This window comes from Streptomyces sp. NPDC050416 (assembly GCF_044458845.1).
GTDB lineage: Bacteria > Actinomycetota > Actinomycetes > Streptomycetales > Streptomycetaceae > Streptomyces.
Genome location: NZ_JBITII010000013.1, coordinates 1 through 225,840 on the forward strand (window position 1 = coordinate 1; position 225,840 = coordinate 225,840).

General features: G+C 71.5%; 203 protein-coding genes, 2 tRNA genes and 7 pseudogenes (1 of these 212 only partly in view). 146 read left to right on the forward strand and 66 right to left on the reverse strand.

Translation table 11 applies throughout. From position 1 onward, the window contains the following. Window positions 1–998: pseudogene (locus ACIBL4_RS33090) on the reverse strand (Fe-S oxidoreductase); the annotation flags it as partial. Window positions 999–1,239: 241 nt separating this feature from the next. Between ACIBL4_RS33090 and ACIBL4_RS33095 the strand changes: the two are divergent. The 8 genes from ACIBL4_RS33095 (at window position 1,240) to ACIBL4_RS33130 (ending at window position 9,585) form a co-directional block, all read left to right on the forward strand. After that, the gene (locus ACIBL4_RS33095; RefSeq protein ID WP_399415465.1) at window positions 1,240–2,265 is read left to right on the forward strand and encodes an MraY family glycosyltransferase; all 1,026 of its coding nucleotides are present in this window, start codon (window positions 1,240–1,242) and stop codon (window positions 2,263–2,265) included. A gap of 94 nt (window positions 2,266–2,359) precedes the next feature. Then, complete coding sequence (gene dnaK, locus ACIBL4_RS33100) at window positions 2,360–4,222, forward strand: molecular chaperone DnaK (protein ID WP_399415467.1); 1,863 nt, start codon at window positions 2,360–2,362, stop codon at window positions 4,220–4,222. Beyond that, entirely contained in the window at window positions 4,219–4,878 is a 660-nt protein-coding gene (gene grpE / locus ACIBL4_RS33105; RefSeq protein WP_399415468.1) for a nucleotide exchange factor GrpE, read from the forward strand. Before dnaK ends, grpE begins: the two co-directional genes overlap by 4 nt. Window positions 4,879–4,914: 36 nt before the next feature. Then, window positions 4,915–6,093, forward strand: coding sequence for a molecular chaperone DnaJ (gene dnaJ, locus ACIBL4_RS33110; RefSeq protein WP_356002366.1), 1,179 nt, complete (start codon window positions 4,915–4,917; stop codon window positions 6,091–6,093). Window positions 6,094–6,098: 5 nt separating this feature from the next. After that, window positions 6,099–6,551 carry a heat shock protein transcriptional repressor HspR gene (locus ACIBL4_RS33115; RefSeq protein WP_010032111.1) on the forward strand — a complete coding sequence of 151 codons (453 nt, stop codon included), beginning with the start codon at window positions 6,099–6,101 and terminating at the stop codon, window positions 6,549–6,551. A 291-nt stretch (window positions 6,552–6,842) separates the two neighbouring features. Next, window positions 6,843–7,952, forward strand: a complete 1,110-nt coding sequence (locus ACIBL4_RS33120) for a sugar ABC transporter substrate-binding protein (RefSeq protein ID WP_399415469.1) — start codon at window positions 6,843–6,845, stop codon at window positions 7,950–7,952. Between the two features lie 39 nt (window positions 7,953–7,991). After that, window positions 7,992–8,372: a DUF4288 domain-containing protein gene (locus ACIBL4_RS33125; RefSeq protein WP_399415470.1), complete on the forward strand. Its 381-nt coding sequence runs from the start codon at window positions 7,992–7,994 to the stop codon at window positions 8,370–8,372. A gap of 175 nt (window positions 8,373–8,547) precedes the next feature. Then, window positions 8,548–9,585, forward strand: a complete 1,038-nt coding sequence (locus ACIBL4_RS33130; protein ID WP_399415471.1) for a LuxR C-terminal-related transcriptional regulator — start codon at window positions 8,548–8,550, stop codon at window positions 9,583–9,585. Here the strand turns inward: ACIBL4_RS33130 and ACIBL4_RS33135 are convergent. Beyond that, a complete protein-coding gene (locus ACIBL4_RS33135) occupies window positions 9,548–10,534 on the reverse strand; it encodes a LuxR C-terminal-related transcriptional regulator (RefSeq protein WP_399415472.1) in 987 nt (328 codons plus the stop codon). The two genes, ACIBL4_RS33130 and ACIBL4_RS33135, sit on opposite strands and share 38 nt — an antisense overlap. Next, window positions 10,531–11,553, reverse strand: coding sequence for a helix-turn-helix transcriptional regulator (locus tag ACIBL4_RS33140; RefSeq protein ID WP_399415473.1), 1,023 nt, complete (start codon window positions 11,551–11,553; stop codon window positions 10,531–10,533). Before ACIBL4_RS33140 ends, ACIBL4_RS33135 begins: the two co-directional genes overlap by 4 nt. 300 nt (window positions 11,554–11,853) lie before the next feature. Here ACIBL4_RS33140 and ACIBL4_RS33145 point away from each other — a divergent pair, with 300 nt between their 5' ends. After that, window positions 11,854–12,189 (forward strand): hypothetical protein, encoded by a 336-nt coding sequence (locus ACIBL4_RS33145; RefSeq protein ID WP_020269590.1) that lies wholly within the window; start codon window positions 11,854–11,856, stop codon window positions 12,187–12,189. A 177-nt stretch (window positions 12,190–12,366) separates the two neighbouring features. On the opposite strand, the gene ACIBL4_RS33150 is transcribed toward ACIBL4_RS33145, so the two are convergent. Then, on the reverse strand, window positions 12,367–12,783 hold the full coding sequence (locus tag ACIBL4_RS33150; protein WP_399415474.1) for a pyridoxamine 5'-phosphate oxidase family protein: 417 nt from the start codon (window positions 12,781–12,783) through the stop codon (window positions 12,367–12,369). 104 nt (window positions 12,784–12,887) lie between these two features. On the opposite strand from ACIBL4_RS33150, the gene clpB reads away from it, so the two are divergent. Beyond that, window positions 12,888–15,485 carry an ATP-dependent chaperone ClpB gene (gene clpB, locus ACIBL4_RS33155; RefSeq protein WP_399415475.1) on the forward strand — a complete coding sequence of 866 codons (2,598 nt, stop codon included), beginning with the start codon at window positions 12,888–12,890 and terminating at the stop codon, window positions 15,483–15,485. A gap of 27 nt (window positions 15,486–15,512) precedes the next feature. On the opposite strand, the gene ACIBL4_RS33160 is transcribed toward clpB, so the two are convergent. Next, window positions 15,513–15,986, reverse strand: a complete 474-nt coding sequence (locus ACIBL4_RS33160; protein ID WP_399415476.1) for a hypothetical protein — start codon at window positions 15,984–15,986, stop codon at window positions 15,513–15,515. A 162-nt stretch (window positions 15,987–16,148) separates the two neighbouring features. Here ACIBL4_RS33160 and ACIBL4_RS33165 point away from each other — a divergent pair, with 162 nt between their 5' ends. Next, window positions 16,149–16,676, forward strand: coding sequence for a YbjN domain-containing protein (locus ACIBL4_RS33165; protein ID WP_010032094.1), 528 nt, complete (start codon window positions 16,149–16,151; stop codon window positions 16,674–16,676). A 104-nt stretch (window positions 16,677–16,780) separates the two neighbouring features. Further along, window positions 16,781–17,239, forward strand: coding sequence for a Uma2 family endonuclease (locus ACIBL4_RS33170; protein ID WP_399415477.1), 459 nt, complete (start codon window positions 16,781–16,783; stop codon window positions 17,237–17,239). Here the strand turns inward: ACIBL4_RS33170 and ACIBL4_RS33175 are convergent. After that, a complete protein-coding gene (locus ACIBL4_RS33175) occupies window positions 17,230–17,652 on the reverse strand; it encodes an ATP-binding protein (RefSeq protein ID WP_399415478.1) in 423 nt (140 codons plus the stop codon). The genes ACIBL4_RS33170 and ACIBL4_RS33175 overlap by 10 nt on opposite strands. A 176-nt stretch (window positions 17,653–17,828) precedes the next feature. Between ACIBL4_RS33175 and ACIBL4_RS33180 the strand changes: the two genes are divergently transcribed. From ACIBL4_RS33180 to ACIBL4_RS33190, 3 genes are all read left to right on the forward strand, one after another. After that, window positions 17,829–18,743 carry a helix-turn-helix domain-containing protein gene (locus ACIBL4_RS33180; RefSeq protein WP_399415479.1) on the forward strand — a complete coding sequence of 305 codons (915 nt, stop codon included), beginning with the start codon at window positions 17,829–17,831 and terminating at the stop codon, window positions 18,741–18,743. Continuing rightward, window positions 18,706–18,837, forward strand: a complete 132-nt coding sequence (locus ACIBL4_RS33185) for a DUF397 domain-containing protein (RefSeq protein WP_399415678.1) — start codon at window positions 18,706–18,708, stop codon at window positions 18,835–18,837. Before ACIBL4_RS33180 ends, ACIBL4_RS33185 begins: the two co-directional genes overlap by 38 nt. 322 nt (window positions 18,838–19,159) lie before the next feature. Beyond that, entirely contained in the window at window positions 19,160–19,312 is a 153-nt protein-coding gene (locus tag ACIBL4_RS33190) for a hypothetical protein (RefSeq protein WP_399415694.1), read from the forward strand. A gap of 64 nt (window positions 19,313–19,376) precedes the next feature. On the opposite strand, the gene ACIBL4_RS33195 is transcribed toward ACIBL4_RS33190, so the two are convergent. Further along, window positions 19,377–20,561, reverse strand: a complete 1,185-nt coding sequence (locus ACIBL4_RS33195; protein ID WP_399415480.1) for a pyridoxal phosphate-dependent aminotransferase — start codon at window positions 20,559–20,561, stop codon at window positions 19,377–19,379. 128 nt (window positions 20,562–20,689) lie between these two features. On the opposite strand from ACIBL4_RS33195, the gene ACIBL4_RS33200 reads away from it, so the two are divergent. From ACIBL4_RS33200 to ACIBL4_RS33290, 19 genes are all read left to right on the forward strand, one after another. Continuing rightward, window positions 20,690–20,953, forward strand: a complete 264-nt coding sequence (locus ACIBL4_RS33200; protein WP_399415481.1) for a hypothetical protein — start codon at window positions 20,690–20,692, stop codon at window positions 20,951–20,953. 635 nt (window positions 20,954–21,588) lie between these two features. Further along, complete coding sequence (locus tag ACIBL4_RS33205) at window positions 21,589–22,116, forward strand: DUF2617 family protein (RefSeq protein WP_399415483.1); 528 nt, start codon at window positions 21,589–21,591, stop codon at window positions 22,114–22,116. A gap of 134 nt (window positions 22,117–22,250) precedes the next feature. Then, the gene (locus ACIBL4_RS33210) at window positions 22,251–23,897 is read left to right on the forward strand and encodes a polyamine aminopropyltransferase (RefSeq protein ID WP_399415485.1); all 1,647 of its coding nucleotides are present in this window, start codon (window positions 22,251–22,253) and stop codon (window positions 23,895–23,897) included. A gap of 135 nt (window positions 23,898–24,032) precedes the next feature. After that, window positions 24,033–24,995, forward strand: a complete 963-nt coding sequence (locus tag ACIBL4_RS33215) for an SRPBCC domain-containing protein (protein ID WP_399415486.1) — start codon at window positions 24,033–24,035, stop codon at window positions 24,993–24,995. A 52-nt stretch (window positions 24,996–25,047) separates the two neighbouring features. Continuing rightward, window positions 25,048–25,836 (forward strand): aldose 1-epimerase, encoded by a 789-nt coding sequence (locus ACIBL4_RS33220; RefSeq protein WP_399415487.1) that lies wholly within the window; start codon window positions 25,048–25,050, stop codon window positions 25,834–25,836. A gap of 10 nt (window positions 25,837–25,846) precedes the next feature. After that, window positions 25,847–26,395, forward strand: a complete 549-nt coding sequence (gene pyrE / locus ACIBL4_RS33225) for an orotate phosphoribosyltransferase (protein ID WP_399415488.1) — start codon at window positions 25,847–25,849, stop codon at window positions 26,393–26,395. Window positions 26,396–26,539: 144 nt separating this feature from the next. Then, on the forward strand, window positions 26,540–27,562 hold the full coding sequence (fbaA, locus tag ACIBL4_RS33230) for a class II fructose-bisphosphate aldolase (RefSeq protein WP_356922439.1): 1,023 nt from the start codon (window positions 26,540–26,542) through the stop codon (window positions 27,560–27,562). A gap of 69 nt (window positions 27,563–27,631) precedes the next feature. Beyond that, on the forward strand, window positions 27,632–29,134 hold the full coding sequence (locus ACIBL4_RS33235) for an MFS transporter (RefSeq protein WP_399415490.1): 1,503 nt from the start codon (window positions 27,632–27,634) through the stop codon (window positions 29,132–29,134). A 183-nt stretch (window positions 29,135–29,317) separates the two neighbouring features. Next, the gene (locus tag ACIBL4_RS33240) at window positions 29,318–29,731 is read left to right on the forward strand and encodes a DUF3151 domain-containing protein (RefSeq protein ID WP_279544306.1); all 414 of its coding nucleotides are present in this window, start codon (window positions 29,318–29,320) and stop codon (window positions 29,729–29,731) included. Window positions 29,732–29,878: 147 nt separating this feature from the next. Further along, complete coding sequence (locus tag ACIBL4_RS33245; RefSeq protein ID WP_399415491.1) at window positions 29,879–30,709, forward strand: tryptophan 2,3-dioxygenase family protein; 831 nt, start codon at window positions 29,879–29,881, stop codon at window positions 30,707–30,709. Continuing rightward, window positions 30,702–31,886, forward strand: a complete 1,185-nt coding sequence (gene kynU / locus ACIBL4_RS33250) for a kynureninase (protein WP_399415492.1) — start codon at window positions 30,702–30,704, stop codon at window positions 31,884–31,886. Before ACIBL4_RS33245 ends, kynU begins: the two co-directional genes overlap by 8 nt. A gap of 160 nt (window positions 31,887–32,046) precedes the next feature. Beyond that, a complete protein-coding gene (locus ACIBL4_RS33255) occupies window positions 32,047–32,913 on the forward strand; it encodes an alpha/beta hydrolase (RefSeq protein ID WP_399415493.1) in 867 nt (288 codons plus the stop codon). 144 nt (window positions 32,914–33,057) lie between these two features. Further along, window positions 33,058–34,059: an alpha/beta hydrolase gene (locus ACIBL4_RS33260; RefSeq protein ID WP_399415494.1), complete on the forward strand. Its 1,002-nt coding sequence runs from the start codon at window positions 33,058–33,060 to the stop codon at window positions 34,057–34,059. 43 nt (window positions 34,060–34,102) lie between these two features. Beyond that, window positions 34,103–35,311, forward strand: coding sequence for an acyltransferase (locus tag ACIBL4_RS33265; RefSeq protein WP_399415679.1), 1,209 nt, complete (start codon window positions 34,103–34,105; stop codon window positions 35,309–35,311). Between the two features lie 10 nt (window positions 35,312–35,321). Further along, the gene (locus ACIBL4_RS33270) at window positions 35,322–36,689 is read left to right on the forward strand and encodes a sensor histidine kinase (protein ID WP_399415495.1); all 1,368 of its coding nucleotides are present in this window, start codon (window positions 35,322–35,324) and stop codon (window positions 36,687–36,689) included. Continuing rightward, window positions 36,686–37,369, forward strand: coding sequence for a response regulator (locus ACIBL4_RS33275; RefSeq protein ID WP_399415496.1), 684 nt, complete (start codon window positions 36,686–36,688; stop codon window positions 37,367–37,369). Before ACIBL4_RS33270 ends, ACIBL4_RS33275 begins: the two co-directional genes overlap by 4 nt. 122 nt (window positions 37,370–37,491) lie before the next feature. Then, on the forward strand, window positions 37,492–38,826 hold the full coding sequence (locus ACIBL4_RS33280) for a sensor histidine kinase (RefSeq protein ID WP_399415497.1): 1,335 nt from the start codon (window positions 37,492–37,494) through the stop codon (window positions 38,824–38,826). After that, entirely contained in the window at window positions 38,823–39,488 is a 666-nt protein-coding gene (locus ACIBL4_RS33285) for a response regulator (RefSeq protein WP_399415498.1), read from the forward strand. Before ACIBL4_RS33280 ends, ACIBL4_RS33285 begins: the two co-directional genes overlap by 4 nt. 60 nt (window positions 39,489–39,548) lie before the next feature. Beyond that, the gene (locus ACIBL4_RS33290; RefSeq protein WP_399415499.1) at window positions 39,549–40,769 is read left to right on the forward strand and encodes a cytochrome P450; all 1,221 of its coding nucleotides are present in this window, start codon (window positions 39,549–39,551) and stop codon (window positions 40,767–40,769) included. 249 nt (window positions 40,770–41,018) lie between these two features. Here the strand turns inward: ACIBL4_RS33290 and ACIBL4_RS33295 are convergent, their stop codons facing one another. Next, a complete protein-coding gene (locus tag ACIBL4_RS33295) occupies window positions 41,019–42,530 on the reverse strand; it encodes an APC family permease (protein WP_399415500.1) in 1,512 nt (503 codons plus the stop codon). A 191-nt stretch (window positions 42,531–42,721) separates the two neighbouring features. Between ACIBL4_RS33295 and ACIBL4_RS33300 the strand changes: the two genes are divergently transcribed. From ACIBL4_RS33300 to ACIBL4_RS33310, 3 genes are read left to right on the forward strand one after another with little or no spacing between them, the layout of a single operon-like run. After that, window positions 42,722–44,113: an ethanolamine ammonia-lyase subunit EutB gene (locus tag ACIBL4_RS33300; protein ID WP_399415502.1), complete on the forward strand. Its 1,392-nt coding sequence runs from the start codon at window positions 42,722–42,724 to the stop codon at window positions 44,111–44,113. Continuing rightward, window positions 44,110–44,865 (forward strand): ethanolamine ammonia-lyase subunit EutC, encoded by a 756-nt coding sequence (gene eutC / locus ACIBL4_RS33305; protein ID WP_399415503.1) that lies wholly within the window; start codon window positions 44,110–44,112, stop codon window positions 44,863–44,865. The genes ACIBL4_RS33300 and eutC overlap by 4 nt, the downstream gene beginning before the upstream one ends. A 35-nt stretch (window positions 44,866–44,900) precedes the next feature. Further along, window positions 44,901–45,524, forward strand: coding sequence for a Uma2 family endonuclease (locus ACIBL4_RS33310; protein WP_399415504.1), 624 nt, complete (start codon window positions 44,901–44,903; stop codon window positions 45,522–45,524). A 1-nt stretch (window position 45,525) separates the two neighbouring features. Here the strand turns inward: ACIBL4_RS33310 and ACIBL4_RS33315 are convergent, their stop codons facing one another. Then, the gene (locus ACIBL4_RS33315) at window positions 45,526–46,377 is read right to left on the reverse strand and encodes a diacylglycerol kinase family protein (RefSeq protein WP_399415505.1); all 852 of its coding nucleotides are present in this window, start codon (window positions 46,375–46,377) and stop codon (window positions 45,526–45,528) included. 185 nt (window positions 46,378–46,562) lie between these two features. Between ACIBL4_RS33315 and ACIBL4_RS33320 the strand changes: the two genes are divergently transcribed. Both ACIBL4_RS33320 and ACIBL4_RS33325 read left to right on the forward strand, forming a co-directional pair. Beyond that, window positions 46,563–47,846 carry an adenylosuccinate synthase gene (locus ACIBL4_RS33320; RefSeq protein ID WP_399415506.1) on the forward strand — a complete coding sequence of 428 codons (1,284 nt, stop codon included), beginning with the start codon at window positions 46,563–46,565 and terminating at the stop codon, window positions 47,844–47,846. Between the two features lie 173 nt (window positions 47,847–48,019). Next, the gene (locus ACIBL4_RS33325; RefSeq protein WP_399415507.1) at window positions 48,020–48,310 is read left to right on the forward strand and encodes a DUF3303 family protein; all 291 of its coding nucleotides are present in this window, start codon (window positions 48,020–48,022) and stop codon (window positions 48,308–48,310) included. 3 nt (window positions 48,311–48,313) lie between these two features. On the opposite strand, the gene ACIBL4_RS33330 is transcribed toward ACIBL4_RS33325, so the two are convergent. From ACIBL4_RS33330 to ACIBL4_RS33340, 3 genes are all read right to left on the reverse strand, one after another. After that, a complete protein-coding gene (locus tag ACIBL4_RS33330; RefSeq protein ID WP_356922456.1) occupies window positions 48,314–48,964 on the reverse strand; it encodes a hypothetical protein in 651 nt (216 codons plus the stop codon). 123 nt (window positions 48,965–49,087) lie between these two features. Continuing rightward, window positions 49,088–49,789 carry a GntR family transcriptional regulator gene (locus tag ACIBL4_RS33335; protein ID WP_399415509.1) on the reverse strand — a complete coding sequence of 234 codons (702 nt, stop codon included), beginning with the start codon at window positions 49,787–49,789 and terminating at the stop codon, window positions 49,088–49,090. Window positions 49,790–49,929: 140 nt separating this feature from the next. Then, entirely contained in the window at window positions 49,930–51,285 is a 1,356-nt protein-coding gene (locus ACIBL4_RS33340; RefSeq protein ID WP_399415510.1) for an aspartate aminotransferase family protein, read from the reverse strand. A gap of 165 nt (window positions 51,286–51,450) precedes the next feature. Here ACIBL4_RS33340 and ACIBL4_RS33345 point away from each other — a divergent pair, with 165 nt between their 5' ends. The 4 genes and pseudogenes from ACIBL4_RS33345 to ACIBL4_RS33360 all read left to right on the forward strand — a co-directional run. Then, a complete protein-coding gene (locus tag ACIBL4_RS33345; RefSeq protein WP_399415511.1) occupies window positions 51,451–52,068 on the forward strand; it encodes a type 1 glutamine amidotransferase family protein in 618 nt (205 codons plus the stop codon). Then, window positions 52,065–52,523 (forward strand): MarR family winged helix-turn-helix transcriptional regulator, encoded by a 459-nt coding sequence (locus tag ACIBL4_RS33350; RefSeq protein ID WP_399415512.1) that lies wholly within the window; start codon window positions 52,065–52,067, stop codon window positions 52,521–52,523. The genes ACIBL4_RS33345 and ACIBL4_RS33350 overlap by 4 nt, the downstream gene beginning before the upstream one ends. A gap of 80 nt (window positions 52,524–52,603) precedes the next feature. After that, window positions 52,604–54,619 (forward strand): serine/threonine-protein kinase, encoded by a 2,016-nt coding sequence (locus ACIBL4_RS33355; RefSeq protein ID WP_399415513.1) that lies wholly within the window; start codon window positions 52,604–52,606, stop codon window positions 54,617–54,619. 236 nt (window positions 54,620–54,855) lie between these two features. Further along, window positions 54,856–55,416, forward strand: a pseudogene (locus ACIBL4_RS33360) (substrate-binding domain-containing protein); the annotation flags it as partial. A gap of 135 nt (window positions 55,417–55,551) precedes the next feature. On the opposite strand, the gene ACIBL4_RS33365 reads toward ACIBL4_RS33360, so the two are convergent. Beyond that, on the reverse strand, window positions 55,552–56,307 hold the full coding sequence (locus tag ACIBL4_RS33365) for an SLATT domain-containing protein (RefSeq protein WP_399415514.1): 756 nt from the start codon (window positions 56,305–56,307) through the stop codon (window positions 55,552–55,554). A gap of 242 nt (window positions 56,308–56,549) precedes the next feature. Between ACIBL4_RS33365 and ACIBL4_RS33370 the strand changes: the two genes are divergently transcribed. The 4 genes from ACIBL4_RS33370 (at window position 56,550) to ACIBL4_RS33385 (ending at window position 58,765) form a co-directional block, all read left to right on the forward strand. After that, a complete protein-coding gene (locus tag ACIBL4_RS33370) occupies window positions 56,550–56,891 on the forward strand; it encodes a YbaB/EbfC family nucleoid-associated protein (protein WP_082319878.1) in 342 nt (113 codons plus the stop codon). A 100-nt stretch (window positions 56,892–56,991) separates the two neighbouring features. Further along, a complete protein-coding gene (gene recR, locus ACIBL4_RS33375) occupies window positions 56,992–57,591 on the forward strand; it encodes a recombination mediator RecR (RefSeq protein WP_003991835.1) in 600 nt (199 codons plus the stop codon). Next, a complete protein-coding gene (locus tag ACIBL4_RS33380) occupies window positions 57,584–58,243 on the forward strand; it encodes a DUF5063 domain-containing protein (RefSeq protein WP_399415515.1) in 660 nt (219 codons plus the stop codon). The genes recR and ACIBL4_RS33380 overlap by 8 nt, the downstream gene beginning before the upstream one ends. 60 nt (window positions 58,244–58,303) lie before the next feature. Beyond that, window positions 58,304–58,765 carry a hypothetical protein gene (locus ACIBL4_RS33385; RefSeq protein WP_399415516.1) on the forward strand — a complete coding sequence of 154 codons (462 nt, stop codon included), beginning with the start codon at window positions 58,304–58,306 and terminating at the stop codon, window positions 58,763–58,765. Between the two features lie 159 nt (window positions 58,766–58,924). Here the strand turns inward: ACIBL4_RS33385 and ACIBL4_RS33390 are convergent, their stop codons facing one another. After that, entirely contained in the window at window positions 58,925–59,761 is an 837-nt protein-coding gene (locus ACIBL4_RS33390; protein WP_399415517.1) for a PhzF family phenazine biosynthesis protein, read from the reverse strand. A gap of 172 nt (window positions 59,762–59,933) precedes the next feature. On the opposite strand from ACIBL4_RS33390, the gene ACIBL4_RS33395 reads away from it, so the two are divergent. Beyond that, window positions 59,934–60,461 (forward strand): SgcJ/EcaC family oxidoreductase, encoded by a 528-nt coding sequence (locus ACIBL4_RS33395; RefSeq protein ID WP_399415518.1) that lies wholly within the window; start codon window positions 59,934–59,936, stop codon window positions 60,459–60,461. On the opposite strand, the gene ACIBL4_RS33400 is transcribed toward ACIBL4_RS33395, so the two are convergent. Next, window positions 60,427–61,812 carry a sensor histidine kinase gene (locus ACIBL4_RS33400; protein ID WP_399415519.1) on the reverse strand — a complete coding sequence of 462 codons (1,386 nt, stop codon included), beginning with the start codon at window positions 61,810–61,812 and terminating at the stop codon, window positions 60,427–60,429. The two genes, ACIBL4_RS33395 and ACIBL4_RS33400, sit on opposite strands and share 35 nt — an antisense overlap. Continuing rightward, the gene (locus ACIBL4_RS33405) at window positions 61,809–62,552 is read right to left on the reverse strand and encodes a response regulator transcription factor (protein WP_399415520.1); all 744 of its coding nucleotides are present in this window, start codon (window positions 62,550–62,552) and stop codon (window positions 61,809–61,811) included. Before ACIBL4_RS33405 ends, ACIBL4_RS33400 begins: the two co-directional genes overlap by 4 nt. A 236-nt stretch (window positions 62,553–62,788) precedes the next feature. On the opposite strand from ACIBL4_RS33405, the gene ACIBL4_RS33410 reads away from it, so the two are divergent. The 4 genes from ACIBL4_RS33410 to ACIBL4_RS33425 all read left to right on the forward strand — a co-directional run bounded on the left by ACIBL4_RS33410 (window position 62,789) and on the right by ACIBL4_RS33425 (window position 67,408). Beyond that, window positions 62,789–64,066: an aspartate kinase gene (locus tag ACIBL4_RS33410; protein ID WP_399415522.1), complete on the forward strand. Its 1,278-nt coding sequence runs from the start codon at window positions 62,789–62,791 to the stop codon at window positions 64,064–64,066. Then, window positions 64,066–65,151: an aspartate-semialdehyde dehydrogenase gene (locus ACIBL4_RS33415; protein WP_399415523.1), complete on the forward strand. Its 1,086-nt coding sequence runs from the start codon at window positions 64,066–64,068 to the stop codon at window positions 65,149–65,151. The genes ACIBL4_RS33410 and ACIBL4_RS33415 overlap by 1 nt, the downstream gene beginning before the upstream one ends. 527 nt (window positions 65,152–65,678) lie before the next feature. After that, window positions 65,679–66,254: a SigE family RNA polymerase sigma factor gene (locus ACIBL4_RS33420; RefSeq protein WP_010032008.1), complete on the forward strand. Its 576-nt coding sequence runs from the start codon at window positions 65,679–65,681 to the stop codon at window positions 66,252–66,254. 116 nt (window positions 66,255–66,370) lie between these two features. Next, complete coding sequence (locus tag ACIBL4_RS33425) at window positions 66,371–67,408, forward strand: hypothetical protein (protein WP_399415524.1); 1,038 nt, start codon at window positions 66,371–66,373, stop codon at window positions 67,406–67,408. A 133-nt stretch (window positions 67,409–67,541) separates the two neighbouring features. Here the strand turns inward: ACIBL4_RS33425 and ACIBL4_RS33430 are convergent, their stop codons facing one another. Continuing rightward, window positions 67,542–68,336, reverse strand: a complete 795-nt coding sequence (locus ACIBL4_RS33430) for an SURF1 family protein (RefSeq protein ID WP_399415525.1) — start codon at window positions 68,334–68,336, stop codon at window positions 67,542–67,544. Between the two features lie 67 nt (window positions 68,337–68,403). After that, window positions 68,404–69,228: a class I SAM-dependent methyltransferase gene (locus ACIBL4_RS33435; protein WP_356922474.1), complete on the reverse strand. Its 825-nt coding sequence runs from the start codon at window positions 69,226–69,228 to the stop codon at window positions 68,404–68,406. Between the two features lie 101 nt (window positions 69,229–69,329). Between ACIBL4_RS33435 and ACIBL4_RS33440 the strand changes: the two genes are divergently transcribed. After that, window positions 69,330–71,198: a S9 family peptidase gene (locus ACIBL4_RS33440; protein ID WP_399415526.1), complete on the forward strand. Its 1,869-nt coding sequence runs from the start codon at window positions 69,330–69,332 to the stop codon at window positions 71,196–71,198. A 94-nt stretch (window positions 71,199–71,292) separates the two neighbouring features. On the opposite strand, the gene ACIBL4_RS33445 is transcribed toward ACIBL4_RS33440, so the two are convergent. Beyond that, window positions 71,293–73,191 (reverse strand): NAD-binding protein, encoded by a 1,899-nt coding sequence (locus tag ACIBL4_RS33445; protein WP_399415527.1) that lies wholly within the window; start codon window positions 73,189–73,191, stop codon window positions 71,293–71,295. 143 nt (window positions 73,192–73,334) lie between these two features. On the opposite strand from ACIBL4_RS33445, the gene ACIBL4_RS33450 reads away from it, so the two are divergent. The 3 genes from ACIBL4_RS33450 to ACIBL4_RS33460 all read left to right on the forward strand — a co-directional run bounded on the left by ACIBL4_RS33450 (window position 73,335) and on the right by ACIBL4_RS33460 (window position 75,679). After that, a complete protein-coding gene (locus ACIBL4_RS33450; RefSeq protein ID WP_399415528.1) occupies window positions 73,335–74,438 on the forward strand; it encodes a permease in 1,104 nt (367 codons plus the stop codon). Beyond that, entirely contained in the window at window positions 74,435–75,139 is a 705-nt protein-coding gene (locus ACIBL4_RS33455; protein ID WP_399415529.1) for a TIGR03943 family putative permease subunit, read from the forward strand. Before ACIBL4_RS33450 ends, ACIBL4_RS33455 begins: the two co-directional genes overlap by 4 nt. A gap of 87 nt (window positions 75,140–75,226) precedes the next feature. Continuing rightward, a complete protein-coding gene (locus ACIBL4_RS33460; RefSeq protein ID WP_399415530.1) occupies window positions 75,227–75,679 on the forward strand; it encodes a hypothetical protein in 453 nt (150 codons plus the stop codon). Here ACIBL4_RS33460 and ACIBL4_RS33465 read toward each other — a convergent pair. Next, window positions 75,676–75,855: a hypothetical protein gene (locus ACIBL4_RS33465; protein ID WP_399415531.1), complete on the reverse strand. Its 180-nt coding sequence runs from the start codon at window positions 75,853–75,855 to the stop codon at window positions 75,676–75,678. The genes ACIBL4_RS33460 and ACIBL4_RS33465 overlap by 4 nt on opposite strands. Before the next feature lie 384 nt (window positions 75,856–76,239). Here ACIBL4_RS33465 and ACIBL4_RS33470 point away from each other — a divergent pair, with 384 nt between their 5' ends. The 3 genes from ACIBL4_RS33470 (at window position 76,240) to ACIBL4_RS33480 (ending at window position 79,362) form a co-directional block, all read left to right on the forward strand. Then, the gene (locus tag ACIBL4_RS33470) at window positions 76,240–76,689 is read left to right on the forward strand and encodes a nitroreductase family deazaflavin-dependent oxidoreductase (RefSeq protein ID WP_399415532.1); all 450 of its coding nucleotides are present in this window, start codon (window positions 76,240–76,242) and stop codon (window positions 76,687–76,689) included. A gap of 181 nt (window positions 76,690–76,870) precedes the next feature. Beyond that, the gene (locus ACIBL4_RS33475; RefSeq protein ID WP_399415533.1) at window positions 76,871–78,481 is read left to right on the forward strand and encodes an FAD-binding oxidoreductase; all 1,611 of its coding nucleotides are present in this window, start codon (window positions 76,871–76,873) and stop codon (window positions 78,479–78,481) included. 26 nt (window positions 78,482–78,507) lie between these two features. Beyond that, complete coding sequence (locus ACIBL4_RS33480) at window positions 78,508–79,362, forward strand: aldo/keto reductase (RefSeq protein WP_399415534.1); 855 nt, start codon at window positions 78,508–78,510, stop codon at window positions 79,360–79,362. A gap of 61 nt (window positions 79,363–79,423) precedes the next feature. On the opposite strand, the gene rfbA is transcribed toward ACIBL4_RS33480, so the two are convergent. Further along, complete coding sequence (gene rfbA / locus ACIBL4_RS33485) at window positions 79,424–80,299, reverse strand: glucose-1-phosphate thymidylyltransferase RfbA (RefSeq protein ID WP_399415535.1); 876 nt, start codon at window positions 80,297–80,299, stop codon at window positions 79,424–79,426. A 286-nt stretch (window positions 80,300–80,585) separates the two neighbouring features. On the opposite strand from rfbA, the gene ACIBL4_RS33490 reads away from it, so the two are divergent. Continuing rightward, window positions 80,586–80,840, forward strand: a complete 255-nt coding sequence (locus ACIBL4_RS33490) for an acyl carrier protein (RefSeq protein ID WP_399415536.1) — start codon at window positions 80,586–80,588, stop codon at window positions 80,838–80,840. A gap of 270 nt (window positions 80,841–81,110) precedes the next feature. Then, window positions 81,111–81,881 carry a BTAD domain-containing putative transcriptional regulator gene (locus ACIBL4_RS33495; RefSeq protein ID WP_399415537.1) on the forward strand — a complete coding sequence of 257 codons (771 nt, stop codon included), beginning with the start codon at window positions 81,111–81,113 and terminating at the stop codon, window positions 81,879–81,881. Between the two features lie 311 nt (window positions 81,882–82,192). Here ACIBL4_RS33495 and ACIBL4_RS33500 read toward each other — a convergent pair whose 3' ends face one another. Further along, entirely contained in the window at window positions 82,193–83,050 is an 858-nt protein-coding gene (locus ACIBL4_RS33500; protein WP_399415538.1) for a class I SAM-dependent methyltransferase, read from the reverse strand. A gap of 187 nt (window positions 83,051–83,237) precedes the next feature. Between ACIBL4_RS33500 and ACIBL4_RS33505 the strand changes: the two genes are divergently transcribed. The 5 genes from ACIBL4_RS33505 to rdmE are packed head-to-tail and all read left to right on the forward strand — an operon-like array spanning window position 83,238 to window position 88,105. Further along, a complete protein-coding gene (locus ACIBL4_RS33505) occupies window positions 83,238–83,675 on the forward strand; it encodes a SnoaL/DnrD family polyketide biosynthesis methyl ester cyclase (protein WP_399415539.1) in 438 nt (145 codons plus the stop codon). A gap of 40 nt (window positions 83,676–83,715) precedes the next feature. Continuing rightward, window positions 83,716–84,819, forward strand: a complete 1,104-nt coding sequence (locus tag ACIBL4_RS33510; RefSeq protein ID WP_399415540.1) for a methyltransferase — start codon at window positions 83,716–83,718, stop codon at window positions 84,817–84,819. 4 nt (window positions 84,820–84,823) lie between these two features. Further along, a complete protein-coding gene (locus ACIBL4_RS33515) occupies window positions 84,824–85,720 on the forward strand; it encodes an alpha/beta fold hydrolase (protein ID WP_399415541.1) in 897 nt (298 codons plus the stop codon). 32 nt (window positions 85,721–85,752) lie between these two features. Continuing rightward, window positions 85,753–86,466 (forward strand): class I SAM-dependent methyltransferase, encoded by a 714-nt coding sequence (locus ACIBL4_RS33520; protein ID WP_399415680.1) that lies wholly within the window; start codon window positions 85,753–85,755, stop codon window positions 86,464–86,466. A gap of 43 nt (window positions 86,467–86,509) precedes the next feature. Next, window positions 86,510–88,105: an aklavinone 12-hydroxylase RdmE gene (gene rdmE / locus ACIBL4_RS33525; protein WP_399415542.1), complete on the forward strand. Its 1,596-nt coding sequence runs from the start codon at window positions 86,510–86,512 to the stop codon at window positions 88,103–88,105. Window positions 88,106–88,566: 461 nt separating this feature from the next. On the opposite strand, the gene ACIBL4_RS33530 is transcribed toward rdmE, so the two are convergent. Then, entirely contained in the window at window positions 88,567–89,574 is a 1,008-nt protein-coding gene (locus ACIBL4_RS33530) for a Gfo/Idh/MocA family protein (protein ID WP_399415681.1), read from the reverse strand. A gap of 207 nt (window positions 89,575–89,781) precedes the next feature. On the opposite strand from ACIBL4_RS33530, the gene ACIBL4_RS33535 reads away from it, so the two are divergent. Genes ACIBL4_RS33535 through ACIBL4_RS33555 form a run of 5 tightly spaced genes read left to right on the forward strand, consistent with a single transcriptional unit; the run spans window position 89,782 to window position 95,701 of the window. Beyond that, window positions 89,782–90,912, forward strand: a complete 1,131-nt coding sequence (locus ACIBL4_RS33535) for a hypothetical protein (protein WP_399415543.1) — start codon at window positions 89,782–89,784, stop codon at window positions 90,910–90,912. Beyond that, window positions 90,909–92,228 (forward strand): activator-dependent family glycosyltransferase, encoded by a 1,320-nt coding sequence (locus tag ACIBL4_RS33540; protein ID WP_399415544.1) that lies wholly within the window; start codon window positions 90,909–90,911, stop codon window positions 92,226–92,228. Before ACIBL4_RS33535 ends, ACIBL4_RS33540 begins: the two co-directional genes overlap by 4 nt. An 11-nt stretch (window positions 92,229–92,239) precedes the next feature. Next, window positions 92,240–93,541 (forward strand): lipopolysaccharide biosynthesis protein RfbH, encoded by a 1,302-nt coding sequence (rfbH, locus tag ACIBL4_RS33545; protein ID WP_399415545.1) that lies wholly within the window; start codon window positions 92,240–92,242, stop codon window positions 93,539–93,541. Window positions 93,542–93,548: 7 nt separating this feature from the next. After that, window positions 93,549–94,334, forward strand: a complete 786-nt coding sequence (gene fabG / locus ACIBL4_RS33550; protein WP_399415546.1) for a 3-oxoacyl-ACP reductase FabG — start codon at window positions 93,549–93,551, stop codon at window positions 94,332–94,334. Window positions 94,335–94,342: 8 nt separating this feature from the next. After that, the gene (locus tag ACIBL4_RS33555; protein WP_399415547.1) at window positions 94,343–95,701 is read left to right on the forward strand and encodes a nuclear transport factor 2 family protein; all 1,359 of its coding nucleotides are present in this window, start codon (window positions 94,343–94,345) and stop codon (window positions 95,699–95,701) included. A gap of 89 nt (window positions 95,702–95,790) precedes the next feature. Here ACIBL4_RS33555 and ACIBL4_RS33560 read toward each other — a convergent pair whose 3' ends face one another. Both ACIBL4_RS33560 and ACIBL4_RS33565 read right to left on the reverse strand, forming a co-directional pair. Beyond that, entirely contained in the window at window positions 95,791–96,522 is a 732-nt protein-coding gene (locus ACIBL4_RS33560; RefSeq protein ID WP_399415683.1) for an SDR family NAD(P)-dependent oxidoreductase, read from the reverse strand. Between the two features lie 55 nt (window positions 96,523–96,577). Then, window positions 96,578–97,003: a nuclear transport factor 2 family protein gene (locus ACIBL4_RS33565; RefSeq protein WP_399415548.1), complete on the reverse strand. Its 426-nt coding sequence runs from the start codon at window positions 97,001–97,003 to the stop codon at window positions 96,578–96,580. Between the two features lie 149 nt (window positions 97,004–97,152). Between ACIBL4_RS33565 and ACIBL4_RS33570 the strand changes: the two genes are divergently transcribed. Genes ACIBL4_RS33570 through ACIBL4_RS33580 form a run of 3 tightly spaced genes read left to right on the forward strand, consistent with a single transcriptional unit; the run spans window position 97,153 to window position 99,827 of the window. Next, the gene (locus ACIBL4_RS33570) at window positions 97,153–97,932 is read left to right on the forward strand and encodes a cyclase family protein (protein WP_399415550.1); all 780 of its coding nucleotides are present in this window, start codon (window positions 97,153–97,155) and stop codon (window positions 97,930–97,932) included. A gap of 60 nt (window positions 97,933–97,992) precedes the next feature. Continuing rightward, window positions 97,993–98,721, forward strand: a complete 729-nt coding sequence (locus tag ACIBL4_RS33575) for a class I SAM-dependent methyltransferase (RefSeq protein ID WP_399415551.1) — start codon at window positions 97,993–97,995, stop codon at window positions 98,719–98,721. Continuing rightward, window positions 98,718–99,827, forward strand: coding sequence for a DegT/DnrJ/EryC1/StrS family aminotransferase (locus ACIBL4_RS33580; protein WP_399415552.1), 1,110 nt, complete (start codon window positions 98,718–98,720; stop codon window positions 99,825–99,827). Before ACIBL4_RS33575 ends, ACIBL4_RS33580 begins: the two co-directional genes overlap by 4 nt. A gap of 82 nt (window positions 99,828–99,909) precedes the next feature. Here the strand turns inward: ACIBL4_RS33580 and ACIBL4_RS33585 are convergent, their stop codons facing one another. The 4 genes from ACIBL4_RS33585 to ACIBL4_RS33600 all read right to left on the reverse strand — a co-directional run bounded on the left by ACIBL4_RS33585 (window position 99,910) and on the right by ACIBL4_RS33600 (window position 104,316). After that, window positions 99,910–101,358, reverse strand: coding sequence for an NDP-hexose 2,3-dehydratase family protein (locus tag ACIBL4_RS33585; RefSeq protein WP_399415553.1), 1,449 nt, complete (start codon window positions 101,356–101,358; stop codon window positions 99,910–99,912). Then, window positions 101,355–102,317: an NAD-dependent epimerase/dehydratase family protein gene (locus tag ACIBL4_RS33590; protein ID WP_399415554.1), complete on the reverse strand. Its 963-nt coding sequence runs from the start codon at window positions 102,315–102,317 to the stop codon at window positions 101,355–101,357. Before ACIBL4_RS33590 ends, ACIBL4_RS33585 begins: the two co-directional genes overlap by 4 nt. Window positions 102,318–102,325: 8 nt before the next feature. Further along, entirely contained in the window at window positions 102,326–102,952 is a 627-nt protein-coding gene (locus ACIBL4_RS33595) for a dTDP-4-dehydrorhamnose 3,5-epimerase family protein (RefSeq protein ID WP_399415555.1), read from the reverse strand. A 71-nt stretch (window positions 102,953–103,023) separates the two neighbouring features. Next, the gene (locus ACIBL4_RS33600; protein WP_399415557.1) at window positions 103,024–104,316 is read right to left on the reverse strand and encodes an activator-dependent family glycosyltransferase; all 1,293 of its coding nucleotides are present in this window, start codon (window positions 104,314–104,316) and stop codon (window positions 103,024–103,026) included. A 243-nt stretch (window positions 104,317–104,559) separates the two neighbouring features. Here ACIBL4_RS33600 and ACIBL4_RS33605 point away from each other — a divergent pair, with 243 nt between their 5' ends. The 15 genes from ACIBL4_RS33605 (at window position 104,560) to ACIBL4_RS33675 (ending at window position 120,530) form a co-directional block, all read left to right on the forward strand. Continuing rightward, window positions 104,560–105,123, forward strand: a complete 564-nt coding sequence (locus ACIBL4_RS33605) for a PadR family transcriptional regulator (RefSeq protein WP_399415558.1) — start codon at window positions 104,560–104,562, stop codon at window positions 105,121–105,123. A gap of 115 nt (window positions 105,124–105,238) precedes the next feature. Continuing rightward, window positions 105,239–106,150, forward strand: a complete 912-nt coding sequence (locus tag ACIBL4_RS33610; RefSeq protein ID WP_399415559.1) for a hypothetical protein — start codon at window positions 105,239–105,241, stop codon at window positions 106,148–106,150. Between the two features lie 116 nt (window positions 106,151–106,266). Further along, complete coding sequence (locus ACIBL4_RS33615) at window positions 106,267–106,602, forward strand: antibiotic biosynthesis monooxygenase family protein (RefSeq protein WP_399415560.1); 336 nt, start codon at window positions 106,267–106,269, stop codon at window positions 106,600–106,602. Further along, window positions 106,599–107,867: a beta-ketoacyl-[acyl-carrier-protein] synthase family protein gene (locus ACIBL4_RS33620; RefSeq protein WP_399415561.1), complete on the forward strand. Its 1,269-nt coding sequence runs from the start codon at window positions 106,599–106,601 to the stop codon at window positions 107,865–107,867. Before ACIBL4_RS33615 ends, ACIBL4_RS33620 begins: the two co-directional genes overlap by 4 nt. Continuing rightward, entirely contained in the window at window positions 107,864–109,108 is a 1,245-nt protein-coding gene (locus tag ACIBL4_RS33625) for a ketosynthase chain-length factor (protein ID WP_399415562.1), read from the forward strand. Before ACIBL4_RS33620 ends, ACIBL4_RS33625 begins: the two co-directional genes overlap by 4 nt. Beyond that, entirely contained in the window at window positions 109,105–110,139 is a 1,035-nt protein-coding gene (locus ACIBL4_RS33630; protein WP_399415563.1) for a ketoacyl-ACP synthase III family protein, read from the forward strand. Before ACIBL4_RS33625 ends, ACIBL4_RS33630 begins: the two co-directional genes overlap by 4 nt. Next, complete coding sequence (locus tag ACIBL4_RS33635) at window positions 110,136–111,188, forward strand: acyltransferase domain-containing protein (RefSeq protein WP_399415564.1); 1,053 nt, start codon at window positions 110,136–110,138, stop codon at window positions 111,186–111,188. The genes ACIBL4_RS33630 and ACIBL4_RS33635 overlap by 4 nt, the downstream gene beginning before the upstream one ends. A gap of 145 nt (window positions 111,189–111,333) precedes the next feature. Then, on the forward strand, window positions 111,334–112,584 hold the full coding sequence (locus tag ACIBL4_RS33640; RefSeq protein ID WP_399415565.1) for a P450-derived glycosyltransferase activator: 1,251 nt from the start codon (window positions 111,334–111,336) through the stop codon (window positions 112,582–112,584). Window positions 112,585–112,618: 34 nt separating this feature from the next. Further along, window positions 112,619–113,899 carry an activator-dependent family glycosyltransferase gene (locus ACIBL4_RS33645; protein ID WP_399415567.1) on the forward strand — a complete coding sequence of 427 codons (1,281 nt, stop codon included), beginning with the start codon at window positions 112,619–112,621 and terminating at the stop codon, window positions 113,897–113,899. 21 nt (window positions 113,900–113,920) lie between these two features. Beyond that, window positions 113,921–114,910 (forward strand): dTDP-glucose 4,6-dehydratase, encoded by a 990-nt coding sequence (gene rfbB / locus ACIBL4_RS33650; protein ID WP_399415568.1) that lies wholly within the window; start codon window positions 113,921–113,923, stop codon window positions 114,908–114,910. A gap of 67 nt (window positions 114,911–114,977) precedes the next feature. Next, a complete protein-coding gene (locus tag ACIBL4_RS33655) occupies window positions 114,978–115,967 on the forward strand; it encodes an ATP-binding cassette domain-containing protein (protein ID WP_399415569.1) in 990 nt (329 codons plus the stop codon). Beyond that, complete coding sequence (locus ACIBL4_RS33660) at window positions 115,964–116,794, forward strand: ABC transporter permease (protein ID WP_399415570.1); 831 nt, start codon at window positions 115,964–115,966, stop codon at window positions 116,792–116,794. The genes ACIBL4_RS33655 and ACIBL4_RS33660 overlap by 4 nt, the downstream gene beginning before the upstream one ends. A 160-nt stretch (window positions 116,795–116,954) precedes the next feature. Then, a complete protein-coding gene (locus ACIBL4_RS33665; protein ID WP_399415571.1) occupies window positions 116,955–117,437 on the forward strand; it encodes a glutathione peroxidase in 483 nt (160 codons plus the stop codon). Window positions 117,438–117,489: 52 nt separating this feature from the next. Further along, entirely contained in the window at window positions 117,490–119,775 is a 2,286-nt protein-coding gene (locus tag ACIBL4_RS33670) for an ATP-binding cassette domain-containing protein (protein WP_399415572.1), read from the forward strand. A gap of 140 nt (window positions 119,776–119,915) precedes the next feature. Further along, a complete protein-coding gene (locus tag ACIBL4_RS33675; protein WP_399415573.1) occupies window positions 119,916–120,530 on the forward strand; it encodes a PadR family transcriptional regulator in 615 nt (204 codons plus the stop codon). Window positions 120,531–120,570: 40 nt separating this feature from the next. On the opposite strand, the gene ACIBL4_RS33680 is transcribed toward ACIBL4_RS33675, so the two are convergent. From ACIBL4_RS33680 to ACIBL4_RS33690, 3 genes are all read right to left on the reverse strand, one after another. Continuing rightward, window positions 120,571–120,644 (reverse strand) — tRNA-Pro (locus ACIBL4_RS33680). 47 nt (window positions 120,645–120,691) lie between these two features. Then, window positions 120,692–121,465: a Pr6Pr family membrane protein gene (locus ACIBL4_RS33685; RefSeq protein WP_399415574.1), complete on the reverse strand. Its 774-nt coding sequence runs from the start codon at window positions 121,463–121,465 to the stop codon at window positions 120,692–120,694. Window positions 121,466–121,603: 138 nt separating this feature from the next. Beyond that, on the reverse strand, window positions 121,604–122,530 hold the full coding sequence (locus ACIBL4_RS33690) for a metallophosphoesterase (RefSeq protein ID WP_399415575.1): 927 nt from the start codon (window positions 122,528–122,530) through the stop codon (window positions 121,604–121,606). A 144-nt stretch (window positions 122,531–122,674) separates the two neighbouring features. Here ACIBL4_RS33690 and ACIBL4_RS33695 point away from each other — a divergent pair, with 144 nt between their 5' ends. Beyond that, window positions 122,675–123,139 (forward strand): GatB/YqeY domain-containing protein, encoded by a 465-nt coding sequence (locus tag ACIBL4_RS33695; protein ID WP_020271803.1) that lies wholly within the window; start codon window positions 122,675–122,677, stop codon window positions 123,137–123,139. Window positions 123,140–123,374: 235 nt separating this feature from the next. On the opposite strand, the gene ACIBL4_RS33700 is transcribed toward ACIBL4_RS33695, so the two are convergent. Further along, window positions 123,375–125,666: a transglycosylase domain-containing protein gene (locus tag ACIBL4_RS33700; protein WP_399415576.1), complete on the reverse strand. Its 2,292-nt coding sequence runs from the start codon at window positions 125,664–125,666 to the stop codon at window positions 123,375–123,377. A gap of 579 nt (window positions 125,667–126,245) precedes the next feature. Between ACIBL4_RS33700 and ACIBL4_RS33705 the strand changes: the two are divergent. Further along, window positions 126,246–127,486, forward strand: a pseudogene (locus ACIBL4_RS33705) (IS110 family transposase). A 5-nt stretch (window positions 127,487–127,491) separates the two neighbouring features. Here the strand turns inward: ACIBL4_RS33705 and ACIBL4_RS33710 are convergent. Next, the gene (locus ACIBL4_RS33710) at window positions 127,492–128,193 is read right to left on the reverse strand and encodes a hypothetical protein (protein WP_399415577.1); all 702 of its coding nucleotides are present in this window, start codon (window positions 128,191–128,193) and stop codon (window positions 127,492–127,494) included. A gap of 488 nt (window positions 128,194–128,681) precedes the next feature. On the opposite strand from ACIBL4_RS33710, the gene wblA reads away from it, so the two are divergent. Beyond that, entirely contained in the window at window positions 128,682–129,020 is a 339-nt protein-coding gene (gene wblA, locus ACIBL4_RS33715; RefSeq protein WP_010031964.1) for a transcriptional regulator WblA, read from the forward strand. Window positions 129,021–129,159: 139 nt separating this feature from the next. On the opposite strand, the gene ACIBL4_RS33720 is transcribed toward wblA, so the two are convergent. Beyond that, on the reverse strand, window positions 129,160–130,578 hold the full coding sequence (locus ACIBL4_RS33720; RefSeq protein WP_399415578.1) for an ArsA family ATPase: 1,419 nt from the start codon (window positions 130,576–130,578) through the stop codon (window positions 129,160–129,162). A gap of 70 nt (window positions 130,579–130,648) precedes the next feature. Further along, entirely contained in the window at window positions 130,649–131,626 is a 978-nt protein-coding gene (locus ACIBL4_RS33725) for an ArsA family ATPase (RefSeq protein WP_399415579.1), read from the reverse strand. Window positions 131,627–131,755: 129 nt separating this feature from the next. On the opposite strand from ACIBL4_RS33725, the gene ACIBL4_RS33730 reads away from it, so the two are divergent. From ACIBL4_RS33730 to ACIBL4_RS33745, 4 genes are all read left to right on the forward strand, one after another. Beyond that, window positions 131,756–131,914 (forward strand): DUF4177 domain-containing protein, encoded by a 159-nt coding sequence (locus ACIBL4_RS33730; RefSeq protein ID WP_003991873.1) that lies wholly within the window; start codon window positions 131,756–131,758, stop codon window positions 131,912–131,914. Next, window positions 131,914–132,375, forward strand: coding sequence for a RidA family protein (locus ACIBL4_RS33735; RefSeq protein ID WP_010031952.1), 462 nt, complete (start codon window positions 131,914–131,916; stop codon window positions 132,373–132,375). Before ACIBL4_RS33730 ends, ACIBL4_RS33735 begins: the two co-directional genes overlap by 1 nt. A gap of 300 nt (window positions 132,376–132,675) precedes the next feature. Then, window positions 132,676–133,554, forward strand: coding sequence for an NUDIX hydrolase (locus tag ACIBL4_RS33740; RefSeq protein WP_399415581.1), 879 nt, complete (start codon window positions 132,676–132,678; stop codon window positions 133,552–133,554). Beyond that, window positions 133,551–134,381, forward strand: coding sequence for an MBL fold metallo-hydrolase (locus tag ACIBL4_RS33745; protein ID WP_356922494.1), 831 nt, complete (start codon window positions 133,551–133,553; stop codon window positions 134,379–134,381). The genes ACIBL4_RS33740 and ACIBL4_RS33745 overlap by 4 nt, the downstream gene beginning before the upstream one ends. A gap of 76 nt (window positions 134,382–134,457) precedes the next feature. Here the strand turns inward: ACIBL4_RS33745 and ACIBL4_RS33750 are convergent, their stop codons facing one another. Further along, the gene (locus ACIBL4_RS33750; protein WP_010031945.1) at window positions 134,458–135,132 is read right to left on the reverse strand and encodes a Crp/Fnr family transcriptional regulator; all 675 of its coding nucleotides are present in this window, start codon (window positions 135,130–135,132) and stop codon (window positions 134,458–134,460) included. Between the two features lie 273 nt (window positions 135,133–135,405). On the opposite strand from ACIBL4_RS33750, the gene nth reads away from it, so the two are divergent. The 3 genes from nth to ACIBL4_RS33765 all read left to right on the forward strand — a co-directional run bounded on the left by nth (window position 135,406) and on the right by ACIBL4_RS33765 (window position 138,566). Then, entirely contained in the window at window positions 135,406–136,560 is a 1,155-nt protein-coding gene (gene nth / locus ACIBL4_RS33755; protein WP_399415582.1) for an endonuclease III, read from the forward strand. 97 nt (window positions 136,561–136,657) lie between these two features. Further along, on the forward strand, window positions 136,658–137,353 hold the full coding sequence (locus ACIBL4_RS33760) for an NUDIX hydrolase (RefSeq protein WP_399415583.1): 696 nt from the start codon (window positions 136,658–136,660) through the stop codon (window positions 137,351–137,353). Between the two features lie 13 nt (window positions 137,354–137,366). Continuing rightward, on the forward strand, window positions 137,367–138,566 hold the full coding sequence (locus ACIBL4_RS33765) for a MarP family serine protease (protein ID WP_399415584.1): 1,200 nt from the start codon (window positions 137,367–137,369) through the stop codon (window positions 138,564–138,566). 51 nt (window positions 138,567–138,617) lie between these two features. Here ACIBL4_RS33765 and ACIBL4_RS33770 read toward each other — a convergent pair whose 3' ends face one another. The 6 genes from ACIBL4_RS33770 to ACIBL4_RS33795 all read right to left on the reverse strand — a co-directional run bounded on the left by ACIBL4_RS33770 (window position 138,618) and on the right by ACIBL4_RS33795 (window position 146,802). Next, window positions 138,618–138,800, reverse strand: a complete 183-nt coding sequence (locus ACIBL4_RS33770; RefSeq protein WP_399415585.1) for a hypothetical protein — start codon at window positions 138,798–138,800, stop codon at window positions 138,618–138,620. A 127-nt stretch (window positions 138,801–138,927) separates the two neighbouring features. Beyond that, complete coding sequence (locus ACIBL4_RS33775; RefSeq protein ID WP_399415586.1) at window positions 138,928–139,866, reverse strand: alpha/beta fold hydrolase; 939 nt, start codon at window positions 139,864–139,866, stop codon at window positions 138,928–138,930. Beyond that, on the reverse strand, window positions 139,863–140,351 hold the full coding sequence (locus ACIBL4_RS33780; protein ID WP_356922499.1) for a phage holin family protein: 489 nt from the start codon (window positions 140,349–140,351) through the stop codon (window positions 139,863–139,865). Before ACIBL4_RS33780 ends, ACIBL4_RS33775 begins: the two co-directional genes overlap by 4 nt. A gap of 121 nt (window positions 140,352–140,472) precedes the next feature. After that, window positions 140,473–141,909 carry a Na+/H+ antiporter NhaA gene (gene nhaA / locus ACIBL4_RS33785; RefSeq protein ID WP_399415587.1) on the reverse strand — a complete coding sequence of 479 codons (1,437 nt, stop codon included), beginning with the start codon at window positions 141,907–141,909 and terminating at the stop codon, window positions 140,473–140,475. Between the two features lie 198 nt (window positions 141,910–142,107). Further along, window positions 142,108–144,063 (reverse strand): acetate--CoA ligase, encoded by a 1,956-nt coding sequence (acs, locus tag ACIBL4_RS33790; protein ID WP_399415588.1) that lies wholly within the window; start codon window positions 144,061–144,063, stop codon window positions 142,108–142,110. Between the two features lie 369 nt (window positions 144,064–144,432). Next, window positions 144,433–146,802 (reverse strand): bifunctional SulP family inorganic anion transporter/carbonic anhydrase, encoded by a 2,370-nt coding sequence (locus ACIBL4_RS33795; RefSeq protein WP_399415590.1) that lies wholly within the window; start codon window positions 146,800–146,802, stop codon window positions 144,433–144,435. Between the two features lie 292 nt (window positions 146,803–147,094). On the opposite strand from ACIBL4_RS33795, the gene ACIBL4_RS33800 reads away from it, so the two are divergent. Both ACIBL4_RS33800 and ACIBL4_RS33805 read left to right on the forward strand, forming a co-directional pair. Beyond that, complete coding sequence (locus tag ACIBL4_RS33800; protein ID WP_399415592.1) at window positions 147,095–148,369, forward strand: hypothetical protein; 1,275 nt, start codon at window positions 147,095–147,097, stop codon at window positions 148,367–148,369. Window positions 148,370–148,432: 63 nt separating this feature from the next. Further along, on the forward strand, window positions 148,433–149,257 hold the full coding sequence (locus ACIBL4_RS33805) for an oxidoreductase (RefSeq protein WP_399415593.1): 825 nt from the start codon (window positions 148,433–148,435) through the stop codon (window positions 149,255–149,257). Window positions 149,258–149,594: 337 nt separating this feature from the next. Here the strand turns inward: ACIBL4_RS33805 and ACIBL4_RS33810 are convergent, their stop codons facing one another. Continuing rightward, window positions 149,595–150,428, reverse strand: a complete 834-nt coding sequence (locus ACIBL4_RS33810) for an HAD family hydrolase (RefSeq protein ID WP_399415594.1) — start codon at window positions 150,426–150,428, stop codon at window positions 149,595–149,597. 574 nt (window positions 150,429–151,002) lie between these two features. On the opposite strand from ACIBL4_RS33810, the gene ssd reads away from it, so the two are divergent. From ssd to ACIBL4_RS33845, 7 genes and pseudogenes are all read left to right on the forward strand, one after another. Continuing rightward, window positions 151,003–152,115: a septum site-determining protein Ssd gene (gene ssd / locus ACIBL4_RS33815; RefSeq protein ID WP_399415685.1), complete on the forward strand. Its 1,113-nt coding sequence runs from the start codon at window positions 151,003–151,005 to the stop codon at window positions 152,113–152,115. Further along, the gene (locus ACIBL4_RS33820; RefSeq protein WP_399415595.1) at window positions 152,112–153,323 is read left to right on the forward strand and encodes a TadA family conjugal transfer-associated ATPase; all 1,212 of its coding nucleotides are present in this window, start codon (window positions 152,112–152,114) and stop codon (window positions 153,321–153,323) included. Before ssd ends, ACIBL4_RS33820 begins: the two co-directional genes overlap by 4 nt. After that, entirely contained in the window at window positions 153,323–154,195 is an 873-nt protein-coding gene (locus ACIBL4_RS33825) for a type II secretion system F family protein (RefSeq protein WP_399415596.1), read from the forward strand. Before ACIBL4_RS33820 ends, ACIBL4_RS33825 begins: the two co-directional genes overlap by 1 nt. Beyond that, entirely contained in the window at window positions 154,192–154,980 is a 789-nt protein-coding gene (locus ACIBL4_RS33830; RefSeq protein WP_399415597.1) for a type II secretion system F family protein, read from the forward strand. The genes ACIBL4_RS33825 and ACIBL4_RS33830 overlap by 4 nt, the downstream gene beginning before the upstream one ends. A 78-nt stretch (window positions 154,981–155,058) precedes the next feature. Next, the gene (locus tag ACIBL4_RS33835) at window positions 155,059–155,268 is read left to right on the forward strand and encodes a DUF4244 domain-containing protein (protein ID WP_399415598.1); all 210 of its coding nucleotides are present in this window, start codon (window positions 155,059–155,061) and stop codon (window positions 155,266–155,268) included. Beyond that, window positions 155,255–155,620: a TadE family type IV pilus minor pilin gene (locus ACIBL4_RS33840; protein WP_399415599.1), complete on the forward strand. Its 366-nt coding sequence runs from the start codon at window positions 155,255–155,257 to the stop codon at window positions 155,618–155,620. The genes ACIBL4_RS33835 and ACIBL4_RS33840 overlap by 14 nt, the downstream gene beginning before the upstream one ends. 59 nt (window positions 155,621–155,679) lie before the next feature. Beyond that, a pseudogene (locus ACIBL4_RS33845) lies at window positions 155,680–156,051 on the forward strand (Rv3654c family TadE-like protein); the annotation flags it as partial. On the opposite strand, the gene ACIBL4_RS33850 reads toward ACIBL4_RS33845, so the two are convergent. Then, window positions 155,990–158,638: a DEAD/DEAH box helicase gene (locus tag ACIBL4_RS33850; RefSeq protein WP_399415600.1), complete on the reverse strand. Its 2,649-nt coding sequence runs from the start codon at window positions 158,636–158,638 to the stop codon at window positions 155,990–155,992. The pseudogene ACIBL4_RS33845 and the gene ACIBL4_RS33850 sit on opposite strands and share 62 nt — an antisense overlap. A gap of 79 nt (window positions 158,639–158,717) precedes the next feature. Between ACIBL4_RS33850 and bldG the strand changes: the two genes are divergently transcribed. The 13 genes from bldG (at window position 158,718) to ACIBL4_RS33915 (ending at window position 178,977) form a co-directional block, all read left to right on the forward strand. Further along, window positions 158,718–159,059, forward strand: coding sequence for an anti-sigma factor antagonist BldG (gene bldG / locus ACIBL4_RS33855; RefSeq protein WP_003991900.1), 342 nt, complete (start codon window positions 158,718–158,720; stop codon window positions 159,057–159,059). Window positions 159,060–159,194: 135 nt separating this feature from the next. Continuing rightward, a complete protein-coding gene (locus ACIBL4_RS33860; RefSeq protein WP_279545135.1) occupies window positions 159,195–159,629 on the forward strand; it encodes an ATP-binding protein in 435 nt (144 codons plus the stop codon). Window positions 159,630–159,904: 275 nt separating this feature from the next. Further along, window positions 159,905–162,310: a sodium-translocating pyrophosphatase gene (locus ACIBL4_RS33865; protein WP_399415601.1), complete on the forward strand. Its 2,406-nt coding sequence runs from the start codon at window positions 159,905–159,907 to the stop codon at window positions 162,308–162,310. Between the two features lie 193 nt (window positions 162,311–162,503). Then, a complete protein-coding gene (locus tag ACIBL4_RS33870; protein WP_399415602.1) occupies window positions 162,504–163,085 on the forward strand; it encodes a small secreted protein in 582 nt (193 codons plus the stop codon). A 128-nt stretch (window positions 163,086–163,213) separates the two neighbouring features. Then, the gene (locus ACIBL4_RS33875) at window positions 163,214–164,743 is read left to right on the forward strand and encodes a methyltransferase (RefSeq protein ID WP_399415603.1); all 1,530 of its coding nucleotides are present in this window, start codon (window positions 163,214–163,216) and stop codon (window positions 164,741–164,743) included. Between the two features lie 219 nt (window positions 164,744–164,962). Further along, entirely contained in the window at window positions 164,963–165,160 is a 198-nt protein-coding gene (locus ACIBL4_RS33880) for a hypothetical protein (RefSeq protein ID WP_399415604.1), read from the forward strand. Window positions 165,161–165,406: 246 nt separating this feature from the next. After that, the gene (topA, locus tag ACIBL4_RS33885; RefSeq protein WP_399415605.1) at window positions 165,407–168,262 is read left to right on the forward strand and encodes a type I DNA topoisomerase; all 2,856 of its coding nucleotides are present in this window, start codon (window positions 165,407–165,409) and stop codon (window positions 168,260–168,262) included. 221 nt (window positions 168,263–168,483) lie between these two features. Further along, complete coding sequence (gene tmk / locus ACIBL4_RS33890; protein WP_399415606.1) at window positions 168,484–171,774, forward strand: dTMP kinase; 3,291 nt, start codon at window positions 168,484–168,486, stop codon at window positions 171,772–171,774. A 124-nt stretch (window positions 171,775–171,898) separates the two neighbouring features. Beyond that, window positions 171,899–173,104, forward strand: a complete 1,206-nt coding sequence (locus tag ACIBL4_RS33895) for a DNA polymerase III subunit delta' (protein ID WP_399415607.1) — start codon at window positions 171,899–171,901, stop codon at window positions 173,102–173,104. 127 nt (window positions 173,105–173,231) lie between these two features. Continuing rightward, on the forward strand, window positions 173,232–174,863 hold the full coding sequence (locus ACIBL4_RS33900) for an alpha/beta hydrolase (protein WP_399415608.1): 1,632 nt from the start codon (window positions 173,232–173,234) through the stop codon (window positions 174,861–174,863). A 106-nt stretch (window positions 174,864–174,969) separates the two neighbouring features. Beyond that, a tRNA-Thr gene (locus ACIBL4_RS33905) sits at window positions 174,970–175,043 on the forward strand. 456 nt (window positions 175,044–175,499) lie between these two features. Next, window positions 175,500–177,254 carry a PucR family transcriptional regulator gene (locus ACIBL4_RS33910; protein WP_399415609.1) on the forward strand — a complete coding sequence of 585 codons (1,755 nt, stop codon included), beginning with the start codon at window positions 175,500–175,502 and terminating at the stop codon, window positions 177,252–177,254. Between the two features lie 259 nt (window positions 177,255–177,513). Further along, window positions 177,514–178,977, forward strand: a complete 1,464-nt coding sequence (locus ACIBL4_RS33915; protein ID WP_399415610.1) for an amino acid permease — start codon at window positions 177,514–177,516, stop codon at window positions 178,975–178,977. A 52-nt stretch (window positions 178,978–179,029) separates the two neighbouring features. On the opposite strand, the gene ACIBL4_RS33920 is transcribed toward ACIBL4_RS33915, so the two are convergent. Further along, complete coding sequence (locus ACIBL4_RS33920) at window positions 179,030–179,923, reverse strand: GyrI-like domain-containing protein (protein WP_399415611.1); 894 nt, start codon at window positions 179,921–179,923, stop codon at window positions 179,030–179,032. Between the two features lie 207 nt (window positions 179,924–180,130). Between ACIBL4_RS33920 and ACIBL4_RS33925 the strand changes: the two genes are divergently transcribed. Next, window positions 180,131–181,024, forward strand: a complete 894-nt coding sequence (locus ACIBL4_RS33925) for a glycosyltransferase family 2 protein (protein WP_399415612.1) — start codon at window positions 180,131–180,133, stop codon at window positions 181,022–181,024. A gap of 356 nt (window positions 181,025–181,380) precedes the next feature. Next, window positions 181,381–184,548, forward strand: a complete 3,168-nt coding sequence (locus ACIBL4_RS33930; protein WP_399415613.1) for a BTAD domain-containing putative transcriptional regulator — start codon at window positions 181,381–181,383, stop codon at window positions 184,546–184,548. Here the strand turns inward: ACIBL4_RS33930 and ACIBL4_RS33935 are convergent. The 3 genes from ACIBL4_RS33935 to ACIBL4_RS33945 all read right to left on the reverse strand — a co-directional run bounded on the left by ACIBL4_RS33935 (window position 184,508) and on the right by ACIBL4_RS33945 (window position 188,730). Further along, window positions 184,508–186,196 carry a bifunctional 3'-5' exonuclease/DNA polymerase gene (locus ACIBL4_RS33935; protein ID WP_399415614.1) on the reverse strand — a complete coding sequence of 563 codons (1,689 nt, stop codon included), beginning with the start codon at window positions 186,194–186,196 and terminating at the stop codon, window positions 184,508–184,510. The two genes, ACIBL4_RS33930 and ACIBL4_RS33935, sit on opposite strands and share 41 nt — an antisense overlap. Before the next feature lie 1,091 nt (window positions 186,197–187,287). Then, on the reverse strand, window positions 187,288–188,031 hold the full coding sequence (locus ACIBL4_RS33940; protein WP_399415615.1) for a Clp protease N-terminal domain-containing protein: 744 nt from the start codon (window positions 188,029–188,031) through the stop codon (window positions 187,288–187,290). 66 nt (window positions 188,032–188,097) lie between these two features. Then, on the reverse strand, window positions 188,098–188,730 hold the full coding sequence (locus tag ACIBL4_RS33945; RefSeq protein WP_399415616.1) for a LysE family translocator: 633 nt from the start codon (window positions 188,728–188,730) through the stop codon (window positions 188,098–188,100). Window positions 188,731–188,840: 110 nt separating this feature from the next. Between ACIBL4_RS33945 and ACIBL4_RS33950 the strand changes: the two genes are divergently transcribed. Continuing rightward, entirely contained in the window at window positions 188,841–189,965 is a 1,125-nt protein-coding gene (locus ACIBL4_RS33950) for a DUF2786 domain-containing protein (protein ID WP_399415617.1), read from the forward strand. 7 nt (window positions 189,966–189,972) lie between these two features. On the opposite strand, the gene ACIBL4_RS33955 is transcribed toward ACIBL4_RS33950, so the two are convergent. The 4 genes from ACIBL4_RS33955 to rpmB form a co-directional block, all read right to left on the reverse strand. Continuing rightward, window positions 189,973–190,521, reverse strand: a complete 549-nt coding sequence (locus tag ACIBL4_RS33955) for a DUF4232 domain-containing protein (RefSeq protein WP_399415618.1) — start codon at window positions 190,519–190,521, stop codon at window positions 189,973–189,975. A 142-nt stretch (window positions 190,522–190,663) separates the two neighbouring features. After that, window positions 190,664–191,155 carry a hypothetical protein gene (locus ACIBL4_RS33960; protein ID WP_399415687.1) on the reverse strand — a complete coding sequence of 164 codons (492 nt, stop codon included), beginning with the start codon at window positions 191,153–191,155 and terminating at the stop codon, window positions 190,664–190,666. A gap of 185 nt (window positions 191,156–191,340) precedes the next feature. Beyond that, window positions 191,341–191,646, reverse strand: a complete 306-nt coding sequence (gene rpsN, locus ACIBL4_RS33965; RefSeq protein ID WP_399415620.1) for a 30S ribosomal protein S14 — start codon at window positions 191,644–191,646, stop codon at window positions 191,341–191,343. Then, the gene (rpmB, locus tag ACIBL4_RS33970; RefSeq protein ID WP_086561587.1) at window positions 191,646–191,882 is read right to left on the reverse strand and encodes a 50S ribosomal protein L28; all 237 of its coding nucleotides are present in this window, start codon (window positions 191,880–191,882) and stop codon (window positions 191,646–191,648) included. Before rpmB ends, rpsN begins: the two co-directional genes overlap by 1 nt. A 62-nt stretch (window positions 191,883–191,944) precedes the next feature. Here rpmB and rpmG point away from each other — a divergent pair, with 62 nt between their 5' ends. The 6 genes from rpmG to ACIBL4_RS34000 all read left to right on the forward strand — a co-directional run bounded on the left by rpmG (window position 191,945) and on the right by ACIBL4_RS34000 (window position 194,851). Beyond that, window positions 191,945–192,109 carry a 50S ribosomal protein L33 gene (rpmG, locus tag ACIBL4_RS33975; protein ID WP_010044249.1) on the forward strand — a complete coding sequence of 55 codons (165 nt, stop codon included), beginning with the start codon at window positions 191,945–191,947 and terminating at the stop codon, window positions 192,107–192,109. A 2-nt stretch (window positions 192,110–192,111) separates the two neighbouring features. Further along, the gene (locus tag ACIBL4_RS33980; RefSeq protein WP_010044251.1) at window positions 192,112–192,360 is read left to right on the forward strand and encodes a type B 50S ribosomal protein L31; all 249 of its coding nucleotides are present in this window, start codon (window positions 192,112–192,114) and stop codon (window positions 192,358–192,360) included. Window positions 192,361–192,364: 4 nt separating this feature from the next. Then, window positions 192,365–193,594 (forward strand): CobW family GTP-binding protein, encoded by a 1,230-nt coding sequence (locus tag ACIBL4_RS33985; protein ID WP_399415622.1) that lies wholly within the window; start codon window positions 192,365–192,367, stop codon window positions 193,592–193,594. A gap of 4 nt (window positions 193,595–193,598) precedes the next feature. Continuing rightward, window positions 193,599–193,832, forward strand: coding sequence for a 30S ribosomal protein S18 (gene rpsR / locus ACIBL4_RS33990; RefSeq protein ID WP_020271512.1), 234 nt, complete (start codon window positions 193,599–193,601; stop codon window positions 193,830–193,832). A gap of 252 nt (window positions 193,833–194,084) precedes the next feature. Next, window positions 194,085–194,462, forward strand: coding sequence for a hypothetical protein (locus ACIBL4_RS33995; protein WP_399415623.1), 378 nt, complete (start codon window positions 194,085–194,087; stop codon window positions 194,460–194,462). A gap of 170 nt (window positions 194,463–194,632) precedes the next feature. Beyond that, the gene (locus ACIBL4_RS34000) at window positions 194,633–194,851 is read left to right on the forward strand and encodes a DUF397 domain-containing protein (RefSeq protein WP_050810297.1); all 219 of its coding nucleotides are present in this window, start codon (window positions 194,633–194,635) and stop codon (window positions 194,849–194,851) included. Window positions 194,852–194,943: 92 nt separating this feature from the next. Here ACIBL4_RS34000 and ACIBL4_RS34005 read toward each other — a convergent pair whose 3' ends face one another. Next, a complete protein-coding gene (locus tag ACIBL4_RS34005) occupies window positions 194,944–195,438 on the reverse strand; it encodes an ATP-binding protein (protein ID WP_399415625.1) in 495 nt (164 codons plus the stop codon). Between the two features lie 364 nt (window positions 195,439–195,802). Here ACIBL4_RS34005 and ACIBL4_RS34010 point away from each other — a divergent pair, with 364 nt between their 5' ends. From ACIBL4_RS34010 to ACIBL4_RS34030, 5 genes and pseudogenes are all read left to right on the forward strand, one after another. Continuing rightward, the gene (locus ACIBL4_RS34010; RefSeq protein WP_086847631.1) at window positions 195,803–196,627 is read left to right on the forward strand and encodes a helix-turn-helix transcriptional regulator; all 825 of its coding nucleotides are present in this window, start codon (window positions 195,803–195,805) and stop codon (window positions 196,625–196,627) included. A 90-nt stretch (window positions 196,628–196,717) separates the two neighbouring features. After that, on the forward strand, window positions 196,718–198,181 hold the full coding sequence (locus ACIBL4_RS34015) for an aldehyde dehydrogenase family protein (protein ID WP_399415627.1): 1,464 nt from the start codon (window positions 196,718–196,720) through the stop codon (window positions 198,179–198,181). A 118-nt stretch (window positions 198,182–198,299) separates the two neighbouring features. Next, window positions 198,300–198,851, forward strand: coding sequence for a DinB family protein (locus ACIBL4_RS34020; protein WP_399415628.1), 552 nt, complete (start codon window positions 198,300–198,302; stop codon window positions 198,849–198,851). Between the two features lie 10 nt (window positions 198,852–198,861). Next, on the forward strand, window positions 198,862–199,503 hold the full coding sequence (locus tag ACIBL4_RS34025) for a PadR family transcriptional regulator (RefSeq protein WP_399415629.1): 642 nt from the start codon (window positions 198,862–198,864) through the stop codon (window positions 199,501–199,503). A 72-nt stretch (window positions 199,504–199,575) separates the two neighbouring features. Further along, window positions 199,576–199,932, forward strand: a pseudogene (locus ACIBL4_RS34030) (ATP-binding cassette domain-containing protein); the annotation flags it as partial. On the opposite strand, the gene ACIBL4_RS34035 reads toward ACIBL4_RS34030, so the two are convergent. Genes ACIBL4_RS34035 through ACIBL4_RS34045 form a run of 3 tightly spaced genes read right to left on the reverse strand, consistent with a single transcriptional unit; the run spans window position 199,925 to window position 203,064 of the window. Next, window positions 199,925–201,331, reverse strand: a complete 1,407-nt coding sequence (locus tag ACIBL4_RS34035; protein ID WP_399415630.1) for a glutamate decarboxylase — start codon at window positions 201,329–201,331, stop codon at window positions 199,925–199,927. The pseudogene ACIBL4_RS34030 and the gene ACIBL4_RS34035 overlap by 8 nt on opposite strands. A gap of 26 nt (window positions 201,332–201,357) precedes the next feature. Further along, complete coding sequence (locus tag ACIBL4_RS34040) at window positions 201,358–202,647, reverse strand: ion channel protein (RefSeq protein ID WP_399415631.1); 1,290 nt, start codon at window positions 202,645–202,647, stop codon at window positions 201,358–201,360. 51 nt (window positions 202,648–202,698) lie between these two features. Further along, entirely contained in the window at window positions 202,699–203,064 is a 366-nt protein-coding gene (locus ACIBL4_RS34045) for a YbjQ family protein (protein ID WP_399415632.1), read from the reverse strand. Window positions 203,065–203,199: 135 nt separating this feature from the next. Here ACIBL4_RS34045 and ACIBL4_RS34050 point away from each other — a divergent pair, with 135 nt between their 5' ends. Next, window positions 203,200–204,066, forward strand: a complete 867-nt coding sequence (locus ACIBL4_RS34050) for a DedA family protein (RefSeq protein ID WP_399415633.1) — start codon at window positions 203,200–203,202, stop codon at window positions 204,064–204,066. Between the two features lie 332 nt (window positions 204,067–204,398). Here ACIBL4_RS34050 and ACIBL4_RS34055 read toward each other — a convergent pair whose 3' ends face one another. Together ACIBL4_RS34055 and ACIBL4_RS34060 are read right to left on the reverse strand one after the other, a co-directional pair. After that, window positions 204,399–206,096, reverse strand: a complete 1,698-nt coding sequence (locus ACIBL4_RS34055) for a threonine/serine exporter ThrE family protein (protein ID WP_399415634.1) — start codon at window positions 206,094–206,096, stop codon at window positions 204,399–204,401. Window positions 206,097–206,210: 114 nt separating this feature from the next. Beyond that, complete coding sequence (locus tag ACIBL4_RS34060; RefSeq protein ID WP_003991985.1) at window positions 206,211–206,702, reverse strand: inorganic diphosphatase; 492 nt, start codon at window positions 206,700–206,702, stop codon at window positions 206,211–206,213. 79 nt (window positions 206,703–206,781) lie between these two features. Between ACIBL4_RS34060 and dacB the strand changes: the two genes are divergently transcribed. From dacB to istB, 8 genes and pseudogenes are all read left to right on the forward strand, one after another. Beyond that, a complete protein-coding gene (dacB, locus tag ACIBL4_RS34065) occupies window positions 206,782–208,359 on the forward strand; it encodes a D-alanyl-D-alanine carboxypeptidase/D-alanyl-D-alanine-endopeptidase (protein ID WP_399415635.1) in 1,578 nt (525 codons plus the stop codon). Between the two features lie 252 nt (window positions 208,360–208,611). After that, window positions 208,612–209,739, forward strand: a complete 1,128-nt coding sequence (locus ACIBL4_RS34070; protein ID WP_399415636.1) for a zinc-dependent metalloprotease — start codon at window positions 208,612–208,614, stop codon at window positions 209,737–209,739. Between the two features lie 196 nt (window positions 209,740–209,935). Continuing rightward, a complete protein-coding gene (gene tilS / locus ACIBL4_RS34075) occupies window positions 209,936–210,973 on the forward strand; it encodes a tRNA lysidine(34) synthetase TilS (RefSeq protein ID WP_399415637.1) in 1,038 nt (345 codons plus the stop codon). A 60-nt stretch (window positions 210,974–211,033) separates the two neighbouring features. Continuing rightward, window positions 211,034–211,594 (forward strand): hypoxanthine phosphoribosyltransferase, encoded by a 561-nt coding sequence (gene hpt, locus ACIBL4_RS34080; protein ID WP_020270244.1) that lies wholly within the window; start codon window positions 211,034–211,036, stop codon window positions 211,592–211,594. Between the two features lie 186 nt (window positions 211,595–211,780). Then, window positions 211,781–213,820 carry an ATP-dependent zinc metalloprotease FtsH gene (gene ftsH / locus ACIBL4_RS34085; protein WP_399415640.1) on the forward strand — a complete coding sequence of 680 codons (2,040 nt, stop codon included), beginning with the start codon at window positions 211,781–211,783 and terminating at the stop codon, window positions 213,818–213,820. A 126-nt stretch (window positions 213,821–213,946) separates the two neighbouring features. Further along, window positions 213,947–214,552 carry a GTP cyclohydrolase I FolE gene (folE, locus tag ACIBL4_RS34090; RefSeq protein ID WP_399415641.1) on the forward strand — a complete coding sequence of 202 codons (606 nt, stop codon included), beginning with the start codon at window positions 213,947–213,949 and terminating at the stop codon, window positions 214,550–214,552. 505 nt (window positions 214,553–215,057) lie between these two features. Continuing rightward, window positions 215,058–216,647 (forward strand): annotated as a pseudogene (gene istA, locus ACIBL4_RS34095) (IS21 family transposase). Next, window positions 216,644–217,440 (forward strand): annotated as a pseudogene (gene istB / locus ACIBL4_RS34100) (IS21-like element helper ATPase IstB). The pseudogenes istA and istB overlap by 4 nt, the downstream one beginning before the upstream one ends. A gap of 33 nt (window positions 217,441–217,473) precedes the next feature. On the opposite strand, the gene ACIBL4_RS34105 reads toward istB, so the two are convergent. From ACIBL4_RS34105 to ACIBL4_RS34135, 7 genes are all read right to left on the reverse strand, one after another. Beyond that, the gene (locus ACIBL4_RS34105; RefSeq protein WP_389885845.1) at window positions 217,474–217,827 is read right to left on the reverse strand and encodes a VOC family protein; all 354 of its coding nucleotides are present in this window, start codon (window positions 217,825–217,827) and stop codon (window positions 217,474–217,476) included. Window positions 217,828–218,253: 426 nt separating this feature from the next. Further along, entirely contained in the window at window positions 218,254–218,742 is a 489-nt protein-coding gene (locus tag ACIBL4_RS34110; protein WP_399415643.1) for a DUF3180 domain-containing protein, read from the reverse strand. A gap of 59 nt (window positions 218,743–218,801) precedes the next feature. After that, complete coding sequence (gene folK / locus ACIBL4_RS34115) at window positions 218,802–219,413, reverse strand: 2-amino-4-hydroxy-6-hydroxymethyldihydropteridine diphosphokinase (protein ID WP_399415644.1); 612 nt, start codon at window positions 219,411–219,413, stop codon at window positions 218,802–218,804. Continuing rightward, window positions 219,410–219,769: a dihydroneopterin aldolase gene (folB, locus tag ACIBL4_RS34120; protein WP_010044305.1), complete on the reverse strand. Its 360-nt coding sequence runs from the start codon at window positions 219,767–219,769 to the stop codon at window positions 219,410–219,412. The genes folK and folB overlap by 4 nt, the downstream gene beginning before the upstream one ends. Before the next feature lie 237 nt (window positions 219,770–220,006). Then, window positions 220,007–220,513 (reverse strand): nuclear transport factor 2 family protein, encoded by a 507-nt coding sequence (locus ACIBL4_RS34125; RefSeq protein ID WP_399415645.1) that lies wholly within the window; start codon window positions 220,511–220,513, stop codon window positions 220,007–220,009. After that, window positions 220,510–221,391, reverse strand: a complete 882-nt coding sequence (gene folP / locus ACIBL4_RS34130) for a dihydropteroate synthase (protein WP_399415646.1) — start codon at window positions 221,389–221,391, stop codon at window positions 220,510–220,512. The genes ACIBL4_RS34125 and folP overlap by 4 nt, the downstream gene beginning before the upstream one ends. Window positions 221,392–221,453: 62 nt before the next feature. Continuing rightward, the gene (locus ACIBL4_RS34135; RefSeq protein ID WP_399415647.1) at window positions 221,454–223,298 is read right to left on the reverse strand and encodes a phosphatidylglycerol lysyltransferase domain-containing protein; all 1,845 of its coding nucleotides are present in this window, start codon (window positions 223,296–223,298) and stop codon (window positions 221,454–221,456) included. A gap of 240 nt (window positions 223,299–223,538) precedes the next feature. Between ACIBL4_RS34135 and ACIBL4_RS34140 the strand changes: the two genes are divergently transcribed. Both ACIBL4_RS34140 and ACIBL4_RS34145 read left to right on the forward strand, forming a co-directional pair. Beyond that, window positions 223,539–224,657, forward strand: coding sequence for an alpha/beta hydrolase (locus ACIBL4_RS34140; protein ID WP_399415688.1), 1,119 nt, complete (start codon window positions 223,539–223,541; stop codon window positions 224,655–224,657). A gap of 134 nt (window positions 224,658–224,791) precedes the next feature. After that, window positions 224,792–225,840 carry the 5' portion of a hypothetical protein gene (locus ACIBL4_RS34145; protein WP_399415648.1) on the forward strand. It continues 184 nt past the right edge of the window, so 1,049 of the gene's 1,233 nt are visible here — the first part of the coding sequence; its start codon is at window positions 224,792–224,794; its stop codon lies beyond the right edge, outside the window.

A 225,840-nucleotide genomic window follows, 5' to 3' on the forward strand; every position in this document is an offset into this window, starting at 1 on the left:
TGGTCCCGCAGAGACATGATCAGCAGCTTGGGGGAGAGCGGCTTGCCCGTGTTCCACGCCGGGCACTGCGACTGGCAGCGGCCGCACTCGGTGCAGGTGGAGAAGTCCAGCAAGCCCTTCCAGGAGAACTGCTCCACCTGGGAGACGCCGAAGACGTCGTCCTCGCCCGGGTCGGTGAAGTCGATCGGCTCGCCGCCGGACGTCATGGGCTGCAGCGCGCCCAGAGCCGTCCCGCCCGACGCCTCGCGCTTGAACCAGATGTTCGGGAACGCCAGGAAGCGGTGCCAGGCGACGCCCATGTTGGTGTTCAGGCTGACCGTGATCATCCAGATCATGGTCGTGCCCAGCTTGATCATCGCGAAGAAGTAGACGAGGTTCTGCAGCGCCGCCACGCTCAGGCCCTTGAAGGCCAGGACCAGCGGGTACGAGGCGAAGTACGCGGCCTCGTAGTGGTCCACGTGGTGGAGCGCGCCCTCCAGGCCCCGCAGGACGTAGATGGCCAGGCCGATCGTGAGGATGACGTACTCGACGAAGTACGCCTGGCCCATCTTGGAGCCGGCGAAGCGGGACTTGCGGCCCGGCCGCGACGGCAGGTTCAGCAGGCGGATGACCATCAGGGTCGCGATGCCCAGGGTCGTCATCGCGGCGATGAACTCGATGTAGAGCTCGTAGGGGAGGAAGCCGCCGAGCACCGGCAGCGTCCAGTCGGCCTGGAACAGCTGGCCGTACGCGGTGATGATCGTCGGCGGCAGCGTCAGGAAGCCGATCGCCACGAACCAGTGGGCGATGCCGACGATGCCCCACCGGTTCATCCGGGTGTGGCCGAGGAACTCCTTCACCAGCGTCACGCTGCGCTGGTAGGGGTTGTCGGTCCGGGTACCGGCGGGCACGGGCTGGCCCAGCTTGAAGTACCGGACGAACTGGCCGATCGCGCGTGCGAGCAGCGCGACGCCGACCACGGTCAAGACCAGCGACACGATGATCGCGGCGAGTTGCATGGGGGCTCCTCGGGCCTGCGAGGGTCTGTCGGGGGAAACGGTCGTTCTTCAGGGTTCCCCGAGATTACTAAGCGGTAACTTATGCAGTCCGTCTGAGACTACCCCTATTTTCCGCCGCACTGTAGCCGGGTGGGCAGTGATCTGAACCGCTGAGGGTCGCCTCAGGAGCGGTGCGGAATCCGGCCGCGATCCTGTCGTGTTATTCGTACCGAATTGTCATAGTGACGCCTAACTTATATCCGTGCTCTACGGGATCGCTGCCGCCGCCACCGCCCTCCTCCTCACCGCCCTGCTCGCGGCCGTCCTCCGGGCCCCCGCCCTGCGGCTGCGGCTGGTCGAGCGGCGGCTGGTCGAGCGGCGGCGGCAGCGGGAGGTGCCGTTGTCCGGGGGTGTGGCCGTCGTGGTCGTCGCCGGAGCGGTGGCGGGCGTCCAGGAGTGGGGTTCGGCCGGGGGAGGGATCGGCGGGCTGCTCGTCGCCGGCGGTGCCGTCGCCCTGCTCGGGCTCGTCGGCGACGTGTGGCGGCTGCGGCGGCGGGTGCTGGCCGCCGGTACGGCTGTGGCGGCCGCGTGTGTCGTGCCGTACGCGGAGGCCGGGGTGGGGACCGGGCTGCTCGGGGTCCTGTGGGTCGTGGGAGTGACCTTCGCCTTCCGGGGGATCGATCACGCCGACGGACTCGCGGGGGCGGTCGCCGTCGTCACCGCCTTCGGGGTGGCGGCCTGTGCCGCCGTGGACGTGATGGACGGGATCGCGGCGCTGATGAGCGTGCTGGCCGCCGCGCTGACCGGGTTCCTGCTGTACAACTGGCACCCCGCGCGCGTGGCACTGGGCAGTTGCGGGTCCATGTCCGCGGGGTTCGTGATCGCCGTGGCCGCCGTGCACGTCCGCGCCGGGTTCGGCCTCGGGGAGAGCGCCGGGGTGCTGTTCGCGCTGACCGCCGTGGTGTGTGCCGACGCCGTCCTGGTGCTGTGGTCGCGGCGGCTGGGCGGGCGGGCCCTGCCGCGGAGCGGGCCGGATCATCTCGCGCACCGGCTGCGGCGGCTCGGGCTGACCGTGCCGGGGGTCACCCTGCTGCTGGGCTTCGGGGCGTTCTCCGCCGTGCTTACCGGGGTACTCGCGCACGCCGGCCGGGTCGGGAGCGACGCCCTGTGGTGGGTGGCGGGCGGGGCGCTCGTGGTGGTGTTCGCACTCTCCCGTGTACCTGTGTACGCCGATCGACGCTCAGTATCTCCGCAGGTCAGAGCCTCATTGCGTGTAAGGAACGGATAAGACTTGAGCCAGGTCGACTCAGCTCTGTTGACCGGTGGGGAGCCGTCGTGCACACTTGAGTCCGTTCCACTCAAGTCAGCTGGAGGAATCAACCATGGCACGTGCGGTCGGCATCGACCTGGGCACGACTAACTCCGTCGTCAGCGTTCTGGAGGGCGGCGAGCCCACCGTCATCACCAACGCCGAGGGCGCCAGGACCACGCCGTCCGTCGTCGCCTTCGCCAAGAACGGTGAGGTGCTCGTCGGAGAGGTGGCCAAGCGTCAGGCGGTCACCAACGTGGACCGGACCATTCGCTCGGTCAAGCGGCACATGGGTACCGACTGGAAGATCGAGCTGGACGGGAAGCCCTTCAACCCGCAGCAGATCAGCGCCTTCGTGCTCCAGAAGCTGAAGCGGGACGCCGAGTCCTACCTGGGCGAGAAGGTGACCGACGCGGTCATCACCGTCCCGGCGTACTTCAACGACTCCGAGCGCCAGGCCACCAAGGAGGCCGGTGAGATCGCCGGTCTGAACGTGCTGCGCATCGTCAACGAGCCCACCGCGGCCGCGCTGGCGTACGGCCTCGACAAGGACGACCAGACCATCCTGGTCTTCGACCTCGGTGGCGGTACGTTCGACGTCTCGCTGCTGGAGATCGGCGACGGTGTCGTCGAGGTGAAGGCCACCAACGGTGACAACCACCTCGGTGGTGACGACTGGGACCAGCGCATCGTCGACTACCTGGTCCAGCAGTTCCAGTCCGGCCACGGCGTGGACCTGGGCAAGGACAAGATGGCCCTGCAGCGTCTGCGCGAGGCCGCCGAGAAGGCGAAGATCGAGCTGTCCTCGTCCACCGAGACCTCGATCAACCTGCCCTACATCACCGCCTCCGCCGAGGGCCCCCTGCACCTCGACGAGAAGCTCACCCGCGCCCAGTTCCAGCAGCTGACCGCGGACCTCCTGGAGCGCTGCAAGACGCCGTTCCACAACGTCATCAAGGACGCCGGCATCTCCATCAGCGAGATCGACCACGTCGTCCTGGTCGGCGGCTCGACCCGTATGCCCGCCGTCGCCGAGCTCGTCAAGGAGCTGACCGGCGGCAAGGACGCCAACAAGGGCGTCAACCCGGACGAGGTCGTCGCCATCGGCGCCGCCCTCCAGGCCGGTGTCCTCAAGGGCGAGGTCAAGGACGTCCTGCTCCTCGACGTCACCCCGCTGTCCCTCGGTATCGAGACCAAGGGCGGCATCATGACCAAGCTCATCGAGCGCAACACCACGATCCCGACCAAGCGGTCCGAGATCTTCACGACGGCCGAGGACAACCAGCCGTCCGTGCAGATCCAGGTCTACCAGGGCGAGCGCGAGATCGCGGCGTACAACAAGAAGCTCGGGATGTTCGAGCTGACCGGTCTGCCCCCGGCGCCGCGCGGCGTCCCGCAGATCGAGGTCTCCTTCGACATCGACGCCAACGGCATCATGCACGTGACCGCGAAGGACCTGGGCACGGGCAAGGAGCAGAAGATGACCGTCACCGGCGGCTCCTCGCTGCCGAAGGACGAGGTCGACCGCATGCGCCAGGAGGCCGAGCAGTACGCGGAGGAGGACCACAAGCGCCGCGAGGCCGCCGAGGCCCGCAACCAGGGCGAGCAGCTCGTCTACCAGACGGAGAAGTTCCTCAAGGACAACGAGGACAAGGTCCCCGGCGACATCAAGACCGAGGTCGAGGAAGCCGTCGGTGAGCTGAAGGAGAAGCTCAAGGGCGAGGACACGGCCGAGATCCGCACCGCCACGGAGAAGGTCGCGGCCGTCTCGCAGAAGCTCGGCCAGGCGATGTACGCCGACGCGAACGCCGCGCAGGCCGCAGGCGGCGCCTCCGCCGGAGCCGGTGCGGACGCCGGTGCCGGTGAGGCCAAGGCCGACGACGACGTCGTGGACGCCGAGATCGTGGACGAGGACCGGAAGGATGGTGCCGCGTGACGGAGGAGACCCCGGGCTTCGACGAGCAGCAGCCCGACGTCCCTTCCGGCGCCACCTCCGACGACGCCGAGCCGAAGGCCGCCGACTCCCCCTCGCAGGAGGAGGGGGCGGCCCCGGCCGGGGACACGGGCCAGGACGCGGCTCTGGTGGCCCAGCTGGACCAGGCCCGCACGGCGCTGGGCGAGCGCACGGCGGACCTCCAGCGCCTCCAGGCCGAGTTCCAGAACTACCGCCGCCGGGTCGAGCGCGACCGGATCGCGGTCAAGGAGATCGCCATCGCGAACCTCCTGACCGAGCTCCTGCCCGTGCTCGACGACATCGGCCGCGCGCGTGAACACGGCGAGCTGGTCGGCGGCTTCAAGTCCGTCGCCGAGTCGCTGGAGAGCACGGCGGCCAAGATGGGGCTGCAGCAGTTCGGCAAGGAGGGCGAGCCCTTCGACCCGACGATCCACGAGGCCCTGATGCACAGCTACGCACCGGACGTCACCGAGACGACGTGCGTGGCGATTCTGCAGCCCGGGTACCGGATCGGCGAGCGCACCATCCGCCCCGCGCGGGTGGCGGTGGCCGAGCCCCAGCCGGGGGCACAGACGGTCAAGGCGGACGAGACCGCCGAAGCCGACGACAAGGAGAGCGGTGGCCCGGAAGAGGGCTGACGTCATAGCGGACGAAGGGAAGGAGGGGCGTCGAGGATGAGCACCAAGGACTTCATCGAGAAGGACTACTACAAGGTCCTCGGCGTCCCCAAGGACGCCACCGAGGCCGAGATCAAGAAGGCGTACCGGAAGCTCGCCCGCGAGTACCACCCGGACGCCAACAAGGGCAACGTCAAGGCGGAGGAGCGCTTCAAGGAGATCTCCGAGGCCAATGACATCCTCGGCGATCCCAAGAAGCGCAAGGAGTACGACGAGGCACGCGCCCTCTTCGGCAACGGCGGGTTCCGCCCCGGGCCCGGTGCGGGCGGCGGCTCCTTCAACTTCGACCTGGGCGACCTCTTCGGAGGCGCCCCGGGCGGCCAGGGAGCCGGCGGTTTCGGCGGTGGACTCGGTGACGTCTTCGGGGGCCTGTTCAACCGTGGCGGCGCGGGCGCGGGGACGCGCACGCATCCGCGGCGCGGCCAGGACATCGAGTCCGAGGTCACGCTGAGCTTCACCGAGGCGATCGAGGGCGCGACCGTCCCGCTGCGGATGTCCTCGCAGTCGCCCTGCAAGGCCTGCTCGGGCACGGGCGACAAGAACGGCACACCGCGGGTGTGCCCGACCTGCGTCGGCACCGGGCAGGTCGCCCGGGGCAGTGGCGGTGGCTTCTCGCTCACCGACCCCTGCCCGGACTGCAAGGGCCGCGGCCTGATCGCGGAGAACGCCTGCGAGGTCTGCAAGGGCAGCGGCCGGGCCAAGTCCTCGCGGACCATGCAGGTGCGCATCCCCGCGGGCGTCAGCGACGGCCAGCGGATCCGGCTGCGCGGCAAGGGAGCACCGGGCGAGCGCGGTGGCCCGGCGGGCGACCTGTACGTGGTCGTGCACGTCGACTCCCACCCGGTGTTCGGCCGCAAGGACGACAACCTCACCGTCACCGTCCCGGTGACCTTCGCCGAGGCGGCCCTGGGCGGCGAGGTCCGGGTGCCGACGCTGGGCGGCCCGCCCGTCACGCTGAAGCTGCCGCCGGGCACGCCGAACGGCCGTACGATGCGCGCCCGGGGCAAGGGCGCGGTCCGCAAGGACGGCACCCGCGGCGACCTTCTGGTCACCGTCGAGGTGAGTGTTCCGAAGGACCTGACGGGGAAGGCTCGTGACGCGCTCGAGGCGTATCGCGAGGCGACCGCGGGTGAGGATCCGCGGGCGGAGCTGTTCCAGGCCGCGAAGGGAGCATGACTCAGATGGACGGTCGTCGACGCAACCCGTATGAACTGACCGAGGAGACCCCGGTCTACGTCATCTCGGTGGCGGCCCAGCTGTCCGGCCTGCACCCGCAGACCCTGCGCCAGTACGACCGTCTGGGCCTGGTGTCCCCGGACCGCACCGCCGGCCGGGGCCGGCGCTACTCGGCCCGCGACATCGAACTGCTCCGCCAGGTGCAGCAGTTGTCGCAGGACGAGGGCATCAACCTGGCGGGCATCAAGCGCATCATCGAACTGGAGAACCAGGTCGCCGCGCTCCAGGCCCGGGTGGCCGAGCTGGAGGACGCGCTCGACGGCGCGGCGGCGGCCATGCGGCAGCGCGAGGCGGCGGTGCACGCGTCGTACCGCCGCGACCTGGTGCCGTACCAGGAGGTCCAGCAGACCAGCGCGCTGGTGGTGTGGCGGCCGAAACGGCAGCAGCAGTCGGACTGAGCCGGACTGACGCGCGTACGCCTGTGGATGGGGCCGGGAGGAGACTCCCGGCCCCTTTCGTACGCCTTGGGCTGTCTTAGGGTGTTTTCGTCGGCCCTCCTGCCGATGACCGGATGGTGCAAGTCACTTGGAGCTGATTCCGCAGAGTCTTCACAACTGCTGCGGAGCGTGGTGTTGTCATCTCGTTAAGTGGTTCCGCTTGACGCTGGGGGGCGCACCCGCGTTGGCTTTTCAGTCACATGGGCCACAAAGTGCGCCCACGTCCGAATCACACGCGAAGTGAGCTCCCGCATGCGCCGTCGTATCTCCATATCCGTGGCCGCGGCCGCGATGTCCGTCACGCTCGCCGGCTGCGGCGTGCTCAACGCGACCGGGAGCAGCGACGAGGCGAGCCCGGTCAAGGGCGACGACATCACCGTGGGCCTGCTGCTCCCGGAGAAGGCGAACACTCGGTACGAGAACTTCGACTACCCCATCATCAAGAGGAAGGTCGAGTCCCTCACCAACGACCGGGGCCGCGTCGAGTACGCCAACGCCGAGGCGAGCGCGGACACGCAGGCGGCCCAGCTGCAGCAGATGATCGACGACCGGGTCGACGTGATCCTGCTGGACGCCGTCGACTCGCACGCCATCGCCGACGAGGTGCAGAAGGCCAAGGACGCGGGCATCCCGGTCATCGCCTACGACCGGCTGGCCGAGGGCCCGATCGACGCGTACATCTCCTTCGACAACGAACTGGTCGGCGAGGTCCAGGGGCGCACCCTGCTGGAGGCGATCGGCGAGAAGGCGAGCCTCTCCGACAAGATCGTCATGATGAACGGCTCACCGACGGACCCGAACGCCAAGCAGTTCAAGGCCGGTGCGATGTCCGAGCTGAACGGCAAGGTGACGATCGCGAAGTCCTTCGACACCAAGGACTGGAAGCCGGAGAACGCCGAGGCCAACATGGCCGAGGCGATCCAGAAGATCGGCAAGGACGACATCGCCGCGGTGTACTCCGCCAACGACGGCATGGCGGGCGGCATCGTCAAGGCGCTTCAGGCCGCGGGCGTCACCGACCTGCCGCCGATCACCGGCCAGGACGCGGAGCTCCCGGCGGTGCAGCGGATCATCGCCGGTGACCAGTACATGAGCGTGTACAAGTCGTACCCGCAGGAGGCCGAGAACGCGGCGGAGATGGCCGTGGCCAAGGTCCAGGGCCGCGACATTCAGTTCGCCGCCCTCACCCGCGACAAGGTCGACAGCCCCACCCACAAGGGCATCCCCGCCCAGCTCGTGCCGGTGGTAGCCCTGACCAAGGAGAACATCAAGGACACGGTGGTCGCGGACGACGTCTACAAGCTGTCGGACATCTGCACGGCGAAGTATGAGGCGGCTTGCGAGGCGATCGGACTGAAGTAGGCGGGCCCACGGGGGACCGACATGCGGACAGGAGCGAGCGTGACCGACCGGACCGGTGCCGACCAGCCGGCCCCGCAGCCCTACATCGCCCTGGTGGTGATGGAGGCGACCACATCGTCCCCGGCCGCAGCCGGGACAGAGGAGCAGCCCCTGTACCAGGAGAACATCGTCCTGGTGCACGCGGCCGACGAGCGGTCCGCCCGAGAGCGGGTCGAGCGGCGGGCGCGCGAGGCGGAGACGAGCTACGTGAACGACCGGCAGGAGACGGTCACCTGGCGGCTCCGGGCGATCGTCGACGTGAAGGAGGCCGAGGACCCCGATCTCGGCCGTGACGCCGACCTGTACACGCGTCACTTCCGTGACTGGGCGGCCTACGAACGGGTGGAGTCACTGCTCACGCGCGACGGCGACGGCGCCTAGCCGCGCCCAGCCGCTTCTGGGACCGCAGCGTCCGTGCCGAGGCCGGGGCGCTCATCGAAGTGCCGGGCCTGGAGGAAACGGAACGCTGCCGCGGTGGAGCCGTGTTGCGGAGCAGGGGCAGGCCGCGCATAGTTGCCGCTGCGGCAAGGCGGCGAAACCGGGGGTGGGACGGGCGATGGCCGGGCACGGGGCGGAGGAGCATCCACACGGTGCCGACCGACTGTGCGAGGCCGGGGATCGCGTGTATTCCCGGGCCGTACGGCGGGGCCGCGTGCCGCGCCGGGACGCGGATCCGGTGCCCTGTCTGCTGGAACTCGCCCTGCTGCACCCCGACCCCGACGACATGGACTGGCTGGTGCCGACCTCCCCGCAGGAGGTCATGACCCGGCTGCTGCGCGGGATGTACGACGAGGTCAGCGCGAGCCAGCGGCGGGTGGGTTCGGCCGTGGCGGCGTTCGAGTGGTACGCCGGGCTCGGGCGGCACGTACAGCCGGCCCCGGCGGCGGCCGAGGGCTCGGCGATCCGGGTGCTGGACGGCCTCGCCCGGATCCAGGCCGCGATGGACGAGGCGACCCAGGCGTGCAGGACCGAGGTGCTCACGGTGCAGCCCGGCGGCATCCGGCGCGAGGCGGAACTCTCCGAGGGGCTGCACCGGGCGCTGGCGCTGCGCGGCCGGGGCGTGCGGATGCGGGACCTGTACACGCATGTCGCCCGGCACGGGCAGGGTCTGATGACCTATCTGGAGCTGATGGGCGACGCGGTGGAGGCGCGCACGCTGGACGAGGTGATCGACCGGTTGATCCTCTTCGACCGGACGGTGGCCTTCATCCCCGCCAACACCGACCGCACGATGGCCCTGGAGCTACGGCACCCGGCGATCGTCGAGTACCTGGTCACGGTGTTCGAACGGCTCTGGCGCCTGGCCATCCCGCTGACCGCGCCGCTGCCCGACACCGGCATCGAGGGCATCTCCCACCGGGAGCAGTCGATCGCGGCCCTGCTGGCGGAAGGGCACCAGGACGCGGTGATCGCGGAACGCCTGGGCATCAGCGTCCGGACGTGCCGGGCGCATATCGCCCGGCTGTCGGAGACGCTGGGGGCGGCGAGCCGTACGCAGTTGGGAGTACGGATCGCCCAGGCGGGCCTGGACGGCCCACAGCACTCCACCACGTCCCTCAGTGCTCCTGGTCGAGAATCCCCGAGCGTCCGATGAGGAACCCGAGTTGGGCCCTGCTCTGACTGCCCAGCGTCGCCGCGAGCTTGGCGATGTGGACGCGGGCGGTGCGGATGTTCATACCGAGCCGGTCGGCTATGACGGCGTCGGTGTGGCCTTCGACCAGGAGGGTGGCTATGGCGCGTTGGCGGGGGGTGATGCCGTTGCTGGAGGGCGGGGAGACAGCCTCGGGGTACATGGGGGTCGCCAGGCGCCACAATCGGTCGAAGGTGGTGGCGAGGTGGCGGACGATCGCCGGGTGCCGGATCTCCAGGGCGACGGTGCCGTCCGCATTCGCGGGGATGAAGGCGACAGCGGCATCGATCAGGATCATCCGGTCGGTGACCTCGTCAAGGCTACGGGCCTCGATGTCTCCCACCAGCCGCTCATGACGGGCCGCGATGCTGGGGAAGTGGCGCAGTGTGTGCGGGTACAGGGTGCGGGCACGTGCTCCGCGATCCAGTACTTCCTGGTCCCGGACCAGCGCTATCGCGTTGGACTCCTCACCGCGTCGTCCGGTGAGACCGGTACGGGGCTGGACCGTGAGCACCTCCCGGGACGCTTCGGCCATGGCCTCGGTGATGGCCCGGTTGATCTGCTCCGTGCCGGAGAGCGTACGGAGGTGCGGGGTGTCGGTGGCCTCCGGACAGCCGTCGAGTCGCATGAGGGGGTCGAAGGTCTCCGCCAGCCGTGCCTCGCGCCGCCGTTGCTGGGCGATCTGCTCCTCGGAGGCACGCAGGAGCTGCTGCAGAGCGACGACCGGCGCGACCGGCTCTAATCGGCTCAGGCTGTCGCCGCTGGGGCGGAGCAGTCCCAAGTCGATCAGACACGGGGCCGCGTCGGCAGCCTCGGCTGCCAAGTCCCCTTGCCGCAGGGCCTCTTCATACAGCTGTCTTCCCGTCGAGCACAGCTGTTCCGCGCTGTGCTGCGGATGCCGCGCCGAGGTCACTGGGCCACTCCCTCACGTTCCAGGATCCCGGACTGCGCGATGAGATAGCCGAGTTGGGCGCGGCTGCCACTGCCGAGGGTGGCGGCAAGCTTGGCTATGTGAGCCCGGCAGGTGCGTACGTTCATGCCGAGGCGGCGGGCGATGGCCTCGTCCACATGCCCCTCCACGAGCAGTTTGGCAATGGAGTACTGGATGTCCGTGATGCCGTCCGCCGCAGGTTCGTACGGGGCGCCGGCGCTCAGTGGAACGGACCGGCTCCACATGAACTCGAAGACCTTGACCAGGTACCGGACGAGTCCGGGATGACGGAGTTCCAAGGCGACTTGCTGGTCGTCGCGAGTCGGAATGAACGCGACGCTTTCGTCGCAGACGATGAGACGTTCCACCACCTCGTCGATCGTGCGGTACTCCGCCTTGCCGTTCGCGAGTTGGGAGACGTAGGCCAGCTTCTGGGGGCTGTGGCGCGCCGTGTGCTGGTAGAGCGTCCGGATCCGGACGCCGCGCTCGATCATGGCCCTGTCCCGTTCGAGCCCCTGGGTGAGGCTGCGTTCGGAGAAGCGGTCGTCGCTGGGCTGGATGGTGAGCATCTCGGTCTGGCATTGGGCCGTGGCCAAGTTGAGGGCCGCGTTGATCCGGTCGCCGCCCTCCAGCACCGTGATCGAGTGGTCGGTCGCGGCTTCCTGGGCGCTGAGGGCCATGAACGGCTCGAACACGTCAGTGAGTGCGATGGACAACTGCCGACGTTCCGCGATGTCGCGCTCGATGGGGTGCAGACGCTGTGCGAGAGCGACCGCCGGCGGCACCGGGCGCAGCAGGTTCTCGTCGTCCGGATCCGGATGGAGAAGGGCCAACTCCATCAGACAAGGGGCGGAGATCACGTCCGTGCGGGCGATCCGCCCCGCACGCAGGGCGTTCGCGTAAAGTCGGTTACCTTCCTCGCACAGTTCGGTCACCGCATGGGGATGCGCCGCCTTAGTCTGATTTGCCACGAAATCTCCACCCCCCAGGGTCCTGAACATGCAGGAACATGATGCACTGATTGTGTGGCCATGACGTGTTCGAATGAGCCATCGTCTTACCTGACGGGGGAAGAGGAGACTCACAAGTGAGGACGAAGCCGACTATGCGCAAGAGACTGCTTCGCTCGGTGCTTGCTGCCGCCCTCTCAGCCGTCGCGCTCATCGGAGTGAGTGGTTACTCCGGCGCGGATGACACCCGGGCGGACAGTCATTGGCCTGAGAGCGTCGCGAGCGATGCCACGAGCAATGTCCTGGCGGACAGTCATTGGCCGGCGATCGTCGCGGACTCGGAGCGATGACGTGACCACTCCACCCGACGACCGCTCCTTCCGCCGCGAAATGGCCACCGCCTACCGCTCCGGCTGGCACTTCATCGACCTGGTCACCGCCATCCCCCACAGCGGTGACTCGTTGATGGTGACCGTGTTCGGCGAGCCGGTGGTCGTCACGCGGGACGAGGACGAGGACGTACGGGCTTACCGGTGTCTGCGGCGGCCTCGGGGGGCGCCGCAGCCCGTGCGGTGTGCCGTACGGTACGGAATGATCTTTGTGAACCTGGACCAGAGGGACCACGAGCAGGTGGAAGCCGACTCTCCCGTCCCCAGGACCATCTCTGCCACCCCCCGCAGTGCCTGACGCGATTCCCCCGTCGTAAAAGATCGCTCAGGTGCTTCCCCCCGCAGCGGCGTCACCGTGACCTGAACACGGTGACGCCGCTGCAGTTTCCGGGGACATTTCCGGGTATCACCCGAGTCACGCCGTGGCCGGATTCAATCGATCACCGGTGTGGATTTTCACTCCGCTCAACTTCTCTCACCCTCGCCCCATCGCCCGCGTCAGCTCGATCTCGATCACCACGCGCGCGGGGTTCGGCGAAGGGGTCCGTCCGTAGCGCTCCGCATAGCGGCGCTCCGCCTCGGCCACCCGCTCCGGTTCCGTGCGGACGAAGGCCCGGCCCTCCAGCGTCGCCCAGCGCCGGCCCTCCATCTGGCAGACGGCGACCGCCGCCCCCCGCTCCCCTGCGGCCAGGACGTGCCGCACCTTGGCGCTCGCCTTGTTGGTGATCACCCGAGCGAGCCGGGCCTCGGGGTCGTATGTGACACCGACGGGTACCACGTGCGGGGTGCCGTCCCGGCGCGGGGTCGTCAGTGTGCACACATGCCGCTCCCGCCAGAAGGCGAGATACGGCGGGTCCGGGGCACCCGGATCTACGGAGTACTTGGTCGCCATGCCCCGGAACTTAGCCCCTGTCTCCCTCCCCGAATCCGCCTTGAGTGGACTAGACTCAACTTTGTGCAAGTCGTTCGGGTCAGTGCAAGGAGGAGAACGCGAACGTGGACGCCGAGCTGACCAACAGGAGCCGGGACGCCATCAACGCGGCCAGCAACCGGGCCGTGACCGAGGGCCACCCCGACCTCACCCCAGCCCACCTGCTGCTGGCGCTGCTCCAGGGGCAGGACAACGAGAACATCACCGATCTGCTCGCCGCGGTCGACGCCGACCAGGCGGCCGTACGCGCCGGAGCCGAGCGCGTGCTCGCCGGGCTGCCCAGCGTGACCGGGTCCACCGTGGCGCCGCCCCAGCCCAACCGCGAGATGCTCGCCGTCGTCGCGGACGCGCAGGCCCGTGCCAAGGACCTCGGGGACGAGTACCTCTCCACGGAGCACCTCCTCATCGGCATCGCCGCGAAGGGCGGCGCGGCCGGCGAGGTGCTGTCCCAGCAGGGCGCCGACGCCAGGAAGCTGCAGGACGCCTTCCAGAAGACGCGGGGCGCCCGGCGCGTGACCACGGCCGACCCCGAGGGGCAGTACAAGGCCCTGGAGAAGTTCGGGACGGACTTCACCGCCGCGGCGCGGGAAGGCAAGCTCGATCCCGTCATCGGGCGGGACCAGGAGATCCGGCGCGTCGTGCAGGTGCTGTCCCGCCGGACCAAGAACAACCCCGTGCTCATCGGCGAGCCCGGCGTCGGCAAGACCGCCGTCGTCGAAGGGCTCGCCCAGCGGATCGTCAAGGGGGACGTGCCGGAGTCCCTCAAGGACAAGCGGCTCGTCGCGCTCGACCTGGGCGCCATGGTCGCCGGGGCCAAGTACCGGGGCGAGTTCGAGGAGCGGCTGAAGACCGTCCTCGCCGAGATCAAGGAATCCGACGGGCAGATCATCACCTTCATCGACGAACTGCACACCGTCGTGGGGGCCGGTGCCGGCGGCGACTCCGCCATGGACGCGGGCAACATGCTCAAGCCCATGCTCGCGCGCGGTGAGCTGCGCATGGTGGGTGCCACCACGCTGGACGAGTACCGGGAGCGGATCGAGAAGGACGCCGCCCTGGAGCGGCGCTTCCAGCAGGTGCTGGTCGCCGAGCCGAGCGTCGAGGACTCCATCGCGATCCTGCGCGGACTCAAGGGACGGTACGAGGCCCACCACAAGGTGCAGATCGCCGACAGCGCGCTGGTCGCCGCCGCCGCCCTCTCCGACCGGTACATCACCTCCCGCTTCCTGCCCGACAAGGCCATCGACCTCGTCGACGAGGCGGCCTCCCGGCTGCGCATGGAGATCGACTCCTCGCCCGTCGAGATCGACGAACTCCAGCGCGCCGTCGACCGGCTGAAGATGGAGGAGCTGGCGATCGGCAAGGAGACCGACGCGGCCTCCCGGGAGCGCCTGGAGAAGCTGCGCCGCGACCTCGCCGACAAGGAGGAGGAGCTGCGCGGCCTGACCGCTCGCTGGGAGAAGGAGAAGCAGTCCCTCAACCGCGTCGGTGAGCTGAAGGAACGCCTCGACGAACTGCGCGGCCAGGCCGAGCGCGCCCAGCGCGACGGCGACTTCGACACCGCCTCCAAGCTGCTCTACGGCGAGATCCCCGCCCTGGAGAAGGAACTGGAGGCCGCCTCCGAGGCCGAGGAGGAGGTCGCCAGGGACACCATGGTCAAGGAGGAGGTCGGCGCCGACGACATCGCCGACGTCGTCGCCTCCTGGACCGGCATCCCCGCCGGGCGTCTGCTGGAGGGCGAGACGCAGAAGTTGCTGCGCATGGAGGACGAGCTGGGCAAGCGGCTCATCGGCCAGACGGAGGCCGTGCGGGCGGTGTCCGACGCCGTACGGCGGTCCCGCGCCGGGATCTCCGACCCCGACCGCCCCACCGGCTCCTTCCTCTTCCTCGGCCCGACCGGTGTCGGCAAGACCGAGCTGGCCAAGGCCCTCGCCGACTTCCTCTTCGACGACGAGCGGGCGATGGTCCGCATCGACATGTCGGAGTACAGCGAGAAGCACAGCGTGGCCCGGCTGGTCGGCGCCCCGCCCGGATACGTCGGCTACGAGGAGGGCGGCCAGCTCACGGAGGCGGTGCGCCGCCGTCCGTACTCCGTCGTCCTGCTGGACGAGGTGGAGAAGGCCCACCCCGAGGTCTTCGACATCCTGCTCCAGGTGCTCGACGACGGGCGTCTCACGGACGGCCAGGGCCGCACGGTCGACTTCCGCAACACCATCCTGGTGCTGACGTCGAACCTGGGCAGCCAGTTCCTGGTCGACCCGCTCACCAGCGAGGCGGAGAAGAAGGAACAGGTCCTGGAGGTGGTGCGGAGCTCCTTCAAGCCGGAGTTCCTCAACCGCCTGGACGACCTGGTCGTCTTCGCCGCCCTGACCAAGCCCGAGCTGGAACGCATCGCGAAGCTCCAGATCGAACGCCTGGCCAAGCGGCTCGCCGAGCGGCGCCTCACCCTGGACGTCACGCCCGAGGCCCTGGCCTGGCTCGCGGAGGAGGGCATGGACCCGGCGTACGGCGCCCGCCCGCTGCGCCGCCTCGTCCAGACCGCCATCGGCGACCGGCTCGCCAAGGAGATCCTCTCCGGCGAGATCAAGGACGGCGACACGGTCCGGGTGGACCGCGTCGGCGACGAACTGCTGGTGGGACCGGCGACGGGCAAGACGCTGTAGGGCCGTCGATCACATCGGGACCGTCGATCACATCGTGAACGCCGAGAAGCGCACCCGCGCCGTCTCGGCGTTCTCGTGCTCCACGCGCACCTGCACCACGTGGGCCCCGGCCGTGGCGGGCAGGCCGTCCTCATGGCTCACGTCGAGACAGAGCGCCCCGCAGGAGGCGTCCGAGCGGGCCTCAGGCGCCTTCGGATACGTCTCGCGCAGCCAGTCGCGCACGTCCTCGCGCGGCATCCGCAGCACCACCGTGTACGCGGTGTCGATGCCCTGCTGCAGGGTGCAGTTTCCGACGTGGGCGTGCGCCGGGGCCGAGGCACCACCGAAGGCCAGCGCCTCGGCGCAGGTCACCTCCGTCTGAGCCCCCGCGCGCGGGCTCTCGTCGTCCGACAGGGCCCAGGCGAAGAGGCCGACGATCAGGAACCCGAGGACGAGCACCGGCACGGCCAGGACGGGCAGGAGCAGCCGCCACCGCGTGTGACCCCTGCCCGGTTCCGCCATCGTGACCCCCTCCGTCCGTCATCCAGGAGGACGGCGTGCGGCACCTGGAGGTTGCGGTTGACCGGATCGTGTCAGCCATGGGCTTAGCGGGGTAGTCGGGGCTTGCCACCCCCCTCCCCGCATGGGGGAGGATGGCGGGATCCGTACGAAGGGAAATTCACGGTGACCATCGACCCGTCCTCGATTCCGAACTTCGGGGGCCAGCCCGAGCCGCAGCCGCAAGGACCGGCGGGCCCCGTCGTCCCGGATCAGGACCTCGTGAAGCAGCTCCTCGACCAGATGGAGCTCAAGTACGTCGTCGACGACGAGGGAGACCTCGCGGCGCCGTGGGAGCAGTTCCGCACCTACTTCATGTTCCGGGGTGAGGGAGACCAGCAGGTCTTCTCCGTGCGGACGTTCTACGACCGGCCCCACGAGATCGAGGCCAAGCCGCAGATCCTGGAGTCCATCGACGACTGGAACCGCCGCACCCTGTGGCCCAAGGTCTACAGCCACACCCACGACGACGGCACGGTCCGCCTCATCGGCGAGGCCCAGATGCTGATCGGCATGGGCGTGAGCCTGGAGCACTTCGTCTCCTCGACGGTCAGCTGGGTGCGGGCCGCGATCGAGTTCGACAAGTGGCTCATCGAGCAGCTGGGCCTCGAGGAGGAGATCAACGAGGCGGAGAAGCCCGAGGACGAGGAGTAGGCCGGCAGGCCTCCGCCCCAAGCGGCGCGTCGGCGCGTACGAGCAGGTACGTGCTGTACGCGCCGTGTGCCTTTTCGTGCGCCGCACAGGGAAAGGAGCCGTCCATGAGCGTCGACGCGATCCTGCGCACCGAGTTCCCCAAGGGATACACGGTTCTGTTCGAGTCCGACGGAAAGGTGATCCTGACCCCGCGGAGCGAAGAGCACTCCAGCACCATCAGGTCGATGCAGATCGATTCCGCTCTCGCCCTCGGTCGTCACGCGAAGGCCACCTCCGATGTCTACATCGACTTCCCCGCCGACGAGAACTCCGCCCCCGACCTCGCGATCCTGCGCGAGGACGCACGCAAGGAAGGCAAGCGCTACAGCTTCGAGGACGTCCTGCTGATCTCCGAGGTCGTCTCGACCTCCTCCGCACGCAGGGACTACGACGACTGCACCGCGAAGTACGGCCGCTACGGCATCCCGGCCGCACCTTCACCCTCGACCTCGACGAGCTCCCGCGCCCGGAGCCGGACGCGGACGCTCGCTGACGACGGACTCCCGGATCGCCATCAGATCTGAAGACACAGCTCCGCCCATACCGTCTTGCCCACCGGGCTGCGAGGCGTCGACCCCCAGCGCACGGCCAGGACGTCCACCAGGAGCAGCCCCCGGCCGGACTCACCATCGGGAGACGACGAGGGCGCGGCCGTAGGCAGCCGCCTCGCGGAAGCGGCATCCGCGACCTCGACACGCAGCAGCCCCGCAGCCCGGTCGACGGCGAGCCGGAGACCGAACTCCCGGCCGGGGACCCGACCGTGCTGTACGGCGTTCGCCGCGAGTTCGCCGACGACGAGGGCGACCGCGCAGGACACGTCCGACGCCGGCGGGAAGCCCCGTTCCTCCATCCACCGGACGGCGTGCCGCCGGGCGCGCTGCGCACCACGCGGGGAGGAGGGGAACTGCAGCGTGAGCGAGGCGGTTTCTGTCAGCACGGCCTGTTCGTCCTTTTCTGTCGAGCCGAGGCGCTCCGCGGCGCACACGGATCATCACGTTCCGTGCTCAAGGGTCGGCCGATCGTCCTACGCTCGACAGGGGGCACAGCCTTACTTTTGAGGCCGTAAGGAACGGAAGTGATGCCTTGGCCAACGGAATTGACCCCAGCACGTCGATGGCGGCGCTGTTCGGTGCGCGGGTGCGCAGGCTCCGTATAGCGGCGGGGCTGACCCAGACTCAGCTGGGTGACCTGACGCATGTGGTGAGCACGCGGATCACGCAGATCGAGCGGGCGTCCGGGGCGAAGCCGACGCTGGCGCTGGCGCGTGCGCTGGACGTGGTCCTCGGCGCGGACGACCTGCTGGTGGAGTTGTGGCCGTACGTGTACCGGGAGGCGTTTCCGGACTGGTCGCGGAGGTTCATGGAGTACTCGGAGCGGGCGGTGGCCATCCGCGAGTACGCGGCTCATGTGGTGCCGGGTCTGTTGCAGACGGAGGACTACGCGCGGGCGGTACTGAGCGTCGGCCGAACACTCGGCAGCCAAGAGCAGTTGGCAGAGCGGGTCACCCTTCGCATGGGACGACAGGAGCGTCTCGGCACGCCCGATCGGCCCGAGCTGTGCGTGGTCCTCGACGAGGCGGTGCTCAGGCGTCCGGTCGGCGGCCTGGCGGTGATGCGTGAGCAGTTGGCGCGGCTGCTCGGGGCCACGGAGGAACCTCACATCACCGTGCAGGTACTGCCGTTCGATCAGGGCGAGCACGAGGTCATGGGCGGCTCGCTCACGGTGCTCGCCATGCCTGACGGCTCGGAGGTCGCCTACACGGAAGGCGCGCACTACGGCCAACTCATCGAGGATCCGGACGAGGTCAAGTACTTCGCGCTGACCTACGATCGGCTGCGGGCGGCAGCTCTGCCCCCGCTCATGTCACTCGACATGATCCGCTCAGTGATGGAGGACAACCACCGTGGAGCGAAGGTCCCGTCCCGATCTGAACGGCGCCGCCTGGCGCAAGAGCAGCTACAGCAATCAGGAGGGCGGCAACTGCGTGGAGGTGGCCGACGGGTTCCCGGCCGTCGTCCCCGTCCGTGACAGCAAGGTCCCGGCCGGTCCGGCGCTGTGCTTCGAAGCCGCCTCCTGGGCCGCCTTCATAGGCGAGTTGAAGGCGCGGCGCGGCCGTCCCTGAGGGGGCCGGTTCCCGGTCGCCGTCCGCATTGCGGGCCCACCGGGCCCTTGCCCGCGAGGGTCCGGTCAGCCGCTGACCTCCCCAAAGAACCGGGGGGAAAGAACTACCCGCCCACCCACCCTCCCCGCGCCGACGGGCGGGCGTCACCCGTGCGAGTGACCGGCTTGCAGGTGCGGGACACGGACCGTTGACCCCTTCCCGATGGCTGACCCGCAGTCTAACGCGCGCCTGCGCGCCGACGCCGGAGCTACGACCTCCGGCGTGATCCACGTACGTACGCGGCAGGGACCTGGAGATCCGACCGGTCCTGGAGCGAGAGGCAGTGCTGTTCTACCTCGACAATCAGCAGCTCCGCAGTGTCGAGATGGTCGAACGGCTCGACGCACACCGTGAGGCGATCCATCGGGCAGTCGGCAGGGGTGGACCCGCCGCCTACGCGGTACGACGCGACCGCATCGAGCGCACCTGGCCGTGACGGACGGACGGTCCGCACTGGGGCAGGCCGGACCGTCAGGCACTGGCGTGGCCACCCGGCGTGTCTAAAGCGCCCTGAGCCGCTTCACGGCCTCCTCCAGCACCCCCGTCCGCTTGCAGAACGCGAACCGTACGAACGGGGCGCCCTCCTCACGGTGGTCGTAGAAGACCGCGTTGGGGATGGCGACGACACCGGCGCGTTCCGGCAGGCCGCGGCAGAAGGCGAAGCCGTCCGTCTCGCCGAGGGGGCGGATGTCGGTGGTGACGAAGTAGGTGCCGGACGGGCGGAAGACCCGGAAACCGGCCTCCTCCAGGCCCGCCGCCAGCAGGTTCCGCTTGGCCAGCATGTCGTCCCGGAAGGCCGTGAAGTACGACTCGGGCAGCGCCAGGGCCTCGGCGACCGCGTACTGGAACGGGCCCGCCGAGACGTACGTCAGGTACTGCTTCGCCGAGCGCACCGCCGTGACCAGCTCCGGGGCCGCCGTCACCCAGCCGACCTTCCAGCCGGTGAACGAGAACGTCTTGCCGGCCGACCCGATGGTGACCGTACGCTCGCGCATCCCCGGGAACGTCGCCAGCGGGACGTGCTCGGCGTCGTCGAAGACCAGGTGCTCGTACACCTCGTCCGTCACCACGAGCAGGTCCCGCTCCACCGCCAGCTCGGCGATCGCGGCCAGCTCCGCGCGGGTGAGGACCGTGCCGGTCGGGTTGTGCGGGGTGTTGATCAGCAGCAGCCGGGTGCGGTCGGTGACGGCGTCGCGCAGCTCGTCGAGGTCCAGGCGGAAGCGGCCGTCGTCCGGGCGGAGCGTGACCGGCACGCGGCGCCCGCCCGCCATCGCGATGCACGCCGCGTACGAGTCGTAGTACGGCTCGAGGGCGATCACCTCGTCGCCGGGCTCGACCAGGGCGAGCAGTGAGGCGGCGATGGCCTCCGTGGCGCCCGCGGTGACGAGGACCTCCCTGTCCGGGTCGTACGACAGTCCGTAGCGCCGCTGCTGGTGGGCGGCGATCGCGGTGCGCAGCTCGGGGACGCCGGGGCCCGGCGGGTACTGGTTGCCGAGCCCGTCCCGCAGCGCCCGTACGGCGGCCTCCCTGACCTCCTCGGGACCGTCGGTGTCGGGGAAGCCCTGCCCGAGGTTGATGGCGCCGGTGCTCAGGGCAAGGGCGGACATCTCGGCGAAGATCGTCGTCCCGAACTCGGCGAGCCGGCGGTTGAGGAGGGGGCGCGCACTGGAGGTCATGCGGGTCATCCTCCGCCGAAGCTCTGGAGTTCCTCAACTCCGCTTTGGGGCGAGCCGGGGGCGGGCATCCCCTGTTCACGCAAGAGCGAGGCGCCCACGGGGGGCCGCTTCGGGGGAAACGGAAGGAGGGTGGCGCCATGGTTGTCGGCATCATCCTGGCGGTGATCGGAGTCGTCCTGGTCGGGGCGCTGGTGTCCAAGGCACGCGGGGGCGGTTCCGGGCAGAGGGCGCGTCGCGGGGCCGCGTCCTCCGGCGGCAGCGGCAGCGGCAGCTGGTGGGCCGGTGGGGGAGACTCCGGCTCGTCCGGCGGACACTCCTGCGGCGGCGGCTCGTCCTGCGGAGGCGGGTCGTCCTGCGGCGGGGGCGGTGGAGGAGGTGGCTGCGGCGGCGGAGGCAGCTGACGCACGCCGTCGCGCCCCCGACGGGGAAGCCACAACCACCGAACGCGGGGCCCGCACCTGGGGCGGGCCCCGCGTTCGTGCGTGGGTGGGGGTTCGGGGTCTGCGTGCGGGCGGAGTGCCGGGGCCTCGGAGCGGCCCGTGGGGTCGGAGTTCGAGGTTCCCGTCCGGCGTACGAGTCGAATGTACGGCTGGTGACTCGGAGTGCGTTCCGGCAACTTCGCATTCCTGTAGGACAACTGCGGCCACGGAGCGTCGAGCAGGGCCGTGACTGTGGCAACTGCGCGTGTCAAATGGGAACTTCGGGCACCCGGCCGGAGCCCGGGCGTTCGTCCCGTCCGGCTCCGGGCGTGAGCAACGGCGCACCGGCGCACGCCTCCCCGGTGTCGGCGCACGCCGTAGTTGAACAGTTGAGCTGTGGAGCCCTCTGAGGGATGGAAACCCTACGAACTTGGGTAAAAACGCTGTGTAGGCGCCACAGTTCATGATTCCCTCTAAACCATCAACGCAGCCTCTCGGACGTCCTGCGGACTCCGTCCCTGAAACCGGCCGACCGGTTTGCCCCGGGTCGAATCCCCCGTGCGACCGGGGCGCAGCGGACCCATCTCCCTCTCCTTGTGTGCTTGCGGAGCCGATCCATGCTCACGACCCTGAACACCTCCTACACCGACACGCGCGCGGCCGATCTCGCCTGGGCCCTGGGGCGCGAGCCGCTTCCCGCACTGGCCACGCTCGACCTCGAACTGACAGGCGTCAAACTTCAGTTGCGACTTCTCGGCGCGTCCCACCAGGTCCTGCTGGAGGAGGAGCGGGGCACCTGCTCGGAGACGGTGGCGTGCATTCCGGGCGGCAGCACCCCTCTTCCGCTCGGCGTCGCCAAGCGGGTGGGTGACTGGGAGTACGAGTTCGCGGCCCGGGTCGAGGTCCTCTCGCCCGGCTCCTTCGCCGGCCGTGCCCAGGAGTTGCTGGCCCTCGTCTCCGACCACCCGCACGGCCTGGCCGGCGTCTTCCCCGGCAGTCCGCACGCCTTCACGGCACTGCTGGCCCAGCACCACGAGGGTCAGGTGCACTGGCGGACCTGGCACGCGTACCCGCAGGACGGGCAGTTGGTGGCAACCCGCACGAAGGTGGGCGTACGGGTGCCGACGGCGGTTTCCCTCAACTGACCCGGGCCGACCGCTGCTCGGCCGGTCGAACCGCATGCGGCGAACCGAATCTCGTACCGTTGTCCGGGCTCTGCAAACCAGCACCACACGTGTGGGTGACGAACCGCAGTGGAGCCGTGACGTAACGTCGCAGCGTGATCGAGCCGCACGCGCCGGCCCCGCCCGGTTCCCCGCCGCCCTGGAGCGCCCCCGGCGGCCCGGCGCGGCTGCCCGTCCGGCCCGGCACCGGACGGTTCCTGGTCCTCGCCGGCGTGTTCGTCTGTGCGGCCTGCGGGCTGGTGTACGAACTGGAACTCGTCGCCCTCGCCTCCTACTTGATGGGCGACTCCGTCACCCAGGCGTCCGTCGTGCTGTCCGTCATGGTCTTCGCGATGGGCATCGGCTCCCTCGCCGCGAAGCGGCTGCGCGGGCTCGCCGCCGCCGGCTTCGGCGCGGTCGAGGCGACCCTCGCCCTCGTCGGCGGGTGCAGCGCGATGGCCCTGTACGCGGTCTTCGCCTGGACCGGCGACTGGGGCGGGATGTGGGCCAGCGGACCGCGCTGCCTCCTGGTCGCCTTCTCCCTGGCGACCGGCCTGCTCATCGGCGCCGAGGTCCCGCTGCTGATGGAGCTGATCCAGCGCATCCGCCGCCAGGACGCGGGCGGCGCGGTGGCCGACCTGTTCGCCGCGGACTACGTCGGCGCGCTCGTCGGCGGACTCGCCTTCCCCTTCCTGCTGCTGCCGTTCCTCGGCCAGCTGACCGGCGCGCTGCTCACCGGCGCCGTCAACGCGGTCGTCGGGGGCGCGCTGGTGCTCGGCCTGTTCCGCGGGGACCTGACCCGGCGCGCCCGCTGGCTGCTGCTGGCCGCCAACGCCTTCGTGCTGGCCGTCCTCGCCTCGGCCGCCGTCCTCGTCGACGACTTCGAGCGGGCCGCACGGCAGGCGGTGTACGGCGGGGACGTCCGCGTGGCGCTCCAGACCGGCGTGCAGGAGGTGGTCCTCGCCGGCGGTAGGGACGGCCGGCCCCTCGGCCTGTTCCTCGACGGCCGGCTCCGGGTCAGCGGGCGCGACGAACTGCGCTACCACGAGGCCCTCGTCCACCCGGCCATGAGCGGGCCGCACGCGCGCGTGCTGGTCCTCGGCGGCGGTGACGGGCTGGCGGCGCGCGAGGTGCTGCGGCATCCCGGGGTGGAACGGGTCGACGTCGTCGAACTCGACGGGGAGGTGCTGCGGCTGGCCCGCACCGACCCGGCCCTGTCGGCACTGAACAAGCACGCGTTCGGCGACCCGCGCGTGCGTGTGACCACGCAGGACGCCTTCGGCTGGCTGCGCGGAGCGCCCCCGGGGACGTACGACGTGGTCGTGTCGGATCTGCCGGACCCGGGCATCACGGCCAGTACGAAGCTGTACTCGCAGGAGTTCTACGGCCTCGCGCGGCGGGTGCTCGCCCCCGGCGGCCGGCTCGTGGTGCACGCCGGGCCCGTCGCGGCCGGCCCGCGGGTGTTCTGGACGGTGGAGGCGACCGTGCGCGCGGCCGGTTTCCGCACCGCCCCGTACGGCACGGGCGTCCGCCACGCCGGTTTCGCCGCCGGCCCCGATCGCACCCCCGCCGACCGCTCCCGGGCGCCCCGGAACTGGGGCTTCGTCCTGGCCGCCCGTACGGAGCCGCGACCGCGACTCGACCCGGACGGCCCGCGCCCGTACGTCCTCGACGACGCGTCCCTCGCGGCGGGGGAGCGGGCGGCGCGGGCCACGCGGATCGCCGGGCTGCCCGCGTCGACGCTGGTGCATCCGCGCTACTGAGCGGGCCCGGGGTGGCCTGGTGGGGGCGGACGAGGCGGGACAGGGCGCGGAGGATACGCCTGGCGGGGGGTGGATCAGGGGGGAATACCGAAGGCGGGGGTGCGTTTCGGCGCGTGCTGGGTAGAGTCCGTCCACATGGAGCACGAGGTGTTCGTTCCGGTTCCGGCCGAGCGGCTCAGGGAGGTGCTGGACGACCCCGCGCTGGTCGCCCGGGCGGTTCCGGGGCTCCAGCAGGACGCCGGCGCCGAGCCCGTCGCGGGGCGGCTGAAGATCAGGGTCGGCAGCCACTCGGTCACGTACCGGGGCGCCGTACGGGTGTCCCGCGGGGACGACGGGGCGTACGCCGTCGAGGGCGACGCCACGGAGGCCCGTGGCAGCGGCTCGGTGAAACTCGCGCTGCGGATCGCCCTGAAGGACGCGGAGGACGGCACGACGGTCGTCTTCGACGGTACGGCCACCGCGGACGGACGGATCAAGGACCTCCCGTCCGACGCGGTCGAGGGCGCCGTCACCCGCCTGCTGAACCGTTTCGCGGAACACCTGGCCTCGGCAGCTCCCGACACGACCGCGCCCCTGGCCACCCAGGACTTCGAACCCCGGGCCACGACCGACTACGAGACGACCCCGGACGCGGACGACGCGCCCCCACCGCCTCCGCCTCCGCCTCCTGCGAGAGCCGAGAAGAATGCGATGGCCGAGGCCGACGAGGAGGCCGGAGTACCGGGGTCTGCCGACGAGCACCCGGCCCCCGCCGCCGGTGACGACGCTCCCGCCTCCGCCCCCGCCGAGGAACCCCCCGCCCCGGCCCCCGAGCCCCCCTCCTCCTTCGGCGCCGGCATGCCGCCGTCTTCTCTCAGTCCCTCGAACGGGGCCGACGAGGACGACGAGGACATCGCCGAGGCGGCGCACGCGCGGCGGACGATGATCGGACGGAGCGCCGAGGAGGTCGATCACGCGCCGCCGCGCGGGCGGTACGCGCCGGTGCCCGCGCCGCAGACCGTGATGCCCTCCGCCCCGCTGCGCTGGGCGGCCCCCGCGGCGGCGCTCGCGCTGGCGTCGGCCGTCGTGGCGGTCCGGGCCCTGCGCCGACGCCGCTGAAAACGCACCGCACCGCACGAGGCCCTCTTGATCACCCCAGTAGGGTCGTCCCGTGAGTGACGAAGACATCACGCTGACCGCGGGCGACGCGGAGGTGACCGTGCAGCCGGGCAACGGCGGCCGGATCGGAGGGCTGCGGATCGGCGGCGTGGAGCTGCTCCGGCAGGGGCAGCGGTTCGGCTGCTTCCCGATGGTGCCCTGGTGCGGACGGATCCGGGACGGGCGCTTCCTGGACGGGGCCGTCGTACGGCAGATGCCCCTCAACGCCCCACCGCACGCCATCCACGGCACCGCCCGCGACGGCGCCTGGCGCACCGCCCGCACGAGCACGGCCGAGGCCGTCCTCACCTACGAGCTCGTCGACCCCTGGCCCCACCCGGGCCGTGTGACCCAGGTCGTCGCCCTCGCCGAGGACGCGCTGACACTGACCATGTCCGTGGAGACGTACGAGTCGTCGTTCCCGGCCCAGCTCGGCTGGCACCCGTGGTTCAACCGGAACCTCGGCGGCGAGGACGTGACGATCGACTTCGACCCGGCCTGGCAGGAGGAGCGCGGCGACGACCACCTGCCCACCGGCAACCGCGTCGAGCCGAAGCCCGGCCCTTGGGACGACTGCTTCGGGATGCCCGGCGGCGTCGACGTGACCCTCACCTGGCCCGGGCAGCTGGAGCTGAAGGTGACCAGCCGCGAGGAGTGGGTCGTCGTCTACGACGAGCAGGAGGCCGCCGTGTGCGTGGAGCCGCAGACCGGGCCGCCGAATGGGCTCAACACCGCGCCGCGCCTGGTCACGCCCCTGGAGCCGCTGGAGGCCACCACGACCTGGAGCTGGCGCCGCCTCTAAGCTGGGCGGCATGACGGATGTACGCGGCGCGCTGCTGCAGCAGATCAAGGACAAGGCCGTGGTGCACGGCAAGGTGACCCTGTCGTCGGGTCTGGAGGCCGACTACTACGTCGACCTGCGGCGCATCACCCTCGACGGGGAGGCCGCGCCGCTGGTCGGGCAGGTGCTGCTCGACCTGACCGCCGACCTGGAGTTCGACGCGGTGGGCGGGCTCACCATGGGCGCCGACCCGGTGGCCGCCGCGATGCTGCACGCCGCCGCCGCGCGCGGCAAGCGCCTGGACGCCTTCGTCGTACGGAAGGCCGCCAAGGCGCACGGCCTGCAGCGGCGCGTCGAGGGCCCGGACATCGCGGGCCGCCGTGTGCTGGTCGTCGAGGACACCTCCACCACCGGCGGCTCCCCGCTCACCGCCGTCGAGGCCGTGCGCGAGGCCGGGGCCGAGGTCGTCGCCGTCGCGACCATCGTCGACCGGGCGACCGGCGCCGCGGAGAAGATCCAGGAGGGCGCCGGGGTGCCGTACTTCTTCGCGTTCTCGAAGGACGAGCTGGGCCTGGACTGAGCCGGGACCGACCAGGGCGTGGACGGTGGCCTGGACCTTCCAGCCAAGTCTGGAAAGATGGGGCCGACGATGACGTCGCACCCCAAGGTCTAGGTCAGGGCCGACAACGCAGTACGCCAACCCGCAGATACAAGGAGCGGACGCATGCCCATCGCAACTCCCGAGGTCTACAACGAGATGCTGGACCGGGCGAAGGCAGGAAAGTTCGCCTACCCGGCCATCAACGTGACCTCCACCCAGACCCTGCACGCGGCACTGCGCGGTTTCGCCGAGGCGGAGAGCGACGGCATCGTCCAGATCTCCACGGGCGGGGCCGAGTTCCTGGGCGGCCAGTACAGCAAGGACATGGTGACCGGCGCGGTCGCTCTGGCCGAGTTCGCGCACATCGTCGCCGAGAAGTACCCGGTGAACATCGCGCTGCACACGGACCACTGCCCGAAGGACAAGCTCGACGGGTACGTACGTCCGCTGCTGGCGCTGTCCAAGAAGCGCGTCGAGGCCGGCCTGAACCCGCTGTTCCAGTCCCACATGTGGGACGGCTCCGCCGAGACCCTCGCCGACAACCTCTCCATCGCGCAGGAGCTGCTGGAGCAGGCCCGCGCCGCGAAGATCATCCTCGAGGTGGAGATCACCCCGACCGGTGGCGAGGAGGACGGCGTCTCCCACGAGATCAACGACTCCCTCTACACCACGGTCGACGACGCGATTCGCACCGCCGAGGCGCTGGGCCTGGGCGAGAAGGGCCGCTACCTGCTGGCCGCGTCCTTCGGCAATGTGCACGGCGTGTACAAGCCGGGCAACGTCGTCCTCCGTCCCGACCTGCTGAAGGAGCTGAACGAGGGCGTCGCCGCGAAGTTCGGCAAGGCCTCCCCGTTCGACTTCGTCTTCCACGGCGGCTCCGGCTCCTCGGAGGAGGAGATCCGCACCGCGCTGGAGAACGGCGTGGTCAAGATGAACATCGACACGGACACGCAGTACGCCTTCACGCGCCCGGTCGCGGACCACATGTTCCGCAACTACGACGGTGTCCTGAAGGTCGACGGCGAGGTCGGCTCCAAGAAGACCTATGACCCGCGCACGTGGGGCAAGCTGGCCGAGGCCTCCATGTCCGCGCGTGTCGTCGAGGCCTGCGGCCACCTCCGCTCGACCGGCACCAAGATCAAGTAAGTCCGTTCCGGACCACGCGTTCGAGCCCGGCACCTCTCCTGGTGCCGGGCTCTTCCGTATGCTCCCTGCATGCCCGATGTGCGGATCGCCTCGCCCCAGGGCCGGTGGATCCTGCTCACCACCGTTCTCGGCTCCAGCATGGCCCTGCTGGACTCGACCGTGGTCAACATCGCGCTGCCCCGCATCGGCCGTGACCTCGACGCGGACCTGGCGGCCCTGCAGTGGACCGTCAACGCGTACATGGTCACGCTGGCCGGGCTGATCCTGCTGGGCGGGGCGCTGGGCGACCGGTTCGGGCGCCGGAAGGTGTTCGTCGTCGGTGTGGTGTGGTTCGCGGTGGCGTCCCTGCTGTGCGGGATCGCGCCGAACGCCGGGGTGCTGATCGCCGCGCGCGCCCTGCAAGGGGTGGGCGGTGCCCTGCTCACCCCGGGGTCGCTGGCGCTGATCCAGGCGTCCTTCCACCCCGACGACCGGGGCCGCGCCGTGGGTCTGTGGTCCGGCTTCGGCGGGATCGGGGCGGCGGTCGGGCCCTTCGTCGGCGGCTGGCTGGTGGACGGGCCGGGCTGGCGGTGGGTGTTCCTGCTGAACGTTCCGCTGGCCCTGCTGTGTGTGCCGGTCGCCTTGCGGCACGTGCCCGAGTCGGGTGGGGGCACCGCCCGCTCGAGCGAAGCCGAGAGTGGCGGACAGCGGGTGCACGGGCGGTTCGACGTGCTCGGGGCCGTGCTGGGGGCGCTGGCCCTCGCGCTGGTGACCTACGCGCTGATCGAGGCCGGCGGGGGCGGGGCGGTGGTGGCCGTCTCGGCGGTGGCCGGGCTGGCCGCGGCCGTCGCGTTCGTGGTCGTCGAGCGGCGCCGGCCCGATCCGATGATGCCGACCGACATCTTCGCGTCCCGGCAGTTCACGGCCGTCAACCTCGTCACGCTGTGCGTGTACGCGGCCCTCGGCGGGTTCTTCTTTCTCGCCGCGCTTCAGCTCCAGGTGGTGGTGGGCTACTCGGCCCTCGCGGCCGGTACGGCGCTGCTGCCCACGACCGTGCTGATGCTGCTGCTGTCCGCGCGGTCCGGGGAACTGGCCGACCGGATCGGACCGCGGATCCCGCTGACGGTGGGGCCGCTGCTGTGCGCCGCGGGGATGCTGCTGATGCTGCGGGTCGGGCCGGGGGCGTCGTACCTGGCCGATGTGCTGCCGGCGCTGCTGGTGCTCGGGCTGGGCATGGTCACGCTGGTGGCGCCGCTGACGGCGACCGTGCTCGGGTCGGTGGACGTGGCCCGGGCGGGGCTGGCCAGCGGGATCAACAACGCGGCGGCACGGGCGGCGGGGCTGGTGGCGGTGGCGGCGCTGCCGTTGCTGGCGGGGATGGGGGAAGAGGCGTACCGGGAGCCGGGGGCGTTCGATGCCGCCTTCGGGAAGGCGATGGCATGGTGTGCCGGGGTGCTGGTGGTGGGGGCGGTGGTCGCGGCGGCGGTGGTACGGAGGCCGCCGCCGGGGTGCAAGCGGCCGGAGTGTCTGCGGCACGGGGGTGTGACGGCACCGCCGCTGGAGGGGGAGCCGGTGCGGAAGCGGTTGTCGTAGGGGCGCGGGGGGTTTGTGCTGAGGCCGGGGCGTTGCGCGGCCCGGCGCGACGGGGTGCCGCTGCGCCCACCCGTGCCGCCCTGGGGGTACCGCCCAGGCTCTTGAGGCACTGGGGGAGGCGCGACTGCCCGCAGTTGGGTCGGCGCGACTGCCCGCAGGTCGTGCCTGCGGCAGACTTGGGGCATGTCCATTCACGAGAACCTCCTCGGGGGCCCGCCCCCGACCCACCTCCCCGACGACCCCGGGCCACGGGAAATGCTCGCGTCGGGTACCGCGCCGGTCGACGTCGCCGCCGCGCACCCCACCTCCTCGCTCGCCTGGGCGCAGCTCGCCGACGAGGCGTACGAGCGGGGCGCCACCGTCGAGTCGTACGCGTACGCCCGTACGGGCTACCACCGCGGCCTCGACGCGCTGCGCCGCAACGGCTGGAAGGGCCACGGCCCGGTCCCCTGGGAGCACGAGCCGAACCGCGGTTTCCTGCGTGCCCTGCACGCCCTCGCCCGTGCCGCGCAGGCGATCGGCGAGCAGGAGGAGTACGAGCGCTGCTCCCAGTTCCTGAAGGACTCCTCGCCGGAGGCGGCGCAGGTCCTGGGCTGACGTCGGACACCCTGGGCCCGTCCGCCGAGCGGGCGGGCCTTGCGGTTTCGGGGGACGATTGCGGAGTATGCCCGTGGGGACCGGGGCCCCCGTGCCGGCATCGGCAGGGGCGGACCGCTACCCGGAGTGACAAAGCAGGAGACAGCGATGTCCCACGAGGCTCACGAGCCCGAGACCCCGCATCTCGATTTCCACGGCACGACGCCGTACGAGGACTACGTCAAGGCGGACGTCCTCACCCACCTCCAGCACACCCTCTCCGACGACCCCGGAGAGATGGTCTTCCTGGTCACGACCCAGGTGATGGAGCTGTGGTTCACCGTCATCGTCCACGAGTGGGAGACGGCGGCACACGCCCTGCGCGGCGACGACGTCCCCACCGCGACCGCCGCGCTGAAGAGGTCCGTGCGCGAGCTGGAGGCGCTGAACGCCTCCTGGAAGCCGCTCGGCCAGCTCACGCCGGCGCAGTTCAACTCGTACCGGTCCGCCCTCGGCGAGGGCTCCGGGTTCCAGTCGGCGATGTACCGGCGGATGGAGTTCCTGCTCGGCGACAAGTCCGCGTCCATGCTGGTTCCGCACCGGGGCGCGCCGCGTGTGCACGCCGAGCTGGAGAAGGCGCTGCACGAGCCGAGCCTGTACGACGAGGTGGTGCGGCTGCTCGCGCGGCGCGGGTACGACATCCCGCAGGCCGTGCTGGGGCGTGACGTGTCGCAGCGCTACGAGCCGTCCCCGCAGGTGGAGGCCGCCTGGACGGCCGTCTACTCGGGTGACGAGAGCGGCGAACTCGCCCGGCTCGGCGAGGCGTTGACCGATGTCGCCGAGCTGGTGTGGCGCTGGCGCAACGACCACCTCGTCGCCACCCGCCGCGCGATGGGCGCCAAGACCGGCACGGGCGGCTCCGCCGGAGTGGCCTGGCTGGAGAAGCGGGCGCAGAAGCAGGTGTTCCCCGAGCTGTGGACGGCGCGGTCCCATGTCTGAACTGGAGATGCGCGCGGAGAAGCTTGACGCCGCCGACGACCTGCGCGGCCAGCGGGACGCGTTCGTCCTGGACGATGTCGTCTACCTCGACGGCAACTCGCTCGGCGCGCTGCCGGCCGTCGTCCCCGGGCGAGTCGAGGACGTCGTACGCCGCCAGTGGGGCGAGCTGCGCATCCGGTCCTGGGAGGAGAGCGGCTGGTGGACCGCGCCCGAGCGGATCGGTGACCGGATCGCCCCGCTGGTCGGGGCTGCGCCGGGGCAGGTCGTGGTGGGCGACTCGACCAGTGTCAATGTCTTCAAGGCGCTGGTGGGCGCCGTGCGGATGGCCGGGGAGGGCCGCGACGAGATCCTCGTCGACGCCACGACCTTCCCCACCGACGGGTACATCGCCGAGTCCGCCGCCCGGATGACCGGCCGCACGCTGCGGCCGGTGGCACCGGCGGACGTGCCGGGCGCGCTGGGCGGCCGTACCGCCGCCGTCCTCCTCAACCACGTCGACTACCGCACCGGCCGGCTGCACGACCTGCCGGCGCTGACGGCCGCCGTGCACGAGGCGGGCGCGTACGCCGTCTGGGACCTGTGCCACAGCGCGGGCGCGCTGCCGGTGGGGCTGGACGAGCACGGCGTGGACCTGGCGGTCGGCTGCACCTACAAGTACCTGAACGGCGGGCCGGGTTCACCGGCGTACCTGTACGTGCGCCGGGAGCTTCAGGACCGCTTCGACTCCCCGCTGCCCGGCTGGAACTCCCACGCCGAGCCGTTCGGGATGCGCAGCGGGTACGAGCCGGCCCCCGGGGCCCTGCGCGGCCGGGTCGGCACGCCGGACATCCTCTCGATGCTCGCCCTGGAGGCGGCCCTGGAGGTGTGGGACGGGGTGCCGGTGGAGGCGGTGCGGGCCAAGTCGCTCGCGCTGACGGACTTCTTCCTGGAGTGCGTGGCCGCGTACGTGCCCGAGGGCAGGGCCGAGTGCCTGACGCCGGTGCCGCACGCGGAGCGGGGCAGCCAGATCGCCCTGCGCTGCGACGACGCCGGTGACGTGATGAAACGGCTCGTCGAGCGGGGGGTGGTCGGCGATTTCCGGGCACCGGACGTGCTGCGCTTCGGCTTCACCCCGCTGTACGTGGGCTTCGCCGACGTGGAGCGGGCGGCGCGGGTGCTGGCTCAGACGCTGGGGTGAGTTCCCCGGGACGAACGGCCCCCGCCGCCGGGGGCCGTTCGGTCTTCACCCAGCGTGACATCCCCGTGTCCGCGCATGTCACGCGCCTGATACCGTCCCGGCCAACGGCCGGACCCCCGCCTGGTCCGCCATCTACGTTTGATCGCTGAGAGGTTGGAGCATGACGGACGACGTCGCAGCAGCACGGGCCGCCGCCGAGGAGAAGTCGGCGTTCTCCCACGCGCCCGTCGCCCCCGACGCCACCGCCGCCTACGGCGACCACCCCGACCAGGTCATCGACTTCTACGTCCCGCGCGCGGAGGCCGGCCCGGGCGGGCCCGCCCCGGTCGTCCTCGTGCTGCACGGCGGTTCCTGGCGGGCACCGTACGACCGGCGTCACATCAGCCCGTTCGCGGCCTTCCTCGCCCGGCGCGGGTTCGCCGTGGCCAGTGCCGAGTACCGGCGCGGCGGCGGTGACGACTCCGTCGCGGGGCGCTGGCCCGACACCTTCGACGACGTCGCGGCCGCGCTGGACGCCCTCCCGGGGCTCGTCCGGGAGCTGCTGCCGCAGGCCGACCCGCGCCGTACGGTCCTCACCGGTCACTCGGCGGGCGGACACCTCGCGTTGTGGGCCGCGTCCCGGCACGTCCTGCCGGCCGGCTCACCCTGGCACAGCGACAGCCCGGCGGCCCTGCGCGGGGTGGTCGCGCTCGCCCCGATCGCGGACCTCGCGGTCGCCGACAAGCTCGACGTGTGCGGTGGTGCCGTACGGCAACTGCTGGGCGGGAACGAGCACTTCGCCGAGCGGCAGCCGTACGCGGACCCGGCGCTGCTGCTGCCCACCGGCATCGCCACGACCCTCGTCCAGGGCCGCACGGACCTCGACGTGCCGCAGGAGGTCGCCGAGTCGTACGCGGACGCGGCGGCGAAGGCCGGGGAGATGGTGGGAGTGACGCTGCTGGAGGACGTGGGTCACTTCCCGCTCATCGACCCGGCGGCGGACGCGTGTGCGGTGGTCGTGGAGGAGATCGCCCAACTGGCGTGGTGAGCGGGTTTCCCCTTAGGTCATACCCGTAATACCTGAGAGCCAGGCCGCAGGTGAGCTCCCCGGCGTGACGCGAACGACGAGTCCTGATCCGTAACTTCCCTTCCGAGCGGACCCGATGGCCGGGTGCGCCGGAGGGGGACGACCATGGGGTTCGCAGCGAAGTACCGCCGTGGGGACGGCGGTCGGCACCGCGGCGGCCGATGGCGTCGAGCCGCGCTCGCCGTTCTCGTCACCGGCGCGGTGGTGTTCCCCCTCTCCGCGGCGGGACGCCCGGAGATACCCGCGCCGGCCCCCGCGTCGCTCCCACCGCTCAGCGCGTCGACGCTCGACGAGGCGTACGCGGCCAACCGCGCCAACGCCGCCGAAGCGGCCCGGACGGCCACCGCCCACCACGACGGGGACCGGGCCGCGACGGACCTTCAACTGGTCTCCCCCGCCCGGCATCTCCTCCGTTTCGACGGCCGCGGCTCCGGCCGGGTGACGGAGGTCCTGGGCGACCTCGCCCGCGCCGACCGCATCGCCGTCCTGGTACCCGGCTCCGACACGAGCCTTGACACCTACGGCCGGTTCCACGCGGCGGCCGCCGCCCTGTACCGGCAGCTCGCACGGGAGGCCCCTGAGGGCACACGCACGGCGGTCGTGGCCTGGCTGGGCTACGAGACGCCGGGCACGGTCAGCGCGACGGTCACGACGACCGGCAGGGCGGAGCAGGCGGCCCCGCGGCTGCGGGCGCTCGTCACCGACCTGCGGGCCATAGCGGGCGGCGCACCGAGCGTCTCGCTGCTGTGCCACTCGTACGGTTCGGTCGTCTGCGGCCGGGCCGCCGCCGGGCTCGCCGTCGACGACATCGCGCTCGTCGGCAGCCCCGGCACCGGCGCGGACTCCGTGGCCGCCCTGCACACCCGCGCCCGCGTCTGGGCGGCCCGCGGCGGCGACGACTGGGTGGAGAACGTCCCGCACGTCAGCGCGGACCTGTTCGGCACCACCGTCGGCTTCGGCACCGATCCCGTCTCCCCGGCCTTCGGCGCCCGGGTCTTCGCGGCGGGCGACGGCGGCCACAGCGACTACTTCAGCCCCGGCTCGACCTCCCTGACCAACCTGGCCCGGATCGTCCTGGGCGAGACCAAGGCGGTGACCGATGACTGACGTCGGAGTACGCGATGTACGCGATGTACGCGAGGTGCGCGAAATGCTCGGAGTGCGAGGTGTCCGGCATGCGGTGCGCCGCTGCGCCGAACGCGTCGGTGCGGCCACCCCGGCCGACCGCGACCGGGCCGTGGACGCCCTGCGCGCCGCCGCGGTCCTCGGTGTCGTCCTCGGGCACTGGCTGGTCACGGCCCTGGTCGCCGACAGCGGCACCCTGCGCACGGCGAGCCCGCTCCAGCACATGCCCTGGCTGACGCCTGTCTCCTGGCTGTTCCAGACGCTCGCCGTGTTCTTCCTGGTCGGCGGCCATGTCGCCACGCGCAGCCTGGCCTCGGCCCGGGCCCGTGGCATCCCGTACCACCGCTGGCTTGCGGCCCGAGTGACCCGGCTGTTCACACCGGTCGCCGCCGTCCTCACCCTGTGGACGATCGCCGCGCTCGCCCTGCTGCTGTCGGGCGCCGAGTTCGGGACGGTCCGGACGCTGGTGAAGCTGGCGCTGTCCCCGCTGTGGTTTCTGGTGGTGTTCGCGGGCCTGACGGCGGCGACCCCGTTGCTGACCCGGCTCAACCCGCTCTGGCCGCTGGCCGTCGTACTCCATGTGGATCTGTTGCGCTTCGGCCTCGGCGGCCCCTCCTGGCTGGGCTGGGTGAACCTGGCCGCGGGCTGGATGGTGCCCTACACGCTGGGCGCGGCCTGGACCCGGGGCGATCTGGAGCGCCCTCGCGCGGGCTGGATCCTGCTCGCCGGCGGTGCCCTGGTGACCGCGGGGCTCGTCGCGTGGGCGGGTTACCCGGCGTCGATGGTCGGCGTCCCGGGCGAGGGCGTGTCCAACCTGGACCCGCCGACCCTGGCCGTGGTCACCTTCGGGCTGGCCCAGTGCGGTCTCGCGCTGCTGCTGCGCGAGCGGCTGCGGCGGGCGATGCGCCGGTCCGTGGCGTGGGCGGCGGTGGCCCTCGTCAACCTTTTCGTGATGACCCTCTTCCTGTGGCACCAGACGGCCCTGATGGCCACGACGGCCACCGGCCTCCTCGCGGGCCGGCTCCCCGGCCTGCACACCGTGCCCGACAGCCTCGGCTGGGTCGGGGCCCGGCTGCTCTGGCTGCCCGTGTTCGCGCTGGCCCTCGCGGTCTGCTGGGCCGCCTTCCGGACCTTCGAGCGGGGCGCGGGCGGCCGGGGCCGCAGGACACGGGTGGTGCGGGCGCATCGTCCGTCGTCCGACCGGGGGACGGTGGTGAAGGCCCGCCATGTCTAGGCTGGGGCGCGTGACGGACACGGGGGTGGGCCGCGCGCTGCGGGCGCGCGTCGGGGGCTGGCTGCGGGTGGTGCGCCAGGACCTGTGGACGGTGCGGGCGGATCCGCTGCCGCCCTCGACCTGGCTGCGCTGGCTGCCGCACGGCCTGCTGTGCATGGTCGCGTTCGGTGTCACGGTCGGCGGCACCGGCGACATGAACGACAACGGCCATCTCGGCTCCACCCTGGCCTTCCTGGTCGCGGGCGGGCAGGGCGGCGCCATGGTCCTGGGACTGTGGCGGCCGGTGCCGGCGTGGTGGCTGTCCCTGAGCGCTTTCGCCATGGGAGCCGTGGCGGTGCGCGGCCGGCTCGGTTTCGACCCCGACACCTACACCTGGCCCTGGACCGCGGCCGGCATCATCGCCGAGATGTTCGTGCTGCTGCTGCTCGCCCTGCGGGTGCCCACCCGCGCGGCGATAGCGGCCCTGGCCGTGACCGCGCTGCTCACCTACTTCCTGGAGGGCCTGCGGGGCGCGGAGCGCTACGACACCACCGGCGTGCTCGCGCTCTCCCTGTTCACCGTCGTCGTGGTCGTCGGCACCGCCCTGCGCGGCCGCCGCGAGGCCCGTGCGCAACTCGTCGAGCAGACCACGCTCACCGCCGAGGAGCGCACCCGGCGCACCCTGCTGGAGGAGCGCAGCCGCATCGCGCGGGAGCTGCACGACGTGGTGGCCCACCACATGTCGGTCATCTCCATCCAGGCGCAGGTCGCCCCGCATCTCGTCGAGAACCCGCCCGACGAACTCAAGGAGAACCTCGCGGGCATCCGGCAGAACGCGCTGGAGGCTCTGACCGAGCTGCGCCGGGTGCTGGGCGTGCTGCGCTCGGAGCACACAGGGCCGGGGCAGCCCGCCGGCCCGGACGGCGAGGCCGCCGGTCACGCCCCGCAGCCCACCCTCGACCGGCTGGACGCGTTGGTGGAGAACACCCGGGCCGCCGGCCGCGAGGTCATCACGGAGATCAACGGCGAGCGGCGGCCGCTGCCGCCCGGCGTGGAGCTGTCGGCGTACCGGATCGTGCAGGAGGCGCTGAGCAACGTCCTGCGGCACGCGCCCGGCGCGCGAGCCACGGTCCGCCTCACGTACGAGTCGGACGGGCTGGAGGTGGAGGTCGTCAACGGCCGCCCGACCGGGCCCGCACCGCCGTCGACGGGAGCGGGCCACGGGCTGCTCGGCATGCGCGAGCGGGTCGCGATGCTCGGCGGCACCATGACGGCGCACCCGTGGCACTGGGACGGCTTCAAGGTCACCGCGTTCCTCCCGGACACCCCGCCCGCCGACGCCCCGGGCCTCATCCGTTCCACCGACGCCACCACCGATCCCCGAAGAGGAACCCCATGACGAGCAGTTCCGGCCGACCCATCCGGGTTCTCATCGTCGACGACCAGGCGATGGTCCGGCAGGGCTTCACCGTGCTGCTCGGCACCCAGCCCGACATAGAGGTCGTCGGCGAGGCGAAGGACGGCGAGGGCGGTGTCGCGATGGCCGCCGAGACCGCCCCGGACGTCGTCCTCATGGACATCCGCATGCCCGGGATCGGCGGCATCGAGGCCACCGAGCGCATCACGACCGCGAACCCGGACATCCGGGTGCTGGTGCTCACCACCTTCGACCTCGACGAGTACGTGTACGACGCGCTGCGCGCCGGAGCCTCCGGCTTCCTGCTGAAGGACGCCTCGTCGGAACAGCTCGCCGAGGCGGTCCGGGTGATCGCGGCCGGTGACGCGCTGCTCGCCCCGGTCATCACCCGCAAGCTGATCGCCGAGTTCTCCCGGCTGGACGACCGGCCCCGCGCCCCGCTCAAGGAACGGGTCGGCGACCTGACCGAGCGCGAGACGGAGGTGCTCGCCCTGATCGCGCAGGGCCTGTCGAACGCGGAGATCTCCCAGCACCTGTTCGTCGCCGAGCAGACGGTGAAGACCCATGTGGGCCGGATCCTGGTGAAGCTGGGCCTGAGGGACCGCACGCAGGCGGCGGTGTTCGCGTACGAGTCGGGGCTGGTCCGGCCCGCGGGGTACTGAGGCGGGGTCTCGACGTACCGGACGGGGACCCGGCCCGGTCCCCGTAGTACCTGAGAGGGACGCCCGGGAACCCCTCTCACTGAGGACGACCGCGACCCGGGGGTGCGCCTACCGTTCTGTACGTGACCGAGACGACTCACCTGCAGATCACGCCGCCGGGGGACGGGGCCAAGTCCCGCAGCCCGGAGTACCGGCTGGCCGTGGACGCCCTGCGCGGGCTGCGGCAGGACCTGTTCCACGACGCCTTCGCCTACCGCCTGCTGCCGCGCATGCGCGTCGACGGCCCCCTGACCAGGAGGCTGCCCGGCCGCCTGCGGGACGTCGCGGCCTGGACGCCGCACGCCGTGATCTGCACGGCCGCCCTGATCGCCCTGACCGGCGCGACGATCGACGAGGGCTTCGCGCTGCTGCTGGGCCTGCTCGCCGTGGTCCCGGTCCTGCTGACCATGGTCAGGCCGGTCGGAGCGTTCTGGGCGTCCATGGCGGCCACCCCGCTCGCCCTGCCGTTCGGCGACCCGTGGGGCGACTGGCCCTGGCTGCCGGGCAGCTTCGTCTGTCACCTGACGGTGCTGACGGTCGTGGCCGTGCGCACCAGACCGCGCGCGGCCGCCTGGATGTGGACCCTGACCGCGCTGTACGGCATCCTCGCGGAGACGCTCTTCAGCTCGGGCCGCCACGGCACCAACACCGGTCCCATGCTGGCCGTCTCCGCGTTCGTCCTCCTCGCCGTCACCGTCTGGCACATCCGCCGCCACGCGGAGCAGGAGGTCACCGCGCAGCAGACGGTCACCGCGCACGAGCGCTCCCGCCGCACCCTGCTGGAGGAGCGCACGACGATCGCCCGCGAACTGCACGACGTGGTCGCCCACCACATGTCGGTGGTCGCCATCCAGGCGGAGGCCGCGCCCTACCGGGTGGAGAACCCGCCGCCGGAGCTGGAGAAGGCCTTCGCCACGATCAGGGAGAACGCGGTGGCGGCCCTGACGGAGCTGCGCCGGGTACTGGGCGTCGTCCGCGCCGAGGACTACGAGGCCCCGGACGCCCCGCAGCCCACGCTCGCCGACCTGGAAGGACTGCTGGCCAATGTGCGGGAGGCCGGACTGGGTGTCGAGAAGGTGGTGACCGGCGCGGTGCGCGAGCTGCCGCAGGGCGTGGAACTGTCGGCGTACCGGATCGTGCAGGAGGCCCTGAGCAACACGCTGCGGCACGCGCCGGGGGCGAGCGCCCGCGTCGAGATCGGGTACGTACTCGGCGGCCTGGGCCTGCGCATAGTCAACGGCCCGCCGCCCAACCCCAGCCTGATCAAGCCCTCGCCGGGCGCCGGGCACGGCATCACGGGCATGCGGGAGCGTGTGACGATGCTGAACGGCGAGATGACGGCGGGCGGCACGGACGACGGAGGTTACGAGGTGGCGGTGTTCCTGCCGGTCGCCCTGCCGGACGAGGACGACGCATGACCATTCGCGTGCTGATCGCGGACGACCAGATGATGGTGCGCGAGGGCTTCTCTGTCCTGCTGAACGCGATGCCGGACATGGAGGTCGTCGGCGAGGCGGTGAACGGCAGGGAGGCCGTCGCGAAGGTCCGCGAGCTCGCCCCGGACGTCGTGCTGATGGACATCCGCATGCCCGAGCTGAACGGCATCGAGGCGACCCGCGAGATCGTCGCCGCCGACGGAGCGGCCAAGGTGCTGGTGCTCACCACCTTCGACCTCGACGAGTACGTCTACCAGGCGCTGCGCGCGGGAGCCTCCGGGTTCCTCCTCAAGGACGCCTCGGCCCGCCAGCTCGCCGACGGGGTGCGGATCGTGGCCGCCGGTGAGGCCCTCCTGGCCCCCTCGGTGACCAGGCGACTGATCACCGAGTTCTCCAAGCTCTCCGAGACCCCGCGCCTCATGCCCTCCGCGCAGGCGGCGTACGGCGACCTCACCGACCGGGAGACGGAGGTGCTGGTCCTCATCGCGCAGGGCCTGTCGAACGCGGAGATCGCCGAGCGGCTGGTGGTCGCCGAGTCGACGATCAAGACGCACGTCAGCCGGATCCTGGTGAAGCTGGGGCTCCGAGACCGCACGCAGGCGGCGGTGTTCGCGTACGAGGCACGGCTGGTGACGCCCGGCTAGCCGGGGGGCCTCTCGGAACACCCCTGGTCAGACAGGGGGGTGTGGGGCTAGCGTCCGTTCATGGCAGCTGTTCCTGACCTCGGCTTCGACCCGTGGGACCCGGCGTTCCTCGCCGACCCGTACCCCGCCTACGCCGAGCTGCGTGCCCGGGGCCGCGTGCACTACTACGAGCCCACGGACCAGTGGCTCGTCCCGCACCACGCGGACGTCTCCGCGCTGCTGCGCGACCGGCGCCTGGGCCGGACGTACCAGCACCGGTTCACACACGAGGAGTTCGGCCGCACCGCGCCCCCGCCGGAGCAGGAGCCGTTCCACACGCTCAACGACCACGGGATGCTCGACCTGGAGCCGCCGGACCACACCCGGATCCGGCGCCTGGTGTCGAAGGCGTTCACGCCGCGCACGGTGGAGCGGCTCAAGCCGTACGTGCGGGGCCTGGCGGACGAGCTCGCCTCGGCCCTGGCCGATGCGGGCGGCGGCGATCTGCTGAAGGACGTCGCCGAGCCCCTCCCGGTGGCGGTGATCGCCGAGATGCTCGGCATCCCGCAGTCCGACCGGTCCCCGCTGCGCCCCTGGTCGGCGGACATCTGCGGCATGTACGAGCTGAACCCGTCCGGGGAGACGGCGGCGAAGGCGGTCAGGGCGTCGGTGGAGTTCTCCGACTACCTGCGCGAACTGATCGCGGCCCGCCGCAAGGAGCCGGGCGAGGACCTCGTCTCGGGCCTGATCGCGGCCCACGACGAGGGCGACCGCCTCACCGAACAGGAGATGATCTCCACCTGCGTCCTCCTCCTGAACGCCGGCCACGAGGCCACGGTGAACTCCACGGTCAACGGCTGGTACGCCCTGTTCCGCAACCCGGCCCAGCTGGAGCTGCTGCGCGCGGACCACACGCTCATCCCCTCCGCCGTGGAGGAACTGATGCGCTACGACACCCCGCTCCAGCTGTTCGAGCGCTGGGTCCTGGACGAGATCGAGATCGCCGGCACGACGATCCCCCGCGGCGCGGAGATCGCCATGCTCTTCGGCTCCGCCAACCACGACCCGACGGTGTTCGAGAACCCGTCCGCCCTGGATCTGACCCGCCAGGACAACCCCCACATCTCCTTCAGCGCCGGCATCCACTACTGCATCGGCGCGCCCCTGGCCCGCATCGAACTGGCCGCCTCGATGGCGGCGCTGCTGGAGCGGGCGCCGACGCTCCGGCTGGCCGCCGAGCCCGAGCGCAAGCCGAACTTCGTGATCAGGGGGTTGGAGGGGCTGGCCGTGGAGGTGGGCTGATCCCCCGTTCGGATGATCATGTGCGTGATCCGTCCTGTGCACACAGACTGTGCCCGCTGCGCCCGCCGGTTGACTATGGCCGGCCGCGTCTGGGGTCAGGCGCGCCACCGAGGCCGGTTGTTCCGGCTGTGGATCCGGGCGGCGCCCCTTGAGCCGCCTCCCGGTGCCGGAGACCGAGCGCCCGGCGGATCGCGCGCCGGGCACAGGCCCTGGCCGGCATGCCGGACGGCACCGGGGCCTCCCGTACGGCTACCGCTCCTTCGTCTCCTCCAGCACCGTCCGCCCGAGCAGCGCATACCGGGACGGGTCGCGGCGCTTGAGGTACTGCGCGTAGCCGATGCCGCTCAGTGCGACCAGTGCCACGATCCACGGCGTGGCCTTCAGCACCAGGGAGCTGGACTCCGGGCCTGCCGCCGCGCCCATGTTGGACACCAGCAGCGCGACCACCGCGAGCATCGCGACACCACCGACGAGGGGAGCGGCGAACGTCCGGAACCAGTGCCGGCTCTCGGGGTGGTTCGTGCGGAAGTACGCCAGCACCGCGAAGGAGCACACCGCCTGGACGACCAGGATCGCCATGGTGCCGAGGATGGCCAGCAGGACGTACGTACCGCTGTACGGGTCCTTGCCCGCGGCCCAGAACGCGCCGAGCAGTACGGCGGTGACGATCGTCTGCACCAGGCCGGCGATGTGCGGGGAGCCGTTCTTGGCATGGGTGCGGCCGAGGGTGTGCTTCAGGGACGGCAGGACGCCCTCGCGGCCCAGGGCGTACATGTAGCGGGCGGCGCAGTTGTGGAAGGCCATGCCGCAGGCCAGCGAGCCGGTGATCATCAGCCACTGCATGACGACGACCGCCCAGTGGCCGACGTAGTGCTCGGTGGGGTTGAAGAAGAGCGCGAGCGGGTTGGCGCTCGAGGCCGCCTTCACGGCCGCCGCCTCGCCGTTGCCCGTGATGGCCATCCAGGAGACGAAGACGTAGAAGACGCCGACGCCGAGCACGCTGATCATCGTCGCCTTGGGGATGATCTTCTTCGGGTCGCGGGACTCCTCGCCGTACATCGCGGTCGACTCGAAGCCGACCCACGACCAGAAGGCGAAGAAGAGACCGAGACCGGCGGACGTCCCGTGGAAGGCGTTGACCGGGTTGACCGGGTCGAAGGTGAAGCCGTCCGGGCCACCGCCGTGCAGGGCGACGGAGATCGCCATCGCGGCGAGGACGGTGACCTCCGTGGCCAGCAGGACGACGAGCAGCTTCTCGGCGACGTCGATGCCGAACCACGTCCCCACCGCGTTGATCGCCAGCATGAGGATCGCGAAGGCCCACCAGGGGATGTGCAGGCCCGTCTGGTCCTTCAGGGTCGTCGTCGCGAAGGTCGAGAAGATGCCGATGAGCGCCGGCTCGAAGACGACGTACGCGAAGGTGGCCAGCAGCCCGGAGGCGAGGCCGACGGTGCGGCCGAGGCCGTAGGAGATGAAGCCGTAGAAGGCGCCCGTCGAGGTGATGTGCTTCGCCATCGACGTGAAGCCGACGGCAAAGATTGCCAGGACGACCATTGCGACGAGGTAGCTCGCCGGGGCCCCGACGCCGTTGCCGGACGACACCATGAAGGGCACGTTGCCCGTCATCGCCGTGATCGGCGCGGCGGTCGCCACGGCCATGAAGACCACGCCGAGCAGGCCCACGGCATTGGGCTTGAGCCGGTGAACCGTCCCTGAGTCGTCTGTTTCCGCCGCCGGGGCGACGCCCTCGTCCACTGCCATCGGGTGGCCCCTTCCATGACCGTTCCACTGTCTGCCGGGTGAGGATGCTGTCTGGCGTATGAGTCGCTCCAGGGGTGGAGCGGTTAAATGTTTGTCAACCAGACCTTTAGGTGGCCGCCGTAGCGAACAGCTGGGTTAACTCTTCGCGCACGCGTGGACGGGCCCTTTCAGCGACTCGTACGGTCGCCGACATGAGCTACACGTCCACCCTCGGCGGCCACCGCCACCGCTTCGACTCCCTCGCCCGCCTGCTCGCCGCCGCCAGTCCCGAGCGCTCCGGCGACCGGCTGGCCGGGCTCGCCGCCGAGTCGGCGCAGGAGCGGGTCGCGGCACGCTGGGCGCTGGCGGAGGTGCCGCTCGCGGCCTTCCTGACCGAGCCGTTGATCCCCTACGAGAACGACGACGTGACCCGGCTGATCCTCGACACGCACGACGCGGCGGCCTTCGCGCCCGTGGCCGGGCTGACGGTCGGCGAGTTCCGGGAGTGGTTGCTGTCGGAGGCGGCGGACACCGGGACGCTGGCCGCGCTGGCCCCCGGGCTGACGCCGGAGATGGTGGCCGCGGTGTCCAAGCTGATGGGGAACGCGGACCTGGTGGCCGTGGCCCGCAAAGTGCGGGTGGTGACGGCCTTCCGCTCGACGATCGGGCTACCGGGCCGGCTGGCGACGCGACTGCAGCCCAATCATCCCACCGATGACCCGGCGGGAGTCGCGGCGGCGTTGCTGGACGGCCTGCTGCTGGGCTCCGGCGACGCGGTCATCGGCATCAACCCGGCGACGGACAGCCCGAAGGCGGTACGGGACCTGCTGGACCTGCTGGACGGCGTGATCGAGCGGTACGCGATCCCGACCCAGTCGTGCGTGCTGTGCCACGTCACGACGAGCCTCGACCTGATGGCGAGCGGCGCTCCCGTGGACCTGGTCTTCCAGTCCATCGCGGGGACACAGGCGGCGAACGCGTCCTTCGGGGTCACACTGGACCTGCTGGACGAGGCGTACGAGGCGGCGCGGGCACTGCAGCGGGGCACCGTCGGCCGGAACGTCATGTACTTCGAGACCGGGCAGGGCAGCGCCCTGTCGGCCGACGCGCACCACGGGGTGGACCAGCAGACGGTGGAGGCGAGGGCGTACGCGGTCGCCCGCCGCTACGACCCCCTGCTCGTGAACACGGTGGTCGGCTTCATCGGCCCGGAGTACCTCTACGACGGCCGCCAGATCCTCCGCGCCGCCCTGGAGGACCACTTCTGCGGCAAGCTGCTCGGCCTGCCGATGGGCCTGGACATCTGCTACACGAACCACGCGGACGCCGATGACGACGACGTGGCGACGATGCTGACCATGCTGGGCGTGGCCGGCGCCTCCTTCGTGATCTGCACGCCGGGCGGCGACGACATCATGCTCAACTACCAGTCGGCCTCGTACCACGACGCCCTGTACCTGCGCGAGGTGCTGGGCCTGCGCCCGGCGCCGGAGTTCGAGGCGTGGCTGGAGTCGATCGGGCTGCTCGACGAACGGGGCGGGATCAGGGACGTGTCGCTTGCGGCCCACCCGCTCACGGCGATCGGACGGGAGCGGGCGGCATGACGACACCTGACGTCACCGGTGACCTGTGGCCGGCCCTCCGCCGCCACACTCAGGCCCGCATCGGCCTGGGCCGCGCGGGATCAGCGCTGTCCACCCGCCACCGCCTGGAACTCCAGTCCGCGCACGCGGCCGCCCGCGACGCCGTGCACGCGCCGTTCACCCCGGACGCGATCGCGGCAGCGCTGCCCGGCCTGCCGACGATACGGGTGCGCAGCGCGGCCCCCGACCGGCTCACGTACCTCCAGCGCCCGGACCTGGGCCGCCGCCTGGACCCCACGGACCGCGCACACCTGCCCGTGGGCGACTGGGACGTGGTGTTCGTGGTCGCCGACGGCCTGTCCAGCCGGGCGGTGCACGAGCACGCGGCGGCGGTGGTGCGGGAGACGGTGGGGCGGCTGCCGACCTGGAGCATCGCCCCTGTGGTCCTCGCCGAACAGGCCCGGGTGGCCCTCGGTGACGACATCGCCCACGCGATGGGTGCGGCGATGGTGGTCGTGCTCGTCGGCGAACGCCCGGGCATGTCGGCGGCCGACTCCCTGGGCGCCTACCTGACGTACGCGCCGAAGCCGGGCGTGACGACGGACGCCGACCGCAACTGCCTGTCCAACATCCGGCCACCGCTGGGGCTCACGTACGAGACGGCGGCGGGAAAACTGTCGGGGCTGATGGGGAGGGCGCGGGAGTCGGGGGTCACGGGGGTCGGGCTGAAGGACGAGATCGACTGCGGCTCCGTGAGCGAGCGGCTACGCTGAGTGGCGGCTGGTCCGCGGCAAGGGGAGGGCGCATCATGACACGCATGGCAGAGCGACCGGTGATGAGCGGCACCACGCCCCGCAGTGGCTTCGAGGAGCTTCTGGACCTCCTCGACGAGCTGCACGTGCCCGACGGCTACAAGGCCGAGATCATCAGGGGGAGCATCGTCGTGTCGCCGTGGTCGAAGGGGTACTACCACCGTGTGATGCGCCTGGTGTGCGAACAACTGGAGCCGCATCTGCCCAATGGTCACGTGATCGACCGGGCGCCGTTCCTGTACGTCTTCCCGGGGGACGAGTGCGCCTATGGGCCGGACGTCCATGCGGCGCACGAGCGGGTCTTCGAGACAGAGAGCAACCGTTTGGATGGCGAAGGCCTGTCCTTTGCCGCCGAGCTGACCTCTCCCTCCACTCGGAAGGACGACGTGACCGACAAGGTCGAGGTGTACGCCAAGGCGGGCGTCCCCGTCTATCTGGTGCTCGACATGCAGAACGAGCAGGCCACCGTCTTCTGGTCCCCGACCGAGGGCGGATACGAGGGACGCCTGACCAAGTCGTTCGGCGAGAAGCTCTACATCCCGGATCCCTTCGGCTGCACCCTCGACACCGATGGCTTCCAGGCCCCCCGCCGGGAGCCCGATGAGTCGGACGACGACTGACTCACGACATCGCAGGCACCGTAAGCCCCCAAGCCCCCTCCCAAACCGTCCAGGTCCGCCTGCGCACCGGCCCCGACACCCCCGCGTCCGACCGGTACCGGAAATCCGCGCCCACCACGGTCACCGTCTTCCCGGCCGCCCGCACGGGCGACGCCTCCGCGCCCACCGAAGCCGGCCGTACCTCGACCTCCGCCACCCCGGAGGACCCCGGCGTCACAGAGACCGCCTCCACCGGCTGGCCCAGATCCACCAGCGTCACCCCGTCGACCTCCACCCGCAGCCGGGACGGCCGGGGACCGGCGACGGGGACCTCCCGCGCGGGCCGTACCGGCACCAGCGTCTTGACGAGAAACTGGCACGTCCGCAGCCAGGGACGCGCGGAAGGCTCATCCGGCGAAGCCTGCGGATACACCGGCGGTATCCGCAGCGCGCCCAGCACCACCCCGTCGCTGTCGTCCACCATCAGGTCCATCCGCCGCTCGACCCCGTCGAGCACCGCCCGCGCCGCCGCCACCGTCCCCGTCGGCACCCCCAGCGACCGGGCGAGGGACAGCGCGCCCCCGACCGGCACCACCGACAGCGCGCATCCGGACAGCTCCCGATGCCGGTGCAGCAGCGACACCGCGCGGATCAGGGCCCGGTCGTCACCCACCACCACCAGGCGCCGCGAACCCCGCCGGCGCAATGCCCGGGCGAACTCCTCCGGCCCCTCCGGCAGGCACAGCTTCACGGTCGCACCCGCTCCGAGCACGTCTTTCGCTATCCGTACGGACTCGCCGTCGGACCGGCGGGCGACCGGGTCGATGACCACCAGCAGCTGCTCGGACGTCGCGGAAGTCACCACCTCGGCCATGCCTCGCTTCCTCGGGTAGCATCTTTGTGCAAGAGCCCCTTGCGCTATTGCGCCAGGGGCTTCGTCTATTCCGGGGCATCCGGTCCGACGGTTGGCGGCCAACGGCGGTCGCGGTGTACGCGGCCTGCTACCTCCGCGTACGCCCTCGACCATGGACATGCCCCGCCCGGAAGGGGTGTACGCGCGTGCCCGCACTTGTGCTGCTCGGTGCTCAGTGGGGTGACGAAGGCAAGGGAAAGGCCACCGACCTGCTCGGTGGATCCGTGGACTATGTAGTGCGCTACCAGGGCGGCAACAACGCCGGCCACACGGTGGTCGTCGGAGACCAGAAGTACGCACTGCACCTCCTCCCTTCCGGAATCCTGTCCCCCGGCTGCACGCCGGTCATCGGTAACGGTGTCGTCGTCGACCCGTCGGTCCTGCTCTCCGAGCTGAGCGGTCTGAACGAGCGTGGTGTCGACACCTCCAAGCTCCTCCTCAGCGGAAACGCGCACATCATCACGCCGTACAACGTCACGGTCGACAAGGTGACGGAGCGCTTCCTCGGCAAGCGGAAGATCGGCACGACCGGGCGCGGCATCGGCCCGACCTACGCCGACAAGATCAACCGCGTCGGTATCCGTGTGCAGGACCTGTACGACGAGTCGATCCTCACGCAGAAGGTCGAGGCGGCCCTCGACGTCAAGAACCAGATCCTCACCAAGCTCTACAACCGGCGCGCGATCGCCGTCGACCAGGTCGTCGAGGAGCTGCTGGGCTACGCCGACAAGCTCGCGCCGTACGTCGCCGACACCGTCCTGGTCATCAACCAGGCGCTGGAGGAGGAGAAGGTCGTCCTGTTCGAGGGCGGTCAGGGCACGCTCCTGGACATCGACCACGGCACGTACCCCTTCGTCACCTCCTCCAACCCGACCGCGGGTGGCGCCTGCACGGGCGCGGGCGTGGGCCCGACGAAGATCAGCCGGGTCATCGGCATCCTGAAGGCCTACACGACCCGCGTCGGCGCGGGCCCGTTCCCGACGGAGCTGTTCGACGAGGACGGCGAGGCGCTGCGCCGGATCGGCGGCGAGCGCGGTGTCACCACCGGCCGTGACCGGCGCTGCGGCTGGTTCGACGCGGTCATCGCCCGCTACGCGACCCGCGTGAACGGCCTGACGGACTTCTTCCTCACCAAGCTCGACGTCCTCACCGGCTGGGAGCAGATCCCGGTCTGCGTGGCGTACGAGATCGACGGCAAGAGGGTCGAGGAGCTGCCCTACTCCCAGACCGACTTCCACCACGCGAAGCCGGTCTACGAGATGCTGCCGGGCTGGAGCGAGGACATCAGCAAGGCCAAGTCCTTCTCCGACCTGCCGAAGAACGCCCAGAGCTACGTCAAGGCGCTGGAGGAGATGTCCGGCGCCCCGATCTCCGCGATCGGCGTGGGCCCGGGCCGGGACGAGACGATCGAGATCAACTCGTTCCTGTAGCCGGACCGAGCGGCAGACACCCTGCGTCCCGGTGACCCTCGTGGTCACCGGGACGTCCTGCTGTCTGCTCCCGATGGAGCAGTCAAAGGAGGCTTATCGGGCAAATCGGGTCATACGCTGTGCTTGCCGAACGGCGGCAGTCACACCCCGACGGGACACAAGGAGTGAGAGCCATGCGTGTGATGCTCAAGGCGACGCTGGACACGGAAAAGGGCAACGAGGCGATCCGGGGCGGCAAGATGCCGCAGCTCATGCAGGAGGCCATGGAGAAGCTCAAGCCGGAGGCGGCCTACTTCGGCCCGGCCGGCGGTCGCAGGACCTGCTTCCTCGTCTTCGACATGCAGGAAAGCTCCCAGCTGCCTCCCGCGCTGGAGCCGTTCTTCACCGACCTCAACGCCGAGATCGAGGTGTTCCCGATCATGAACGGCGACGACCTGCAGAAGGGGCTGTCCCAGCTGCGCTGACGCTCAGCTGAACACGATCATCGACCCCTGGGCCAGACTCCGCGTCACGGCGGCGTGCAGACCGAGCCAGACGTGGCGTTCCCGGGCGAAGGGGCTCGGATCGTACGGGGCCGGGACGGCGGGTTCCTCCAGCTCCGTGGGCACGAGCGGCGGTTGCGGCGCGGCCGGCGGGTTGGCCGGGTCGATGCCGATGGCCGGGGCGACCAGCTCCAGCTCCCGCAGCAGGGCGTGCGAGGAGCCCAGCGGACCACCGCCCGCGAGAAGGTCGTCGTCGGCGAGCGGACTGGGGAAGTCGACGGGGACGTACGCCCCCGCGTGGTCGTAGTGCCACACCAGGTGCGACTGCTGGGCCGTCGACTCGAACATCTCCAGCAACTGCTCGTAGTCACCGCCGAGTTCGTCCACGGGCGTCACCGGCAGGCCGCACACCTGCAGCAGGTAGGCGCGGCGCAGGAAGTGCAGCGCGTCGTAGTCGAAGCCCGCCACCGGGGCGACGTCGCCCGACAGCCCCGGCATGTACTGGTACACCGGCACCGGCGGCAGCCCGGCCTCGGCGAGCACCTTGTTGTATTGCGCGAGTTCCTCGGCGAACGGATTGTCCGGCGTGTGGCACAACACGTCGACGAGCGGTACCAGCCACAGGTCACAGGCCAAAGAAGGCTCCTCGCTCAGCTCGGTGGGTCGGTGGCGCGGTGGTCAGGGAAGCGTATCGGTGCGGCACGGAAAGCGGCTCCTGCCGTGCATGTCCCATACCCATACGGACAGACGCGACGCAGGTCATCCTGAGGCGAGGCGCTCGATCAGGGCGATGGAGTGCGCGTTGTAGTCGGCGATGATCGACCGTGCGGTGTCGGTGTCGCGGGCGCCCAGGGCGTCGACCAGCTCGGTGTGCCCCGCCCACAGCTCGCCCCGCAGGTCCCTGAGCCGGCGCAGGTGCTGCACCGCGCAGACCCAGGTCTGCACGCGCAGCCGGTGCAGGAAGTCGGCGAGGTAGGGGTTGCCGAAGAGGGCGGCGAGCTCGCGCCAGAAGCGCAGGTCGTAGCCGATGAGGACGGTGAGGTCACCGGCCGCCGCGGCCCGCTGCGCCTCCTCGCCGCGCCGCCGCACCCCGGCGAGTACGGCGGCGACCCGGGGGTCGCCCGGCTGCCCGGAGGCGTGCCGCCCGGTGGTGAGGGCGTGGAACATCCCCTCGATGACCAGGTCGCGGGCCTCGATCATGCCGCGGAAGTCCTCGGCCGAGTACTCGTGGACGCGGAAGCCGCGGTGCTGGTCGGCGTCGAGGAGCCCCTGCGCGGAGAGGTCGACCAGCGCCTCCCGGACCGGCGTGGCGGACACCCCGTACTGGTCGGCGATCTCCTTGACCGTGAACTCCTGCCCCGGCTGCAGCCGTCCCGCCAGTACCTCGTCACGGAGCGCGTCGGCGATCTGCTGTCGCAGGGTGCTGCGCGTCACGGCGCCGTTGCCGGAGCTGCGGGGCATGGTCAGGGCGTCTCCCTCGTCGCGTTCGGGTGGCGTGCACGTGTATGTCTACGGCCACGCCACCTTACGCGTTCGAACGAGGTGAGAGGTTGGTCGTCTACTGACGGGTTGTGGTCGTTTTCTGGTCGGTTTACAGCTGTTTACTTCGTGTATTCGTCCGCCACGGAGAGCGCCGCGTCCAGCGCCGCGAGGCCCTCCTTCAGCTCCGCCTCGGTGACGGTGCAGGGCGGCACCACATGGGTCCGGTTCATGTTCACGAACGGCCACAGTCCGCCGTTCTTCGCGGCGGCGGCGAAGGCGGCCATCGGCGCGTTCGCCTCCCCGGCAGCGTTGTAGGGCACCAGCGGCTCGCGCGTCTCGCGGTCCCGGACCAGCTCCAGCGCCCAGAACATGCCGACGCCGCGCACCTCGCCCACGCTCGGGTGCCGCGCGGCCAGCTCGCGCAGCTGCGGACCGACGACGTTCGCGCCCAGCCGGGCCGCGTTCTCGACGACGCCCTCCTCCGCCATGACGTTGATCGTCGCGACGGCGGCGGCACACGCCAGCGGATGCCCGGAGTACGTCAGACCTCCCGGGTACGGCCGCTTGCCGAAGGTCTCGGCGATCGCACCGGAGATCGCGACCCCGCCCAGCGGCACGTACCCGCTGTTCACGCCCTTGGCGAAGGTCAGCAGGTCGGGCGTGACGCCGAACAGGTCCGCCGCGAACCACTCACCGGTCCGCCCGAACCCGGCCATGACCTCGTCCAGGACGAAGACGATCCCGTACTTGTCGCACAGCTCCCGCACCCCCGCGAGATAGCCGGGCGGCGGGACCATGATCCCGGCCGTGCCCGGGATCGTCTCCAGGATGATCGCCGCGACGGTGGAGGGCCCCTCGAAGGCGATCGTGGTCTCCAGGTGCTCCAGCGCCCGCGCGCACTCCTGCTCCTCGGTCTCGGCGTAGAAGCGGGAGCGGTAGAGGTAGGGCGCCCAGAAGTGCACGACCCCGGCGGTGCCGCTGTCGGAGGCCCAGCGGCGCGGGTCGCCGGTGATGTTCACGGCCTGCTGCGTACCGCCGTGGTACGAGCGGTACGCCGAGAGCACCTTCGGGCGGCCGGTGTGCAGCCGGGCCATCCGGATGGCGTGCTCGACGGCGTCGGCGCCGCCGTTGGTGAAGAAGATCTTGTCCAGGTCGCCCGGGGTCCGCTCGGCGATCAGCCGGGCCGCCTCCGAGCGGGCCTCGATGGCGAACGCGGGCGCGAAGGTCGTCATCCTCGCCGCCTGCTCCTGGATCGCGGCGACGACCCTGGGGTGCTGGTAGCCGACGTTCGTGTAGACGAGCCCGCTGGAGAAGTCGAGGTAGCGCCGGCCGTCGTAGTCCCAGAAGTACGACCCCTCCGCCCCGGCGACGGCGAGCGGGTCGATGAGCTCCTGGGCGGACCAGGAGTGGAACACGTGGTCGCGGTCGGCGGCCTTGACGGCGGCACCGGCTTCGGGGTTCGGCTGAGGGGTCATGCGGGCGAGCGTAGGTGCGGGGGAGAGGGCGGTGAAATCGGCGGCCTGTCTGCCGTCGGCGGCATTCCGCGACAGGTTGTCCAGACGGGACGGAAGGCATTGACAGGGTGGTGCTGTCGAAATGTCAGCATGTTGTCATACGGCACGGGGTCCCGAGGAGGAACCATGAACGCCATCGCAGACCGCAAGCCCGTCCATCTCGCCGTCTACGACACCCTCGCCGACTGGGAGACGGGCCACGCCACGGCCCATCTCGCCCGCGCCGGGTACCGGATCCGGACCGTCGGCCCGTCCACGGACCCGGTCACCAGCATCGGCGGACTGCGCATCCAGCCCGACACGGCCCTGGACGACGTCCGGCCCGAGGACAGCTCCCTGCTGATCCTCCCGGGCGCCGACCTGTGGGACACATCCGGTGACCTGGCGCCCTTCGCCCGCAAGGCCCGGGCGTTCCTGAACGCGGGCGTGCCCGTCGCCGCGATCTGCGGGGCCACGGCCGGGCTCGCCCGCGAGGGCCTGCTCGACGACCGCGACCACACCAGCGCGGTCTCCTTCTACCTGGCCGCGACCGGCTACGCGGGCGGCGAGCGCTACGTCGAGACCGACGCCGTCACCGACAAGAACCTGGTCACCGCGGGCCCGACCGAGCCCGTCGCCTTCGCCCGCGAGATCCTCCGGCTGCTCGGGGTGTACGAGGGCGAGGTGCTCGACGCCTGGTACCGGTTGTTCCACGACTCCGACGCGGCGGCCTACGCCGTGCTGGAGAAGGCCGGGGCGGCATGAGCCGGGAGCGTCAGGACCTGCTCAGCCGCAGCGCCCTCGGGGTGTTCAGGCTGAACGGCCAGTTCCTCGCCGTGGCCGAGGAACTGGCCCGGCCCGCGGGGCTGACCGCCGCCTGGTGGCAGGTGCTCGGCGCGGTCCTGGGGGAGCCGCTGCCCGTCTCCGGCATCGCCCGCGCCATGGGCATCACACGGCAGAGCGTGCAGCGCATCGCCGACCTGCTGGTGGAGCGCGGGCTCGCCGAGTACCGGCCGAACCCCGCGCACCGCCGCGCCAAGCTCCTCGTGCCGACCGCGGAGGGGCGGGCGGCGATCGCCCGGATCGCCCCCGGCCACGCGGCCTTCGCCGACCGGCTGGCGGACGCGCTCGGGGAGGCGGACCTGGCGGAGACGGTGCGGGTACTGGAACGGCTGTCGAAGGTGCTCGACGAGGTGGGACCGCCTGTTACGGAACCGTAGAGGTCGTTCGGGCCTGCCCCGCCCGGGCCCCGCACTATTCTCGATCTGTTGCTCACGTGTGGGGGGAAGGCGGCTGAGCGATGGAGAAGCTGGGGTCCGGGGATCCGCCGCGTATCGGTGCGTACCGGCTGCTGGCGCGGCTCGGTGCGGGCGGCATGGGGCACGTGTATCTGGCACGCTCGGAGCGGGGCCGTACGGTCGCCGTGAAACTCGTGCGCGAGGAACTGGCCGCGCAGGAGGAGTTCCGGGAGCGTTTCCGGCAGGAGGTGCGGGCCGCGCGGCGGGTCGGCGGGTACTGGACGGCGCCGGTGCTGGACGCGGACACCGAGGCGGCGGTGCCGTGGGTGGCCACCGGGTACGTCGCCGGGCCGAGCCTCCAGCAGGTCGTCGGGCACGACCACGGCGCCCTGCCCGAGCGGACGGTCCGCATCCTCGCGGCCGGGCTCGCGCACGCGCTCAAGGACATCCACGCGGCCGGCATCGTCCACCGCGACCTCAAGCCGTCCAACGTCCTGGTCACCATCGACGGCCCGCGCGTCATCGACTTCGGTATCGCCCGGGCCCTGCAGACCGTGACGGACGGCGGGCTCACCCGCACCGGCGCGCTCGTCGGATCGCCCGGCTTCATGGCGCCCGAGCAGGTGCGCGGCGACCGCATCACCCCGGCGTGCGACGTCTTCTGCCTCGGCTCCGTCCTCGCCTACGCCGCCACCGGCGCCCTGCCCTTCGGCACCGCCAACAGCGGTGTGCACGCCCTGATGTTCCGCATCGCCCAGGAGGAACCGGACCTGCAGGGCGTCCCCGAGGGCATCGCCGACCTGGTCCGCGACTGCCTGCGCAAGGACCCCGCCGCACGCCCGTCCCTCGACCGCGTCCTGGAACGCACGGGTGCGGACGACACCGTCTCCGACGGCCGCGCCCTCGACCCGTGGCTCCCGAGCGCCCTGGTCGCCCAACTCGGGCGGCACGCCGTGCGGTTGCTGGACGCGGAGGATCCGGAGGGGGCCGGCTCCGCCGAGGGAGCGGGTTCCGCCGAGCCGCCCGCCGGGCAGCGCGGTTCCGGTCCCGACGAGAACCCCGGCCCCGGCCCCACCCCCGAACACGCCCCCGCCGCCGACGAGTCGTCGCCGCGTCCCGCGCTGCCGCCGGCCCCCGCGACGGCGCTCGCCGCGGCCGCAGGCCCGCCCCCGCCGGGCCTGCCGGGCGAGGGCGCGCCGGTGAACCACCTGCCCACCATGGTCGCCGGTCAGAGCCCACCAGCGGCACCCCAGCAGCCCCCGGGCACGGGCGCCCCCATCCCGTCCCAGCCGCAGCCGCAGATGCAGCCGCCCCCGCAACCGCACCCGGCGTACGGCTACCCCCAGCAGCACCCCCAGCCCGGCGCCCCCGGCACTCCGGGCGCCGCCCCGCCGTACCACCCCGGCTACGGCGGCCTCGGCTCCACCCCGCCCTACGGTCCGCCGCCCTACGGCACGACTCCCCCCTACGGCTCCACCCCGCCCTACGGCCCCCCGCAGGACCCGGGGCCGAGAAACGGCCGTTCCACCGCGCTGCTCGTCGTGATCGCCCTGGTCGTCGCGCTGGCCGCGGGCGGCTCGGTGTACGCGCTGATGCAGGGCCGCGACGGTGACCAGGCGGGCGGCGACCCCACCCCCACGCAGAGCACCGGCGCGCCCCCGACCACGCCGGGCCCGTCCCCGACGACCTCGCAGCCGGACCCCTCCGCCTCTGAGGCGGACGGCTCGATCCCGACGGCGTACCTGGGCACCTGGACCACGACCATCGACAACGCCGACGGCGAGCACAGCCGTTCGCTCACCATCCAGCAGGGCGAACCGGGTGACACGGTTCTGTCCCTCGTGGCCGACGGCCCGACCAAGGGCGGCGGCAGCTACCACTGCGTGTTCGAGGGGCGGTTGACCGCGCAACCCGGCGCCGACGGCACCCTGAAGATCGGCCCGTCCACCGTGACCGTCGGGCAGCCGCGCACCGCCTGCACCCCGGGCGCCGCCACCGAGATCACCGTCCTGTCGGACGGCACGCTCCAGCGCGTCAACACGAGCAGCGGGGAGCGGCTGACGTACACGAGGCAGTGACCGATCTTCTCGCGGGCGGGACGTCGTTGAACGTCCGGCGAATTCGAGCCGACGAATCCCGGATGCCCGCTCGTACAGCCGTACGGTGACCGGACGATCGCATTCGTCCGGCGGCGGGGGCACCGACGATGGAGTGGCTGAGCGCGGAGAACCTCGTGGCCGTGGCGACGGCCGTCCTCGGCATCATCGCCTCGGGCGTGATGGTCTGGTGCGAGCGCCGGGTGCCGCGCCGCACCCTGACGAACCTGTCCACGGACGACGTACGGCGCCTCTACCGGGGCGAGATCCGCAACTGGCGGCAGCTCGGCGGCCCGGACCTGCCCGTGCACCTGGTCAGCCGGGACGCCAACTCCGGGACGAGACAGGTGTTCCAGCGCCGGGTGCTGGGACGGGGCGAGATCGCCAACTCCTCCGTCGACTGCGTCCACAAGGACGACCCGACGGCGGCCGTCATCCGCTGCGAACTCGACTCCACGGACCAGGTGCTGACCACGGTCGCCGGCCTGCCGGGCGCCATCGGCTACAGCGAACTCAACCTGGCCGCCCGCGCCAAGGGCCTGCACGCCCTGCGCCTGGACGGCGACCCGGCCTCCGTCGACGCCCTCGAACACGGCACGAGCGACTACCCCTACCGCGAGATCGAGTACGCCTACACCTACGGCCGCCCCCCGGCCGACTCCCAGGCGTCGAGCTTCCTCACCTACCTCGCCCGCGGCAACGGCCAGGACGTCATCCGCACGCACGGCCACCTGCCGTGCTGGACCCCGGAGGGCCTGACCCTGTGCGCGCAGGACTGAGCTTCCGTTCGCCCTTGAGGGCCTGGGAGGTACCCCCAGGGCGGCACGGGTGGGCGCAGCGGCACCCCGCAGCGCCGGGCTGCGCACCCACCCGACCTCAGCACCAACCCCGAGCACCGGCAGACCGAGCCCCGCTCACCGCGGCTCCGGCGGCCGCTGCCGGGGCATGTTCGGTCGCGCGCCCCCCGCCGGGGGCCCGGAGAACCGTCCGTTGAAACCCCCCGCCTCGGTCCCGCGCCCACCCCCGGGGAACACCACCGCCTGCAACCCCACGGGCGCACCGCCGCTGCGGAATTCGCCCACCCACTCCGCCGTCTCCCCCCGCACCAGCTCGCTCACGTCCTCGGAGAACCTCCGCAACACCCCGAGACACCGCTCGGCCGCCTCACTGGCCGTCCCCTCCGCCGGGCCCAGAACCTCCCGCACGCACTCCGCGGCCCAGTCGAACTGAAGCGCCTGCAGCCGCCGCTGCACGGCCTGTGCGGTGGCCACGTCCCGCATCCAGCCCGACGTCACCCCGAAGTACCGGTCGACAGCCACGCAGGCCACCCCCAGCAGCAGTGCCAGGCACCCCCAGGGCGCGATCCCGGCCGCGACCCCGGTCAGATCCAGCAGGGGCAGCGCGACGCCGGTGACCGCCCCCGCCGCGGCCCCGCAGCGCAGCACCCGCGCACACCGCCGCTTCCACACCCGGTCCTCCAGGTACCAGGCCGCCGTCCGCAGCGCACCGCGTTCCACCCACCGGTACAGCTCGTCGAGCCGGACCGCCGGCTCCCCCCAGTCCCCGAGCGGGAAGGCCCGCCCGGTCAGATCGCCCGGCCGCAGCCGGGCCGTCCCCTCGCCCCGTCCGTCCTGAGGCGGCCTCTCGGGCTGCATCTCCGGCTGACCCACCCGGCACTCCCTACTGACCACGCTGCGTGACAAGTGACACACACGACGCACACGCGCCGGACCCTTCCTACCCCCCAACACGTGGCGAAGATGTAGCTTCGCCGCTTTTCCGCCCGGAAGTATTCCTTGATCAGTTATAGGGCGCGAGGCGAACTCACTCGAAAGAGTGCTGGGGCGACGGCAGGCCCGACCACGTAGGCTCGTGCCGAACGGGAAAACCCGTACCGAGCAAGGAGCTGATCGTGATCCCCGGTGGTGGCCAGCCCAATATGCAGCAGCTGCTCCAGCAGGCCCAGAAGATGCAACAGGACCTGGCACAGGCGCAGGAGGAACTGGCGCAGACGGAGGTCGACGGCCAGGCGGGCGGTGGCCTCGTGACCGCGACCGTCACCGGCGCCGGCGAGCTGCGCAACCTGAAGATCGACCCGAAGGCGGTGGATCCGGAGGACACCGAGACCCTCGCCGACCTGGTCGTGGCGGCAGTGCAGGCGGCCAACGAGAACGCGCAGGCGCTCCAGCAGCAGAAGCTGGGACCGCTCGCGCAGGGTCTGGGCGGCGGCGGCATCCCCGGACTGCCGTTCTGAGACGCCCGCCGCCTTCCTCGGACAGGCGGCTGACAACTACGGTACGTACGGGAAGGCCGTACGGCGCGAACGACCTCGATGAGCCAGGAAAGGCAGTCCGTTGTACGAAGGCGTGGTCCAGGACCTGATCGACGAGCTGGGGCGGCTGCCCGGCGTCGGTCCCAAGAGCGCCCAGCGGATCGCCTTCCACATCCTGCAGGCGGAGCCCACGGACGTGCGGCGGCTCGCCCAGGCCCTCATGGAGGTCAAGGCGAAGGTCCGCTTCTGCGCGACCTGCGGGAACGTCGCGCAGGAGGAACTGTGCAACATCTGCCGCGACACCCGCCGCGACCCGGCCGTCATCTGCGTCGTCGAGGAGCCGAAGGACGTCGTGGCGATCGAGCGCACGCGTGAGTTCCGGGGCCGGTACCACGTCCTGGGCGGCGCGATCAGCCCGATCGACGGGGTCGGGCCGGACGACCTGCGGATCAGGGAACTCCTGGCCCGCCTGGCCGACGGCACGGTCACGGAGCTCATCCTCGCCACGGACCCCAACCTCGAGGGCGAGGCGACCGCCACGTACCTCGCCCGCATGATCAAGCCCATGGGCCTGAAGGTCACCCGCCTGGCCAGCGGCCTCCCGGTGGGTGGCGACCTGGAATACGCGGACGAGGTGACCCTCGGTCGCGCCTTCGAGGGGAGACGACTCCTAGATGTCTGACGCCACGCTGCACGCGACCGACCAGAACCCGGACGACTTCGCCGTCCAGATCGCGGACCAGGTCGAGAGCTTCCTGGTCGCCGTCACGGAGATCGCGAAGGGCGCCGAGCCGGAATCGGCCGTGCCCTTCCTGCTCCTGGAGGTCTCCCAGCTCCTCCTGGCCGGCGGCCGGCTCGGCGCGCACGAGGACATCGTGCCCGACGAGCGCTACGAGCCCGACCCGGGCCCCGAGCCGGACGTCGACGAACTCCGCGAGAACCTGGCCCGCCTCCTCGACCCCGTCGACGTCTACTCGGAGGTCTTCGACCCCTACGAGCCCCGCAAGGCCCCGGTCCCGGCCCGTATCTCCGACGACCTCACCGACCTCATCACCGACCTGCGCCACGGCATGGTCCACTACCGGGCCGGCCGCACCACGGAGGCCCTGTGGTGGTGGCAGTTCTCCTACTTCTCCAACTGGGGTTCCACCGCCTCCGCGACCCTGCGCGCCCTCCAGTCCGTCCTCGCCCACGTCCGCCTCGACCAGCCCCTGGCCGAACTCGACGGCCTCGACACGGACCAGGACATGGGCGACGACACCCTGGAGATCGAGGCGGGCCGGGTGATGGCGGAGGAGATCGCGGGCCCGCTGGGCCTGCGCCCGGCCAAGTAACCGCCCCCGCCTCAACGGCTCTTCGCACCACAGCCCGGCCCCGAGCGCGATGATGGCCGTATGACCGGTCAGTCGAAGGCATTGATGTGGACGGGTGTCGGGCTGTGCGCCGCCGGGGCCCTGGGACTCGTCGTCGGCGCCGTCCTGGACGTCGAGGCGGCGGATCCCTGGGCCAGCGTGGCAGGCGGCGTCGCGGCGCTGATCGGCCTGGCGCTCGCGGTGTACGCCGGGTTCCAGGGCTCGGCAGAGACGCCCGATATGTCCGGTGCGGGTATTTCTGGCCCGGCGGTGAACGCGAGCGGTACGAGGTCCGTCGCCGCCGGCGGGAACATCGGTACGGCGTCGACCGGCGACGGCCCGGGAACCCCCGCGCCCGCCCCGCCGGCGAACCCCTCGACCCCGCCCCTGACCCCGACCCCGCCCTCTTCCACGCCTCCGCAGCCTCGGAACGTCACGGCCTCCGGCGAGCGTTCGATCGCCGCTGGCGGTGGCATCGGCTCCGCCTCCACGGGAGACACATGAGCACGTCGGCGGAGGCACCTCGCCCTGTCCGACGAGGTGGGCCGCCGCCTCAACGGTCCACGGCGGTGGCCAGCGCCTCCTCGTCGACGTAGGGAGCGGTCGGCGTCGGCTCGCTGTACCACCTGAGTGGCCAGACTTACAGACTCACGAACCGCCCTCTCAGAGCTGGACGGCCGTGCCGGTCACGCCGATGCCCGTGTCCGGCTCCGCCGGTACCGTCACCGTGATCGTGCTCGGGCGTCCCATGTCCGCGCCCTGGTGGATCGTCAGGGTTGCCGGCGGGGAGACGAGGCCGAGCTCCCGCAGATAGCCGCCGAACGCGGCCGCCGCCGCCCCCGTGGCCGGGTCCTCGACCACACCGCCGGGCGGGAACGGGTTGCGGGCGTGGAACACCGTGGGGGACTCCCGCCAGACCAGGTTGACGGTGGTCCAGTCCCTGTGGGCCATGAGGGCGCCGAGCGCGGCCATGTCGTAGTCCAGGTCGGCCAGCCGGTCCCGGCTCGCGGCGGCGATGACCGGGTGCCAGGCTCCGGCGAAGGCCGCGCGGGGCGGCAGCGCCGGGTCCAGTTCCCCGGCGGACCAGCTCAGGACGGCGAGCAGCTCGGCCAGATCGGCCTCCTCGATCGGTGCCGTACGCGGTGCGACGCTCACCAGGGTCGCCACGAGGGTGCCGTCCGCCGCCCGGTCGGTGGTGACGGTGACAGGGCCCGCCGCCGTGCGCAGCCGCAGGCGTCCGGTGCCGTGTCGCTCCGCGTGGGCGACGGCCGTGGCGATCGTCGCGTGGCCGCAGAACGGCACCTCTGCGAGCGGGCTGAAGTACCGAACGACCAGGGCCCCGTCGCCGGATGGCACCGCGAACGCCGTCTCCGAGTAGCCGACTTCGGCCGCCGTCGCCAGCATCGCAGTGTCGGCGGCCCCGGTCGCGTCGAGCACGACCCCCGCGGGGTTGCCGCCCTTGGGATCCGTGCTGAATGCCACGTAGCGCAATACCTCCATGCCCAGACGGTAGCGTCCGGCTCCACGTCACGCTTCGTGATTTGGGGGCTCCTTGTACGCCCCCTGTACGTCGGCTGCACGGCCCCTAACCGGTGAACCGCGAACCTGGAGTCACTTCCACCGCAGAGGACGCGGAGGCAAGTCAACTCCCCCCAATGTCACTGGAGATGTCATGAACCGTCGCCCCGTACGCCGTCGCATAGCCGCCGCCACCGCTGTCGCCGCCCTGGCCGCCGGTACCTTCGCCCTCGGCGCCGGGGTCGCCGGAGCCGACTCCCGCGGCAAGTCCGCGCAGCCGTCGGCCAAGATGGCCACCAAGGCCCAGGTGCTCGGACTCTTCGACCAGTGGAACGCGGCGCTGCAGACCGGCGATGCGCAGAAGGTCGCCGACCTGTACGCGAAAGACGCCGTCCTGCTGCCGACCGTCTCGAACAACGTCCGTACGGACAGAGCCGAGATCGTCGACTACTTCGAGCACTTCCTCCGGAACAAGCCGGTCGGCACGAAGGTCGAGTCGGTCGTCAACGTCCTCGACCGGGACACCGTCATCGACACCGGTGTGTACGAGTTCGCGCTCACCGACCCCGGGACGGGCGCGAAGAACACCGTCAAGGCCCGCTACACGTACGCCTACGAGAAGCAGGCCGACGGCACGTGGCTGATCGTCAACCACCACTCCTCGAAGATGCCCGAGAGCTGACCGCCCGGAGGGTGATGGTCACGCACAGACCACCCCCGGGAGCGTCCGTCAGGGCCACGGTCCCGCCGTCGTCCGTCGCCAGTTGCCTGACGACGGCGAGACCGAGACCGGAACCGCCCTTCCCGGTCAGGCCCTGGCCGCGCCAGAAGCGGTCGAAGGCGCGGGACTTCTCGGCGTCCGACATGCCGGGGCCCTCGTCCAGCACCGACACCCCCACCACATCGCCCCGGGGGTCCACCCGCACGGTGATCGTCCCGCCGTCCGGTGAGACCTCCAGGGCGTTGGAGAGCACGTTGTCCAGCATCTGGTCCAGATGACCCGGGCTGGACAGCACGGACGGCCGGCCGTCGATACTCCCCCCGAGCGCGACGGTGACTCCGCGCTCGTCGGCGGCCGGTCTCCACACGGCGAGCCGCTCCCGCACGATGTCCAGCAGCGGGAGCGGCTCGGCCACCGTCACCTTCGCCTCGGCCCGGGCCAGCACCAGCAGGCCGTTGACCAGGCGGTTCATACGGACCACCTCGGCGGTGGCCTGTTCCACGTCCTCCCGGACGAACTCGTCGTCCACACCGTCCGCGATGTTGTCCAGGGACAGCCGCAGGGCCGTGAGCGGGGTGCGCAGCTGGTGCGAGGCGTCCGCCACGAAGTTGCGCTGGGCCGCGATCAGGGTGTCCAGGCGTTCCGCGCCCTGGTTGAGGGTGCGTGCCAGCGTCTGGGTCTCCGGCGGGCCCGTCACGGGGGAGCGGGCGGTCAGGTCGCCGTCGCTGAACCTGCTCGCCATGTCGTTGAGCTGGCGCAGCGGGCGGGTGAGGCGGCGTGCCACCCCCACGCCGAGCAGGGCGGCCACCACGAGGACCAGCACCGCGAGGACCGCCCGGAAACCCCAGATCGTCCACAGGCGGTCGGTCATCTCGTTCGTCGAGTAGACGATGCGCACGGCGCCGGCGGGGCGGTCTTCCCCGGCCTTCTTGGCGGGGACCGTGATCACCAGATCGGTACCCCAGATGAAGGAGGAGCCCCAGTCGGTCGTCGAACGGTTCCGGTCGAGGGCCGCGGTCAGGGCCGCGTCCTCCCGCGCGCGGAGCAGGCCCGGCGCGCAGCCCGCAGATCCCGTCACCTGCACGTCGCCGGGCGTCTCGGCGGCGTACGCGGTGGCCATCTTCTGGAGTGCCTCGCACGAGGTGGAATCGCCGTTGGCCAGCAGCAGCGCCATGGTCTTGGCCTCGCGCAGCACGGAGTCCGCGGTGTCACCCCGCAGCTGGGAGGTGAGCGAGAAGGCCACCGGCACCGTGAACAGGGCGATGGCGATCGCGACGAGGAAGATGTAGCTGCGGACGAGCTGGCGGATCATGAGGCGCCGCTGCCCGTTCCGGTGCCCGGCTCGCCACCGCCGTCCTTGCGGCCGTCACCGTCCTTGACGATCTCCAGCCGGAAGCCGACCCCGCGCACCGCCTCGATCGTGATCACCCCCGCGAGCTTCCGCCGCAGCGCCGCCACGTGCACGTCCAGCGTCTTCGTCGGCCCGAACCAGTTCGCGTCCCAGACCGCTTCCATGATCTGCTCGCGCGACATCAGCGCCCCGGGCTCCTCGGTGAGGAAGGCCAGCAGGTCGTACTCCTTGGGGGCGAGGGCCACCTCCTCGCCGTCGAGCCGCACCCGGGCCGCCTTGCGGTCGACGGTCAGGCGGGGGCCGTAGCGGTCGGGGCCGTTCCCGGCCGCCCCGGCGGCGGGGTCGCGGGGCTGCGCGCGGCGCATGACCGCCCGGATGCGGGCGATGACCTCGCGGACGCCGAACGGCTTGGAGACGTAGTCGTCCGCACCGATCTCCAGGCCCACCACCCGGTCCGTCTCGTCGCTGCGGGCGCTGATCACGATGATCGGGACGTCGCCGCGCTCGCGCAGCGCCTTGCAGACGTCCAGGCCGTCGGTGTCGGGCAGGCCGAGGTCCAGCAGGACGACGTCGTAGGGGCTCATGTGGTCCAGCGCCGCCCGGCCGGTGGTGACCCACTCCACCTCGAAGCCGTAGCGCTGCAGGCCGCGTCTGAGGGACTCGGCGACCGGTTCATCGTCTTCCACCAGAAGTACGCGCACAGGCGCACCCTAGTGCTTGAAAGTTGAGGCACGGAGAGTGGCCCGTGTGCGATTGTGACGCCGGGCACTTTCTCGCGTGGCCTGTGCCCAGGTGGGCATGAGCAGACCTGAACGAGTACCCCGGGAAGTCTCACCATGCGATATCGCGGAGGGGATTTTCGGACGCTCGTTAGACTGAGCCGACCGCAGTACGAATGCGTATGAGCGGATAGAAACGGATTGAGCGAGGAGCGCACGTGGGCCTTGTCGTGCAGAAGTACGGAGGCTCCTCCGTAGCCGATGCCGAGGGCATCAAGCGCGTCGCCAAGCGGATCGTGGAAGCGAAGCAGAACGGCAACCAGGTGGTTGCCGTCGTTTCCGCGATGGGCGACACGACGGACGAGCTGATCGATCTCGCCGAGCAGGTTTCCCCGATGCCTGCCGGGCGCGAGCTCGACATGCTGCTGACCGCCGGAGAGCGGATCTCCATGGCACTGCTGGCCATGGCGATCAAAAAGCTGGGCCACGAGGCCCAGTCGTTCACCGGCAGCCAGGCAGGTGTCATCACCGACTCGGTCCACAACAAAGCCCGGATCATCGACGTCACGCCGGGCCGGATCAAGACCTCGGTGGACGAGGGCAACATCGCGATCGTGGCGGGTTTCCAGGGCGTCAGCCAGGACACCAAGGACATCACCACGCTCGGCCGCGGCGGCTCCGACACCACCGCGGTGGCCCTCGCCGCCGCCCTCGACGCCGACGTGTGCGAGATCTACACCGACGTCGACGGCGTGTTCACCGCCGACCCGCGCGTGGTGAAGAAGGCCCGGAAGATCGACTGGATCTCCCTCGAGGACATGCTCGAGCTGGCGGCATCCGGGTCGAAGGTGCTGCTCCACCGCTGCGTGGAGTACGCCCGCCGGTACGACATCCCGATCCACGTCCGGTCCAGCTTCAGCGGACTTCAGGGCACGTGGGTCAGCAGTGAGCCGATTCAGCAAGGGGACAAGCAGGTGGAGCAGGCCATCATCTCCGGTGTCGCGCACGACACCTCCGAGGCCAAGGTCACGGTCGTCGGCGTGCCGGACAAGCCGGGCGAGGCGGCCGCGATCTTCCGGACGATCTCGGACGCCGAGATCAACATCGACATGATCGTGCAGAACGTGTCCGCCGCCTCCACGGGTCTGACGGACATCTCCTTCACGCTCCCCAAGGCCGAGGGCCGCAAGGCCATCGACGCCCTGGAGAAGAACAAGGCCACCATCGGCTTCGAGTCCCTGCGCTACGACGACCAGATCGGCAAGATCTCCCTCGTCGGCGCCGGGATGAAGACCAACCCGGGTGTCACGGCCGACTTCTTCAAGGCGCTGTCCGACGCCGGTGTGAACATCGAGCTGATCTCGACCTCCGAGATCCGCATCTCGGTCGTCACCCGCGCCGACGACGTGCCCGAGGCCGTCCGTGCCGTGCACACCGCGTTCGGGCTCGACTCCGACAGCGACGAGGCCGTCGTCTACGGAGGCACCGGCCGCTGATGGCAGGCCTCCGACGGGCCGACGGGTCCGGCCGGTCCGGGCGGCCGACGCTCGCCGTCGTGGGAGCGACCGGGGCCGTCGGCACGGTCATGCTCCAGATCCTGTCCCAGCGGGCGGACGTCTGGGGCGAGATCCGACTGATCGCCTCCCCGCGCTCGGCCGGCCGCAAGCTGGCCGTGCGCGGCGAGGAGACCGAGGTCGTGGCCCTCACCGAGGAGGCCTTCGACGGGGTCGACGTCGCCATGTTCGACGTCCCCGACGAGGTCGCCGAGCGGTGGGCGCCCCTGGCCGCCGCCAAGGGCGCGGTGGTGGTCGACAACTCCGGCACCTTCCGGATGGACCCGGAGGTGCCCCTCGTGGTGCCCGAGGTCAATCCGCACGCCGTGCGGATGCGCCCGCGCGGCATCATCGCCAACCCCAGCTGCACGACGCTCTCCATGATCGTGGCCCTGGGCGCGCTGCACGCCGAGTTCGGGCTGCGCGAGCTGGTGGTCTCCTCGTACCAGGCGGTCAGCGGCGCCGGCCGCGCGGGCGTGGTGACGCTGCGGCAGCAGCTGTCCCTGGTCGCCGGCACGGAACTGGGGACCAGCCCCGGTGACGTACGGCGGGCCGTGGGGGACGGCACCGGACCGTTCCCGGAGCCGGTCGCGCTGAACGTCGTGCCGTGGGCCGGGTCGCCGCGCGAGGACGGCTGGTCGTCGGAGGAGCTGAAGGTCCGGGACGAGTCCCGCAAGATCCTCGGGCTGCCCGGCCTGCCCGTGGCCGTCACCTGTGTGCGCGTACCGGTGATCACCACGCACTCGCTGACCGTGCACGCCCGCTTCGAGGGCGAGGTCACCGTCGACAAGGCCCGCGAGATCCTCGCCACGGCGCCCGGTGTCGTGCTGTTCGACAACCCGGCCGCGGGCGAGTTCCCCACCCCCGCCGACGTGGTCGGCACCGACCCGACGTGGGTCGGGCGAGTGCGGCGGGCGCTGGACGACCCGACGGCTCTCGAACTGTTCGTCTGCGGGGACAACCTGCGCAAGGGCTCCGCGCTGAACACCGCGCAGATCGCCGAACTGGTGGCCGCCGAGCTCTCGTGACGTGCCGTAACCCTCGTGGGTTTTCGGGAAGTTTCGCCGCGCCGGAATCCCCCGCCGCCTGCCATAGGCGGTTTGTAGGATCTGTGTACGACATGTGAGCCGATCGATGGTCCGGACCACTTGTCCCGGGGCCCATCGGCGTCCGAGGATTTACCTCCCCGCCCTCCGCAACCGCGCGGAGGGCGGGGAGCGTCTTTGCGGTCGCCCTTCCGGGCCGCGGGACGTGCATTCAGGCGTGGGGACGCCTGGAAACGGGCGTGGGGACGCTCGTTCACATATGGACATAGGGGATGAGCGGGACGCATGAGGGCATTTGATGCACCACCGGTTGTGCTGCCTGACGCGGGTAGACCGTCGACGGCCGAGGTCGGCGTGAAAGTGATGCCCGGCACGTACAACCCTCATGGGGGGAAGCGTGTCCAACAGACGTGGCAGAGGTACTCGACTTCAGCGCGGCACGCGGCACGGTCATCAGACCGCCCCGTCCGGCGGCTCTACGACCCCGCATGCCCGGTACCGCCGGTGGGATGCCGGTGATCGCGCCCGTGCCCGCAGCGCGGCCGGCCCGCATCCCGAACCAGCGTGACGGCGCCGAGGACGGTGTCGCGGCCGGGACCACCGTCGACCACCTCACCGAGACCTACCGGGCGCACTACCGCTCGCTGCTCGGTCTCGCCGCCCTCCTCCTCGACGACACGGCCTCCTGCGAGGACGTCGTCCAGGAGGCCTTCATCCGTGTCCACTCGGCCCGCAAGCGCGTCCGCGACCCCGAGAAGACCCTGGCCTACCTGCGTCAGACGGTCGTCAACCTGTCGCGCTCGGCGCTGCGCCGCCGCATCCTCGGCCTCAAGCTGCTGTCGAAGCCCATGCCCGACATGGCGAGCGCCGAGGAAGGCGCCTACGACCAGCTGGAGCGCGACTCCCTCATCAAGGCGATGAAGGGCCTCCAGCGCCGCCAGCGCGAGGTGCTGGTGCTGCGCTACTTCGCGGACATGACCGAGGCCCAGGTCGCCGAGACCCTCGGCATATCCCTGGGTTCGGTCAAGGCCTACGGCTCGCGCGGCATCGCGGCGCTCCGGCTGGCCATGGAGGCGCCGGCATGAGCGACGGCAACGGCGTGCCCCGCGACGGGCGCGACCGGCACGAACCCTTCGAGTGGCACGAGCCGACAAGGCTGCACGGGCAAGATCCGAAGCAATCGCACGCTGGGAACGGAACTGTGAACCACGGCCTGGACGACCAGAGCCCCGAGGGGTTCGACTCGGACGAGCTGGACCTGCGCACGATGCTGCACCAGGTGGTGCAGGAGGTGGAGCCGCGCGACGGCACCCTGGACTATCTGCGCAAGGCGGTGCCCCAGCGCCGGGCCCGCAAGCGGCAGGCCGTCGTCGGCATGGCCGCCGCCGTGCTGTTCATCGGCACCGCCGTACCCGCCCTGGTGCACGTCTCCAACTCCACCGGCTCCGAGGCCAACCCGTCGGTCGCCGGCCACGCCTCCGAGACCCAGGGCGGCGCGAGCCAGGGCAAGGGCCCGGACGGCGGCGAGAGCACCGCGGGCAGCTCCCCCGGCAAGACCGAGGACAAGGGCAAGGGCGACAAGAAGGAGAAGGAAAAGGAAGGCAAGGCCACCGGCGGCGCCTCGACCGGCGCGTCCCAGGGTGCCGGCCCGTCCGCCACCACCGCCGTCGGCATCCCGGCGTGCACCGCCGCCCAGCTCGGCCCCGCCTCCGGCAGCAGCGCCGCCCCCGACTCCACCGGCGCGGTCTACGGCTCCTTCCGCGTCACCAATGTCTCCGCGGCGAGCTGCACGGTCACCGACCCCGGGTCGGTGAGCGCGCTGGCGCAGGGTTCGGCCGACGCCACCAAGATCGGTGCGGCCCGGCACACGGCCGGGGACGCGGCGGCCGGGCTGCCCGACCCGTCCCTGGAGTCCGCCCAGCTTGAGCTCGCGCCGGGCGCCGCCTACGACGTGAAGTTCGCGTGGGTGCCCACGGAGACGTGCCCCACCCCCGGCGGCGACCCGGACCCCGGCGACCCCACTCCCGACCCCACGCCGACACCGGACAGCGGCACCACGGGCGGCACCTCCACCGGCGACACGGGCACGGCCCCGCAACTGGCCACGGAGGACGGCACGGCCGACGGCAGCGTGGCGGTGACGTACACCCCGGCAACCGGCTCGGGCGGCACATCGGTGACGGTGCCCAACGCGTGCGCGGGCACGGTCTACTGGACGGGCGTACTGGCGGCGTCGTAGCCGCTCAGCTGCGGGCAATCGTGCCTCCCCCAGTGCCTTAAGGGCCTGGGAGGTGCCCAGGCGGCACGGGTGGGCGCAGCGGCACCCCGCTACGCCGGGTTGCGCACCCACCCGCCCTCAGCAGCGACGCCGCTCACTTGGCACCGGCGTCCGCGGCAACGGGCTCCTCGTCCGCCGCCAACCCCAGCTCCGCATCCCGAGCGAACTCCACCTCGCGCCGCAGCAACCGGAACCACATGAAGATCACAAACCCCACGAAGGCGAACCACTCGGCGGTGTAACCGAGGTTCTGGAACGCCTTCAGATCCAGCCCCGTGTCCGGCGGCGCACTCGCCGGCACCGCCTTCATCCCCGAGTCACCCTTCACCAGCGTGACCCACGCGTCGTACACGTCGTACGGCACCAGATTCACCAGAGACGCCGCACTGATCGCCCCGGTCTGCCCGGACGGCAGACCGCCCTGCGCGCTGACGCCGTTGTCCCCCGGCGTCTCGGACGCCTGCAGCGCCCCGGTGACCGTGACCTCACCGGCGGGCGCGGCGGGCGCCTTGGCCGCGTCGGCGGTCCCGGGCAGCCAGCCCCGCACCACCGGCAGCGCCTCACCCGAGTCGGTGCGCAGCAGCGTCAGGACGTAGAACCCCTGCTTGCCGTCGAGCTCCCGGCCGGGCACCAGCAGCTGCTTGCCGTAGCGGCCGGTCGCGGTGACCAGCTTGCCGGACGTCGCCTTGGTCACCGGCAGCATCTCGCCGAGCGGCCGGGGCGCCTCGTGCCGCGCCTCGGAGACCTGCTCGGTCGCCGTGCGGTGGTCCTGCACCCGGTCCTCGAACCGGCCCAGCTGCCAGGACCCCATGAAGATGCAGAAGGGGATGGACAACAGCACGAAGACGTTGATCCCCCACCATCGGGGCGTCAGCAGAAACCGGTACACACCCTTACGGTACGGGGCAGCCGGGAGGGTCCGGCCTGCGGGGTCGGTACGACGCGGTACCGCTTCGTCAGTCCTTGCGGGCCCGGACCGAGTACATCAGCGGGATCCGCGGCCGGTCCGCCGGATAGCGGAAGTAGCCGTCCCGCCGCTCGAAGCACCCGAACCGCCGGAACAGCGACACGTCGTGCTCGTGCAGGAACTCGATGCGCAGCCCGGCCGCCGCCAGCGCCGAGACGACCTCACCGACCGGATGCTGCCACTCCACGCGCCGGTTGTGGACGAACTCGGCGCCCTCGGCCGCGTACGAACCCGGACTCTCCTCGATCCAGGCGTCACGGGCGAAGTAGTCGTACGTGATCCGCGAGCCGGTCTCGTCGTCCAGGACGTCGGTGAGCGGGTGGAACTCGGACAGGTACAGGAACCCGCCGGGCGCCACCAGCGAGGCCGCCGTCTCCGCCCAGCGCCCGATGTCGGGCAGCCAGCACAGCGCGCCGACACCGGTGTAGACGATGTCGTACGAGGTGTCCGGGACCGCCGTGGCCGCGTCGTACACGTCCGCCGCGACGAACGCGGCCCGGTCCTGGCCGAGGCCGAGATCGCGCGCGAGGCCGCGGGCGAGGTCGACCGCGGGAGCGGAGAAGTCGAGGCCGACGACGCGGTCGGCGCCGTGCCGGGCCCAGGACAGCGTGTCGAGGCCGATATGGCACTGGAGGTGCAGCAGCGACCGGCCGGAGACGTCGCCGACCTCGGCGAGTTCGAAGTCCCGCAAGGGGTCCTGCCCGGCCCGGAAGGCGTCGAGGTCGTAGAAATCGCCCGCGGCGTGCAGCGGGGCCCGCTCGTCCCAGTGGGCGCGGTTGGCCTCGTGCCAGTCGGCCGGGGTGGGGGAGTACATGGGGTGACTCCTGACCTGCTCGGAAGGGGGACCGGTGGAGGTTATCCACAGGCTGAGGACCTCGCCAGCGAATTGTCGGCGAGGGCGTGCACTATGGGGCCATGACTGAGAGCAACGGATCCGACGCGCGGGATCAGCGGGACCAGCACGAGCACGAGGTACCGGCGGCACAGCAGGAGCGGATGCCGGACTGGGAGAAGCGCTTCCGGGCGCCCAGAGTGTCCCTGCCCGACTGGGCGGAGGACGCGCCGGACCGCTCCCTGTTCGTGTCGAACGCGACGGGGACGTACGAGCTGTACGCCTGGGACCGGAAGACGGGCGAGCAGCGCCAGGTGACGGACCGGCCGAACGGCACGACGGACGGCGTGCTGTCCCCCGACGGCGCCTGGATCTGGTGGTTCGACGACAAGGACGGCGACGAGTTCGGCGTCTGGCGCCGCCAGCCCTTCGCGGGCGGCGCGGACGAACTCGCCGCCGAGGGCCTGGACCCCTCCTACCCGGCGGGCCTCGCCCTCGGCCGTGACGGGCGCACGGCGGTCATCGGCCGCTCCACCGACGAGGACGGCACGACGATCCACCTCGTCCGCACGGGCGAGCAGCCGGTGGAGATCTACCGCCACCGCGAGTCGGCCGGCGTCGGCGACCTCTCCCACGACGGCTCGCTCATCGCCATCGAGCACACCGAGCACGGCGACGCCATGCACTCCGCCCTGCGCGTCCTGCGCACCGACGGCACCCCGGTCGCCGACCTCGACGACACCGAGGGCGGGACGCGTGAGCTCGGCCTGGAGGTCCTGGGCTTCGCCCCCGTCGACGGCGACACCCGCCTCCTCATCGGCCACCAGCGCCGGGGCCGCTGGGAGCCCCTGGTCTGGGACGTCGCCTCCGGCGAGGAGACGGACCTGGCGCTGGAGCTGCCGGGCGACGTCAGCGCCGAGTGGTACCCGGACGGCATGGGCCTGCTCATCGCGCACAGCTTCGAGGCCCGCAGCGAGCTGTTCCGCTACGACCTGGCCAGCCGCGCCCTGACCGAGATCCCGACCCCGCCCGGCACGGTGTCCGGTGCCACGGCCCGGCCCGACGGCAGCGTGGAGTACCTGTGGTCCTCCGCCGCCGAACCGTCGGCGGTCCGCTCCACGTCCGGTGGTGTCGTGCTCGACCCGCCCGGCATGAAGTCACCCGGCTCGGTGCCGGTGGAGGACGTGTGGGTGGAGGGGCCGGGCGGCCGCATCCACGCCCTCGTCCAGAAGCCGGAGGGCAGCACCGGCCCGCTCCCCACGGTCTTCGACATCCACGGCGGCCCGACCTGGCACGACAGCGACTCCTTCGCCGCGGGCCCGGCGGCCTGGGTCGACCACGGCTACGCGGTGATCCGTGTCAACTACCGCGGCTCCACGGGCTACGGCCGTGCCTGGACGGACGCCCTGAAGCACCGCGTGGGCCTCATCGAACTCGAGGACATCGCCGCCGTCCGCGAATGGGCCGTCACCTCCGGCCTCGCGGACCCCGACCGCCTCGTCCTGACCGGCGGTTCCTGGGGCGGCTACCTCACCCTCCTCGGCCTCGGCGTCCAGCCCGACGCGTGGGCCCTGGGCATCGCGGCGGTCCCCGTCGCCGACTACGTCACGGCGTACCACGACGAGATGGAAGCGCTGAAGGCGATGGACCGCACGCTCCTCGGCGGCACCCCCGAGGAGGTCCCCGACCGCTTCGAGGCCTCCTCCCCCCTCACCTACGTCGACCGGGTCAAGGCCCCGGTCTACATCTCGGCCGGCGTCAACGACCCCCGCTGCCCGATCCGCCAGATCGAGAACTACGTCAAGCGCCTGGAGGCGAGGGGCGCGGTCCACGAGGTGTACCGCTACGACGCGGGACACGGCTCACTGGTGGTGGACGAACGGATCAAGCAGGTGAGGCTGGAACTGGAGTTCGCGGAGAGGCACCTCAAGGGGCAGCCGAACGCCCAGTAGCTCGGGAGGGCCTGTGGTGTGGCGGCTGCGGGTGCGTCGTGGCCGATCGCGCAGTTCCCCGCGCCCCTGGGGCGTGAACCCCGCCGCTCGGCGATCACGCCCCCGCCCGCTCCCGCCGCCTCCGCCCCAGCAACTCCGCCAACCCCCGCCGCGTAGCCGCCAGCACCACCCGATCACCGGCGCCCAGCACATACGTAGGAGGCAGATCCCACACCAGCCCCGAAGCCGGCGCCCCTTCCTCCTCCGGACTCTCCCCCTGACCCCGCCGCCCCCCAGGAGGTGCCGTATTGAGCGCCAGCACCCGCCACGCCCCCGCCCGGAAGGCCTGCCCCACCGTCCGCCCCTCCAACTGCGGGTGCCCGGCCACCTCCACCTCCGCGAACAGCAACACCCGCCGCTCCACCGGAATCGCCCCCAGGATCTGCCGCCCCATCATCGCCCCGGCGAACGCGGGCGCGGCCAGATGGGACACACTCCGGCTCCGCGTGAGGGCGGACGGATGCGCGGCCCGCAGCGTCCGGTACACCGCGGTCGCGAAGTCGTCGTCGTACAGCCGCAGCACCACCCGCAGATCGGGCCGCACGGACCGGGCGTACAGCGCGGCCTCCAGATTCGTCGTGTCCGCACTGGTCAACGCCAGCAGCGCATGCGCCCGATGGATCTTCGCGGCCTCCAGAACCCCCTCCTGCGTGACATCCCCGAGCACCACCGGCACCCGCAGCCGCCGCGCCGTGGCCATCCCCCTGGCCTCCGGATCGGACTCGACGCACACCACGGGAATGCGCAGTTCCCGCAGCCGCGTCAGCACCCGCGTGCCGATCTTGCCGAGCCCGAGCAGCACCACGTGTCCGCCGAGCCCCCGCGGCGGCTTCCGTAGCGCCGACGCGCTGCGGAACGTGCCCAGTGCCTCCAGCACCGCGGCCAGCAGCACCGGCAGCAGCAGCAACCCGACCAGCCCGGACAGCAGTTGCAGCACCTGCCGCCCGGTCGACGCGTGGTACGCGGGATCGTTGATGCCGAACAGGTCGAGGAGCGTGACGTACGTGGCGTACAGCGGATGCTGCCCGGTCACGAACATCAACGCGACGGCGAGCGCGAGCACACATCCCACCAAGCCGGCCAGCGACCACCGCAGCCGCCGCGAGAACAGCGAGGCGAACGGCGGCACGGCACCCCGCCCGGAGGGCAGGGACGGCCCGGTGTACGACACCTGCTCCAGGACGACGGTCCCGCGCCCGGTCGCCGACGCCACCGCCGTCTCGTCCGGCAGCAGTCGCGGGCCCTGCTCCCCGCTGCCCTCGGAACCGTCCGCCCCGGCCGGGTCGTTGCTGGTGGCGGACAGCAGTGCCAGGGTGCACAGGCCGGGGTCGGCCACCTCGCCCGGCCGCGGCGGCTGCCGCTCCACGGCACGCAGGACGAGCCCTTCGGTCTGGACAACCTTGCTGGTGCCGACGAGGGCGGTCGCGGCCAGCGCGGGAGCGGCCGTGTCGGCGTCGGACAGCACGGTCGTCGACGCGTCCAGTCCGCCGCCCGTGCCCGGCCCCGTGCCCGAGGCCACCGCCGCCGTCTGGTCGAGCAGTTCCTCGATGTGCTGGCCCAAGCGCCGGTTGTACAGCCGGAGTACGAGCCTGACGCGGGGGTTGAGCCGGCGGGCGGTGAGTGCGGCGCGGATGTTGGTCTCGTCGTCGTCGTACACGAGCGCCAGGGCCGCCGCCCGGTCGGCGCCCACGTCGGTGAGCACGGCCTCGGTGACCTCGGGGGCCTCCACGATCTGCTCGCTCGCGGCCGGTTCGGCGCCGGCCGTGCCCGTGCGGTTGACGGCCGCGCTGACCCGGTCGAGCAGGGCGGCCGAGGCGGCCCGGGCCCGTCCGACCACCGGTTGCCGTACCCGGCGCCCCGAGGGCGGCACCACGAGCGTGACCTGCTCGCCGTACACACCGCGCAGTTCGGCGGCCAGCCGGTGCGCGAGCCCGTCGTCCCCGCACACGATCATGTGCGTGGCCGGATCACCTGGCAGACCTTGGTTCGGAACGCTCCCCACAAGGGAGAAGACTGCCTCACCGGGACGGCCGGTTCCAGAAGGGAACAGCGGTGGCTGAACGCCCGGAGCGGTCCGGCCGTACAGAAGGGGAGGCAATGCCCGTGCGCACGACCGGAGGTACCGGGCCCGTGGCCACCACGAAACCCGCCCCGCACGAGACCGACGACACGGTCGGGAACGAGACCATCGAACCGGTCGCCGGCAAGGGCCCGGGCCCGGACGACGCCCGCCACCCGAGCCCCGACGAGGCCCGCCACCTCAACTCCCCCCTCCTGCTCACGCTCCTGCTGCTCACTGCCGTGATGCTCCAGGGCCCGATCCGCGCGGCCCTGTCCGCACCGGTGATGCAGAGCTGGATGACGGTGTTCGTCGCGGTCATGGTCCAGGCGCTGCCGTTCCTGGTGCTCGGCGTGCTGCTGTCGGCGGCGATCGCCGTGTTCGTGCCGCCGTCCTTCTTCGCCCGGGCCCTGCCGAAGCGCCCGGCCCTGGCGGTGCCGGTCGCGGGCGTGGCGGGTGCGGTGCTGCCGGGCTGCGAGTGCGCGTCGGTGCCGGTGGCGGGGGCGCTGGTCCGGCGCGGGGTCACACCGGCGGCCGCTCTGGCGTTCCTCCTCTCGGCGCCCGCCATCAACCCCATCGTGCTGACGGCGACGGCGGTGGCCTTCCCCGGCAACCCGGAGATGGTCCTGGCCCGTTTCGTCGCGAGCCTGCTGGTGGCCTGCGCGATGGGCTGGCTCTGGCACCGCGTCGGCCGCACGGACTGGCTGCGCCCGCCGGACCGGCCGTCGTACGAGGGGCAGGGCAAGGGCGCGGCCTTCTGGGGCTCGGTGCGCCACGACGTGATGCACGCGGGCGGTTTCCTGGTGATCGGTGCGATGGCCGCGGCGACGCTGAAGGCGGTGGTGCCGGAGGAGTGGCTGCGCGCGGCGGCCGGGAATCCGGTGTTCTCGGTGCTGGCCCTGGCGGTGCTCGCCGTCCTGCTGTCCATCTGCTCGGAGGCGGACGCGTTCGTGGCGGCGTCCCTGACCCAGTTCTCGCTGACGGCCCGTCTGACGTTCCTGGTCGTGGGGCCGATGATCGACCTGAAGCTCTTCGCGATGCAGGCGGGCACCTTCGGCCGGGCCTTCGCCCTGCGCTTCGCCCCCGCGACGTTCGCACTGGCCGTCGTCGTGTCGGCCCTGACCGGAACGGTCCTGCTGTGAACCGCCTGGCCCAGACGGCCCTCCTCTTCCTGCTCGGCGCGACCCTGCTGCACGCCGGTCTGACCGACCTCTACCTGCGCTACGTCAAGGCGGGACTGCGTCCGCTGGTGCTGCTGGCGGGCGTGGTGCTGATCGCGACGGCGGCGGCGACGCTCTGGTACGAACGCCGCCGGGCACGCGGGCAACAGCACCACCACGAGCCCCGTATCTCCTGGCTGCTCACCCTGCCCGTCCTCGCCCTGATCCTGGTCTCCCCGCCGGCTCTGGGCTCCTACAGCGCGGCCCACACGGGCACGGCCCTGACGAAGCCCTTCGGCTTCCCGGACCTCCCCGCCGGCGAGCCCCTCCGCCTCGGCGTGGCCGACTACGCGGGCCGAGCGGTGTACGACGACGGCCGCTCCCTCCGCGGCCGCCGGCTGAAGATCACCGGCTTCGTCACGCTGGACCGGGCGGGCACGCCCTACCTGGTCCGCATGGGCCTCAACTGCTGTGCGGCGGACGCCCAGCCGGTCAAGATCGCCCTGACCGGCGACGTCCCCCCGGTCCTGAGCCCGGACACCTGGCTGGAGATCACCGGCCGGTACACACCCCGCCGGACCAAGGACCCGGTCAACGGCGGCCCGATCCCGTACCTCGACGTCACCGGCGCCAGACCGGTACCGGCACCGGCCGACCCGTACGACGAGACGTGGAACACCTGACACCCGCGTACGAGCCGTCATCACGCCGCGTACTAGGAGCATCACTTCCGGGTACTCGGGAATCTCGCTGATCAGCGAGGGGGAGGCATGACCACATCGACATCGACTCGCGAGACCGGACCCGGGACGCGGTCCGACCGCGCGGCGGAACCCGCCCCGGACCTGCTGACCGAGGCCCGTGAGCAACTCGCGAAGGCGGACAGCAAGGCCGGACTGACCCTGGCGACCCTGGGCGCGGCCCTGGCCGCCCTGCTCGGCGCGATCACCGGCGGCCTCATCGTGCCGGGCCAGTACACCGTGGTCCCGCAACTCCTGGTCTGGTCCGGCTGCGCCGCCTGCGCCCCGTCCCTCGTCCTCCTGGGCCTGGCCGTATCCCCCCGACGCACAGCCCAGGCCTCCTCTTCCCCGGAGGAGAGGCAGTTGGAGATCCTGTCCCACACCGCCCGGCTCAAGTACCGCTGCATACGCCGGGCGATGGCCTGGGGCGCGGCCTTCCTCACGCTCACCCTGGCGGGGACGCTGGCCGGAGTCCTGTCTTAGCAGTCCTCGACGTGGGGGTTGTACACCCGGACCGCGACCTCGCCGCCGCAGTCCGGACACGCGGTCATCGCGAGCGCCCGGTTGACCTGCCTGGCGCTGTCCGCGCTGCTGACGGTCCCGGCCATCGACGTACCCGCACGCTTCATGTCCCGCAGGTGGATCAGATGGATCAGCAACGAGTAGGACCCGGACGACGACGGGCTGGACGTACCCCCGCCCGTCGCCGCGCCCGGCCAGGACGCCGAGCCACCCGTGCCGGGGGGACGACGGCGGCGCGCCGCAGGCCGGGGACGAGCACCTGGGCCGGAGAGGGCCCCCGAGCGGTGAAGACGTCATCGAGGCCCACTCGAGGACCGCTCGAAGGCGGGTGGCCGGTGTCCGGAACTCGTTGCGTGCGGCGGGGCCGTCGCGCATGCTCTTAGCGCGTCCGTCAGGGCAGCCGGAAGCCGTCGCTGAGTCCAACTTCCCCTGAAACACAAGTGGTTCAGGGGAAAGGTGGATGATACTCAAGTTTAAGTATCCGATGGTACGGTGTGACTTCCGACGGACGGAGTGAGTGCATGGACGAACAGAACGAGGTGCTCGACAGCCCGACCGGCTGGGTCGCCACCCATGTGCGTCGGTACGTGGCCAGCGAGGGCGCGAGCGGGCACATCTGGTACGGGAAGCCGACGCTGGTACTGACCACGCGGGGACGCAAGTCCGGGGCACTGCGGCGTACCGGGCTGATCTACGGGGAGGACCAGGGGAACTACGTCGTCGTCGGGTCCAACGGCGGATCCGACCAGCATCCCCACTGGTACCTGAACCTGCTGGCGGAGCCGCGGGTGCGGGTGCAGGTGGCCGCGGAGACGTTCGAGGCGGTCGCCAGGGAGGCGGAAGAGGGGGAACGGGCCCGCCTGTGGGAGGCGATGACCGTGATCTTCCCGCAGTACAAGAGCTACCAGAAGAAGACCGACCGGAAGATCCCCGTCGTCGTGCTGGAGCCGCAGGGGCCCGCACGGGGATGACGGGTGCCCGGCGCCTGCGGTGAGGAGGCGGCGACGGCGATGCTCGGGGGAGTGCGCGTCGGTCGGGGGCCGGGTTCGCCGGGTCCCGCGCGCGGACGGCAGGGGGCCGTGCCGTGAGGGGGGGACGTGTCATCGTGCCGTTCCACCCACTCGTTTCTCATCGAAGGGTTGGGTGTGTCTCATGGGCGGATTCAGTCGTCGCGGGTTTCTGAGATCGACGGGGGCCGGTGCCGCCGCGGTCGCCGCCACGGGGGTCGCGGCCGCACCGGCCGAGGCGGCGCGGGCCAAGGCCGGCGTGTGCGTGCCGGAGCCGCCGGTCACCACGGTCGCCGCCGCCGATCCCCGGTACGGCGAAATGGTCAGCAGGGGATTCAACAGCCGCTTCGTCGGGGCGCCGGACCTCGTCCACGTGGTCCACACGCCCAAGCAGATCGAGCAGGTCGTCGCCGACGCCGTGGCCGCCGGGAAGCGGATCGCCGTCCGCAGCGGGGGGCACTGCTTCGAGAACTTCGCCGACCACCGCGACGTCCGCGTGCTCATCGACACCTCGCCGATGCGCGCGGTCTACTTCGACAAGGAACACCGGGCCTTCGCGGTGCAGCCCGCCGCCACGCTGGGCGAGGTCTACCGCACGCTCTTCTACGACTGGGGCGTGACCCTGCCCGCCGGGGTCTGCCCCCAGGTCGGGGCCGGCGGGCATGTCGCCGGCGGCGGATACGGGCCGCTGACCCGTCGCGACGGAACCGTCGTCGACCATCTCCATGGCGTCGAGGTCGTGGTCGTGGACGCCAAGGGCAAGGCACGCACCGTCACCGCCACCCGGGAGCCGGACGACCCCAACCACGATCTGTGGTGGGCGCACACCGGCGGCGGCGGTGGCAACTTCGGCATCGTCACCCGTTATCTGTTCCGTACGCCCGGGGCCTCGGGCAACGACCCCTCGGCCCTGCTGCCCAAGCCGCCCACCCGGCTCCGCTCCACCTTCGTGACCTGGTCGTGGGCCGACCTCGACCTGGCCCGGTTCACCCGGCTCGTCACCAACTACAGCCTGTGGTATGAGGAGAACCATGCCGACACCCGGTACGGCAGCCTCTACAGCACCCTGCACCTCAACACGCACGCGGTCGGCTCCGTGTCGCTGGAGGCCCGCTTCGACGGTGGCCGCGCCGACGCCGCCGAACTGATCGAGCGGTACGTCACCGCCGTCAACGCCGGCACCGGCCTCGAACCAACCGTCGAGCACCAGAACGACCTCTGGCTCCAGGCCACCCTCGGCGCGCGCTTCGACACCGGCGGGTACGACCGGCACAAGTCCAAGAGCGCCTACCTCAGGCGCGCCTGGACCCCCGAGCGCATCGCGAGGGTCCATCAGCACCTGACCGACCCCGCGTTCGACGGCTGGGGCGCCGTTGACCTCTACTCCTACGGCGGAGAGGTCAACACCGTGGCCCCCGGTGCCACCGCCCTGCCCCAGCGGGACTCGATCCTCAAGGCGTGGTTCTCGGTCACCTGGATGGATCCGGACCTGGACGAACTGCACCTGAACTGGATCCGCGAGCTGTACCGGGACGTCTTCCGCGACACCGGCGGCGTTCCCGTGCCGAACGACGAGCACGACGGCTGCTACATCAACTATCCCGACACCGACCTGGCCGACGAGCGCTGGAACACCTCCGGCGTGCCCTGGCACACCCTCTACTACAAGGACGGATACCGCCGCCTCCAGCGGGTCAAGGCGAAGTGGGACCCGCGCGACGTCTGGCGCCACCCGCTCTCCGTCCGGCTCCCCTGATCCCCGGCTGAAAGGAAACCGTCACCGTGCGACCCGGCCGAGCCGTCGGTACACACATCACCCTGGGAGGCGACCTCACCGTGGGCCGGCTCGGTTTCGGGGCGCTCCGGCTCACCGGCCCTCACCACTGGGGGCCGCCCGCCCGGCCGGACAAAGCCGCCGCGGTGGCGCGGTGCGCGGTCGAACTGGGCGTGACGTTCATCGACACCGCCGACGTCTACGGACTCGGAGCCAACGAGGAACTGCTCGCCACGGCGCTCCACCCCTACCCGCCGGGCCTGGTCGTCTCCACCAAGGCGGGCGAGGTCCGGCCGAGCCCGCACCAGTGGCGGGTGCTCGGCCGGCCCGACTACCTGCGGCAGCAGGCCGAACTGAGTCTGCGCCGGCTGCGGCTGGAATGCGTCGAGCTCTTCCAGCTGCACCGGGTCGACCCGCAGGTGCCGCTGGAGGACCAGGTCGGAGCGCTGAAACAGCTCCAGGACGAGGGCAAGATCCGCCACATCGGGCTCTCCGAGGTGACGGTGCAACAGATCGAACAGGCTCGTCGTGTGGCACGCATCGCGAGCGTGCAGAACAAGTACAACCTGTACGACCGGCGCTACCAGAAGGAGCTGGACCACTGCGAGCAGGAGGGCATCGCCTTCATCGCGTGGAAGCCGCTCGCCGGTGCCGCCCGGCCGGCCCCGGACAGTGCCCTGGCCCGAGTGGCCGCGCAGGTGGGGGCGACGACGACGCAGGTGGCGCTCGCCTGGCTGCTGCACCGCTCGCCGGTCTTGCTGCCGATCCCGGGCACGGCCTCCCTGTCCCACCTGCGGGTGAACATGGCGGCGGCGGACATCGCCCTCGACGACGAGCAGCTGACCCTGCTCGACGAGGCGTGAGAAGCCGGACGACGGCCGGGCCGGGGGCGGTGGCCCCCGGCCCGGCCGTACACGGGGCCGGTCAGGCGCTCATCTCGTTCGCCACGGCCATGACGTATTCGCCGTACCCCGACCGCGACAGCTTCGCCCCGAGCCGGTGGCAGGCGTCGGCGTCGATGAAGCCCATGCGCAGGGCGACCTCCTCCAGGCAGGCGATCCGTACGCCCTGCCGGTCCTCCAGGGTCTGTACGTACTGACCGGCCTGGAGCAGGGACTGCGGGGTGCCGGCGTCGAGCCAGGCGAATCCGCGGCCGAACGTGACAAGTTTCGCCCGGCCCTGTTCGAGGTAGATTCGGTTGACGTCGGTGATTTCCAGTTCGCCGCGGGCTGACGGGCGTATTCCACGAGCGACCTCCACGACGTCGTTGTCGTAGAGATAGAGCCCGGTAATGGCGAGATTCGAGCGGGGCTTTTCCGGCTTCTCCGCCAGCGAGACGAGCTGACCTGTTTCGTCCACCTCGCCCACGCCGTAGCGCTCCGGATCGGTGACCGGATATCCGAAGAGGACACACCCGTCGATATCCTGGGAGTGCGCTGCGAGGAGATCGTAGAAACCGTTTCCGTGGAAGATGTTGTCGCCGAGCACGAGGGCGACCGAGTCACCCCCGATGTGGTCGGCCCCGGTGAGGAAGGCCTGCGCCAGTCCGTTGGGGACGGGCTGTTCGGCGTAGGTCAGGGAGATCCCCAGGTGGCTGCCGTCGCCCAGCAGCCGGCGCAACTGGGGGATGTCGCCGGGCAGGGCGATGATGAGGATGTCCCGGACGTCGGCCAGCATCAGGGCCGAGAGAGGGTAGTAGATCAACGGCTTGTCGTTGACGGGAAGCAACTGCTTCGAAACAGCCAGGGTGATCGGGTGTAAACGGCTTCCATAGCCGCCCGCCAGCACAATTCCTTTCACCGGCTCCTCCTTTGTCTGGGCATTCTCTGTGACAGTAGGCCGGAAACCTCCCGGCGGACAACAATCGCCTTGCCGATATTGACCGTGATACGAGGTGAGGGCCCCATGGTCACCTCCTGTTCGGATCCGCTCGATCGGTTCTCGAGTCTGTTCCTTCTGAATCTGCATAGAGTGCACTTCGTGGCCGTAGCCGACCGCGGTGATGCACAATCGGACCAGTAACCGACGCTGTCGGCCGGCACCGAAGGAGCGCGAGGAATCGACCGCAAGGGGAGGAAGAACTGTGGTGGCGGCACTGACGAGCGAAAAACTCTTTGCCATCCTGCGTGAGTGCGCGGGGGAAGAGGAGTCCGCAACCGGCGCGGAAAGCGCTGTTGACATGGAATTCACAGACCTCGGGTACGACTCGCTGGCCCTGCTGGAGACCGCTGCGCGGGTCTCGCGCGAGTACGACGTGGAGATCCCCGAGGAGGGCCTCTCCGAGGTGACAACCCCCGCCGGGTTCCTGGCCGTCGTCAATGCGCTGCTGAAAGTGGCCTGAACCCTTCGTGGCGCTCGTCACACCCAGGCTGAACTGTTGATTGCACAACCGGTTAGTTGTATGCGCAACAGAAAATCCGGCGCTGACAGCGCTTTCCGTTCTGGCGAAATACGGGCTCCTCTGTGGGGAACTTGTGAACCGCCTGAGGCGTTGATGCTCGGTAGACCAGTAGCTTTCTGCGATCTATGGGGGAACGTCGTGAAGCTGGGTGTTTTAGGCCCACTTTCCGTGCAGGTCGAGGGTGACCTGCACACTCCGAGCGCACCAAAGATGAGAAGCGTTCTGGCCACACTGCTGGTGCACGCCGACCAGGTGGTGCCCGTGTCGTCACTGATACGCGAACTGTGGGACGAGGAACCTCCGGTCAGCTGCTTGACCACGCTGCAGACCTACATCCTCAACCTGCGCAAGTTGCTGGCGTCCGCGACGGGAATGACCGCCCGTCAGGTCGCCTCCGAGATCCTCGTGACCCGGTCCGGCGGTTACCTGTTCCGGACCACCCAGGGGGATCTGGACGTCCACCGGTTCCACCAGCTCGTCGCGGACGGACGCAGAGCGCTGTCGTCGGGGGACGACCACACCGCGCTGTCCACCCTCTCCGGCGCGCTGCAGCTGTGGCGCGGACCCGCGCTGGTCGACGTCGTCGCCGGGCGGATCCTCGAGGGGCGGCGCCAGCAGTTCGAGGAGTCCCGGCTGGTCGTCCTGGAATACCTCGTCGACACCCAGCTGCGGCTCGGCATGTACCGGGAGGTACTCACCGAGCTCGCGGCGCTCACGGCCGACAACCCGTACCACGAGGGGCTGCACGCCCAGTACATGCGTGCGCTCTACCTCAACGGCAGGCGGGCGCAGGCCCTGGAGCTCTTCCAGCGCCTGCGGGTCAACCTGGTGACCCATCTCGGCCTCGAACCGGGCCCGATGGCCCAGGAACTGCACCGCTCCATCCTCAACGCGGAGTCGATCGACGCGCAGGGCAACCTCCGCAGGCCTACCGGAGACATCGTGCGCATGTCGTCCTCCGGCGCGGTGCGCGTCTACTGACACCGGGCGGGGCCTGGCCCGGCCGGCACGGACCGGGCCCCGCCCGCCCCACCCCGAGTGGGCGCCCGCCCCACCCCGAGTGGGCGCCCGCTCCACCATGAGCGGGCACCCGCCACCGCGGAAGGCCGCCCGCCGCACTGCGGGAACGTCAAGCTGCCCGCACCACGGAACGTCCGGCTGCCCTTGCCACGGAAAGGCGTTCTCTCCTGGGAGCGGGGTGGCCCTCGGGAGGGGGGTCTCCCGTGGCCGGGTGGGTCCGCTGCCCGTGGTCGGTCCGCAGCCCCCTCCCCCCGCCGGACCGCGGTGGTCGCTCAGGTCGGGATCGACGCGCTGACGAACCTGACAGGGGTGGGCAGATGGAGTGGGCCGCCGCCGCGCAGGCGGTCCAGTTCGGTGGTCAGGCGGTGGCGCAGCTGCCGGCTTTCGTAGTCCGGGAGATGCTGCCACAGCAGCCGCATGCCCTGGGTGTGGGACCAGTCGACCCAGGTCTCACCGTCCGGCGCGCGCAGGTCGATGTGCTCGTCGGCGATCTCCACGTCCTGGAACCCGGCGCGCACCATCGTCCGGGTCAGGTCGTCGGTGTCCTGCAGCCAGCTGTTGAACCGTCGCTTCAGCGCGTCCGGGCGCCAGTCGGCCGGCAGGTTGCGCAGCAGCCGCTCCGGGATGAGTTCCGTGAACACGGGCGGCAGGAAGGGGAACGTGTCCTCCGTGAAGACCGGGCTGGTGAAGGCGATCCGGCCGCCCGGCCGCAGCAGGGCCGCGTACCGGGGGAGCGCGGCCGGCGCGTCGGGCAGGAAGATCAGGCTGTAACTGCCGGTCACCACGTCGAAGGAGGCGGAGGGAAGGCCGGGGTGCTCGCCGTCCATGACCCGGACCTCGACGTGCCGGACGCCGAGCGCGCCGGCCTGGCGGCGGGCCTCCTCCACCATCGCCGGCGCGATGTCGATTCCGAGCACATGACCGGACGGGCCCACCCGCTCCGCCGCCACGAACAGGGACGCGCCCCGGCCGCACCCGATGTCGAGAACACGTTGCCCGGGCTGCGGATCGGCCCTTTCCACGAGTCGCCGGCCCATCGGCGTGAAGAACTCGACGCCCAACTGGTCGTAAGTCGCCGCGGCATTGTTGAACGCCTCGGTGACCGTCGATTTGTAATCCGTCTTGTCCATGGGTCCTCCAGGTGGCAAAAGCCGACCCGACCATCCTGGCCGGTCCGTCTGAAATGTGAGTCGGAACGCGCTCGGTGGCTGCTCGAAACCGGCTTGTCAACGGGTCGAGCGGGTGCGGACAAGGATTGTTGCGGAGCGCCGCGGAAGTCAGGATGAACTCATCGACGACCGACAAGGAGTGCCTTCCGTGAGTGATCACATCGACATTGTTCGGCGCATGGTGAACAGCTACAACACCGGGAAAACGGATGACGTGGCCGAGTTCATTCACGAGGAGTACCTCAATCCCGGTGCCCTGGAACACATGCCGGAACTGCGTGGCCCCGAGGCATTCGCACTCGCGGTGAAGTGGCTGAAACTCACGTTCTCCGAGGACGCGTATCTGGAGGAGATCGGCTACGAGGAGAACGGCAGCTGGGTGCGGGCGAAACTCGCCCTGTACGGACGCCAGGTGGGCGAACTCGTGGGGATGCCCGCCACCGGGCGCCGCTTCTCCGGGGAACAGATCCACCTCATCCGGATCGTCGAGGGCAAGATCCGCGACCACCGCGACTGGCCGGACTACCTCGGCACCTACCGCCAGCTCGGCGAGCCCTGGCCCAAGGAGGAGGGCTGGCGGCCCTGAGCAGCGCGTCCGGCACACCACGCCCAAGGGAAGGAACACGGTGAGCTCTTCCTCACCCGGGGAACCCCTGGAACCGACTGACCAGGACCTCGACCTGCTCCTGAAGAACCTCGGCAATCTGGTGACCCCGATGGCCCTCCGGGTCGCCGCGACGCTCCGCCTGGTCGACCATCTCCTGGCCGGAGCCGGCACCGTCGCCGGCCTCGCTGCCCGCACCGGCACCCACCCGCAGGCGCTCGCCCGCCTGGTCCGCCACCTGACCGTGGTCGGCATCCTGGAGGGCGGGGAGCCGGACCGGCCGCTGCGCGCCACCCGGCTCGGGCTGCTCCTGGCCGACGACCACCCCGCGCAGCAGCGGGCCTGGCTGGACCTGAACGGGGCCGTCTCCCACGCCGACCTGGCCTTCACCGGGCTTCTCGACGTGGTCCGCACCGGCCGTCCCGCCTACTCCGGACGGTACGGGCGGCCCTTCTGGGAGGACCTGTCGGCGGACCGGGCGCTGGCCGACTCCTTCGACGCGCTGATGTCCTGCGACGAGGACCTGGCCTACGAGGCCCCGGCCGGCGCGTACGACTGGTCGCAGGTGCGGCACGTCCTCGACGTGGGCGGCGGCAACGGCGGCCTGCTCGCGGCGATCGCCCTGCGGGCCCCGCACCTACGGGGCACCCTCGTCGAACTGGCGGGACCCGCCGAGCGGGCCCGGCGCACGTTCGCGGACGCCGGACTCGACGACCGGGTCACCGTGGCGGAGAGCGACTTCTTCAAGCCGCTGCCCGTCACCGCCGACCTCGTCGTGCTGTCCTTCGTCCTGCTCAACTGGTCCGACGAGGACGCGCTGACGATCCTGCGCCGGTGCGTCGAGGCGCTGGAACCGGGAGGCAGGATCCTCGTCCTCGACCGTGCCGATGTCGAGGGGGACGGCGCCGACCGGTTCTTCAGCACGCTGCTCGACCTGCGCATGCTGACGTTCATGGGGGGCCGGGTGCGCACCCGGGACGAGGTCGTGGTCCTGGCCGGGTCGGCCGGCCTGGCCCTGGCCTCGGAGCGCACCAGCGGCTCCACCACCCTCCCGTTCGACTTCTCGATCCTGGAGTTCACCGCCGCCCCCGTGGGGGCCGCCCCCACCCTCCCAGCACAGGAGTAGACACATGTCCGAACGCATCGTGCCCAGCGGGGACGTCGAGCTGTGGAGCGACGACTTCGGTGATCCGGCGCACCCGGCGCTGCTGCTCGTCATGGGCGGCAACCTCTCCGCCCTGGGCTGGCCCGACGAGTTCGCCCGGCGGCTCGCCGACGGCGGCCTCCACGTCATCCGCTACGACCACCGCGACACCGGCCGCTCCACCACCCGCGACTTCGCCGCGCACCCCTACGGCTTCGGCGAACTGGCCGCCGACGCGGTCGCCGTCCTCGACGGCTGGGGCGTCGACCGGGCCCATGTCGTCGGCCTGTCGATGGGGACGACCATCGCCCAGGTCATCGCACTCGACCACCACGAGCGGCTGAGCAGCCTGACCATGATGCTGGGCGGCGGACTCGACATCGACTTCGACGCCAACATCGAGCGCGTGATGCGCGGCGAGCCCACGCCGGACGGTCTGCCCGGGCCGCGGCAGCCCTTCCTGGACGCGCTCGCCCTGATGCAGCAGCCGGCCGAGGGGCGCGCCGCCGAGGTGGCCAAGCGCGTGAGCAAGTGGCGCGTCCTCTCCGGCACGGGCGTGCCGTTCGACGACGCGGAGTACGCGCGGTGGGAGGAGCGGGCGATCGACCACGCGAGCGGCACCCTCACCGAGCCGTACGCGCACTACTCGCTGACCCTGCCGCCGCCGGCGCGGGCCGCCGAACTGCGCAACGTCACCGTGCCGACCCTGGTCATCCAGGCCGAGCACGACCCCATCGCGCCCCCGCCGCATGGCAAGCACCTCGCCGGGCTCATCCCCACCGCCCGTCTGGTGGAGATCCCGGGCATGGGGCACGCCCTGCCGTCCTCCGTCCACGGCCCGCTGGCCGAGGTCATCCTCGCCCACGTCCGCCCGGCGTCATGACCGTGGCGGACGCACAGCGGGCGGGCGAGACGATGTACGGGGCGGACCTCGCACGGGTCTACGACCTGGTGCACCGCGAGCGGGGCAAGGACTACCGCACCGAGGCCGAGGCGGTCGCCGCCGCCGCCCGTCGGCACAGGCCAGGCGCCTCGCGGCTGCTCGACGTCGCGTGCGGCACCGGCGGGCACCTGCGGCACTTCGCCGACCTTTTCCCGCACGTCGAGGGACTGGAGCTGTCCGCGCCGATGGCGGAGGCGGCGCGCGCCGCGCTGCCAGGGGTGAGCGTCCACCCGGGCGACATGCGCCACTTCCGCCTCGGCACCACCTTCGACGTGGTGACCTGCATGTTCGGCTCCATTGGCTACATGACGTCGGTCACCGATCTCGGCCGGGCGCTGAGCGAGTTCGCCCGGCACCTGGAGCCCGGCGGCGTCGCCGTGGTCGACCCGTGGTGGTTCTACGAGACGTTCGCCGACGGCCATGTTTCGGCCGACGTCGTGACCGTCGACGGCATCACCGTCTCCCGCGTCTCGCACTCCGCCCGCCGCGGCCGCACCTCGCACATGGAGGTGCACTTCGTGGTCGCCGAACCCGGGGCCGGAGCCCGGCACTTCGTCGACACCCACATCATCTCGCTGTTCAGCCGGGCCGAGTACGAACAGGCGTTCAGGCAGGCCGGCTTCGCGGTCGAGTACCTGCCCGAGGCGCCGTCGGGCCGTGGCCTGTTCGTCGGCGTCCGCGAGTGAAGCAACGACGGCAACCCGCAACAAACGACGAGAGAGGAACGACATGAGCGACCACGAGGTCGACGTTCTGGTGGTGGGTGCGGGCCTCGGTGGCCTGTCGACGGCGATGTTCCTCGCCCGGCACGGCGTCCGGGTGCTCGTGGTGGAGCGCAGGCCCGGCCTCTCGCCGTATCCGCGGGCCGCCGGGCAGAACCCGCGGACCATGGAGCTGCTGCGCATCGGGGGCGTCGCGGACGAGGTGACCCGGGCCGACGACATCCGCGGCGCCCAGGGCGACTTCGTCATCCGGCTCGCCCAGAGCGTGCGCGGCGAGGTTCTGCGGACCGTCTCGGAGAGCTTCGACGACATGGTGGCCGCGACCCGGCCGTGCACGCCGGCCGGCTGGGCGATGCTGTCCCAGGACAAGCTGGAGCCGATCCTGCTCGCGCAGGCGCAGCGGAACGGCGGCGCCATCCGCTTCGGCACCCGGCTGCTGTCGTTCCGCCAGGACGAGGACGGCGTCACGGCCCGGCTGGAGGGGCCCGGGGGCGAGTACGACCTGCGCGCCGGGTACCTCGTGGGCGCCGACGGCAACCGCAGCCTGGTGCGGGAGTCGCTGGGCATCCGGCGGTACGGGCACGGCACGCTGACCCACATGGTCGGCATCATCTTCGACGCGGACCTCTCCGGCATCGTCGAGCCGGGCATGACCGGCTGGTACTACCTCCACCATCCGCGGTTCACGGGCACGTTCGGGCCGACGGACCGGCCCGACCGGCACACCCTCTTCGTCGAGTACGACCCCGACGAGGGCGAGCGCCCCGAGGACTTCACACAACAGCGCTGCATCGAGCTCATCGGCCTCGCGCTGGACGCCCCCGAGGTGCGGCCCGAACTGGTCGACATCCAGGGCTGGGAGATGGCGGCGCGCATCGCCGAACGCTGGCGCGAGGGGCGGGTGTTCCTGGTCGGGGACGCGGCGAAGGTCACCCCGCCGACCGGGGGCATGAGCGGCAACGCGGCCGTCGCCGACGGGTTCGACCTGGCCTGGAAGCTGGCGGCGGTGCTGCACGGGCAGGCGGGGACGGGTCTCCTCGGCACGTACGAGGACGAGCGCAAGGTCGCCGCGGAGCTGGTCGTGGCCGAGGCGCTGGCGATCTACGCGCAGCGGATGGCGCCGCACATGGCGGATGTCTGGGACAAGTCGGTGGGGTACGCCGAGACGCTGCTCGGCTTCCGCTACCGCTCCTCGGCGGTCCTGGCCACGGACGACGACCCGGCGCGGGTGGAGAACCCGCTGACCCCGAGCGGCCGGCCCGGCTTCCGCGGACCGCACGTCATGGTGTCCCGGCACGGGGAACGGCTCTCCACGGTCGACCTGTTCGGCGACGGCTGGACCCTGCTGGCGGGTGAGCTGGGAGCGGACTGGGTCGCGGCGGCGGAGACGGTCGCGACGGAACTGGGCGTCCCCGTCCGGGCGTACCGGATCGGCGCCGGCCTCACGGACCCCGAGGACACAGTGGCCGACCGCTACGGCATCGGCAAGGCGGGCGCGAGCCTGATCCGTCCCGACGGCATCGTCGCCTGGCGCACGGACGAGCCGACGACCGACACGGCGAGCACCCTCGACGGCGTCCTGCGCAAGGTCCTCGCCCGCTGACACCGAGCCGGCACGCAGCAGCACCCCGCACCCCGCCGGAAGTTCCGGCGGGGTGCCGATGCGTGAGGGCGCCCGGCGCCGGCGCCGGGCGGGCCGGGGCGGGAGCCGCAGAGTTCCGGGTGCTGGCGTACGGCGGTCGCGCCGGGCGCGGTCGACGACCCCTTGGGGCCCACCGCCCGACGCCGGGTCCGGGCGACGCTGCGGCGTGATCGGCGTCGGTGCGTGGCCGGGGCGCGCCCGAGGTGGACGTGGGGCAGCTGGTGGGGCGGGGCGCCTGCGACGGGTGAGGGCGGGCGGGCCGGTCGCGGACGTGCCGCTGGTGATCGCGACGGTCGCGTCCTCGCTGCCGGACTCGGCACAGCAGGAGGTCCGCCAGGGCCGACAGCTCACGCCGGTCGTGCCCCGCAGTCCCTGTGGAGGCCATGTCCAGCCGTCGGGTCGAGGCGGACGCGTGCCGCGTGTCAGCTCAGGCCCAGGTCCTGCGTCAGGGCGTCGTGCGCGCGGGACTTCGGGTCGCCGATGAGTCTGGCCGCACGGCGGACGCGGTCGACCAGGAGGGCCTGGCGGCGGATCGCGGACGTGTCGGTGAGGGGGCCGCCGCCCGAGAGGGCCGCGCGGACGAAGGCGTCCATCGCGTTGAAGACCTGGTTGTCCTCGGGCAGCGACCGCTCCGTTACCACGTCCTGCTGCTCGATCCGGACCACCGGCCTCAGCTGCTCCGGGGGAGTGAAGGCACGCCGGACGCTCACCCGCCCCCGGTCGCCCCACAGCGCGTAGGTCGACCGGTAGGAGTGCTCGAAGCCGAAGTCCAGCTGGGCCGTCACCCCGCGGTCGTCGCTCAGCAGCACACTGCCCGCCACATCGACCCCGGTCGCCTCGTCCACGCGTAGACAGGCCCCGAGCACATCGAGTTCCCCGGTCAGGTACAGCTGGGCCGCCCGCAGCGGATACACCCCGACGTCGAGCAACGCGCCCCCGCCCAGCGCCGGCTGGTACCGGAACGACTCCGGCGCCAGCGGCGGCACGGCGAACGATCCCGAGAACTGCCGCAGTTCCCCCACGGCCTCGTCGAGCATCGCGCGCACCGCGGTGTGCTGGGAATGGTGCAGGAACATGAAGTTCTCGGCCAGCACGAGCCCGAGTTCCGACGCGGTCGACATCAGCTCGAGCGTTTTCTCGTACGCGTCCGACATCGGTTTCTCGACGAGCACGTGCTTTCCCGACCGCAAAGCCCGCAGTGCCCACTCGTGATGCATGCCGGGCGGCAGCGGAATATAAACGGCGTCCAGGTCGTCCCGCTCGACGAGCTCCGCGTAATCCCCCACGCCACCGCAGCCGAAGGCGGCTCCCACGCGCTCGGCCCTGGCCTTGTCCCGGCTGGCCACCGCGACGAGGTCGACGTGGTCATGCGCGGCGAGAACGGGCATGATCCGGCGCATCGCGATGTTCGCCGTACCGATCACGCCCATTCTGAGCGCCCGTTGCTGACGGTGCTCTGGCATAGGGATCCTCATCACCTTGCGGGAGTCCAGTGGGTTTCCCCACCGTACGACCGGGAGATCAAGCACTGCTTGAGGAACGGTGGATGCGGAAAAAAGGCCACTTCGAGTGTTCTTCTAATACGGCCCCGTACCTTGCCGAGGGAATCGGATGACGGAGGTGGCGGGGTGACGGCGGTGACGAATGCCCTGGGGCGCGAACTGCAACTCGTCCACGCGGCACAGTGGCTCTACGCGATCAACGGCGAGCCGTTCGTACCGGGGGCGGGTGACCCGTACGCGCGGCTGGTACGGGGATTCGAGATCGGCGAAGGCGGCACGGACGACGGGGGCGGCGTCCTCGCGTCAATCGCGGAGCGAGGGCCGGTGTGGCGCAGCCGGCTCGACACGTGGGTCGTCACCGGCCGCACGGCGCTCCAGGAGTTGTCCGGCTGCCCGGACCTGGCGGTGTCCGCCGCCGTGCCGCAGGCGCAGACGTGGCTGCCCGACCCGGCGCACGGGCGGACCACGGAGCTCGCCCGGCACCTTGCGGTGCGGGGTGGGACAAGGGCCGTGCGCAGACATGCCGGGGCGCTGGCGGAGCGGGCCGGGCAGGCCGCGGACCGGCTCGGCGCGGGCCCGGTCGACCTGGTGGCGGACTTCGTCGAGCAGCTGACCGCGGCGATGTACGCCGCACTGCTGGACGTCCCTGAGGAGCGGCACGCGGCATTCGCCGCCGACCTCGCCGCGGTGGCCCCGGCCGTGGACGCGCTGCTCTGCCCGCAGACGCTGGAGGTGACGCGGCGCTTGGCGGCCGGCGTACGGGGCCTGCGGGAGCTGTTCGCCGGGCGCGACCGGGCCGAGGCGGACCTGGTGCTCGCCGTGGCCGGCGCCCGGGCCGCTTCGGACCTGCTCGGCAACGCCCTGCGGACGCTCCTCGGCCGGCCGGGGGAGTGGGCGCTGCTGCGCTCCGATCCCGCGCACGCGGCCCGGGTGGTCGAGGAGGCTCTGCGCGACAGGCCGTTGTGGCGGGCGTATCCGCTGGTGGCGCTCGCCCCGGCCGAGGTGGCCGGCACCCGTGTCGAGACCGGTGACGCCGTCACCGTTGTGATCACCGGGGTCGGCGGCGATCCGGCCCCACTGCCCGTGGCCGCCTGCGCCACGGTGCTCCCGGCCGCACGGGCGCAGGCCGAGCAGGCGCTGCTCGCGCTGGCCGCGCGGTTCCCGCTGCTGCGGCCGGACGGCGAGCCGGTGCGCGTGCGCCGGGCGCCCCTGACCCGGCGCCTGGCCAGGCTGCCGGCCCGACTCGGCGAGGAGGAGACGCGATGAGGGTTCTGTTCACCTCACTGGCTCACCACACCCACTACTACCCACTGGTGCCGCTGGCGTGGGCGCTGCGCACCGCCGGCCACGAGGTGCGGGTCGCCAGCCAGCCCGAGCTGACCGACGTCATCACGGGCACGGGACTGACCGCCGTGCCCGTCGAGTGGTCGCTCGGCGCCCTGGAGGACCTCGGGCTGCTCGGCAGGCTCCACGACGAGGCCTCGGCCCACGTACAGGGTTTCGACTACGCGGCCCGCGGCGAACACCCCTGGACGTACGAGCAGTTGCTGGGCCTGGAGAACGTCATGGTGCCCACGCTCTATGGCGCCCTGAACAACGACACCATGGTCGACGCCCTGGTGGACTTCGCCCGCTCCTGGGAGCCCGATCTCGTCGTCTGGGAGACCTTCACCCTCGCCGGGGCCATCGCGGCGCGGGTGACGGGCGCGGCCCACTGCCGGCTGGTCTCCGGCCCCGACATCAGCGTGCGCGCCCGCAAGGAGTTCCTGCGGCTGACCGCCGAGCAGGAGCCGGAGCACCGCGAGGACCCCACCGCGGAGTGGCTGGAGCGCACGCTGCGCCGGCTGGGATCCGGCGCCGGGTTCGACGAGGACATGGTCACCGGCCAGTGGACGGTCAACACCACGCCGCCCAGCACCCAGCTCGACCTGAAACTGCCGACCGTCCAGGTACGCCACGTTCCGTACAACGGCCCCGCGGTGGTGCCCAACTGGCTGCGGGCCGACCCCGGGCGCAGCCGCGTCTGCGTGACGCTCGGCTCCTCGGCCTCGGACGTCGGCGTCGACATGGCGGAACTCCTGGCCCAGCTCGCTGAGCTGGACGCGGAGATCGTCGCCACCGTCGACGAGGCGACCCGCGAGGCGGCGAAGGACCTGCCGGACAACGTACGCCTGGTCGACTTCGTCCCGCTCAACGACCTGCTGCCCACCTGCGACGCGGTCGTGCACCACGGGGGTGTCGGCACCAAGGCGACGGCCGAACTGCACGCCGTTCCCCAGCTGATCCTGGCCTTCGGCTGGGACACCGAGGTCATGGGCCGCGGTCTGGAGGACATCGGCGCCGGCCTGTGCGTGCCGAGCACCGACCTGCTTGCGGACGTGCTGCGCAAGCAGGTCCAGCGACTGATCACCGAGCCGTCGTTCGCCCGGGGGGCCCGGCGGCTCCAGGAGGAACTGCTTGCCGTGCCCAGCCCCAACGAGATCGTCCCGGTGCTGGAGCGGCTGGTCGCCGAACACCGCGGTGACGCTGGAGCGGCACAGGCCGCGCACGGCACGAACGGCTCCGTCCACGAGCGAGGGTGAGGGATTCAGAGGTGACGGACACCAAGGCGCTGGTGCTGGAACTGGCGCGCAAGTACCACAAGGAACAGGGAACGCGCGCCTTCGAACCGGGGGCCACGCCAATCCTGTCCTCGGGCGCGGTTCTCGACGAGGAGGACCGGCACGCCCTGGTCGAGGCGGCCCTGGAGATGCGGATCGCCGCCGGTGTGCGCACCCGGAAGTTCGAGAGCGAGTTCGCCCGCTATTTCCGGCTGCGCAAGGCGCACATGGTGAACTCGGGATCGTCGGCCAACCTGCTGGCGGTCAGTGCGCTCACCTCACCGAAGTTGAAGGACCTGCGGCTGCGCCCCGGCGACGAGGCCATCACGGTGGGCGCCGGCTTCCCCACCACGATCAACCCGCTCGTCCAGAACGGCCTGACGCCGGTGTTCGTGGACGTGGAACTGGGCACCTACAACGCCTCACTGGCGCAGATCGAGGCGGCGATCTCCTCCCGCACCAGGCTCATCATGATCGCGCACGCCCTCGGCAACCCGTTCCCCGTCGCCGAGGTCGCGGAACTGGCCTCCCGGCACGACCTGTTCCTCATCGAGGACAACTGCGACGCCGTCGGTTCAACCTACGGGGGCAGGCTCACCGGCACCTTCGGAGACCTGTCGACGGTGAGCTTCTACCCCGCCCACCACATCACCGCGGGCGAGGGCGGCTGCGTCCTCACGTCGAGCCTGGAGCTGGCCCGGATCGTGGAGTCGATGCGCGACTGGGGCCGGGACTGCTGGTGCGAACCGGGCACCGACAACACCTGCCTGAAGCGGTTCGACTACCAGCTCGGCACCCTCCCGGCCGGCTACGACCACAAGTACATCTTCTCCCACGTCGGCTACAACCTGAAGGCCACCGACCTGCAGGGCGCCCTGGCGCTCAGCCAGTTGCAGAAGGTGGACGACTTCGTCGCGGCCCGCAAGCGCAACTGGCGGCGGCTGCGCGACGGACTGGCCGATGTGCCCGGACTGCTGCTGCCGCGGGCCACCCCGGGCAGCGACCCCAGCTGGTTCGGCTTCGCCCTGACCGTGCTGCCCGGCGCCGGCTTCACGCGCAGGGACCTCGTCGACTTCCTGGAAGGCCGGAAGATCGGCACCCGCCGGCTGTTCGGCGGGAACATCACCCGCCACCCCGCCTACCAGGACGTGCGCTACCGGGTCGTGGACGAGCTGGCCAACTGCGACACCGTCACGGAGGACACCTTCTGGATCGGCGTCTATCCGGGGCTCACCAACGAAATGCTCGACTACGTCGTCGAGTCCATCACCGAGTTCTGCACGCGAAGGGGCTGATCAGACCATGTCCGCACACCCCAGCCGGGTCGCCGTCGTCACTGGTGCCACCAGCGGGATCGGCCTCTGCGTGGCACGTTCGCTGGCCGCCGCCGGCCACCGCGTGTTCCTGTGCGCCCGGGACGCCGACCGGGTAGCGCTCACCGTCAAGGAACTGCGGGCGGAGGGCCACGACGTGGACGGCGCCGCCTGCGACGTACGCGACGTGGCGCGGATCGAGACCCTGGTGTCCGCCGTGGTGGAGCGCTACGGGCCCGTCGAGGTGCTCGTCAACAACGCCGGACGCAGCGGTGGCGGCCAGACCCACACGATCACCGACGAGCTGTGGGACGACGTGATGTCCACGAACCTGGACAGCGTCTTCCGCGTCACCCGCGCGGTACTGACCACCGGCCGCATGCGGGAGCGGGGCTGGGGCCGGATCGTGAACATCGCCTCCACCGGCGGCAAGCAGGGCGTGGTGCTGGGCGCCCCCTACTCCGCCTCCAAACACGGAGTCGTCGGCTTCACCAAGGCCCTGGGCCTGGAGCTGGCCACGACCGGGATCACGGTCAACGCGGTGTGCCCCGGCTATGTGGAGACCCCCATGGCGGAGCGGGTCCGGCAGGGCTACGCCGCCGCCTGGCAGACCACGGAGGAGGAGGTGCTCGACCGGTTCCAGGCCAAGATCCCGCTCGGCCGCTACACGACACCCGACGAGGTGGCGGGCCTGGTCGGCTACCTGCTGACCGACACGGCCGCATCCATCACCGCGCAGGCGATCAACGTCTGCGGCGGGCTGGGAAACTACTGAGGAGAGCCATGCCGGACGAGACCGTGCATCACACCCTTCACGAGATCGACGTTCGGGCGCCCGCCGAGGCGGTGTTCGACCTCGTCGCCGAAGCCTCCCGCTGGCCGGTGCACTTCCCGCCCAGCGTCCACGTCGAGCGCCTGGAGGGCGACGAGCGGCAGGAGCGGCTGAGGATCTGGGCGACGGCCAACGGCGAGATCAAGAGCTGGACCTCGCGCCGCGAACTGGACCGGGCGGGACTGCGGGTGACGTTCCGTCAGGAGGTCTCCCGGGCGCCGGTGCGATCCATGAGCGGCGAGTGGCGGCTGGAGCCGCTCGGCGCGGACAGCACCCGGGTCCGTTTCACGCACGCGTTCACCGCCGTGGACGACGCCCCCGAGCACGTGGAGTGGATCCGCCGGGCCGTCGACACCAACACCGGGTCCGAGCTGGAGGCGCTGCGCCGGGGCGTCGAGGACGCGGACCCGGACCTCACCTTCACGTTCGACGACAGCGTGCGCGTGAACGGCTCGGCGAAGGACGCCTACGAGTTCGTCCGCGCGGCCGACCGCTGGACGGAGCGGCTGCCGCACGTCGCCCGGGTCGTCCTCACCGAGGACACTCCGAACGAGCAGATCCTGGAGATGGACACGCTCACCGCCGACGGCGAGACCCACACCACCCGTTCGGTGCGCGTCTGCTTCCCCGCCGAGCGGATCGTGTACAAGCAGATCCGGACGCCGGCGCTGATGGCCGCGCACACCGGCGAATGGATCTTCGAGGAGGACGAGCGGGGCTGCACCGTCACCTCACGTCACACCGTGCGGATCGAGCCGGAGGCCGTGACCACCGTCCTCGGCCCGCAGGCCGGCGTGGCCGCCGCCCGCACCATGATCCGGGAGGCGCTCGGCCGCAACAGCCTCGCGACGTTGCGGTGCGCGGCGGAGTACGCCGAGCGGTTGCGCGGCGCCGAGCCGGTCTCCGCCGAGACGTACGTCGCCGTGCAGCAGTTCTACGCGCGGCAGATGCGGCTCCTCGACGAGCGGCGGGCCGAAGAGTGGGTGGCGACCTTCACCGAGGACGGCGTCTTCGCACAGAACACCGTCCCCGAGCCCCTGCGCGGCCGGGAGGCCGTCGCCGCGGCCGTACGCCGGAATCTGGAGCGGACGGCGGACACACCGGAACAGCGGCGGCACGTGTTCTCCATGCTCACCGTGGTGCCCGGGCCCGACGGCTCCCTGAACGCCCGCTGCTACGCGCAGGTCCTGGTGACCCCGCGCGGCGGACCGGCCCGGCTGCACCTGAGCGCGGTGTGCGAGGACGAACTGGTGCCGCACGGCGACAGCTGGCTGGTCCGCCACCGCAGGGTCGAGCACGACGGCGTCTGAGCGTTCACCTCGACCCGCACGCACGTCCACGGGCCGCACCGGCGAACGGTGCGGCCCGTGGACGTGCGCGGGCCGGTGCCCGGAGGGGGTCAGGTGAGGGAGAGACCGCCGTCGACCGGGACGACCGCGCCCGTCACGTAACGGCCCCCGGGGTCGGCCAGCGCGGTGATCCACCAGGCCACGTCCTCGGGGGTGGCCACCCGCCCGACGGGGATCCGCTCGGAGCTCTGCCCGAGGAACCCCTGGTACTCCTCGGCGGACATGCCGACCCGCTCTCCGATGCCGGTCTCGGTCACGCCCGGTGCTACCGACACCACCCGGATGCCGCGCGGCGCGAGCTCCACGGCCCAGGTGCGGGTGAAGTGGTTCAGCGCCGCCTTCGTGGCCCAGTAGACCGAGTTGTCGGGGAACGCCTGGATGCCCAGCGACCCGGCGGAGCTGACGTTGACGATGGTGCCGCCGGTCGCCTCCAGGGCGTCCAGCGCGGCCTGTGCCACGAAGGCCGGCGCGATCAGGTTGACGGCGACCTGCTGCTCGGTCGCGGCCCGGTCGAGCTTGGAGAGCGGCGCGAACGTACCGGTCCCGGCGTTGTTGACCAGCACGTCGACGCGTCCGAACGCCCGCAGCGCGGCCTCCACCACCACCTCACCGGCGCCCGGTTCGGTGATGTCCGCCGCCAGGGTGCGGATGCCGTCGTGGCCGTCGGCGGTCTCGTCGAGGGCGGCGGATGTGCGGCCCACGACCAGGACACGGTCGCCCTGCCCGGCGAAGCGACGGGCCGTCGCACGGCCGATTCCGGTGCCGCCACCAGTGATGATCACAGTCCTAGGAGTCATGCCGGGACGCTACTGACGACGGCTCGAAGCGGGGTCGAGGTCAGTCGCCCGGCCGGTCGTCGCGGGTGATGTGCCGCTCCGCCACGAGCAGTTCACCGTCACGCGGGACCAGCCGGTCGCGCATCAAGCAGCACAGGTGCACCCGCGGGGCGCCACCGCGCGGGGTCGCCAGGATCTGCACGTACGACACGGTCTCGATCCCGTCGGCGGTGTCGCGGGCGGTCGTCATCGTCACCCAGTGACGGTGTACCTCCCCGGCCGCGGCCCGCTCCTCGGTCGCCGCCCGCGCGCCGGCGGCGATGTCGTCCCGGCCCCGGACGGGCTCCGTCATCGACGGGGCCGCGAAGGTGGCGTCGGGCGTGAATGTGCCGGCCCACGCCTCGGCCTCCCCACTGTCCAGCAGCTGCATGTGGCGGGCGTAGAACTGCTGGATGTCCGTGCTGTGCGTGCTGTGGGCGTTGTCCATGAACGGCCTCCCGTACGACGGTCCTTGCCGCCCGACCCTGACGCACCCCTGTCGAATCCCGCTCGAGACGGCCGCGCGGTCGTTGAGCGGGATTCCAATGCCTTCCGAGCGGCTGCGGCCAGGCTGGCTTGGTCGTCCAGGAGGTGACCGTGCGCATCATTGACCTGTCCTCGCCGGTGGACTCCGGCTCGTTCGAACCGGACCCGGTTGTCCATGAGGTGATGTCCCCGCGTGAGGGCGCGCTGCACATGCGCGACGAGATGCGGCGCCACTTCGGCATCGAGTTCGACCCCGACGACCTGCCCGACGGCGAGTTCCTCTCGCTGGACCGGCTGAGTCTGACCACCCACACCGGTACCCACGTCGACGCGCCCTCGCACTACGGCTCCCGGACGACGTACGGCACCGGCGTCCCCCGGCACATCGACGCGATGCCGCTGGAGTGGTTCCTCGCCCCCGGCGTAGTCCTGGACGTGCGGGGCCGTGAGGCGGGCGTGGTCGACGCGGCCGACCTCCGCAAGGAGCTCGACCGGATCGGGTACACGCTCGCCCCGTCCGACATCGTCATCCTGCACACCGGCGCCGCCGAGTGGTCCGGCACGAGCCGGTACTTCACCGACTTCGTCGGGCTCGACGCGAGCGGCATCGCCTTCCTGCTCGACGCCGGCATCCGCGTGGTCGGCACCGACGCGTTCAGCCTGGACGCGCCGTTCGCCACGATCATCGCCGAGTACCGGCGGACCGGGGACCCCGCCGTGCTCTGGCCGGCCCACATCGCCGGACGCCACCGGGAGTACTGCCAGATCGAGCGGCTGGCGGGACTGCGGGAACTGCCCGCACCGTACGGCTTCCAGGTGGCCTGCTTCCCGGTGAAGGTGGCCGGCGCCGGGGCCGGCTGGGCGCGGGCGGTCGCCCTCGTCGACGACTAGGAGAGCCCCGGCCCACCGCCACCTGGCGCCCCAAGACAGCAGCCGACCCGAGGAGAAACCATGTACAGCACGGACCTCGCCGAGGTCTACGAGACGGTGTACCGCAGCCGGGGCAAGGACTGGGCGGCGGAGGCCGAGGACATCGCGGCTCTGGCACGCCGGCATGCCCCGGGCGCCGACGCGCTGCTCGACGTGGCGTGCGGCACCGCCGCCCATCTCGGACCGTTCAGCAAGCTCTTCGCCACGGCGGAGGGCCTGGAGATCGCGGCGCCGATGCGTGACCTGGCGCTTCGGAGGTGGCCCGGCCTGACCATCCACGAGGGCGACATGCGCGACTTCGACCTCGGCCGCCGGTACTCCGTCGTCACCTGCATGTTCTGCGCCATCGGCTATCTCGGCAGCGTCGAGGAGATGCGCTCCGCGGTGGCCTCGATGGCCCGCCATCTCGACCCGGGAGGCGCGCTGATCATCGAACCCTGGTGGTTCCCCGAGCAGTTCCGGGAAGGGTTCGTGGCCGGGGACCTTGCCCGCGAGGGCGACCGGACCGTGGCCCGGATCTCCCACTCGACCCTCCAGGGGCGCGCCACCCGCATGGAGGTCCGCTTCCTCGTCGGGGAGCCGTCGGGCATCCGGACCTTCACCGAGATCGACGTACTGACCCTCTTCACGCGTGAGGAGTACGAGCAGGCGTTCACGGACGCCGGTTGCTCCGTCACGTACCGGCCGGGCCCGCCGACGGGCCGCGGCCTCTTCGTCGGAGTCAAGGAGCGGGAGGTGTCCGAGCGATGACCACATACGTCTGGGACTATCTGCGGGAGTACGCCGAGGAGCGCGAGGAACTCCTCGACGCCGTCGACACCGTGTTCCAGTCCGGTCAGCTCGTCCTCGGCGAGAGCGTCTCCCGCTTCGAGCAGGAGTTCGCCGCCTACCACGGACAGGCGCACTGCGTGGGCGTGGACAACGGCACCAACGCGCTCGTCCTCGGCCTGCAGGCACTCGGGGTGAAACCGGGCGACGACGTGATCACGGTGTCCAACACGGCGGCCCCGACCGTCCTGGCCATCGACGCCGTCGGGGCCCGGCCGGTCTTCGTCGACGTGCGTGAGGAGGACTACCTCATGCGCACCGACCTGCTCGCCGACGCGCTCACCGAGCGCACCACGGCCATCGTGCCGGTGCACCTGTACGGGCAGTGCGTCGACATGGCCGCGGTGACCGCCTTCGCCGAGCGCCACGGGCTGAAGGTCCTGGAGGACTGCGCCCAGGCCCACGGCGCCCGCCACCACGGCCGGCTGGCCGGGACCATGGGCGACGCCGCGGCCTTCTCCTTCTACCCGACGAAGGTGCTCGGGGCGTACGGCGACGGCGGTGCCGTGGTCACCCGGGACACCGGCACGGACGCGAACCTGCGCCGGCTGCGCTACTACGGTATGGAGGACCGGTACTACGTTGTCCAGACCCCCGGACACAACAGCCGCCTCGACGAGGTCCAGGCGGAGATCCTCCGCCGCAAGCTACGGCGCCTCGACGCCTACATCGAGGGCCGGCGGCGCGTGGCGCGACGCTATGCGGAGGGGCTGGGGGACACCGGCCTGGTCCTTCCCGCGAACGCGGTGGGCAATGATCATGTCCACTACGTCCACGTGGTGCGCCACCCCGAGCGGGACCGCATCATCGAGCGGCTCAAGGCGTACGACATCGAGCTGAACATCAGCTACCCCTGGCCGGTGCACACGATGAGCGGCTTCGCCCATCTCGGTTACCGCGAGGGCGATCTGCCGGTGACCGAGCGGCTGGCGAAGGAGATCTTCTCCCTGCCGATGTACCCCTCGCTGCCGCAACACGTCCAGGAGAAGGTGATCGAGGCGCTCCGCGAGGTGATCACCGGCCTCTGACGCCGTACGGGTGCCCGCGAACGCCGTGTCCCGGTGAGGCCGACCGCCTCACCGGGACACGGCGTTCGCGGGCCTGCTGCCGTCAGGCCCCGTGGTACAGGCTGTGCAGGCAGGCGATGAGGCTGCGGGCCTGGACGTTGACGTAATGGCTGTGCCGCAGGAGGTCCGACAGCTGGTGCAGCGTCATCCAGCGGTAGTCGGGATGGTCGCGGGGCACGTCCTGGTCGGTCTCCACGATCATGTACCGGTTGAGCGCGTGGAAGAAGCGGCCGCCCTCCTCGGACAGCACCGTGTCGAACCGGACGCGCTCCGCGGGCGCCCTGAGCACCTCGTCGAGGAAGGGCGGCGCCGTGCCGCCGGGCAGCTGTGCGTGGCTCTCCGCCACGCACTGAACGGTCGGGCCCAACTCCGCCACATCCGCGAAACCCGGCTCCACGCGCGCGTGCACGAGGACGTGCAGCACGCCCTCGAACCGCCGGACGAGGAAGGCGATGACGCCCTCCCCGACCGGTTCGATCATCGGCTGGCTCCACCGGTGGACCTCGCGGCCGCCGGCGTCCACCCGTACCCCGATGACGTCGAAGAAGGCGCCCGCGTCGTGGTGGATCCGCTCGTCGGTGCGGTTCCAGTCCCGCAGCTCGCCGAGCGCGACCCGGCGGACCGCGATGTCGTTGCTGGTGCGCCGGTCGGTGATCCAGCCGAGGATCTCCGCCGCGCTGTGCACACCGACCGACCCGGGATCGCCCGAGCGCAGCAGCGCGGACCGGAAGTCGTCACCGTCCGGTTTGTCGACGCCCGCCCCGGTGAACGGCAGGCACGACAGCACGGTCCGGGCGTCCATGTTGACCGTGTCCCTGCGTCCCAGCAGCTCGTGGATCTGGCCCAGGGGCATCCAGCGGTACCCGTCGCGGGCCTCCACGGGCTCCGGCAGCTCGATGATCACGTTGCGGTTGCGCTTGCGGTAGAACCACGACCCCTGCTCGGACTGCCGTACGTCGGCGAGCACCCCCGGACGGCGGTGGATGTCCAGGAAGTGCTCCAGATACGGCACCGGGCGCCCCTGGTGGACCCGGGTGTAGTTGCTGCGGGTGGCCTGGACGGTCGGGGAGAGCTGGAGCCCCTCGGCGTTGCCGGGCTCGACCTTCGCCTGCATCAGGCAGTGCAGTACCCCGTCGACGGGGGCGGTGAGGATCCCCAGGATGCCGATCTCCGGCTGGTTGATGATCGGTTGTGTCCACCGCGGGACCGGCGTGCCCGGACGCTCGACCTCCAATCCGTGCACGGTGAAGAACCGGCCCGTGTGGTGGCGCAGATCGCCGGTGTCCGGGTCGGTCTCCCAGCCCTCCAGGGCGTGCAGGGGAACCCGGTCGACATGGGTGTAGGCCTGCCGGCCGTAGTCGGCGAACCAGTCACTGACGTCGGAGAGGTCGCCGAGAGGGCCGGTCCGCAGTCGCGCCGACGCGTCGATCCGCCGCTCGACGGGATCGCGGGTGGTCGCGGAAGCGGTTGCTGAGGCGCGGGAGTTGCTCATGAGACCTCCAGGGAGGTGGAGCCGGCTGCCGCTTCCCACATCGCCCGGACGGAGTCGCCGAGCGGGATCGTGGGCCGCCAGCCGAGCACCTGGGCGGCGAACCGGATGTCCGCGCAGGTCCAGCCGCCGCCCTTGCTGGCGACCTCGGCGGAGTTGAGCCGCGCCGACGCGGTGTCCACGCCGGCAGCGTCGAACAGAGCCTCGACCAGGCCGCGCATCGGCACCGCCTCGCCGCGCCCGATGTTCACGACCAGGCCGCTGACGGGCGCGTGCACCGCGGCGACGGCCGCCCGGGCCAGGTCCCGTACGTCGACGAAGTCCCGCCGGGCGTCGGCGACGTCGAGGGTGAGCACGTCGCCGGGGCCGAGGGCGCGCAGCCGGGCCACGACGCCGCCGAGGAAGCTGGCCGTCGTGGTGTGCGGTCCGCAGACGTTGACCGCGCGCAGCACGATCCCGTCCACCCGGCCCGCCCGGGTCTGGGCGAGCAGGTGCTCGGAGCCGGTGCGCTTGGTCAGTCCGTACGGGGTCAGCGGGCCGGGTTCGCGCTGTTCGTCGATGAGGACGCCGTCGGGCACGGGCCCGTACTCGTGGATCGACCCCATCTGGACGATCCGCAGCCGCCGGGAGGTCGCGGCACACCCGTCGGTCAGGCGCTCCAGGAGATCGATGTGGGCGCGGCGCATCTCCTCCACGGTGGTGCCCCAGCCGCCGGTGGCATTGATCACCGTGCCGACACCGTGTGCGTCGAGGAGCGCGGCGAGCCGTTCCGGCGCGGTGCCGGCGACGTCGAGGGGGACGAAGGCGTGCGCGCGCGTGTGGGGAGCCGGGTGCCGGGCCACCGCGAGCACCCGGTGCCCGGTCCGCAGCAGTTCGTCGCAGATGCTGCGGCCGACGCACCCGGTGGCACCCAGCACGGCCACGGTGGCGGTGGCCGTCTCGCCCTGCGTGGTGGTGGACATCGCCGGGCTCACCGCGGGACGCCGACGCCTGAGGGCTGCCACAGGCGCTCCTCGACCGCGGCGCACTCGGCATAGTCGGGCAGCAGGCCCTGGGCCCGCGCCGCGGCGAAGGACAGCGCCGCGGCGTCCCGGTCCGACTGCACCGTGTCCAGGTCCGAGGGGATCCGCACGTCCAGGTCCTTGTCGAAGATGTCGACGGCGAGCTCGTTCTCGGCCACGTACGGGCCGGTGAGCAGGTAGGACATGACGGTGTCGTCCTCGAGCGCGACGAAGGCGTGGCCGACGCCGACCGGGAAGTACGAGGCGCGGAAGTGGACCTGGTCCATCTCGACCGCGTCCCACTGCCGGAAGGTCGGCGAGCCGACCCGCAGGTCGACCACGATGTCGAGGGCCCGTCCGCGCGCGCAGTACACGTACTTCGCGGTACCGGGCGGCGTGACGGTGAAGTGGATGCCGCGGACCGTGCCGCGCCGGGAGATGCTGTGGTTGGTCTGCGCCACCGGGAAGTGCGGACGTCCCAGAGCCTGCTGGAACGCCTCCAGCTGGAAGGGGGAGACGAACAACCCGCGGTGGTCGCGGAACTGACGGGGGGTGAATTCGTACGCCCCCTCGACCTTGAGCTTACGGATCTGCATCGCTTGGTTCACCGTCCGTGTGGTAGTGGGGTGCGGCAGGGCCGGCGGCCCGGGTGCGGGTCTCGCGCCGGTCACCGGCGGCGGTACTCGGCGGCCAGGCGCTCCAGCGTGGGGACGACCTGCGCGGGGGCGGGAGCGGCCAGCGCCTCACGCCGCAGCGCCTCGGCGTTGCGCTTGAAGACCGGTTCCTCGAGCAGACGGACGAGCAGCTCGCGCAGTCCCTTCGCGCTGAGCTTGCCGGGGACGTACAGCCCGGCCTGGCGCTCTTCCAGGTAACGGGCCTTGTTGATGGTGTCCCAGACGCCGTCGACGACGATGAGCTGCGGCACGCCGTGGATCATCGCGGTGCCGAAGCTGCCCGATCCGCCGTGGTGGATCACCGCGTCGCAGGTGGGCAGCAACGCGTCCAGCGGGACGAAGTCGACGGCCCGCACGTTGTCCGGGAGGGAATCGAAGTCCTTCAGCTGGTTCTCGTTGAGCGTGGCGACGACCTCGACGTCGTCGAGACCCGCGACGGCCTCCAGCAGGTCGCCGATGGAGGCCCGGTCGGCGCCCAGCACCTCGCGGTGCGCCACGCCCAGGGTGATGCACACCCGGCGGCCCCGCTTCGGCGGCTCCTGGAGCCACTGCGGCACCGTGGACTGGCCGTTGTACGGCACGTACCGCACCGGCACGTAGTGCAGGTCCACCGGGAACCGCATGGACGCCGGCAGCGGGCAGACGGTGAAGTCGCCCGTCACCGCGGCCTCCTCGAAGGAGGCGCCGTGCCGCTCCAGGCTCCAGGTGAGCCACTCGCGCAGCGGGTCGTCCCGCAGCTCCGGCGGGCGCGCGGCCAGCTGCTGCAGGAACGTCTCCCGCATCCGGCCCGCCAGGTCCAGGCCGAAGAGCAGCCGGCCGTGCGCCGTCCCGGTGGCCATGGCGGCGATCGCGCCGGCGAAGGTCATGGTGTCCCACAGGACCAGGTCGGGCTTCCAGGAGCGGCAGTGCTCCACCAGCTCGTCGACCATCTGGTCGGAGCAGCAGTTCTGGAAGACGACCGAGGTCATGGCCGTGAACACACCGAGTGTGTAGTCCCAGGTCAGCCGCTCCGGGCGGACCTCGCTCATGTCGAGACCGACCTGCGCCTGGCTCTCCAGCTGGTCGACGTCCTGGCCGATGTTCTCCTGGGTCTCCTGCATCTGCTCGTCGAGACGCAGTTCCTCCCCGACCCCGACGGCGGTCAGCCCGGTACGGGTGATCTCGTCGGCGAGATCGGGATGGCTGGCGATCCTGACGTCGTGGCCCGCTGCCTTGAGGGCCCAGGCAAGTGTCACCTGGGCGTGCATGTGCGACTTGGCGGCGAAGGTGGTGAAGAGTACCCGCATCCCAACCCCTGTTCCGGCGAACGACCGTATGCGATGGGCCTCCACACTCGGGCCGTGACCTCGTACGGGAGTCGAGAGTCGTTGCAGCGGCGCTCGACGCGGGGCGCTGTGCGCGTTCCGCCCCTCCCGCGCCCGCGGAGAACAGCAGGTCATGTACTACCGTGGGACCAGCCGGCGACGCCCGGTCGATGCGCGGGGCACCGGTTGCGGTCCGTGCCGTGAGGGAGATTCAGCAGGGAGACGATGTCTGCCACGAGATTGCTCGTCCTGGGGGTCGTGCGCATGCACGGCCGGGCGCACGGCTATCTGGTCCGCTCCGAGCTGCTGTCCTGGGGTGCCGACGAATGGGCGCACATCAAGTTCGGCTCGATCTACCACGCGCTCAGGCAGCTGGCCAAGGACGGGCTGCTCAAGTCGACTGACATCCCCGACTGGCCTGGGCGGGTCGACTACGAGATCGCGCCCCCGGGCGAGGAGGAGTTCTTCCGGCTGCTGCGTGACGCGCTGCGCCAGGGGAACAACCGGCCGGACATGCTGGGGGCGGCGCTGGTCCTGCTGCCCGCGCTCAGCCGCGAGGAGGCGATCGGTCTGCTGCGCGAGCGCATCGCGTCGCTCTCGGCCGAGCAGGGTGAGCTGATCGCCAAGGTCGACGAGACGGCGGGCGAGCGGCCGCAGCGGGCCCACATCCGTGAGCTCCTCGGCCTCTGGGAACACAGCGCCGCGAGCCAGGCCGCCTGGACCGAGGCGCTGATCGAGCGCCTGGAGGCGGGTGCCTACGTCATGGCGGGGGAGGAGAAGGGCGCCTGAGAAGGAGCCCTTCCGGCCGTTGACCGGGGTTCGGTGGATGACGGCACGCGTGCCGTGATACTCAAGTTTGCATACCCATCATGCCCGTCCCGAGAGGACGACCGCTGTGCCGATCATGCTGACCTCCGAAGACGTGGACGACGCCTTCGACGACGAGGCCTTCATGGAGGACCGGTTCTCCGACGTCCAGCGACTGCTCCTCGGCCATGGGCCGGCGCTCGGCCCCGAGACCCTGGTCCTGCTCCCCGCCACACGCTGCCGGCTGACCGTGGGGCCCCATGCCCCCGGCCCCTTCGGCCGGTGTTTCGCCGTCCGTCTCGACCCCGGCGTCGACCAGTCCGCCCCGTGCGTGGAACTGCTGCTCGCCGATGACGGATCCCTCCTCGGCCTCGTCGACGCCGGCGCCCTGGACGGCTGGCGCAGCGCCATCCCCTCCGGGCTCGCCGCGCGGTATCTGGCCCCGCCGGTGCCCTCCATGCTCGGTCTCTTCGGCACCGGTGAACCGGCCTGGTCCTGCCTTCTCGTCCTGCACCGCGCGCTGCCGTCGCTCTCCGAGGTGCACGTCGTCGGCCGGGAGCCCGGCCGGGCCCGGGACTTCGCCGACGCGGCCGCCCTGCGCACCGGTCTGCGGGTGCGCGTCTCCGAGGACGCCCGCACCACCGCCGGGGGCGCCGACGTCGTCGCCACCACCGGCGGCCATCCGCCTGTGAGGACCGAGTGGCTCACGGCCGGGGCGCTGCTGATCGACCAGACCGCCACGGCCGCGCACGTCGCCACCGACTCCGACGTCCGGCACGTCAGCCTCGCTCCGCCCTACGGCGGCTCCGCCGGCACCCGGCACGAGCCCTTGCTGCTCGCCGAGATCGTCGCTGGCCGGGCCCTGCCCCGGCGCACCGGCTCCGACATCGTCCACTACCAGGGCGGTGAGCTGGCCGGCTGGGGCGCCATCGCCGCCGCCGCCGGGCTCGGCCACGCCTGGCAGCGGGACGTCGGCATCCCTGTGCGGCTGGGGCGCGGCAGCCCCTGACCCGGGGGTGGGATCCAGCCGTCTTCTAGGCCGTCGCGAGGCACGCCACCGAGGGTTTCAGTCTGACCTCGGCGTACGCGTCGCCGGACGCCCGGACGATGAGGAGCACCGATCCCATGTCAGCTGAGCAACCCGGCCCCGCCTCCGGCGGCCCGGTCACCTTCGTCAACAGCTTCACCCTGCGCACCACTCCGGAAGAGTTCGAGGACGTCTTCGCCCGCACGGCACGGTATATGGAGCACCAGCCCGGCTTCCTCGGCTACACCCTCGTACGCCACGTGGAACAGCCGCAGGCCTACGTCAACATCGCCCGCTGGGCCGATGTCACCTCCTTCCGCGCCGCCGTCGGCCAGGCCGGCTTCCGGCCGCACGCCGAGGCGCTGCGGGCGATCAGCACCAGCAGCTCGAACCTCTACCTGGAGCGGCACAGCGCCACCGGGGAGGTCCGATGACCCGGCGGGTCGCGATCACCGGGATCGGAGTGGTGGCCCCCGGCGGCATCGGCACCAAGCAGTTCTGGCAGACCATCACCGGCGGCCGCACCGCCACCCGGACCATCAGCCTCTTCGACCCCGCCCCCTTCCGCTCCCGGATCGCGGCCGAGTGCGACTTCGACGCCGCGGAGCACGGCCTGAGCCCCGAGGACGCCGAACGGCTCGACCGGGCGGCGCAGTTCGCCCTGGTCGCGCTGCGCGAAGCCGTCCTCGACAGCGGCCTGGAGCCCGACCCCGACACCGCCCACCGCACCGGCGTCAGTCTCGGCAGCGCGGTCGGCTGCACCCAGAAACTCGAAGAGGAGTACGTGGCCCTGAGCGACGGCGGACAGGAGTGGCTGGTCGACCACACCGCCGCGGGCGCGCACCTGTACGACCACTTCGTGCCGAGTTCCATGGCCGCCGAACTCGCCTGGGAGGCCGGCGCCGAAGGCCCCTGCACCGTCGTGTCGGCCGGCTGCACCTCCGGCCTCGACTCGGTCGGGCACGCGGCGGCCCTCATCCGCGAGGGCACCGCCGACGTGATGATCGCCGGGGCCACCGACGCCCCCATCTCCCCGATCACCGTGGCCTGCTTCGACGCCATCCGGGCCACCTCCCCCCGCAACGACGACCCGGCGACCGCGCTGCGCCCCTTCGACCGCACCCGCAACGGCTTCGTCCTCGGCGAGGGCGCCGCCGTCCTGGTCCTGGAGGAGCTCACGGCGGCCCGGCGCCGGGGCGCCCACGTGTACGCCGAGATCGCCGGCTACGCCTCCCGGGGCAACGCGTACCACATGACCGGGCTGCGCACCGACGGCCGGGAGCTCGCCGCCGCCGTCGACGCCGCCCTCGACGAGGCCCGGCTCGGGCCCGGCGCGCTCGGCTACGTCAACGCCCACGGCACCGCCACCAAGCAGAACGACGTGCACGAAACCGCGGCCCTCAAGCGCAGTCTCGGGGCCCACGCCCACCGGATCCCGGTCAGCTCCATCAAGTCGATGATCGGGCACTCGCTGGGCGCCATCGGCTCCATCGAGATCGCCGCCACCGCGTTGGCCCTCGAACACGGCGTCATCCCGCCCACCGCGAACCTGACCGACCCCGATCCCGAACTCGACCTGGACTACGTCCCCCTGCACGCCCGGGAGCGGCACATGTCGGCCGCGCTCACCGTGGGCAGCGGCTTCGGCGGTTTCCAGAGCGCCATGGTGCTGCGCCGGCCCGAGGGGCGGGCCGCATGACCTCCGTCGTGGTCACGGGCATCGGTGTCGTCGCCCCCACCGGTGTCGGACTCGACGCCTACTGGGCGGCGACCCTGCGCGGCGAGGACGGCATCCGGCGCGTCCAGGCGTTCGACCCCAGCCGCTATCCGACACGCCGGGCGGGCGAGGTGACCGGGTTCGAAGCGGGCGACCACCTGCCCAGCCGGCTGATCCCGCAGACCGACCGCATGACCCAGTTCGCCCTGGCCGCGGCCGACTGGGCCGTCGCCGACGCCGGCATCGACCTCGACTCCGTGCCGTCGCTGGAACGCGGTGTCGTCACGGCCGGCTCCTCCGGCGGCTTCGGCTTCGGCCAGCGCGAGCTTCAGCACCTGTGGGGCGAGTCCCCCAAGAAGGTCAGCGCCTACATGTCCTTCGCCTGGTTCTACGCCGTCAACACCGGCCAGATCTCCATCCGGCACGGCATGAACGGGCCGACCGGTGTCTTCGTCGGCGAGCAGGCCGGCGGCCTGGACGCCCTCGCCCACGCCAGACGCCAGATCCGTGCCGGTGCGCAGCTGATGATCTCCGGCGGCATGGACTGCTCCCTGTGCCCGTACGGCATGGCCGCCCAACTGGCCGGCGGACGGCTCACCGCCGACACCTACCGGCCCTTCGACGACCGGGCCTGCGGCCATCTGCCCGGTGAGGGCGGCGCTCTCCTCACCCTGGAGAGCGGCGAACGGGCCCGTGCGCGCGGGCGCGGCCATTACGGCGAGATCGCCGGATTCGGCGCCACCTTCGACCCGCGCCCCGGATCCGGGCGCCCCCCGGCCCTGCGCCGGGCCGTCGAGCAGGCCCTCGCCGACGCCGGCGCCGGGCCGGAGGAGATCGCCGTCGTCTTCGCCGACGGCGCGGGCGTGCCCGAACTCGACGCGGCCGAGGCCGACGCGCTGACCGAGGTCTTCGGCGCGCGAGGAGTGCCGGTCACCGTGCCCAAGACGGCCACCGGCCGGCTCTACTCCGGCGCCGGCCCGCTCGACGTGGTCACCGCCCTGCTGACCTTGCGCGAGCGGCTCGCCCCGCCGACGGTCAACGTCACGCGGGTCCCCGACACCTACGGTCTCGACCTCGTCGTCGGCCGGCCCCGGCCGGTGTCCGGCACGGCGGCCCTGGTCCTGGCCCGCGGCCACCACGGCTTCAACAGCGCCATGGTCGTACGGGCCCCCGCGCCCGGCGACGCGGTCGCGCACCGGTCCGGGGGGAGGGCGGCGGCATGAACGGCGGCGAGCTGTACATCAGGGCCACCGGGACGTGGCTGCCCCCCGCCGAACCGGTCGCGGACGCGGTCGCGGACGGCCGCTGCGACGCCGCCGTCGCCCGCTCCACCCGGATGGAGTCGGTGACGGTCTCCGCGGGGGACCCGGCTCCCGAGATGGCGGCCCGGGCCGCCCGCACCGCACTGGAGCGGGCCGCCGCCGAACCGGGCGACATCGACCTGGTGCTGCACGCCAGCTTCTACTACCAGGGCTTCGACCTGTGGGCCCCCGCCTCGTACGTCCAGCGGACCGCCGTCGGCAACCAGTGCCCCGCGATGGAGATCCGGCAGGTCTCCAACGGCGGCATGGCGGCCCTCGACCTGGCCTGGGCCTACCTGGCCGCCGACCCGGCCCGGGTGGCGGCCCTGCTGACCACCGGGGACCGGTTCTGCCCACCGGGGTTCGACCGGTGGCGCAGCGACCCGGGAACCGTCTACGGCGACGGCGGCACCGCCCTGGTGGTCTCACGGCACTCCGGATTCGCCCGGGTCCGCAGCATCGCGACCGTCTCCGCCCCCGACCTGGAGGGCATGCACCGCGGCGACGACCCGTTCGGGCCGGCCCCGTTCAGCCACCGCGAGGTCGTCGACCTCGAGGCGCACAAGCGTGACTTCCTGGCCCGCCACGGGGTCGCCCCGACCGTCGCCCGGGTCGCCGCGGCGCAGGAGGCCGTCGTCAAGCAGGCGCTCGCTGACGCAGGGCTGGGCCTCGCGGACATCGACCGGTTCGTCCTGCCGCACCTGGGCCATCGCCGGCTCCATGTCGCCTACTTCGCCAAGTTCGGTATCGACCCCGCACGCAGCACCTGGTCCTGGAGCCGGACGATCGGGCACCTGGGCGCCGGAGACCCCTTCGCCGGACTCGACCACCTGGTCACCAGCGGGGCGCTCGGGCCCGGTGACACGTGCCTGCTCTTCGGTGTCGGCGCCGGCTTCAGCTGGTCCTGCGCCGTCGTCGAGATCCTGAACGCACCTTCCTGGAGGGACCGATGAACGGCGTACGTCCGACAGCGACCGGGCGGGACGCGGGCGCGGCCCGCCCGGTCGCCCTGCTGCTGCCCGGCCAGGGATCGCAGCACCTGCGCATGGCCGCGGGCCTCATGGCCGCCGAGCCCGTCTTCGCCGAGGCGATGGACGAGGCGCTGACCGCCCTGACGGACCTCGGCGGCCCCGGCGGGGTCGGCACCGGCCTGCGCGAGGACTGGCTCGGGACACGCGATCCCGCGGTGATGGACCACGTCACCCGGTCCCAGCCGCTGCTGTTCGCGGTGGACTACGCCCTCGGGCGGCTCGTGCTCGGCTGGGGCGTGCGGCCCGTCGCCCTGCTCGGCCACAGCATCGGCGAGGTGGCGGCCGCGGTCCTCGCCGGCGTCTTCACGCTGCGGGACGCCGCCGCCATGGTGCACGACCGCGTCGTGCGGCTGGCGGACGCGCCGCCCGGCGGGATGGTGGCCGTCGCCGCCACCCGGGAGGAGGTGGCGCCCTTCCTCACCGGCGGTGTGGTCGTCGGTGCCGTCAACGCCGTACGCCAGACGGTCCTCGCCGGACTCGACGAGCCGCTGCGCACCGTCACGGCGGCACTGGCCGACGCCGGGTTCGTGCTGCAGCGGGTACCGGCTTCCACGGCGTTCCACAGCCCGGCGCTGGCCCCGGCCATGAGCGGTGCCGGAGAGCGGATCGCCGCCCTCCCCGTCGGTGAGCCCCGCATCCCCGTCCTGTCCGGCTACACGGCCCGGTTCCTGACGCCGGCCGAGGCGAAGGACCCGGCCTTCTGGGCCCGTCAGCCGGTCGCACCCGTGCTCTTCTGGCCCGCCCTGGACGCGCTCCTCGCGGAGCGCGACCTCGTGCTCGTCGAGGCCGGTCCGGGCCAGGGGCTGTCCCAGCTGGCCCGCCGCCACCCGGCCGTGCGGTCCGGCCGCTGCGCCATCGTCCCCCTGCTGCCGGCCCGGCCGGGCACGGCCGAGGACGACGTGACAGCCGTACGCGCCGCTGCCGAGGCCCTGCGACGGCTCGCTCCCGTGCCGGCCGTGCGGGCCGTGTAGCGCGTGTCGAGTGCCTTTGTAGGCATGCGGCCTAGCGTCGCCCCTGGCGCTTCGCCCCTTCTTCGTCCGCCGGATCCGCGGACCTGTCATCCGGATCCGCGGATCTCTCATCACCTGTCAGGACTCTTCTCCCGAGGACGGTGTCATGCTGACTGAGCAGACCAACAGCGAGTTGGGTCGGCACCTGCTGACCATCCGAGGCGTCCAGTTCATCTTCGGCGCCCAGGGCGACCCCTTCGCCATGATCCTGCGCGCCGGTGACGACGACCCGCTCGGCCACGGGGCGCGCGCCCGCGAACTCGGCCTGCACGAGAGCAGCATCGGCGCGTGGGTCACCGCCGGCCGCGAGCTCGGTGCCCGCATCCTCGGCGACGCGCGGTTCTCCCCGCGCCACGCCGAGGAGGGGCCGCAGCACCACCCCGGCGTCGACGTCTGGGAAAACCCGCTGCTGTGCCATGTCGTCCCCCTCGACGACACCCACCTCAACCTCGACCCGGCCGCGTACCGGAAGCTGGCCGGGGCCGCGGCCCCGCTGCTGTCGGCCGAGGCGCTCGGCGCGCGGCTGCCGGAGATCGAGGCGGCCTACCGCGAGACGCTTGCCGCGACGGGCGAACGGTTCGACCTGTACCGGGACTTCGCCGTCCCTGCCGCCCTGCGAGTGGTGGCCGACGTGCTCGGCCTGCCCGCCGGGACCCGTCGGCGCCTGCCCGAACTGCACGCCGGCCTCGCCACCGCCCTGGACGCCGGGCACTGCCCGCAGCAGCTGGCGACCGCCCGGGCCCTGCTCACGGCCGTGACGGACCTCTCCGCCGAACTGACCGGCCTGGTCGACGACGGCAGCGCCACCGGCCTCGCCGCCCTGACCGGCGCCTCGCCGCAGGACGCGGTCGCGATCGGGGCGCTCGCTGTCGTGGTGGGCGTCGAGGTCACCGCGACCGCCGTGTGCAACGCGGTGCAGGTCCTCCTGGAGCACCCCGGGCAGTGGGAGCGGATCGGGCAGGACCCCGAAGCGGCCCAGGCCGCGGTCCGGGAGGCCCTGCGGCTGGCTCCGCCGCTGCGGTTCGAGAGCCGTATCGCGCGCGAGCCGGTCGAGCTCGACGGCAAGACCGTCGAGGAGGGCCGGCGCGTCGTGGTGCTCGTCGACGCGGCCAACCGCGACCCGGAGGCCTTCACCGACCCGGACGCCTTCGTCCCCGAACGCACCGACGGCGACCGTTCGCTCACCCTGCTCGGCGGTCCCGCGGCCCCCGTCACCGAGGCGCTGGTCCGCGTCCAGACGGAAGCCGCGGTCCGGGTTCTCGCCGAGCTCCGGCCCGGCCTGCGCACGGGCGCCGAGGTGCTGCACCGCATGCGCTCGGCGGCGCTGCGCGGCGTCCTGCGCTTCCCGGTCGCATGACCGGAGCGACCATCACCAGGGGAGGAGCACCTCGGTGCGTGTACTGCTGACAGCCTTCGCACAGGACGCCCATCTCAACGGCGTCGTCCCGCTCGCCTGGGCGCTCAGGACCGCCGGGCACGAGGTCCGGGTGGCCAGCCAGCCAGCCGCGGTCGAGAGCATCACCCGCGCCGGTCTGACGGCCGTGCCGGTGGGCGAGGACCACCGCATGGACGCCGTCATCCCCACCGTCGGTCCCGGGATGCTCATGCACCACATGGACCGTGACTACCTGGAGAACCGTCCGGAGCGTTTGTCGCTCGACTACCTGCGGGTGTCGAACGCGATCCTGACGGCGACCTTCTACGCCCAGATCAACAACGACACGATGATCGACGCGCTTGTCGACTACGCCCGGTTCTGGCGGCCGGACCTGGTGCTCTGGGAGCCCTTCACCTTCGCCGGAGCCGTCGCCGCCAAGGCCACCGGGGCCGCCCACGCCCGGCTGCTGGCCTTCCCCGACCTCTTCGCCCACACCTATCTGACCCTGCGCCGGCGTCAGGAGGAACTGCCCGGGGAACTGCGCGACGACCCGCTGGAGGAGTGGCTGGCGTACACCCTCGACCGGCACGGGGCGACCTTCGACCCCGACGTGATCACGGGACAGTGGTCGGTCGACCAGATGCCTCCCGGAGTGCGGATGGAGCTGGGGCTGCCGACCGTGCCCACGCGCTACGTGCCGTACAACGGGCCGGGCCCGGCCGTCGTGCCGGACTGGCTGCGCAGGCCGCCGAAGCGCCGGCGGGTCTGCCTCACCCTCGGGCTCACCATCCGGGACACGGAGTTCCCCAACGCCGTCGACGTCGACGACGTCTTCGCCTCGCTGGCCGACCTGGACGTCGAGGTGGTGGCGACGCTGAGCGAGAAGGAACTCGCCCAGGTGTCACGGGTGCCGGACAACACGCGGGTGGTCGACCACGTGGCCCTGCTGGCCCTGCTGCCCACCTGCTCGGCGATCGTGCACCACGGCGGCGCGGGCACCTGGGCGACCGCCGCCGCACACGGGGTGCCGCAGGTGGCGCTCGGCTGGATGTGGGACGCGATCTACCGGGCCCAACGGGTGGAGGAGCTGGGCGCGGGGCTTCACCTGCACTCCGATGGCCTGACCGTCGACATCCTGCGCGACAAGCTCGTGCGGGTGCTCGACGACCCCTCGTTCGCACAAGGGGCGCGGCGGCTGCGCCTGGCCATGCTGTCGGCGCCCAGCCCCAACGAAGTGGTGCCGACCCTGGAGAAACTGACGGTGCGTCACCGACCGGCCGCCGCGGCGCGCTGACGGGACGAGGACGGGAGAAGCGTGAACATCCTGGTGACCGGTGCGGCCGGTTTCATCGGCTCGCACTTCGTCAGAACGCTGCTGGGCGGCGGCTACCCCGGACACGAGGAGGACCGGGTGACCGTCGTGGACAAGCTCACCTACGCGGGGACGCTGAACAACCTGCCCACGCACCACCCGCGGCTGACCTTCGTGCACGGCGACATCTGCGACGGCACGCTGCTGGACAAGGTGTTCCCGGGCTGCGAGGCGGTGGTGCACTTCGCCGCCGAGTCACACGTGGACCGTTCGGTGGCGGGCGCCGAGGCCTTCGTCCGCACCAACGTGCTCGGCACCCAGACCCTGCTCGAAGCGGCGCTGCGGCACGGGACGGGCGTCTTCGTCCACATCTCCACGGACGAGACCTACGGCTCCATCGCCGAGGGGCGCTGGACGGAGGACGAGCCGCTGCTGCCCAACTCGCCGTACGCGGCGTCGAAGGCGGCGGCCGACCTGATCGCCCGGTCGTACTGGCGCACCCACGGTCTCGACGTGCGCATCACCCGGTGCGCCAACAACTACGGTCCCGGCCAGCACCCCGAGAAGCTGGTCCCGCTGTTCACCACTCGCCTCCTCGACGGGCGGCCGGTCCCGCTGTACGGGGACGGCTCGAACCTACGGGAGTGGCTGCACGTGGACGACCACTGCCGTGCGGTTCAGCTGGTGCTGGACGGGGGGCGGCCGGGGGAGGTCTACAACATCGGCGGCGGCACCCACCTGACCAACAAGGAGATGACCGGCCGCCTCCTCGCGCTGTGCGGACGGGACTGGGACCTCGTGCGACAGGTCACCGACCGCAAGGGACACGACTTCCGGTACGCCGTGGACGACACGAAGATCCGCCGCGAACTGGGCTATGAGCCGCGCTGGTCGCTGGAGGCCGGGCTGCGCGAGACGGTCGAGTGGTACGCCGCCCACCGTGACCACTGGGATGCCCGGGAGGAGGGCGCCGACGCGGATACTAAAACTTGAATATCCGGCCCGCCCTCACTATGCTCGCCGGGTACCCAAATTTGAGCACCCGAAAGAAGGGGCAGGCATGGGCGGCGCCGATCTGGCGATCCAGACCGAGGCTCTGAAGAAGAAATACGGCGACAAGGAGGCCCTCGCGGGGCTCGACCTGGAGGTACCCCGAGGCGTCGTCTACGGGCTTCTCGGCCCGAACGGCGCCGGGAAGACCACCGCAGTCCGCATCCTCTCCACCCTGCTGAAGTACGACGAGGGAACAGCCCGGGTCGCCGGCTACGACGTCGCCACGCAGTCGGCCCAGGTCCGCTACAGCATCGGGCTCCTCGGCCAGCACGCCGCGGTGGACGAGGACCTGAGCGGCCGTCAGAACCTCGTGATGTTCGGGCGCTTATACCACATCGGCAAGCGCAAGGCCCAGAGCCGGGCCGACGAGCTGCTGGAGCGCTTCGGCCTGACCGAGGCCGCCGGAAAGCCGGCCAAGCAGTACTCCGGCGGTATGCGGCGGCGGCTCGACCTCGCCGCCAGCCTCATCCTGGCCCCGTCCGTGCTGTTCCTCGACGAGCCCACCACCGGGCTCGACCCGCGGGGCCGCAACGACGTCTGGGAGTCCGTCCGCGGCCTGATCGCCGAGGGCCGCACTGTCCTGCTGACCACCCAGTACCTCGAAGAGGCCGACCAACTGGCCGACCGTATTGCCCTGATCGACAACGGCAGGGTCGTCGAGTCCGGCACTCCGGACCAGCTCAAGAACAAGATCGGCGGCGACCGGATCGACGTCGTGCTCCGCCGGGCCCACGACATCGAACGCGCCGCCCGCATGATCGGCGCACTGCTGCGCTCCGAGCCCGAGACGGACGCCGACAACCGGCGCATCAGCGTCGTCGTCACCAACCGGGTCGCCGCCCTCACCGCCGTCGCCCGCGAGCTCGACGACGCCGGCATCGAGGCCGAGGACATCGCCCTGCGCAGGCCCACACTCGACGAGGTGTTCCTGAACCTGACCGGCAACGGGGCGGCCACGTCCGCCGAGCAGAGCCTCAAGGAGGTCGCCCAGTCATGACCGCGATCATCGCGCCCGAACTGCCCAGCAACCCCCTGGCCAAACTGGGCTGGGTCCTCGCGGACTCCTGGACGCTCACGCTCCGCGGACTGTCCCACTGGGCCCGCAACCCCACCCAGATCCTGGCCGGCCTCGCCTTCCCGATCCTGATGGTGCTGCTGTTCGGCGGCATCTTCGGCAGCGGCATGCAGGTCGAGGGCGGCGGGGACTACATGGAGTTCCTGATGCCCGGCATGTTCGTCATGTCGATGGCCTTCGGCATCGGCGAGACCATGGCCGGCGTCACCGCCGACGCCTCCAAGGGCGTCACCGACAGGTTCCGCTCCATGCCCATGTCGGCCGCCTCGGTGGTCATCGGGCAGAGCATCGTCAACATGCTCTACAGCACCGTGGTGCTGATGATCCTCATGGGCTGCGGTGTCATCGCCGGATGGGGCTGGAACGACGGGTTCGGGCAGGCGCTGGGCGCCTTCGCGCTCCTGCTGCTGCTCCGCTTCGCCCTGCTGTGGGTCGGCATCTACCTCGGCCTGATCATCAGCACCCCGGAGGCGGCCTCCGCCGTCTACACCCTGCTGTTCCCGCTCGGCATCGTCGCCAACACCTTCGCCTCCCCGGAGATGATGCCGGGCTGGCTGGCGGCCATCGCCGAGTGGAACCCGCTGTCGTCGACCGCCCACGCCACTCGTGAGCTGTTCGGCAACCCGGGCGTCGGGGGCACCTCGTGGATCGCCGAACACGCGATGCTCATGTCGTTCGTCTGGCCGCTCGCGATCTTCCTGGTGTTCTTCCCCCTGGCCGTCCGCAAGTACCGGGCCCTGAGCCGGTAGGGACGGCCCTGTGCCGGGGTGTGAGCCGGCTAATCCCCCGGGCCGGCTCACACCCCCCTCGCCTGTCCGCCACCCGGCGGACGATCCGTCGAGGGGTGCGCGAGGTCCCCGCGACGCGATGTCGACCACGTCCGGAGGGGGAGAACCTAGCGTGCACGGCATGACCGTCTTCGACATCCCCATCGCGGAACTGAACGGCCGGGCCGACCTGCTGTCCCGGCACCGCGGCCGGACCCTGCTCATCGTCAACGTCGCCTCCCGCTGCGCCCTGGCCGGCCAGTACGCCGGACTGGAGACACTCGCCCACCGTCACCGCGAGGACGGGCTCAGCGTCATCGCAGTGCCCTGCAACCAGTTCGGCGAGCAGGAGCCGGGCACCGCCGAGGAGATCGCCGACTTCTGCTCCGCGCGGCAGATCTCGTTCCCGTTCACCGAGAAGACCGACGTCAATGGAGCGGACCGCCACCCCCTCTACACCGCCTTGACCCCCTTCGCCGACGCGGAGGGCCACACCGGGGACGTGCGCTGGAACTTCGAGAAGTTCCTCGTCTCGCCCGCCGGCACATGCGTGGGGCGCTTCGGCCCCACGGTCGACCCGCAGGACCCCGAACTCCTGCGCGCCGTCCGCGCGCAGGTGCAGTGAGCCGACGAGTCACACCACCTCGACGGCTCACACGATGCAGAGAGGATGATTCGTGAACCAGACGCCGGTTACCGCAACCGACGAGGGCATTCAGGTCGTCGGTGCCCGAGAGAACAACCTGAAGGACGTCTCCCTCGTCATCCCCAAGAACCGGATCACAGTCTTCGTCGGCGTCTCCGGCTCCGGAAAGTCCTCCCTGGTCTTCGACACCGTCGCCGTGGAGGCCCAGCGGCAGCTCAACGCCACCTTCCCCTGGAACATCCGGCACGACCTGCCCAAGTTCGAACGGCCGCACGTGGACGCGGTCACCAGGCTGACCACCCCCGTGGTCGTCGACCAGCGGCCCCTCGGCGGCAACGCCCGCTCCACCGTCGGCACGGTCACCGACGTCTACACCGTGATGCGGGTGCTCTTCGCCAATCACGGCAACGACGGCCTCGGCCAGACATGGCTCTACTCCTTCAACGACCCCAAGGGCATGTGCCCCGAGTGCGAGGGCCTCGGCCGCGCCCGGCGCCCCAGCCCGGACCTCATGATCGACCTCGGCAAGTCGATCGCCGAGGGCGCCATCCTCCTGCCCGGCTACACCATCGGCAGCGCGAACTGGCAGTTCTACGCCAACTACGAGCACTTGGACGCCGAGAAGAAGCTCGCCGACTACACGGACGAGGAGATGCACACCCTGCTGCACGGCAGCAGCGGCACTGTCGAGGTGACCTACCCCAACGGCAACGTGCTGGCCCTGCGCTACGAGGGCCTGGTGGACAGCTTCGTCCGCCGCCACCTCAAGCGGGACACGGCAGGCATGAGCAAGGCCGCCCGCGACAAGGCGGCCGAGTTCTTCACCGAGGGGGTCTGCCCCACCTGCGAGGGCGCCCGGCTCAACCAGAAGGCGCTCGCCACCCGCATCGACGGCCACAACATCGCCGACTGGTCCCAGATGCAGGTCAGCGACCTCATCGGCGTGGTAGCCGCGCTCCGGGAGCGGCTGGACACGCCGCTGGTCACCACCATCATCGAGACGCTGGAGCAGATCCAGGCCATCGGCCTCGGCTACCTCACCCTCGACCGGGCCACCTCCACGCTCTCCGGGGGCGAGGGCCAGCGGCTCAAGCTCGTCAACCATCTCGGCAGCGAACTGACCGGCCTGACCTACATCTTCGACGAGCCCAGCGTGGGCCTGCACCCCCGTGACGTCAGCCGGCTCAACGACCTGCTGCGCGCACTGCGCGACAAGGGCAACACCGTCCTCGTCGTGGAGCACGACCCCGACGTCATGGCCGTCGCCGACCACGTCGTGGAGATCGGACCGCGGGCCGGCGTGCACGGCGGCACCATCGTCTTCGAAGGTGCCTACGAGGAACTCCGCGCCACCGACACGCTGACCGGGCAGGGCCTGCGGCGCACCGGCGGGATCAAGGAGACCCCCCGCCCCTGGGGCCGGACCCTCCCGATCCGGAACGCCACGGTGAACAACCTGAAGAACGTCTCCACCGAGATCCCGACCGGGGTCCTCACCGCCGTCACCGGCGTGGCCGGCGCGGGCAAGAGCTCCCTGATCGCCCAGGCCTTCCGCGCCCAGTACCCGGGGGCCGTCTTCGTCGACCAGTCGCCCATCCCGCGCTCCTCGCGGTCCACCCCGGCGAGCTACCTCAAGCTGATGGACCCGATCCGCAAGCTCTTCGCCAAGGCCAGTGGCGAGGACGCCAGCCTCTTCAGCTTCAACTCCAAGGGCGCGTGCGAGGAGTGCGAGGGCCGCGGCCTGCTCATCACCGAGGTCGCCTACATGGACCCGGTCACCACGCACTGCGAGGTCTGCGAGGGCCGCCGCTTCAAGGAGTCGGTGCTCCAGCACCGGGTGCGCGGCAAGAACATCGCGGACGTCCTGGAGATGTCCGCCGAGGAGGCGGGGGAGTTCTTCCTCTCAGGACCGCTGCGCGCCAAGGCCAACGCCCTGATCGAGACCGGCATTGGCTACCTCGGGCTCGGCCAGTCGCTGGCCACCCTGTCCGGCGGTGAGCGCCAGCGGCTCAAGCTCGCCGAGCGGCTCTCCGGCTCGGGCACGGTGTACATCCTCGACGAGCCGACCACCGGCCTCCACCTGTCCGACATCGACAACCTCGTCGGCCTGCTCAACCGGATCGTCGACCGGGGCAACACCGTCATCGTCATCGAGCACGACCCGGCGGTGATCTCCCAGGCCGACTGGGTCATCGACCTCGGGCCCGAGGGCGGCAACACCGGCGGCGAAATCGTCTTCACGGGCACCCCGGCCGAACTGGCGCGGGCAACGCACTCGCACACCGGACAGCACCTGAGCCTGTACCTGGTCCAGTAGGGCCCGCGCGGACCCTTGCGAACAGAACCTGATCGCAAGGGTCCGCAGCATGGTCGGTATCAGGTACGTCATGGTCGGTATCAGGTACGTCACGGTCGGTGTCAGGCACGGCGCCTGACCTCCCCGCCTACGCTGACCCCATGTCAGCGATCCGTCTCCTGGTGCTCGGCGCGGTCCGTCGGCACGGGCGGGCCCATGGCTACCAGGTCCGCAACGACCTGGAGTTCTGGGGCGCGCACGAGTGGTCCAGCGCCAAGCCCGGCTCGATCTACCACGCCCTGAAGCAGCTGGCGAAGCAGGGACTGCTGCGGGCGCACCAGATCGCCCCGTCCACGGCCGGCGGCCCGCCGCGCACGGAGTACAAGGTCACCGAGCAGGGCACCGACGAGTACTTCAGGCTGCTCCGGCAGTCGCTCACCGCCTACGACCAGCGGCAGGACGTGCTCACCACCGCGCTCGGTTTCATGGTCGACCTCGGCCGTGCGGAGGCCCTCGCCCTGCTCGAGCAGCGGGTGCGCGCCATCGAGGAGTGGCGGGCGACCGTGGTCAAGGACTACCTGCCCGCGCAGGGCCCGGAACAGCTCGGCCACATCGGCGAGATCATGAACTTCTGGGTCCACTCCGCCGACACGGGCGCGCAGTGGACCCGCGACCTCATCGAACGCATCCGCGCCGGCGCTTACACCTTCGCCGACGAGGGCGACCCATCTACCAGATTTCTCCCAACGATCCCCAGGAACCACTCAGGGGCCTGATCCACTCACTGGATCAGGCCCCTGACCTGGTACTTCCCTGTCGGGGTGGCGGGATTTGAACCCACGACCTCTTCGTCCCGAACGAAGCGCGCTGCCAAGCTGCGCTACACCCCGATGTCGCTGCTGTCGCGGCGACGACGTTTACTTTAGCCCACTGGTGGCTAGAGACGAAATCCGGTTTTCCAGGGGTGGCGGAGGGGGTTCGGGCGGGCGTGGTCGAGGGCCACGAGGAGGATCGCCAGGGCGTAGAAGGAGAGGCCCAGGAGGAGCGCGTTGCCGAGGACCTTCTTGTAGCCGTCCTGGTCGACGTCCAGGAAGGGGTAGAGGTAGCGGTCGGCGGTGCCCGGGAGGAGGAGCTCGCCTCGGATGAGGGAGAAGGCCAGGTAGGCCAGGGGGTAGAGCAACCACGTGCTGGCCTGGCGCAGGTGCAGGCGGCCGGGGGTCGTGAGCAGGAGCCAGTCCAGTACGGCCGCGATCGGGGTCAGCGTGTGGAGGGTGTGGTGGGCGACGGCCTGCCAGCCCGTCGGAGCGGCCGCGGCCTCGCCCGTGAGGGAGAAGGGGCTTGCCTCGTTCGCCAGGAGCAGGTGGTGCACCAGGGCCGCGATGACGACGTAGAGCAGGGTCGCGCCCAGGACGGCTCCTGGCAGCGGGCGGCCGGCCGTCCACGCGCGGCGGGCCGAGAGGGCCATGACCAGTGCGAGGAGGATGTTGCTCTGGATCGCGAAGTAGCCGAGGGTCCGGGACGGGTCGCCCAGGAGTATTTCGAGTGCCACGCCCGCGGTCGCCGCGAGGGCGACCAGCAGGCGGAAGGCCGCGGCCGCCGGGCGGCGGACCGGGGTGACGACGGCGGCGGCGGGGACGGGGAACGGCTTCAGCGCGGGCTTGCCCGGAATCGCGGGGAGATCCGGTATGTCCCGGGGTATCGGGGCGGTCATGCCCTCACGCTGACAGAAGCAGACATAGGGGGCGATTTGGGTGGGCTGTGTAGGTTAACGGGCCTCCCATTGACCCAAGAGCGACGCCTGCGAACCCTGCCGGCGTCCAGAGACTTCCGGCTGCTCCCGCTCCACCGGCTACTCCCGCCCCACCAGCGTCAGCAACGTCGCCTCCGGCGGGCACGCGAACCGTACCGGTGTGTAGCGGTTCGTGCCGCAGCCTGCCGAGACGTGCAGGTACGACGTACGACCCTCCGCCGTGTGCGTGGACAGGCCCTTCACGCGGTCCGTGTCCAGGTCGCAGTTGGTGACCAGGGCGCCGCGGAAGGGAATGCACACCTGGCCGCCATGGGTGTGGCCGGCCAGGATCAAGGGGTAGCCGTCGGCCGTGAAGGCGTCCAGCGTGCGCAGGTACGGCGCGTGGACCACGCCCATGGAGAAGTCGGCGGAGTCCGACGGGCCGCCGGCCACCTGCTCGTAGCGGTCCCGCTTGATGTGCGGGTCGTCCAGGCCCGTCAGCTCCAGTGAGACGCCGTCGATCTTGAGCGTGCCTCGCGTGTTGGTCAGGTTCAGCCAGCCCGCCGCGTCGAAGGCGTCCCGCATGTCCTCCCACGGGATGTGCGCCACGCCGACGGCCGGCGGGTTGCCGTTCAGGCCGTGGCGGCCCTGCACCTTTTCCCACAGGTAGCGGGTGGGGTTGCGGAACCGCGGGCCGTAGTAGTCGTTGGAGCCGAAGACGTACGCGCCCGGGAACTCCATGAGAGGGCCGAGCGCGTCCAGGACCTCCGGGATGCCCTCCGCGTCGGAGAGGTTGTCACCCGTGTTGATCACGAAGTCGGGGCGCAGGCCCGCCAGGGAACGCAGCCAGCGCTGCTTCTTGCGCTGGCCGCTGACCATGTGGATGTCGGAGACCTGCAACACGCGCAGCGGGCGCATTCCCGAGGGCAGGACCGGGACCGTGATCCGGCGGAGGCGGAAGGAGCGGGCCTCGAAGCCCGCCGAGTACAACAAACCGGCGGCACCAGCCGCCGCGATTCCCAAGGGGACTCCGTATCGCGCGCGCATGCGTCCATCGTGTCAGATCGCGCCGGTCGTCTCCGCCCGGCGGTGGCAGAAATCCCCTGAGGTCCCCGGGCCTTCAGCGTCCGTTGAAGCGCGACCCGCAAATCAAGGGGCGTTTGCCCGCCCGCACCTGCGACAATCAACCTCATGACCACGCTCAAGTCGAAGCTGCAGGACGACCTCAACGCCGCGATCAAGGAGCGCGACGAGCTCCGCTCCTCGACGCTCCGGCTGACCCTCGCCGCGATCACCAAGGAGGAGGTCGCGGGCAAGGAGAAGCGCGAGCTCTCCGACGACGAGGTGCAGAAGGTGATCACCCGGGAGGCGAAGAAGCGCCGCGAGGCGGCCGAGGCCTTCGCGCAGGGTGGTCGCGCCGAGAGTGCGGAGCGGGAGAAGGCGGAGGGCGAGGTGCTCGCCGCGTACCTGCCGAAGCAGCTCAGCGACGACGAGCTGAACCGGATCGTCGCCCAGGCCGTCGAGGAGGCGAAGGCGGCCGGGGCGGAGGGGCCGCGGGCCATGGGTGCGGTCATGAAGATCGTGAACCCGAAGGTCGCGGGCCAGGCCGAGGGCGGCCGCGTCGCCGCGGCCGTGAAGAAGATCCTCGCGGGCTAGGGAGACCCACTGGTCGCCGGGCGCGCGGATGCCCCGTCGCCGCCGCCGGGAAGTGCGTGCGATGGGAAGGGCCGATCGTGTACAACGGCCGGACCGTTGCGTACGACTCGATCGGCTCGCAGCACTGCGGCTGACAAACACGCGGCCCCTTCCCGCCGTACGAAGATCTTCGTACGGCGGGAAGGGGCCGTCCGCGTTCAGGACACCGCCTCGGCCGTGCCAGGAGGCAACCGAGTCAGCCGCGCCCCCCGTTCCCGTTCCCCCCGTTGCCCTGACCCCGGATGAACCCCTCCGGGATGGAGAACGAAGGCGTCGGGAAGGTCTCGTCGCCCCCGCCGCCGTTGTTGCCGCCGACCAGGCCGCCGATGAAGCCGCCGTTGTCGTTGTCGCCGTTGCCCCCGTCGCCGCGGCCCTCGTCGTCGTCGCTGTCGCCGCGGTCCCGGTCGACGCCGGGGGGGATGTGGACGGTGTTGAAGTTCTCGACGGGCTTGCCCTCCAGCGCGCCGGTCATCATGTCGCCCCAGATCGGCCCGGGGACCTCGCCGCCGAAGACCTTGTCGTGCGGGACGCCGCCGATGGTGATGTTGACCATCTTCCGCTTGTGCGCCGGGTCGCCGACCCACACGGCACCGGCCAGGTTCGGCGTGTAGCCCACGAACCAGGCCGCGTAGCGCTCGTCGGTCGTACCGGTCTTACCGGCGCTGGGGCGGCTGCCGAGGCCGGCCTTCTTGCCCGTACCGTCCTCGACGACGCCCCGCAGCAGCGTGTTGATGGTGTCGGCGGTCTTCTCCGACATCGCGCGCGAGCAGGTCGACTTCGGGACCGGGAGCGACTTCTTGCTGTCGCCGACGCGCTGGCTGATCGACTCGATGGCGACCGGCGTGCAGTACATGCCGCGCGAGGCGAACGTGGCGTACGCGTTCGCCATGGTCAGCGGGGACATCTCCTGGGTGCCGAGGGCGAGGGAGGGCACCTGGGGCATCTTCTTGCCGTCGGCCCGCTCGACGCCCATCTTCTTCGCCATCTTCGTCACGGGGCAGATGCCGATGTCGCTGATCATCTGCACGTAGTAGGTGTTGACCGACTTGGCGGTCGCCTCCCTCATGTCGTACGGACCGACCTCGGACCTGTTCTCGTTGGCGACCTCGGCGGGGTCGTTCGGATCGTTCTTCCAGGTCCTGCCGTTGCAGGCCGCGACCGGGCTCGGGTACTGCATCTCGTACGGCGAGGGGTACACCTTGTTCGCCGGCATGCCGTCCTCGAGGGCCGCGGCGGCCACGATCGGCTTGAACGTCGAACCGGGCTGGTAGCCGACACCGCCGCCCATGTCGTCGTTGACGGACAGGTTGAGGGTCGTCTGGCCCTTCTTGATGTCGACGCCGTACGGACGTGACTGGCCCATCGCGACGATCTTCCCGGTGCCGGGTTCGACGAGGGTGGCCGCGGTCGCCACGTCGTCGCTCGTGTAGACGTGCTCCTTGATCGACCGCTGCGCCGACTCCTGGGCCTTCGGGTCGAGGGTGGTGCGGATCGTCAGGCCGCCCTGGTTCCAGACCTTCGCCCGCGCCTCCTGGGTCTTGCCGAAGACCGGGTCGTTCAGGAAGACCTCGCGCACGTAGTCGCAGAAGAAGCCCGCGCCCTTGACCGCCGTGATGCAGCCGTTCTTGGGCTTGCTGACCTTCAGGCCCAGCGGCGCCTTCATCGCCTCGGCGGCCTGCGCCCGGGAGATGTCGCCGACGTCGGCCATGCGCCGGAGCACGGTGTTGCGGCGCTTGGTGGCCTCCGCCTCGTCGTTGACCGGGTCGTACCGGCTGGGCGACTGGACGATGCCGGCGAGGAGGGCCGCCTCCTGGACGTTCAGGTCCTTGGCGGACTTGGAGAAGTAGCGCCGGGCCGCCGCCTCGACGCCGTAGGCCTGCTGGCCGAAGAACGTGATGTTGAGGTAGTTCTCGAGGATCTTCTTCTTCCCGAGCTCCTCCTCGACCTGGATCGCGTACTTCAGTTCGCGGATCTTGCGGCCGATGGTCTGCTGGGTGGCCTGCGCGACCTTCGTCGGGTCGTCGCCGGCCTCCTCGACGAAGACGTTCTTCACGTACTGCTGCGTCAGGGTCGAGGCGCCCTGGGCGACCTCACCGCTGCGCGCGTTCTTGTTGAGGGCGCGCAGCACGCCCTTCAGGTCGACCGCGCCGTGCTGGTAGAAGCGCGAGTCCTCGATCGCGACGATCGCCTTCTGCATGTACGGCGAGATGTTCTTGAGGGGGACCACCGTGCGGTCGCGCGAGTAGACCGTGGCGATCTGGCCGCCGTCGGCGTCGAGGATCGTGGTGCGCTGGCTCAGGGGCGGGGTCTTCATGGTGGCCGGGAGTTCGTCGAAGCTCTCGACCGATCCCTTCGCCGCCAGCCCCAGCGCGCCCACCGCGGGCAGCGCGATACCGGCCAGCACGGCTCCCGCGAGAACACTGACACCGAGGAACTTGGCGGCCTGCTGCGTGGGAGACAGACCACCGCCCGAGCGCTTCTTTGGCATGAGGGCAGCCTAATCCGTAGTTATGAGCGATCCGCAGGAGCGGGTGCTTCTCGGAGCGTTCGAGTACCAGACCGTGACATCCAGGTGCAGCCGGGCCGTGGAGGCCTCAACGTAGATCGGTGCACGGTCTGGTGCGAGTGGTGGCGGTCACGTAGGCGCTGGGCGGACGCCTTCTAACGCCCAGACCTCGACGTCTCCAGGCAGAGCGGCGGCGCCCGGCGTCTCCGTGGCCGCCACCACAAAGGGTGTTGGCGCCCGTCGGCGTTGGACGCACGCCTATAACTCACCCGGCATCGATGCCTATTAAGAGAGCGGCGGGGTCCAGGGCCGTCGCGCGTCAACACCTCTCGACTTGACCCCTCGTTTGTGTTGGTGGTGCGAGCCCATCGCGCGGTGACCTCTCGATACGCCCGAGCCGTCTGAGCTCCCGCATAGACCGAGGCCCGTGGGATGTGCTGGTGCCACGAACGGCTAGTGAGGTGGCGGCCCGACCGTGTTGCGGTCGAGGCCTGGGATTAGGTCGCTGCGTGGCCCGCATGCGCTCGTGACCAGCGCAAACGCCGGACTCTGGGGAGGGGAATCTTGATCTACTGCGGAATCGACTGGGCGGAACGAACCCACGACGTCGCCCTGGTCGACGACACCGGTCAACTGCTGGCCAGCGGCACATCACCGACGACACGGCTGGCTACAAGATCCTGCTGGAACTGCTCGCCGAGTACGGCGATACCGAGGACAACCCGATCCCGGTCGCGATCGAGACCTCCCGCGGCCTGCTGGTCGCCGTCCTGCGGACCGGCAGGCGCAAGGTGTTCGCGATCAACCCGATGGCCGCCGCCCGCTACCGCGACCGGCACAGCGTCTCCCGCAAGAAGTCCGACCCCGGCGACGCCCTGGTCCTCGCCAACATCCTCCGCACCGACATGCACGCCCACCGGCCCCTGCCCGAGGACTCCGACCTCGGCCGCGCGATCTCCGTCCTGGCCCGCGCTCAGCAGGACTCTTTGTGGAACCGGCAGCAGCTCGCCAACCAGCTCAGGTCCCTGCTGCGCGAGTACTACCCCGCCGCCCTGGCCGCCTTCGCAGCCTGGACCAACGGCCTGTGCAGGCCCGAGGCACGCGAACTCCTCAAGACGGCGCCGACCCCGACTCGGGCCGCCCGGCTGACCCGCACCCAGATCCAGGCCGCCCTCAAGCGAGCCGGCCGCCAGCGCGGCATCGAAGCCGAGGCAGAGCGCCTCCGCGAAGTCTTCCGCGGTGAGTGGGCCCATCAGCCGCCGCTGGTCGAGGACGCGCTCGGCAAGCAGATGCTCGCCCTCCTCATCCAACTGGACGCGGCCTGCATCGCCGCCGACAACCTCGCCGAAGCAGTCGAAGAGACCTCCCCGCAGCACCCGGACGCCGAGATCCTGCTGAGCTTCCCCGGACTCGGCATCCAGCTTGCCGCCCGCGTCCTGGCCGAGATCGGCGACGACCGCGCCCGCTTCGCCGACGCCCGCGGCCTGAAGGCCTACGCCGGCTCCTCGCCCATTACCCGCGCCTCCGGCAAGAAGTCCGCCATCACCAGACGCTGGGTGAAGAACGACCGGCTCAACCACGCCGGCTACCTCTGGGCCTTCGCCTCCCTTCGGGCATCCACTGGGGCCAACGCCCACTACCGACGCCGACGAGAACAAGGCGACTGGCACGCCGCCGCCCAGCGCAACCTCTTCAACCGCATGATCGGACAGCTCTACCACTGCCTGAAGCAGGGCAGCACCTACGACGAGTCGCTCGCCTTCGGCGCCCCTCCCACCGAGGCCGTTGTCACTGCGGCTTGAGACGGTCAGCGGGGAGTGAGGCAGGCTTCGAGGGCGGCTCGCTGTTGCGGCGGCAGGTGATCGCCGAGGGGGACTTTGCGGGGGCTGTGCTCGCCCTCGCAGAGCCAGCTCTGTTCGTCATCGTCGAACCACCAGTCCTCGGCGCCCCACATGGGGTGCCCCTGAAGCAGGTGTCTGGCCAACGCCTCGCTCGCCTCAGGCGCCCCCTGAGCGACTAGAGCCTCGGCCACCGCCATCACGGCCTCCTCCGGAACCGCCGCGTCGCCGAGCACAGGCAGAAGAAGGAGAAGACGGGCGTGAGGATCGGTGACGCCTGCCGCACCCAGTGGTGCCTTCAGCACGGCGGCGAGCTCGGGCCAGCACAGCCCGGGGCCGATGCGGTCCTGATCGTCGCTGGCCAGGACGAGATCCTGGCTCCAGTCGGGATGCGTGAGGAAGTAGTCCGTGGTCGTGAACTCCTCGCCGCTGTTGAAGTGCACGACGATCGCGAAGCCGCCGGCCAGCGGCACCGTGAACATGGGCCACGCCGACCGGTCGTGGAGCGTCTCCAGCACGGCCTCCGCATCGCCCGCGTCCGATCCGAAGGACTCAGGCGCGAACCCCTCAGCCAGGTCCGCCAAGTACGCCGGCCAGAAGCCCGGCTCGTCCAGGAGCGGGTGCCCGTCCACGACAGGCGACGAGGAGTACCAGTGCCGTGCCATCACCATGCCGGGATTCTCTCCCAACCCGGTCAGAACTGTTCGAAGACCCCGGCCCTCACCGCCGACCGACTTGACGGCATAGGAACGTGAGGTGTCTACGTTCTCATTCGCCGGACAGGCGTATAGGCCTTGGCCTAAGCTGCTCTCAACTGTCACAGCAGTGAGGCCACGTATCAATACGTCCGGCGACCCCGAATCGTTCCGGATGTTCCCCAACTTTTTTGGTGGGGTCGTGTCCGAATCCGCCTTGTGTGTCTTGCGGCGTCCGTTGTGACGCATGCGAACTGTCCTGGTTTGCCGGGAAGGTTACGTATGTCGCCAGCTCACTCCCCCGGGTGATCTGCCGCTTACCCATAGTCCGTTCGGACCATTCAAGATTGGGCCCGCTGGGGGTGTTGCGCTGTGCCCACCTTCCGTAACGTCCTCAACTGGCGGCGGTGAATATGCCGCTGCCGCCGTGGGGGAGCCTCGATTCGGGAGAGGACGGCGCCGGTATGGGCTGGGTAGTCGACTGGAGTGCGCAGGCGGCCTGCCGCACTACCGATCCGGATGAACTGTTTGTTCAAGGAGCGGCGCAGAACAGGGCCAAGGCGGTGTGCACCGGATGCCCGGTGCGCACGGAATGCCTGGCCGACGCGCTGGACAACCGCGTCGAGTTCGGCGTGTGGGGAGGCATGACGGAGCGGGAGCGCCGCGCACTGCTGCGCAGGCGGCCCACCGTGACCTCCTGGCGCCGGCTGCTGGAGACGGCGCGTACGGAGTACGAGCGCGGCACGGGCATCGTGCCCCTCGACGACGACGAGGTCTACGAGAACTACGCGGCGGTGAGCTGAGGGGTTCCCTCCGGGAGCTCCGAAGGTCCGAGGGCCCTGTACGGGCCCTTCACCATCACCGGGCTGCCCGCAGGCACTTGCTCAGGCTCTGGCCTCGGACAGGCACTTGGCCAGGCTCTGGCCTCGTGCAGGCACGTGCTCAGGCGCTCGCCTCGGGTCGGGTGTTCGCGTCCGGCAGCTCGGAGTCGTCGGTGGGGTCGGGAAGCTCGCGCTCGTCCGCCGCGAGCCGGTCACCGATGTCACGCAGTCCCGCGAGGTCGTGCACATCGCCGGGCAGCGCGCCCACTTCCGTCACGGCCACCTCGGGGTGGAGCGCGGTGAAGCGGTCACGCGTGCGCTGCTCACGGGAGAGCAGCCGCATCCGTTCGGCGTGCAGCCTCAGCAGGCCTGCCGTGAGCTGGTCGACGGACCGCTCGATGTTCTCGGTGTCCTCAGCGTCCTCGGCGGGGGAGCCACCGTCAGAAGCCTCAGCAACAGCCCGAGCTGGTGTTTCGGATGTGGGAGAGCCTGAACTGTCATAGGTTTCGGGGGAGTTACGAAGTACTGCTTTCCCGCCCTCCTGATCCACAATGCGGGGCTCTTCAAGATTTTCCGCGGCGGCGAGCGCCCGCTCCGCCGACAGCCGGCCGGCGCCGCTGCCGTGGACCCGGTTGAGCACCAGCCCGGCGAGCGGCATGTCCTCCGCGGCCAGCCGCTCCACGAAGTACGCGGCCTCGCGCAGCGCGTCCCGCTCCGGGGCCGCGACCACGAGGAACGCCGTGCCGGGCGCCTGGAGCAGCTTGTACGTGGCGTCCGCACGCGTGCGGAACCCGCCGAAGGTCGTGTCCATCGCGGACACGAACGTCTGGACGTCCTTGAGGAGCTGGCCGCCGAGCAGCTTGCCGAGGGTGCCGGTCATCATCGACATCCCGACGTTCAGGAACTTCATGCCGGCGCGGCCGCCCAGCTTCGCCGGTGCCGTCAGCAGCCGGATCAGCCGCCCGTCCAGGAACGACCCGAGCCGCTTGGGCGCGTCCAGGAAGTCCAGCGCCGAGCGGGAGGGCGGGGTGTCGACGACGATCAGGTCCCACTCGTCCCTGGCCCGCAGCTGCCCGAGCTTCTCCATCGCCATGTACTCCTGCGTGCCCGCGAAGCCCGCCGAGAGCGACTGGTAGAAGGGGTTGCCCAGGATCGCGGCGGCCCGCTCGGGATCCGCGTGCGCCTCGACGATCTCGTCGAAGGTGCGCTTCATGTCGAGCATCATCGCGTGCAGCTCGCCGCCCGCGGAGTCGTCGATGCCCTTCACCCGGCGCGGCGTGTTGTCGAGGGAGTCGATGCCCATGGACTGGGCGAGCCGGCGGGCAGGGTCGATGGTGAGGACGACGACCTTGCGGCCCCGCTCGGCCGCGCGCAGCCCCAGGGCCGCCGCGGTCGTGGTCTTGCCGACGCCGCCCGAGCCGCAGCACACCACGATGCGGGTCTTCGGGTCCTCCAGCAGCGGGTCGATGTCGAGCACGCGCGCGGGGGACAGGTGGTGGCGGGCCGGGTCGTGGGTGTGGGCCGGGTCCGGACGACTCATGACATCCCCTGCTTCCGACTCATGACGGGCCTTGCCTGTGTGCTGTTCCCGGTGCCGGGGTCTGCCCGGCTCATGACACGCCCTGCTCGCGCAGCTCGCGGGCCAGCTCGTACAGCCCCGCCAGGTCCATGCCCTCGGCGAACAGCGGCAGTTCGTGCAGCGGCAGGCCCAGCTCGGTGAGCACCGCGCGCTGCTCGTGCTCCAGCGCGTACCGCTCGGCGTACTCCTCGGCCTGCCTGAGGAGCGGATCCACCAGCCGCTCCGCGCGCCCGCCGCGCCGCGCCCCGCCGAGCCCGGCGGACGACAGCGACCGCGCAACCGTGGAACGCGGGACCGTCCGGACGAGTTCCAGGTCGTCCGCGTCCAACACCTCCGGCCGCACCATGTTCACGATGATCCGCCCCACCGGCAGCCGCGCCGACCGCAGCTCGGCGATGCCGTCCACCGTTTCCTGGACGGGCATCTCCTCCAGCAGCGTCACCAGGTGCACGGCCGTCTCCGGCGACTTCAGCACCCGCATCACCGCCTGGGCCTGATTGTGTATCGGGCCGATCTTGGCGAGCCCGGCGACCTCGTCGTTGACGTTGAGGAAGCGCGTGATGCGGCCCGTGGGCGGGGCGTCCATGACGACGTAGTCGTAGGCGAACCGCCCGCTCTTGTCCTTGCGCCGTACCGCCTCGCACGCCTTGCCGGTGAGGAGTACGTCCCTCAGGCCGGGCGCGATGGTGGTGGCGAAGTCGATCGCGCCGAGCTTCTTCAGGGCCCGCCCTGCGCCTCCCAGTTTGTAGAACATCTGGAGGTAGTCCAGAAGGGCCAGTTCGGGGTCGATGGCCAGCGCGTACACCTCCCCGCCCCCGGGAGCGACCGCGATTTTCCGTTCCTCATAAGGCAGCGCCTCCGTTTCGAAGAGCTGCGCGATTCCCTGGCGGCCCTCGACCTCGACGAGAAGCGTCCGCTTCCCCTCCGTGGCCAGGGCCAGCGCTAGGGCCGCGGCCACCGTGGTCTTGCCGGTACCGCCCTTGCCGCTGACGACCTGGAGCCTGCTCACGTATTCGAGCCTAACCAGTCCGTGCCCGGGCTACGCGGGAGGCTGTGGACAACCGTCGGCGAGGCGGGCGGACGCCCGGGGCGTGGTCGGCCGCGTGACCCCTCTCCGGCAGCGGCTAGAGTCGGCCGCATGACCAAGTGGGAATACGCAACCGTGCCGCTGCTCGTCCACGCCACGAAGCAGATTCTGGACACCTGGGGCGAGGACGGCTGGGAGCTCGTCCAGGTCGTGCCCGGGCCGAACAACCCCGAGCAGCTCGTGGCCTACCTGAAGCGGGAGAAGCAGTAATGGGCGCCGTCGAGGCGAAACTGGCCGAGCTCGGCCTGACCCTGCCCGACGTCGTCCCGCCGCTCGCCGCGTACCAGCCGGCCGTGCAGTCCGGGCCGTACGTGTACACCGCCGGGCAGCTCCCCATGGTGGAGGGCAAGCTTCCGGTCACCGGCAAGGTCGGTGCGGAGGTCACCCCGGAGGAGGCCAAGGAGCTGGCACGCACGTGTGCGCTGAACGCCCTGGCCGCCGTCAAGTCCGTCGCCGGTGACCTGGACCGCATCGCGCGCGTGGTGAAGGTCGTCGGCTTCGTGGCCTCGGCCTCGGACTTCACGGGCCAGCCCGCGGTGCTGAACGGCGCCAGCGAGCTGCTCGGCGAGGTCCTCGGCGACAAGGGCGTGCACGCGCGCAGCGCGGTGGGCGTGGCGGTGCTGCCGCTGGACGCACCGGTGGAGGTCGAGATCCAGGTGGAGCTCGCCTGACCCCGGTGGTCCTAGGGCCTGTCGTTTGGATCAGGTCGCAGACGCGGGGTCTGGCACGCGCATCTGCCGCGTTGTCGTCAGTCGCCAACTCCCCCACGCTCGGCTTCGCTCGCGCGGGCGGTGCCCCCATCGCGTTGACTCCCTCCTCCGCCTTGCAGCTGCACGCACCAGACCCCGCTCACCGGCGCTGACGAGATGCCGTCGATTCCCTGCGACCTGATCCAAACGACAGGCCCTAGCTGCGGAATCCGCCCCCGGGGCCACTCGAACATCCGCCCGTCACGGGATAGCCTCGCGCCCATGGCGAACGGTCAGTGGTACCCCCCGGAGTGGCCGGACCGCATCCGCGCACTCGCGGCCGGCTCCCTCGCCCCGGTGCCCCCCAAGCGCGCGGCCACCGTCATGCTCCTGAAGGACACCGGCGCCGGCCCCGCCGTCCACATGCTGCGCCGACGCGCCTCCATGGCTTTCGCCGGAGGCGCGTACGCCTATCCGGGCGGCGGCGTCGACCCCCGGGACGACGACCACCAGGTCCGCTGGGCGGGCCCCACGCGCGCGTGGTGGGCGGACCGGCTCGGTGTCGACGAGACGACGGCCCAGGCGATCGTCTGCGCGGCCGTCCGGGAGACGTACGAGGAGGCGGGCGTGCTGCTCGCCGGCGAGACGCCCGACTCGGTCGTCGGCGACACCACCGGCGCCGGCTGGGAGGCCGACCGTGCCGCCCTGGGCGCCCGGGACCTGTCCTTCGCGGAGTTCCTGGACCGCCGCGGCCTGGTCCTGCGCTCCGACCTGCTCGGTGCCTGGACCCGCTGGATCACCCCGGAGTTCGAGGCCCGCCGCTACGACACCTGGTTCTTCGTGGCCGCCCTCCCCGAAGGGCAGCGCACCCGCAACGCCTCCACGGAGGCCGACCGTACGGTGTGGATCGCCCCGGGCGAGGCGGCGGCCGGGTACGACAGGGGCGAGCTGCTGATGATGCCGCCGACCATCGCGACCCTGCGTCAGCTGACGGCGTACGGGAGCGCGGCCGAGGCACTCGCGGCCGCCCCTGCCCGGGACCTCACACCCGTCCTGGCCACCGCCCGCCTGGTGGACGGCGAGATCCTGCTCTCCTGGCCGGGCCACGACGAGTTCACCATGCACATCCCGACCGCCCCGACCGGTGGAGCCAGCGCATGACGGACGCAGCAGCCCTTCCCGGCCAGCCCCGGGGCGGCGTCCTCTCGGGGCCCGCCACCGCGCGGGCCGTCAACGTCCTGGCCCCCAACCCGTCGGCGATGACCCTGGACGGCACGAACACCTGGATCCTCTCCGAGCCCGACTCGGACCTGGCGGTGGTGGTCGACCCGGGTCCCCTCGACGACGGGCACCTGCGCCGTGTCGTCGCCACGGCCGAGCAGGCCGGCAAGCGCGTCGCCCTGACCCTGCTGACCCACGGTCATCCCGACCACGCGGCGGGCGCCGCCCGGTTCGCGGAACTGACCGGCACGCGCGTGCGCGCGCTCGATCCGGCACTGCGGCTGGGCGACGAGGGCCTGGCCGCCGGAGACGTGATCACCACTGGTGGCCTCGAACTGAGGATCGTCCCCACGCCCGGCCACACCGCCGACTCCCTGTCCTTTCATCTCCCGGCGGACCAGGCCGTCCTGACGGGCGACACGATCCTGGGCCGCGGGACGACGGTCGTGGCCCACCCCGACGGCCGTCTCGGCGACTACCTGGACACCCTGCGGCGCCTCAGGTCCCTCACGGTCGACGACGGTGTCCACACGGTGCTCCCGGGCCACGGTCCGGTCCTGGAGGACGCCCAGGGCGCCGTGGAGTACTACCTCGCCCACCGCGCCCACCGCCTGGCCCAGGTCGAAACGGCCGTCGAGGACGGCTACCGCACCCCCGCGCAGGTCGTCGCCCACGTCTACGCCGACGTGGACCGCTCCCTGTGGCCGGCGGCGGAGCTGTCGGTGCGGGCTCAGTTGGACTACCTGGAGGAGCACGGGCTCATCTGACCGTGCCCCGTACGACATCGGGCCCCGTCTCGCGAGGAGACGGGGCCCGATGTCGTACGGCCAGGGTGCCTGCGCGTCAGCGCGAGCGCTTGGCGAGGCGTTCCACGTCCAGGAGGATCACCGCGCGGGCCTCCAGGCGCAGCCAGCCGCGCTGGGCGAAGTCCGCCAGTGCCTTGTTGACCGTCTCGCGGGAGGCGCCGACGAGCTGGGCCAGCTCCTCCTGCGTGAGGTCGTGGACGACGTGGATGCCCTCCTCTGACTGCACGCCGAACCGGCGCGAGAGGTCCAGCAGGGCCCGGGCGACGCGGCCCGGGACGTCCGAGAAGACGAGGTCGGACATCGCGTCGTTGGTCTTGCGCAGCCGGCGCGCGACGGCGCGCAGGAGCGCCGTGGCCACCTCGGGGCGGGCGTTCAGCCAGGGCTGGAGGTCGCCGTGGCCGAGGCCGAGCAGCTTGACCTCGGTCAGCGCCGTGGCGGTCGCGGTGCGCGGGCCCGGGTCGAACAGCGACAGCTCGCCGATGAGCTCGCCGGGGCCGACCACGGCCAGCATGTTCTCGCGGCCGTCGGGGGACGTGCGGTGGAGCTTGACCTTCCCCTCCGTGACCACGTACAGGCGGTCGCCGGGGTCACCCTCGTGGAACAGCGAGTCACCGCGCGCGAGGGTCACCTCACTCATGGAGGCGCGGAGCTCCGCGGCCTGCTCGTCGTCGAGCGCCGCGAAGAGCGGATTGCGCCGCAGAACGTCGTCCACGAGTTCTCTCCTTGTCGACCTGCTCAGGGGCTGTTGCCCCCGCGTACCAAGGCACCGTGGTGCCCATTTTGCCGGACGGTCCAAACAGTGTGATCTGTCACAAGGATGCCGCACACGTGTCCCGGGGTACGCGGCAGGGGTCCAATTGGACGCCGATCTTCGGGGTCCGGGGCGGATGTCGGTGCCGGGCCTTAGGCTGGCCGGGTGTCCAAATCGCCGGTGAGAGCACAGGCCGAGGGGGCTGGGCGGGTGGTTGTACGTCGCGATTCCGCTGTGGGCGAACAGAGCCCCGATGGCGGTAGGAAAACGGCGAAAGCGACAGGGGAGGCCGAGCCTTCCGGGAAGTCGGCGCCGGCGAAGAAGGCCCTTGCCAGTAGGGCCGGGGCCGCGAGCAAGCAGGCATCCGCGATGCAGGCAGCGGCTGTGAAGAAGGCGGCGTCCGCGAAGAAGGCCGCGTCTGCGAAGAAGGCCGCGTCTGGCGAGAAGGTCGCGTCTGCCACGAAGGCGGCGTCTGGCAAGAAGGCTGCGGCTGCGAAAAGGGCCGCGCCTGCGAAAAAGGCCCCCGCCGCCAAGAAGGTCACCGTCGCACCCAAGAAGGCCACGGCCCGCATCAAGGGCACCGCCCCGGCCAGGACCGTCGTCCACCCGCCGAGTGGCGAGTCGCGTACCGCCCTGGTCCGCCGAGCCCGCCGTATCAACCGCGAGCTCGCCGAGGTCTACCCGTACGCCCACCCCGAGCTGGACTTCGCCAACCCCTTCCAGCTGGTCGTCGCCACGGTCCTGTCCGCCCAGACCACCGACCTGCGCGTCAACCAGACGACCCCCGCCCTCTTCGCCAAGTACCCCACCCCCGAGGACCTGGCCGCCGCCAACCCGGAGGAGGTGGAGGAGATCCTCCGCCCGTGCGGCTTCTTCCGGGCCAAGACGAAGTCGGTCATAGGGCTGTCCAAGGCCCTGGTGGAGGACTTCGGCGGTGAGGTCCCCGGCCGGCTGGAGGACCTGGTCAAGCTGCCCGGCGTCGGCCGCAAGACCGCGTTCGTCGTGCTCGGGAACGCCTTCGGCCGGCCCGGCATCACCGTGGACACGCACTTCCAGCGCTTGGTGCGCCGCTGGCAGTGGACCGCCGAGACCGACCCGGACAAGATCGAGGCCGCGGTCGGCGCGCTCTTCCCGAAGAGCGACTGGACGGACCTCTCGCACCACGTGATCTGGCACGGCCGCCGTATCTGCCACGCCCGCAAGCCCGCCTGCGGCGCCTGCCCGATCGCCCCGCTGTGCCCGGCGTACGGCGAGGGCGAGACCGACCCGGAGAAGGCGAAGAAGCTGCTCAAGTATGAGAAGGGCGGCTTCCCCGGCCAGCGTCTGAACCCCCCGCAGGCCTACCTGGACGCGGGCGGCAAACCGGCGCCGCCGCTGGGGGCCGGATGAGCTGCCCCACGAGCCCCCCGATCAGGGGATCGCGGCCGTTCGCGGAACGATCTCAGGGGCGCCGCGCGTTGGATGCGGCAGGACGACGGGGGTGGCGATGACACGGGCGAGCGACACACAGGGCGGACCGGTGACCGTGAGCAAGGAGGGCCTGCCCGGCTGGCTGGACCCGGTGGTGCACGCCGTGGAGACGGTCCGGCCGCGGCAGCTGAGCCGCTTCCTGCCCCCGGAGGACGGCGCCGGGCGACAGTCCGCCGTGCTGATCCTTTTCGGGGAGGGCGAGCGCGGGCCGGAGCTGCTGCTCATGGAGCGTGCGAGCTCCCTGCGCTCGCACGCCGGGCAGCCCTCCTTCCCCGGCGGCGCCCTCGACCCGGAGGACGGCGACCCGCGGGGCGACGGCCCGCTGCGGGCGGCCCTGCGCGAGGCGGAGGAGGAGACCGGCCTCGACCCCTCGGGCGTCCAGCTGTTCGGCGTCCTGCCCAGGCTCTACATCCCGGTCAGCGGCTTCGTCGTCACCCCGGTGCTGGGCTGGTGGCGTGAGCCCAGCCCGGTCGGGGTCGTCGATCCGAACGAAACCGCCAGGGTCTTCACCGTCCCCGTGGCGGATCTCACGGACCCGGCGAACCGCGCCACCACCGTCCACCCCAGCGGCCACCGCGGTCCGGCATTTCTGGTCGAATCGGCACTTGTCTGGGGTTTCACGGCCGGAATCATCGACCGGCTGCTGCACTACGCGGGCTGGGAGCGGCCCTGGGACCGCGAGAAGCAGGTCCCGCTCGACTGGCGCGCATGACAGGGTGGCCTCCGTGAACGTGCTGGACATCTTGTTGCTGGTCGCCGCCGTGTGGTTCGCGGTCGTGGGGTACCGCCAGGGATTCGTCGTCGGCATCCTGTCGGTGACCGGCTTCCTGGGCGGCGGTCTCGTCGCGGTCTACGCGCTGCCCGTCATCTGGGACGCGATCACGGACAACGCGGAGGTGAACACGACCGCGGCCGTCGTCGCGGTCGTCGTCGTCATCGTCTGCGCCTCCGTCGGCCAGGCCCTCACCACCCACCTCGGCAACAAGCTGCGCCGGCACATCACCTGGTCCCCGGCCCGGGCCCTGGACGCCACCGGCGGCGCCCTGGTCAACGTCGTGGCGATGCTCCTGGTCGCCTGGCTGATCGGCTCGGCCCTCGCGGGCACCACACTGCCGACGCTCGGCAAGGAGGTCCGCAACTCCAAGGTGCTGCTCGGCGTCTCCCAGGCGCTGCCCGACCAGGCCGCCACCTGGTTCGCGGACTTCTCCTCGGTCCTCGCGCAGAACGGCTTCCCGCAGGTCTTCAGCCCGTTCTCGAACGAGCCGATCACCGACGTCCAGCCGCCCGACCCGGCCCTGGCGGGCAGCCCGGTGGCGACCCGCGCCCAGCGCTCCATCGTCAAGGTCATGGGCACGGCGCCGAGCTGCGGCAAGGTCCTGGAGGGCACCGGTTTCGTCTTCGACGACCGCCGCGTCATGACCAACGCGCATGTGGTGGGCGGCGTCGACGAACCGACCGTGCAGATAGGCGGCGAGGGCAGGAAGTACGACGCCACGGTCGTGCTCTACGACTGGCGGCGCGACATCGCCGTACTCGACGTGCCCGACCTCAAGGCGCCCGTGCTGCGGTTCACCACCAAGGACGCGGGCAGCGGCGACGGCGCGATCGTCGCGGGCTTCCCGGAGAACGGGGCGTACGACGTGCGGGCCGCGCGCGTGCGGGGACGCATCACGGCCAACGGCCCGGACATCTACCACCGCGGCACGGTCCGCCGCGACGTCTACTCCCTCTTCGCGACCGTCCGCCAGGGCAACTCCGGCGGCCCTCTGCTCACCCCCGACGGCAGGGTCTACGGCGTGGTCTTCGCCAAGTCCCTCGACGATGCCCAGACGGGGTACGCGCTCACCGTGGACGAGATCCAGGAGGACATCACCAAGGGGCGTACCGCGAACCAGCAGGTGGGCAGCGACAGCTGCGCGCTCTAGGAGCGGTCCCTGGGGCGAGGTGGTCGGGGCGTCACTCGCGCGAGTGACGCCTCAGTCGCGTGCGTGGCGCAGACGTACGGAGACCCAGCGGGCCCGGCGGCGGAGGATGCGCGGGATCCCGACCCGGGGGTCCGCGGTCGCCATCTGCGGTGCACCGCCTCGCTGGTGGGGGTTCGCACCGCCCGCCGAGCGGCGATTGCGGCTTGCGTCACTGTAGTCGTGCGTCCAGCCCATACCCCGACGTGTGCCCCCGCCCCATGGTCGATAACCGCCCCGGGAGCGCCCAATTGGCCTATGCGCCAGGCAATTGGCCGTTCGTCGGACAGGCGTTCACACCCGGACACCGGCCGTGGTCAAACGGTCACCGATCGGGTTCGGAATCCTTCAGCCAGTTGATGAGCTCCGAGGAGAACGCGACCGGATCCTCCTCGTGCGGGAAGTGGCCGAGGCCGTCGAACAGGCGCCAGCGGTACGGGGCTTCGACGTACTCGCCGGACCCGGCCGCGCTGCGCGTGCGCATCACGGGGTCGAGCGAACCGTGCAGATGGAGCGTCGGCACGCGCACGGGCCGCTTCATCCGGCGGTTGAACTGGATGCCGTCCGGGCGGGCCAGGGAGCGCACCATCCAGCGGTACGGCTCGACCGCGCAGTGCGCCGCGGAGGGGATGCACATGGCCCGGCGGTAGTTCTCCAGCGCCTCGTCCTCCGGCGGGCGCGGCCCGGACCAGTCCTGGATCAGCTCGGCCACGAGCGCCCCGTCGTCGGCGGTGAGCTGCCGCTCCGGGATCCAGGGCCGCTGGAAGCCCCAGATGTGTGAACCGGCGCGGGTCTGCTTGACGTCCCGCAGCATGGCCGCGCGCCAGCGCCGCGGATGTGGCATGGACGCGACCGCCAGCCGCCGCACCAGCTTGGGGCGCATCGCGGCCGCCGTCCACGCCAGGTATCCGCCCAGGTCGTGGCCGACCAGCGCGGCGTCCGGCTCGCCGAGCGAGCGGATGACGCCGGTGACGTCGAGCGCGAGGTTGGCGGGGTCGTAACCGCGCGGCGTACGGTCGCTGCCCCCGACGCCCCGCAGGTCCATGGCGACGGCCCGGAAGCCGGCGTCGGCGAGCGCCACCAGCTGGTGCCGCCAGGTCCACCAGAACTGCGGGAAGCCGTGCAGGAGCAGGACCAGCGGCCCGTCGCCCAGCTCGGCGATGTGGAAGCGGGCGCCGTTGGCGGCGACGTCGCGGTGGCTCCAGGGTCCGTCCAGCCGCACGGCCGAGGCCGGTTGTGCCGAAGGTGTGGCGGGATCGGTCATGACGACGAGCGTGCCACAGCCTCGATGGCCTCGGGGACCCGGTCCTTCGGGAGCTCGGGCCGCGGGTGCGGCTTGGCCTTCTGGAAGACGCCCGCGGTCTCCTTCATGGAGGCGGCGACCTTCTGCGGGCCCTTGCTCTTCTTGGCCTTCTTCGCGAAGGCCACGCCGATCAGCGCGAGCACGACCGCGACGAGCACGTTCGCCGCGAAGGACAGCAGGAAGCAGATCGCCAGGTTCCAGTCGGTCCAGGTGCGGATGCCGTAGGCCAGTGCGAAGTTCAGCATCGGCAGGGAGAACACCAGTACGGCGCCCGCCATCGAGAAGGCGCCGCCGCTGGTGGCGCCGCGCTTCACATCCTGCTTGAGCTGCGCCTTGGCCAGCGCGATCTCGTCGTGCACCAGTGCCGACATTTCAGCCGTCGCCGAGGCGAACAGCTGGCCGATGGTGCGTTCGGCGCCGACCGGGCTGCCGTCGGGTGCGCTCATCGCGGTCTCCCTCTTCTGTGTACGGTCCGATGTCCGCGTCTTCTGTCCGACTCGTGCACAGTCGTCTCACTGCGTACGGCCTGACTGCGTACGGTCCCGTCTTTTGTACCGTCTCGTCAGATCATGCCGGACGGTGGTGGTCATCGCCTGCCCCGCCCGGTACTTCGGCAAGCCCGTGGCGCGCGGCCGCCTTCTCCCGGGCGATCCGGCGGTGTTCGGCGGCCTTGCGTTCGTAGAGCTCGGCCAGCCGCTCGTGGTACGCCGGGTCGTCCTCCTCGTAGACGTCCGGGATGCCGTCGGCGTCCTCGTCGCGCTCCTCGCTCTCCCACAGGCGACGGTACTTGGCGTTGCGCATCTTCAGCAGGACGGTCGCGAGTGTCGCGGCGATGAGCGAGCCCAGCAGCACCGCGGCCTTGACCTCATCGGTCATCACCTGGTCGCCCTCGAAGGCGAGCTCCCCGATCAGCAGCGACACCGTGAAGCCGATGCCGGCGAGACTCGCCACCGCGAACACGTCCGCCCAGGCGAGGTCGTCGCTGAGCGACGCCCGGGTGAATCGGGCCGTCAGCCACGTCCCGCCGAAGATGCCGAGCGCCTTGCCGACGACCAGTCCGAGGACGACGCCGAGGGTCTCGGGCTGGGTGAACACATCGGCCAGAGCGCCGCCGGAGACGACGACACCGGCGCTGAAGAGCGCGAACAGCGGTACGGCCAGCCCTGCCGACAGGGGCCGTACGAGGTGCTCGATGTGCTCGCCGGGGGAGTGCGCCTCGCCCTCGTGCCGGTGGCAGCGCAGCATGAGGCCCATGGCGACGCCGGCGATGGTGGCGTGGACGCCGCTGTTGTACATCAGCGCCCAGACGACGAGCGCCAGCGGCACGTACACGTACCAGCCGCGTACGCCGACCCGCAGCAGCAGCCAGAAGAGGACCAGGCCCGCCACGGCGCCGCCGAGCGCGGCGAAGTTCAGGCCGTCGGTGAAGAACACCGCGATGATCAGGATGGCGAAGAGGTCGTCGACGACGGCGAGCGTGAGCAGGAACGCCCGCAGCGCGCTCGGCAGGGACGTGCCGATGACCGCGAGCACGGCGAGCGCGAAGGCGATGTCCGTGGCGGTGGGCACGGCCCAGCCGGCGAGCGAGCCGCCGCCGGTGACGTTGGTGAGGACGTAGACGAGCGCCGGTACGGCCATCCCGCACAGTGCGGCGACGACCGGCAGCGCGGCGGCCTTGGGGTCGCGCAGATCACCGGCGACGAGCTCCCGCTTGAGCTCGATGCCGGCGACGAAGAAGAAGACCGCCAGCAGGCCGTCGGCGGCCCAGTGCGCGACCGACAGGTCCAGGCCGAGGGAGGCGGGGCCCAGGTGGAAGTGGGCGACGCTCTCGTAGCTGTCGTGCAGCCCGGGGATGTTCGCCCACAGCAGCGCGGCGACCGCGGCGGCGAGCAGCAGCACCCCGCCGACGGTCTCGGTGCGCAGCGCGTCCGCCACGTAGTTCCGCTCGGGGAGCGAAAGCCGGCCGAAGACCTTGCGGGGGGTGTCGGGGCGGGGCGCGGTCACGGGGAGACCTCCGGTCGGTGGGCAGGGCTGTACGCATGCCGACCAGACTTCCCGGCGCACCATGGAGCAGTTGTTTTTCTTAGTCTAGGTAAACATATGGCCGGGCGCATCCCGCTGATCACCACCGGGGTGCCTAGGGGCACCCGGCGTACCGACCGCCGGGTGCCCCTCGTCCGCTGCGCTATGCCCGTGCCGTGATCAGTCCTCGCTGGGCGCGGCCGGCAGCTTGGCCTGGATGAGCTCCATGACCGTGGAGTCGGTCAGCGTGGTGACGTCACCGAGCTGACGGTTCTCGGCGACGTCCCGCAGCAGACGCCGCATGATCTTGCCGGAGCGGGTCTTGGGCAGCTCGGCCACCGGCAGGATCCGCTTTGGCTTGGCGATCGGACCGAGCGCGTTGCCGACGTGGGCGCGCAGTTCGGCGACCAGCGTCTCGGTCTCGGAGGCCGTGCCGCGCAGGATCACGAAGGCGACGATCGCCTGCCCGGTCGTCTCGTCCGCCGCGCCCACCACGGCCGCCTCGGCGACCGAGGGGTGGGAGACGAGCGCGGACTCGACCTCCGTGGTGGAGATGTTGTGCCCGGAGACGAGCATGACGTCGTCGACCCGGCCGAGCAGCCAGATGTCGCCGTCGTCGTCCTTCTTGGCGCCGTCACCGGCGAAGTACTTGCCCTCGAAGCGCGACCAGTACGTGTCGATGAACCGCTGGTCGTCGCCCCAGATGGTGCGCAGCATCGACGGCCACGGCTCGGTCAGCACCAGGTAGCCGCCACCGCCGTCGGGCACCTCGTTGGCCTCGTCGTCGACGACCGTCGCGGAGATGCCGGGCAGCGGCGTCTGCGCGGAGCCGGGCTTGGTCGCCGTCACACCCGGCAGCGGGGTGATCATCATCGCGCCGGTCTCGGTCTGCCACCAGGTGTCGACGATCGGGGTGCGGTCGCCGCCGATGTTCTTGCGGTACCAGATCCACGCCTCGGGGTTGATCGGCTCGCCCACCGAGCCCAGCACCCGCAGGCTGGACAGGTCGAACTTGGCGGGGATGTCGTCGCCCCACTTCATGAACGTACGGATCGCGGTGGGCGCGGTGTAGAGGATCGTCACGCCGTACTTCTGGACGATCTCCCAGAAGCGGCCCTGGTGCGGGGTGTCGGGCGTGCCCTCGTACATGACCTGCGTCGCGCCGTTGGCGAGCGGGCCGTAGACGATGTACGAGTGACCGGTCACCCAGCCGACGTCGGCGGTGCACCAGTAGACGTCCGTCTCCGGCTTGAGGTCGAAGACGGCGTGGTGGGTGTAGGCGGTCTGCGTGAGGTAGCCGCCGGAGGTGTGCAGGATGCCCTTCGGCTTACCCGTGGTGCCCGAGGTGTAGAGGATGAACAGCGGGTGCTCGGCGTTGAACGCCTGCGGGGTGTGCTCGGCGCTCTGCCGCCCGACGAGGTCGTGCCACCACACGTCGCGGCCGTCGGTGAAGGCGACCTCCTGGCCCGTGCGGCGCACGACCAGGACGTGCTCCACGTTCCCCGCCTTCTCGACGGCCTCGTCCACGGCCGGCTTGAGCGCGGACGGCTTGCCGCGCCGGTAACCGCCGTCGGAGGTGATGACCACGCGCGCGTCGGCGTCCTGGATGCGGGTGGCGAGCGCGTCCGAGGAGAAACCGCCGAAGACGACGGAGTGCGCGGCGCCGATGCGGGCGCAGGCCAGCATCGCGATCGCCGTCTCGGGGATCATCGGCATGTAGACGGCGACCCGGTCGCCGGCCTGAACTCCGAGTTCCAGCAGGGCGTTGGCGGCCTTGGAGACCTCGTCCTTGAGCTCGGCGTAGGTGAGGGCGCGGCTGTCGCCGGGCTCGCCCTCGAAATGGATCGCGACACGGTCGCCGTGCCCGGCCTCCACATGCCGGTCGACGCAGTTGTAGGCGACGTTGAGCTCGCCGTCCTTGAACCATTTGGCGAACGGCGGGTTCGACCAGTCGAGGGTCTCGGTGGGCTCCTTGGCCCAGGTCAGCCGCCGGGCCTGCTCGGCCCAGAAGCCGAGCCTGTCAGCCTTGGCCTGTTCATACGCCTCCGCGGTGACGTTGGCGTTGGCGGCCAGGTCGGCGGGGGGTGCGAACCTGCGCTCTTCCTTGAGCAGGTTGGCCAGGCTTTCGTTGCTCACGGCATCTGCCTTTCCCAGGGTGTCCGTTGTGTCCCAGGCCACAGCTCATCAGACCCGGGGGCGCGATGACAAGGGCCGACCGCCGATTGGTTTAGACCTGTCGGGCGGTGGGTCGGCAGCCGGCGTCATCCGTACCCACGGACGCCGACCAGGGAAAGTTCAGCCTGTGTAACGCGGGTCACGCGTGGGCGTGGGCGTGGCGGGCGGGGTGCAGTGTGCGGCGGCGGGGCGTGGGGTGGTGCGGCGTGTCGGCGGTGTGGCGTGTGCGGCGGTGGGGTGTGCGGCCAGGAGGCCGTCGGGCCGTCGGACCGTCGGGCTGCCGGGCCCGTCCGGGCCGTCCGGGGCCGCACACCCCCGCGTGAGCCGGGCTCACGCCGTCAGGTCCGCCTCGCGTACGCGGTCGAAGACGCTGCCGCCGTCCGTTTCGGTGAGCAGGTAGGCCTGGGCCTCGCCCACGTGGAAGTACATCCCGTGCAGCTCCAGCGAGCCCTTGGCGAGGGCCCGGGCCACCGAGTCGTGGGCGCGCAGGTGCTCCAGCTGCTGGACCACGTTGGTCAGGCAGAGCTGCTCGACCTCGTCCTCCGGAGCCCGTCCGGCCAGCCTGCCCCACGGCCCGCTGTCGTCGGCCATGCGCTCCAGGCTCGGCAGCCCGTGCCGCAGCCACCGTTTCAGCGGTGTCCGGGCGCCGCCGGGTTCGGAGTTGAGCAGCGCCTGCATGGCTCCGCAGCCCGAGTGTCCGCATACCGTGATGGACCGCACCTGGAGCACGTCCACGGCGTACTCGATCGCGGCCGCCACCGAGTCGTCGCCGCTCTCCTCGCCCGGGCGTGGGACGAGATTGCCCACGTTGCGCACGACGAACAGGTCGCCCGGACCACTGGAGGTGATCATCGACGTGACCAGCCGCGAGTCGGCGCAGGTCAGGAAGAGCTGCGACGGCCGCTGCCCCTCACGCGCCAGCCGGGCGAGCTCGCTGCGCACCCGGGGCGCGGTGTTGCGCTGGAACGCGCTGATGCCACGCGCCAGTTCGTGCCCACTGGCTCCGCCGGTGCCCTTCGGGTCCGGGTCGGTGCGGTCGGTCCCGCCCGGGTCCTTCCGGGAAGAGGGAGCGTATTCGGGCCGGTCGCACTGGTGGTTGAGCCAGGGCGTCCAGGGCCGGCAGCGGCAGCCGGTGACGGCCTGGGGCTCGGAGATGCGGACGCCGGGGTGACGCCCGGTGATCTCGACCGTGCCACCCTGCGCGGTGTGCGTCTTCTGCCAGTCCTGCAGCGTCTCGTACGCCGCGTGGTCCATGAACGACCCGTCCAGCTCGACGACGGTGTCGGCACCGTGGGGCACGAGATGCAGGGCCCGGCTGAGCCGTGGCACCGCGAGGAACGTCAACTGTCCTCTGACGTGTACGTGATGGACTCCTTCCGTCTCCTCGTGCGTGATGCGGGTGCGGGTGAGGCGGTGCAGGGCGACGCCGACGGCCATGGCGATGCCCAGGGCGACACCCTCCAGGACGCCGAGGGACACGACGCCGAGGGTCGTGACGGCGTACACCCACACTTCTCGGTGGCGGGTCACCGTGCGGATGTGGTGCAGGGACACCATCTGGATGCCGACGGCCATCACCAGGGCGGCGAGCGAGGCGAGCGGGATGAGCTCCAGGATCGGGACCATCAGCAGCGCGGCGATCACTACGAGAACGCCGTGCAGCATCGTGGAGTTCCGGCTCACCGCTCCCGCGTGCACGTTCGCCGAAGTCCGCACGGCCACGCCCGCGATGGGCAGTCCGCCGAGCGAGCCGGACACGATGTTCGCGGCGCCCTGCCCGAGCAGTTCGCGGTCGAGGTCGGAGCGCCGGACGCGGGCGGGCAGGCCCGGGCGGCCGGCCACCAGCTTGTCCACGGCGACCGCGCCGAGCAGTGACTGCACGCTGCACACCAGCGTGGTGGTGAGCACCGCGGCGACGATGCCGAGCACGGGGCCTTCGGGCAGTCCGGCCAGGGCGTGGTTGCTCCAGGACGGCAGGTCGACCTTGGGCAGGCGGAGGCCGGTGAGGGTGGCGGCGACGCTGGCTCCGGCGACGGCGACGAGCGCGGCCGGGACCTTGCGCAGCAGGCGTCCGGCCCGGCCGGGCAGTCTCGGCCAGAGCAGCAGCAGCGCCAGGGTCAGCGCGCTCACCGACACGGCCGCGAGGCGCATGTCCGCCAACTGGGCGGGCAGAGCACGGAGGTTGTCCGGGACGGAGCTCTGCGGTGTGCCGCCGAGCACGATGTGCAGCTGGGCGACGGCGATGGTGACGCCGATCCCGGCGAGCATGCCGTGCACGATGGCGGGGCTGACGGCGAGGGCGCCACGGGCCACGCGCAGACAGCCGAGGCCCAGTTGGGCGAGGCCGGCGAGGACGGTGATGGCGCAGGTCGTCCGCCAGCCGTAGCGCTGGATGAGATCGGCGGTGACGACGGTGAGTCCGGCGGCCGGTCCGCTCACCTGGAGCGGGGAGCCGCCGAGCCGTCCGGCGACGAGCCCGCCCACGGCGGCGGCGACGAGGCCGGCCTGGAGCGGTGCGCCGGTGGCGAGGGCGATGCCCAGGGAAAGGGGCAGGGCGATCAGGAAGACCGCGATCGAGGCCGACACGTCGGCACCCGCGATCCGGAAACGGCGGGGGCCACGGGGCGGCGGGCTGTGGGGTGGATGGGTGCGCTCGGTCCGGCTGGGATCGTCGGCGCGGGTGGGGACGCAGGCTGACATGTGTTTCCCGTCTCCTCCGGGGCTGCGCGGTCGCATAACGGGCTCTCCGCTCGGGGCGGGGGCCGGTCGTGGCCGTGGTCACGGTGTAATTCGGCGGGATGAACCAACGCTCGGTAAACGAATCGTAATGCAGAGTAAAGGGCGAGCATGGACTTTACGGGCAAATGGGCGAATAAATCACCCTGAGGGGTGAAGTGGCCATGTGATCGGCTTGTCGTACTAATTCCTTCTTGGTCTCGTGCGAATTTGGCGGCGTTGTCCGCATCCGAGAGAAGGAAGAAGGTGGCGGAACATGGCCGCCAGCCACAGGATCGTCGCGGGCCCCGTGATCGCCGCGGTCTGTGCCGCATCGCTTGCCGGTTGCGGGACCGGCACATCGGGGCACGAGAAGCCCGTCCCGCACCCCGCCCCGCGGAAGGCGAAGCCGGCTCACGCGCCGAAGAGCGCGGTCCGGCTGATCGGAGACGGCTCCACCGCCTACACCGGCGCCCAGCCCCACCTGCCCAGACCCGAGCGGCTGCGGCCCGGCCAGAAGCCCCCGCAGTTCGTCGTCTTCTCCTGGGACGGTGCGGGCGAGGACAGCCAGAAGCTGTTCTCGCACTTCCGCAAGGTCGCCAGGGCGAACAACGCGACCATGACCTACTTCCTGAGCGGCGTGTACCTGCTGCCGGAGGAGAAGCGGGACCTGTACCGGCCGCCGCAGCACTCCCCGGGCCGCTCCGACATCGGCTTCAACGACCGCCGGGGCATCGCCGCCACGGTGAAGCAGCTGCGTCTGGCGTGGCTGGAGGGCAACGAGATCGGCACCCACTTCAACGGCCACTTCTGCGGCAGCGGCGGCGGGGTCGGCGAATGGTCCGTGCGCGACTGGAAGGACGAGATCGCCCAGGCCAAGCAGTTCATGAAGACCTGGAAGACCAACGCGGGCCTGAAGGACGCGTCCCCGCTGCCCTTCGACTACGACAAGGAGCTCATCGGCGCCCGCACGCCCTGCCTGGAGGGCCAGCGGAATTTCCTGAAGGCGGCCCGTGACCTGGGCTTCCGCTACGACACCAGCGGAGTCAACGACCAGGTCTGGCCGAAGAAGAAGCAGGGCCTGTGGGACGTGTCCATGCAGCTCGTGCCGTTCCCCGGGCACTCCTACGAGCAGCTGACCATGGACTACAACTTCATGGTCAACCAGTCGGGCACCACCACCCAGGGCAACCCCGCGATGCACGACTTCTGGGGCGACCAGATGCGCGACGGCCTGCTCAAGGGCTTCCACCGCGCCTACGACGGCAACCGCGCGCCCCTGATCATCGGCAACCACTTCGAGTCCTGGAACGGCGGCACCTACATGCGGGCCGTCGAGGAGGTCATCGAGACGGTGTGCACCAAGGAGGAGGTGCGCTGTGTCTCGTTCCGGCAGCTCGTGGACTGGCTGGACGCCCAGGACCCGGCGACGCTGGAGAAGCTGCGCACGCTGAAGGTCGGCGAGGCGCCGAAGCAGGGCTGGGCATCCTTCCTCGCGGCCGGGCCCGCCCCGGCCCCGAAGGGTGTTCCCGGGGCTCCGGCGGCGAAGTAGCGGCCAAGTGAAGATGGCCACTCCGCCGCGGAGCGGGTCCCCGGGGTGCGTAGGGTCGTACTCATGAGTACAGCAGGCGCGACCGCCGACCCTCTCGCGGCCCTGGGGGCGCTGCCCGGTGTGGCCGAATCCGTGGAGTCCGTACGCAAGTCCGTGGACCGTGTCTACGGGCACCGGATCATGCGGCGGCGCAGCAACGCGATCACCTCCGAGGCGGCCCTGCGCGGCGCCCGCGGCTCGGCGGCGCTGGCCGGTGCGGACTGGGCCCTGGAGGAGGTTCGCCGGCGTACGGACTTCAGCGGTGACGACGAGGCGCGCACCGTGGGTGCCGCACTACGGCTCACCGCCGAGGCGGGCCAGCTGCTGTCCATCTGGCGGCAGTCGCCCCTGCGGGTGCTGGCCCGGCTGCACCTGGTGGCGGCGGCCGACAAGGCCGACCAGGTGGGACGGCCCCGGCAGGAGGGTGAGCCGGTCGACGAGCCGCTCGTCGGGCTGCCGCTGCCGAGCGCGGCCGAGGCGCACGGCCGGCTGGAGGGGCTGGCGGAGCTGATCATCGCGGGCGGTACCGCGCCGGCGCTGGTGACGGCCGCCGTCGTGCACGGCGAGCTGCTCGCGCTGCGTCCTTTCACGTCCCACAACGGCCTGGTCGCGCGTACGGCCGAACGCATCGTCCTGATCGGCAGCGGCCTGGATCCGAAGTCGGTGTGCGCGGCCGAGGTGGGCCACGCCGAGCTGGGCCGCGAGGCCTACCTGGAGGCCCTCGACGGGTATGTCTCCGGCACCCCGGAGGGCATGGCCGCCTGGATCGGCCACTGCGGCAGGGCGGTCGAACTGGGGGCACGCGAGTCGATGGCGGTGTGCGAGGCGCTGCAGCGCGGAGCGGCGTGACGGCAGGACCGGTCCGGCAGAGAAATGCGGCGGTACGAGAACTCGTACCGCCGCTGGCATGAGCACCGGGGTACCAAGCGTCCTCGATATATGCCCATCAGGTCGGGAACTTTGCCCGTCCCTGGTGCGGCTGGCCCGTAATCGACGGGTCGACGTCGCGTGGGTGCCCGGTGTTCATGCTCGGTCCGTGGGGCCAAATGCGTAATTAAGGTGATCCTCTCGGATGTCCTTGGTCTCGCGGGCCGTTGACTCCTTTGTACTCCTGCCCCGGAGTAAGCGGAAGTCCAGGCTGCACTTCTTTACTTTTGCGTTCAAATGGACTTCGGGTCGCTCCGGGTCAAGCGACGGTCGCCCGGCGCCGGTTCGTGTACCAGACGAGGCCGGCCGTGGCCGCGGCGGCGCCTATGGCGGCCATCGCGACGAGTGCCGGACGCGGCGGTACGGAGAACCCGGGGAGGCGCTGCTTGAGCCGCACCGGACGGTGGAAGTCGAGAATCGGCCACCCGCGCGCGAGGGCCTCGCGGCGCAGCGCCCGGTCCGGGTTCACGGCGTGGGGGTGGCCGACGGACTCCAGCATCGGCACGTCGGTCGCCGAGTCGCTGTAGGCGTAGCAGCGGCTGAGGTCGTACCCCTCGGACGCGGCCAGTTCCCTGATGGCCTCGGCCTTGGTCGGGCCGTAGGCGTAGTACTCCACCTCGCCGGTGAAGCAGCCGTCCTCGCCCACGACCATGCGGGTCGCCACCACCCGGTCCGCGCCGAGCAGCTCGCCGATCGGCTCGACCACCTCCGTGCCCGACGTGGACACGATCACGACGTCGCGGCCGGCGGTGTGGTGCTCCTCGATGAGGGAGGCGGCCTCGTCGTAGATGATCGGGTCGATCAGATCGTGCAGCGTCTCGGCGACGATCTCCTTGACCTGCTGCACGTTCCAGCCGCGGCACAGCGCGGACAGGTAGGCGCGCATGCGCTCCATCTGTTCGTGGTCGGCGCCGCCGGCCAGGAAGACGAACTGGGCATATGCAGTTCGCAAGACGGCCCTGCGGTTGATCAGACCGCCTTGGTAGAACGACTTGCTGAACGTGAGCGTGCTCGACTTCGCAATGACCGTCTTGTCCAGGTCAAAGAAGGCCGCTGTGCGGGGTGACAAGTGGTTTTCCACATCCTTGAGCATAGGGGCAGCCCATTCGGCGTAAGGTGGGGCGCGTGGGTTTGCCTGAGAGGGCCTTCGGGTACACCATGGAAGTCACGGATCGTTCGCGACCGTGCTAACCCGGTCCGACTCCTCCCCCCCCGAGTCGGCCGTGGGGACGACCCCCGCTCTCCCCCCCGGCGGGGGTCGTCGCATGTCCGGATGGATTTTCTCCCTCTTCGCGCGGCCGGAAAGCCGTTCTGGAGCCGCCTCGGCGGCTTCTTGGCATGCCCATGATCTGTCACGGGGCGTAGTAGTCGGACTGCTCTGTGGAAGTCGCACTGAGGCCCCGTGGGCGTCACCGGTATGGGTGACGGCGATATTCACAACCGTCGAGGCGTCCACAGTTATCCACCAAGATCCACACGATTTCCGGGATCGCTGCACCGTGATTCCAGCGCACCCCGCTGGCGGCGGGTTCATGACCCGGCTCCGATTGCCGGGGGCGCTCGGCCGGTTTGTGCCGGCCGTTCAAAGGGAGGCCGCGTTGCCGGTTCTTCCCACGTTTGGGAATCGCGGGGCCGCAGGGGCCGTGCGAGTCATGCAGCGAAGGGGGATGGAGACCGTGGCAGGAGCCGTCACACACGATCCGCCGTCGGCCGCCGGAGGGCGGCAGGGCGGACCGCTGATCGTCACCGAGGACACCGAACTCCTCGACGACCTGCTGCGCCTGTGCGCGGCGGCGGGCGCCACACCCGAAGTGCACCACGGGGTGCCCGACCGCAAAGGCGGCTGGGAGAGCCCGCCGCTCGTCCTCGTGGGTGACGACGCCGCGCGGCGGGTGCGCGGGGCCGCGCGGCGAAGGGGAGTCGTCCTCGTCGGCCGGGACCAGGACGACTCCGGGGTGTGGCGGCGGGCCGTCGAGATCGGCGCCGAGCACGTCCTGATGCTGCCCGACGGTGAGCAGTGGCTGGTCGACCGCATCGCAGACGTGGCCGAGGGCGTCGGCCGGCCCGCCCTCACCGTGGGCGTCATCGGCGGCCGGGGCGGGGCGGGAGCATCCACGCTCGCGTGCGCGCTCGCCGTCACCTCAGCGCGTGAGGGCCTGCGCACACTCCTCGTGGACGCCGATCCGCTGGGCGGCGGACTCGACGTACTCCTCGGTGGCGAGACGGCCGACGGACTGCGCTGGCCCGCCTTCGCCTCCTCACGCGGGCGGGTGGGCGGGGGCGCACTGGAGGAGTCGCTGCCCGAGCTGCACTCGCTGCGGGTGCTCAGCTGGGACCGCGGCGACCGGATCGCCGTCCCGCCCCAGGCGGTGCGCGCGGTGCTCGCCGCGGCCCGGCGCCGGGGCGGCACCGTCGTGGTCGACCTGCCGCGCCGCATCGACGACGGCGTGGCCGAGGTCCTCACCCAGCTCGACGTCGGCGTGATGGTGGTGCCCGCCGAGCTGCGCGCCGTCGCGGCCGCCGGACGGGTGGCGTCCGCGGTCGGCATGGTCCTGCGCGATCTGCGGGTGGCCGTCCGCGGGCCGTACCCGCCCGGGCTCGACGATCGGGAGGTGGCCCGGCTGCTCGGACTGCCCCTGGTCGGTGAGGTGCCGGCCGAGCCGCAACTGCAGCGCCCGGACGAGGGCACGGCACCCCCGGGCGCCGCCCCGCGCGGACCGCTCGCCCGTTTCTGCACGGAGTTCTGGGAGCGGGCGCTCGTCGAGGCGGGTGCGGCATGAGCACCCTGGCCGGACCGGAGGGCGCGGGACTGCTCGACGGAGTACGGCAGTGGCTGGCCGAGAGCGGGGCCGAGCCGACCCCCGCGCGCGTGGCACAGGCCCTGCGGGAACAGGGCCGGGTGCTCGGAGATGCCGAAGTCCTGGGGGCCGCCGCGCGGTTGCGGTCCGAGCTGGTCGGCAGCGGGCCGCTGGAGCCCCTGCTCGCCGACCCGTCGGTGACCGACGTGCTGGTGTCGGCCCCCGACCGGGTCTGGGTGGACCGGGGCGGCGGGCTGGAGCTCACGCCGGTGCGCTTCGCGGACGCGGCCGCCGTACGACGGCTCGCCCAGCGCCTCGCCGCCGTGGCCGGGCGCCGGCTGGACGACGCCCGGCCCTGGGCCGACGCCCGGCTGCCCGACGGGACCCGGCTGCACGCGGTGCTGCCGCCGGTCGCCGTGGGCTGCGCCTGCCTGTCGCTGCGGGTCGTACGGCCGCGTGCCTTCACGCTCGGCGAGCTGGTCGCCGCGGGCACGGTGCCGCCGGGCGGGGACCGCGTGCTGCGCGCGCTGCTCGACGCACGGCTGTCCTTCCTCGTCAGCGGCGGCACGGGCAGCGGCAAGACGACCCTGCTCAGCGCCCTTCTGGGGTTGGTGGGGCCGGACGAGCGGATCGTCCTCGCCGAGGACTCGGCGGAACTGCGGCCGGACCATCCACACGTGGTGCGGCTGGAGACCAGACCCGCCAACCAGGAGGGCGCGGGCCTCGTCACCCTCGAGGACCTGGTGCGCCAGGCGCTGCGGATGCGGCCCGACCGGCTGGTCGTGGGCGAGGTGCGCGGACCCGAAGTGGTGCATCTGCTGGCCGCGTTGAACACCGGCCACGAGGGCGGCTGCGGAACCGTGCACGCCAACGCCGCCGCCGACGTACCGGCCCGGCTGGAGGCCCTGGGTACGGCGGCCGGGCTCGACCGGGCCGCGCTGCACAGCCAGGTGGCGGCCGCCCTCTCCGTGGTGCTGCACCTCGTGCGCGACCGGACCGGGCGGCGGCGGATCGCCGAGGTGCATGTGCTGGAGCGGGACGCGTCCGGGCTGGTGCGGACGGTGCCGGCGCTGCGGTGGGGAGCGCGGGCCTTCGCGCGCGAGCGGGGATGGGAGCGGCTGCGGGGGCTGCTTCGGGGTGACGGAAGCGAGGGCTGGCCGGGTGAGGTCGCGATGGACGGGGGCGAGTGATGATGGGAGCGGCTGAGATGTCCATGGGTGCGGGCGTGGCGTGCATGGGAGCGGCGGTCTGGCTGCTGGGGGAGCGTCACTCGGCGGCACGGCGGGCGCGGTTGCTGCTCGCAAGTGGCGGGACCCTCGGGAGCGGGCCGCCCGGGTGGTGGCGGATGACCGATCGGCTGCGGCGGGTCCGCGGACGGCTGCGGGCCGAGTGGTGGGCGCCGGTGGCCGGTCTGGTGCTCGCGGTGCTCGGGGCGTCGGTGCTGCCGGTCGTCCTGGGAGCGGCCGGCGTGCCGCTGCTGCGACGGATCCGGCTGGCCGGCCGGGCACAGCGGGACCGGGAGCGCCGGGCCGACGCGGTGATCGCGTTGTGCGGGGCGCTCGCCGGGGAGGTCCGGGCCGGGCGCCAGCCGGGAGAGGCGCTGCTGCGGGCCGCGCGGGACTGCGGCGGACTCGCGGACGCACAGCCCACGGTGCTGGCGGCGGCACGGTTCGGCGGTGATGTGCCGGACGCGCTCTCGACCGCCGCCAGGCAGCCGGGTGCGGAAGGGCTGCGGGGACTCGCGGCGTGCTGGCGGGTCGCCGTGGACCAGGGCGCGGGGCTCGCGGCCGGACTCGACCGGCTCGCCGGCGCCCTGCGCGCCGAGCGGGACCAACGCTCCGACCTGCGCGCCCAGTTGGCGGGCGCGCGGGCCACGGCGGTGTTGCTCGCCGGGCTGCCGGCCCTGGGCCTGCTCATCGGCACCGCCCTCGGTGCCGACCCCCTCCACGTCCTGCTGCACACCACGGCGGGCCTGGGCTGTCTGGTGGCCGGCGGTGCGCTGGAGGGCCTCGGGCTGTGGTGGGTGCAGCGGATCGTGCGGGGAGCGGAGGAGGCGGCATGAGCGGAGAGGTTTTCCACAGGCTGGGGGTGACGGTGGGGGTGCTGCTGGCCCTCTGGTGGTCGGTGCGCTTCCTGAAGAAGGCGGGACGCCGCCGGAGGATGCGGCGCCGGCTGGTCGAACTGGCGCCCCGGGACACGGCCACTCGGGCTCCGCGCCTCGTCCTGGGGCGGGCCGCGCGGAGATGGCCGGCCCCCGTGGGCGTGGCCTGCGCCGGGTGGGCGCTGATCGGCGGCCCGGTCGGTGTCGCCGTCGGACTGGCCGGCGCGCTGGGGATGTGGCGTTGGCGGCTGCGGCGGGAGGCGGCCGGTACGGACCCGCGGGCACGCGACCTCGCCGAGGCGGCGCGGCAACTGCCCCTGGCCGCCGACCTGCTGGCGGCCTGCATCGCGGCGGGCGCCGGGCCGGTGATCGCCGCGCAGGCGGTGGGCGAGGCCCTGGGCGGCCCTGTGGGTGACGCTCTCGCACAGGGCGCGGCGGAGGTACGCCTGGGCGGTGAACCGGGCGCCGCCTGGCGGAGGCTGGCCGCCCTCCCCGGCGCCGGAGGCCTGGCCCGGCTGCTCGAACGGGCCGATGTCTCCGGACTGCCCGCCGCCACGCCGGTCGCGCGACTCGCCGCCGAGGCCCGCGCCGACTGGGGGCGCGCCGCGACCGTCAGGGCACGCCGAGCGGGCGTCATGGTCAGCGCGCCGGTCGGGCTGTGCTTCCTGCCCGCGTTCATCGCGGTCGGCGTGCTGCCCGTGGTGATCGGGCTCGCGGGCGGGGTGCTCGGAGGGGGTGGTGCGTGAGACGGAGACCTGGATCGGCGGCGGAACAAGTCAGCGAAGACCAACAGAAGTTCGGATTTCTTTCCTACGGGGGTTGAGATGTATCAGGCGGTACGGGCACGACTGGGTGCCCTGGTGTGCGGGGTGCGTGCGGCGCGGAGGGACGCGGGGATGGTCACGTCCGAGTACGCGATGGGAATCGTCGCGGCCGTGGCCTTCGCGGTGGTGCTCTACAAGGTCGTCACGAGCGGCGCGGTCAGCGCGGAGCTCCAGAACATCGTGAAGGACGCCCTCAATGCGCGGATGTGAACGGGGCGCGGATCGGGGGTTCGTCACGGCGGAGTCGGCCGTGGTGCTGCCCGTGCTGGTGATGTTCGCGATGGCGCTGGTGTGGGGGCTGCTGGTCGTGGCCGCGCAGATCCAGTGCGTCGACGCGGCACGGACGGGCGCCCGCGCGGCGGCCCGCCAGGACCCGCCCGACGCGGTCGTGCGACTGGCCCGTGAGGCGGCGCCGCCCGGCGCGAAGGTGACCGTCGACAGGGGAGCGGAACACGTGCGGGTGGTCGTCGTGGCCGAGCCGCCGGTGTTGCGCGGCCTGTCCTTCGCCGTGCGGGAGGAGGCGGTGGCGTCGGTGGAGGAGACGGTGGGGGTGGGCACGTGAGGAGGGTGCCGGGGGTGCGGTCCCGGCACCCGGGGCGCCGGGACCGGGGGCGCGGGCCTATGCGCGGTGCCGCCTCGGACCAGGGGTCCGCCACCGTCTGGAGTGTCGGGGCGATCGCCGTGCTGTGCGTGGTGTTCGGCGTCGTCCTCGCGCTGGGGCAGGCCGTCGTGATCCGGCACCGTGCGGCGGGCGGTGCGGATCTCGCGGCGCTCGCGGCGGCGGACCACTGGGCCGAGGGCGGTACGGCGGCCTGTGCCCGGGCCGGCCGGGTGGCCCGGGCACAGGGGGTCCGGCTCGTGCGGTGCGAGGTCGTCGGGGAGATCTCGGACGTGACGGCGGCGTCGGGCCGGGGGCCGTTCACGGCGGAGGTCAGGGCGCGGGCGGGGCCTCCCTCGGGTCCCTCGGGTCCCTCGGGGCCTCCTTCGGCTCCCTCGGGGTTTCCCTCGGCTGCCGTTGGGTTTCCGACTCCGGTGAGGTTTCTGTCGGCTCCGGTGAGGTTTCCGTCGGCTCCCGTGGGGCTTCCGTCGGCTCCGGAGGCGCTTCCGCCGGCCGCTCCTCCGCCTCCTTCTCCTCGGGAGCCCCCTCCAGCAGCACCGTGAGCAGCCGGACAGCCCCCCTCTTGTGCAGCGGGTCGTTGCCGTTGCCGCACTTGGGGGACTGGATGCAGGACGGGCAGCCGGCGTCGCACTCGCAGGAGGCGATGGCCTGGCGGGTGGCGGTCAGCCAGGTGCGGGCGGTGTGGAAGGCGCGCTCCGCGAAGCCCGCGCCGCCGGGATGGCCGTCGTAGACGAAGACCGTGGGCAGGAGGGTGTCGGGATGGAGCGGGATCGACACGCCGCCGATGTCCCAGCGGTCGCAGGTCGCGAAGAGGGGCAGCAGGCCGATCGACGCGTGCTCGGCGGCGTGCAGGGAGCCGCCGAGGATCTCCGGGTTGATCCGGGCGCGGTCGAGCTGGTCCTCGGTGACGGTCCACCACACGGCCCGGGTGCGCAGCGTACGAGGAGGGAGGTCGAGTTTCGTCTCGCCCAGCACTTCACCGGTCATGAGCCGTCTGCGGAGGAAGGAGACGACCTGGTTGGTGACCTCGACGGAGCCGTAGCACAGGCGGCCGTCGCCCCAGGGGACCTCGACGTCCGTCTCCAGGACGGAGATCGACGTCGTGTCGCGGGCGACCGTGGAGTAGGGCGGCGCGGCCTCCTCGACGAGGGCGACGGAGTCCTCCAGGTCCAGCGACCGCACCAGGTACGTGCGGCCCTGGTGGAGGTGGACCGCCCCCTCGTGGACGGTCGAGTGCGCGGCGCCCGCGTCGACCGTGCCGAGCAGCCGGCCCGTTCCGGCCTCGACGACCTGGACCGGCCGCCCGCCCTCGCCGCGGATGTCGGTCAGGTCGGCGGCCCGCTCACGGCGGGTCCAGTGCCAGGCCCTGGTGCGGCGGCGCAGCAGCTTGGCGGCTTCGAGCTGGGGGAGGAGGTCCTCGCAGGCCGGGCCGAACAGGTCGAGGTCCTCGTCCGTCAGGGGCAGCTCCTCGGCGGCCGCACACAAGTGCGGGGCCAGCACGTAGGGGTTGTCCGGGTCGAGGACCGTCGACTCGACGGGCTGGTCGAACAGCGCCTCCGGGTGGTGGACGAGGAAGGTGTCCAGAGGGTCGTCCCGTGCGACCAGGACGGCCAGCGCTCCCTGCCCGGACCGTCCGGCCCGGCCCGCCTGCTGCCACAGGGAGGCGCGGGTGCCCGGGTAGCCGGCGATGACGACCGCGTCCAGGCCGGAGATGTCGATGCCGAGTTCGAGGGCGTTCGTCGCGGCGAGGCCCAGCAGTTCACCCGAATGGAGGGCGCGTTCGAGTGCCCGGCGCTCCTCCGGAAGATAACCGCCCCGGTACGCCGCGACACGCCGGCTCAGCGACCGGTCGACCTCGGCCAGTCGCTCCTGGGAGATGACGGAGATCAGCTCGGCCCCGCGCCGGGACCGGACGAAGGCGACCGAGCGCACGCCCTGCACGGTGAGGTCGGTGAGCAGGTCGGCGGCCTCGGCGGTGGCCGTGCGGCGGACGGGGGCGCCCTTCTCGCCGTGCAGCTCGGTCAGCGGCGGTTCCCAGAGGGCGAACACCAGTTCACCGCGCGGGGAGGCGTCGTCGGCGACCTCCACCACCGGCAGACCGGTGAGGCGGCGGGCGGCCACCGCGGGCTCCGCTGCGGTCGCGGAGGCCAGCAGGAACACGGGCGAGGAGCCGTAGCGGGCGCACAGGCGGCGCAGCCGGCGCAGCACCTGGGCGACGTGCGAGCCGAAGACGCCGCGGTAGGTGTGGCACTCGTCGACGACGACGTACTTCAGCGACTTCAGGAAGGAGGACCAGCGAGGGTGGGACGGCAGGATGCCGCGATGGAGCATGTCCGGGTTGGTCAGGACGTAGTTGGCGTACTGGCGGATCCACTCGCGCTCCTCGAACGGAGTGTCGCCGTCGTACACGGCGGTGCGCACCGAATGGCCCAACGGATGTGAAAGTTCCTTCACGGAGCGGCACTGATCCGCCGCAAGGGCCTTGGTGGGGGCCAGGTAGAGGGCCGTCGCGCCGCGGCCGTTCGGGGCCTCGGCGCCGTCCAGGAGGGTGGACAGGACCGGCGCGAGGTAGGCCAGGGACTTGCCGGAGGCCGTGCCGGTGGCGACGACGACCGACTCGCCGTCCAGCGCGTGCTCCGCCGCGCGCGCCTGATGGGCCCAGGGATGCTCGATGCCCGCGGCCTGCACGGCCGCCACGACCTCCGCTCGGATCCGGTCCGGCCAGACGGCATGCCGACCCTCGCGCGGGGGCAAGTGCTCCGTATGAGTAATGCGCGAAGCCCTGCTCGGACCGGACGCGAGCCGGTCCAGGACCGCGCCCGGCGCGGGTCGGGAGGCGGGGTCCGTCGGGGTTCGATCGGATCGGTGATTCTTGGCCATCGGCACCGAGTGTGTCACTGGCGTGACGGACAATGGAGCCAAGGCGTCGTGCACGCCTGCCCGTAAGTGATTGAATGCCATCGCGGCTGGCGAACCGTCCAGGGGACGAAGCCGAGGTGCCCCAAGGGCGACCGCTCGATAGCAAGGTGCTGGAGGATCCGTGGACCTGTCCCTGTCGACCGAGACCATGGGCGATCGCACGATCGTCAGGGTCGGTGGCGAAATCGACGTATATACCGCGCCCAAGCTGCGCGAGCAGTTGGTCGAGCTGGTGAACGACGGCAGTTTCCACCTTGTCGTCGACATGGAGGGCGTGGACTTCCTCGACTCCACCGGGCTCGGCGTGCTGGTCGGCGGCCTGAAGCGTGTGCGGGCCCATGAGGGCTCCCTGCGCCTGGTCTGCAACCAGGAGCGCATTCTGAAGATCTTCCGTATCACCGGCCTGACCAAGGTGTTCCCGATTCACACCTCGGTCGAGGAAGCGGTGGCGGCGACCGACTGACCACCGGGCCCGGGCCTCGTGCCCGGGCCGGCCGAAGTCGCGGCAAGAGTTCGGCAGAAGTGAAGACCGAGGGGGCCCGGGATTTCGGCGGCCCGGAGCCTCTCGACAGCACGCCCGTAGTTGCGAGGGGGATGCATGGCCACCGTTGAGCTCCGCTTCAGCGCGCTGCCCGAGCACGTCAGGACCGCCCGGCTGGTGGCGGCCGCGGTGGCGCGCAGGGCCGGAGTGGACGAGGCCGTCCTCGACGAGGTCAGGCTCGCCGTCGGCGAGGCCTGTACGCGGGCTGTCGGGCTGCATCAGACCGGCGGGATCTCGGCACCGGTGAAGGTGCTGCTGATCGAGGAGGAGAAACAGTTCTCCATCGAGGTCGGCGACGAGGCCCCGCACGCGGTCCCAGGCGAGCGCACGGGCGCCGGACCCGGCGACCCCGACGGTGAGGCCGAGGAGGACGAGATGGGCCTCGCGGTCATCAGCGGACTCGTCGACGACGTCGAGGTCAGCGCGGGGGAGCACGGCGGGTCGATCAAGATGACCTGGCCGACCACCCCGCCGCCGACCATTCTGGCCTGACAAGCCACCGCGCACACCGCTCTCGACGAAGGGCCCCACACCCGTGGGGCCCTTCGTCATGTGCGGGTGTCAGTGGTCGCCTTTACAGTAGTTCCTGTGCCGTTCATCGCGTGAATTCGTTCACGATCATTCGCATGCTCCAGGGCCGTCCGAGAATGCTTTCAGGGCATTACCTCAGAAGGCCAATTCCGCTTATCGCGCTCTGTTTTGATCAGGTTCCGGTACCTACAATCCCGTCCACATCTTGAGCTCAGCCCAAGCGTCAAGGAGGACGAATGGCGGGGCTTTCTCTCTCACCACAGTCGGGCCATCCCACAGACCTCGCAGCCGCCGTACTGACCGATGACAACCGCGTTCTCGTCGTGGTCATCGCGGTCGTCGCGCTGGCGGCACTCGTGGTCGCGGGCGTCCTGGTACGCCAGGTACTCGCGGCCGGCGAGGGCACCGACAGCATGAAGAAGATCGCGGCGGCGGTCCAGGAAGGCGCGAACGCCTATCTGGCACGTCAGCTGCGCACGCTCGCGGTATTCGCCGTGGTCGTGTTCTTCCTGCTCATGCTGCTGCCCGCGGACGACTGGAATCAGCGTGCCGGTCGGTCGGTGTTCTTCCTGATCGGAGCGGGGTTCTCGGCGGCCACCGGCTATATCGGCATGTGGCTCGCCGTGCGCAGCAATGTGCGTGTCGCCGCGGCGGCGCGTGAAGCCACTCCGGCGGCAGGCGAGCCGGAAAAAGATCTCACCACCGTTTCGCACAAAGCGATGAAGATCGCATTTCGCACGGGCGGCGTCGTCGGCATGTTCACGGTGGGCCTCGGTCTGCTGGGCGCCTCCTGCGTGGTGCTGGTGTACGCGGCCGACGCGCCGAAGGTGCTCGAGGGCTTCGGCCTCGGGGCCGCGCTGATCGCGATGTTCATGCGTGTCGGCGGCGGCATCTTCACCAAGGCCGCCGACGTCGGCGCCGACCTGGTCGGCAAGGTCGAACAGGGCATTCCGGAGGACGACCCGCGCAATGCCGCGACCATCGCCGACAACGTGGGCGACAACGTCGGCGACTGCGCGGGCATGGCGGCCGACCTCTTCGAGTCGTACGCCGTGACCCTCGTCGCCGCGCTGATCCTGGGCTCGGCGGCCTTCGGCGACGCCGGGCTCGGCTTCCCGCTGCTCGTGCCGGCGATCGGTGTGGTCACCGCCATGATCGGCATCTTCGCGGTGGCGCCCAGGCGCGCCGACCGCAGCGGCATGAGCGCCATCAACCGCGGGTTCTTCATCTCCGCGGTGATCTCGCTCGTGCTGGTGGCCGTGGCCGTCTTCGTCTACCTGCCCGGGAAGTACTCGGAGCTCGACGGCGTGACGGACGCGGCGATCACGGGCAAGGACGGCGACCCGCGGGTCCTCGCGCTCGTCGCGGTGGCCATCGGCATCGTGCTCGCCGCCCTGATCCAGCAACTGACCGGCTACTTCACCGAGACCACCCGGCGTCCCGTCCGGGACATCGGCAAGACCTCGCTCACCGGCCCGGCCACCGTCGTCCTCGCCGGTATCTCCGTCGGTCTCGAATCGGCCGTCTACACCGCCCTGTTGATCGGCCTCGGCGTGTACGGGGCGTTCCTGCTCGGCGGTACGTCGATCATGCTGGCGCTGTTCGCGGTGGCGCTGGCGGGCACCGGCCTGCTCACCACGGTCGGCGTGATCGTAGCGATGGACACCTTCGGGCCGGTCTCCGACAACGCGCAGGGCATCGCGGAGATGTCCGGCGACGTCGAGGGCGCGGGCGCACAGGTGCTCACGAACCTGGACGCGGTCGGCAACACCACCAAGGCGATCACCAAGGGCATCGCGATCGCCACGGCCGTGCTCGCAGCGGCAGCCCTGTTCGGGTCGTACCGCGACGCGATCTTCACCGGCGCGCGTGACGTGGGCGAGACACTCAGCGGGGACGGAGCCCCGCTGAGCCTGATGATGGACATCTCGCAGCCCAACAACCTCGTGGGTCTCGTCGCGGGCGCGGCGGTCGTCTTCCTCTTCTCGGGGCTGGCGATCAACGCCGTGTCGCGGTCGGCCGGTGCCGTGGTCTTCGAAGTGCGGCGGCAGTTCCGCGAGAAGCCCGGGATCATGGACTACAGCGAGACCCCGGAGTACGGCAAGGTCGTCGACATCTGCACCAAGGACGCTTTGCGCGAGCTGGCCACGCCCGGTCTGCTCGCCGTGATGGCGCCGATCTTCATCGGGTTCACGCTCGGCGTCGGCCCGCTCGGCGCGTTCCTGGCGGGCGCGATCGGGGCGGGCACGCTGATGGCGGTGTTCCTGGCCAACTCCGGTGGCGCCTGGGACAACGCCAAGAAGCTCGTCGAGGACGGCCACCACGGAGGCAAGGGCAGTGAGGCCCACGCGGCGACCGTGATCGGCGACACCGTCGGTGACCCCTTCAAGGACACCGCCGGCCCCGCGATCAACCCGCTGCTGAAGGTCATGAACCTGGTGTCACTGCTCATCGCGCCCGCGGTGATCAAGTTCTCCTACGGCCCGGACAAGAGCATCGGGGTGCGGATCCTGATCGCGGCCCTCGCGTTCGTCGTCATCGCAGGTGCGGTGTACGTGTCAAAGCGGCGCGGAATCGCCATGGGTGACGAAGACAACGCCGAACCGGAGCCCAAGTCTGCGGACCCGGCGGTGGTTTCGTAGGGAGGTCGTCCAAGCCCCAGCTCAAGGTGCGGGCCGGCGGCGCGCGTTGCGCGTCGCCCGCCCGCACTGTCTGTGTGCGCCATCGCGCCGTGAGGCTTCTCTCGCTTGGTGCAAAAGGTCACAAAAAGGTCTTAATGGACTCTCGCCGTGCGGTTGCCGTGCATCTGGCGTGTATGTTCCGGGGCCGAGAGCCATGGAAGGGACCAAACCGGTGAACAAGAAGCTCGCGGCCGCACTGTCCGGCGGTGCGGTACTGGTACTGGCGCTGTCGGGATGCGGCGGCGACGAGAACGAGAAGCTGGACTCCTGGGCCAAGGAGGTCTGCGACGCCGTACAGCCGCAGGCCAAGAAGATCGAGTCGGCCAATGCCTCGATCCAGAAGGAGACCTCGGACAACAGCAAGCCGGAGGACGTCCAGAAGACCGACGCAAAGGCCTTCCAGGACATGTCCGACGCCTACAAGGCCATCGGGGCCGCGGTGACCAAGGCCGGGGCGCCGGACGTCGAGAACGGCGAGAAGAAGCAGCAGGACGCCGTCAAGGAGCTCAACACGATCTCCACCTCGTACGCCTCCCTGAAGAAGCAGGTCGACGGGCTGGACACCAAGGACCAGGGCAAGTTCGCGGACGGCCTGAAGGACATCGCCACGGAGCTCGACAAGCTGGGCAAGAGCGGGAACGACGCGCTGCGGACCCTGGAGGAGGGCGAGGTCGGCCAGGCGATGGCACGGCAGGACAGCTGCAAGGCGGCCACGGCGCCGGCGACCCAGAGCTGAGCGAGGAGCACTTCCGGGGCCGGCGGGACCGCCCAGTTCCAGAGTGACTGCCGGGGCGGTCCGCCGAGCCGCGCCCGTTGCCCGGCACGGGCACGTGCGATACCGGTGCCGGCGGACACAATGGGGGCGTGAGTAACGCCAGTCAGTCACCCCTGTCCTCGCTGCCCTCCTCCGACCGTCCCGATGTCGCCGCCCGGCTCCGGGACGCCCTGCTCGGAGCCTCCTTCACCGCCGACGGGCTGCTCGAACTGCTCGGCGCCCCCGCGTACGCGGCCCTGGCGCGGAGCGAGACCGTGCCCGCGCTCCGGGCGACCCGCGGGGACTCGCCGCTGGAGCTGCTCGTCCGGCTGTTCCTGCTTCAGCAGCCGGTGCCGCACGCGCGCGTGGCGGACGTCCTGCCCGTCGAGGCGTGCCTGGAGAGCGGCTGGCTGACGCGCGCCGGCGCCGACGAGCTCGCCGCCACCGTGGACGTGCGGCCCTACGGCGGGCCCGACGGCGAGGACTGGTTCATCGTGTCGGACCTGGGCTGCGCGGTCGGTGGCGCCGGCGGGATCGGCCGGCGTGACGAGGGGGTCGTCCTGGGAGTCGGCGGGGCCTCCACGACCCTCGCCGGCATCACCGTCCGTACGCCGGTCGCCGCCGCGCTCGACCTCGGCACCGGCTCCGGCATCCAGGCGCTGCACGCCGCTCAGCACGCCACGCGCGTGACGGCCACCGACCTCAACCCGCGCGCGCTGCACATCACCGCTCTCACGCTGGCGCTCTCCGGCGCCCCGGCCGCCGATCTGCGCGAGGGCTCCCTCTTCGAGCCGGTGCGGGACGACGAGACGTACGACCTGATCGTCTCGAACCCGCCGTTCGTGATCTCTCCCGGAGCCCGCCTCACCTACCGCGACGGCGGGATGGGCGGGGACGATCTGTGCCGCACGCTCGTTCAGGAGGCGGGGGAGCGGCTGAACGAGGGAGGGTTCGCGCAGTTCCTCGCCAACTGGCAGAACGTGGAAGGGGAGGACTGGCAGGACCGGCTCAGGTCATGGGTGCCCCGGGGCTGCGACGCGTGGATCGTGCAGCGCGAGGTGCAGGACGTCAATCAGTACGCCGAGCTGTGGCTGCGGGACGCGGGCGACCACCGCGAGGACGTGGCGGAGTACCAGGCGCGGTACGACGCCTGGCTCGACGAGTTCGAGGCGCGCAAGGTGAAGGCCGTCGGCTTCGGCTGGATCACCCTGCGCAGGACGGGCGCCGCCGTGCCCTCCGTCACGGTGGAGGAGTGGCCGCATCCGGTGGAGCAGCCGCTCGGGGATGCCATCCGGGCCCATTTCGACCGGCTGGACTACCTGCGCGACCACGACGACGCCGCCCTGCTCGAAGGACACTTCCGGCTCGGCGACGAGGTCGTGCAGGAGCAGGTCGGGCTGCCCGGTGCGGAGGACCCCGAGCATGTCGTGCTGCGCCAGAACCGCGGCATGCGCCGGGCGACCCGGGTGGACACGGTCGGCGCGGGCTTCGCGGGCGTGTGCGACGGCACGATGAGCGCTGGTCGCATCCTCGACGCCATCGCCCAGCTGATCGGCGAGGACCCGGTGCTGCTGCGCGACCGTACTCCGGCGCAGATCCGGCTGCTCGTCGAGCAGGGCTTCCTGGAACCGGTCCGCTGAGGGGCTCAAGAGATCGTCGGGGGTGCTGCCCGCCGGCTCGCCAACAAATTCGAGTCGATTTGAACACCTCGTCCGAAACGGTCCGTGAGGGGCCGGAAGCCCCCGATCCGCGGCCGTGTCGCCCCGGCGTTCACCTCCGGTTCGCCTGCTCGCTGCCCACGCGTGGCAGCCTCCCGTGGCTGGGGAGACGAGGACGGGAACAAGGGGGCACGGCGAGCCATGGAGAGCGAACCGGCGATCTTCGCGGGAGTGGTGTTCTCCCTGTTCGGAGGCGCACTGCTGGCGTGGACCGTGACACGCGTCCGCCGGCACCGGCCCGTCGCCCAGGGCGTGAGCCCCGTCGCGTCGGCGACCCTCGCGAGCGTCGCCGCGGTACTCGCCCTGGCGGCCGGAACCTGGTGCTTCACCCGCCTCTGAGGAGTGTGTCGGCGGTGTGCCTGTGGGTAACCGACAGGTGGCACTCCGCATGAGGCCGAGCCGGCTCCGGGCACTCCGGGCGGCAGGAATGGTGGTAGTCGGGTTACCGTTCGAGTGGCCGTTGCGGGCTTTTCCCGTTTGACACGGGGGCGGGATGTACCGTCACACTCCGCAGCGTCACCACGACCCGACCCCGGGAGGCGAACCCTGGGGAGGCCCCAGCGTCGACCGGAGAGAAGAGCGAAGTTGTCCCCGACCAGCGAGACCGCACAGGGCGGCCGCCGACTCGTCATCGTCGAGTCGCCTGCCAAGGCGAAGACGATCAAGGGCTACCTGGGCCCCGGCTACGTAGTCGAGGCGAGCGTCGGGCACATCCGCGACCTTCCCAACGGCGCTGCCGAGGTGCCCGAGAAGTACACCGGCGAGGTCCGCCGCCTCGGTGTGGACGTCGAACACGACTTCCAGCCGATCTATGTGGTCAACGCTGATAAGAAGGCGCAGGTCAAGAAGCTCAAGGACCTGCTGAAGGACTCTGATGAGCTCTTCCTCGCCACCGATGAGGACCGCGAGGGCGAGGCCATCGCCTGGCACCTCCAGGAGGTCCTCAAGCCCAAGGTCCCGGTCAAGCGGATGGTCTTCCACGAGATCACCAAGGCCGCGATCCAGGCCGCCGTGGCCAACCCGCGCGAGCTGAACCAGAAGCTCGTCGACGCACAGGAGACCCGCCGCATCCTCGACCGCCTCTACGGCTACGAGGTCTCGCCGGTCCTGTGGAAGAAGGTCATGCCGCGGCTGTCCGCGGGCCGTGTCCAGTCGGTCGCGACGCGACTTGTCGTCGAGCGGGAACGCGAGCGCATCGCTTTCCGTTCTGCTGAGTACTGGGACCTGACGGGGACCTTCGCGACCGGCCGCGCGGGAGACCAGTCGGACCCGTCGTCGCTGGTCGCGCGCCTGCAGACCGTCGACGGCAGGCGGGTCGCGCAGGGCCGCGACTTCGACTCCCTGGGACAACTCAAGAGCGCGAACACCCTCCACCTCGACGAGGCGAACGCCCGCGCCCTGGCCGCCGCCCTGGAGAACACCAGCTTCGCGGTCCGGTCCGTCGAGTCCAAGCCGTACCGCCGCTCGCCGTACGCCCCGTTCCGTACGACGACGCTGCAGCAGGAGGCGAGCCGCAAGCTCGGCTTCGGCGCGAAGGCGACGATGCAGATCGCCCAGAAGCTGTACGAGAACGGCTACATCACGTACATGCGTACGGACTCCACGACCCTGAGCGACACGGCGGTCGCCGCCGCCCGCGCCCAGGTCACGCAGCTGTACGGCGCCGACTACCTGCCGCCGCAGCCGAGGACGTATGCCGGGAAGGTCAAGAACGCGCAGGAGGCCCACGAGGCGATCCGCCCCTCGGGTGATCGTTTCCGCACTCCCGCCGAGACCGGACTGACCGGCGACCAGTTCAAGCTGTACGAACTGATCTGGAAGCGGACCGTCGCCTCCCAGATGAAGGACGCGACCGGCAACAGCGTCACGGTGAAGATCGGCGGCACGGCGGCCGACGGCCGGGACGTCGAGTTCAGCGCGTCCGGCAAGACGATCACCTTCCACGGCTTCCTCAAGGCGTACGTCGAAGGCGCCGACGACCCGAACGCCGAGCTCGACGACCGCGAGCGCCGGCTGCCCCAGGTCTCCGAGGGCGACGCCCTGAGCGCCGAGGAGATCACGGTCGACGGGCACGCCACCAAGCCCCCGGCCCGCTACACCGAGGCCTCGCTGGTCAAGGAGCTGGAAGAGCGCGAGATCGGCCGCCCGTCGACGTACGCGTCGATCATCGGCACGATCCTGGACCGCGGCTACGTGTTCAAGAAGGGCACGGCGCTGGTCCCGTCCTTCCTGTCCTTCGCCGTGGTCAACCTTCTGGAGAAGCACTTCGGGCGGCTCGTCGACTACGACTTCACCGCCAAGATGGAGGACGACCTCGACCGCATCGCCCGCGGTGAGGCGCAGTCCGTGCCGTGGCTGAAGCGGTTCTACTTCGGTGAGACGGCGTCCGACAGCGGCTCCGCCGCGGGGGTCGGGGGCGGTGCCGCCGACGCCGGCAACGGCGACGGGGACCACCTCGGCGGTCTGAAGGAGCTGGTGACCGACCTGGGTGCGATCGACGCGCGCGAGGTGTCGTCGTTCCCGGTGGGCAACGGCATCGTGCTGCGGGTCGGCCGCTACGGGCCGTACATCGAGCGCGGCGAGAAGGACACCGAGCAGCACCAGCGCGCCGACATCCCGGACGACCTGGCGCCGGACGAGCTGACCGTCGACCTCGCGGAGGAGCTGCTCGCCAAGCCGAGCGGCGACTACGAACTGGGGACCGACCCGGCCACCGGCCACACGATCGTCGCCAAGGACGGCCGCTACGGCCCGTACGTGACGGAGATCCTCCCCGAGGGCACGCCGAAGACGGGCAAGAACGCCGTCAAGCCGCGCACGGCGTCCCTGTTCAAGTCGATGTCGTTGGACACGGTGACCCTCGACGACGCGCTGAAGCTCATGTCGCTGCCGCGTGTCGTCGGCACCGACGCCGAGGGCCAAGAGATCACCGCGCAGAACGGCCGCTACGGCCCGTACCTGAAGAAGGGCACGGACTCGCGCTCGCTCCAGTCCGAGGAGCAGCTCTTCACGATCACGCTGGAGGAGGCACTGGCGATCTACGCCCAGCCCAAGCAGCGTGGCCGGGCGGCCGCCAAGCCGCCACTGAAGGAGCTGGGCACCGACCCGGTGAGCGAGAAGCCGGTCGTCGTCAAGGACGGTCGCTTCGGGCCGTACGTCACCGACGGGGAGACCAACGCGACCCTGCGCTCCGGCGACAGCGTCGAGGAGATCACCCCGGAGCGCGGCTTCGAGCTGCTCGCCGAGAAGCGCGCGAAGGCGCCGGCGAAGAAGACCGCGAAGAAGGCGGCCAAGAAGGCTCCGGCGAAGAAGGTGACGGCGGCAAAGAAGACCGCGGCGAAGAAGACCACGACCGCGAAGAAGACGACGGCCAAGAAGACCACCACCGCGAAGAAGACGGCCGCCAAGACGGCGGCCGCCTCGGAGCCGGCGGAGGACTGAGGTTCGTTCAGGGCCGGTTCGTGATTCGTGCGGACCGGTTCGGGATTCGCTGCGGAGCCCGTTCGGGATCCTGTGGGACCCGTTCGGTATCCGGACCGTCAAGGTCCGGATCTTCGCCCAGGGTTCGGAATGCGAACGCCCCGGCAACACTTCGGTGTCGGGGCGTGCGCATGCCAGGCCGGGCATCCCGGGGTGTCGGTGGCTCCCGATAGGCTGAACGCATGACGCGAGCCGAGCATCCAACGGCCTCTCAGCCGGCCCCCGACGACGCCCTGGTCGCGGACTCCCGCGAGCGTGCCGTCCGCGCCCTGCTGCGCCGTCCGCAGTTGAAGCGGTTGTGGAGCGCGCAGCTCGTGGGCGGCGTGGGCGACACCCTCGCCCTTCTCGTACTGGTCGTCCTCGCCCTCCAAGCGGCCGTCGCCGAAGGCTCGTTCGGGGGCGGCTACCGCGGCGTGGCGTTCGCAGTGGCGACCGTTTTCGGAGCGCGCATCCTGGCGACGCTCCTGTTCGGCGCCGTGCTCCTCGGCCCGCTCACCGCGCTCACCTCCCAGGACGGCCCGCTGGACCGCCGCTGGACCATGGTGGGCGCGGACGGGCTGCGCGCGGCGCTGCTCATCGTCGCGCCGCTGTGGATCGACTGGACGCCCGATGACGCGCTGGCCGTGCTCCTCGTCACGGCCTTCGTGACCGGGGGCGCCGAGCGGTTCTGGACGGTGTGCCGCGAGAGCGCGGCCCCCGCCCTGCTGCCGCCCCCGCCGCCGGAAGGCGCGACCGTCCGGCCGCTGCCGGACCACATGGACGCCCTGCGCCGCCTGTCGCTGCGCACCGGCTTCATCGCGATCCCGCTCGCGGCCGTCGCGCTCGTCGTCGCCTCCCTGTTCAACAACCTGCTGGGCGCCGGCATCGACTGGTTCGGCCAGCACCAGGCGGCCCTCGCCTCCTACGTGGCGGCCGGGCTGTTCGCCGCCTCCCTGTCCGTGCTGACCTTCCTGGAGCTGCCCGCCACGCGCACCCCCCGCGCGCGGTCGCCGCTCGAGGGGCTGCGCCGCCCGAAGACGACCGCCGGCGCCGACAAGGGACGCACCGGCGTGATGCCGCTGCTGGTGCTGGCCTGCGCGGCCGTCGCCGCCGCGGTGTCCGCCGCCGTCGCCGTGGCCGTGCTGCACGCCAAGGACCTGGGCGGCGGCCCGGTGCTCTACGGGCTGTTCGTGGCCGCGCTGACCGGCGGTGTCGTCGTCGGCATCCGTACGGCGCCCTCGCTGCTGCCCGCCCTGTCGCGCCGCCGGCTGCTCGCGCTGGCCATCGCCTTCACAGGTGTCGCGCTGCTGGCCGCCGGGCTCGTCCCGGACGTCACCAGCGTGCTGCTGATCCTCGCGCTGGCCGGCGTCGGCGCGGGCATGTCCGCCAACACCGGGCACACCCTGCTCGACCAGGAGACCGAGGAGTACCGGCGATCCCGTACGACGGAGCACCTGCACGCGGTCGTCCGCGTCTGCGTGGCGCTCGGCACGGTGATCGCCCCGGTGGTGGCGGCGGGGATCGGGCCGCACCGGCTGGAGAGCGGCAAGTTCGTCTTCGCGCACGGCGGCGCGGCCTTCACGCTGATGCTGGCCGGCGCCCTGCTGCTGCCGGTGGCCGCGCTGGTACTGGCCAAGGTCGACGACCGTTCCGGAGTCCCGCTGCGCCAGGACCTGCGCGACGCGCTGCTGCGCGGCGACGACCCGGAGCAGGCGCCCGCCGCCTCGGGTTTCTTCATCGCCCTGGAGGGCGGCGACGGGGCCGGGAAGTCCACGCAGGCCGAGGCGCTCGCCGAGTGGATCCGCGGCAAGGGCCACGAGGTCGTGCTGACACGCGAGCCGGGGGCGACGCCGGTGGGCAAGCGGCTGCGGTCGATCCTGCTGGACGTGTCGAGCGAGGGTCTGTCGCACCGCGCGGAGGCGCTGCTGTACGCGGCCGACCGGGCCGAGCACATCGACACCGTCGTACGGCCCGCCCTGGAGCGCGGCGCGGTCGTCATCTCCGATCGGTACATCGACTCCTCCGTGGCCTACCAGGGGGCGGGCCGTGACCTGTCGCCGACCGAGATCGCCCGGATCAACCGCTGGGCCACGAACGGACTCGTGCCGCATCTGACCGTCCTGCTGGACGTCGCGCCGGAGACCGCGCGCGAGCGGTTCACCGAGGCGCCGGACCGGCTGGAGTCGGAGCCGGCCGAGTTCCACGCGCGCGTGCGGGCCGGTTTCCTGACCCTGGCCGCGGCCGACGCCGGGCGGTACCTGGTGGTGGACGCCGGCCAGGAGCCCGAGGCCGTCACGACCGTCATCCGGCATCGGCTGGACCAGGTGCTGCCGCTGTCCGAGGCCGAGATCAAGGCCCAGGAGGAGGCTCGGAAGAAGGCCGAGGAGGAGGCCCGCCGGAAGGCCGAGGAAGAGGCGGCCCGCAAGGCGGAGGAGGAGCGCCTGGAGCGCGAGCGCCAGGAGCAGCTCGCCCGGCTGCGCGCCGAGGAGGAGGAGCGCAAGCGGCGCGAGCTGGAGGAGGCGCAGCGCCGCGAGGCCGAACGGCAGGCGGAGGAGGCCCGGCGACGGGCCGAGGAAGCGCGAAAGAAGGCCGAGGAGGAGCGGGCACGGCTCCTCGCGGAGGAGAAGGCCCGCGCCGAGGAGGAGGCCCGGCGCAAGGCCGAGGAGGAGCGGCGCCGCAAGCAGGCCGAGGAAGAGGCGCGGCTGCGTGCCGAGGCCGAGGCGCTCCGCCTTGAGAAGCAGCGCAAGGCCGAGGAGGCCCTGCTGCGGGCCGAGGAGGCCCGGCGCCTGGCGGAGGCGGCGGCCGCCGCCGCGGAGGCCGGCCCGAAGAGCGCTGCCCCGCGGGGTGCCTCCGGTCCGACGGCCGGTCAGGACGCGGCGACGGTGCCCACGCCCGTGGTGAAGCCGGGCGGTGCGGCGGACGACACGACCGTGCTGCGCCCGGTGCGGGACGAGGACCGGGGCCGGGGCCGGACCTCCCGTGGGTCCGACGCCGAGGTGACGGCCGAGCTGCCCAAGCCGCCGGTTCCGCCGGGTGCGGGGGAGGAGACGGAGGTACTGCCTCCGGTCCGCCCCGGCTCAGGCCCCGGTTCCGGTTCCGGTTCCGCTTCCGGTTCCGGGGACGAGACCGAGGTACTGCCCCAGGTGCCCTCCGGAGCGGGCGACGAGACTGCCGTGCTGCCTCCGGTCCGGCCGGGGGACGCCGATGAGACGGCCGTGCTGCCGCCCGTACGCGGGGACGAACCGGCGGACCGCGTTCCGCCCGGGTACTTCCGGGAGGGCGCCCCGGCCGCCCGGCCCGACGGGACTGAGGACCGTACGCGGGAGATGCCCCAGCTCGACGCCGAGGGCCGGCCCCGCCGGCGGTCCGACTGGGCCGAGGAGACGCCGCTGGACGACCTGCCCTCGCTGGCGGACGAGCTGCTCGGACCGCACGACGAGGACGAGCCGGACGAGGGCCGGGGGCGCCGGGGGAAGGGCGGCCGGGGCCGCTGAGGCCTCCGGCGGTCCGCCGAGGGGCGTTGTCAGTGGTCACCCCCACAATGGATCTCGCACCGTGGAACGTGACGAAGCAGAACGTGGCGAAACCGTGGAACGTGGCGAAAGGGCGGCGTGACCCATGACCGTGTGGGACGACCTCGTCGGGCAGGAGAGGGTGAGCGCGCAGCTGGACGCCGCCGCCCGGGATGCCGACGCCCAGGTCACCGCGGCCGGGACCGATGTCCCCCCGCCCGAGGCGTCGAAGATGACACACGCCTGGCTGTTCACGGGTCCCCCCGGGGCCGGGCGGAACCAGGCGGCGCGGGCGTTCGCGGCGGCCTTGCAGTGCGTCAGCCCGGACCGGGCCCTCGGCGGCTCCCCGGGCTGCGGGTTCTGCGACGGATGTCACACGGCGCTGATCGGCACGCACGCCGACGTCACCACCGTCGCCGCCGTCGGCACGCAGATCCTCGCCGACGACATGCGCGACACCGTCCGCAAGTCGTTCACGTCACCGGCGAACGGCCGCTGGCAGGTCATCCTCGTCGAGGACGCCGAGCGGCTGAACGAGAAGTCGGCCAACGCCGTCCTCAAGGCCGTGGAGGAGCCCGCTCCTCGCACGGTCTGGCTGCTGTGCGCCCCCTCCATCGAGGACGTCCTGCCGACCATCCGCTCCCGCTGCCGCCACCTGAACCTGAGCACGCCGTCGGTCGACGCCGTCGCCGACATGCTCGTACGCCGCGAGGGCATCGAGCCCGCCGTCGCCGCCGCGGCGGCCCGCGCGACGCAGGGCCATGTCGACCAGGCCCGCCGCCTGGCCACCGACCCGGCCGCGCGCGAGCGCCGTGCCGCCGTGCTGAGGCTGCCGCTGCGGGTGGAGGACGTCGGCGGCGCGCTCAAGGCCGCCCAGGAGCTCGTCGACGCGGCCGCCGAGGACGCCAAGCAGCTCGCGGAGGAGACGGACGCCAAGGAGACCGAGGAGCTGAGGGCCGCCCTCGGCGCGGCCCAGGGCGGCCGCATGCCGCGGGGTACGGCGGGCGTGATGAAGGACCTGGAGGACAAGCAGAAGCGCCGCAGAACGCGTACGCAGCGCGACAGCCTCGACCTCGCCCTGACCGACCTCACGTCCTTCTACCGCGACGTCCTCGCCCTCCAGCTCGGCTCCCGCGTGGCCATCGCCAACGCCGACGCCGAGGACGCCTTGGAGCGCCTGGCCCGCGGCAGCTCCCCGGAATCCACGCTCCGCCGCATCGAGGCGATCGCCGCCTGCCGCGACGCCCTCGACCGCAACGTGGCCCCGCTGCTCGCGGTGGAGGCCATGACGATGGCGCTCAGAGCGGGCTGAGCCGGCACCGGCAGAGCGCACCGCGCGTCCTGCCGACGAGATGGGCGCGGAGTTGACGCCGTAACTCGTACGAGGCACGACACGCACGCAGGGCATCCATTTCGTCGCTCAGAGTTACGCTCGCTGGATGGACACAAGGCGCACTCCCCGCTCCGCCGACCGCTCCGTCTCCCATCCCGGCGGCCTGCACCGCCGGGCCCGCAGCGGAGCCAGGACCGCGGCAGGCATCCTCGCCACGGCCGCGCTGCTCGTCTCCGCCTGCTCCTCCGGGAGCTCGACGACGTCCGCCACTGCGGCGGAGGCGGCGGCACTGGTCGCGCTGCCGCGGTCCACCCCCGCGGCGCTCACGTCGTACTACGCCCAGAAGCCGACCTGGCGCGGCTGCGGCGTCCCCGGCTTCGAGTGCGCCACGATCAAGGCACCGCTCGACTACGCCGAGCCCAGCGCCGGAGACGTCCGGCTCGCCGTCGCCCGCAAGAAGGCCACCGGCCCGGGGAAGCGGCTGGGCTCGCTGCTCGTGAACCCCGGCGGGCCGGGCGGCTCGGCGATCGGTTACGTCCAGGCGTACGCCGGCATCGGCTACCCGGCCGATGTCCGGGCCCGCTACGACATGGTGGCGGTCGACCCACGCGGCGTGGCCCGCAGCGAGCCCGTCGAGTGCCTGGACGGGCCGGGGATGGACGCGTACACGCAGACGGACACCACACCGGACGACGCCAAGGAGACCGACGGGCTGGTCACGGCGTACCGGACGTTCGCCGAGGGCTGCGGCGCGGACGCGCCCCGGCTGCTGCGCCATGTGTCCACCGTGGAGGCGGCCCGCGACATGGACATCGTGCGGGCGGCGCTCGGCGACGAGAAGCTGAACTACGTCGGAGCCTCCTACGGGACGTTCCTCGGGGCGACGTACGCCGGGCTCTTCCCGGACCGGGCGGGCCGGCTGGTGCTGGACGGCGCGATGGACCCCTCGCTGTCCGCGCGTCGGCTGAACCTCGAACAGACGGCGGGCTTCGAGACGGCGTTCCGGTCGTTCGCGAAGGACTGCGTCCGGCAGACGGACTGCCCGCTGGGCGGCGCGGGCACCTCGCCCGAGCAGGTCGGCGAGAACCTCAAGGCGTTCTTCGAGAAGCTGGACGCGCGCCCGGCCGCCACCGGCGATCGCGACGGCCGCCGCCTCACCGAGTCGCTCGCCACGACCGGTGTGATCGCGGCCATGTACGACGAGGGCTCCTGGGAGCAGTTGCGCGAGGCGCTGACGTCCGCGATGAAGGAGAACGACGGCTCCGGGCTCCTCGTCCTGTCCGACGGCTACTACGAGCGGGACGCCGACGGCGGCTACAGCAACCTGATGTTCGCCAACGCGGCCGTGAACTGTCTCGACCTGCCGCCCGCCTTCGACACCCCCGAGGAGGTGCGCAGGGCGCTGCCCGCGTTCGAGAAGGCGTCCCCGGTCTTCGGCGAGGGACTGGCGTGGGCGGCTCTGAACTGCGCGTACTGGCCGGTGCACGCCACGGGTGAGCCGCACCGCATCGAGGCGAAGGGCGCCGCCCCGATCGTCGTGGTCGGCACCACGCGCGACCCCGCGACCCCCTACCGCTGGGCACAGGCCCTGGCCGGCCAGCTCTCCTCGGCCCGACTGCTCACCTACGAGGGCGACGGCCACACGGCGTACGGCCGCGGCAGCTCCTGCATCGACCGCACGATCAACGCCTACCTGCTCCGCGGCACCCCTCCCGCGGAGGGTAAGCGCTGCTCATAGGCCTGCTCCGGTCCCGGAGGGCCCGCCTCCGGGGCTGGTGCGGAGCACCCTCGGAAACTGTGTAGACTTACCGTCGTTGCTGATCGCACCATAGTGCGGACAGCGCGCCGCCTTAGCTCAGATGGCCAGAGCAACGCACTCGTAATGCGTAGGTCTCGGGTTCGAATCCCGAAGGCGGCTCTGAGAAGCCCAGGTCTCATAACTTGTGACCTGGGCTTTTGCGTTCCGTTAGCCGATTGCCGTGCGTAGTCGGGGCTTGCACAGTGTCATACGAGCCGCCACTGGGACGTCATGACGAGGATGAACGAGCGGAGCACCCGGAGTGCCGGCTCGCCGTGAACCCGGACGGGCACGGCAACCCCACCCGCCTCGGCCGGCTGCTCGGCATGGACGAGGTGCCGGCTGTCCCCGCCGTCGATCACAAACCGTCGGCCGGGTGCGCTCCGGTGAGCACTTGCGCGGATCGGTGACGACGTGCTCCTCGCCGAACAGTCCTCGGCGCGACAGGCGCCAGGGGAGCGCGCCGGGAGCACGGCCGGCGGTCCCGGGGGAGGCCCACCCCGCTCCCGCGAGGTGCCCGTCGCCCCTGCGGATAGCATCGGAGCTCCGGCATGGCTCCCAGCAGAGGCGACGATCATGGATCCGGCCGCAGTGTCCCCCAGCGCAGCCGGCATCGGCCTGCGTCAGTTGCTGATGGTGCTGGGTGACTCGCTGGTGGAGGTGCAGGCCGCTCCCGCCGGGCTGGACGTCGAGATCCGCGGGGTCTCGCTGCTCGATCCCGAGGATCCGCCGACCGCACAGCCGGGCGAGCTCGTCCTGGTCATCGGTGCGCGCGGCCGGGCAGCTTTTCCCGCGCTGAGGGCCGCCGGGCGCGACGGAGCCGCCGCCGTCGTGGTCAAGCTGGACGGGCCCGGCCAGGCCGCGGCGCTCAGCGAGACCGCCGCCGAGGCCGGGGTCGCCCTGCTCTCGCTGCGCAGCGAAGCACGCTGGGAGCAGGTGAACGCGCTGGCCCGGGCCGCCCTCGACGACGCACCGCCGGGGGAGCCCGGCATGGGGGCCGAGGAGGGTGACCTGTTCTCGCTCGCCCAGACCACGGCCATCCTCACCAGCGGCATCGTCAGCATCGAGGACGCCGCTAACCGGGTGCTGGCCTACTCCCGCACCACCGACTCCGACGAGGCGGACGACCTGCGCCGGCGCTCCATCCTCGGCTGGCAGGGGCCGGAGGGCTATCTGGCGAAGCTGCGCGAGTGGGGCGTGTTCCAGCACCTGCACTCCAGCGACGAGGTGATCGGTATAGACAGCCACCCCGAGCTGGGCATCCGCCGCCGGCTCGCGGTGGCCATCCGGTCCGGGGACCGGCAGCTAGGCACCATCTGGGTGCAGGAGGGCTCGATCCCGCTGTCCGAACGCTCGCGCCAGGCGCTGCTGGGCGCCGCCCGGGTCGCGGCCCTCCATCTCGTACGCCGTCGCCGGGAGCTCTCGGACGACGTGACGCTCACCCGGACCCTGCTGGCCGGACTCCTGGACGGCAGCACCGGACCGCAGCCGCTGGCCACGCACCTGGGATTCGACGCCACCCGCCCGGCCGCCGTGCTGGGTTTCTCGTACGGGACGACAGAGGCGTACGGGACCACAGAGGCGTACGGGACGCAGGCCTACGGGACCACGCAGGCTTACGGGACCACGCAGGCTTACGGGACCACGCAGGCCTACGGGACCACGCAGACATACGAGACCCCTGGGGGCGTCGCCGCACCGGAACTGACCCACTCCGAGGTCACCAACCTGGTCTCCGTGCACATCGCCGCCCGGCACCGCAGCGCCCTGGTCACCCAGGTCGATCCCCGTATCTACGTGCTGCTGCCCCAGCTGCCCCGCGGCGTCGACACGGACACGCTGCGCGGCTGGACCCAGGAGATCACCGACGCCGCGCGCCGCCACTTGGGCCTGCCGCTGCGCGGCTCGGTCGGGTGCCTGGTGCCGGGGCTCGGGGACGTCCCCGAGTCACGCCGGGAGGCCGACCGCATCCTCGACGCCATGGTGAGTGCCGGCGTGAGCGTCGCGGTCGCCGCGCTGCCGGACATCCAGGCGGAGGTGCTGGTCAGCGAGATTCTGACGCTGCTCGCCGCCCGCCCCGAGATACGGGATCCCCGGCTGACCGCCCTGCTCTCGCACGACAGCCGGCACCAGGGCCGGCTCGCCGAGACGCTCCTGACGTACCTGAACTCCTTCGGTGACATCCGGGCGGCGGCCGCACAGCTCCATGTGCACCCCAACACGCTGCGGTACCGCCTTCGCCGGGCCGAGCAGCTGACCGGCCTCGATCTGAGCCGTCCCGACCAGCGTCTGCTGGCCATGCTCCAGCTGCGGCTGCCGCCCACCGGCTGAACCGGTTCCCCATTGGCCGGTTCCGCATTGGCCGGTTCCGCATTGGCCGGTCGTACAGCCATGCAGGTCTTGTTTGTTCAGCCTTCACAAACATTTGGCCCCATGAGCCCCCATACGCTTGCGCAAATCCATTTCCGCAAGTGATGCGGCCCACTCCCCACGCGAACCGCACCGTGAACGCTTCCGGGAATCGTCGGTGCCCCGACCGTCCCTCCTGACGCACAGCACGGCACTCCCAACGACCCCATGGATGTCGCACATGACTACACGTCCCCCCGATTCACTGACCCCTGACACCGCCCCGTCCACCGGTGGTCAGCCCCCGGAGCAGCAGGCAGGTCTGAAGGCCGGTCTCAAGAACCGCCATCTGTCCATGATCGCCATCGGCGGTGTGATCGGTGCCGGTCTCTTCGTGGGCTCCGCCTCCGGCATCGCCGCCGCCGGGCCCGGCATCCTCGTGTCCTACGCACTGGTCGGCGCCCTCGTCGTCTTCGTGATGCGGATGCTCGGCGAGATGGCCGCGGCCAACCCGACCTCCGGGTCCTTCTCGGCGTACGCGGACCGGGCGCTCGGCCGCTGGGCCGGGTTCTCGATCGGCTGGCTGTACTGGTTCTTCTGGGTCGTCGTCCTCGCCGTGGAGGCGACCGCGGGCGCCGTCATCCTGGAAGGGTGGGTGCCGGCCGTACCGCAGTGGGCCTGGGCCCTGATCGTGATGACGGTCCTCACCGCCACGAACCTGGCCTCGGTCGGCTCCTTCGGCGAGTTCGAGTTCTGGTTCGCCGGCATCAAGGTCGTCGCCATCACGGGCTTCATCGTCCTCGGCGGGCTGGCGATCTTCGGTGTGCTGCCCGGCTCCGGCCACGCCGCTACGGGATTCGGGAACCTCACCGAGCACGGCGGCTTCCTGCCGAACGGGCCGGGGGCGATCCTCACCGGCATCCTGCTGGTCGTCTTCTCCTTCATGGGCAGCGAGATCGTCACCCTCGCCGCCGGTGAGTCCTCGGACGCGCGGCGGGCAGTGGCCAAGGCGACCAGGAGCGTGATCTGGCGGGTCGGTGTCTTCTACGTCGGCTCGATCCTCGTCGTGGTCGCCCTGCTGCCGTGGAACGACCCCGCGATCGAGAAGAAGGGCTCGTACGTCGCGGCCCTCGACTCCATCGGCATCCCGCACGCCGGCGAGATCATGAACTTCATCGTGCTGACCGCCGTGCTGTCCTGTCTCAACTCCGGGCTCTACACCGCCTCCCGTATGGCCTTCTCCCTCGGGCAGCGCGGCGACGCCCCGCGGTCCTTCGCGCGGACGAACCCGCGAGGTGTCCCGCAGGCCGCGATCCTGGCCTCCGTGGTCTTCGGCTTCGTGGCGGTCGCCTTCAACTACCTGTGGCCGGACACGGTCTTCCAGTTCCTGCTGAACTCCTCGGGCGCCGTCGCGCTCTTCGTGTGGCTGGTCATCTGCTTCTCGCAGCTGCGGATGCGGGGAATCATCCTGCGCGAGAGCCCGGAGAAGCTCGTCGTCCGGATGTGGCTGTTCCCCTATCTGACCTGGGCGACGATCGCGATGATCACGTTCGTCCTGCTCTACATGCTCACCGACGGCAAGGAGGGCGGCGGCCGCAGCCAGGTGCTGCTCTCCGTGCTCGTCGCCGCGCTGGTGATCGCGATCTCGCTGGTCCGGGAGCGGGCCCGCCGGAAGGACACCGTGGAGCCGGTCGCGCCGCGGTAGCCGCCCCCGAGAGCCCCGGGACGGATCGACTCCGGCCCGGGGCTCTCGGCGTTCAGCGGCTGGTCTCCCGTTCCACCGGCAGCCACAGCTCGGCGTCCGCCGTCGTCCCGTCCGCCGAGAGGACGGTCCGCAGGATCTCCGGGCCGGGGCGGCTGCGGTACGGGTTGGACGGGAACCACTCGGTGAACACGTCGCGCCACAGTTCCTGGATGGCCCGCGGTGCCGGGCCAGAGGTGGTGAAGACCGCCCAGGAGCCGGACGGGACGGGCAGGGTGGTGATGCCCGCGGGGGCGTCGGCCGGGACGTCCGACGGGGCGGACGCCGTGGTGATCACCGCCTGGTAGTAGTCCAGTTCGGTGCCCTCGGCGCGGCTCGGATCCAGGTCGTCGCAGACCGCGACGATGCCCCGCGGCTCCTGGGCCGAGAGCTTTCCGAGCTGCTCCAGGGCCTGTTTGCCGAGCCCCCGGACGAAGTCGATGATCGCCTGGTTCGGGCCCGAGTGCACGAGCGGTACCCGGGTCTTGAAGCCGGCGACGGTGAAGGCCGGGCGGTCCACCACTCGGTAGTGCATGCTGCTGCTCCCTTCGACGGTGAGGCGGAAGGTCAGCCGGGGCTGGGAGACGAGCGCGGCGCCGGTGCGCCGGGCCTCGCCCGGACCCACGCCGTGCATCGCGCGGAACGCCCGCGCGAACGCCTCGCCCGAGCCGTAGCCGTAGCGCACCGCGATCTCCAGCAGCGTCTCGTCGCCCGCGAGCACCTCCGCGCCCGCGACCGTCAACCGCCGGCGGCGGATGTACTCCGACAGGGGCATGCCTGCCAGCGCGGAGAACATCCGGCGCAGGTGGTACTCCGACGTGGTCGCGATCCGCGCCAGTTCGGCGCCGTCCACCGACCCGTCGAGGTGGCGCTCGATGTGCTCCAACGCCTGGTTGAGCCGCTCCAGCACGACCGGTTCCTTCCTCTTTCGTGATCACCACGCTAGGCAGCGCGCACCCCGCCGCACCCGACATCCTGTGCCCGATCGAGTCGGGTGCCGCATCCGCCGGACTGCGTAGGCGCACCGCCGTCCGGCAGGCGTACTTAAAGGGTCTTTACCGTGAACGGCTAGCATCGCCCGTCAACCGTCAGTTGCCGACCGGGACGAGGTGAGGACATGGGGGCGCCCAGGATCGCCGTCGCCGTGGTGACGATGGGGAACCGGCCCGAGGAGGTCGACGCGCTGCTGCGGTCCGTGGCCAAGCAGGACGTGCCCCCCGAGCGGATCGTGATCGTCGGCAACGGCTGCCCGCTGCCCGAGTTCGCCCGGCGGCTGTCGCTGCCCGGCGAGGTCACCCCGATCGAGCTCGACGAGAACCTCGGCTGTCCCGGCGGGCGGAACGCGGCCCTCGCGCGGCTGCGGGAGTTCGGCGACATCGACGTCGTCGTGGAGCTCGACGACGACGGGCTGCTCGTCGACGCCGACGTGCTGCGCCGCGTGCGGGAGCTGTACGCCGCCGACGACCGGCTCGGCATCGTCGGCTTCCGGATCGCCGACGAACTGGGCGAGACGCAGCAGCGGCACGTGCCCCGGATCGGCAACTCCGACCCCCTGCGGGGCGGGTACGTCACCGGGTTCCTCGGCGGCGGGCACGCGCTGCGGACGGCCATGCTCGACGAGATCGGCGACTGGCCCGCCGAATTCTTCTTCGCGCACGAGGAGACCGACCTGGCCTGGCGCGCGGCCGACGCGGGCTGGCGCATCCTGTACGCGCCCGAGCTGCTGCTCCAGCACCCGAAGACCTCGCCCGCCCGGCACGCCATCTACTACCGCGTGAACGCCCGCAACCGGGTCTGGCTGGCCCGCCGCCGGCTGCCGCTCGCGCTCGTCCCCGTCCACCTGGGCGTCTGGGTGCTGCTCACCCTCGTACGGAACCGGTCGCGTGCGGGGCTGCGGGCATGGTTCGGCGGGTTCGTGGAAGGTGTACGGGAGCCGGCGGGTGAGCGGCGGCCCATGCGCTGGCGGACGGTGTGGCGGCTCACGCGGCTGGGGCGTCCGCCGGTCATCTGACGCCGAAAGGCGCCCGGCGGGAAGCTTGGTGGGGCCCCGGCCGTTCACCTCCGCCGACCGGGACCCGGACCCGGCCGCGGCGGCGACACTCCCCCGAGTTGCGCGTCCAGACGCGCGCGCCGCCGGGCCAGATCCGACGTAGTGATCACATCAGGGTTTGCCAACCGATCGCTAACATGTGGCCAACGGTTCGCCGTTGCGTCGTCTGCCGATTGGCGTGAAGTCGCCGAACCAGGACGGACGGCGGCCTGGGCGGGGGCGTTCCGGCGGAGAACGTGAGGACGAAGGTGGCGGAAAACCGCTGCCCCGGGGGCGGAAACCCGTCAAGGGCAGTGGCGCGGGGAGACGGGGGCGTGATGGGGGCATCTGCCTGTTCGGGCAGCGAGGACGGTTCCGACGGGCGGCGCGGGCTGCGGTTCGGCCTGCTTGGGCCGCCGGTGCTGTACCACGACGCCGACGGGGGCGGCCGGAGCGAAGTACGCGATGTCGCGAGCCCCAAGTCCCGTGTGCTGCTGGCCGCGTTGCTGCTCGACGCCGGACGGGCCGTCTCCGTCGAGTCGCTCAAGGACGCGCTGTGGGGCGGGGCGCCGCCCGTGTCCGCCCAGGCCTCGCTGCACAACCACGTAGCCCGGCTGCGGCGGTTGCTCGACGATCCCGAGCGGCTGCGGACCGTGCCGTCCGGGTATGTGCTGCGGGTCGACGAGGGGGAGCTGGACGTCCACCTCTTCGAGGCCCGTGTCGCCGCGGCGCGGGCCGCGCACGCCGGGCAGGAGTGGGAGCGCGTCGTGCGTGAGTGCGGCGCCGCGCTCGCACTGTGGCGGGGCGCGCCGCTCGCCGGGCTGCCGTCCGAGGTGGGCGGGTACGCCTTCGCACGGCGGTTGCGCGAGGCCCGGCTGCTGCTTCTGGAGTGGCGCTACGACGCCGAGTTGGCGCTGGGCGGCCCGCGTGTGGACGGGCTGGTGCCGGAGCTGGCGGCGTTGACCGCCGAGTATCCGCTGCGGGAGGTGTACCACCGCCAGCTCATGCTCGCCCTGCACCGGACCGGCCGCCAGGCCGAGGCCCTGGCCGTCCACCGCGATCTGCGCACCCGGCTGGTCGACCAGCTCGGCATCGAGCCCGGGCCGGGGGTGCGGGAGGCGCATGTGGAGGTGCTGCAGGTCGCCGCACCGCCCTCGTCCGAACAGCCGCGGCCCGCCCAACTTCCCCCGCCTCCGGCGCATTTCACGGGCCGCGCCGCCGAACGCGACGTGTTGCGCCGGACCCTGACGGCACCGGCAGCGTCGGCTTCGACCGGCCCAACTGCCCCATTCTCTGCCGCCGTCCCCGCCACGGCCGTCATCAGCGGCATGCCCGGCGTCGGTAAGAGCGCCCTTGCGCTGCACGTCGCGCACGAGTTGGCGGAACGTTTCCCCGATGGGCAGCTCTACCTCGACCTGCACGGCGCGACCCCCGGCATGGCCCCTCTCACCCCAGGTCAGGCGCTCAACGCCCTGCTGCGTGACCTAGGGGCCGAGCCCTGCCGCATCCCCGAACACCCCGACGCGGCAGCCGCGCTGCTGCGCTCGCTGCTCGCGCCGACCCGCACGCTCCTGGTGCTGGACGACGCCGCGAGCGCCGCGCAGATCCGGCCGCTGCTGCCAGGCGGCGCCGGGTGCGCGGTGATCGTCACCAGCCGTTCGCCGCTCACCGCCCTCGACGGCGTCGTCCGTTTCCCGCTCGGCCCGCTGTCGGACGAGGAGAGCGCGGCGCTCCTGGTCGCGGCCTCGGGCCGGGCCGGACTGGACGGTTCGGACGCCGCCCGCCGCCTCGTCGAACTCACCGGCCGCCTCCCCCTGGCCCTGCGCGTCGTCGCCGCGCGGCTCGCCGCCCGGCAGGCCCTCACACCGGACGTCCTCGCCGGGCAACTGGCCGGGACGCGAGGGCGGCTGCGCCACCTCGAGTACGACGACCTGAGCGTGCGCCGCTCCCTGGCCGTCGCCCATGACGCGCTCGCCGGTTCCGAGCGCGAGGCCGACCGGGACGCGGCCCTCACCCTGCGCCGTATCGGGGCGCTCGATCTGCCCACGTACGGCGCACCCCTGCTCGCCCGCCTCACCGGCACGGGCGAACGCCGCACCGAGGCCGCCCTGGACCGCCTCGTCGACGTGGCCCTGCTCCAGGAACCGGTGTACGGCCGCTACGCACCGCACGACCTCGTCCGCGACTTCGCCCGCGAGCTGGCGGGGGAGCGGGGTGGGGCGGGCATCGGCGGCTCCGGCGATGCCCGCGAAGGGGGCGGTTTACGGAACGCGGACGACACCGGCGCAGACCACACCTCCGCCGACGGCACGGGCGCCGACGACATCGGCGCCGACGGCACCGGCGTCTGTGAAACCGCCCTCCGCTGGTACGCCGCCGTCGCCGAGCGGGTGCTCGTCGCGATCGTCGAGCCCGGCCCCGACCAGTTCGACCGCCGTCGCCCCACCGCGGCCCAGCCGCCCGGGCACGCGGCGCACGTCGACACCGTCGCCCCCTTCGACACCCCCGAGGAGGCCTTCGCCTGGGGCGACAGGGAGCTGGCGAACATCGTCACCCTGGTCGAGCGGTACGCGGACGACCCGTGCCGGCGGCGCGCGGGGCTCGTCTCCACTCTCGTGCGGCTGATCCTCCCCTACGCGCACCGCAGGGGACGCCTCGCCGAGATGGAGGTGCTCGGCCGGGCCGGCCTGCGCGTGGCGCGGCGGCTCGGGGACGAGGCGGCGCAGGCGTACGCGCTGGTCGATCTCGCCGGACTGCACTTCCTGACCGGTCGTCAGGGCGACGCCCTCGACCTCAACGACCGCGCGCTGGCCATCTGGCGGCGGCTCGACGACCCGTCCTGGATCCGCCGCTGCCTCAACAACCGCGGCCTGCTGCTCGACGTGCTCGGCCGGCCCGCCGAGGCGTGCGAGGCGCTGACCCGGAGCCTGGAGTACGCGCGGCAGTTGAACGACCCGTACGGCGAGGCCGTCACCCACAGCCACCTCGGCAACCTCTACGAGCACACCGACCCGCGGGCCGCCATCGAGCAGCACCGGCGTTCGCTCGCCATCGGGGACGAGATCGGCGCCGTCATCGTCCGGCACTCCGCGCACTGCAACATCGGGTACGCCCATCTGCGGCTCGGCGAACCGGCCGCCGCCGTCGCGCACTTCGAGGAGAGCCTGCGCATCCTGGGCGGTCACGGCGACTGGCACGGCGAGTCCCAGACCCGGCTCGGCCTGGTCCGCGCGCTGCGGCTGCTGGGCCGCACCGGGCGGGCCGCCCGCGAGTGCGCCGAGCTGCTGGACCGGGCCGACGCCCGCGCCGACCGCTACACCGGCGGTCTCGCCCGCCACGAGCACGGGCTGCTGCTACAGGAACAGGGGCGGGCCGCGGCGGCACGCGAGGCGTGGGGAGCGGCTCTCGCGGCGCTGGAGGGGACCGACGCACACGCGGTGGTCAGGGAACTCCGCGAGCTGCTGGCTATTTGGCGTCTGCGTAGCACTCCACCACCGCCGTCGTGAAAGGGAACCGCACCGGCGTCTCCCCGAAGGTCAGCCGGCCGGCCAGGGTCGCCGCCTCGCGGATCGCGGCGACGACCGTCTCCGTCTCCTCCTCGGGGCAGTGCACGATCACCTCGTCGTGCTGGAAGAAGACCAGCTCGGCCGCCAGGTTCGCGCAGGATCTGCGCAGCGCGGCGAGCAGCAGCAGGGCCCAGTCGGCCGCGCTGCCCTGGACGACGAAGTTCCGCGCGAATCGGCCGCGGGCGCGAGCGTTGGTGGAGGCATAGCCGGGCACCCACGGTCCGCTGTCGGACTGCTCCGCGTCTGGGGCCGGGATGCCGGCCTCCTCCGCCGCGTCGTCCGTCCCCCGGGCCGCCGGCGGGCAGGTCCGGCCGAGCCACGTCCGCACGAGCCGGCCCTCCTCGCCGGCGCGGGCCGCCTCGTCGACGTACGCCACCGCCCGGGGGAAGCGGCGTCTGAGCGCGGCGAGGTTCTTCAGGCCGTCGCCGGAGGTCTGGCCGTAGACCGCGCCGAGCACGGCGAGTTTGGCCTGGGCGCGGTCACCGGAGAAGGCGCGGTCGGACACGGACTGGTAGAGGTCGCTCTCCCGCCCGGCCACCTCCATCAGCCCGGGATCGCGGGAGATCGCCGCCAGCACGCGCGGTTCCATCTGGTCGGCGTCGGCGACGACGAGCCGCCAGCCGGGGTCGGCGACCACGGCCCGCCGGATCACCTTGGGGATCTGCAGGCCGCCCCCGCCGTTGGTCACCCAGCGCCCGGTCACCGTCCCGCCCGCGAGGAACTCGGGCCGGAACCGCCCGTCGCGCACCCAGTCCTGGAGCCAGGACCAGCCGTGGGCAACCCAGATGCGGTACAGCTTCTTGTACTCCAGCAGGGGTTTCACGGCCGGGTGGTCGACGGACTCGATCTCCCAGCGGCGGGTCGAGGCGACCTTGATCCCGGCCTGCGCGAAGGCCTTGACCACGTCGGCGGGCAGATCGGGCCGCACCCGGCGGCCGAACGCCGCGGACACCTCGTCGGCCAGCTCGGCCAGGCGGCGCGGCTCGCCACCGCCCGCGTACCGCTCGCCCAGCAGGTCCTGCAGCACCGCGCGATGCACTTCGGCGCGCCAGGGCAGCCCGGCGCGGTTCATCTCGGCGGCCACGAGCATGCCGGCCGACTCGGCGGCCGTCAGCAGGCGCATCCGCTCGGGGTGCTCGGCCTGCGCATGCCGCCTCTGCTGCTCGGCGTAGACCGCGAGGAGGTCGGGCAGGGGCAGGTGGACGCCCTGGGGTTCGAACAGGGAGGACTGGGAGCCCGGTTCGGCGGAGCGCTGCGGCGGATCGGGCGGTACGGGGCCGCCGCGCAGCCGGGCCAGGGCGGCCGCGGCCGAGCGTGGTTCCCCGTACCGCCCCTCGTGGCCGAGGAGGAGCGTCTCGGCGGCCTCGATGTCGTAGCACCGCTCGACTCGCACCCCCGTGGCGAGCAGGCGCGGGTAGACCTCTGCGGTGGACCGCCACACCCACCGCGCGACGCCGGGACGGCTCCGTACGGCCTCGGCGGCATCCGCCTCCCGCCGCACCGGCCCGACGGGCAGCCCGTCCGGACCGAGGGGGGCGACGTCCACGCCACCGCCCTCGCCCACAGCGAGCGCCCACCGATCGGCCATGCTGCGAGTGTGCCAGGGGGGTCTGACAACGACCCCTGACCGCGACCCGGCACGGCGCCCGTCCTGGACACGGCCGCGGCGACCGTCCCGGCCCGGGGTCCGATCACGGTCGCGGTGACGTCCCGGCCCGGGTCCCGGTCGCGGTGACGTCCCGGCCCGGGTCCCGGTCGCGGTGACTGTCCCGGCCCGGGTCCCGGTCGCGGTGACGTCCCGGCCCGGGTCCCGGTCGCGGTGACTGTCCCGGTCCGGGTTCTGGTCGCGGTCGCGGTGACGTCCCGGTCCGGGTTCCGGTCGCGGTCGCTGTCTCGGTCCGGGTCGCGTTGGCCGACTCAGTCCGGGTTGGGTCGCGGTCCCCGTCTCGGTGCCGGTGCCGGTGCCGGTGCCGGTGCGGGTCCCGGGCGCGGGCGCGTCCCGGCCACGGAGGCCGTAGTGGATCGGTCGCCGCCCCAGTCACCGTGGCCGTCCCGGACATGGTCGCCGCCCCAGTCACCGTGGCCGTCCCGGACATGGTCGCCGCCCCGGACAGGGCCGCCGCCCCGGCCATGGTGGCCGTCACGGACAGGGCCGCCGCCCCGGCCATGGTGGCCGTCACGGACAGGGCCGCCGCCCCGGCCATGGTGGCCGTCACGGTCTCGGTCGCCGTCCCGGGTATGGCCGCTGCCCCCGGCATGGTGGCCGCCCGGCCCTCGCCCCGGCAGGGGTCGCCATCCCAGCCGCGATGGCCGTCCTGCACCGGTGCCGGTGCCGCTGCCGCTGCCGCTGCCGGTGCCGGTCCCGGTCCGGGCGCGGGCGCCGTCCCGGCCACGGGGGCCGGTCGTGGTTGCGGTCGCGACCCCAGTCACCGTGGCCGTCCCGGGCATGGTGGCCGTCCCGGACATGGCCGCCGCGCCGGACATGGTGGCCGTCCCGGGCATGGTCGCCACCCCGGACACGGTCGCCGCCCCGGCCATGGTGGCCGTCACGGTCTCGGTCGCCGTCCCGGGCACGGCCGTGCCCCCGGCCACGGTGGCCGCCCGGCCCTCGCCCCCGCGGGGGTCGCCATCCCAACCGCGATGGCCGTTCTGCCCGGTCCCGGTCACCGCCCGGCGGGCTCAGGTCCCGTCCGCCGCGTCCTTCTGCGCCTGCACGATCTTCTCCAGCACCTCGGCCACGTACCGCTCGGTCCGCTCCTTGTCGATGCCCAGGCGGCTGAGGACGCCCTCGCCGTTCTCGTGCTCCAGCAGGGCGAGCAGGATGTGCTCCGTGCCGATGTAGTTGTGGCCCAGGCGCAGGGCCTCGCGGAAGGTGAGTTCCAGGACCTTCTTGGCGGCCTGGCCGTACGGCACGAGCTCCGGGGCGTCCTCGACGGCCGGCGGCAGTGCGGCGGTCGCCGCCTCGCGGACCGTGTCGAGGGAGACGCCCTGCTCGACGAGCGCCTTCGCGGCGAGTCCGTCGGGCTCGGCCAGCAGACCGAGGACGAGGTGCTCGGGCACGCCCTCGGCGTTGCGCGCGGATTTGGCCGCGTTGTGCGCGGCCATCACCGTGTTGCGGGCCCGCGGCGTGTAGCGGTTGAAGCCCTGGCTCGGATCGAGGTCGGCCGACTCCTTCGGCACGAACCGCTTCTGCGCGGCCTGCCGGGTGACCCCCATGCTCTTGCCGATGTCCGTCCAGGAGGCGCCCGAACGCCGGGCCTGGTCCACGAAGTGGCCGATCAGGTGGTCGGCCACCTCGCCGAGGTGATCGGCGGCGAGCACCGCGTCCTGGAGCTGTTCGAGGGGTTCCTGGTGAACCGTCTTGATCGCCGCGATCAGGTCGTCGAGGCGCACGGATGACGTGATGTTGGGGTTCGTCGTCATGTGTCAACCGTAGGTTGCGCCCCGCTGACTGTCAACCGTGAGTTGACACCCGCCGTCAGGCCCCGTCTACTTCGGAGACGTCGCCACCAACCGCACCGCCAGCCCCGTGAACACCGTCCCGGAGACGATGTTCAGCCAGCGGTTCATGCGCGCGCTGCGCTTCAGCAGAGCCGCCAGCCGCCCCGCGAGCAGGCCGACGCTGCCGTCCCACAGGAAGCCCATCACGACGATCGTGATCCCGAGCAGCATCAACTGCCCCTGGACATGGCCGAGCGACGGGTCCACGAACTGGGGCAGGAACGCCACGTTGAAGAGGATCACCTTGGGGTTGAGCAGGTTGGTGATCGCGCCCTGCCAGAACGCCCGCCGCATGCCCGGACCCGCGCTGCCGGTCCCCTTCCCGCCCGGCACCGAACGGTCGCGGAACGCCTTCACCGCCAGGTAGAGCAGATAGGCCGCGCCCGCCCAGCGCAGCACGTGGTACAGCGTCGGCAGCGCCGTGAACAGGGCCGACAGGCCGAGCGCCGCCGCGACCGCGTGCACGAGCATCGCGCACGCCACCCCGAACGCCGCCATCACCCCGGCGGTGGGCCCGCCCCGGCCGCCCATCGCCACGATGAACATCATGTCCGGGCCGGGGGTGATGCAGAGCGCGAAGGCGGCGACGAGGAACGCCGCGTACAGAGACATGTCCACCATGAGAGCCATGCTCGAAGCCCCGCCGCGCACGGACGACCCAATTCCGCGGAGTGAGACGTGCGAGGTCGCGCATGCCGGGCCGCCCGTGACGACGTGGCACCATCGGCCCCGTGAGTACGCCCACCACCGTCGACCGCGCGTTCGAGGCCGCCCTGTACGACACCAGCGAGACGGCCCTCGACACCGGCGCGTCCCTGCTCGCGTCCGACCCGGCGGCGGACACCGAACTCGCCCGGCGCGGTACGGAGTTCGTGGCGGCGGCCTGGCGGCGCGGCTGGCAGCCGGCCGACGTCGTACGCATCGTGCGGCGCGAACTGGACGACGTCCACGTCCACCTGGTGGCGGAACTGATCCGCGCACAGGCGCGGTACGACCGCCCGCAGGACCGCCCGCGCGGCCACCGCTGGAACGCGCAGCTCGCGGAGCTCCCCGCCGACGCCCCGCCCCGCACCGACCGCTTCTCGCACGCCACCGCCGTGCTGGAGTTGTACCGCCTGCTGCTGCGCCTGCCGGCCCTGGAGTCCCTCGACGGGTCCCACGACGACTCGCCCGGTGAGCCGAGGACCGAATCCCGGATGCTCGGCCGTATCCGCGCCCTGCTCGCCAAGGCCGAGGCCACCGGGTTCCCGGAGGAGGCGGAGGCGCTCAGCGCCAAGGCGCAGGAGCTGATGGCCCGGCACAGTGTCGACGAGGCGCTGCTCGCGGCCCGGGCCCCCTCACCCGAGACGCCCGGGGCCTGCCGGATCGGTGTCGAACCGCCCTACGAGCAGGCCAAGGCGGTGCTGCTGGACGCCGTCGCCGCCGCCAACCACTGCCGGGCGGTGTGGAACGAGCCCCTCGGCTTCTCCACCGTGGTCGGTTTCGAAACCGACCTGGAAGCGGTCGAACTCCTCTACACCTCACTCCTCGTGCAGGCCACGACCGCGATGACGAAGGCGGAGGCGGCCCAGCGGGCGGGTGGCCGCAAGCGCACCAAGACGTTCCGGCAGTCCTTCCTCGCGGCCTACGCCCACCGCATCGGCACCCGCCTGGCGGCTGCCGCAGAGACCCAGGTGACACAGGACCTGCTCCCGGTCCTCGCCTCCCGAGACGTGGCGGTCACCGGCCGGCTGGACCGGATGTTCCCGGAGACGACCACGACCCGCCTGCGCGGCGTGCGCGACGCGGCGGGCTGGACGGAGGGCGCCCAGGCGGCGGACCGCGCCCAGGTGGACCACCGCCCGCCGCTGCGCTGAACTGCCGTCAGTCGCCCGGGGACTCGAAGCCGCTCACCGAGGCCTCCGCCGCGCCGCCGCTGCCGCTCCCGTCCCTCCGGGCGACCTCGCCGTACGACCACGGCAGGTCGTGCGTGTCCGCGGCGGCGCCCGGCAGGGCGAAGGACGCCTTCCGCACGGGAAGGCTCTTCGGGGAGCCCGCCTCGCCCCGGACGTAGGTGATCGTGAAGGACGTGGTGCCGCCCTTCCCGAGGGTGAGCGACCGGGCCTTCGCGGTCTGCTCCGGGGACACCGACGTCGTGCTGTCCTCCGCCAGGAGGTCGACGGCGGGGAAGCCCTTCAGAGTGCACGCGCCGCCCTTGTTGATGAGGGTGACGGTGACATTGCCCGTGTCCCCGGCCGCCGGGGCCGCACCGGCCCCGACCTCCACCCCGAGATCACCGATCGCACAGGCCGAACCGCCCGGCCGGTCAGCGTTCTTGGCGTCGTCGCCACCGGTCTTGCCGTCGTCGCAGGCGGTCAGCAGGAGGGTCGCAGCGAGGCCGGCGGCCAGGGCGAGGGGAGGAAGAGTGCGCATGGGGTCCTCTGGTGCGTGATGGCGATGGGTGCGTGACGGCGATGAGCGGTCCCGACGCACGGATCATCCCGGACGGGGGGCCCGTCACGCACCCGGGCAGGCCGCCCGCCCGGGGCGGCTCGCCCGGCAAGACCCCGCGCTCCTACCCGAGGCCCGCCGTCGGCAGCCCGGTCGGCAGCTTCCCGCCCTCCGCCTTCTGGTACGTCTCCGCCCCGAGGCCGCCCTCCCAGGTGACCTTCAGCCTGTTGCCGTTCACGGAGTCGACCATGCCGGTCGTCCGGTCCTTGCTGCCGTCCGTGCACTTGAGGCGGATCATCCGCATCCCGGACTGCTCGCCCGCGGTGCCGCTGCACACGCTGCCGCCGGTGGCGAAGAGCGCGGCCTGCTTGCCGGTGATCACCAGGGCTACGGCCTTGCCGCCGGTCGTGGCGAGCCAGCTGCCCGCGAGCTCGCCGGCGCCCGACCCGTCGGAACCCGAGCCGGAGCCGGAGCCGCCGCCCGTTCCCGCGGACGCCGTGGCGGACGGGGCAGGGCTGGACGCCGAGTCGTCCCCGGAGCCGCCGTCACCGCTGCACGCGGACAGCACGAGCACGCCCGCCAGTCCCGCGGCCGCCGCCGCGACCCGCACCGGCATCCGCCGACTCGCTCCCGGGCGACGCGAGAAGATCACCGAAGTCACTGCAAGCCCCCAACCTGTAGCCGTCCGACCGACCCCGGCGAAGCCCGCCGGCCCATGCCGGAACCCGCAGCAAGCTACCAGGACCGGTCAAGAGGCCCCGGGGTGAACCCCCGAGGACCTCTTACCGGCAGGCCCCCACCTCACCAGGACGACTTGCGCACCCCCGGCAGATACCCCGCATGCGCCTGCTCCCGCAGACTCACCCGGGACAGCCCGAACACCCGGAAGTACCCGCGCGGACGCCCGTCCACCTGGTCCCGGTTGCGTACCCGCGTGGCGCTCGCGTCGCGCGGCTGCCTGCGCAGTTCCGCCTGTGCGGCGAGCCGTTCGGCGTCCGTGGACGACGGGCGCCGGATGATCTCCTTCAGTTCGGCCCGCCGGGCGGCGTACCGCGCGACGACCTCCTGCCGCTTGTCGTTCTTCGCGATCTTGCTCTTCTTCGCCATCAGACCTTCACTCCCCGGGCGCGGATCCGGGCGACGGCCGCCTCGACCCCGATCGTGTCGACGGTCTTGATCGCCCTGGCGCTCAGCCGCAGGCGTACGTACCGGCCCTCGCTCGGCAGCCAGTAGCGCTTGGACTGGATGTTGGGGTCGAACCGGCGTGACGTGCGCCGGTGGGAGTGCGAGATGCGGTTGCCGAAGCCTGGCTGGGTGCCGGTCAGCATGCAGTGCGCGGACATGTGGTGACGTACCTCTCTGGGCAGGAGATGTAAATGGAATTCATTTTCAGTAGCATAGCGGCATGGCACGCAACGAACTCCGTCCGGTCATCAAGCTCCGGTCCACGGCCGGGACCGGCTACACCTACGTGACCCGCAAGAACCGTCGCAACGACCCGGACCGACTGACCCTGCGCAAGTTCGATCCGGTCGTCGGCCGCCACGTCGACTTCCGAGAGGAGCGCTGACCATGCGCGAGGGAATCCACCCGGACTACGGTCCGGTCGTCTTCCGCGACCGTGCCGCGAACTACGCGTTCCTCACCCGCTCGACCATGACGAGCGAGAAGACGATCGAGTGGGAGGACGGCAACACCTACCCGGTCGTGGACGTCGAGATCTCCGACGTCAGCCACCCCTTCTACACCGGCACCGCCCGCGTCCTGGACACCGCGGGACGCGTCGAGCGCTTCGAGCGCCGGTACGGAAAGAAGGGCTGATCCCGTGGCTGTCCCTTCTGGGCTCCCCGTCGTGATCGTCGGCGGCCTGCACGCCGACGCCCGCAGGGCGGCCGTGGCCCGGCTGCTCGCCGACGTACCCGGCAGCGTCGCGCTCCACCACGACCTGGCGACGGCCGCGGCCGGCACGGTCGTACGGACCGTCCGGGACGCCACCGGCATCCTGGACGCCGGGGAGGCGCCGCTCGTCAACGACTGCGCCTGCTGCGCCCTGCGCGAGGACCTGGTCCCGGAGCTGGAGCGGCTCGCGGACGCCGGGGACACGCCCCTGGCCGTCGTCGAGCTGTGGGACTCCGTCGAGCCCAAGGCCATGGCCGAGGTCGTCACGGCCGGCGGGCTCACCGTCACCGGCGTGATCACCGCCGTCGACCCGGCCCTGGTCCTGCCGTACCTCGGCAACGGCGACGACCTGGCCGACGGCGGTCTCGCCGCCGCCGCCACCGACCAGCGCACGGTCGCCGACACCTTCGCCCGCCAGCTGGAGTACGCCCCCGTCCTCGCGATCGCCGAGTCGCCCGAGGCCGACGACGAGGACCGCGAGCTGCTCGCGCAGCTGCACCCGACAGCCCGCCAGGTCCCGATCGGCCACGGTGACCTGGCGGGCGCACCCGCGCCCGGCGTCTTCGCGGCGGACACGGCCGACGGCCTGACCGTGCCGGCCCCGCGGCACCGCCCGCTCTCCCCGCTGGCCGAGGCCGCCCTGGCCGGCTTCGACGTGGAGTCGGCGGCGGCCGCCCAGCACCCGGCCTGCGCCCTGCTCCCCGCCGAGGCCGACGCGCACGGCGTCTCCACCCTGGTCTGGCAGCAGCGCCGCCCCTTCCACCCGGAGCGGCTCTACGCCGCCCTGGAGGACCTGACCTGCGCGGCCGCCCGCAGCCGGGGCCGGTTCTGGCTCGCCGACAAGCCGGACACGCTGTTCCACTGGGACGCCGCGGGCGGGGCCCTGTGCGTGGAGAGCGCGGGACCGTGGCTCGCCTCCCTGCCGGACGCGGCCTGGGAGATGGTGCCGCCGGTGCGCCGCGCCGCCGCCGCGCTGGACTGGCACCCCGAGCACGGCGACCGCGGCCAGCACCTGGTCTTCACCTCGCCCGGCCTCGACCGGGACGGCCTGGAGCGGCTGCTGGAGTCCTGCCTGCTGACCGACGCCGAGTACGCGGCCGGGCGCGACGCCTGGCAGCGGCTGCCGCACGCCTTCGACACCCTCCTGGAGGTCTGACCCGATGCCCCGCAAGATCGACCGCAAGCCCGTCAAGAACCGCCCCAATCCGCTGGACCAGGCCGGGATCGAATACATCGACTACAAGGACACCGACCTGCTGCGGAAGTTCATCTCCGACCGCGGCAAGATCCGCAGCCGCCGGGTCACCCGCGTGTCGGCCCAGCAGCAGCGCCAGCTGGCCCGGGCGATCAAGAACGCGCGCGAGATGGCACTGCTGCCCTACGCCAGCCGCTGACCCCTAGGCCCTGTCGTCAAATTCCCGCCTGCTCCGCGGCGTCTGGCACGCACGCTCGCCGCGTTGCCGAACCGCCCACGTGGCTCCTCCCGCACGCTCGAACAATCTCGCGCGGGGGCACCCCCATCGAGGGCGCTCCGGCGCCTTGCGATCGCAACTCCGCGGAGCCCGCCCTTCGGGCGGACGACGGGAATGGGTCAGACAGGCCCCAACCCGCGTGAGGTTCCCCACGCTTGACGAGTGGGGAGCCTCATGCATCTGTCCCGAGGCCGCGCGGGGCGCACGCCGGGCGGTCCGTCAGGGCCGGACGGCCGACCGCCGGTCCGGCGATGGTCCGAGCCCGGCACCGGCCCCGCGGAGGACGTCACCGTCCTCCGCGCGGCCCATTTCTCCCTGCTCCCGCAGGCGGCGGTCGCCTTCCGCATGGAGGTCGTACGGTCCCGCCCCAGGCCCTGGACCCCGCGCCCCAGCTCCTGCTTCTCCGGTCTCGCCGCCGCACCGGTGCCCGTCCCCGCCACCGAGCGGATGCTCCGCCTCCATGACACCTCCGCCGAACCCGCCGACTTCGCCGCCGGTGGCCGGGAACGCTCGGCCGGGCAGTCCCGTCAAACAGGCAAGAGCTTTCGGTAAAGCGGTCGTCAAAGCTGTAACCGGGGCACCATCCCCCGTGCACGTGCATCTGCCCATGCATCTGCACATGAACAGGGCTATGATCCGGGTCAGTTGACCGCTGCATCAATGGCCACACCAGCCAGTGCACCACCGGGGAGCGACCTGTGGACCACGACGTGTACAACGGTATGGCGGCCGCCGGGCTGCGGGGTGTGGCCTGGCAGAAGAGCCGGCACAGCAACTCGCAGGGCTCGTGCGTGGAGTTCGCCCGGTTGCCGGGCGGTGACGTGGCCGTCCGCAACTCGCGCTTTCCCGACGGCCCCGCACTGGTCTACACCCGTGCGGAGATCGAGGCCATGCTGCTGGGCGTGAAGGATGGCGAGTTCGACCACCTGGTGGGAGGCTGACGCCCCGGCATCTCCATTACGGAACGGGGCAATCGGTACTCAACGCGCGGCGACGCGCGTAGAACCGCGGCGCGAGGAAGCGCCGCGGTTTCTCATTCCGCGTGCGGCCCCGCGTCGGGCCGCGGCAGCCGGAACAGCGCCCAGACCACCTTGCCGCTGAGCGCGCCGGCGAGCGGATGCCAGCCCCAGCTGTCGCTGAAGGAGTCGACGAGGAACAGCCCCCGGCCCGACTCGGCCGAGAAGTCGTCGGTCTCCCGGGCGGCGGGGCTGTCGTGGCTGGGATCGCGCACCGCGCACACCAGGCGCTCGGTCCAGCGCATCAAGTGCAGCCGCACCGGCGGCTCCTGGCCGGTGACGCAGTGGGTGCTCGCCGGCAGGCCGTGCCGCAGGGCGTTGGTGACCAGTTCCGAGACCACCAGGCAGACGTCGTCGAAACGGTCGCCCATGTCCCACTGGTCGAGGGTTCTGCGGGTGAACCGCCGTGCTTCGCGCACCGCTTCGTAGCGGGCGGGCAGAGCGCAGGAGGCGGCGTCGGACACGGCCGCGGGATCCAGCGGCGGAAGGCCCTGCCGTAAAGGCTCGAGCATGGTCGATCCATTCGTCCCCATGCGAGGCACTCCCGGGAATTCGCGGTCGGTGCGATGCGGCGGTGGTGCGGGACCATGGTTTCGGATGCGTACAGCAGATGCAAGGGCAGATGCACGTGCAGGTGACCGGAATGAGTCGTCCCGTACCGCTTGTTGGTCAATTTTTCCGTCATCTTCACAGCCGTGTCTGCCCGTTCGCTTGCCTCTTTCTTGAATCCGCGCGCGTGCGTCCCCCGTCTCGATTCCGTTTCCGTAACCGGACGAGTACTGCTCGGAGTGTTTTAGTGGCAGACTTCGGCCCCTGAAGACGTTGGGGAGGCTGGCGAACGTGAGCGCGGGAGAGCCGGGATCGGTGGTGCGGCGCATGCTGCTCGGATCACAACTCAGGCGACTGCGTGAGGCTCGGGGCATCACGCGCGAGGCGGCGGGCTACTCGATCCGCGCCTCCGAGTCGAAGATCAGCCGCATGGAGCTGGGCCGGGTGAGCTTCAAGACCAGGGACGTCGAAGACCTGCTCACGCTGTACGGCATCACGGACGAGCAGGAGCGCGCCTCCCTGCTCTCCCTGGCGAAGGAGGCCAACGTCGCGGGCTGGTGGCACAGTTACTCGGACGTGCTGCCGAGCTGGTTCCCCACCTACGTCGGCCTGGAAGGCGCCGCCTCGCTGATCCGGGCGTACGAGGTGCAGTTCGTGCACGGCCTGCTCCAGACCGAGGCGTACGCGCATGCGGTGGTCCGGCGGGGCATGCAGGGCGCCAGCGAGGCCGACGTCGAGCGGCGCGTGGCGCTGCGCCTGGAGCGGCAGAAGTACCTCGTCGACGAGCGCGCGCCCGACTTCCACATCATCCTGGACGAGGCCGCCCTGCGCCGCCCATACGGCGACCGCGAGGTGATGCGCGGCCAGCTCCAGCACCTCATCGAGGTCTCCGAGCGGCCCAACGTGCGCCTCCAGGTCGTGCCGTTCAGCCTCGGCGGCCACTCCGGCGAAAGTGGCGCGTTCACGATCCTCAGCTTCCCGGAGTCCGACCTCTCGGACGTCGTCTACCTGGAGCAGCTCACCAGCGCGCTGTACCTGGACAAGCCCGAGGACGTCGCCCAGTACGAGAAGGCGCTCAAGGAGCTCCAGAGCGACAGCCCGGGCCCGTCGGAGAGCCGGGATCTTCTCCGGGGGCTCCTCCAACTCTCCTGAAGCCCCCAACTCGCCTTAGACGTCAGTACGATGACGTGTGATCAGATCGTGAAGGCGCGATCGAGGGTCTGCTAGGGATCGAGGGATCACATGTCGTCGTCCTACTTCACCGACCTTGCACAGCAGTACATCGACGGTGAGTGGCGCCCGGGTACCGGCTCCTGGGACATCATCGACTTCAACCCGTACGACGACGAGAAGCTGGCGTCGATCACCATAGCCACGGTCGACGAGGTCGACCAGGCGTACCGGGCGGCCGCCCGGGCCCAGAAGCAGTGGGCCGCGACCAACCCCTACGCCCGGCGTGCCGTCTTCGAGAACGCCCTGCGGCTCATCGAGGAGCGCGAGGCCGAGATGTCCGAGGCGATCATCGCCGAACTCGGCGGGACGCGTCTGAAGGCCGCCTTCGAACTGCACCTGGCCAAGGAGTTCCTGCGCGAGGCGGTCCAACTGGCGCTGCGCCCCGAGGGCCGGATCCTGCCCTCGCCGGTGGACGGCAAGGAGAACCGCGTCTACCGCGTGCCGGTCGGTGTCGTGGGCGTGATCAGCCCCTTCAACTTCCCGTTCCTGCTGTCGATCAAGTCCGTCGCCCCGGCGCTCGCGCTCGGCAACGCCGTGGTGCTCAAGCCGCACCAGAACACGCCGGTCGTCGGCGGCTCCCTGGTCGCGAAGATCTTCGAGGACGCGGGGCTGCCCGGCGGTCTGCTGAACGTCGTCATCACCGACATCGCGGAGATCGGCGACGCCTTCCTGGAGCACCCGGTGCCCAAGGTCATCTCCTTCACCGGCTCCGACCAGGTCGGCCGGCACGTGGCGACCGTCTGCGCCCGGCAGTTCAAGCGCTCGGTCCTCGAACTGGGCGGCAACAGCGCGCTGGTGGTCCTCGACGACGCCGACATCGACTACGCGGTCGACGCGGCCGTCTTCAGCCGGTACGTCCATCAGGGCCAGGTCTGCATGGCCGCCAACCGCGTCCTGGTCGACCGGTCCGTCGCGGAGGAGTTCACCGAGAAGTTCGTCGCCAAGGTGAAGACCCTCAAGGCGGGCGATCCGCGCGACCCGGAGACCGTCATCGGCCCGGTCATCAACTCCTCGCAGGCGGACGCCGTCGCGGGCGTGGTCGAGCAGGCCCTCGCCGAGGGCGCGACGGCCCTGGTGCGCGGCGGGCGGACCGACAACCTCGTCGAACCGTCCGTGCTGACCGGCCTGCCCGCCGACTCGGCCCTGCTGCGGCAGGAGGTCTTCGGACCGGTCGCGTTCCTCGTCCCGTTCGACGGCGAGGAGGAGGCCGTACGCCTCGTCAACGACACCCCGTACGGCCTGAGCGGCGCCGTGCACACCGCGGACATCGAGCGGGGCGTGAACTTCGCCCGGCAGATCGACACGGGCATGTTCCACGTGAACGACGGCACCGTCCACGACGAGCCGATCGTCCCGTTCGGCGGCGAGAAGCACTCGGGCCTCGGCCGGCTCAACGGCGAGACGATGGTCGACTCCTTCACCACGACCAAGTGGATCTCGGTGCAGCACGGCCGCAGCCGGTTCCCGTTCTGATCCACGTTCTGAATCCTTTCGGCCTGCCGGACCCTTGCGGACAGAACCTGACCGCAAGGGTCCGTAGCTTTGTCGGTGTCGGGGGAGAGGCCCCCGGATCCGGCGAAAGGCGGCGGTCATGGTCACTCACGTTCCCGCGGAGGCACACGGCGACGAGCGCGGAGCGCTGCTGTCCTTCATCGAGGAGCAGCGCGGCGGCATCCGGCGGGCGGTGCTGGGGCTGACCGACGAGCAGGCGAGCTCCCGTCCCAGCGCCAGTGAGCTGTCGCTCGCCGGGCTGCTCAAGCACGTCGTCGAGGTAGAGCAGTTGTGGGTCGCCCTGGCCAAGGGCGAGCCGCCGGCCGTCGAGCGGGACCAGGGCAACTGGCACGAGTGCTTCCGGCTGGTCGAGGGGGAGACCGTCGAGTCGCAGCTGGCGTACTGGGAGAAGGTCGCCGCGGAGACGGAGGCCTTCATCCGCTCGGTGCCGAGCCTCGACGACACCTTCGCGCTGCCGCCCCAGCCCTGGTTCCCGCCGGACGGCCGGGTCTCCATGCGCTGGCTGTGCCTGCACCTGATCCGCGAGACGGCCCGGCACGCCGGCCACGCCGACATCATCCGGGAGTCGCTGGACGGCAGGACCGCCTTCGAGCTGGTGGCCGAAGAGCAGCGGACGGCGGCCGGGTCATAACCTTGGCCGCATGTCAGCGATCCGTCTCCTCGTGCTCGGCGCGGTCCGCATGCACGGCCGCGCCCACGGCTACCAGGTGCGGGGCGACCTGGAGTACTGGGGCGCGCACGAGTGGTCCAGCGCCAAGCCCGGCTCGATCTACCACGCCCTGAAGCAGATGGCGAAGCAGGGGCTGCTGCACGCGCACGAGACCGCCCCGTCCACGGCCGGCGGCCCGCCGCGCACCGAGTACCAGATCACCGGGCAGGGCACCGAGGAGTACTTCCGGCTGCTGCGCGAGGCGCTGGTCACGTACGACCAGCGGGGAGACGTGAAGACGGCCGCCGTCGGTTTCGTCGTCGACCTGCCGCGGGCGGAGGCGGTCGCGCTGCTGAAGGAGCGCACCCTGCGGATCGAGCAGTGGCGGGCCTCCGTCCTGGAGCACTACGTCCCCGAAGAGGGGCCCGGACAGCTGGGCCACATCGGCGAGATCATGAACATGTGGGTCCACACGGCCGACTCCGAGGCCGAGTGGACCCGCGGTCTCATCGAGCGCATCGAGGGCGGCGCCTACACCTTCGCCGACGAGGGCGACCCGTTCGTCGGGATCCTGGCCGAGGGAGAGAAGAACCCCTACGCCACGGGGGAGCCGCACCCCGGGGACGCGCTCTGATCAAATTTGATGGATGGCTCGGGCGGGGATTCGTTCGAGCATGTAGTCAAGTTGACTAGTGAGAGAGTCCCTGTGGCCGACACGGCGATCACCGTCGAAGGCGCGGAGAAGAGATACGGCGACAAGAAGGCCCTGGACGGGCTCGACCTCACGGTCGCGCGCGGCACGGTGTACGGGGTGCTCGGCCCCAACGGCGCGGGCAAGACCACCCTGGTGAGGATCCTGTCCACCCTGCTGCGCCCCGACGCGGGCCTGATCGAGGTGGCCGGGCACGACGTGGTGCGCGAGGCGTACGCCGTCCGGCTGCGCATCGGCCTGCTCGGCCAGCACGCCGCGCTCGAAGAGGAGCTCGGCGGCCGGCAGAACCTGGAGCTGTTCGGCCGGCTGCACCACCTGGGCGCGCGACGGGCACGCGCGCGTGCTAGTGATGGAAGCCGGTGGCCGCGCCCTTGTCCCAGGTGAAGGGGCGCGGCTGCCGGCGCAGCTCCGGCAGCAGGCGTTCCAGGTCCTGCGTGAGGAGCTCGGCGAGGTCCGCCGAGAACCCGTTGCGGCACACCACCCGCAGCACGGACAGGTCCTCGCGGTGGGCCGGGAAGGTGTACGCGGGCACCAGCCAGCCGCTCTCGCGCAGCCGCCGCGAGACGTCGAAGACGTCGTACGACGTCACGTCCGGCGCCGTCGTGAAGGCGAACACCGGCAACTCGTCGCCCCGGGTCAGCAGCCGGAAGTCGCCCAGCGCCTCGATCCGCGCGGCCATGCCCGTGGCCACGTCCCGCGCGGCCTGCTGCACGGCCCGGTACCCCTCCCGGCCCAGCCGCAGGAACGTGTAGTACTGCGCCACGACCTGCGCGCCCGGCCGGGAGAAGTTCAGCGCGAACGTCGGCATGTCGCCGCCCAGGTAGTTCACTCGGAACACCAGCTCCTCCGGCAGCGCCTGAGCGTCCCGCCACAGCGCCCAGCCGACGCCCGGGTAGACCAGCCCGTACTTGTGGCCCGAGGTGTTGACCGACGCCACCCTCGGCAGCCGGAAGTCCCACACCAGGTCCTCGTCGAGGAACGGCGCGACCATGGCGCCGGACGCCCCGTCGACATGCACGGGGATGTCGAGCCCCGTCCGCTCCTGCACCGCGTCCAGCGCCGCGCACAGCTCAGCGACCGGCTCGTAGGACCCGTCGAAGGTCGAGCCCAGGATGCCGACGACCCCGATGGTGTTCTCGTCGCACAGCTCGGCCGCGGCCTGTGGGTCCAGGTGGAACCGCTCGCCCTCCATGGGCACCAGCCGGGCCTCGACCTCCCAGAAGTTGCAGAACTTCTCCCAGCAGACCTGCACGTTCACGCCCATCACCAGATTCGGCCGCGCCCCCGGGTACCGGTCGGCGTTGCGCCGCGCCCAGCGCCGCTTCAGCGCCATCCCGGCGAGCATGCATGCCTCGCTCGACCCGGTCGTCGAACAGCCCACGGCCGCCGCCGGATCGGGCGCGTGCCACAGGTCGGCGAGCATCGCCACGCACCGCCGCTCCAGTTCGGCCGTGCGCGGGTACTCGTCCTTGTCGATCATGTTCTTGTCCCGGCACTCCGCCATCAGCACCCCGGCCTCCGGCTCCATCCAGGTGGTGACGAAGGTGGCGAGGTTCAGCCGCGCGTTGCCGTCGAGCATCAGCTCGTCGCGCACCAGCTGATGGGCCGTCATCGGCGCCATGGGCTGGTCCGGGAGCCGGTGTGTGGGCGGGGCCTCGGCCATGTCGCCGACCGGGTTGGCGGGGCCGTAGAAGGGGTTGACGGACAGGCGGCGTTCGCCGGTCTGGCGGGGGCCTTCGTTGAGCGGCAAGGGAGCCTCCAGGGGGAGTCGGGGTGTCAGCGGACGGGCGTGCCGTCCGGGTACAGCTGCATCTGCGGCCGGCCCGTCACCAGCAGCCAGGCCGGCAACGAGGCGACGCACAGCAGGGCGAGGATCTCCGGCGAGTCGATCAGCACCGCGGCGACGAACAGGCTGATCCAGCCCTGCCGGGTGATGGCCAGCAGCATCCCGAGCACACCGGCCGACACGCCCACCGACGGATGCACCCCGGACACCAGGGCGTGCGCGCACAGCCCGAGGGCCGTGCCGGCGAACACGGCCGGGAAGATGCGCCCGCCGCGGAACCCGCAGGACGCGGCGACGAGCAGCGCGGCCAGCTTCACCACCGTCATGACGGCGAACTCCCCGGCCGACCAGCCGTCCGGGTCGTGCGCCAGCTCAGCGACCTCGTCGAGCCCCTTGAACAGCGTCAGATGGCCGCCCAGGGCCGCGAGAGCGCCCAGCACGGCCCCGCCCGCCGGGAGCATCAGCATCGGGTGCCGCAGCCGGCGGAAGACACCGTGGACGTACGGGAGCGCGCGCACGGCGCACATGCCGAGAAGCGCGCCCGCCGCGGCGACCACGACGGCCGCCAGCAGATCCGCCCAGCCCGGCCGGCCGAAGGACGGCAGGTCCAGGTCGAAGCTCGGGCGGTCGATCAGCGTGGCGGTCAGGGCACCGGCCGCGGCGGCGGTCAGCGGCGCGAAGAGGTTGTCCCAGAGCAGGCCGCGCGTCTCCTGCCGGGACAGCACCTCGGAGATCACCAGGGCGGCCGCCACGGGCGTGCCGAACAGCGCGCCGATCGTCGCCGCCTCCGCCAGAGCCGGCCAGATCCGGCCCGGCGCGCGGGGGACGGCCCGGCCGCCCAGCCAGACCGCCAGGCCGACGTTCACGGCGATGATCGGGTTCTCGGGGCCCAGGCTCGGCCCGCCGGCCAGCGTCAGCGCGGTCGCCAGCAGCAGCCCCGGCAGCACCATGGGCGGCAGGACCGGCGCGTCCAGCCCCACGGTCGCCGGATCCGGTCCCGCGTGCCCCGGCACCTTCCACACCACCAGCCCGACGGCGACACCGGTCGCGACGAGCATCACGAACATCCACGCCACGGAGTACCGGCCGATGCCCAGGGCGTCCGGCACGGTCTTCCACAGCACGCCCTGGAGCTCCTCGGCGGCGACCTCCACCCCCACCAGGAGCAGGCTGGACATCACGCCGACGGCCACGGCGGGCAGGACCGACGGCAGCAGCAGGTGCGCGGGGGTCGACGGAGTGACGGAAGGTGCCTGCTGCTCGGTGTCGGCCACGGGCACACGATAAATGGATCAACCGTCACAAACCGGAAACGCGCGGGCGCGGGGGCCTCACTCCCGGGCCAGGACCACCGCCGTGCCGTACGCGCACACCTCGGTGCCCACGTCCGCCGCCGCCGTCACGTCGAAGCGGAACGCGAGCACACCGTTGGCTCCACGCGCGCGTGCCTGTTCGACGAGTCGTTCCATGGCCTGGTTGCGGGTCTGCACGAGCGTCTTGGTGAGCCCGCGCAACTCGCCGCCGACCATCGACTTCAGCCCGGCGCCGATCTGGCTCCCCAGGTGCCGGGAGCGCACGGTCAGTCCGAAGACCTCGCCGAGCACCTCCTGCACGCGGTGGCCGGGTACGTCGTTCGTGGTGACGACCAGGACGTCGGGCTGAGGGCCCTGTCCGCCGCCGTATTCATCGATGCCCATGGTGCACAGCTTTGACCGGGACCGCGCACAGTGCATCCTGAGTACGACCATGGAACCTGGGCCATGACGGCTGCGTTGATACTTTGAAGCAGTCAGTCCCCAGCCCGTACCCCCAGCAGCAGGAGCCACATCCCCGTGACCACGCTTGCGCTCGGCCCCGAGTGGCTCAGCCCGGACTACCTGATCTCGACGTTCAGCCTGCCGGGCATCCTGCTCATCGTCTTCGCGGAGTCGGGTCTCTTCGCGTTCCTGCCCGGCGACTCCCTGCTGTTCACGGCGGGTCTCTTCGTCGCCGAGGGCACATACATCACCCAGCCCCTGTGGCTGGTCTGCACGCTGATCGTGGTCGCCGCCGTTGCCGGCGACCAAGTGGGCTACATGATCGGCAAGTTCCTGGGCCCGAAGCTCTTCAGCCGTCCCAACTCCAAGCTGTTCAAGCAGGAGAACCTGGACAAGGCCCACGAGTTCATGGAGAAGCACGGCCCCAAGGCGATCGTCCTGGCCCGCTTCGTCCCGATCGTGCGCACCTTCGCCCCCATCGTGGCCGGCGCCGGCCGCATGAAGTACCGCACGTTCGTCACGTACAACGTCATCGGCGGCATCGCCTGGGGCACCGGCGTCACCCTCGCGGGCTACTGGCTCGGTCAGATCGACTTCATCAAGAAGAACGTCGAGTCGATCCTCGTCCTGATCGTCCTGCTCTCGGTCGTCCCGATCATCATCGAGTACCTCCGCGACCGCTCCAAGAAGAAGCGCGCCGCGTCCGAGGCCCCGGCGGCCCAGCCCCAGCCCCCCGTCATGGACGACGCGACGACCCAGCTCCGCCGCATCACCCCGCACGACCAGCCCCACCAGCAGCCGCAGCAGCCCCCGTATGGCCACCACAACGGCTACAACGACCAGCAGTACTACGGCCAGTACCCCCAGAGCCCCGGCTACGGCCACCAGCAGCAGGGCCACCAGCAGCAGGGCCAGCAGGGCCCTTACAACGGCGGCTACTGAACCGACCCTCTTGGGGGCGCGGGGAACTGCGCGAACAGCCCCCACCGGCCCGCGGCCGCCAACGGACACCAAGCCCCGAGCCCATAGGCACCCGGCGCCAGGGGGTGTCCGCGAAGTCCCGCCTGCCCCGCGACGCCCGGCACGCTCCCCCACTGCCTGAAGGGCGTGGGAGGTGCCCCCACTCGCCGCACCGGGCGAACACCCGCGTTCAACCAGTACGCGGGCGTCCGCCCGGCACTCCCCCAGCCTTCGGCCGGGGGGACCCCCAAAGCACGCACCGGACGCCGCGCGGCCCGCCCTCCGGGCGGACGACGGGACTTTGCGGACACCCCCTAGAAACCCCTGGTCCGCTTGGCGGCCCGCCGCTTCTCCGCGGAGCCGATCCGCAGGAACATCCGCGAGATCTCCGACCCCAGATTCACTCCGATGGCGATCGCCATGGCCAGAGCAACCGCCTTGGACAGGGACACCAGCCCCGCGTCCACCTCGTTCTGCGCGATCGCCAGCAGCCCGAAGTACGTCGCGGAACCCGGCAGCAACGGCCCGATCGCCGCGGTCGTGTACGGCAGAGCCGACGCGAACTGGTACCGGGACAGCAGCTGTCCGAACAAGCCCACCAGCCCGGCGGCCGCAGCCGTGGACGCCACCGGCGAGATGTCCCCGGCGTAGTGCATCGCGCCGTACACGACCCACGCGACACCCCCGTTCAGCGTCACCCACACCACGGTGGATCGTTCCTGCTGAAGCAGCACCGCGAACGCCAGCGACAACAGCATCGACGCGCCGATCAGCACCAGCGGATCGTCGGAGACCCCGAGCGCCGCGTCCGGGTTCAGCCGGGCCCCCAGCTGCACGCCGAAGTACAGCACCATCAGCACACCCGCGACGATGCCCACGAAGAAGTACAGGACCTCCAGCAGACGCGCGGACGCGGTGATGTAGAAGCCGGTCAGCCCGTCCTGCACCCCGGCCACCAGCGCCCGCCCGGGCAGCAGCGCGAACAGCCCACCGGTGATGACCGCGGAGGCCTTTACGTCCACATGGCCGAGCGTCAGCGCGACCCCGATCGCGGCCGGCGGCGTCGCGGCCACCGTGAACTGGTAGAACTCCGGCAGCCCGCGCCCCGCGCAGAGCCACGCCAGCCGGTCGCCGAGCATCGCGCCCAGCGCGGCGGCGACGAACACGATCACATCACCGCCGACGAGCACGGAGGCCGCACCCGCCAGCAGCCCGCTCGCGCCGGTCAGCGCCCAGCCGGGGTAGGGGTGCCGGTTACGGCGGATCTCGGCGAGCCGCCGGTAGGCCTCCTCCAGGGAGACCGCCGTCTCGTCGTCGCTGAGGTCGTCCACCAGCTGGTACACGGCCGCCAGCCGCGTGTAGTCGGTACCCCGGCGGCGCACGGTCCGCGACGCCGTGACCGGGTCGTCGACGAGGGACGGCTGGTAGGAGATCGCCAGCAGCGTGAAGGTGACGTTGGGCTCGCAGCGGTCCAGGCCGTACGACCGGCACACGGCGAACATGGCCGCCTCCACGTCCTCGGCGCCCTCACCGCCCGCCAGCAGCAACTCGCCGATACGCAGCGTCAGGTCGAGCACGCGCGGCACGGCCGGCCCCGAGTCGTCGCCGCCGCGCTGGCTCGGCTCCGGCGCCGGCCGCTCCGCCACCGGCATGCGCAGCATGGTGCGCATCCGGTCCTGCCAGGGCACGTCCTTGGTCAGGCTGACCTTGGGGATCCCGTTCGGCGGGGTGAACGCTATGGGGGCCTGATTCGCGCTGTACGTGCTCGGCGGCGTGAACGCCGACCCCTCCGGATCCGCCGCCGGCACCTGCGAGACGTCCAGTCCCTCCGGCAGGGCGAACTCGGACGTCACCTCGGACTCCGTACCGGTCACCTTGGGCACGGCGAGACCATCGGGGATCGCGAACTCCGACGTCGTCGACATGTCCCCGTCGACGGCGGCCCCGGCCGGAGGCAGGAACAAGCTCCTCGCCTCGTCCGACTTCGGCTTGCGGTCCTCCGCGTCCGTCACTGCCTGGCGCTCCCTGTACGACACGTAAGCCTCAGTACCCCCAGCCTCAGTATGCGCACATACAGGCGAACGGGCCGCACGCGCAGGCGTACGGCCCGTGAGCATCAGAAGGGGTCAGTGACCGCCCTGCTCCTTGAAGCGCTTGTAGGACCGCTCGATCTCGGCCTCGGCGTCCGTCCGGCCCACCCAGTTGGCGCCCTCGACCGACTTGCCGGGCTCAAGGTCCTTGTAGACCTCGAAGAAGTGCTGGATCTCCAGGCGGTCGAACTCCGACACGTGGTGGATGTCCCGCAGGTGCTCCACACGCGGGTCGTGCGCCGGCACGCACAGCAGCTTGTCGTCGCCGCCGGCCTCGTCCGTCATCCGGAACATGCCGATCGCACGGCACTGGATGAGGCAGCCGGGGAACGTCGGCTCGTCCAGGATGACCAGCGCGTCCAGCGGGTCGCCGTCCTCGCCGAGGGTGTTCTCGACGAAGCCGTAGTCGGCCGGGTAGCTGGTCGAGGTGAAGAGGCGCCGGTCCAGGCGGATCCGACCGGTCTCGTGGTCCACCTCGTACTTGTTGCGCGAACCCTTCGGAATCTCGATCGTGACGTCGAACTCCACCGGTGGCTCCTCCATGATCAACACATAGTTCTGGTGGTTAAGTGTCCCTCACGCAGGTGTGTGATCGCGAAAGGGGCTGGTGGTCGTGCCGGAGCTGCGTCCTTGGCGGGCCGCGAGGCCGCACGTGGTGCGGATCTCGAAGGCCCTGCGACCGCGCCTGGCCAGGGCCGCCGCGGCCGTGAAACCGCGGGTCGCGCGGCTCGTCCGAACCGGGAAACCGCAGGTCACGCGGGTCACGCCGAAGACCTGGCAGTACACCGCGGGCGCCGCCACCGCCGGCCTCGCACTGGCCGCCGGTGTGGTGACAGCCGCCGGCCCCTGGGACTCCTCGGGTCAGCGTACGGCCGAGCGGGACCGCGCCGTGGCCCTGGGCCGCGCGGGTGGCACAGATCACGGACGGGCCCCCGGCGCGCCCGCGCAGCCCCGGCCGGCCCCCAGCGCCGGGCCCGTGCTGACCGGCCTCGGCGGCGTCAGCACCGTGAAGTCCGCCCCGGACGGCAAGGCTCTGACGAAGACCCTCACGCCCCTGCTGAAGGACCCGGCGCTCGGCCCCCGGCCGGCAGCGGCCGTCGTGGACGTCACGACCGGCAGGCGCCTGTACGGCACGAACCCGGACGCCGCGCTCACCCCGGCCTCCACCACGAAGATCGCCACGGCGGTCGCCGCGCTGTCCGCGATGGGCGCCGACCACCGCCTCACCACCCGCGCCGCGCTGGAATCCGACACGAACGAAGTCGTCCTGGTCGGCGGCGGCGACCCCACCCTCACGGCCCGCGAGGCCTCCGACGGCTCGGCGAGCCTGCGCACCCTGGCCGACCGGACGGCCGCGGCCCTGGCCCAGCGCGGCCTCCGCGACGTGACGCTCTCCTTCGACACGACCCGCTACGCGGGCAGCCAGAAACACCCGATCGGGGTCAACCCCAATCTCGCCCCCGTCAGCCCCCTGATGGTGGACGAGGGCCGCACGGACGACTCGGCCAGTGGCCCGGTCACCCGCGTGACCGACCCGGCCGCGGACGCCGCCCGCCGCTTCGGGGACCTCCTGAAGTCCCGCGGCATCAAGACCACCGCCCCCGGCCCGTCGAAGGCCACGGCCCGCGCCAAGACCCTGGCCACGGTGTCCTCACCCCCGCTCTCGGCCCTCGTCGAACGGATGCTGACCAACAGCGACAACGACATCGCCGAGGCCCTCGCCCACCAGACGGCGATCGCCACGGGCCACCGGGCCGACTTCGCCGGCGCCGACCAGGCGATCAACGCGCAGCTCCGCAAGCTCGGTCTGCCCCTCAAGGGCGCCGCCTTCAAGGACGGCAGCGGCCTGAACCGCGCCGACCGCCTGACGGCCGGCCTCCTCACAGCCCTCCTGGCCAAGGCGGCCGACCCCGCCCACCCCGAACTCCGCCCGGCCCTCACCGGCCTCCCCGTGGCCGGCTTCACCGGCACCCTGACCACCCGCTACGCGGACGGCGCAGCCGGCGTCGTCCGCGCCAAGACAGGCACCCTGACCGGCGTGAACACCCTCGCGGGCACGGTCGTCGACCAGGACGGCCGCCTGCTGGCCTTCTCCTTCATGGCCAACGACACGACCGACCCGGCAGCGGCCCAGAAGGCCCTGGACAAGGCGGCAACGACCCTGGCGGCCTGCGGCTGCCGGTAGCACCTGCGCGGCCGCCGGCAGCCGGTCCCGCCCGGCCGTGGGCGGCCGTCCGGGTCGGCCTTGCCGTGGGCAGTCGTTCCGCTGGGGCGGAACGGGTGGGCACGGCCGGCAACGCCGAGTACCGGCCAAGACACCTCAGCCCCTGCCGACCCCACACACCGGCCACAACGCCGAGCACCCGGGAAACGAACCCGGCGACCCCCAACCCTCGCCGCCCTGCCCCAGCGGCCAGCGCTCACGTACGGTTGACGCATGACGAGCATCGGTGGTGCTTCAACCGGCATGGTCGACTGGAACCTCGCGGTCGCGACCGCGACCCGGCTCGTACGGCCGGGCCCCGACGTCAGCCGCGACGAGGCCCGGGCCGTCGTCGCGGAGCTGCGCCGGCATGCCAAGGCCTCGGAGGGACACGTCCGGGGCTTCACTCGTCTGGGCACGGAGGAGGGCCACGACACCCCCGTCCTGGTCGTCGACCGCCCGGGCTGGATCCGGGCGAACGTCGCCGGCTTCCGGGAACTGCTGAAGCCCCTGCTCGACAAGATGCAGGACCGGCGCGGCAACACCCCCGGCGGCGCGGTCATGAGCGCCGTGGGCGGCAAGGTCACCGGCGTGGAGCTGGGCATGCTCCTGTCCTTCCTGGCCTCCCGCGTCCTCGGCCAGTACGAGACCTTCGCCCCGGCCACGCGCCAGCTCCCGGCCGGGGAGAACGGCGGCGGCCGGCTCCTGCTCGTCGCCCCGAACGTCGTGCACGTGGAGCGCGAACTCGACGTCGATCCGCACGACTTCAGGCTCTGGGTGTGCCTGCACGAGGAGACGCACCGTACGCAGTTCACGGCCGTGCCCTGGCTGCGCGACCACCTCGAGGGCGAGATCCAGTCCTTCCTGGGCGAGACCGACGTCGACCCCATGACCGTCCTGGAACGCGTACGGGAGGCCGCACAGAGCCTCGCCGGGGGCCGTCCCGAGGCCGAGGAGGACGACGGGGGCCGCTCCCTCGTCGAGATCGTGCAGACCCCCGCACAGCGCGAGATCCTCGGCCGCCTCACGGCCGTGATGTCCCTGCTGGAGGGCCACGCCGACTTCGTGATGGACGGTGTCGGACCGGACGTCGTACCGAGCGTCGGGGAGATCCGCGAGAAGTTCCAGCAGCGCCGCGCCAAGGGCGCCTCCCGCCTGGACCTGGCCCTGCGCAAGCTGCTCGGCCTGGACGCCAAGCTCCGCCAGTACCGGGACGGCGAACGCTTCGTACGGGCCGTCGTCGACGAGGTCGGCATGGACGGCTTCAACCGCGTGTGGACCTCGCCCAACACCCTCCCCACCAAGACGGAGATCGCCAAACCGGCGGACTGGATCGCGCGGGTGCACCGCAGGACCGAGTAGTGAACACGGTGGCAAGGTCGTGAAAGGAAACGGGCCGACGGCAGGCGAACGCCCCTTCAATCACCCGTCCGAGGGACCGTGAGCCAGGGGTAGGCGTGCAATGCTCGGGGAACGGCCCGATTCTGTCACCATTTACACACTCTGCGTGACCGGCACTCGGGTTCACCCCCCGAAAACTTCATGAAGGGAACCGGACATGGGTCCCCATCCTGCGGTCGCGGCGATACGCCTGGCGGTCCGCCGCGTCCTCCACGACCTCCTCACCGAACACCGCACCACCACCGCCGCACTCCCGCACGCCCTCTCGCACGAGCCGCCGCCCCCGCCGCTCGTGCTCGTGGCATGCTCCGGCGGCGCCGACTCCATGGCCCTCGCCTCCGCCCTCGCCTTCGAGTCCCCCAAGCTCGGCATCAGAGCGGGCGGCGTGACCGTCGACCACGGCCTCCAGCCCGGCTCCGACGTACGGGCCGCGGAAGTCGTCCTGCGCCTGCGCGAACTCGGCCTCGACCCGGTCGACTCCGTCGCCGTGACCGTCGGCCGCGCGGGCGGACCCGAAGCCGCCGCCCGCGACGCCCGCTACGCCGCACTCGACACCGCCGCCGAATGCCACGGCGCCGCCGCGGTCCTGCTCGGCCACACCCGGGACGACCAGGCCGAAACCGTCCTGCTCGGCCTCGCCCGGGGCTCCGGGATCCGCTCCCTGTCCGGAATGGCCGCGGTCTCGGGGGCCGGCGGCCGTTACCGGCGGCCCTTCCTGGAACTCGACCGGCAGACCGCCCGCAAGGCCTGCATGGTCCAGTCGCTGCCCGTCTGGGACGACCCCCACAACGCCGACCCGGCCTACACCCGCTCCCGGCTGCGCCACGAGGGCCTGCCCGCCCTGGAGAAGGCCCTCGGCAAGGGCGTCGTCGAGGCCCTCGCCCGTACGGCCCACCTCTCCCGCGACGACGCCGACGCCCTCGACTCCTGGGCCGCCCAGGCCGAGGCCACCGTCCGCGACGCCGCCGGGCAACTGGAGTGCGCGAAGCTCTACGCCCTGCCGCCCGCCGTACGCCGCCGAGTGCTGCGCCGGGCCGCCATCGCAGCCGGTGCCCCGGCCGGTTCGCTGTTCGCCCGGCACCTCGAGGAAGTCGACCGGTTGATCACCGGCTGGCGTGGTCAGGGTGCCATCAACCTCCCCGGCAAGGTCGTGGCCCGGCGGCAGGGTGGCAGACTGGTGATTCGGCAAGGCTGAATCACGTCCCCCTCCGAGCATTCGGTGGAGGGGCCGCTCAGTCAGGGACGACCGAAAGTGATGCGGGTGGACGCGAAAGACATGGGTGCCGACCTTCAGCAGGTACTCATCACCAAGGAAGAGATCGACGCCAAGCTGGCCGAACTGGCCGCGAAGATCGACGCGGAGTACGCGGGCAAGGACCTGCTGATCGTCGGCGTCCTCAAGGGCGCGGTGATGGTCATGGCCGATCTCGCCCGGGCGCTGTCCACCCCCCTCACCATGGACTGGATGGCCGTATCCTCGTACGGGGCGGGCACCCAGTCCTCCGGTGTGGTGCGGATCCTCAAGGACCTCGACACCGACATCAAGGGCAAGCACGTCCTCATCGTCGAGGACATCATCGACTCCGGCCTGACCCTGTCCTGGCTGATCTCCAACCTCGGCTCGCGCGAGCCCGCCTCCCTGAAGGTGTGCACGCTGCTGCGCAAGCCCGAGGCCGCGAAGGTCGCCATCGACGTGGAATGGGTCGGCTTCGACATCCCCAACGAATTCGTCGTCGGATACGGGCTCGACTACGCCGAGAAGTACCGCAACCTCCCGTTCGTCGGTACGCTCGCGCCCCACGTGTACGGCGGCTGACATTCCGGCCGGGGTGCCGTACCGGTGATCGGGAACCCCAGCGGGCTTCCCGCCGTTGGAGCATGCGTAGACGGATCGCCAGTCGTCCCACGCGGCTTCAGGTGACAATGCTGGGGTACCGTCCGAAGAACAGCCTTTATCAAACTCACTATGGCAGGAGGGACGGGGCGGCACCGCTCCGTATGGATGGACGTGAAGCGATACTTCCGTGGGCCGGTCATGTGGATCGTGCTGGCCGTCCTTGCCGTGGTCGTGTTGATGCAGGTCGTCGGCTCGTCCGGCGGCTACAAGACGGTGGACACCGGCCAGGTCGTCCAGGCGATCAATGACAACAAGGTCGAGTCGGCCAAGCTGACCACCGGCGACGAGCAGACCATCAAGGCCTCGCTCAAGGACGGCGTAAAGATCGAGGGCAGCTCGAAGATCCAGGCGAGCTACATCGGCGACCAGGGCGTGACGATTGCCAACACGCTCCAGGCGAAGTTCCAGGACAAGCAGATCCCGGACGGCTACACGGTCTCGCCGTCCAAGCAGAACCCGTTCGTCGGGATCCTGCTCTCGCTGCTCCCCTTCGTCCTCATCGTCGTCGTCTTCCTGTTCCTGATGAATCAGATGCAGGGCGGCGGCTCCCGAGTCATGAACTTCGGGAAGTCCAAGGCGAAGCTCATCACCAAGGACACCCCCAAGACGACGTTCTCGGACGTCGCCGGTTCGGACGAGGCCGTCGAGGAGCTCCACGAGATCAAGGAGTTCCTCCAGGAGCCGGCCAAGTTCCAGGCCGTCGGCGCCAAAATTCCCAAGGGCGTGCTGCTGTACGGCCCGCCCGGTACCGGCAAGACCCTGCTCGCGCGTGCCGTCGCGGGCGAGGCCGGGGTGCCGTTCTACTCGATCTCCGGTTCCGACTTCGTCGAGATGTTCGTCGGTGTCGGTGCCTCCCGGGTCCGTGACCTGTTCGAGCAGGCCAAGGCGAACGCACCGGCGATCGTCTTCGTCGACGAGATCGACGCGGTCGGCCGCCACCGCGGCGCCGGCCTCGGCGGTGGTCACGACGAGCGCGAGCAGACCCTGAACCAGCTGCTCGTCGAGATGGACGGCTTCGACGTCAAGGGCGGCGTGATCCTCATCGCCGCGACGAACCGGCCCGACATCCTCGACCCGGCGCTGCTGCGTCCCGGCCGCTTCGACCGGCAGATCGCCGTCGACCGCCCGGACATGCAGGGCCGTCTGGAGATCCTCAAGGTTCACCAGAAGGGCAAGCCGGTCGCTCCGGACGTCGACCTGTCGGCCGTCGCCCGCCGTACGCCCGGTATGACGGGTGCCGATCTGGCCAACGTGCTGAACGAGGCCGCCCTGCTGACGGCCCGCAGCGACCGGAAGCTGATCGACAACCACATGCTGGACGAGGCGATCGACCGTGTGGTCGCGGGCCCGCAGAAGCGGACCCGGATCATGTCGGACAAGGAGAAGAAGATCACCGCGTACCACGAGGGCGGACACGCCCTGGTCGCGGCGGCCTCGCCGAACTCCGATCCCGTCCACAAGATCACGATCCTGTCGAGAGGCCGCGCCCTCGGCTACACGATGGTGCTGCCGGACGAGGACAAGTACTCGACCACGCGCAACGAGATGCTGGACCAGCTGGCTTACATGCTGGGCGGTCGCGCGGCCGAGGAGCTCGTCTTCCACGACCCGACGACGGGTGCCGCCAACGACATCGAGAAGGCCACGGGCCTGGCCCGGGCGATGGTCACGCAGTACGGCATGACCGAGCGTCTCGGCGCGATCAAGTTCGGTGGCGACAACACCGAGCCCTTCCTCGGACGTGAGATGTCTCACCAGCGCGACTACTCGGAAGAGGTCGCCGCGCTGGTCGACGAAGAGGTCAAGAAGCTCATCGAGACCGCGCACAACGAGGCCTGGGAGATCCTGGTCGAGAACCGCGACGTCCTCGACAACCTCGTACTGCAGCTGCTGGAGAAGGAGACGCTGGGCAAGGAGGAGATCGCCGAGATCTTCGCCCCGATCGTCAAGCGCCCGCCCAGGCCCGCCTGGACCGGCTCCTCCCGCCGCACGCCGTCCACCCGCCCGCCGGTCCTCTCCCCCAAGGAGCTGGCCCTGACGAACGGGGCGAACGGCGCGACGCCGGCCATCACCACCGCGAAGAGCACCGCGGCGGAGCCCGCCCCGGCGCCCGAGCGAGCCCCGGAGGACCGCCCCGAGAGCTGACCCGCTCTCCCGGTGGCCCCACCGGCCCGGAATGGATGCCGCGCCCCCCAGGTTTTAGCCTGGGGGGCGCGGCTTTCCGCCATGTGTGCAGGCCGCCCCGTGATGGACACAGGAACGAGGCACCAGATGACCGACCCCGTGACGCTGGACGGCGAGGGCCATATCGGCGAGTTCGACGAGAAGCGGGCCGAGAACGCCGTACGGGAGCTGCTGATCGCGGTCGGCGAGGACCCTGACCGGGAGGGGCTTCGAGAGACGCCGGCGCGGGTGGCGCGGGCGTATCGGGAGCTTCTGGCCGGGCTTCGGCAGGAGCCGGAGGATGTCCTTACGACTACGTTCGACCTGGGGCACGATGAGATGGTCCTGGTCAAGGACATCGAGATCGTTTCCCTCTGTGAGCATCATCTTCTGCCGTTCCACGGCGTAGCCCACGTGGGGTACATCCCGGCCGAGACTGGCAAGATCACCGGCCTGTCGAAGCTGGCGCGTCTCGTCGAGGTGTTCGCCCGGCGGCCGCAGGTGCAGGAACGACTCACCACGCAGATCGCCGACTCCCTCATGAAGATCCTTGAGGCGCGGGGCGCCATCGTCGTCATCGAGGCCGAGCACATGTGCATGTCCGTGCGCGGCATTCGCAAGCCGGGGGCCAAGACCACGACATCGGCGGTCCGCGGCCAGCTTCGGGATGCCACGACCCGGGCCGAGGCGATGAGCCTGATACTGGCGCGCTGACCGGATTGTCAGTGGTGCTCTGTATCGTCCCTGATCAGTGAGGTTGATCGCTGGTCGGGGGTTGCGATGGGGTACGGCCTGCCGAGCAAGACGCTGAACGCCGTCGGTGGCCGTCTCAGGGCGCGGAACGTCAAGGTGGGCTGCCGTCTGTGGACCTTGGAGGGGAGCGAACGGTCCCCACGACGGTCAAGGAGGTGACGATTCTCCGGGTCTGGGAGGTCGTGGACGTAGTGACCGATCAGGTGACGATGAGGGCTTCGCTTCCCGGTATGCGGCCTGTCTGACGGCGGCCACCGGGCTGCCCGCTCGGCCGCAAGCGGTGACACGGCCTTCCGGTTACCTGCAGCGACTGGCTTTGTTCACGAGTTGCGTCAGCAGTTGTACATGGGTTTGGGAGGCGCCCAGATCCACGGTTGGGTGATGTTCACGAGTTTTGTCAGCGCTGGGGTACTTGCCAGGACAGCATCGGGGGTGTTCCCGGTGAAAGGTCCCGGTCATGCCGCAGATGTCGAAGGTCGAGCTGTACGCGGCGATCCGGCGGGACCACCGGGCCGACATGACGATGCGGGAGCTGGAGCGCAAGTACAACGTCGCCTGGCGGACGGTCCGCAAGGCCCTGAACTCCGCGTGGCCAGAGCCGCGCAAGCCGCTGCCGCCGCGGCCGTCGGCGCTCGATCCCTACAAGGCGATGATCGACGAGATCTTGCGGGCTGACCTGGACGCGCCGCGCAAGCAGCGGCACACGGTCACGCGGGTCTTCCACCGGCTGGTCGACGAGCACGGCGCGAACGTGTCGTATCCGATGGTCAGGCGCTATGTCACTGACCGGAAGCCGCAGATCGCTGTGGAGGCGGGCAAGGCGCCCATTGAGGCGTTTGTCCCGCAGACCCACCCGCCGGGGATGGAGGCGAAGGTCGACTTCGGCGACGTGGCCGTGCGGCTCGCCGGCGAGCTGGTGACCTGCTACTTGTTCTCCTTCCGCCTGTCGTATTCGGGCAAGGCGGTCCACCGGGTGTTCGCCTCTGTCGGCCAGGAAGCCTTCTTCGAGGGTCACGTGCACGCGCTGCGGGTGCTGGGCGGTGTCCCGCGGGGTCGGGTGCGCTATGACAACCTCAAGGCCGCCGTCGCCCAGGTGCTGGGGCTGAGCCGGGCGAGGACGGAGACCGACCGGTGGATCGCGTTCCGGTCGCACTTCGGCATCGAGAGCTTCTACTGCCGCCCGGGCATCGACGGGGCCCACGAGAAGGGCGGGGTCGAGGGGCAGATCGGCTACTTCCGCCGCAATCACTTCACGCCGGTTCCGGAGGTTTCCTTGCTGGAGGAGCTGAACGAGATGGTCGAGCAGTGGGACCTGCATGACGGCCGGCGCCGGATCGGCTCGCGGCCGCGGACGATCGACGAGTACTTCGCCGTCGAACAGCCGCTGCTGATGCCGCTGCCGGATGAGCCGTTCCAGGGTCGACCGCTACAGCCAGATCACCGTCCGCACCAACCGCTACTCGGTGCCCGTCCGCCTGATCGGCAAATGCGTCCGGGTCGTGCTGCACGCCTCTCACCTGGTAGTTTACGACCAGAACGTGGAAGTCGCCCGGCCATGAGCGGCTGATCGCCAAGGCCAGCTGCCGCCTGGAGCTGGACCACTACCTCGAAGCCCTGATCCGCAAGCCGGGCGCCTTCCCCGGCGCCACCGCCCTCGAACAGGCCCGCCAAGTTCACCCCCGTCCACGACGCCTGGTGGGCCCAGGCCCGCAAGGTCCACGGCGAGCGGGACGGCACCCGGGCCCTGATCGAGGTGCTGCTGCTGGGCCGCATCCCGCACGAGCACCTGGTCGCCGGGCTGGCCGCCGCCCTGCGGGCCGGGGCCCTGACCGCGGACGCGGTCGCGCTGGAGGCCCGCAAGGCTGCCCAGGCCGAGGACGAGCCGCTCGTCACCGGTTCGGGACAGACGCCGGGAAACGTGACGTTCCTGCACGAGTGGCGTCTTGCACACCTGCCGCCGGACACCAGGCCGCTGCCCTCGGTGACCCCCTATGACCAGTTGCTCCGACGCCGTCGCGCCAGCGGCGGCGCTCACCGAGAGCAAGAAGCCCAGTGACCCTGCCCCGCCAGCGAGGCTTGACCGAGCAGGCCGCCGACGCAGCCATCGACACCGCCTGCCGCATGCTGCGGCTGCCGTCGATCCGCCACGAGTTCGCCGACATCGCCGACCGGGCGGTGAAGGACCAGATGACCTACCGCGGCTTCCTCGCCGAACTGCTGATGGCCGAGTGTGACGACCGGGCCCGCCGCCGCTCGGAGCGGCGGATCAAGGCGGCCGGCTTCCCGCGGGAGAAGTCGCTGCGGACCTTCGACTTCGACGCCAACCCGAACATCGACCCGGCCCCGATCCACACTCTCGCCTCCTGCGAGTGGATCAAGAAGGGGCAGCCGCTCTGCCTGATCGGCGACTCCGGCACCGGCAAGTCGCACATGCTGATCGCCCTCGGGACGGAGGCGGCGATGAAGGGCTACCGGGTCCGCTACACACTGGCGACGAAGCTGGTCAACGAACTGGTCGAGGCCGCCGACGAAAAGCAGCTGAACAAAACCATCGCCCGCTACGGACGCGCCGACCTGCTCTGCATTGACGAGCTGGGATACATGGAGCTCGACCGGCATGGCGCCGAACTGCTCTTCCAGGTCCTGACCGAGCGCGAGGAGAAGAACAGCGTCGCCATCGCCTCCAACGAGTCCTTCGGCGGTTGGACCAAGACCTTCACCCACCCCGCCTCTGCGCGGCCATCGTCGACCGCCTGACCTTCAACGGCACGATCATCGAGACCGGCACCGACTCCTTCCGCCTCGCCAGCACCCGGGCACGAGCCGAGGCACCCACCGAGGCTGGCTGACCCTGCAGGCTCCTACCCGACGGCCCGCCGCCCTCAGCTCTTCCGCTCGCTCAGGACACAGAACTCGTTGCCCTCCGGGTCGAGGAGCGTCACCCAGTGCTGCTCGTCCTGCACGGTGTCGGCGCGCCGGGCACCGAGGGAGAGCAGCCGGGCGACCTCGGCCTCCTGGTCGTTGGGGCGGAAGTCGGGGTGCAGCCGATTCTTCGACGTCTTGCCCTCGGGGACAGGCACGAAGAGCAGTCCCGGCATCTGGTCCGGCTCAGGCCGGATCTCGATGATCTCCTCGGATTCGTCGACCACTACCCAGCCGAGAGCCTCGGCCCACCAGCGCCCGAGAGCGACGGGGTCGGCGGAGTCGACGATGATCTGTTCCCATTCCAGTGCCATGGGTCTGAGCATAGACAGGACCGGCGGCCCACCCGTCCTCCGTCGAGGGGCGGGCCGTCCCGCGCAGTGACGTCATTTCTCGTGAACAACCACGGCACCGCCGACCCACCAGCTGCCTTCCGAACCGACGAACAAACGCTGCCGCTTGAAGTGAACAAAGCCAAGCGACAGATCCCGGGCTTTCGTGTACCTGTGGTCGCGTCGTACCTGGCCGACCTGGTGAGGCAATACGTGGGCGGGGACTGGCATCAATGCGGCAGAGGGTCCCTCGGGTTGTCCTTCGGGACAGGGAGACACTCGAGGGCTTTCTGGACGGATACGCGGACGGCGACGGGTACCGGCTCAAGAACTGGTCCGTCTCGACGCCCACCCCGGCTTCCTGGTCAACGGGCACGTCGCCCGCCAGCCCTGGTGAGCTCAGGGACGTCACACGGTCGGGGCCGCGCCCGTGCCCTCGTGTTCGTCGTCGTCCGGGAGCTTGCAGACGCGCTCCAGGAAGATGGCCGCCGCTATGACGCCGATGCCCGCGAGGACGGAGAGGCCGGCGTAGATGGCCTGGTCGCGGCGGGCGGGGATGTCGAGGGACTCCAGTAGGAAGACGCCGGTGCCGCCGTACATGCCGGCGACGAGGGCGGCGACCAGGGCGCTGGCCTGGCCGAAGACGACCGCGCGGGCCGCCATCATGGGGTCGACGCCCTTGGCGTCGGGCTGCCGCTCGCGCTGGGCCTTGAGGCGGGCGCGCAGCGAGAGCGCCGTGGCCAGCAGGACCACGGCGATCAGGGCCAGGACGATGGGGGCGGCCAGGGGGACGCTGGGGAGCGTGCCGATCGAGTTCCACAGGCGGGCGCCCGCCCAGGACAGGACTCCGGCCACGACGAAGACGCCGACCAGCACCCTGATGCGCAGCTCTTTCACAGTGTCCCTTCGGTTCCCCCGGCTCGGGCCCGGTTGTACAGCCGTCTCGACCTTAACGGCTACTCGGGCAGCCGGAGTTCCAGGTCGGTGCGCGGCGCCACGCCCTCGCGGGTGACGGAGTCCAGCAGACCGGCGACGGGGCCGCGGCCGGGCAGCTGCGCCTCGGGGTCCAGGTCGTGCCAGGGAGCCAGGACGAAGGCGCGCTCGTGGGCGCGGGGGTGGGGGAGGGTGAGCTGCGGGTCGTCGGAGACGACATCGGCGTAGGACACGATGTCGACGTCCAGGGTGCGGGGGCCCCAGCGCTCGTCCCGGACGCGGTGGAAGGCCTCCTCGACCGCGTGCGCGCGCTCCAGCAGCGAGGAGGGCGGGAGGGTGGTCTTGAGGACCACGACCGCGTTGAAGTAGGCGGGCTGGCTGCCGGGGTCCACGCCCCAGGGCTCGGTCTCGTAGACCGGGGAGACGGCCTTGATGCGGAGGCCGGGGGTGTCCTCCAGGGCGTCGATGGCGCCCTGGAGGGTCTCCAGGCGGTTGCCGAGGTTGGAGCCGAGGGCGACCACGGCCATTTTCGGATTGCTGAGCGTGGTGTCGGCGGCGTCGACCTTCTCGACGACGGAGGCGGGCACCGGCTGTACGGTCGGGTCGCTGGGACCCTTGAGGAAGGGCGCGGTCATACTCGGCTCCGGGTGATCGTGACGGTCACGTCGTCGAAGGGGACGGTGATCGGGGCGTCCGGCTTGTGGACGCATACCTCGACCTGCCGCACCCCGTCGTGCTTCAGACATACCTGGGCGATGCGCTCGGCGAGCGTCTCGATGAGGTTGACGGGCTCGCCCTGGACGACGGCCACGACCTCCTCGGCCACGATGCCGTAGTGCACGGTCTTCGCCAGGTCGTCGTCGGCCGCGGCCGGCCGGGTGTCCAGGCCGAGGACGAGGTCCACGATGAAGGTCTGGCCCTCCTCGCGTTCCCTCGGGAACACACCGTGGTGCCCGCGGGCCTTCAGGCCGCGCAGCGCGACACGATCCACGCGAATCACTCCTGCAATCGTCGGTGCCGGCCGGTCCGTGCCGTGTGCGGGCGGCACACCGGCCTCAGTCGAATCTACCTGCGAGCCCGGGCGGGGCCGGGCCTCGGGGGCGTGGGCCCGGACGGGACCCGGCAGGATTCACCCGGCGTTTCCCCTGGGGAACCCGGCTGCTCACGGGTTGGTAGCCGCCCATACCCGAGGGTCCGTGATTCCAACCACTTCCTGGCACGTACCCACTCAGGCGGGGGGTTCGTCCTGCTCGTCCTCGTCGGTTTCGGCCAGAACGGGGGAAGCGTGGTGCGACCAGAGTTTCCACCCCGCGGGCGTGCGCCGGAACACGTTCGTGGCGACCACGAGCTGTCCGACGAGCGGGCCGAGCTCCTCGTCCTCGCCCTGGGGGGCGGGGCCGCCGCTGAGGATGTTCTCCGTGCAGGTCACCAGGGCGGTGTCGCCGGTGACGGAGACGTGCACGTCGGTCAGGAAGAACTGGATGTAGTCGGTGTTGGCCATGATCAGCGCGTACGACCGGAGGACCTCGCCGCGTCCGGTGAGCACGGGCCAGCCGGGGTGCACGCAGGAGACCACGCCGGTGTCGGCCGGGTCGTGGTACGTCTCGTCGACGCCCAGGTCGGAGGGGGTCAGCCAGAGCGACGCCAGTTCCTCGAAGTCGCCCTGCTCCAGTGCCTCGTAGAAGGCGGTGTTGGCGGCCTCGACCTGCTCGACGTCGGTGTGCGGGGCGCTCACCGGGTTCCTTCTGCGCCGGTGCGTGCCGTCGTGATGGCGCGGGCGACGCGTACGGCGTCCGCGGTGGCGCGCACCTCGTGCACGCGGACCGCCCACGCGCCGGCGTGCGCCGCGAGCGCGGAGACGGCGGCGGTGGCGGCGTCACGTTCGCGGGCGGGCGGTGGCGGGCCGTCCGGGCCGGCCAGGACCCGGCCGAGGAAGCGTTTGCGGGAGGCGGCGACGAGCAGCGGGTGGCCGAGGGCGAGGACCCGGTCGAGGCCCGCGAGGAGCGCGAGGTCGTGCTCGGCGTCCTTGGAGAAGCCGAGGCCCGGGTCGACCACGACCCGGTCGGGGGCGATGCCGCCCGCCAGGACGGCCTCCACGCGCGCGTGGAGTTCGTCGACGACCTCGGTGACGACGTCGGCGTACTCGCCGCGGACGTTGCCGCCCTGGAGGAAGCCGCGCCAGTGCATGACGACGAACGGGGCACCGGCGTCGGCGACGGCCGGGATCATGCGGGGGTCGGCGAGGCCGCCGCTGACGTCGTTGACGAGGGCGGCGCCCGCCGCGAGGGCCCGTTCGGCGACGGAGGCGCGCATGGTGTCGACCGAGACGGTGACGCCCTCGGAGGCCAGGCCGCGGACGACGGGGACGACCCGCCGGAGTTCCTCGGCCTCGTCCACCCGGGTGGCGCCGGGGCGGGTCGACTCGCCGCCGACGTCGACCAGGTCCGCGCCCTCGGTGACGAGGTCGAGGCCGTGTTTGACGGCGGCCGTGGTGTCGAAGAAGCGGCCGCCGTCGGAGAAGGAGTCGGGGGTGACGTTCACGACTCCCATGACCGCGCAGCGGTCCCATTCCGGTAGGCCCGCCACGCGCCCGCGTCCGCTCTGGTTGCTCATATGTTCAGCGTAGGCCCAGGGGACGGCCGTCAGGCGCTGCGCCCCGGCTCTGTCCCGACAGGTCACGCCGCTCTGACGCTCCGTTCCGTCGTCGTGCCGTGGGCGCAGGGGCGGCGGCCGGCCGGGCGACGGCGGCGCAGGAACCGCGGCAGCGGCAGCGCCAGGTTGACGAAGCCCTCGGCCTGCATGGCGGCGAAGCCGATGCGGGGCAGGTCTCCGGAGGCCCGGTAGACGACGAAGCGGGGCTCCCAGCGCGGCTGGAACTTCGCGTTGAACTTGTACAGCGACTCGATCTGGAACCAGCGGGAGAGGAAGACGAGCAGTCCGCGCCAGGCGCGCAGCACCGGGCCGGCGCCGATCTTCTCGCCGCGGGCCAGCGCCGAGCGGAACATGGCGAAGTTGAGGGAGACGCGCGCGATGCCGAGCTTCGGGGCGGCCTGGAGGGCGGCCACGATGAGCAGTTCGTTCATGCCGGGGTCGGCCGAGCGGTCGCGGCGCATGAGGTCGAGGGAGGCGCCGTCGGTGCCCCAGGGCACGAAGTGCAGGATCGCCTTCAGGTCGCCGTAGGGGCCGGGGTGGTCGTCCTGCTTGTGGGCGGTGGCGATGAGGCAGTCGCCGTCGGCGGGGTCGCCGACGCGGCCCAGGGCCATGGAGAAGCCGCGCTCGGTGTCGGTGCCGCGCCAGTCGTCGGCGGCGCGCCGGATGCGCTCCAGCTCGGCCTCGCCGACGTCACGGACACGTCGTACCCGGGTCTCGTAACCGGCGCGCTCGATGCGTTTGACCATCTGGCGCACGTTGCGCATCGCGCGGCCGGCGAGGGAGAAATCCGCGACGTCCACCACCGCCTCGTCGCCCAGTTCGAGGGCGTCGAGCCCGGTCTCGCGGGTCCACACCTCGCCGCCGGTCTCGGAACAGCCCATCACGGCCGGTGTCCAGGAGTGGGCCCTGGCCTCGTCCATGAACCGTTCGATGGCGCCGGGCCAGGCCTCGACGTCGCCGATCGGGTCGCCGCTGGCGAGCATCACGCCGGAGACCACGCGGTACGTCACGGCCGCCTTGCCGCTGGGGGAGAAGACGACGGCCTTGTCGCGGCGCAGCGCGAAGTGGCCGAGGGAGTCGCGGCCGCCGTGCCGCTCCAGCAGGGCGCGCAGCTTGGCCTCGTCCTCCTCGGTGAGGTGTGCGGCCGGGTGTTCGGGCCGGAAGGCCAGGTAGATGGTGGTGACGGCGGTGAGCAGGCCGAGGGCGCCGAGCGAGAAGGCGACGGTCCAGGAGGTGTTGCCCTGGTAGTCGACCGGGCCCTCGAAGCCGAACAGGCCGTAGATGACGTGGGTGATGCGGTCGGCCAGACTGGGGTCGCCGACCATGCGCTCGGTGTGGACGCTGACGATGAGCAGGCCCAGCAGGAGCGAACCGGCGCTCATCAGGACGAAGTTGGCCAGTGCCCGCCAGCGGCTGCGCGGGTCGGGCAGGGCGTCGAACTGGTCGCGGTGGCGCAGCAGGGGTGCCAGCAGGGCCAGGGAGATCAGCACGCCCACGATCGAGTGCCGGTAGGTGAACTGCGCGACGGCACCGGCCGGCAGCAGGGCCACGGCCGCGCGCCAGGCCCGGCGCTTGCCGCGCTTGAGGCCGTGGGCGAGCAGCAGCAACAGCACGCCGGTGCTGAGGGACAGGGCGGCCGCGAACGGGCCGAGCGCGCCGGGCAGCACCTCGGCGATGGCGTGCATACGGCTGTGCCTGAAGCGCGGGAAGACGCCCGCGGCGATGTCCAAGGCGCCCACCAGGGCGCAGGCTCTGCCGACCAGGAGGGGGACGGCCTCGGGGCGTGGTCCGCGCAGCAGGTGGCGCACGCGGCTCATCCGGCCGGTTCCCGCCGTGGCGTTGCCACGACTCGGAACCTCGCCCGACATTTCCTCATCTGTCCTGACAGACATCGCATCCCGTAGTTCTGCGAGAGACCTTGGATCCGGTGCCGATTCGGGCATCCGGCGACATTGCGCCCTCTAGGACGGTGTCCAGGGGGAAGAGGTTCACTCCCGTCGTCAAAGCCGTTTCAAAGGCAAAGGAAAGTCTGGGACAAGCCCGTGCGAAGGTGTGAGCGCGCAGGGCGGCCCCGGACGGGAAGCGCGGACAGGTAACCACCGATGGGTCTGGGTCTCACGAGCAACAAAGTGCTGGTGCTGGCGGTGCTGTCCGCCGTGCTGCTGTTCGCCGGCACGGTCTGGCTGTGGCCACGCCTGGCCCGGCGCGGCTGGCGGGCCGTCGGCGGGCGGATCGGCCTGCTGCTCGCCACGCAGGTGGCGCTGTTCGCCGCGGTGGGGCTCGCCGCCAACCAGTCCTTCGGTTTCTACGCGAGCTGGGCGGACCTGTTCGGGCAGGAGAAGGACCAGGGCGTGGTCGTCGACCACACGCCGGACGGCAGCCCGTTGCGGGTGGTCGGCTCGCGCCGGGTGCCGGGCGCGGCCGGGGTGAGTGCCCGGGCGGGCGGCCGGATCCAGCAGATCGACATCGTGGGCCGTACGACGCACATCGCCACGCCCGCGTACGTCTATCTGCCGCCGGAGTACTTCCAGCCGCGGTACCGCACCCGTACGTTCCCCGCGGCCGTCGTGCTGACCGGTTATCCGGGCACGGCGTCGGCGCTGGTGGAGAAGCTCCACTACCCGCGCACGGCACTGGAACTGGCCCGGGCGGGCCGGATGCGGCCGATGATCCTCGTGATGCTGCGGCCGACGGTGGCGCCGCCCCGGGACACGGAGTGCGTGGACGTCCCGGGCGGTCCGCAGACCGAGTCGTTCTTCGCCAGGGATCTGCCCGACGCGTTGCGCACGCACTACCGGGTCGCCGAAAAGCCGGGCGGCCTCGGCATCATCGGCAACTCGACGGGCGGCTACTGTGCCTTGAAGATCGCCATGCACCATCCCGGTGTGTATGGCGCCGGGGCGGGTTTGTCCGCGTACTACAAGGCGCCGATCGACGCCACCACGGGAGATCTCTTCCAGGGTGACAAGGGGCTCCGGAATCGGGCCGACCTGTGGTGGTACCTCAAGCACAGGCCCGCTCCAGACACTTCACTGCTCGTCACCAGCAGCAGGTCCGGCGAGTCCAACTACAAGGACACGCTGCGGTTCATAGAGCGGGTGGAGGCCACCGGGCGGACGCGGATCTCGTCGATCATCCTGGAGAGCGGCGGGCACAACTTCAACACCTGGCGGCGCGAGATTCCGGCGACGCTGGAGTGGATCGGCGAGCGGCTGAACGGCCGCTGAAAACGATCTTGGGAATTGAAAGAAGGGCCGATTCCGCTTCTTCCCGGGTAACGATGCCGTGTGAACGCTTCGCATGGCTTTGTTTTTGCGGGGTGGCTCACCAAGATTCGCCTACGCGCGGTAAGTTTCTGGCCATGCCACGTGGACGTCACCGCCATTCCCCGCCCTTGCACAGGCTGCTGCCCCCGTCGGCGATCGCAGGCGTCTCCCTCGTCTGCGCCCTGGGGCCCTGGGTGTTCACGGAGCCGACGGTGCTCCGTGGTCTGGCCGCGGCCGCCGCGGCGACGGCGGTCGTCGGCGCGGTCGTGCTCCGCCGCTGGGACATCCAGGCGGGCAAACGCGTCGCCGACCTCACGCGCGCGCGGGCGAGCGACGAGTGGCGCTTCGAGGAGCGGGTCGCCGAACTGGAGGCCGACCTCGAGGAGTCCCGCGAGCTGCGCGCCAAGCTGGAGCAGCGGCTGCGCGCCAAGCGCACCGAACTGGCCGGGCTGCGCAACGAGCACGCCTCTCTGCTGCGCCGGTACGCCACCGCCGAGACCGAGCGGGCGAGCGTCCTGGAGGAACGCCGCGTGCTCGAGATCGAGGCGACGGCTCCGGTACGGGCCGCGCTGCCCGCGGGGGCCGTCCAGGCGACGGACGCTCCGGCGGAGGGGGACGAGGCGGCTGCCACCACCGCAGCCGAGGGCCTCGCCGTCGACGAGCAGACGGCGATTCCCGCCGTGTTCTCACCGGAGGGCTCCCGGCTGTTCCTGCGGGCCGCGGCGGCGCTCGCCCGGCTCGACAGCGACTCCGCCCCGGACCCGGACGGGGGCGGCGACGGCGACGGCGTACCGAAGGGCGACGACGCGGAGCCCGCGGGGGACGACCGGAAGGACGACCAGCGGGAGCAGACGAAGGACGCCGAGGAGGACCAGCCGCAGGGGCAGTCAGAGGCGGTCGCCGGGCACGAGCGGGCGGCCGCCGAGACCTCCACGGCCGCCGGGACCTCCACGGCGGCCGGCACCTCCGCGGCCCCCGGGACCGAGGCCGAGCGCCCTGTGCAGCCTGCCTCCTCGGGGCACTACACCGTGCCGACCGCCGTGGCCGTGGCACCGCAGACGCCGGTGCGGCGCCCCCTGGCCGAAGGCGGGTTCGACTTCTTCGGCACCAAGCAGGAGACGTCACGGGCCGCCCTGGAGGCCGT

What these genes read in the sequence shown, in the direction of transcription:
- dnaK (WP_399415467.1), top strand. Translation starts at nt 2,360, where the DNA reads ATGGCACGTGCGGTCGGCATCGACCTGGGCACGACTAACTCCGTCGTC.
- dnaJ (WP_356002366.1), top strand. Translation starts at nt 4,915, where the DNA reads ATGAGCACCAAGGACTTCATCGAGAAGGACTACTACAAGGTCCTCGGC.
- ACIBL4_RS33115 (WP_010032111.1), top strand. Translation starts at nt 6,099, where the DNA reads ATGGACGGTCGTCGACGCAACCCGTATGAACTGACCGAGGAGACCCCG.
- ACIBL4_RS33120 (WP_399415469.1), top strand. Translation starts at nt 6,843, where the DNA reads ATGCGCCGTCGTATCTCCATATCCGTGGCCGCGGCCGCGATGTCCGTC.
- ACIBL4_RS33130 (WP_399415471.1), top strand. Translation starts at nt 8,548, where the DNA reads ATGGCCGGGCACGGGGCGGAGGAGCATCCACACGGTGCCGACCGACTG.
- ACIBL4_RS33140 (WP_399415473.1), bottom strand. Translation starts at nt 11,553, where the DNA reads ATGTTCAGGACCCTGGGGGGTGGAGATTTCGTGGCAAATCAGACTAAG.
- ACIBL4_RS33150 (WP_399415474.1), bottom strand. Translation starts at nt 12,783, where the DNA reads ATGGCGACCAAGTACTCCGTAGATCCGGGTGCCCCGGACCCGCCGTAT.
- ACIBL4_RS33160 (WP_399415476.1), bottom strand. Translation starts at nt 15,986, where the DNA reads ATGGCGGAACCGGGCAGGGGTCACACGCGGTGGCGGCTGCTCCTGCCC.
- ACIBL4_RS33170 (WP_399415477.1), top strand. Translation starts at nt 16,781, where the DNA reads ATGAGCGTCGACGCGATCCTGCGCACCGAGTTCCCCAAGGGATACACG.
- ACIBL4_RS33180 (WP_399415479.1), top strand. Translation starts at nt 17,829, where the DNA reads ATGGCGGCGCTGTTCGGTGCGCGGGTGCGCAGGCTCCGTATAGCGGCG.
- ACIBL4_RS33195 (WP_399415480.1), bottom strand. Translation starts at nt 20,561, where the DNA reads ATGACCCGCATGACCTCCAGTGCGCGCCCCCTCCTCAACCGCCGGCTC.
- ACIBL4_RS33200 (WP_399415481.1), top strand. Translation starts at nt 20,690, where the DNA reads ATGGTTGTCGGCATCATCCTGGCGGTGATCGGAGTCGTCCTGGTCGGG.
- ACIBL4_RS33205 (WP_399415483.1), top strand. Translation starts at nt 21,589, where the DNA reads ATGCTCACGACCCTGAACACCTCCTACACCGACACGCGCGCGGCCGAT.
- ACIBL4_RS33215 (WP_399415486.1), top strand. Translation starts at nt 24,033, where the DNA reads ATGGAGCACGAGGTGTTCGTTCCGGTTCCGGCCGAGCGGCTCAGGGAG.
- pyrE (WP_399415488.1), top strand. Translation starts at nt 25,847, where the DNA reads ATGACGGATGTACGCGGCGCGCTGCTGCAGCAGATCAAGGACAAGGCC.
- fbaA (WP_356922439.1), top strand. Translation starts at nt 26,540, where the DNA reads ATGCCCATCGCAACTCCCGAGGTCTACAACGAGATGCTGGACCGGGCG.
- ACIBL4_RS33235 (WP_399415490.1), top strand. Translation starts at nt 27,632, where the DNA reads ATGCCCGATGTGCGGATCGCCTCGCCCCAGGGCCGGTGGATCCTGCTC.
- ACIBL4_RS33240 (WP_279544306.1), top strand. Translation starts at nt 29,318, where the DNA reads ATGTCCATTCACGAGAACCTCCTCGGGGGCCCGCCCCCGACCCACCTC.
- ACIBL4_RS33245 (WP_399415491.1), top strand. Translation starts at nt 29,879, where the DNA reads ATGTCCCACGAGGCTCACGAGCCCGAGACCCCGCATCTCGATTTCCAC.
- kynU (WP_399415492.1), top strand. Translation starts at nt 30,702, where the DNA reads ATGTCTGAACTGGAGATGCGCGCGGAGAAGCTTGACGCCGCCGACGAC.
- ACIBL4_RS33255 (WP_399415493.1), top strand. Translation starts at nt 32,047, where the DNA reads ATGACGGACGACGTCGCAGCAGCACGGGCCGCCGCCGAGGAGAAGTCG.
- ACIBL4_RS33260 (WP_399415494.1), top strand. Translation starts at nt 33,058, where the DNA reads ATGGGGTTCGCAGCGAAGTACCGCCGTGGGGACGGCGGTCGGCACCGC.
- ACIBL4_RS33265 (WP_399415679.1), top strand. Translation starts at nt 34,103, where the DNA reads ATGCTCGGAGTGCGAGGTGTCCGGCATGCGGTGCGCCGCTGCGCCGAA.
- ACIBL4_RS33275 (WP_399415496.1), top strand. Translation starts at nt 36,686, where the DNA reads ATGACGAGCAGTTCCGGCCGACCCATCCGGGTTCTCATCGTCGACGAC.
- ACIBL4_RS33285 (WP_399415498.1), top strand. Translation starts at nt 38,823, where the DNA reads ATGACCATTCGCGTGCTGATCGCGGACGACCAGATGATGGTGCGCGAG.
- ACIBL4_RS33290 (WP_399415499.1), top strand. Translation starts at nt 39,549, where the DNA reads ATGGCAGCTGTTCCTGACCTCGGCTTCGACCCGTGGGACCCGGCGTTC.
- ACIBL4_RS33295 (WP_399415500.1), bottom strand. Translation starts at nt 42,530, where the DNA reads ATGGCAGTGGACGAGGGCGTCGCCCCGGCGGCGGAAACAGACGACTCA.
- ACIBL4_RS33300 (WP_399415502.1), top strand. Translation starts at nt 42,722, where the DNA reads ATGAGCTACACGTCCACCCTCGGCGGCCACCGCCACCGCTTCGACTCC.
- eutC (WP_399415503.1), top strand. Translation starts at nt 44,110, where the DNA reads ATGACGACACCTGACGTCACCGGTGACCTGTGGCCGGCCCTCCGCCGC.
- ACIBL4_RS33310 (WP_399415504.1), top strand. Translation starts at nt 44,901, where the DNA reads ATGACACGCATGGCAGAGCGACCGGTGATGAGCGGCACCACGCCCCGC.
- ACIBL4_RS33315 (WP_399415505.1), bottom strand. Translation starts at nt 46,377, where the DNA reads ATGGCCGAGGTGGTGACTTCCGCGACGTCCGAGCAGCTGCTGGTGGTC.
- ACIBL4_RS33325 (WP_399415507.1), top strand. Translation starts at nt 48,020, where the DNA reads ATGCGTGTGATGCTCAAGGCGACGCTGGACACGGAAAAGGGCAACGAG.
- ACIBL4_RS33335 (WP_399415509.1), bottom strand. Translation starts at nt 49,789, where the DNA reads ATGCCCCGCAGCTCCGGCAACGGCGCCGTGACGCGCAGCACCCTGCGA.
- ACIBL4_RS33340 (WP_399415510.1), bottom strand. Translation starts at nt 51,285, where the DNA reads ATGACCCCTCAGCCGAACCCCGAAGCCGGTGCCGCCGTCAAGGCCGCC.
- ACIBL4_RS33345 (WP_399415511.1), top strand. Translation starts at nt 51,451, where the DNA reads ATGAACGCCATCGCAGACCGCAAGCCCGTCCATCTCGCCGTCTACGAC.
- ACIBL4_RS33350 (WP_399415512.1), top strand. Translation starts at nt 52,065, where the DNA reads ATGAGCCGGGAGCGTCAGGACCTGCTCAGCCGCAGCGCCCTCGGGGTG.
- ACIBL4_RS33355 (WP_399415513.1), top strand. Translation starts at nt 52,604, where the DNA reads ATGGAGAAGCTGGGGTCCGGGGATCCGCCGCGTATCGGTGCGTACCGG.
- ACIBL4_RS33380 (WP_399415515.1), top strand. Translation starts at nt 57,584, where the DNA reads ATGTCTGACGCCACGCTGCACGCGACCGACCAGAACCCGGACGACTTC.
- ACIBL4_RS33385 (WP_399415516.1), top strand. Translation starts at nt 58,304, where the DNA reads ATGACCGGTCAGTCGAAGGCATTGATGTGGACGGGTGTCGGGCTGTGC.
- ACIBL4_RS33390 (WP_399415517.1), bottom strand. Translation starts at nt 59,761, where the DNA reads ATGGAGGTATTGCGCTACGTGGCATTCAGCACGGATCCCAAGGGCGGC.
- ACIBL4_RS33395 (WP_399415518.1), top strand. Translation starts at nt 59,934, where the DNA reads ATGAACCGTCGCCCCGTACGCCGTCGCATAGCCGCCGCCACCGCTGTC.
- ACIBL4_RS33400 (WP_399415519.1), bottom strand. Translation starts at nt 61,812, where the DNA reads ATGATCCGCCAGCTCGTCCGCAGCTACATCTTCCTCGTCGCGATCGCC.
- ACIBL4_RS33415 (WP_399415523.1), top strand. Translation starts at nt 64,066, where the DNA reads ATGGCAGGCCTCCGACGGGCCGACGGGTCCGGCCGGTCCGGGCGGCCG.
- ACIBL4_RS33420 (WP_010032008.1), top strand. Translation starts at nt 65,679, where the DNA reads ATGCCGGTGATCGCGCCCGTGCCCGCAGCGCGGCCGGCCCGCATCCCG.
- ACIBL4_RS33435 (WP_356922474.1), bottom strand. Translation starts at nt 69,228, where the DNA reads ATGTACTCCCCCACCCCGGCCGACTGGCACGAGGCCAACCGCGCCCAC.
- ACIBL4_RS33440 (WP_399415526.1), top strand. Translation starts at nt 69,330, where the DNA reads ATGACTGAGAGCAACGGATCCGACGCGCGGGATCAGCGGGACCAGCAC.
- ACIBL4_RS33445 (WP_399415527.1), bottom strand. Translation starts at nt 73,191, where the DNA reads ATGATCGTGTGCGGGGACGACGGGCTCGCGCACCGGCTGGCCGCCGAA.
- ACIBL4_RS33450 (WP_399415528.1), top strand. Translation starts at nt 73,335, where the DNA reads ATGCCCGTGCGCACGACCGGAGGTACCGGGCCCGTGGCCACCACGAAA.
- ACIBL4_RS33460 (WP_399415530.1), top strand. Translation starts at nt 75,227, where the DNA reads ATGACCACATCGACATCGACTCGCGAGACCGGACCCGGGACGCGGTCC.
- ACIBL4_RS33470 (WP_399415532.1), top strand. Translation starts at nt 76,240, where the DNA reads ATGGACGAACAGAACGAGGTGCTCGACAGCCCGACCGGCTGGGTCGCC.
- ACIBL4_RS33475 (WP_399415533.1), top strand. Translation starts at nt 76,871, where the DNA reads ATGGGCGGATTCAGTCGTCGCGGGTTTCTGAGATCGACGGGGGCCGGT.
- ACIBL4_RS33495 (WP_399415537.1), top strand. Translation starts at nt 81,111, where the DNA reads ATGAGAAGCGTTCTGGCCACACTGCTGGTGCACGCCGACCAGGTGGTG.
- ACIBL4_RS33500 (WP_399415538.1), bottom strand. Translation starts at nt 83,050, where the DNA reads ATGGACAAGACGGATTACAAATCGACGGTCACCGAGGCGTTCAACAAT.
- ACIBL4_RS33515 (WP_399415541.1), top strand. Translation starts at nt 84,824, where the DNA reads ATGTCCGAACGCATCGTGCCCAGCGGGGACGTCGAGCTGTGGAGCGAC.
- ACIBL4_RS33520 (WP_399415680.1), top strand. Translation starts at nt 85,753, where the DNA reads ATGTACGGGGCGGACCTCGCACGGGTCTACGACCTGGTGCACCGCGAG.
- rdmE (WP_399415542.1), top strand. Translation starts at nt 86,510, where the DNA reads ATGAGCGACCACGAGGTCGACGTTCTGGTGGTGGGTGCGGGCCTCGGT.
- ACIBL4_RS33530 (WP_399415681.1), bottom strand. Translation starts at nt 89,574, where the DNA reads ATGGGCGTGATCGGTACGGCGAACATCGCGATGCGCCGGATCATGCCC.
- ACIBL4_RS33540 (WP_399415544.1), top strand. Translation starts at nt 90,909, where the DNA reads ATGAGGGTTCTGTTCACCTCACTGGCTCACCACACCCACTACTACCCA.
- fabG (WP_399415546.1), top strand. Translation starts at nt 93,549, where the DNA reads ATGTCCGCACACCCCAGCCGGGTCGCCGTCGTCACTGGTGCCACCAGC.
- ACIBL4_RS33555 (WP_399415547.1), top strand. Translation starts at nt 94,343, where the DNA reads ATGCCGGACGAGACCGTGCATCACACCCTTCACGAGATCGACGTTCGG.
- ACIBL4_RS33565 (WP_399415548.1), bottom strand. Translation starts at nt 97,003, where the DNA reads ATGGACAACGCCCACAGCACGCACAGCACGGACATCCAGCAGTTCTAC.
- ACIBL4_RS33575 (WP_399415551.1), top strand. Translation starts at nt 97,993, where the DNA reads ATGTACAGCACGGACCTCGCCGAGGTCTACGAGACGGTGTACCGCAGC.
- ACIBL4_RS33580 (WP_399415552.1), top strand. Translation starts at nt 98,718, where the DNA reads ATGACCACATACGTCTGGGACTATCTGCGGGAGTACGCCGAGGAGCGC.
- ACIBL4_RS33585 (WP_399415553.1), bottom strand. Translation starts at nt 101,358, where the DNA reads ATGAGCAACTCCCGCGCCTCAGCAACCGCTTCCGCGACCACCCGCGAT.
- ACIBL4_RS33590 (WP_399415554.1), bottom strand. Translation starts at nt 102,317, where the DNA reads ATGTCCACCACCACGCAGGGCGAGACGGCCACCGCCACCGTGGCCGTG.
- ACIBL4_RS33595 (WP_399415555.1), bottom strand. Translation starts at nt 102,952, where the DNA reads ATGCAGATCCGTAAGCTCAAGGTCGAGGGGGCGTACGAATTCACCCCC.
- ACIBL4_RS33600 (WP_399415557.1), bottom strand. Translation starts at nt 104,316, where the DNA reads ATGCGGGTACTCTTCACCACCTTCGCCGCCAAGTCGCACATGCACGCC.
- ACIBL4_RS33605 (WP_399415558.1), top strand. Translation starts at nt 104,560, where the DNA reads ATGTCTGCCACGAGATTGCTCGTCCTGGGGGTCGTGCGCATGCACGGC.
- ACIBL4_RS33610 (WP_399415559.1), top strand. Translation starts at nt 105,239, where the DNA reads ATGCTGACCTCCGAAGACGTGGACGACGCCTTCGACGACGAGGCCTTC.
- ACIBL4_RS33615 (WP_399415560.1), top strand. Translation starts at nt 106,267, where the DNA reads ATGTCAGCTGAGCAACCCGGCCCCGCCTCCGGCGGCCCGGTCACCTTC.
- ACIBL4_RS33620 (WP_399415561.1), top strand. Translation starts at nt 106,599, where the DNA reads ATGACCCGGCGGGTCGCGATCACCGGGATCGGAGTGGTGGCCCCCGGC.
- ACIBL4_RS33625 (WP_399415562.1), top strand. Translation starts at nt 107,864, where the DNA reads ATGACCTCCGTCGTGGTCACGGGCATCGGTGTCGTCGCCCCCACCGGT.
- ACIBL4_RS33630 (WP_399415563.1), top strand. Translation starts at nt 109,105, where the DNA reads ATGAACGGCGGCGAGCTGTACATCAGGGCCACCGGGACGTGGCTGCCC.
- ACIBL4_RS33635 (WP_399415564.1), top strand. Translation starts at nt 110,136, where the DNA reads ATGAACGGCGTACGTCCGACAGCGACCGGGCGGGACGCGGGCGCGGCC.
- ACIBL4_RS33640 (WP_399415565.1), top strand. Translation starts at nt 111,334, where the DNA reads ATGCTGACTGAGCAGACCAACAGCGAGTTGGGTCGGCACCTGCTGACC.
- ACIBL4_RS33655 (WP_399415569.1), top strand. Translation starts at nt 114,978, where the DNA reads ATGGGCGGCGCCGATCTGGCGATCCAGACCGAGGCTCTGAAGAAGAAA.
- ACIBL4_RS33660 (WP_399415570.1), top strand. Translation starts at nt 115,964, where the DNA reads ATGACCGCGATCATCGCGCCCGAACTGCCCAGCAACCCCCTGGCCAAA.
- ACIBL4_RS33665 (WP_399415571.1), top strand. Translation starts at nt 116,955, where the DNA reads ATGACCGTCTTCGACATCCCCATCGCGGAACTGAACGGCCGGGCCGAC.
- ACIBL4_RS33675 (WP_399415573.1), top strand. Translation starts at nt 119,916, where the DNA reads ATGTCAGCGATCCGTCTCCTGGTGCTCGGCGCGGTCCGTCGGCACGGG.
- ACIBL4_RS33685 (WP_399415574.1), bottom strand. Translation starts at nt 121,465, where the DNA reads ATGACCGCCCCGATACCCCGGGACATACCGGATCTCCCCGCGATTCCG.
- ACIBL4_RS33690 (WP_399415575.1), bottom strand. Translation starts at nt 122,530, where the DNA reads ATGCGCGCGCGATACGGAGTCCCCTTGGGAATCGCGGCGGCTGGTGCC.
- ACIBL4_RS33695 (WP_020271803.1), top strand. Translation starts at nt 122,675, where the DNA reads ATGACCACGCTCAAGTCGAAGCTGCAGGACGACCTCAACGCCGCGATC.
- ACIBL4_RS33700 (WP_399415576.1), bottom strand. Translation starts at nt 125,666, where the DNA reads ATGCCAAAGAAGCGCTCGGGCGGTGGTCTGTCTCCCACGCAGCAGGCC.
- ACIBL4_RS33710 (WP_399415577.1), bottom strand. Translation starts at nt 128,193, where the DNA reads ATGGTGATGGCACGGCACTGGTACTCCTCGTCGCCTGTCGTGGACGGG.
- wblA (WP_010031964.1), top strand. Translation starts at nt 128,682, where the DNA reads ATGGGCTGGGTAGTCGACTGGAGTGCGCAGGCGGCCTGCCGCACTACC.
- ACIBL4_RS33720 (WP_399415578.1), bottom strand. Translation starts at nt 130,578, where the DNA reads ATGAGTCGTCCGGACCCGGCCCACACCCACGACCCGGCCCGCCACCAC.
- ACIBL4_RS33730 (WP_003991873.1), top strand. Translation starts at nt 131,756, where the DNA reads ATGACCAAGTGGGAATACGCAACCGTGCCGCTGCTCGTCCACGCCACG.
- ACIBL4_RS33735 (WP_010031952.1), top strand. Translation starts at nt 131,914, where the DNA reads ATGGGCGCCGTCGAGGCGAAACTGGCCGAGCTCGGCCTGACCCTGCCC.
- ACIBL4_RS33740 (WP_399415581.1), top strand. Translation starts at nt 132,676, where the DNA reads ATGGCGAACGGTCAGTGGTACCCCCCGGAGTGGCCGGACCGCATCCGC.
- ACIBL4_RS33745 (WP_356922494.1), top strand. Translation starts at nt 133,551, where the DNA reads ATGACGGACGCAGCAGCCCTTCCCGGCCAGCCCCGGGGCGGCGTCCTC.
- ACIBL4_RS33760 (WP_399415583.1), top strand. Translation starts at nt 136,658, where the DNA reads ATGACACGGGCGAGCGACACACAGGGCGGACCGGTGACCGTGAGCAAG.
- ACIBL4_RS33770 (WP_399415585.1), bottom strand. Translation starts at nt 138,800, where the DNA reads ATGGGCTGGACGCACGACTACAGTGACGCAAGCCGCAATCGCCGCTCG.
- ACIBL4_RS33775 (WP_399415586.1), bottom strand. Translation starts at nt 139,866, where the DNA reads ATGACCGATCCCGCCACACCTTCGGCACAACCGGCCTCGGCCGTGCGG.
- ACIBL4_RS33780 (WP_356922499.1), bottom strand. Translation starts at nt 140,351, where the DNA reads ATGAGCGCACCCGACGGCAGCCCGGTCGGCGCCGAACGCACCATCGGC.
- ACIBL4_RS33795 (WP_399415590.1), bottom strand. Translation starts at nt 146,802, where the DNA reads ATGTCAGCCTGCGTCCCCACCCGCGCCGACGATCCCAGCCGGACCGAG.
- ACIBL4_RS33800 (WP_399415592.1), top strand. Translation starts at nt 147,095, where the DNA reads ATGGCCGCCAGCCACAGGATCGTCGCGGGCCCCGTGATCGCCGCGGTC.
- ACIBL4_RS33805 (WP_399415593.1), top strand. Translation starts at nt 148,433, where the DNA reads ATGAGTACAGCAGGCGCGACCGCCGACCCTCTCGCGGCCCTGGGGGCG.
- ACIBL4_RS33810 (WP_399415594.1), bottom strand. Translation starts at nt 150,428, where the DNA reads ATGCTCAAGGATGTGGAAAACCACTTGTCACCCCGCACAGCGGCCTTC.
- ssd (WP_399415685.1), top strand. Translation starts at nt 151,003, where the DNA reads ATGGAGACCGTGGCAGGAGCCGTCACACACGATCCGCCGTCGGCCGCC.
- ACIBL4_RS33820 (WP_399415595.1), top strand. Translation starts at nt 152,112, where the DNA reads ATGAGCACCCTGGCCGGACCGGAGGGCGCGGGACTGCTCGACGGAGTA.
- ACIBL4_RS33825 (WP_399415596.1), top strand. Translation starts at nt 153,323, where the DNA reads ATGATGGGAGCGGCTGAGATGTCCATGGGTGCGGGCGTGGCGTGCATG.
- ACIBL4_RS33830 (WP_399415597.1), top strand. Translation starts at nt 154,192, where the DNA reads ATGAGCGGAGAGGTTTTCCACAGGCTGGGGGTGACGGTGGGGGTGCTG.
- ACIBL4_RS33835 (WP_399415598.1), top strand. Translation starts at nt 155,059, where the DNA reads ATGTATCAGGCGGTACGGGCACGACTGGGTGCCCTGGTGTGCGGGGTG.
- ACIBL4_RS33840 (WP_399415599.1), top strand. Translation starts at nt 155,255, where the DNA reads ATGCGCGGATGTGAACGGGGCGCGGATCGGGGGTTCGTCACGGCGGAG.
- ACIBL4_RS33850 (WP_399415600.1), bottom strand. Translation starts at nt 158,638, where the DNA reads ATGGCATTCAATCACTTACGGGCAGGCGTGCACGACGCCTTGGCTCCA.
- ACIBL4_RS33860 (WP_279545135.1), top strand. Translation starts at nt 159,195, where the DNA reads ATGGCCACCGTTGAGCTCCGCTTCAGCGCGCTGCCCGAGCACGTCAGG.
- ACIBL4_RS33865 (WP_399415601.1), top strand. Translation starts at nt 159,905, where the DNA reads ATGGCGGGGCTTTCTCTCTCACCACAGTCGGGCCATCCCACAGACCTC.
- ACIBL4_RS33870 (WP_399415602.1), top strand. Translation starts at nt 162,504, where the DNA reads ATGGAAGGGACCAAACCGGTGAACAAGAAGCTCGCGGCCGCACTGTCC.
- ACIBL4_RS33880 (WP_399415604.1), top strand. Translation starts at nt 164,963, where the DNA reads ATGGAGAGCGAACCGGCGATCTTCGCGGGAGTGGTGTTCTCCCTGTTC.
- tmk (WP_399415606.1), top strand. Translation starts at nt 168,484, where the DNA reads ATGACGCGAGCCGAGCATCCAACGGCCTCTCAGCCGGCCCCCGACGAC.
- ACIBL4_RS33895 (WP_399415607.1), top strand. Translation starts at nt 171,899, where the DNA reads ATGACCGTGTGGGACGACCTCGTCGGGCAGGAGAGGGTGAGCGCGCAG.
- ACIBL4_RS33900 (WP_399415608.1), top strand. Translation starts at nt 173,232, where the DNA reads ATGGACACAAGGCGCACTCCCCGCTCCGCCGACCGCTCCGTCTCCCAT.
- ACIBL4_RS33910 (WP_399415609.1), top strand. Translation starts at nt 175,500, where the DNA reads ATGGATCCGGCCGCAGTGTCCCCCAGCGCAGCCGGCATCGGCCTGCGT.
- ACIBL4_RS33915 (WP_399415610.1), top strand. Translation starts at nt 177,514, where the DNA reads ATGACTACACGTCCCCCCGATTCACTGACCCCTGACACCGCCCCGTCC.
- ACIBL4_RS33925 (WP_399415612.1), top strand. Translation starts at nt 180,131, where the DNA reads ATGGGGGCGCCCAGGATCGCCGTCGCCGTGGTGACGATGGGGAACCGG.
- ACIBL4_RS33930 (WP_399415613.1), top strand. Translation starts at nt 181,381, where the DNA reads ATGGGGGCATCTGCCTGTTCGGGCAGCGAGGACGGTTCCGACGGGCGG.
- ACIBL4_RS33935 (WP_399415614.1), bottom strand. Translation starts at nt 186,196, where the DNA reads ATGGCCGATCGGTGGGCGCTCGCTGTGGGCGAGGGCGGTGGCGTGGAC.
- ACIBL4_RS33940 (WP_399415615.1), bottom strand. Translation starts at nt 188,031, where the DNA reads ATGACGACGAACCCCAACATCACGTCATCCGTGCGCCTCGACGACCTG.
- ACIBL4_RS33945 (WP_399415616.1), bottom strand. Translation starts at nt 188,730, where the DNA reads ATGGTGGACATGTCTCTGTACGCGGCGTTCCTCGTCGCCGCCTTCGCG.
- ACIBL4_RS33955 (WP_399415618.1), bottom strand. Translation starts at nt 190,521, where the DNA reads ATGCGCACTCTTCCTCCCCTCGCCCTGGCCGCCGGCCTCGCTGCGACC.
- ACIBL4_RS33960 (WP_399415687.1), bottom strand. Translation starts at nt 191,155, where the DNA reads ATGCCGGTGCGGGTCGCGGCGGCGGCCGCGGGACTGGCGGGCGTGCTC.
- rpsN (WP_399415620.1), bottom strand. Translation starts at nt 191,646, where the DNA reads ATGGCGAAGAAGAGCAAGATCGCGAAGAACGACAAGCGGCAGGAGGTC.
- rpmB (WP_086561587.1), bottom strand. Translation starts at nt 191,882, where the DNA reads ATGTCCGCGCACTGCATGCTGACCGGCACCCAGCCAGGCTTCGGCAAC.
- rpmG (WP_010044249.1), top strand. Translation starts at nt 191,945, where the DNA reads ATGGCACGCAACGAACTCCGTCCGGTCATCAAGCTCCGGTCCACGGCC.
- ACIBL4_RS33980 (WP_010044251.1), top strand. Translation starts at nt 192,112, where the DNA reads ATGCGCGAGGGAATCCACCCGGACTACGGTCCGGTCGTCTTCCGCGAC.
- rpsR (WP_020271512.1), top strand. Translation starts at nt 193,599, where the DNA reads ATGCCCCGCAAGATCGACCGCAAGCCCGTCAAGAACCGCCCCAATCCG.
- ACIBL4_RS33995 (WP_399415623.1), top strand. Translation starts at nt 194,085, where the DNA reads ATGCATCTGTCCCGAGGCCGCGCGGGGCGCACGCCGGGCGGTCCGTCA.
- ACIBL4_RS34000 (WP_050810297.1), top strand. Translation starts at nt 194,633, where the DNA reads ATGGCGGCCGCCGGGCTGCGGGGTGTGGCCTGGCAGAAGAGCCGGCAC.
- ACIBL4_RS34005 (WP_399415625.1), bottom strand. Translation starts at nt 195,438, where the DNA reads ATGCTCGAGCCTTTACGGCAGGGCCTTCCGCCGCTGGATCCCGCGGCC.
- ACIBL4_RS34010 (WP_086847631.1), top strand. Translation starts at nt 195,803, where the DNA reads ATGCTGCTCGGATCACAACTCAGGCGACTGCGTGAGGCTCGGGGCATC.
- ACIBL4_RS34015 (WP_399415627.1), top strand. Translation starts at nt 196,718, where the DNA reads ATGTCGTCGTCCTACTTCACCGACCTTGCACAGCAGTACATCGACGGT.
- ACIBL4_RS34020 (WP_399415628.1), top strand. Translation starts at nt 198,300, where the DNA reads ATGGTCACTCACGTTCCCGCGGAGGCACACGGCGACGAGCGCGGAGCG.
- ACIBL4_RS34025 (WP_399415629.1), top strand. Translation starts at nt 198,862, where the DNA reads ATGTCAGCGATCCGTCTCCTCGTGCTCGGCGCGGTCCGCATGCACGGC.
- ACIBL4_RS34045 (WP_399415632.1), bottom strand. Translation starts at nt 203,064, where the DNA reads ATGGGCATCGATGAATACGGCGGCGGACAGGGCCCTCAGCCCGACGTC.
- ACIBL4_RS34070 (WP_399415636.1), top strand. Translation starts at nt 208,612, where the DNA reads ATGACGAGCATCGGTGGTGCTTCAACCGGCATGGTCGACTGGAACCTC.
- tilS (WP_399415637.1), top strand. Translation starts at nt 209,936, where the DNA reads ATGGGTCCCCATCCTGCGGTCGCGGCGATACGCCTGGCGGTCCGCCGC.
- hpt (WP_020270244.1), top strand. Translation starts at nt 211,034, where the DNA reads ATGCGGGTGGACGCGAAAGACATGGGTGCCGACCTTCAGCAGGTACTC.
- ftsH (WP_399415640.1), top strand. Translation starts at nt 211,781, where the DNA reads ATGGACGTGAAGCGATACTTCCGTGGGCCGGTCATGTGGATCGTGCTG.
- folE (WP_399415641.1), top strand. Translation starts at nt 213,947, where the DNA reads ATGACCGACCCCGTGACGCTGGACGGCGAGGGCCATATCGGCGAGTTC.
- ACIBL4_RS34105 (WP_389885845.1), bottom strand. Translation starts at nt 217,827, where the DNA reads ATGGCACTGGAATGGGAACAGATCATCGTCGACTCCGCCGACCCCGTC.
- folK (WP_399415644.1), bottom strand. Translation starts at nt 219,413, where the DNA reads ATGACCGCGCCCTTCCTCAAGGGTCCCAGCGACCCGACCGTACAGCCG.
- folP (WP_399415646.1), bottom strand. Translation starts at nt 221,391, where the DNA reads ATGAGCAACCAGAGCGGACGCGGGCGCGTGGCGGGCCTACCGGAATGG.
- ACIBL4_RS34135 (WP_399415647.1), bottom strand. Translation starts at nt 223,298, where the DNA reads ATGTCGGGCGAGGTTCCGAGTCGTGGCAACGCCACGGCGGGAACCGGC.